Raw genomic sequence first — 226469 nt, 5'->3', positions numbered from 1 at the left:
CTGGAGGTGATCGAGGTGGTCGATGATGCCCTGCAGGTCACCGACTCCGGTGCCGTCGGTGTCGGCGTAGGACTGCGGGTAGATCTGGTAGAGCACTGCGTCGGCCAGCCACGAGGCGTCCGCGCGGGCAATCCGGGGAGATGACTCGGAGATCGGCAGCACGGTCGCTCCCGCGACCAGCGCTCCGGTGGAGATCATGAACGATCGCCTGGACACCGCCATGTCCGTTCCCCAATCGGAATACGTATGAAAATGTCAGGCCGAAGCTAAGCCGCTCGATCGCCCGCCGGAACGTGCAAGAACGCGTTCAGACCCGAGTGGACCAGACCATCCCGGTTGCCAGTTTTAAACCTGGACATCTAATATCCGGGTTGTGCGGATGAACGAGGGCGTGGAGTGGGCGGTGCACAGCTGCCTCAACCTCGCGTGGCTGGGCGAGGACCGGGCCGTGCCCGCGGCGAAGCTCGCCGCGTTCTACGAACTTCCCGCCGCATACCTGAACAAGCAGCTCCAGGCGCTCGCCCGCGCAGGGATCGTCACCTCGACGTCCGGGCCGCGCGGCGGTTTCCGGCTCGCGCGACCGCCGGAGCAGATCACGCTGATGGACGTGGTCGCCGCGATCGAAGGCCCCGACGAAGCGTTCCGGTGCACCGAGATCCGCCACCGCGGCGGCTCCGGCAGCGGCTCCCGCAGCGAAACCCCGTGCGCCGTCCACACCTCCATGCGCAAGGCCGAGCTCGCCTGGCGGCGGGAGCTGGCGTCGCAGTCCATCGCCGACATCGCGGCCACCGTGGACGACCACTCCCCGGCGGCCGCCGAGCGGGTCCGTCGCTGGTTCGGCGACACCCGCACCTGATCGAACCCCTCCCGAGCAGGGGTTTTGGCACCGACCAATTCTGGATATCAGATGTCCGAGATAAGGAGATGACGATGCGAGGACGGATCGACGACCTGCCCGCCAAGGCGGGCGACGGCTACGCGGCGATGAGCTCGCTGGAGGTGTTCCTCGCAGGCAGCGGAGTTCCGAAGGACCTCCAGCACCTGGTCAAGCTGCGCGTCAGCCAGATCAACGGCTGCGCCTTCTGCGTCGACATGCACAGCAAGCACGCGAGGCAAGGGGGCGAGACGGACGAGCGGCTCTTCGGCGTCGCGGCCTGGCGCGAATCGCCGCACTTCACCAGCGCCGAACGCGCTGCGCTGGACCTGGCCGAATCGGGCACCCGCCTGGCCGACAACCCGCACGGCGTGCCCGACGAGGTCTTCGAGAAGGCGCGCGAGGAGTTCGACGAGGCGACCCTGACCGCGCTGGTGATGCTCATCGCGGCCATCAACGCCTGGAACCGGATCAGCGTCATCAACCGGACCGTGCCCGGTTCCCACACCCCGCGCTGAGGATCCGCCGGGCGGCCTCCCACGGGCCGCCCGGCGAAAACCTCAGTCCACCAACAGGTCCTCGATGGTGATCGGGATGTGGCGGACCCGGATCCCGGTCGCGTTGTGGACCGCGTTGGCGACCGCGGCGGCCATGCCGACCGTGCCGATCTCGCCGAGCCCCTTGGCGCCCACCGAGTTGTGCAGCGTGTCCGGGTACTTCACGAACTCCACGTCCACCTCGGGGATGTCGGCGTTGACCGGCAGCAGGTAGCTCGCGAAGTCGCCGTTGGCCAGCCGACCGTCGCCCTCGACCTCCATGGCCTCGTGCAGCGCCGCCGACACGCCCCAGATCATGCCGCCCTGGAGCTGGCTGGTGGCCAGCTTGTCGTTGATGATCCGGCCGCAGTCGAACACGCCGAGCATCCGGGACACTCGGGTCTCCCGCGTCCACCTGTGCACCTTGACCTCGACGAACTGCGCGCCGAACGAGCTGAAGGAGTGCTTGGTCAGCTCCTCGCCGGGCGCCGAGGACCCGCTCACCGACACCGAGTCGCGGCCCAGCTCCCGCAGCAGGTCGCCGAAAGCCATCGACCGGCCGTCGGCGAACAGCTCGCCGTGGGCGTAGGTGACCTCCTCGCCCTCGAACGGCGCACCCGGCCCGGAGGCCAGCGCGGTGAGCTCGTCGACCGCCGCGGTCCCCGCGAGCTGGATCGCCGTGCCCACGCTGGCCGTGGCCGTGGAACCACCCGACAGGCCGCCCGGCGGCAGCGCCGAGTCGCCCAGCTGCGGGGTGATCCGCTCCTCGGGCAGGTCCAGGGACTCCGCTCCGATCGTCGACATCACCGTCAGCAGCCCGGTCCCCGGGTCCGCACCGCTGGTGGAGACCACGGCGGTCCCGTCGGCCCGCAGCTCGATGCCGACCGTGGCCGGGAACCGCAGCGCCGGGAACATCGCCACGGCCACGCCCATGCCGACCTGCCAGTCGCCCTCGGTGCGGCCCTGCGGGCTGCGGTTGGCCCAGCCGAAGCGCTGCGCGCCGACGTCGAAGCACTCGTCGAGGTGCTTGCTGGACCACTGCAGGTCCTTGCCGGGCGGGGCGGTCGAGTTGTTGCGCTTGCGCAGCTCGATCGGGTCGATCCCCAGCTCGACCGCCAGCTCGTCGATCGCGCTCTCCAGCGCGAACGAACCCGGTGCCTCACCGGGAGCGCGCATGAACGTCGTCGGCGGGACGTTCAGCGGCACGATCCGCTGCGACACCGCGAGGTTCGGCGTCGCGTACCACTCCAGGGAAGTCCCGTGCGAGGTCGGCTCGACGAACGAGCGGTCCGAGTCGGTGGTGCACCACGAGTCGTGCTGAACCGCGATCAGGCGGCCCTCGCGGTCGGCGCCCAGCGCGACCTTCTGCCTGGTGGCCGCGCGGCCGGCGGTCACCGTGAACACCTGCTCGCGGGTCAGCGCGGCCTTGACCGGCCGTCCGAGCGCGCGGCTGGCCGCCGCCGCGAGGAACGCCGGCGTGGAGGTCTTGCCCTTGCCGCCGAAAGCACCGCCCACGTAGGGGTTCACGACGTGGACCTGCGAGACGTCGACGCCGAGCGCGGTGGCCATGTCCGCGGCGACCATGTGCGATCCCTGGTTCGGCGTGTAGAGCGTGAGCTCGCCGCCCTCCCACAGCGCGACCGCCGAGTGCGGCTCCATCGCGGCGTGGTTCTGCGTCGCGGTCGAGTAGGTGTGGTCGACGACCACCGGGCTGCCGGCGAAGGCGTCGGCGATGGACTCGAAACCGGCGTCGCCGTCGAGGATCTCCAGGTCTTCGCGGTCCGGCGCCGCCTCGGCGTCGGCCAGCCCCTCCTCGAACGAGGTCTTGGCGGGTTTGGCCTGGTAGCCGACCTCCACCAGCGCCGCGGCGTCGCGGGCCTGCTCGAAGGTCTCGGCGATGACGAGACCGATCGGCTGGCCGTAGTAGGCGACCTCGCGGTTCTGCAGCGGAACCCAGGTCACGCCCAGCATCGAGCTCGGCGTGGCCAGCTCCAGCTTGTCGAACGGCGTGTACACGCCGAGCACACCGGGCGCGCTCTTGGCCGCGGTGACGTCCATGCTCTCGACCTCGCCGCAGGCGATCGTGCTGAGCACGAGGTAGCCGTAGACCATGCCGGGGAAGTTGTTGTCGGCCCCGTACTTGGCCTGACCGGTGACTTTCAGCGGGCCGTCCAGCCGACTGGTCACAGCTGCATCCCTTCGGTGGTTTCGAGCAGGGCGCGGACGATCGTCCGCTTCAGCAGGGACACCTTGAACGCGTTGCCGGACAACGGCTTCGCCCCTTCGGCGGCGAGCGCGGCGGCGGCTTCGAAGGTCTCCTGGGTGGCGGGCTTGCCGCGCAGCACGTCCTCGACGACGCCGAGCTTCCACGGCACCGTCGCCACACCGCCCGCGGCCACGCGGGCGTCGGCGATCACTCCGCCGCGCACGTCGAGCGCCACGGCGGCCGAGGTCAGCGCGAACTCGTAGGACTGCCGGTCGCGAACCTTGACGTAGGTGGAGTTGGTCGCCCAGTCCAGCTTCGGCACGACGACCTCGCCGATCAGCTCGCCCTCGCGCAGGTCGTGCTCGGCCTCGGGCGTCTGGCCCGGCTGCATGTAGAAGTCGGCGAGCTTGACGGTGCGCTCACCGTCGGTGCTGACCAGCTTGACCTCGGCGTCGAGCGCGACCAGCGCGACCGCCAGGTCGCTGGCGTGGGTGGCCGCGCACGCGTCGCTGGTGCCCAGGATCGCGTGCATCCGGTTGGCTCCCTCGATCGCCGGGCATCCGCTGCCCGGGTCACGACGGTTGCAGGGCTTGTCGACGTCGCGGAAGTAGCCGCAACGCGTGCGCTGCATCAGGTTCCCGCCGATGCTGGCCATGTTGCGCAGCTGCTGCGACGCGCTCTGCAGCAGCGCGCGCGAGATCGCCGGGTACACGCCGGGAGTCGCGGCCACGTCGCTCATCCGCTCCAGCGCGCCGATCCGCAGCCCGTCGGAGGTGTCGATGCCGCGCAGCGGCAGGCCGTTGATGTTCTGCACCCGCTGCGGGGTGAGCACGTCGAGCTTCATCAGGTCGACGAGCGTGGTGCCACCGGCCAGGAATGTGCCGGTGCCGCCGAGGGCGTCGTCGATCGTGGTGGGTGCGGTCAGTTCGAAGGAGCGCATCAGCCCGCCTGCCTCGCCTGTTCTACTGCCGCCACGATGTTCGGGTAGGCCGAGCAGCGGCAGATGTTGCCGGACATGAACTCGCGGACGTCGTCGACGTCCTGCTCGACTGCGGCCACGGCCGACATGACCTGGCCGGACGTGCAGAAACCGCACTGCAGCGCGTCCTGGTCGAGGAAGGCCCGCTGCACCGGGTGCAGCGACTCGCCGTCGGCGAGCCCTTCGACGGTCGTCACCGGCTCCTGCACGGTGGCCGCCAGCGTGAGGCAGGACAGGACGGGACGGCCGTCGACGTGCACGGTGCAAGCGCCGCACTGCCCTCGGTCGCAGCCCTTCTTGGGGCCGGTGACGCCGAGCTTCTCGCGCAGCGCGTCGAGCAGGGTCACGCCGGGATCGACGCTGAGCTCTTCCGTCCTACCGTTGATTTCCAGTGAGAGGTCCACAGAATCTCTTCCCCGCCCTTCCGCCGTGGGCGTTGGGCGGAATGCTCGTGGTGGTGGGAGCTAGACTCGAAGGCTGAATCGGATACTCATCCACTTCAGCTGGAACCGAAGCTACCGGATTTTTATCCGCTTCGCAACGAGCACGAGTGTTCTGACCCTCAAGACTGCCCAGGTCCCGCGAGCGGTGCACTACATTCCAGGTCAAGACCAGGTAACCGACCGGGGAGGGACGATGACGACGGGCTCCGTGAACCCCCGGCGTGCGGACACCCGGCGCAACCACGAGGCCATCCTGAACACCGCGGCCCGGTCGCTGGCGTGCTCGGAGCAGGTCTCGTTCAACCACATCGCCAAGCAGGCAGGCGTCGGCGTGGGCACGGTGTACCGGCACTTCCCCACCACCGAAGCGCTCATCATCGCCGTCTACCAGCGCGAGCTGGACCACCTCGGCGAGGTCGTCCCGGAGCTGCTGGACCGGCACGAGCCCGAGCAAGCGCTCCGCACCTGGGTCACCGACCACCTCGCGCACTACATGATGACCAAGCGCGGCCTGGCCAAGGCGCTCGTCGCGGCCACGTCCTCCCCCGCCGAACTACCGGTCAACGCCCACGAAACCCTGGTCGAGGCGATCACCGCGCTGCTGCGCGCCAACGTCGATGCGGGCAACATCCGCTCCGACGTGAACCCGGAAACGGTGCTGCGCGGCCTCGGCGGACTCTTCTACCTCAACCCCAAGAGCGAGTGGCGGGAGGAGACCGCCGATCTCCTCGACCTCATCTGGCGAGGCATGAGCGTCTAGGACGTGGGGCCCGGCGAGCGCGTCCAGTTCGGACTTGGCTCCGGTCGGCGGCTGAGGGACGCCCCGTGGTGAGGCGACGAGAATTCAGTTGTCGCAGGCGGGTTGGTCGTGAAGGCTGCGAGGGTGGAATTCGTGGAGATCCCGGTCGGCGAAACCGGGTGCGGGCCTTACGGGGTCGCGGTGGGGCCGGACGGTGCGATCTGGTGCACGGAGGTGCACCACGGCCGGGTCGGACGGCTCGACGCCGACGGGAGCTACCGGGGATTTGCGGTCGGGCCGGCGGATTCCCGGCCGACGGTGATCGTCGCCGGACCTGATGAGGCGCTGTGGTTCACCCTGTACCAGGGCAACCGGATCGGGCGGATCGGCACCGACGGTTCGGTGAGCGGGTTCGACGTGCCCGGCGCCAACCCGTACGGGCTCGCGGTCGGTCCGGATTCCGCGTTGTGGTTCACGGCGATGAGCACCGACCGGGTCGGGCGGATCACCGTCGACGGCGCGATCACCGAGTTCGCCCTGCCCGAGTCGGGCGGGTTCCCCTCGATGATCACCAGCGGCCCGGACGGGGCGTTGTGGTTCACCCTGAACCAGGCCAACGCGATCGGGCGCATCAGCACCGGCGGCGAGGTGCGGGTCTTCCCGCTGCCCACCGAGTACGCGGCACCGGTCGGGCTCACCGCCACCGACGACGCGTTGTGGTTCGTCGAGATCGGCGCTGGTCAGGTCGGCCGCATCCGGCCCGACGGCGAGATCGCCGAGTTCCCGCTCCCCGACCGCGCCGCCCGGCCGCACGCGATCACCGCCGCACCCGACGGGACCTGCTGGTTCACCGAATGGGCCACCGGCCGCCTCGGTCACGTCACCCCCGATGGGCGCGTCGAGACGCACGCGCTCCCCGATCCGTCCTCCGAGCCCCACGGGCTCACCCTCGCCGCCGACGGGACGCTCTGGGTCGCCCTCGAATCCGGAGCGCTCGCCCGCGGCGGTTCCGATCCGAACTGACCGGATGAACCGGACATCGATCCCGGGCGGTTCGGACCCGAACCGCCCACCGACGTCACCGAGCACTCGGGCTCCGGCGGCTCAGGCGAGCCATTCCAGGGTGGCCGCGGTGAGGGCTTTGACGCCGGTGGTGAGGGTCGGTTCGATCTCCGGGGCGAAGCCCGGGGAGTGGTTTGCCGGGATCTCCTGCGCCACCCGGTCCTCGGCCAGGGCTCGCTGGAAGCGGCCGGGCTCCGTGCCGCCGAAGAACCAGTAGCAGGTGGGAACTCCCGCCGCCGTGCCGAACAGGCCGACGTCCTCGCTGGCCATTGCGGGCGGCAGGTCGAGCACCGCGTGGTCACCCAGCGCGGCGCGCAGGGCGCCGGTGGCTCGAGAGGTGGCGCCGGGGTCGTTGACCAGCAGCGGGAACCGGGTCAGCTGCTCGAACTCCGGTTCTCGCTCGGCACCGGACGCGATCGCCTCCGCCCGGACGATGCGCCGGACGGCCGCCAGGACCCGCTCGCGGACGCGTTCGTCGAAGGACCGGATGTTGACCAGCAGTTCCGCCTGGTCGGGGATGATGTTCTCCTTCGTGCCCGCGCGGACCGAACCGACGGTGAGCACTGCGGTGTCATCACCGGCGACCTCGCGCGAGACGACGGTCTGCAACCGCATCACCGTCGCCGAGGCCATCACCACCGGATCGATCGCGTTCTGCGGCTGCGACCCGTGCCCGCCGCGACCGAACATGGTGATCTTCACGCTGTCGGCGGCCGACATGCTCGGCCCGCTCATCATGCCCACGAACCCGCTCTGGAACGGGAACACGTGCTGCCCCAGGCACACGTCGGGTCGCGGGAACCGCTCCAGGAACCCGTCGTCGAGCATCGCCCGCGCCCCGGCTCCGAGCTCCTCGGCCGGCTGGAACACCGCCACCACCGTCCCCGACCAGCGCGAACGCGCCGTGATCAGCAGGTCCAGCGCGCCCAGCAGGCTGGTGACGTGCATGTCGTGACCGCACGCGTGCATCACCGGGACGTCCGATCCGTCGGACGAGGTGGCCCGCTGCGTGCTCGCGTAGTCGAGCCCGGTCTGCTCCTGCACCGGCAGCGCGTCGAAGTCCGCGCGCAGCAGCACCGTCGGCCCGTCCCCGTTGCGCAGCACCCCGACCACACCGGTGCGGCCTACGCCGGAGGTGACCTCCAGCCCGAGGGCCTCCAACCGCCGGGCGACCTCCGCGGCCGTGCGGTGCTCCTGGAACGACAGCTCAGGATGGGCGTGCAGGTCCTTGTACAGCGCGATCAGGTCGTCGCGGATCGCGTCCAGTCGTCGGAACACGTCGTCCATGAGCCCTCCATACGCCGACTACCGGCATGATTGCGGGCCGAACGGCTGCCCGGAAGGCCAGACCAGGCTCTCCTGGACAGGACGTCCGTTCGCTTCCAGACGCATGATCGGCATCGCCTTGCCCACCGGGTTGCCCTGCCCGGCCTGTTCGTTCTGGTAGGCGATCTTGCCGGTGGCGCCGCCGAACGGCTCTACGCAGTCGATCGCCTTGATCTTATCGGCCACCTTCGTGTACAGCCGGTTCACGTCGGGGACCTCTCGAGCGCCCTTCGTGGCGACCAGGAACGCGTCGTGGACCGACATCGCGTAGCCGTCGAGCAGGCCGTCATGGCCGTCCAGCCCCGTCTCGACGAACTGGGATTCGAAGGATCCGTAACTGGCCTGGTTCTCCTCCTGCCCGGGCTCGTTGGCCCACTGCCCCATGGTCGCGACGCTGGTGTAGAACACCCGCACCTGCCGGTTGTCGAACTCGGGCAGCGGCCGATTCACGATGTTGGTGGCGTCATCGCTGGTGACCACGTCCATGTCGCCCACTCCGGAGCAGGATCCGTTCTGCGACATGGTTTTGAGCAACGGGTCCAGATCGATGCCGCGACCGGCGAAGTACAGGTACCGCGGCTTCTCCAGGCAGATCCTCGTGTAGACGCGGGCGAACTCACCCGCCATGAAATCCGCGCGCGGAGATCCCTCGGAGCCGCTCAACGAGGTGAACCGCACCGTGCTGAACTCCCTGTCCCGGTAGGCGTCCTTGAAGGCCCTGGCCAGCGTGCGCGCGTAGATGTCGGTCTCGTTGGTGTCCTCGACCAGCATCACCTTGTCCGCACCGCGTTCGCGCAGGTAGGCCGCGCCGGCCCTGGCCGCGTCGATGTTGGTCGGGGTGATCCGGAAGAACTTGTCGAGGTCCTTCTTGTCGTCGTCGACGTGCTTGTTCATGTTGTCGGCGCTGGCCATTCCGCTCACCACGGCGATTCCGGCATCGGACAGCCGACTCGCGGCGGTCCGGGTGTGTTGGAGGCTCTGCCCCAACCCCACGACCGCGACGATGTGCTCGCGCTCGCGGGCGGCCTGGATCTGCCGCGCAGCTTCTTCCGCCTCCTCGACGGAGGTCCCGTAGTTGGCCAGCAACAGCTTCACCCGCGGAGACGTGCCCCCGACGACGAGTTCGGCGTTGGCGCGCCGTGCCGCGGTGAGCGCTCCCTCCACACCGTGACGAACGCTGGAACGGCCGATGCTGGCGAGTCGGGGATCCGGGGTCATGTTGTCGAGCACCACCACGGTGACGGAGTTCGGCTCGGTCACCCCCGCGTTGTGCTCGGCGACGCGTTGCCTCAGGTCACCGACGGCATCGTTGGGGCCGAACGAGGTGTTCTCGACGTTGAGCCCCACGCAGTTGGACGACGGTTCGACCGTCGTCATCGCCGTGTCGCACGGTTTCCAGGGCTGCCACACCGCCAGCCCGGCGGCGACCGCTGCGACGACCACCAGCGTGGCGATGACCTTGTGGCGGCGCAGCCAGGAGCGGGGCTGCACCGGAGCGGACGGGGTGGAGCTTCGGAACAGGGGCATGACCGGTCCAATCCGAAGGGTCAGAACAGCTGGTCAGCACGGCGCGCGGCTTCGTAGAGCGCCGCGACGTCCGGGCGGTGTGACAGTGGTGCGAGTTCGTGGAAGCTCTGCACGACGATGTTCTTGCGCTCCCGGTCGGGACCGGCCAGCGGATTCGCGATCAACCAGTGCGCGGCGATCAACCGGGCGAGCACGTTGCGCACCTGGTCCCGCTCGGCGGGTCCGTCCCGCAGGTCCTGCTCGACGAGGTCGGCGTAGACCTGGGCGTTGTCGCGGTGCAGCGGTTTGTCGTCCGGAGCGCTGGTGACCAGGATCAGCAGGTCGACCCACTTCTGGTGCGGCATCTGGTCGAAGCGTTCGTGCAGTGTCTCGACGACCTCGCCGAACCGGCCCAGGGCGAGCAGGCAGTAGGAGGTTCGGGCGAGGTCGCGCCGGGTGTGCGGATCGTTGAGCAGCGCCTTGAACTGCGTCTCGTACGAACCCCCGTCCTGCTCACCGCGCGCGTTGAGGGCGAACAGCAACGTCCGGGCGATCCACGGGTGCAGCAGGGACTGGTCCTCGGTTCCGCCGTCGCGGTCCGGGGCGATCACCCACAGCGCGCTGCGCAGCTCGGTGAGGATGCGGCCGGTCTGCGGCAGCGAGACGAGGCTGGTCGACTCGGCCGGGACGAGCCACGGCGCGGTCGCGAACGGAGCCGCGTTGACGAATTCCGCGAGGTCCACGTCCTGCAGCTGCTCGGAGACGCGCAGGTCGGTCAACCGTTGCTGCCAGGCTTCGGGGGTCGACTCGGCGGGTTCGAGGATGTCGCGCCTGCCTTCCCGCAATCGGGCGGCGGGCAGCATTTCGGAGACCGCCTCGACCGCCTTCGGGAGCCCGGCGGTGGCGCGCTGGGCCAGCTTCGCCTCGCTGAAGTACGGGCTGTGCCCGATCAGGCTCGCGGTCTCCTCGATCTCCAGCGGTTCCAGCAGCACAGGGTGCACGGACGCCTGAGGTCTGTCCACTTCGGAGTTGTTGCGCCAGTGGCCCGCGTCGCGGCAGCGCGGCACCACCAGCACCTCGTCGGATCTGGTGGCAGCGGACTTCCACGGTGCGTGCCAGTGCGATTCCCACTCGGGGTTCCACCGGCCGCTGGTGCCGATGAACAGCAGCGGATCGTGCTCGTTGTGCTGCCTCAGATGTCGTTCGCGCGCGGCGATGATGTCGCTGAGGAACTCGTACCCGCCGGGGTGGTCGAGGTTGTCCAGCAGCACCACCCAGTTGTGCGAGTGGGTCTTGCCCGCCTCGTTCTCGCAGGAGCACGCGCTGCCCAGCTCCGGGCGCGCCATGACGGGGTGGTTCTCCCGCACATCGGCCAGGAAAGCCGAGGTCAGCCAGGCCGTCATGGCCTCCGGTTCGTTGCGGGCCCGTCGGCTGAGCTGGATCAGCGCGTCCAGCGGCTCGGCGCCCTCGGCCTCCGGGATGTCGGCGTGCCAGCGCTTGGCGCCGGCCAGCGACCTCCGGCCGATCGTGCGGATCAACCGCGGCAGCACCAGCTTCGCCGCGGTGACCAGCACCGGGTCCAGCATCGGTTCGGCCGCGTCGGCGGTGGAATCCACCTGGCCCGCGATGTCGTTGGCGCGTGGGCTTTCGGCGAACTCGCGCAGCGCGGCGCTCATCTCGGCCCTGGCCTTCACCCGGTCGAAGGTGTCGAGGTTGGCCTGCACGGCGACCAGCCCGAGCGCGAACCGGGTGAACTTCGCGCTGCGCCGGGCGCGCCAGCGACGGGAGAGGTCTTCGGAGATCGCGGCCAGCGCCACGACCGTGGTCGCGGGCTGCTCGCGCCCGAAGTCGAACGGCTTGGCGTGCACCACGCTGTTCCCGCAGTCCTGCGAAATGGACTGCAGAGCTCGGGTTTTGCCCGATCCCGTCGGCCCGAGCAGCACCATGATGGGCTGAGCGCTGGAAGGCTCATCAGTTGCCCGGTTCCACAAGAGGCGTCGAGCGAGCATGGCGCTGTCGGTCAACCGCACGGGCTCCGTCATCCGCATCCCCTTCGCCTCGGACACCGCTGCCCGAATTGCCCGTCGATCTTACGGGGGCCGGGAGACCGCGTGGGGCCGTTTCGCCGAGAACGCCCTGCGGCGAACGGCTCAGCGGTGGGCGGGGAACTCGATGACCTGCTGATAGGTGGGGCGGTTCTGCCAGGAGATCTTGTCCTGGTCGATGCCGCCGACCTCGTTCTGCACGATGGAGTCTGCGCACCACTGGTCGCCGGGGTCGCAGTCGGCGTCGCCCGGGTAGGTCTCCTCCGACGGGGTCGCGGCGGCCTGGGCGAGGGTGTCGAGCAGCATCTGGCGGCACGCGCCCGGGTCCCCACCGCCGCACAGCGGTGCGCCGAAGCCGCCGGGGACCTGCTCGCCGAGAACGGCGCGGATGTCCTTGGAGACCTGGCCGAACCAGCCGAACTGGAACGTCGAACCCTGGTGGCCCTGGCCGACGTGCAGACCGGGTTCGCCGTTCTGCCAACCCGACGGCGACTCGTTGATCTGCATCATCGCGGTCATCGCCTGGTAGGCGGGGGTTCCGACGGCGGGTTCGAACTCGGCGCGGACCAGCAGCGGCCACCACGCGTCGAACAGCTCGATGGCCTCGGCGTGCGCGTAGGACTTGCTGCCCGGCGAGGTCTCGGTGCGCTTGCCGCCGTCGGCCAGCCACGTGCGCAGCTCGTCGACCAGCGGTTTCGAGCGCTCGTCGGGTTCGCCGATGACGCGCAGCAGGTCGGGAAGGACCCGTTCGGCGCGCAGGTCGGTGACCGCGGCGTCGGCCATGGCCCGCACGAGCTCGGCGCGGCTGAACTCGTCACCCGAGGCGATCTGCTCGCGCACCCGGCGATCGAGCAGATCGCCGCGCTGCACCGCGCCCTTCTCCGCCCGGTCGCCCGCGGTTCCCGGGGCCTGCTTGTTGTTCCAGCTGATGTAGTAGTCCTGGTTGAGGGAGTTCGGGTGCTCGGCGAAGGGCTGGTAGGTCGCCGTGTTGGTCTCCGGGTCCCAGCCCGGCCACTCGTGGGCCGGGTCCGAGACGATCGGCATGCTGGGGTCGACGTGGGGCCGGCGCACCACGTTCGCCCCGGAGTTGAAGTACGCGGTGTCGCGGGAATCGGCGTAGAACCAGTTGAACGTGTAGTTGATGTCGTGCGCCGCGCGCTGGAAGTCCTCCGCCGAGGACACCGCCGACGGGTCGTTGAACTTCTGGAACCCGATGATCGAGTCCACCTCGTGCAGGAAGGTCGACCGGGCGGTGGTGTAGGCGACCGGCTTTCCGTCCACAGTGGCCCGATGCGTGACGGGTCCGTGGCGGGTGCGGAAGGACACCAGCCGGTAGGAGCCCTCCGGGGTGTCGTCGCCGAGGTTGGGCTTCCAGGAGTTCTGCCGCTCGATGGTCTGCATCGGCAGGCATTCGCCGTGGAAGCGGTAGAAGGTCGAGTCCTTGGTGACCGGGCCGCCGTCGGGCGAGCACAGCTCGACCGCGTAGGTGTCGATCATGTCCTGCGAGGCGGTGGTGGCGCTCCACGAGTAGTCCTGGCCGCGGCCGAGCAGCGTGTAGAAGCTCAGGCCCGCGAACGAGGCGCCCTTCGAGGAGATGCCCGGACCCTGCAGCTCTTGCAGGGTCAGCAGCTGCGGCGAGAAGTAACCCGTCTGCGGGCCGAACACCGCCACCGGGTGACCGCTCTCGGTGTGCGCGCCGGAGACCACGAGCGCGTTCGACATGCCCCTGCGCTCGGCCATGTCGGCGGGCAGGACGCCGTCGTCGAACATGCCGCGCAGCGGGTCCTCGGGATCGACGACCGGCCGCGAGGGCTTCTCGTCGGGTTGGTTCGCCGAGCCGGTCGGGTCGAAGACGAGCTGCTGGTCCGCGGCCGATCCCGGATCCGGCATCGCCACGCCCTCGGGATTCGCCGGGGCGTTGCCGTACTCGAAGGAGCTCCCGTCATGGATCGTGCTGATGGCCTCCGGGTCGTTCTCCGCGCGGAAGGCCGCCCAGACCTGCTCACCGCGTTCGGGCCCGAAGCGCTCGTGCAGCGACATCCTGGCGACGGCGTTCTGCACCTCTCCCCCACCGCCACCGCCGAACTGGGCTCCGATCAGCGACGCCAGCACCACCAGGTCGGTGAGCTCGAACGGCTCGATGCGGCCCTCGTTGGTCACCGGGTCCACGTGCCCGGTCGCGACGTACTCGCCCGGGAAGTAGCGACCCCGGTGGGACTCCTGGATGTAGGCGTTGATGCCGTCGACGTAGGACTGCGCGTCCTGCAGCGCCATCCGGCCGCGCTCGCCCTGGGCGGCGACCCGGTCGATCTGGTCCCGCAGCTCCTCCTCGGTGTAGGGCGAGACGGAGAAGAAGCTCTGCTCCAGCTTCCGGTTGGCGGGCGCGCCTCCGGCGAACGGGGTCACCTCGCCGCGACCGGCGTGGCGCAGCGCGTCCATCAGGAACAGCTTGTCCTCGGCGGTGGTGTAGCCCGCGCCGAAGGTGGTTCCGGAGCGGGTGTCGCCGTAGACGTGCGGGACGCCTGCGGTCTTGTCGCGGACGACGGTGACGTCGGCGCGCGGCCGGTAGGTGCGCTCGACGTCGTCCGGCCGCACGCCGAAGGAGTGGTCGTTGAAGAACTCCTGGATGGTGCCGGTGGTCAGCTCGCGGTACCCGCCTACCAGCGCGTCGTACTTCTCGAGCTGGTCGTCGGAGTGCTTCGGGCGGGTGCCCAGCAGCATGTGCGAGACCAGCTCGGCGAAGGTCGCGTTGCCGTTCTGGCCCGGCGGGAGGATGTCGTGGCACTGCTGGCGGCAGTAGTCCTCCGGCGGCTGGGCGTTGGCCCCCGGGGCGATCAACAGGGATCCCGCGATGACCGCCACGAGGGTGACGACCAGTGAACGTCGCGCCATGCCACGCCCTTTCCGATGCGGATCTGATCCGGCACCGGAACGCTAGCTACCCCGACGGTGAATTGAAAGATCTTCACATTGGGGTTGATCCGATCGGCCCAACCTCAGGCCGACTTCACGCCGCTGCGCTGACGACCGAGCCCGTCGATCTCCATCTCGACCACGTCACCCGGAGCCAAGAACGGGAAGCGCCCGGACATCGCCACGCCCTCCGGAGTGCCGGTGATGACCAGGTCTCCCGGCTCCAGCGTCAGGTACTGCGAGAGGTGGCGGACGATCTCGCCGACGCCGAAGATCATGTCGGCGGTGCTGGAGTCCTGCCTCGGCTCTCCGTTGACCCAGCTGCGCAGCCGCAGCCCCTGCGGGTCGGCGACCTCGTCCGCCGGCACGAACCACGGACCGACCGGGTTGAACGTCGGCGCGCACTTGCCCTTCGACCACTGGCCGCCGGACTGCTCCTTCTGGAAGGAGCGCTCGGAGACGTCGTCGGCCAGCACGTAACCGGCCACGTGCGACAGGGCCTGCTCGGCGCTGTCGAGGTAGCTCGCGCGCTGCCCGATGACCACGCCGAGCTCGACCTCCCAGTCGACCTGCTCGGCGCCGCGCGGGATCACCACGTCGTCGTGCGGACCGACGACGGTGTTGGGGTGCTTGAAGAACAGGATCGGCACTTCCGGTGGCGCGGAACCGGATTCGGCGGCGTGGGCGGCGTAGTTCTGCCCGATGCACAGCACCGCCATCGGCCGCGCGATCGGAGCGCCCACCCGCATCGCCGTGCCGTCGGCCGGGTCGTCCACGGCGGTGAGCTCGCCCGCGGCGAGCGCTGCCCGGGTGCGGGCGACGCCGTCACCCGCGAGGAACTCGCCGTCGATGTCGCCGGTCAGCGGGCTCAGGTCGAACAGCCGCCCTCGATCGTCGAGCACGTGCGGACGCTCCTCCGAGAACGACCCCAACCTCAGGAACTTCATGACCGACCTCGTTTCGCCTGTGTGAAACCCGTTCAAGCAAGCGAAATCCGATCAGCGCGGACAGAGCGCGTCAAGACCCGCGCAGCTTGCGCGAGACCACACCCAGCGCATCGGTGAGGGCGCGCAGCTGGTCGCGGTCGAGCACGTCGATGAGGTGCTCGCGGACGAGCTCGACGTGCCCCGGCGCGGTCTCCTCCAGCTTGCGCCTGCCGGCCTCGGTCAGGCGGGCGATGACGCCCCGGTCGTCGGTCTCGCAGGTGCGGCGACCCACGAGCCCGGCCTTCTCCAGCTGCGTGACCTGGTAGGTCAGGCCGCTCTTGGAGGTCACCACGAGCTGGGCGAGCTCGGACATGCGGACCTCGCCCTCGGGTGCCGCCGAGAGGCGGACCAGGATCTCGTACTGCGGGTGGGACAATCCCGCCTGTTCGCGGAGCTGCTGCTCGACGCGGCGGTTCACGAGGTTGCCCGCCTCGACGAAGGCGTTCCAGGCGGCCATCTCGTCGGCGTCGAGCCAGCGCGGTTCGGTCACTCCCCCATTCTATCTTGTTCGAATTTGAACCACGAGGTACATTTGATTCAAATTCGAACGAGGAGGTTCCCGATGGCCGAGCGCATGCCCGCCCTGTACCTCAGCCACGGCGCCCCGCCGCTGGCCGACGACGAGCTCTGGCCCGGCGAGCTGGCGGCCTGGTCGGCCGACCTGCCTCGCCCCGAGGCGATCCTGATCATCTCCGCGCACTGGGAGGAAGCACCGCTGGCGATCGGCGCGACCAGCACCGTCCCGCTGGTCTACGACTTCTGGGGCTTCCCCGACCGGTACTACGACGTCCGCTACGCCGCGCCCGGAGCCCCGGCCCTGGCCGAGCGGGTGCGCGCGCTGCTCGGCGGCGCCGAGACACCGGTGGTCGACGTGCCCGATCGCGGCCTCGACCACGGCGCCTACGTGCCGCTGAAGGAGATGTACCCCGACGCCGACATCCCCGTCCTGCAGATCTCGATGCCGACCCTGGAGCCCGCGGCCCTGATGCGCGTGGGCCGGTCGCTCGCGCCGCTGCGCGACGAGGGCGTGCTGATCGTCGGCAGCGGGTTCTTCACCCACAACCTCTCGGCCCTGCGCTCGGCATCGACGCCGAACTGGTCGGTGGAGTTCGACGACTGGGGTGGCCGGGCCCTGGCCTCGCGCGACATCGACGCGCTCCTGGACTTCGAGCACAAGGCCCCGGCCGGGCGGTTGGCCCACCCGCGCACCGAGCACTTCGCGCCGCTGTTCGTGACGCTCGGAGCCGCGGACGAGGACCTCGACGCCCAGCGCGTCCCGATCGAGGGCTTCTGGTGGGGCCTGGCGAAGCGCTCGGTGCAGTTCGGCTGAACCTCACCAGCACGACGACCGTGGACAACGGATCCGAATTGGCCGGGCCAAACGGATTTCGATCATGGACGGTTCGGACCAAACCGCCCCCGGTCCGGGGAGGCCTGGGCGACCCGGAAAAGGTCAGTGGCGGAGTTGGCGGTGGACTGCTTCGACCACCTCGGTGAGCGGGGCCCGGGTCTCCTCGGTCCAGTTCTCGCCGCAGCGGGGCGTCGGGGCCGAGACCGACATGCCCGCGACCACCTCGCCCGCGTGGTCCCGGATCGGGACCGCCAGGCAGCGGCAGCCGATGATGTACTCCTCGTCGTCGACGGCGTAACCCTCGCGGCGCACCTCGTCGAGCTGGGCGAGCAGTTCCGGCAGCGCGGTGATCGTGTTGTCGGTGAAGCGCTCCAGCTTGACGTCCTCGTAGCGGGCCACGACCTCGTCGTCGGTCAGCCCCGCCAGCAGCGCCTTGCCGAGCGCGACGGAGTGCGCGGGCAGCCGCATGCCGACCGCGGAGACGAGCTTCATCGGCTGCGGGGACTCGGCGATGGCGATGTAGACGTTCTCGATGCCGTCGAGCCGGGACAGCTGCACGGTCTCACCGGTCTGCTGCGCGAGGCGTTCCATCAGCGGCAGCGCCAGGCCGACGATGTCGCGGTGCCCGGTGTAGCCCTGGCCGACGGTCCAGGCCTTGAGCCCGAGGCCGTAGGTGCGGGTGGTCGGGTCGAACTCGGCGAAGCCGCGGTGCACGAGGGTGCCGAGCAGGCCGTGCACGCTGGACAGCGGCAGCCGCAGCGTCTCGGCGATGTCGCTGAGCCGGTGCCTCCCCCGGGAGAGCAGTTCCAGGATGATCAGCGCGCGATCCGCGGACTTCACCAGGTTGTGCCCGTGCGAGCTGGCCGCTTCGTCAGCCGTCACCCCTCGAATCCTCCTGCTCCCTCGTCGTCCCGAGCGGGACTACCGAACAGTACAGCGAGCGAGAAGCGACCGCGCGGCTCCACCATGGGCGCATGAGATCGGCTTCTCCGTTCCACCCGCTGGCCTCGGCGATCGACCTGCCGGAGGCCGAGCGGCGGCGCATCGAGTGGTGGCGCGAGCACCGGATCTTCGAGCGGAGCCTGGAGCAGACCGCCGACGGCCCGCTGTGGGTGTTCTACGAAGGTCCGCCGACGGCCAACGGCACGCCCGGCACCCACCACGTGGAAGCCCGGGTGTTCAAGGACGTCTTCCCCCGCTTCCGCACCATGAAGGGCTTCCGGGTGCCGCGCCGGGCGGGCTGGGACTGCCACGGCCTGCCGGTCGAGCTGGCGGTGGAGCGCGAACTGGGACTGAGCGGCAAACCTGATGTGGAGCGGCTGGGCATCGCCGAGTTCAACGCGCGCTGCCGGGAATCGGTTCAGCGCTACGTGGGTGAGTTCGAGGCCGTCACGACGCGGATGGGTTACTGGATCGATCTCTCCACGGCCTACTGGACCATGTCGGCGCCCTACGTCGACAGCGTGTGGTGGGCGCTGCGGCGGATCTTCGACGCCGGGCTGCTGGTGGAGGACTACCGCGCCGCGCCGTACTGCCCGCGGGACCAGACGACGTTGTCGGCGCACGAGGTCGCGCAGGGCTACGAAACAGTCGAGGACCCTTCCGTTTTCGTGCGCCTGCCGCTGGAAGAGCCGCTGGCGGGCCATGATGCCCAGCTGCTGGTGTGGACGACGACGCCGTGGACGCTGGTGTCCAACACCGCCGTCGCGGTCCACCCCGAGGTCACCTACGTGCTCGCGCGCGGTGAGCGCGGCACGTTCGTGGTCGCCGAGTCGCTGACCGACGTCTTCGGGGGCGAGGTGGTGGCCCGGATTCCGGGCCGCGATCTGGCAGGACTCGCCTACCGCCCGCCGTTCGACCTGGTGGAGGTCCCGGACGCCCACCGCGTGGTGCTCGCCGACTACGTCTCCACCACCGACGGGACGGGCTTGGTGCACCTGGCACCGGCGTTCGGCCCGGACGACCTCGCGACGGGCCGCGCGAACGGGCTCGCGGTGGTCGACCCGCTCGGCCCGGACGGCCGCTTCGACCCGGCGCTGCCGCTCATCGGCGGCATGTTCTTCAAGGATGCCGACCAGGTCCTGGTCGAGGACCTGCGGCGACGGGACGCGCTGGTCGGCGAGGGGACGATCGAGCACGCCTACCCGCACTGCTGGCGCTGCCACACGCCGCTGATGTACCTCGCGCAGCCCTCCTGGTACATCCGCACGACCGCGATTCACCAAGCGCTGCAACGGGAGAACGAGAACACCCGCTGGTACCCCGAGCACGTCAAGCACGGCCGCTTCGGCGACTGGCTGGCGGGCAACGTCGACTGGGCGCTGTCCCGCAACCGCTACTGGGGCACTCCGCTGCCCCTGTGGCGCTGCGCGGACGGGCACGTGACGGCGATCGGTTCCCGCGCCGAGCTGGGCGAACGCACCGGCCGCGATCTCTCCGAGCTCGACCCGCACCGGCCGCACATCGACGAGATCACCTTCGCCTGCCCGGAGTGCGGGCAGCGGGCCGCGCGGGTGCCGGAGGTGATCGACGCCTGGTTCGACTCGGGTTCGATGCCGTTCGCGCAGCTGGGCTACCCGCACGCGCCGGGAAGCGCGGAAGCGTTGGCGCGCAACTATCCGGCGGACTACATCTGCGAGGCGCTGGACCAGACCCGCGGCTGGTTCTACACGCTGATGGCGATCGGAACGCTGCTGTTCGACCGCTCCAGCTACCGGAACGTGGTGTGCCTGGGGCACATCCTGGCCGAGGACGGCCGGAAGATGAGCAAGCACCTGGGCAACGTGCTGGAGCCGTTGCCGCTGATGGAGGCCCACGGCGCGGACGCGCTGCGCTGGTTCATGCTGTGCAGCGGTTCTCCCTGGTCGCCGCGCCGGGTGGGGCACGAGGCGCTGCGCGAGATCGTCCGCAAGGTGCTGCTGACCTACTGGAACACGGCCTCGTTCTTCAACCGCTACGCGGCGCTGTCGGAGTGGGCCGAGCCCGATCCGCCCGACGAGCGGCCGGTGCTGGACCGGTGGGTGCTGGCGCGGCTGAACCAGGTGGTGCGGCAGGTGGATTCGCGCTTGGAGGACTACGACACCGCCGGGGCCGGCCGGGTGCTGGCGGAGTTCGTCGACGACCTGTCGAACTGGTACGTGCGCCGCTCGCGCCCGAGGTTCTGGGACGGCGAGGTCAACGCCCTGCGCACCTTGCACGAGTGCCTGGACGTGCTGACCCGGCTGCTGGCCCCGTTCATCCCGTTCCTCACCGAGGAGGTCTGGCAGCGCACCGTTCGCCCGGGGTCTCCGGACTTGCCCGATTCCGTGCACCTCTCGGCCTGGCCCGCACCCGGCCCGATCGACGAGGAGTTGCTGTCCCTGGTCGACGTCGAGCGGAGGCTGGCCGTGGCGGGGCGGTCGTTGCGCCGCGACGAGGCGCTGAAGGTGCGGCAGCCGCTGGCGACGGCGGTGATCAGCCCGGAGCTGCCCGCCGAGCTGCGGGCCGATCTCGCCGAGGAGATCAACGTCCGCGAGGTCGTCACCGGCGACGTCGCCGGAACCGGGTGGCCGTCGGAGGAGCAGCGGGAGGTCGGGATCGCGCTGGACACCGCGATCACGCCGGAACTGCGGTTGGCCGGGCTGGCGCGGGAGATCATCCGGTTCGTGCAGAACTGCCGCAAGCAGGACGGCCGGGAGATCACCGACCGGATCTCGTTGCGCTGGAGCGGTTCCGCGGAGGTCGGCGAGGCGTTGCGGGCGCACCGGGACGAGATCGCCGCAGCCGTGCTGGCGGCCGAGGTCGTCGAGAGCGCCGATGCCGGTGAGCACGCCGACGCCAAGCTGGGCATGTCGGTGACGCTGGTCCGGGCATAGCGAAAGGCCGTGGACGGCGAGCGCGTCCACGGCCTTTCCTCCACCTTGAGCGGGCCCGGCCGGGGCCAGCGGGATGACAACCCCGGCCGGTTCGCTCGTCAGGAGTTGATCTGCTCGGTGATCACGTCGTTGTAGGCGCCGACGCGGGCGTAGACACCCGGGAAGCCGGGCTGCGCGCAACCCTGACCCCAGGACACGACGCCGATCAGGCGACCGTCGGCGACCATCGGGCCGCCCGAGTCACCCTGGCAGCTGTCGATCCCGCCTTCCGGCACACCGGCGCAGACCATCGACTGGTTGCTGTACTCCGGGTACGCCTTGGAGCAGGTGTCGTCCGAGTTCACCGGCAGCTGAGCCATCTGCAGGTGGTCGGCCTGCTGGCCGCCCTCGGAGGTGTTGCCCCAGCCCAGGATGGTGGCCTGGGTGTCGGGGGCGTAGGCCGCGTCGTCGGCGGTGGCGAGCTCGATGGGCTTCTCCTGCACCGGGGCGCCGAGGGTCAGCACGGAGACGTCGAAGCCCTTGGTGGCGTCGGTGTACTCCGGGTGGATCCAGACGTTGGTGACGTCGGAAACCGTGCCCTCGGTGGTGCTCATGGTGGTGCGGCCGCTGACGATCTTGATGTCGGTGGGCTGCTGACCGGTGGTGCAGTGCGCGGCGGTGAGGACCTTGGTCGGGGACACCAGCGAGCCACCGCAGAACTGCTGACCGTCGGGCGTGGTCAGCGCGACGGTGAACGGGTGGTCCGCGATCTCGGCGTCCTGCCCGCCGACGATGTACGGGTTGACGTCGGCCGGGGCCGCCTGGGCGACCGAAGCCGAGGTGAGCGCGGCAACGGCGATCGCCGCAACACCGGCGATCCGGGCGAGGCGACGTGGGGCATCGACCATCGTGAATCTCCTTGTCCGAAGGTCTTGCCGCGAGAACTCGAGCCGAGGGCCTGCCTTCCCCCAACCGGAACCCCGCAGCAATCTTGATCGAACACTAACCAACCCCAGAACAACCGCGAAAGAGAAGGATTTTGCCGCTTTTCCCCATTAACCCGCAGGTCACAAGCCCAAGGAAATGAAAATATCAACCACCAGGCGACAATTGCTCAACGCACAGCACAACATCGGGCAAGCACCGAAGGTGCTTTCTCCTCACCCCACCAAAGCAACCGGCACCGCCGCGGGTTCTCAGACGTTCTCTGGGGAGGACGCCGCGACGCCGCGTATTCACATACTCAAGGAGTGACGCCCGGACCCAGAGGACGTCTGAGGTTCCGCCACCCGCACCGCCGAGCAAAAGGACCCCGGCCCAGGACCACAACAAAAAGATGCCCTCGGCGCACCCCGATTGCGCCGAGGGCACCCTCGTTGCGGCCGGACCCCTCCGACCGGTGCGCCATCGATCCCCGAACCGACGGCGCTGACGCGTTCCCGGCCCCGACAACCGTTCGGAACGCGTCACCTATGGTGTACCGATCTTGGGTGGAATATTCCAGAGCCAATCGGTGGAGCTCACTCGATTGATCGTTAAACCTGTTGGACCAATCCACCCGGATGGCCTAACGATCATGGAGGTCCCGGGCGTCACCGGGGCACGAGGCCCGCATCGTAGGCGAGGAGCCCGGCCTGCAAGCGGTTCTCGCAGTCGAGCTTGACCAGCATTCGCGACACGTAGCTCTTCACCGTCGCCTCCGAGAGGTGCAGCCGCGCGGCGATCTGCGCGTTGGACATGCCGCGACCGAGGCAGGTGAGCACCTCGATCTCCCGCTCGGTGAGCTCGCGGGTCAGCCCGACCGCGCGTTCCCGGGCGCTCTGCTCCCCGCCGGTGGCGGCCAGCAGGCGCCGCTTCGCCTCCTCCGAGAGCACCGTGTGCCCGTCCGCGGCGACTCGCACCAGCCCGATGAGGTCCTGCGGCGGCGTGGACTTGACCAGGAACCCGACCGCCCCGGCTCGCAGCGCGCGCAGCACGTACTTGTCGGCGTCGAAGGTCGTCAGCGCGACCACCGCGGGTGCGTCGGGCAGGGTGCAGATCCGCTCGGTGGCGGTGAGCCCGTCGACACCGGGCATCCGCAGGTCCATCAGCACCACGTCGGGCCGGTGCCGCACGACGGCTTCCACGGCGGCGGCACCGTCCCGCGCCTCGTCGACGACCTCGATGTCGGGTGCCGATCCGAGGATCGTGCTCAGATGCGCGCAGACCATCGGCTCGTCGTCGACGACGAGCACCCGGATCGTCTCAGGCATCGGCGGTCTCCTCGGTGGGCACGTACCCGGGCAGTATGGCCTCCACCTCGAACCCGTCGCCGTTGGTGGCGCCGGAGCGGAACGTCCCGCCGACAAGCTCGACGCGCTGCTGCAACCCGAGCAGCCCCACTCCCCCTCCGCTGTCGGCGAGTTCGGGCACGGGCCCGGTGGGCGCGGTGTTGCGGACGCTCACGCGCACCCGGTCGTCGCTGTAGAGCACGCGGACGTGCACGTCGGCTCCGGGCGCGTGCTTGTGCGCGTTGGTCAGCCCTTCCTGGACCACGCGGTAGGCGGTCCTGCCGACGGCCGGGGTGACCGGCCCGGGGTCTCCGTCCGCGGTGAACCGCACGGACATGCCCACGGCCTCGGACTGACCGATGAGCTCGCGGAGATCCGGCACGTCGCTGGGCGTGTCCGCGCCGGCATCGCCGCGCTCGTCGTCGCTGCGCCGCAGCACCCCGACCAGGTCGCGCAGTTCGGCGAGCGCTTCCCCACCGCTGGCGCGCAGGTCCTCGGCCGCGCGGTGCACCGCCGGGTCGTCGCTGACCACGCCGAGCGCACCGGCCTGCAGCACCATCAGGTTGACGCGGTGGGTGACCACGTCGTGCATCTCCACAGCCAGCCGGGCGCGCTCGTCGGCGCGGGCCTGCTCGGCGAGCAGTTCGCGCTCGTGCTCGGCGCGTTCGGCACGTTCCCGCAGCGCATCGGCGAGCCTGCCGCGCTCCGCGGCGTAGAGCCCGAGCACGATCGGGAAGATCGTCCAGGCCACACCGGTGATCACCACGTCCGGGTGGGGAGTGTGGCCCAGCCGCAGGCCGACCGCGGCCACCACGGCGATCAACGCCCAGGCGAGGTAGCGGTGTCCGCGCCCGTGGACGATCACCGCGTAGAGCACCCAGGGCGTGACACCGGGAACCCAGGGATCGGTGGACACGTTGATCTGCAACAACGGCCCGGGGCCGAACTGGATCAGCAACATCTGCGCGACCGAGAGCAGGGCGACGCCCCACAGCAGCACCATCGAGCAGCGGCGGCGCACCAGCAGCCCCAGGCACAGCAGGTCGTTGGCGACGTCGCTGAACCACAGCCCGCCGATCCAGTCGTAGGTGCCCGGCAGCGCGTCGGTCGGGTAGTAGCCCGCCAGCACGCGCGGGAACACGAACAGCGCGACGACCAGGCAGATGTCGAAGACGGCCTCTCGCTGGGTGTTCCAAAGAAGCCGCCAGAGCGGTCGTTTCACCAGGCCCACGTTAGGGCCGCCGAGCCCGGTTGCGAAGCCGGACCCCACCGCACGTCGCCCAGGTCTAGACGAAAGTTGCACCGGGCGTGAGCGGGCACAACCTTCGTCGCCCGCGCACTCGACCAATCGCGGTGTTGATCAGAGCACGATCCGGGTTGACTGGTGGCACAACGACGGTTCCTGGGGGAATTCATGCTCATCGATCAACCGGACACCCGGCGCACAGCGCCGCGCGCGGCGCTGCATCTGCTGGCGAAGTGGCCGGTGCTCGGCATCGCCGGTGTCCTCGCCGCGGCGCACGCGATCGCGGGTGCCTTCGGGGACTACTGGGTCGACGAGGTCTACATGCTCGCGGCCGGCAAGTACCACCCGAACTGGGGCTACGTCGACCAGCCGCCGCTGACGCCGATGATCGCCGCCGCGATGGACTTCATCGCGCCGGATTCGATGTTCGTGCTCCGGCTGCCCGCCGCGCTCGCCTCCGGCGGTGCGGTGGTGCTGGTCGCGCTGCTGGCCCGCGAGCTGGGGGCGGACCGCCGCGCGCAGAGCATCGCCGCACTCGCCGGCGCGACCGGGCTGTGGAGCAACCTGATCGGGCACTGGGTGGCGCCCTACACCTTCGAGCCGCTGCTGTGGACGGCGCTGCTGCTGCCGCTGGTGCGCTGGCTCCGGCAGCACGCGCAGGGCGTCGCCGACGACCGGCTGCTGCTGGCGTTCGGGGTGCTGCTGGGCATCAACCTGCAGCTGAAGTTCCAGGTCGTGGTCCTCTGCGCGGCACTGCTGGTCAGCGCCCTGGTGGTGGGCCCGCGGGCCGTGCTGACCCGGCCCATGCTGTGGGCGGGCGCCGGGATCGCGCTGCTGATCGGTTCGCCGACGCTGATCTGGCAGGCGGTGAACGGGTGGCCGCAGCTGGCGATGTCGTCGATCGTCGCGCAGGAGTCCCCGACGCTCTCCGGTGGCCGTGGCGGGACCGCCGTGCAGCTCGTCCTCTTCGCCGGGGTGCTCGGGACCGCACTGGTGCTGGCCGGGCTGTGGCTGCTGCTGAGCAAGTCGTGGCTTCGCCCGTACCGGATGTTCGCGATCACCACGATCCTGCTGTGGGTCTTCTTCGTCGTCACCGCCGGTCGGCCCTACTACCTGATCGGGATGTACGGCCTGCCGATCGCGGCGGCGACGGTGAGCCTGCAGCGGCGCAGGGAGGCCAAGCCGCCCCGCTGGGGGTGGGCGGCTTGGCCCGTCTACGCGATCTCGCTGGTCGCGGCCGGATTGCTGATCCACTCCGGCGCGGAGATCAACAGGGGCTTCTCGGCCGCGATCACCAAGGTCGACGGCGACCGGATCAGCGACACCATCGCCCAGGACGTCTCCCGGGCCTACCTGTCGCTGCCCGCCGAGCAGCGCACCCGCACCGCGGTGATCGGCGAGAACTACATCTCCGCCGCGATGCTCGACGTCGGCGGCGCGCACCACCCGCTGCCCGAGGTGTTCAGCCCGCACCGCGGCTACGGCTACTTCGACGCACCATCCGACGAGATCGACACGATCGTCTACTACGGACACGACGCCGAGGAGCTCCGCCCGTACTTCACCGACATCCGGCCCGCGACCCCGGGCGAGAACCTCAAGGGCTGGATCGCCACCGGCAAGACCCAGCCCTGGTCAACGATCTGGCCAGCGCTGAAATCCCTCTAAACCGCACGTGCCTGCGGGAGATTCGGAACAATCCGGGGGAACAGCCCACGAAAGGGGCCTCGATGCCTGAAGACGGACTGCGGCTCCGCCCGCCGCGCAACCGGGTGGAACGCCGGGCGATCGCCTGGTGGACGGCGCAGGCGCTCGCGCTGGTGCTGCCGCCGGTGATCCTGCTGGTGGTGCTGGGGGTCCTGATCGCGCCGGCCCGCTTCTGGCTGCTGCTGCCCGCGGTGCTGATCGCCGTGCTCGGCGCGGCCTACACGGCGGTCATGCCGCAGTGGCGCTACCGGGTGCACCGGTGGGAGATCACCGACGACGCCGTCTACACCTCGGCGGGGTGGCTGCGGCAGGAGTGGCGGATCGCGCCGATGTCGCGGATCCAGACCGTCGACACCGTGCGCGGACCGCTCCAGCAGCTGTTCGATCTCTCCAGCGTCACCGTCACCACCGCGTCGGCGGCCGGACCGCTGAGCATCGACGGCATGGACCGCGAGCAGGCGGCGGCCGTCGTCGAGCAGCTCACCACCGCGACCCAGGCGACACCGGGAGACGCGACGTGAGCGCCGTGGACGGGCAGTGGCACCGGCTGGACGCCAAGTCGATCCCGGCGGCGGGAGCGGTCGTGGCGGCGCCCGCGCTGGCCACTCTGCTGGTCATGGTCATCGCGGGTGCCGGGACCACGCCGGTGCTCATCACGTTCCTGATCGGTCTGGGCACCGCGCTCCTCGTCGCGGGGGCCGCCACCTACCAGTGGGTGTTCTACCGGTACCGGATCACCGAGGAGCGCTTCGAGCAGCGGCTCGGCGGCCTGTTCCACAACCACCGGTCCCTCGCGCGCGACCGCATCCGCACCGTGGACCTGACCGCGGCGCCGCACGAGCGGCTGTTCGCCCTCACCACGGTCAAGATCAGCACCGGCGCTCAGGGCACCGAGGCCACCATCCGGTTGCAGTCGATCCGGCGCTCGGCGGCCGAGGCGTTGCGCCGCGACATGACCCTCGGCGGGTCCACTGTGGAGGAATCGCCGGACGAGGGCGTGCTGTCGCGGCTCGAACCGAAGTGGCTCGGCTACTCGGCGCTGACCGTGTCGCTGATGCTGGTGGTCTGGGGTGCCATCGGATCGGCGGTCGGCTCCTTCGACCAACTGCTGCGCAAGTGGGGCGTCTTCGACGCGCTCGGCGGCGCCGTCGCATCGCTGGGCATCGCGGTGTTCGTGCTCGTGGTGGCCGCGATCGCGCTGGTCGTCGGGGTGGTCGGGGCGTTCCTGCTGTCGCTGGAGATGTGGTGGGGCTTCCAGCTCACCCGCGAACCGGGCACCCTGCGGGTCAAGCGCGGCCTGCTGACCACCCGGTCGCTGTCGCTGGAGGAGCGCAGGCTGCGCGGCGTCGAGCTGTGCGAACCGCTGCCGCTGCGGCTGGCCGGCGGCGCCAAGCTGGCGGCGGTGGCGACCGGATTGCAGGAGCAGAAGCAGGACAACAAGCAGCCGGACAGCAAGGTCCTGCTGCCGCCCGCGCCCCGCGCGGAGGCCTGGCGGGTCTCGGCGGCGGTGCTGCGCGATCAGCCCTTCGACATCGCCCTCACCCCGCACCCGAGGGCCGCGCTGCGGCGCCGGATCGGCTGGGCGCTGTTCAGCGCCCTGGCCGTCGCGGTCGTGGTGGCGGTCCCGGCGGTGCCGGGCTGGATCCCGGTCACCTTCGCCGTCGCCCTCGTGGTGCTCGCGCTGCTGGCGGGCCTGGGCTTCGCCCTCGACGCCCACCGCGCTCTCGGGCACGCGATGGACGATCGATATCTGGTGGCGCGCAACGGAAGCGCGGTTCGCCGCACCGTCGCGCTGCAGCGCGAGAACATCATCGGCTGGCGGATCTCCCGCACGGTGTTCCAGCGCCGCTCGGACCTGATGACCGTCGGTGCGACCACGGCGGCCGGATCGAGCCTCTACCGGATCTACGACGTGCGCACCGGTGACGGCTTGGCGCTGGCCGACGAAGCCGTCCCGGGCCTGCTCACGCCGTTCCTGGAACGCGTTGCAGTGGAATAGGTTTCGAACCCTGGCGGGGAGCGCCCCCCGAATCAGCGCGCTCCCCTCTGGTTCAGTCCAGGTCGAACCGGCCGTTCTTGAGACCCCCGACGAACTCCTGCCACAACTGCGAGGCGAACTCGATGCGCCCCGCCCCCCGGTTCTTGGTGTCCCGCACACCCACGTGATCGGACCCGAAGCCGACCTCAACGCACTGGCCCTGCCCCTGGGAGCGGGAACTGGTGCGCCAGCCGGATATTTCCGCCATCTAAAGCTCTCCTATGCGTTGTTGGATGAAATCGACCGAACCTTCCGGGTCTACCGCATGCGCTCTCAAATGGTCCATCATCGTGGCGTAGTTCGTCAGCTCGATCTCGCGCTCCAGGTACAGCCCACCCACATGGGTCTCCAGATACACCACGTCCGGGTCAATGTGGTTGGAGTAGCGCAGGATCACGAACGGACCCGCCTGCGCCGGATGCGCTCCGGCGCCCAGCGGCATCACCTGCAACGTCACGTTGGGCAGCTGACCCAGCTTGAGGATGTGCTCCAGCTGCCTGCGCAGCACGCCGTCACCGCCGACGGGGCGGCGCAGCGCCGCCTCGCCGACCACCGCCCACAACTCCAGCGGGTTGTCGCCGGTGACCCGCTCCTGCCGCTGGATCCGCAGGTCCACGCGCCGTCCGATCTCCGCGTCGTGCGCGCGGATGAGCGTGGATTTGGTGATGGCGTAGGCGTATTCACGCGTCTGCAGCAATCCGGGGATCGCCTCCGACTCGTAGGTGTCGATGCTGGACGCCTCCGCCTCAAGACCCACGTAGGTCTCGTACCACTCGGGGAGCACGTCGCTGTAGGAGTGCCACCAGCCGCGCTTGCGGGCGTCGCGCGCGAGGTTGATCAACTGCTCGCGCTCGGCGTTGTCCACCCCGTAGAAGTCCAGCAACGCGGACACGTCGCCGACCGACGGGGATCTCTTCGCGGTCTCGAAGCGGCCGATCTTCGCCTGCGTGCAACCGAGATGGGTGGCCGCCTGCTGCTGGGTGACCTCCGAATGCGCGCGCAGCCTGCGCAATTCGGCGGCCAGCCTCCGGCGACGCACCGTGGGACTGACTGTCATGGCCTCCATCCTGCCCGGCCCACCACAACGAGTCACATCGTGATCACCCGTACGACATCTTCACGGGAAGCTTCTGCGGCGGGATGCTTGTCGGGGCGGCCCGCGCGGAGGGCCGGACCGCCAGGTCATGGGGGGTGACGTTCCAGGTGTATCTGCTGATGCTCGGGTCCGTGCTGGTCTGGGCCGTGTTCTTCGGAATGGGCCTGCTGCTCTGGCTACGAGCAGGCCACCTCACACCCCGCCGCAACCGAGACTGAAGTCGGCAACGAAACCCGGCCCCGCATGCGGCGCAGCCGCGAGCAGTGAGAACCACCCGAGCAACCGGCACCGCCGCGGGTTCTGAGACGTCGTCTGGCGAGTACGCCGCGACGCCGCGTATTGACATACTCAAGGAGTGGCGCACGGAGTCCAGGCGGCGTCTCAGGTTCCGCTACCCGCACCGACCAGCAAAACGACCACAAACATCGAATACCGGTCAGGGTCTCGGTACGTTGCGTAGGTTGCTTCTGGCTAGCTGCACCATCTTTCCGACGCCTCCCGAGAGGACCGTGCGGCTGACGGCCAGGGCGAAGCCCTTGACCTGCTCGCCGGTGATGTGCGGCGGCAGCGACAGCGCGTTCGGGTCGGTCACCACGTCCACCAGCGCCGGGCCGGGACGCGACAGCGCGTCGGCGAGCGCGTCGCGGACCTCGCCGGGCTTCTCCACCCGGACCGAGTTGATCCCGGCCGCGCGGGCGATCGCGGCGAAGTCCACGCCGTCGTGATCGGTGCCGAAGTCCGGCATCCCGTCGACCAGCATCTCCAGCTTCACCATGCCCAACGACGAGTTGTTGAACACCACGGTCTTCACCGGCAGCCGGTGGGTCCGCAGGCTCAGCAGGTCGCCCAGCAGCATCGCGAGGCCGCCGTCACCGGACATCGACACCACCTGGCGGTCCGGCGCGGCCAGCTGCGCGCCGATGGCCTGCGGCAACGCGTTTGCCATGGACCCGTGCACGAAGGACCCGAGCACCCGGCGACGCCCGTTGGGCGTGATGTAGCGGGCCGCCCACACGTTGCACATCCCGGTGTCCACTGTGAACACAGCGTCGTCGGCGGCCAGGTCGTCGAGCACGTCGGCGACGTACTCGGGGTGGATGGGCACCTGCGACTCGACGTTGCGGGTGTAGGCGTCGACGACCTTCTCCAGCTGACCGGCGTGCTCGCGCAGCATCCGGTCCAGGTAGGAGCGGTCGGTCTTGGCTCTGACCTTCGGCAGCACCGCGCGGATCGTCTCGGCGACGTCGCCGTGCACCGCCAGGTCCAGCACCGTGCGGCGGCCCAGGTGCGTCGGCTCGATGTCGACCTGCACCGTGTTGGCCTGCGGCAGGAAGTTGTCGTAGGGGAAGTCGGTGCCCATCAGCAGGACCAGGTCGGCCTTGTGCATCGCCTCGTGGCAGGCGCCGTAGCCCAGCAGTCCGCTCATGCCGACGTCGTAGGGGTTGTCGTACTGGATCCACTCCTTGCCGCGCAGCGCGTGCCCGACCGGCGCCTTGATCTTCTCCGCGAGCTCCATCACATCGGCGTGCGCACCGCGAGAACCCGCTCCGCAGAACATCATCGGCCGCTCGGCCCGGTTGATCTTCTCCGCCAGCGCCGCGACCTGCTCCGCCGAGGGCAGCAGCGTCGGCGGGTCCCAGTCGACCACGCCGTGGCCGGTCGGCTTGGCCGCCGACTCCTCGGCCACATCACCCGGCAGCACCAGCACCGACACCCCGCGACGACCGACCGCGGTCTGGATCGCCGAGCGCAGCAGCCTCGGCATCTGCGCGGGCTGGGAGAGCAGCTCGCAGAAGTGGCTGCACTCGTTGAACAGCTCCTCCGGATGCGTCTCCTGGAAGAAACCGGTGCCGATCTGCGCCGACGGGATGTGCGAGGCCAGCGCCAGCACCGGCGCGCCGCTGCGGTGCGCGTCGTAGAGCCCGTTGATCAGGTGCAGGTTGCCCGGACCGCAGCTGCCCGCGCACACCGCGAGTCGGCCGGTGACCTGCGCTTCGGCGCCCGCGGCGAACGCCGCCGCCTCCTCGTGCCGGGTGTGCACCCACTCGATGCCCTCGGTCCGGCGCACGGCGTCGACCACCGGGTTGAGGCTGTCGCCGACGATCCCGTAGATGCGCTTCACACCGGCCTGCACGAGGACTTCGATGAACTGTTCGGCGACGGTCGGCATGCGCTTCCTCCGTGAACCACGATCGAATCGGCCACCTTCCCGTCTACGCGGGGCACATCACCCCCGCAACCCGGTAGCCCGATCGAGCGAACCGGGTAACGTTCCGCGCGAAACCGGCGATCACCACCATGTCCGCCTCGAATGCGGATTTCCCGCTCTGCGAAAGGAATTTCGACGGTGTCCGTCCGCGTCTACACAAGGTGCGCCATTGCCGTGACGACTTCGGCGCTGGCCGGACTGATCCTCGGCGGATTCATCGTCGCCCAGCAGCAGCCGGCTCAACCGGCCATCGAGCAGGTGTCGCAGCTCACTCCCGCCGCGGGCGGTGCGGCGCTGCCCGAATGACCCGTCCGGCCCATCGGCTAGCGTCGCGGGCATGAGCGAACAGAACCGACTCTCCGACGGCGACGCCGCGCCCGAGTTCTCGCTGCCGGACGCCGACGGCAACACCGTCTCGCTGAGCGATTTCCGCGGCCGCTCCGTGGTCGTCTACTTCTACCCCGCCGCGAGCACCCCGGGCTGCACCAAGGAAGCCTGCGACTTCCGCGACAGCCTCGCCGAGCTCAACGACGCCGGTTTCGACGTGCTGGGCATCTCCCCGGACAAGCCGGCGAAGCTCGCGAAGTTCCGCGACGCCGAGGGACTCACGTTCCCGCTGCTGTCCGACGAGGACCGCGCCGTCATGACCGCCTGGGGCGCCTTCGGCGAGAAGAAGAACTACGGCAAGATCGTGCAGGGCGTCATCCGCTCGACCTTCGTCGTCGACCCCGACGGCAAGATCGCCAAGGCCCTCTACAACGTCAAAGCCACAGGCCACGTCGACAGGCTCCGCAAGGAGATCCTTCCTTAGCGATCACCTTGCTCGGCGTGTGCGGGTAGCGGAACCTCAGACGTCTTCTGGCTCCGGGAGAACCGGGACCTGTGTATGACCAGTACACGGCGCTACGGCTGTCCTCCCCAGAAGACGTCTGAGAACCCGCGGCGGTGCGAGTGGAGTCCCTCACTTGAAACGGCGGCGGCCACCGCCAAGCAGGACGAGTCGAGGAACAGCAGGTCAGTCCAGGACCATGTAGATGGCCACGCCCGCTGCGATGACCACTACGAGATAGCGGAGCAGGGTCGATGGGAGGCGTTGGGCGAGCTTGCCGCCGGCGTAGCCACCGATGACCGTGGTGGGGACCAGCATCGCCACCGCGACCCAGTCCACCGGGGCGATGAGCGCGTAGACGACGAGCGTGGCGGCGCTGCCGATCATGCCCAGCCAGCTCTTGAGCGCGTTGAGCCTGCGCATGCTGTCGGTCGCGGCCAGCACCAGGATCGCGATCAGGATCACGCTGCGCGCTCCGCCGAAGTACCCGCCGTAGATCGAGGCGAGGAAGATCCCGACGGTGAGCAGCACCGTGCGGTCCGGGGCGCCCTCGGCCGGTGAGCCGAGCCATTTGCGGATGGTGTTCTGGAAGGCCATCAGCACCGCCGACAGCCCGACCAGCGCCGGGACCACGGCGTCGAAGACCTCGCCCGGCAGCACCATCAGCAGCGCGCAGCCGAGGGCCGAGCCCACGCACGCCGCGATCGAGGTGGTCCACAACCTGCGCGGACGGCCGGTGAGGTCGTCGCGCTGGCTGACCGCCGCGCCGACGAAACCGGGCCCCTGCGCCACCGAGTTGGTCACGTTGGCCACCAGCGGCGGCATCCCGGTCGCCAGCAGCGCCGGGAACACCAGCAGGGATCCGCCACCGGCCACCGCGTTCACCGCGCCGGACAGGAATCCGACGACGACGAGCAGGGCCAGTTCAAACCAATCGGTGAACACGCACCGAAGTTAACCGGCGATGCCGGTCAGACCCCCACCGGGGCGAGCGACATCACGTCAGCCGGCGAGCTCGCGCAGCGACGGGAGCAGCAGGCGCAGCGCCCGGCCGCGGTGCGAGTCGGCGTCCTTCTCCTCCGGGGACAGCTCCGCGCTGGTGCGGGTCCCGCCCTCGGGGACGAAGATCGGGTCGTAGCCGAAACCGTTGGCTCCCCGGGATTCCCGGATGATCGTGCCGCGCCACTCACCGCGCACCACGGTCTCGCCACCGTCGGGCAGCACGAGCGCGGCGGCGGAGACGAACGCCCCGCCTCGCCGCTCGTCCGGCACGTCCTTGATCTGGCCGAGCACGAGGTCGAGATTCGCCTGGTCATCGCCGTGCGCACCGGCCCAGCGCGCCGAGAGCACACCTGGCATCCCGTTGAGCGCGTCGATCTCCAGGCCCGAGTCGTCGGCGACGGCGGGCAGTCCCGTCGCCCGAGCCGCGTCGGCGGCCTTGGCGAGGGCGTTGTCCTCGAAGGTGGCACCGGTCTCCGGAGCTTCCGGGAACTCCGGCACGTCGGCCAGCCCCACGACCTCCAGGCCCGTGACGCCCTCAGCTTCGAGGATGCGGCGCAGCTCGACGAGCTTCTTCTGGTTGCGGGTGGCCAGCAGCAACCGGCTCATGCCGCGCCCCCGGGCAGCTCACCCGGGTACGGCTCGGCGAGCGCGGTTTCCTGCAGGCGAGCGAGCTCACCGCATCCGGCCAGCGCGAAGTCGAGCATCTTGTCCATGGTCGAACGCGTGTAGGTGGCGCCCTCGCCGGTGCCCTGCACCTCGACCAGGGTGCCGTGGTCGGTGGCGACCACGTTCATGTCGACCTCGGCGCGCGAGTCCTCCTCGTAGGGCAGGTCCAGGCGCACGCGGCCGTCGACGACGCCCACGCTGACCGCCTGGATCGCGCACGACAGCGGCTTCGGGTCGGACAGCCGACCGGCAGCGCCCAGCCACGTCACCGCGTCGGCCAGCGCCACGTAGGCGCCGGTGATCGCGGCGGTGCGGGTTCCGCCGTCGGCCTGGATCACGTCGCAGTCCAGGGTGATGGTGTTCTCGCCCAGCGCCGCCATGTCGATGCAGGCGCGCAGGGACCGGCCGATCAGCCGGGAGATCTCGTGGGTGCGGCCGCCGATGCGGCCCTTCACCGACTCGCGGGAGCCGCGCGTGTTGGTCGCCGAGGGCAGCATCGCGTACTCGGCGGTGACCCAGCCCAGTCCGGAGCCGGTCCGCCAGCGCGGAACGCCCTCCTGCACGCTGGCCGCGCACAGCACCCGGGTACGGCCGAACTCCACCAGCACCGAACCCGCAGGCCAGTCCTGGTATCCCCGCGTGATCTTCACATCGCGAAGCTGATCGTCACTACGCCCATCCGCTCTAGCCACGGCTCAACCCTAAGCCCAGGCCCCGACCGACCGTCGAAGGCCCCGGCCGCACCGGCACGCCCCGGCGACGAGGGAGCCGTTCCAGTTTCGCGCGAAGTTCGAGTCCGGAATCTCGCACTCGAATTTCGCGCGGAATTGGAACGGCCTCACACCTCGTAGGTGGCGCCCGCCTGGACGAGCTGGGTGGGGCCGTCGAAGGTGGCGCGGGCCTCGGCGTGGATGGCGCTGTGGTCGGTCCAGGGCACCAGGTGGGTGATCAGCAGCCGCTCGGCGGCCGCGGTCTTGGCGACCTCGGCGGCCTGGCGGCCGGAGAGGTGGACGTTCATCGGGGCGTCCTCGTGGTGCTCCCAGGACGCCTCCGCGAGCAGCACGTGGGCACCGGCCGCCAGCTCGTCGAGCTGGCCGCACGGCCCGGTGTCACCGGTGTAGGCGAGCACCCGGCCCTCCGCCTCGACGCGGAATCCCCAGGTCGGGCACAGGTGCGCGACCTCGACCGCGCGGATGGTGAACGGCCCGACGGTCACCGGCTCGGTGCCGACCGGGCGGAAGTCGAAGACGTCGGACAGGTCGGTCTCGGCGAGCTCAGCGGCCGTGGGCGCGTACAGCGCGGCCAACCGCTCCGGGGCGTTGTCCGGGCCGAACACCGGCAGCCGCCGGGCGCGCGGGTCGTACGGCGGGTGGGGCCGGTAGCGCCGGTAGACCGTCAGCGCGCCGAAGTCGGCGCAGTGGTCGGGGTGCAGGTGGCTGAAGAACAGCGCGTCGAGGTCGAACGGGTCGATGAAGCGCTGCATCGCGCCGAGCGTGCCGTTGCCCAGATCCAGCGCGATGCGGGTGTCACCGGATTCCAGGAGGTATCCGGAGGCGGGCGAATCTGGCCCGGGAATGCTCCCGGCGCAGCCGAGGACCGTCAGCTTCATGCGACAGAGCCTGACACGCGAAGCGGCAGTACGGCATCGGCCGAGGGAGCCGGACCGAGAAAGCGGCGGGCCAATCGGGCGAAGCGCTCGGGTTCGCCGGTGACCCGGAACTCGTGCTCGGGCAGGTTGTCCGCTTCGGCGAGGCGGTCCTGCTCGGTGAGCACCCGGACGACGTCCTTGGCGGTCTCCTCCGCGCTGGACACCAGCGTCACCTGCTCGCCCATCGCGAGTTGCAGCACACCGGTCAGCAGCGGGTAGTGCGTGCACCCCAGCACGAGGGTGTCGACGTCGGCCTGCTGCAACGGGTCGAGGTAGTTCTGCGCGAGCCCGAGCACCTGCCGCCCGCTGGTGATGCCGCGCTCGACGAAGTCGGCGAACCGCGGGCAGGCCGCCGTGGTCAGCTCGATGTCCGGCGCCGCGGTGAAGGCGTCGTCGTAGGCCCGGGAACGGATGGTGGCGTCGGTGCCGATGACGCCGACGCGCCGGTTGCGCGTGGTGGCCACGGCCCTGCGGACCGCGGGCAGCACGACCTCCACCACGGGGATGGAGTAGCGCTCGCGGGCGTCGCGCAGGCAGGCCGACGAGGCGGTGTTGCAGGCGATGACCAGCATCTTCACGCCCTCGTCGACCATCGCATCGGTGATCGCCAAGGTACGGGAGCGGATCTCGGCCAGCGGCATCGGCCCGTAGGGGGCGTTGGCGGTGTCACCGACGTAGTGGACGGTCTCACCCGGCAGCTGGTCCATGATCGCTCGGCTCACGGTCAGCCCGCCTACGCCGGAATCGAAGATCCCGATCGGAGCGTTGGTCACCCGGCCAGTGTGCCAGGCTCGGCGCCCGAAACCCGTCGCCTAGTGCTGCGCGCCACCAGCCACGTGGCCATCGCCCCACCGACCGCGCCGAAGAGGTGGCCCTCCCAGGAGATGCCGGGCTGGCCGGGCAGCACGCCCCAGAGCATGCCGCCCCAGTAGAAGAACAGCACGACGGCGACCAGGATCTGGGCGATGCTGCGCTGGGCGAATCCGCGCAGCAGCAGGAACACCATCCAGCCGAAGATCACGCCGGAGGCGCCGACGTGGTAGCCGGAAGCTCCGATCAGCCACGTCCCGAGGCCGGCGACGATCCACACCACGGCGGTGACGCCGATGAACTGGCGGATCCCGCCCGCGAGCAGCAACCAGCCGAGCACGAACAGCGGCAGCGAGTTGCTGATGAGGTGCTGCCAGCCGAAGTGCAGCATCGGCGCCCAGAGGATGCCGTCGAGACCGTCGACGGTGCGCGGGAGGATGCCGTTGGCGTCGAGGTCCATCGCCGGGTTGGGAGCCGGGGTCGCCGCGTCGTAGAACTCGATGCCGAACAGCACCGCGATGCAGACGAGCATGCCGAACGCGGCCCGCAGCGGATTCGCGGGCAGCACTCGCGGACGTGGGCGTTCCATCGGGCGTGTCACGCCTTCGAGCGTAGCGCCAGGAATGACCCCGGGGATCGGGATCGACCCTGATTCCGACCGCGCCGCGATTGAGCATCGAGTGGGTTTCGGATCATCGGGGTTTCCGCCATCTGGCCCCATCGGATGATCTTCGCGGTAAGGTTCGGCCCCGTTGCGTCCGGTGGTCGAAAGGTGAAGTGTGCACGCCCAGGTCGACATCGCAGTTCAGGCGACGGCGCGTTCCGGACAGGCGCCGACCTGGGACGTAGGCACCGAAACCCTGCTGTGGACGGATCCGCGGGCGGGTGAGGTGCACCGCTACCGCCCAGGCCACGCGAACGCGACGATGACGTTGCAGCAGCGGACCGGCGGCGCGAAGCCCCGCAGCCGAGGCGGCCTGGTGCTGCACCTGCAGGAGGGCATCGCGCTGTTCGACGCCCACGGCGAGCAGCGCACCTGGCTGGTCTACTGGGCCCGCGAGGGCGTGCAGGCCGGCGCCACGATGGTCGACCGCAAGGGTCGGCTGTGGGCCACGACGATGCGCGAGGACGAGTCCGGCGACGGCTGGCTGGCGCGGGTGAACCCGGACGGCTCGGCGGGTGTGATCATCAAGGACCTCAGGGCCGGGTTCGGGCTGGCCACCAGCCCTGACGACTCCCGCTTCTACATCGCCGACGCGGGCACAAGCCGAATCGAGGTCCTCGACTTCGACGTCAACGCGGGCCTGATGGGCAACCGGCGCACCCTCTGCGAGGTCGGCGGCCAGCCTTCCGGCCTGGCGGTGGCCACCGACGGCTCCCTCTGGACGGCGGTCCGCGACAAGGGCGAGCTCCACCGCTACACCCCCAGCGGCGAGCTCGCGGAGACGATTCCGCTGCCGGCTCAGCGCCCCACCAACCTCTGCTTCGGCGGCCAGGACCTCCACGACCTCTACATCACCACGGCCCGCGAGGACCTCCCGTCCCCCACCAGCACGGACGGCACGGTCCTCACCCTCCGCACGACCACGGAAGGCCTGCGAGCCTTCGCCTTCACAGGCTGACCACCCACCCCAGACCGACCCGGTCCCGCCCCGGATTACGGCGGTAATCGGGTCCCCGATTACGGCGGTATTCCGAGTTGCGGTGGGGGCCGGGTGCGAAAAACCCCGCCTCCTTTGGGGGAGGCGGGGTTCTTCGGTGGGGGTTACGCCCAGAGTTGGCCTTCGAGGCGTTGGGCTGCTTCGTCGATGGTGCCGCTGTAGGCGCCGGTGGAGAGGTACTTCCAGCCGGCGTCGGCGACGACGAAGGCGATGTCCGCGGACTCCCCAGCCGCGGCCGCCTTCTCGGCGATCGTCAGGGCCGCGTGCAGGACCGCGCCGGTGGAGATCCCGGCGAAGATGCCTTCGTTCTCCAGCATCTGCCGGGTCCGGCGCAGGGCGTCGTAGGACCCGACGGAGAACCGCCGCGTGAGCACGTCGGGATCGTAGAGCTCCGGCACGAAACCTTCGTCGAGGTTCCGCAGCCCGTAGACGAGCTCGCCGTACCGGGGCTCGGCGGCCACGACCTGAACGCCGGGCTTGTGCTCGTGCAGGTACCGGCCCACGCCCACGAGCGTCCCGGTGGTGCCGAGACCGGCCACGAAGTGGGTGATGCTCGGCAGGTCCCGCAGGATCTCGGGCCCGGTGCCCTTGTAGTGGGCGTCGGCGTTGGCGGCGTTGCCGTACTGGTAGAGCATGACCCAGTCGGGGTTCTGCTCGGCCAGTTCCTTGGCCATCGCCACGGCCTGGTTCGACCCGCCGGCCGCGGGCGAGGAGATGATCCGCGCACCGTATGCCTGCAGCAGCTGGCGCCGTTCCTCGGAGGTGTTCTCGGGCATGACGCAGACCAGGCCGTAGCCCTTGAGCTTGGCGGCCATGGCCAGCGAGATACCGGTGTTGCCCGAGGTGGGTTCGAGGATGGTGCAGCCGACGGTGAGCCGGCCTTCCTTCTCGGCGGCCTCGATCATGTTCAACGCCGCCCGGTCCTTGATCGAACCGGTCGGGTTGCGGTCCTCCAGCTTCGCCCACAGCCGCACGTCGGGCGCGGGCGAGAGGTGCGGCAGCCCGACGAGCGGGGTTTCACCCAGCGCGTCGAGCAGCGAGTCGAATCGAGCCACGGGATCCTCCCGCGTCAGCTCATGCCGCCGGCGACGGCCGGCAGGATGGTGACGTTGTCGCCGTCGGTGACCTGGGCTTCCAGCCCACCGGCGAAGCGGACGTCCTCGTCGTTGACGTAGACGTTGACGAACCGGTGCAGGTTCCCCTCCTTGACCAGGCGGTCCTTGAGGCCGTTGTAGTTGGCGTCGAGGTCGTCGATCACCGCGGCGAGGTTGTCGCCCTTGGCCTCCACGGACTTCTGCCCGTCGGTGTGGGTCCGCAGGATCGTGGGGATGGAAACGTTGACTGCCATGGGGAATCCTCCTGTCCACAAAGGACTACATAGGGAACGCGAACAACGGACTTCGGGCGAGCCGCGGATCAGTCGCGGTCGGGAACCTCGTCGCTACCGGTGTGGGCGAACATGTACGACTCCACGACCTCCACCGGCTCCTCGGTGACCTGGCCATCGAGGATGCGGTAGGAGCGCAGCTCATGGGTCTGCGGGTCCCGCGTGGACACGAGCACGTAGTGCGCGTTGGGCTCCGAGGCGTAGGAGACGTCGGTGCGCGACGGGTAGGCCTCGGTAGAGGTGTGCGAGTGGTAGATGACCACCGGCTCTTCATCGGCGGAGTCCATGCCCCGCCACACCTTCAACTGCTCGGCGGAGTCGAACCGGTAGAAGGTGGGCGAACGCTCGGCGTTGATCATTTCGATCAAGCGTTCCGGACGGTCGGACCCTTCCGGTCCGGCAATCACGCCGCACGCCTCATCCGGGTGGTCCCGTCGGGCATGCGCGACCATCGCATCCACGAGGTCGCGTCGGATCACCAGCACAGCAACCATCCTAGTAGGTGGGGCACCGGCCTCCCAGCATCTGGAAACCGCGGGCGAACCGGTGCGGGTTCGTCGTTTCGGCAAACGACGTTCCACGATGATTCATTCCCGCGCGGAGGGGTAGAGGCGCGTGTAGCACGTCACCTCCCCGACCGGCTCGGCCGCGAGCATCCCGCGGACGATGGCGCGTTCGACGACGTCGGCGGCCACCGCGCTGAGCTGGTCCAATCGTCTTGCCCAGCCGGGCTCCCCCGGCTCCGGGAGAGCGTGACCGGTGCCCGTGGCCAGGCCGAACACGGTGTCGCCGTCGACGAGCAGGTGAGCGGGCCGGACGGCGCGGGCCAGCGCGTCGTGACCGGCCACGGCCAGGCGCCTGCACTCGGACTTGCTCAGCTTCAGATCGGTGGCCACGACGCCGAGGGTGGTGTTGAGCGGCCGGTCGACTGGTCCGTTACGGCCGGGTCTCCCCTCGTAACGCGACCGCGCGGCTTCCACTTCGCGGGAATCGGGTGCGCGGAGCCCCGGGGCGGACGTCCAGGGCAGCCCGGTGTCGGGATCGATGGCCGATCCGGCGGCGTTGACCACCACCAGCGCGGCGACGGTGGTGCCGTCGGGCAGCACGGCGCTGGCGGTGCCCACACCGCCCTTGACCGGCCCGACCACGGCTCCCGTCCCGGCCCCGACGTTGCCCTGGCGGGTCTCGGTCCGGGTGGCGTTGTCGCAGGCCCGGTAGCCGAAGTCGGCGTCGGGCCGGTTGCCCCAGTCGTTCATCGGCACGTCGAAGATCACCGCCGCGGGCACCACCGGCACGACCTGGCCGGGCCCGCCGACGGGGACGCCGTGGCCGCGCTCGCCGAGCCAGCGCATCGCGCCGTCGGCGGCGGCCAGCCCGTAGGCGCTGCCGCCCGCCAGCACCACGCCGTTCACGCGCTGCACGAGGTGGCTGGGTTCGAGCACGTCGGTCTCGCGGGTGCCCGGCCCTCCCCCGCGCACGTCGACGGCGGCGGTGGCACCACCGGGGGCGATCACGGCGGTCGCACCGGTCGCCCAGTGCTCGTCGAGCCGCTGGTCATGGCCCACCAGCAGGCCCTCCACGTCGACCAGCACGTCCAGTTCACCCGGCTGCAACGGCATCGCGCACCTCCCGTCGATCACGTTAGCCCGAGGTAAAGGAAGCTCGCCGACCGTTGTCCTGCCGTCTCCGCCTGTTCATCGTCACTTCTCAGCTCGCAAGACCTGGAGGCTGAGATGACGACTGCAAACCGCGATGTGGCGGTTCGCTCCGAACGCCGAGTGATCGGCAACGTAGTGCGAGGTTCCATCGGAAACCTCATCGAGTGGTACGACTGGTACGCCTACACGGCGTTCAGCATCTACTTCGCCGCGACGTTCTTCCCGAAGGGGGACTCGACCGCGCAGCTGCTCAACACCGCAGCGGTGTTCGCCGTCGGGTTCCTGATGCGCCCGCTGGGCGGGTGGATGCTGGGCCGCTACGCCGACCGCTTCGGCAGGCGCGCGGCGCTGACCCTGTCGGTCACGCTGATGGCGTTCGGCTCGCTGATCATCGCGCTGACCCCGGGTTACGACTCGATCGGCCTCGCCGCCCCGATCCTGCTGGTGGCGGCTCGCCTGCTGCAGGGCCTCTCGGTCGGCGGCGAGTACGCGACCTCCGCGACCTACCTCTCGGAGGTCGCCACCGAGGGCAAGCGCGGTTTCTACTCCAGCTTCCAGTACGTGACGCTGGTGTCCGGTCAGCTGGTCGCGCTGGGCGTGCAGATCATCCTGCAGCAGGTGCTCTCCGGCGACCAGATGGAGGCCTGGGGCTGGCGGATCCCGTTCGTCATCGGCGCCGTCGGCGCGCTGGTCGTGCTGTGGCTGCGGCGTGGCATGGACGAGACCGAGAGCTACAAGACCTCGTCGGAGTCCGGTGCCGAGCAGGGCACGGTCAAGGCGTTGCTGCAGTACCCGAGGGAATGCATGCTGGTGGTCGGCCTGACCCTCGGCGGCACGGTGGCGTTCTACACCTACACCACCTACCTGCAGAAATACATGGTCAACACGGGCGGCATCGACAAGCCCACGGCCGCGTGGATCAACTTCTTCGCCCTGCTGGCCTTCGGCGTCCTGCAACCCCTGGCCGGTGCGCTGTCGGACCGGATCGGACGTCGCAAGCTGCTGATGTTCTTCGGCGTCACCGGCACGCTGCTGACCGTTCCGCTGATGACCGTGCTGGGCGGCACGCAGAACCCGTACGCGGCGTTCCTGCTGATGATGGGCGGTCTGGTCATCGTCACCGGCTACACCTCGATCAACGCGATCGTGAAGGCCGAGCTGTTCCCGACCAACATCCGAGCCCTCGGCGTCGGACTGCCCTACGCGCTGACCGTGGCGATCTTCGGCGGCACATCGGAGTTCGTGGCGCTGTGGCTCAAGCAGGCGGACATGGAGAGCGCGTTCTTCTACTACGTCTCCGGCTGCGTGCTGATCTCCCTGCTGGTCTACCTGCGGATGCGGGAGACCTCGAAGGATTCCCGGATGGAGAGCTGATGACCGGCACCGGCCATACTCTGCCCTCGGAGGTGTGGCCGGTGCGGGTTCTGCTCGTCGAGGACGACGACGGCGTGGCTGACGCGCTCGTTGACGTCCTCGACTCCCACGGACACCGGACGACGCGCGTCAGCCGCGGTTCGGATGCCCTGCTGCGGCACCGGGACCACGACCTGGTGCTGCTCGACCTCGGCCTGCCGGACACCGACGGCCTGGAGGTGCTGCGCAAGCTCCGGCGCATCGGCCCGGTGCCGGTCGTGGTGCTCACCGCGCGCGGCGAGGAGCGGACGGTCGTGCGCGGCCTGCGCTCCGGCGCCGACGACTACCTGGTCAAACCAGTTCGGATGGCCGAGCTGCTGGCCCGCATCGAGGCCGTCGTCCGGCGTGGCAGGCGCCCCTCCCCCGGTTCCGAGCAGGTCGAGGTCGCCGACGTGCGGATCGACCTCCGAACCCGGCGGGTGCAGGTCGCCGGATCCGAGGTGGAGCTCACGCCCAAGGAGTTCGACGTCCTGGCGATCCTGGCTGCCGAAGCCGGCACGGCGGTGAGCAGGCAGCGGCTGATGGACGAGGTGTGGGGCGACGCCTACCTGGCGGTCTCGCGGTCGCTGGACGTGCACATCGCGCAGCTGCGCGCCAAGCTCGACCGCCCGGAACTGCTGGTGACCATCCGCGGCTTCGGCTACCGGCTGGGCGACGATGCGTAAGCGGCTGCTGCTGGTGCTGCTGACCTTCTCGGTGCTGGCGGTGGCCGGCTTCGCCGCGCCGCTGCTGCGCGCCACCGCCGCCGAACGCACCCAGCAGCTGGTGCTGGCCCGCAACGCCGACCTGGACCGCTTCGCCGGGCTGGCCGATCACGCCTTCGGCACCGGTGACGCCGCGGTGCTGCGCGCCGAGGCCCGCCGCTACACCGATCTCTACGGCGAGCCCCTGGTCGTGGTCGACGCCGCCCGCGCACCCGTGGTGGAGACCGGCGGGGTGCGCGCCGCCGACGTGGCCGGGCCGATCGACAAGGCCCTGCGCAACGAGCCCGCCGGGGCGGTGCAGTGGCTGCGCCCGTGGTCGCGGGAGCAGCTGGTCCGCTACCGCCCGGTCGGCGACGGGACGCGGGTGACCGGTGCGGTCGTGCTGGAGGCCTCCGTGCGGCGGGCCACCACCGACATCGCCGCGCACTGGGCGCTGATCGCGTCGGGCGCGTTGACCGCGCTGGTGGTGTGCGGACTGCTCGCGCTGGTGCTGGCCCGCTGGGTGCTGCGGCCGCTGGCCGACCTGGGCGCCGGGGTCCGGGCGATCAGCGCGGGGTCCCGGCGTTCCCGCGTCCCGGTCGATGCGGGCCCACCTGAGCTGCGAGAGCTCGCCGCGTCGTTCAACCGCATGTCGGAGGCGGTGGCCGAGGCCGACGAGCGGCAGCGGCGCCTGGTCGCCGACGCCTCGCACCAGCTGCGCAACCCGATGGCGGCCCTGCGGCTGCGGGTCGACGCGCTGGAGCGGCGCATCACCCCCGACGGCGAGGGGACCTACCGCTCCACCGTCGGCGAGGTCGATCGGCTGGAAGCGCTGCTGGACCGGCTGCTGGCGCTGGCCAACGCCGACCGGGCACCGGCGTCCGGCGAGCCGGGGGACGTGGCGGCGGCGATCGCCGACCGCGTGCGGGCGTGGCGCTCCGCGGCCGAGGACGCCGGTATCTCGCTGACCGCACCCGAGGCGGCACCCGCGCGGGTGGTTCTGTCCACTGAGGACTTGGCGCAGGTGCTGGACGTCCTGCTCGACAACGCGGTGAAGTACGCGCCCGGCGCCTCGGTCGAGGTGAGCTGGGACGGGCGCGCGCTCACCGTCGCCGACACCGGACCCGGGTTGTCGGACGACGAGATCTCTCTTGCGCCGCAACGCTTCTGGCGGGCCGATCACCACCGCGGCAGCCGGGGCAGCGGGCTCGGGCTGGCCATCGCCGGGCAGCTGCTCGCCGCGCACGGCGGCGAACTGCGCATCGCGCGCACGCGACCGCACGGGCTGACCGTGCGCCTCGACCTGCCGGAGGTGCGGTGATGCGACGGCGCGCGTTCCTCGGACTGGGCCTGCTGGCCGCGTGCGGACGCACCGAGCCGGTGCGCGAGCTGCGCATCGCCTCGGGTGAACCCGGCGGTTTCTACACGGCTTTCGGCACGCTGCTCGGCGCCGAGATCGCGGCCGCGGAACCCGACGTGCACCCGGTGGTGCTGCCCAGCCAGGGCAGCGTGGACAACCTGGAGATGCTGCGCGACGGCCGCGCCGACCTGGGCATGGTGCTGGCCGACGCCGCGCACGCGGCCCTCGCCGGGGAGCTCGGACCGCAGGTCCCGCTGCAGGCCGTCGGCCGGGTCTACGAGAACTACACCCAGCTCGTGGTGCCCGCCGACTCCCCGGTGCGCGACCTCTCCGAGCTGCGTTCGGTGTCCATCGGCGCTCCGAGGTCCGGCACCGCGCTGATGGGGGCGCGCCTGTTCGCCGACCGGCCCGAACTGCGCACCGAGATGCTCCCGCTGCTGGAGGCGGTCACGTCGCTGGAGCAGGGCCGCATCGAGGCTTTCCTGTGGTCGGGCGGACTTCCGACTCCGCTGCTGAAGACCCTCGACGACCGGATCGGGATCCGCCTGCTCCCGCTGAACGCGGCGGCCGCCCGCTGCACCCCCGTCTGCGACCAGCTCCAGGTGCCGCCGGGCGCGTACCGGAACACCTCGGGGACGGCCACCATCGGCGTCCCGAACATCCTCGCCTGCACCCCGAACCTGCCCGATGACCTCGCGGCGGCGGTGGTCCGGGTGCTGGTGCGCAGGGCTCCGTTCCTGGTGCCGCGCGAAACCGTCGGGACCCAGTTCCTGGACGTCCGCAACCTCATCGGCACCGGCGAGGTCCCCCTCCACCCCGGCGCCACGGCCACCTACCGCGACCTGCACGGTTAGCACGTCTCGACATCGGTTGCCCATGGCGGTTTTGGTCTGGATCGACCCGGCAGAACCGGCATCAACCCCGGGCAGTACCGCCCGGGGGTGAGGCTTCCGCGCCGAAAACCCGCGGCCTCAGCCGAGCAACGCCCCCACGAGGGAGTCCTGGACCCAGGTGAGCCACTGGTAGACGCCGAGGTGCTCGCGGCGGAGGTCGTCCTCGGGCAATTCCTCGGGCATGTCGTCCTCGACGTCCAGCGCCGTGCCCAGCGCCAGGCGGACGTCGTTGAGGGCGGTCAGCCAGTTGTCGGCCTGCTCGCTGGTCAGCTTGACCTTGCCGCCCATCGGTGGGCAGGTCTCCAGGACGAGCTGCGCCGCGCCGGTCTTGGCCTCCAGCAACGCCGGTTCGTGCAGCGAACGCATCGCGCCGGCGGCGTCGGTCTCCTCCTCGTCGGTGTCCCCGGTGTCCGGGTCGCGCCGGTAGAAGTCCGGCAGCAACCGCGCGACCACCCGGTCCTCCGGAGGCGTGGCCGGTCCGGTGCGGATGCCGGTCAGCTCGGCGAGCTCATCCTTGGGGGCCTCGTCGGCGCGGGCGGTGAGCATGTCCTTGATCTGCCCGACCAGCCCGCGGATGACGGCCGCCTCCTGCTGGGAGAGCTCGGCCTGCACGTGACCGTTCTTGGGGGTCCAGCCGTCCACTCACGAATCCTTCTGCATCGTCGCCCACAAGCCGGCGGAATGCAGCTTCGCCACATCTCCCTCGACCTTCTCCTTGGAACCCGAGGAAACCACCGCCTTGCCCTTGTGGTGCACGTCCAGCATCAACTTCGTAGCGTGATCCCGGGAATACCCGAAGATCTTCTGGAGCACGTAGGTCACATAGGACATGAGGTTGACCGGGTCGTTCCAGACCACGGTCACCCACGGCTTGTCCGTCGTGCCTTCGGCGTCCTGCTCGAGTTGCGCGCGCTCGATTTCAGCGGGCGAGGTCATGCCCCCATCGTCGCACGACCCCATAACACCCGTGCCCACCGCACGAACAAATCTCGACAACAGCTCTGGTCGTGGTCCTCCTGCGCAGCGGAACCTGAGTCACCGGCGCCACTGCTCGCGCACGCCACTCGGATCCCCCACACGCACCACGTAATCTCGTGCTCATGAGCTCTAGCACCGCGCTGCTGACCGACCACTACGAGTTGACGATGTTGGCCAGCGCTCTGCGTGACGGGACCGCGCACCGCGAGTGCACGTTCGAGGTGTTCACCCGGCGGCTGCCCAACGGGCGCCGCTACGGCGTGACCGGCGGTATCGGCCGAGTGCTCGACGCGGTGCAGAACTTCCGGTTCGGCGAAGCCGAGATCGCCCAGCTCGCCGAGCACGACGTGGTCGACGACCTCACCTTGGAGTGGCTGCGCGACTACCGGTTCAGCGGGCAGATCGACGGTTACCCGGAGGGCGAGCTGTTCTTCCCCGGCTCGCCGCTGCTGACGGTGCGCGGCACCTTCGCCGAGGCCGTCGTGCTGGAAACCGTGGTGCTGTCGATCCTCAACCACGACAGCGCCATCGCCGCCGCTGCCGCGCGCATGGTCTCGGCCGCCAACGGACGGCGGATCATCGAGATGGGCTCGCGCCGCACGCACGAGGAATCCGCGGTCTCGGCGGCGCGCATCGCCTACCTGGCCGGATTCACCGCCACCTCCAACCTGGAGGCCGGGCGCCGCTACGGCATCCCCACCGCGGGCACGGCCGCGCACGCCTTCACCCTGCTCCACGACTCGGAGCAGTCCGCGTTCGAGTCGCAGATCGCCGCACTGGGCACCGGCACGACGCTGCTGGTCGACACCTACGACATCAGCCGGGGCATCGACCTGGCCGTGCAGACCGCCGGGACCGGGCTGGGGGCGGTGCGCATCGACTCCGGTGACGTGGGCGTGCTGGCCCGCCAGGCGCGCGAGCAGCTCGACCGCCTCGGCGCCACCAACACCCGGGTCGTGGTCTCCGGCGACCTCGACGAGTACGCCATCGCCTCGCTGCGCGCGGAGCCCGTGGACGGCTACGGCGTCGGAACGTCGCTGGTCACCGGCTCGGGGGCGCCCACGGCGGAGATGGTCTACAAGCTGGTGGAGGTCGACGGCCGTCCGGTGGCCAAGCGCAGCTCGCACAAGGAGTCGCGCGGTGGCCGCAAGGCCGCGATCCGCCGCTACAAGGAGACCGGCACGGCCGTCGAGGAGGTCGTCCACGGCGTCGAAGCCGAGCCGGCGCTCGGACCGCACGACCGCCACCTCCAGATCCCGCTGATCCGCGACGGCAAGCTCGTCGACGACCTGCCGACGTTGGAGCAGGACCGCGAGCGGCTGCGCCGCGCCCTGGTGACCTTGCCGTGGGAGGGCCTGAAGCTGTCCCACGGCGAACCGGCCATCCCCACGACCTTCCTCGGAGCCTGACATTACGAAAGAATCGGGCATCGAATCCGCACGAGGGGAGGCGCGATGGGCAGGGCGTTGATCATCGTGGACGTGCAGAACGACTTCTGCGAGGGCGGAGCGCTCGCGGTCGCCGGGGGTGCCGGGGTCGCGGCCGCGATCTCGGAGTTCCTGGCCGACTCCGAGCATGAGCACGTCGTGGCCACCCGCGACTACCACGTCGACCCGGGAACCCACTTCAGCGACGAACCGGACTTCGTGAGCTCCTGGCCGAAGCACTGCGTTGCGGGCACGGCGGGCGCCGCGTTCCACCCCGAACTGGACATCAGCCCGGTGACCGCGGTGTTCTCCAAGGGCCAGTACAGCGACGGCTACTCCGGTTTCGAGGGCGTGGACCGCACCGACATGGACCTGCTGACCTGGCTGCGGGAGCGGAACGTGCACGAGGTCGACGTCGTCGGCATCGCCACGGACCACTGCGTCCGCGCCACCGCGCTCGACGCGCTGAAGGCGGGCCTGGACACCACCGTTCACCTCCAACTCACCGCCGGCGTGTCGCGCGCGACCGTCGAGCAGGCCCTCAACGACCTCGACGAAGCCGGCGCCACCCTCCTGGGAGAACCCGTGGTGGTCTCCTGACTCGTCGCGTCGGGGGTCGGCGGTAGATTTCCCGGGTGCCCACCTCTGTCCCGCGATGGTCCGACCCGGTCGCGTTCGAGTCCGATGACGCCGACGAGCTCCCACCGGAGCTCGTCGCCGACCTGGAGCGCGCGAACCGGGCCGACTCCGAAGAGCCCTCGCTGCCGCTGGGCAGAGCCCGCGAGGACATCCCCGACCTCGCGACCCTGATGAAGGTCGCCGTCGAGGCCGTCGGCGGCGTGCCGCGCGAGGGCCAGGCGCAGATGGCCGAGGCCGTGGAGCACACCATCACCACCGGTGAGCACCTCGCCGTGCAGGCGGGGACCGGCACCGGCAAGTCGTTGGCCTACCTGGTCCCGGCGATCCGGCACGCCGTGGCCGACGGCACCACCGTGGTCGTGTCCACCGCGACGATCGCGCTGCAACGGCAGCTGGTGGACCGCGACCTGCCGCGGCTGTCCGACGCGCTGGCCGAAACCCTGGGCCGCAAGCCGACGTTCGCGATCCTCAAGGGACGCCGCAACTACCTGTGCCTGAACCGCATCCACGGCAACGCGCCGTCGGAGCCGGACGAGGACGCGCTGTTCGACGCCTTCGCCGCCTCCGCGCTGGAACGCCAGGTGCAGCGGGTGCAGGAGTGGTCGACCGAAACCGAGACCGGTGATCGCGACGAGCTGGTCCCCGGCGTGACCGATCAGGCGTGGCGGCAGCTGTCGGTCACCGCGAAGGAATGCCTGGGCGTGCACCGCTGCCCGGTCGGCACCGACTGCTTCGCCGAGCGCGCCCGCGCCACGGCCGGTCGCGCGGACATCGTGGTCACCAACCACGCGCTGCTGGCCATCGACGCCCTCGACGACCGCCCGGTGCTACCCGAGCACGACGTCGTGCTGGTCGACGAGGCCCACGACCTGGTGGACCGGGTCACCTCCGCCGCCACCGGCGAACTCACCGCGAGCGCGGTGAAACTGGCCGCGCGGCGCTGCGGCCGGGCCATCGACGAGGAGACCGCCGACCGCCTCGACGAGGCCGCCGAAGGTCTGGAACTCGTCCTCGAGGACTCCTCGCCGGGCCGGTTGGAGGAGCTCCCGGAAGCCCTCGGCCGCGCGGTGACCGTGGTCCGCGACTCCGCGTGGGCCTGCATCTCGGCGCTGGGCCCGGAGCGCAAGGAGGACGTCGAGGGAAGCACCGCCCGCAAGCTCGCACACGCGCTCACCGAGGACGTGCACGACACCGCGGTCCGACTGCTGGAGGCCTTCGACGAGGCCCAGCAGCACGACGTCGTGTGGGTCTCCAACGAGCCGAACCGGCCCAAGGCCGTGCGGGTGGCGCCGATCGGCGTCGGCGGCCTGCTGCGCGACCGGCTGTTCGGCCAGCGCACGACGGTGCTGACCTCGGCGACGCTGTCGCTGGGCGGATCGTTCGACACGCTGGCCCGCCAGTGGGGCCTGCCCCCGCAGCAGCAGGTCGAGTCCGCGGCGGGGATGGCCACCGCGAAGGAGGCCCCCTCGGACGGCGGGACGCTGAAGTGGACCGGGATGGACGTCGGGTCGCCGTTCGAGCACCAGCGCAGCGGCATCCTCTACATCGCCCGCCACCTGCCCCCGCCCGGCCGCGACGGGCTCCCGCCGCAGGTCCTCGACGAGATCACCGAGCTCGTGCAGGCCGCGGGAGGCCGCACGCTGGGCCTGTTCTCCTCCCGCCGCGCCGCCGAGCAGGCGGGTGAGGAGCTGCGCAAGCGGCTGTCGACGCCGGTGCTGTGCCAGGGTGACGACACCACGGCGCTGCTGGTCAAGCGCTTCGCCGAGGACCCGGAGACCTCGCTGTTCGGGACCCTGTCGCTGTGGCAGGGCGTGGACGTACCGGGCGACTCGCTGCAACTGGTGATCATGGACCGGATCCCGTTCCCCCGGCCCGACGACCCGCTGGCCTCGGCACGCCAGCAGCGGATCTCCGAGCACGGCGGCAACGGATTCCTCACTGTCGCCGGGACGCACGCGGCGCTTCTGCTGGCCCAAGGCGCCGGTCGGCTGCTGCGGTCGCCGAACGACCGGGGCGTGATCGCGGTCCTGGACCCGCGCCTGGCCACCGCCCGCTACGGCGGTTTCCTCCGGGCGTCGCTCCCGCCGTTCTGGACCACCCACGACCCCGACGTGGTCCGGGGCGCGCTCAAGCGCCTCACCGCGGGCTGACCGAGCGGGTTGTGCTGCCCACAGTCGCTCACGCCGCGCGCTCGACTGCGGGTAGGTTCATCCGGTCCCCTCGACCCTTGGGAGCGTTGCCGTGTCCGAACGCCCGTCCTCGCCGGCCGCGAACCTCGCGCGCACCGTGGTGTTCGCCGCCTTCATCGCCGTGCTCGGGATCTTCCCCGGCTTCTACCTCGCAGGTGCCGCGGTGCCGGTCGTCCTGCAGAACGCCGGACCGCTGCTGGCGGGCAGTATCCTCGGCGCCCGGCGCGGAACCGCGTCGGTGCTGCTGTTCGCGGCGCTGACCGCGATCGGTCTGCCGCTGCTGTCCGGCGGGCGCGGCGGCATCGCCCCGTTCCTGGGCCCGAGCGGCGGGTTCCTGCTCGGTTGGATCCTGTCCGCGCTGGTCGTGGGCCTGATCGTGCAGCGCGCGGCGAAGCCGGGGCTCCCGGTGCTGCTGCTGGCGAACCTCGCGGGCGTGGCCGCCGACTACCTGATCGGCATCCCCTACTGGGGTTTGATGATCGGTGATCTGCCGTCGGCGGCGGTGCAGTCGCTGGTGTTCCTGCCCGGCGACGCGGTGAAGCTGGTGGCGGTGTCGCTGGTGGCGGTGGCCGTGCACCGGGCCGTCCCGCAGGCGCTGGCAGGTGCGGCGCGGCGGCCGGCCGAGAGCTGACGTGCTGCCGATCCTCGGGCGCGAACCCGCTTCGCGCGTCGGTGACCTGACCGGGCCGGAGCTGGCCTCGGCCGCGCACCGGGTCGCCCGACGGCTGCCGCCGGGCTCGCGGGTGGCCATCTCCGGATCGGACGAGACCGCCAGGCTGATCCACTTCCTGGGCGCTGACCTGGCCGGATGCGCGTCGCTGCTGGTCGACCCGGACTGGCCGGACCTCGACGCGGTGCTGGACGACGCGCGCCCGGAGGTGTTCCTCGACGCCGACGCGCCGCTGGGCGAGGACCTGGGCACCGAGGCGCCGGTGGGCGACGAGTCGACGTGGTTCTACCTGCCCACGACCTCGGGGAGCACGGGACGGCCGAAGGTGCTGGCGCGGTCGCGCGGCTCGTGGCTGCGCAGCTTCGCCGCCCTCGGCCTGCCGCTGAAACCCGCCGACCGGGTGCTGATCCCCGGGCCGCTGAGCTCGTCGCTGTTCCTCTTCGGCGCCCTGCACGCCCTCAACGGCGGCGCTGACCTGAGACTCCTGGGCCGCTGGTCGGCGTCGGCCGCCGCCGAAGCAGCGCGCGACGCGACGGTGGTCCACCTGGTCCCGGCCCAGCTGTCGGCGCTGCTGGCCGTGCTGGAGCACGACCCGCTGCTGCGGTCGCAGTGCGCGCTGCGGCTGGTGGTGTGCGGTGGCTCGAAGGTCGATCCCGCGTTGCAGGAGCGCCTGGCGGAAGCGGTGCCGGGCTGCCGCCTGGTCGAGTACTACGGTTCGGCCGAGATGTCGCTGATCGCGGTGCGCCACGACGAGCGGCTGATGCCGGTGGTCGACGTCGCGGTCCTCGACGGTCGCCTGCTGGTCCGCTCCGACCTCGCCTTCGACGGCTACCTGGAACGCGGCGAGCTCGTCCCCGCGTCCAGCGACTGGACCGGTGACCAGGCCGTTCAGCATCCCGACGGCGCACTGGAGATCCTGGGCCGCGCCGGTGCGGTGATCGACACCGGTGCCCGGTTGGTCGCGATCGAGGCCGTGGAGGCGGTGCTCCGGGAGGTCGACGGCGTGCTGGACGTGGTCGTCGCCGCCACCCCTCATCCGCGCTTCGGCTCGCTGGTCACCGCGGTCGTCGAGGGCGACGCGCGACTCCCCGACCTGCGCGCCCACGCCCGCGGGAAGCTGCACCCCGCCGAGCGCCCGCGCCGCTGGCTGTCCGTCGACGCGCTGCCCCGCACGGCGTCCGGCAAGCCCGCCCGCGCGGTGATCGCCGACCGGCTGAGCAGCGGGGAGCGGCTGTGACCCCGGTGATCATCGCGGCTCGCCGATCCCCGATCGGCGAGGCGGGCGGTCTCCTCCGCAACGTCGAGGCCGACCGGCTCGCAGCCCCGGTGCTGCGCGCGGTCCTCGACGACGCCGGGATCGACCGCGTCGACGACGTGCTGCTGGGCAACGTCCTCGGGCCCGGTGGCAACCCCGCCCGGGTGGCCGCGCTGCGCGCCGGACTCGGCGAGGCGACCCCGGGGATGACGATCGACCGCCAGTGCGCCAGCGGGCTCTCGGCCATCACCACCGCCGCCTCGATGGTCTCCGGCGACGAGTTCTTCCTGGCAGGAGGCGTGGAGAGCCCGTCGACGGCGCCGTGGCGAGCGTGGCGGCCGAGGAACGCGACCGAGCCGCCGCGCTTCTACCAGCGTGCCCCGTTCGCCCCCTCCGACATCGGCGATCCCGACATGGGACCGGCCGCCGACCTGGTCGCCGCCGAAGCCGGCATCGGCCGGGAGCGCCAGGACGCCTTCGCCGCCCGCAGCCACGCGCGCGCCGTCGCGGCCCAGGACGCGGGTGGCTTCGACGCCGAGCTGGTGCCGATCGGCTCCGCGACCAGTGACGAACGCCCCCGCCGGGGCTTCACCCCGGAGCGCCTAGCCCGGTTCCGCCCGGCCTTCACCCCCGACGGGACGGCGACCGCCGCGAACTCCTGCGGCATCAGCGACGGTGCTGCGGCGGTGCTGGTCACCAGCGAGGAGCAGCGCGCGAAACTGGGCGTGCCGGGTCTGCGGCTGATCGGGTGGCGGACCTCGGGCGTGGACCCGAACCGGCTCGGCCTGGGCGCGGTGCCCGCGATGCGCGCGCTGTGCGAGCAGCGCACTCCGGAAGTCGTCGAGTTCAACGAGGCCTTCGCCGGTCAGGCCCTCGCGTGCCTGGACGCGGCCGGCCTCGATGATGAGCTGGCGGGGCCCGATGGCGGCGCGATCGCGCTCGGGCACCCGTGGGGCGCGTCGGGCGCGGTCCTGGTGGTCCGGTTGTTCAGCCGGATGGTCCGGCAGGACGGGCCGCGCATCGGCATGGCCGCGCTGTCCTCCGGCGGCGGGCTGGGCGTGGCGACGATGTGGGAGCGAGTCGGTTGATCGAGTTCGAAGGCGTCGGGCACAGCTACGACGGGCGCGCGGTGCTGGACGGCGTGGATCTGCGGCTGCCCGAGCGGCGGGTGGCCTTCGTCGGCGCCAACGGTTCCGGCAAGTCCACGCTCGCCCGGATGATCAACGGTCTGGTGCGGCCGAGCCGGGGCCGGGTGCTCGTCGACGGGCTCGACGTGGCCCGCAACGGCCGCGAGGTCCGCCGCCGCGTCGGGTTCGTCTTCACCCACCCCGACAGCCAGATCGTCATGCCCACCGCCGGTGAGGACGTCGCGTTCTCGCTGCGCAAGCAGGGCCTTTCCAAGGCCGAGCGCCAGCAGCGCGCGGTCGAGATGCTGGCCCGGCACGGGCTGGAGGGCTACGCCGAGCATCCCGCGCACCAGCTCTCCGGCGGCCAGAAGCAGCTGCTCGCGCTGTGCTCGATGCTGGTGCTGGAACCGGACGTCCTGGTCTGCGACGAGCCCACGACCCTGCTGGACCTGCGCAACAAGCGGCACTTCGCCGAGGTGCTGGCCGGGCTGGAGCAGCAGGTCGTGCTGGTCACCCACGACCTCGACCTGCTCGCCGGTTTCGACCGCGTCATCGTCCTGGATCAGGGGCGGGTCGTCGCCGACGACGTCCCGGAGACGGCGGTCGGCCTCTACCGGGAGCTGATCGGGTGAACCCGCTGGGCCTCTACGAGCCGGGGACCAGCCCGCTCCACCGCTTCGGCGCGGGCTGGAAGCTGCTGGCGCTGCTGGTCTTCGCGATCGTCATGTTCGTCCTGAGCGCCCCGGCTTCGCTGGCGGTGTGCGTGCTGGCGGCGGTCGGCGGCTACGCGGTCGGGCGGATTCCGCTGCGCCGCGTCTGGCAGATCGGCCGGTTCCTGATCCCGCTGGTCGCGATCGTCTTCGCCCTCCAGTGGTGGATGCTCGACCTCGCCCGTGCGGAGACGATCAGCCTCCGGCTGCTGGCCACCCTCGCGGCGGCGAACCTGTTCACGCTGGTCACCAGGGTCGACGACCTGGTCACCTCGGTGGAACGAGCGCTGAGCCCGTTCGCCCGGTTCGGCGTGCGCCCGGAACGGGTCGGGTTCCTGGTCGGTCTGACGGTCCAAGCCATCGCAGCCCTGTCCACGATCGCCACCCAGGTCCGCGAGGCCCAGCGAGCGAGGGGCGCCGACCGGTCCCTCCCGGCCTTCGCCATCCCCTTCCTGGTCAGAACCCTCCGCCACGCCGACGACCTCGGCGAAGCCCTCGCAGCCAGAGGCCTCGGCGACGACTGACCGCACCCTCCCGCGCCGAGGTGGGGATCCAAATTTCGCGCGAAATTCGAATCCCCCGAGCGGGCGCGCCTTGCGAGCGTGCTCCGCTCAGAAGCGGTCTTCTCGACCGGGGAGGTCGATGCTCCGCTGGCCAGGGGGAAGTTCGACAGCGGGCTGCGCCCGAGCCTAGGGCCACTGGGCGAGGACTGTGACCGTGCCGGGGTCGACTTCGGTGAAGCCCGCGTCTCTGACCATGGCGACTCGGGATTTGCGCCAGGCCGTTTCGGGGTCTTCCCCGGGGTGCAGGTCGGCCCAGGTTTCCGGGGACGCCTGGCGGACCGCGCACGGGTAGCCGTCGGCCGCCCAGGACTCCAGGTCGGCGTCGAGGCCTTCGCCGTGCAGCTGCGCTGCCAGGATCATCGTGGCGTGCCCGACCTGAGCTGCGGATTTGCCCGCGCTCATGGGGACGTCGGGGTTGAGCCACAGGACCGGGGCGCCGGCCCTGACCGGCCCCGGCTCGTCGGGTTCGAGTTCGCTGCCCGAGATCTGCAGGCGGCTGAGCTCCTTGGGCATGTCCGCGACCCGCATCGGCAGCAGCGCGCGGACCTCGGCGCCACCGACCTCGACGGTGATGCCGGGCAGCGCCTGCACCGCCTCCCAGTGCGCGCCCCGGGCGCGGCGGGTGACCTTGCGGATGCGGCCGGAGATCCAGCCGTGCATCGCCTCGTGCCACTCCCCCTCCGGCGCGCAGCGCTCGTCGAGGCAGACGGCGAGCGCCGCCGCGGCGGCCGCCTCCAGCAGCGCCGTGCGGGCCGGGGGTTCGCGGCGCTCGATGCGCAGCACCATCGGCATCAGCACGACGTCATCGGGATCCTCGTCCGAGGTGTCGGCGGTGGCCTCACCCGGTAGCGCGAGCCACTGGGCGTAGCGGGAGAGGAGCGGGTCGAGCACGGATAGCGGCAACACGATCTGCTCAACTCCCGCCGCGCCGCAGGTGTTCCGGAATCACTGGTCGAGTGGCACCCGTCGCAGGACGCCGTCCTCGGCGTCGGCGGACTCGATCTCGGCGCGCGTCACGCCCAGCACGAACAGGACCGTGTCCAGGAACGGGTAGGACAGCGCGGTGTCGGCGACCTCGCGCAGCGCCGGCTTGGCGTTGAACGCCACGCCGAGCCCGGCGGCGGTGAGCATGTCGATGTCGTTGGCGCCGTCACCGACGGCCACGCACTGCGCGGCGGGAACGCCGAAGGACTCGGCGAACTGGCGGAGCGCCTTGGCCTTGCCCGGCCGGTCGACGATCTCGCCGATGACCTTGCCGGTGAGCTTGCCGTCGACGACCTCCAGCTCGTTGGCCGCGCTGAAGTCCATCCCCAGCTCGTCCACCAGCTGGTCGATGATCTGCGTGAACCCGCCGGAGACGACTCCGGTGTGGAAGCCGAGCCTGCGCAGCGTGCGGATCGTGGTCCGCGCACCGGGGGTGAGCTCCAGCTCGGCGGCCACCTCGTCGAGCACGGTGGCGGGCAGCCCTTCCAGGACCGCGACCCGCTGGCGCAGCGACTCGGCGAAGTCCAGCTCACCGCGCATGGCGCGCTCGGTGACCTCGCGGACCTGGTCCTCGCAGCCGGCGCGGCGGGCCAGCATCTCGATGACCTCGCCCTGGATCAGCGTGGAGTCGACGTCGAAGACCACCAGCCGCTTGGCGCGGCGGGACAGACCGGTGCGCTCGACGGCGAGGTCGACGCCGGTGCTGGCGGCTAACGCGGCCATCGCCTCGGTGAGCTCGGCGTCGTCCTCCGCGTTCGGGGCCGTGACCTGCAGTTCGAGCCCGGTGACCGGGTAGTCGGCGACGCGGCGGATGGAGTCGATGTTGACGTTGATCTCCGCCAGGGCCCGGGACACGTCGCTGAAGTTGCGGGCGGTCACCGGCTGCCCGAGCACGACGACGGCGTGCGTGGAGCCGAGCTTGGCCGCGTCGATGTCCTCCGCGCCGATCTCGACGTCGACGACCATGCCGACCGTCGCCATCGCCTGTTCGACGGCCTCCTGCAGCCTCTCCGGGTCGATCTCGGTGGACACGAGCACGCCCAGCACGAGGCGGCCGCGGATCACCACCTGTTCCACGTCGACGATGTCCACGCCGTGGCGTGTCAGGGCGGCGAAGAGCACGGACGTGACACCGGGCTTGTCCTTGCCGGTAACGGTGATCAGCACGGTGGTCGCATGAGAGCTCACGACTGCGGTTGTTCCTCTCTAACCGAGAAAGGTGGACTCAGAGGGCGTGAGGACGGCTGTGGTCAAGCGGCGAAGCCGCTTTCTCCTTCACCACCCGAGCAGCTCGCACCGCCGCGGGTTCTGAAGGCTTTCGTGGCGAGTACGCCGCGACGCCGTGTATTGGCATACATCAGGAGTGGCGCACGGAGTCCACGGAAGCCTTCAGGTTCCGCTACCCGCGCCGCTACGTTTGCCATTGACCTCACCCTCGCGAAAACGCAACGAGCCCCGGCAGGCTTTTGGCCCGCCGGGGCTCGCCGTCGAGCTAGCCCTACCCTGGCACAACCGTGCCGTTCGGGGCTATCGACGAGGTCACTTCTCGGTGGTGTCGTCCCGGTCCGAGTCGTCCTTGGTCTTGGGCGGCTGAGTCAGGGTGGCGGTACCGCCAGCGCCTTCCTCGTGCTTGTGGGCCAAGGTCTTGCCGGTGAGGGACAGGTGAGCCTCGAGCCGCATCCGCTCGGAGATGTGCGGGTAGTGCAGCTCGAACGCCGGACGCTCGGAGCGGATCCGCGGCAGCTCCTTGAAGTTGTGCCGCGGCGGCGGGCAGGAGGTCGCCCACTCCAGCGAGTTGCCGTAGCCCCACGGGTCGTCGACCTCGGCGACCTCGCCGTACCGGTAGCTCTTGAAGATGTTGTACAGGAACGGGAGCATCGAGGCGCCCAGGATGAACGCGCCGATCGTGGAGATCGTGTTCAGCGCGGTGAAGCCGTCGGACTCCAGGTAGTCGGCGTACCGGCGCGGCATGCCCTCGTTGCCCAGCCAGTGCTGGACCAGGAACGTGCCGTGGAAGCCGATGAAGGTCAACCAGAAGTGCAGCTTGCCGAGCCGCTCGTCCATCATCCGGCCCGTCATCTTCGGGAACCAGAAGTAGATGCCGGCGAAGGTGGCGAACACGATCGTGCCGTAGAGCACGTAGTGGAAGTGCGCGACCACGAAGTAGGTGTCCGACACGTGGAAGTCGACCGGCGGCATGGCCAGCAGGACACCGGTGAGACCACCGAAGAGGAAGGTGACCAGGAAGCCGACGCTGAAGATCATCGGCGTCTCGAAGGTCATCTGCCCCTTCCACATGGTGCCGATCCAGTTGAAGAACTTCACACCGGTCGGGACCGCGATCAGGAACGTGGTGAAGGCGAAGAACGGCAGCAGCACGGCGCCGGTGGCGTACATGTGGTGCGCCCACACGACGACCGACAGCGCGGCGATGCCCAGGGTCGCGTAGACCAGACCCGAGTAGCCGAACAGCGGCTTGCGGCTGAACACCGGGAAGATCTCCGAGACGATGCCGAAGAACGGCAGCGCGACGATGTAGACCTCGGGGTGGCCGAAGAACCAGAACAGGTGCTGCCACAGGATGACGCCGCCGTTGGCCGGGTCGAAGACGTGGGCGCCCAGGTGGCGGTCGGCCATGAGGCCGAACAGCGCGGCGGTCAGGATCGGGAACGCCATCAGGATCAGCACGCTGGTGACCATGATGTTCCAGGTGAAGATCGGCATCCGGAACATCGTCATGCCCGGTGCGCGCAGGCAGACCACGGTGGTCAGCATGTTGACCGCACCGAGGATCGTGCCCAGACCGGAGACGGCCAGACCGGCGATCCACATGTCCGCGCCGTGTCCCGGCGAGTGCAGCGCGTCCGACAGCGGGGTGTAGGCGAACCAACCGAAGTCGGCCGCACCACCCGGCAGCAGGAAGCCGCTGACGACCATCAGGCCGCCGAACAGGTAGAGCCAGTAACCGAACGCGTTCAGCCGCGGGAACGCGACGTCCGGCGAGCCGATCTGCAGCGGAAGGATGTAGTTCGCGAAGCCGAACAGGATCGGGGTCGCGTACAGCAGCAGCATGATCGTGCCGTGCATGGTGAACAGCTGGTTGTACTGCTCCTGCGACAGGAACTGAAGTCCCGGAACGGCCAACTCACCGCGGATCAGCATCGCCATCAGGCCGCCGACCAGGAAGAACGCGATCGAGGTGACCAGGTAGAGGATGCCGATCTGCTTGTGGTCCGTGGTGCGGAACATCCGCGCCAGGAACGACCCCTTAACCGTTTTGCGCACCGGATAGGGGCGCGTGGCGATCGGCTGTGGCGCGACGGCCGTCACGGTGCCTCCTGCACTCCCTTTGAAGCCTTCTCGGACCCGGACGGATCCGCCCCGACCCGGGTTGGGTCGGTGACCGCATGCGCGGCCCGGCAGGAGCCCTGCCGGGGAGCCGGTCGCAATGCCGCCGACTGCGGATACTAGTCCCGGGGTCCGGCCGGAGTTCGGCCGGGCCGTAGCCACCCTATTCATCGGGCCCTCGATCGTCACCCGCGGTGAGATCCATCAGACACACGGCGACCAGGACGACGTCGGGCGAACCGCCCACGAGGCGGACAGATAACCTACGTGGCAACAGGTCCGGCAGCCCGCCTGCGTTCGCACTGGGCAGCCCTGGGACGACGTCCACCAGATCCTGGAGGGGAAGCACGTGCGGAAGAGCACGATCATCGGCGCTGTGCTGGTCGGCGGTATCGCACTCGCGGGCTGCACACCGGCCGAGTACGACAGCAACCAGCCGCCGGCCCCGGGCACCCCGCCCGCCGACGCGCCGAAGATGGCCGGTCATGCTTCGACCGGCGAGCACGGCGCGAGCGGCCCGGCCGCTCAGCTGCTGAGCAACCGCCAGCAGGTGCTGGCGCTGGCGGAGCTCGGCGTCACCAAGGCGACGAGCCCGCAGGCCAAGGAGGTCGCGGCGGAGCTCCAGCGCTCGGCGACCGAGCAGATCGCTGAACTCGGGCAGCACGCGGGCTCCGGGCACACCGAGTCCGCCGACGCCTCGCTGTCCGCGCTGAGCGGCCCGGCCTTCGACGCGCAGTGGAAGCAGAAGGCGCTGGCCCTGGTCGACGAGGCCGCGACGCTGGCCAAGTCGGCCCAGAACGACGCAGAGCTCAAAGAGCTCGCCACCGAGCTCGTGACCGAGCAGCAGGAGATCACCGCGAAGCTCAACGCGCTGGCCTGATCCTCCGCCTCGATCCAGGAAGGGCACCCGCGATCCGTCGCGGGTGCCTTTTTCTTCGCTCTTCCCGCCACAACCTACCGGAAGTAAGCTACTGCAAGTAAGCTACTGCGGAGTAGATAAGCGGGCTGACTCGAGGGAGAGCAGATGCCGAACGTGTCCGGCAAGGTCGTCCTGATCACGGGAGGCGCCAGGGGTATCGGCGCCGAGACCGCGCGCGAGCTCGCCAAACGCGGCGCCAAGCTCGCCCTGGTCGGCCTGGAGCCCGAGGAACTGGCCAAGGTCACCGCCGAGCTCGGCGAGGGCCACTTCTGGGCCGAGGCGGACGTCACGGACCCCGACTCGCTGCAGGCCGCCGTCAACGCCGCGACCGCGAAGTTCGGCCGCATCGACGCCGCCATCGCCAACGCGGGCATCGCCCCGCTCGGCAGCGTCCGCGAGAGCGACCCGCGCGGCTTCCTCAAGACCATGGACGTCAACGTCAACGGCGTGTTCCACACCGCCCGCGCGGTGATGCCGGAGCTGGCCGCGAGCAAGGGCTACCTGCTGGTGGTGTCCTCCCTGTCGGCGTTCGCCCCGATCGGCGGCATGGCCGCCTACACCGCGAGCAAGGCCGCGTCCGAGGCGTTCGCGTCGGCCCTGCGCATGGAGGTGCTGCACCTGGGCGTGTCGGTGGGCTCGGCGCACCCGTCGTGGATCGACACCGACCTGGTGCGCGAGGTCGCAGGCGACCTCAAGACCTTCACCGAGATGCGCAAGCGCCTGCCGTGGCCGATGCGCGCGATCACCACCCCGGACGCGTGCGCGCGAGCCTTCGCCAACGCCATCGAGCGCCGCAAGCGCCGCGTCTACGTCCCGCGCGGGGTCATGCTCATGCACTGGCTGCGCAACCTGCCGGGTTCGGCGCTGGTGGAGCTGTTCATGCGGCGGCAGCTGATCAAGCTCATCCCGCAGCTGGAGCAGGAGGTCCGCGACCTCGGGCGGTACATGAGCGAACGGAACCAGAAGCTCAACGCCTAGTCGCGGTTTGGATATTGCGTTGCTTGGCGGTGCCAGTGGCAGAACCTGAGCGGCTTCGTGGACTCCGTGCGCCGCTCCTTATGTATGCCAATACACGGCGTCCCGGCGTACTCGCCACGAAGCCGCTCAGAACCTGCGGCGGTGCAGGTTGAGTCCCACACCTGAAACAGCGGCTCCGCCGCGTAGTCGCTTCCGCGGTCGTTCTGCCGGTCGGTGCAGTGACTCACCCGTCGCGGCTGCGCCGCTTGCGCAGGATCGTTCCTGCCCGCTGGGCCGGTGGCCGGGAGTGCGAGGGGAGAAGTCAGCCACCGGGGTCAGCGGGTGCGTTGCAGCGGGCGCCGCTGCTGCGGCGGACCGACCAGGCTGGGCGGCTGGCGGAACGGGTCCCGCCCCGCGAGCGCCGGGCGCTTGCTGAACACCGGCTGCTGCGGCAGGACCGGACGCCTGCGCGGGAGGCTCTGGCGGCTCTGGGCCGCCGCCTGGCGGCACTGCCGCTCGTGCTCTATGCGGGCGATGAGCAGCCAGACCGTCGGATCGCTGTCGCCGGTGGGCCGGTGCTGCGGCCGGCTCGTGGGGCTGATCCAGTACGGCAGCCGCACCAGCATGCCGCCGAGCACGGCGCCGACGGTGTTGCAGACGATGTCATCGGTGGAGCAGACGCGGCCGCTGATCGCGACGAACTGGATCGCCTCGATCGAGGACGAGCACAGGAGGCCGCCTAACGCGATCTTGGCCAGGTTGTCGAACCACGGAACTCGTTGCGGCACCAGCACGCTCAGCGGCAGCAGCAGCACGAGGTTGCCAGCCAGCTGGAGCCACGGCTGCGAGTCGCCGGGTGCGGCGGCCAGCGCCTCCGAGACGTCGTTGCCGATGTCGGGCCGGAAGGGCTCCAGGGTCGGCACCTGAGGTGTGAAGACCAGGTACCCCACGACCAGCACCGAGTAGGCCAGGGCGCCGTCGATCAACGGCTGCCGCATCACGAACGGCTCGGTTGAATAGCCGCGGAGCAATCCTGATCCGAATCCGACGGCGACCGCGATCAAGAGCAGTGTCGTCACCACCGGAACGAATCCGTCGAATGCCACGAGAATCTGCTGCACGTCCGCCGCACTTCCTCTGGCAGCCAGCGCCAGAACCACGAGGAACTCGGTTAATCCGCAACGGATCTCCCGAATACCTGGAAACCGTTGGGAATTGTCATTTCCAGCGGTCGGCGTTGACCGAAATCTTCTGGGGGTCTGCATCGGCCGGTGGCGGCCGGACGCCGCCTCGGGGTTTCGCGACGTCCGGCCGCCGGCCCCTGTCACCGAGCCGGCGACAGGGCGGGGATTCGCGAGGTGGGAGGCCATTCGGCGGAGTTCTGGGCCCTCGTCGGGGTACGGGTCCCATCCGCTGTCCGGCCGACCTCGACGCGGTCCCCGCGACTGGTCGGTTGATGTCCATCTGAATCGACTCCGTTCGCAATGGAACGTAACCGGCGAGGCCCGTTGAAAGACAGCCATGGCAAGAACACGCCATAGCGCTCAAGGCTCTCCACAATGGACGCGAATCAGCGGGAGAAACCGCCGCGAACTGCGATTCTCCGGAAGCAGGGCGAGATATTCGCGTGATCCGCCCGAAAATTCACAGCTTTGCCACCGCGCGGATATTCGTGAATTCCGCGTAACCGCACGTGAACACGATGACAAGTACCGTGAATAATGGGGAATCGCCGGGTGAACCCCCGGCCCCGCACGAAAACCCGGACGGCGTTCGCCGACTCAACCTACACGGCCGGAACCTCCCGCGCAGCGACTCCCGCAGAACCGAAGCGGCCCACCGGTGTTCACCGGTGGGCCGCTTCGGAGCCGGAGATCAGTCCCTCTTCTTCCTGAAGAAGCGGAGGATCGGGTCGTATCGGGTGTCGGCGACCCGTTCCTTCAGCGGGATGAGGGCGTTGTCGGTGATGTGGATGTTCTCCGGGCACACCTCGGAGCAGCACTTGGTGATGTTGCACATCCCGAGCCCGTGGTCTCCCCTGGCCTGCTCGGGTCGGTCGCGGGCCTCGTCGAGCGGGTGCATCTCCAGTTCAGCGACGCGCATCAGGAAGCGGGGACCGGAGAACGCCTCCTTGTTGTCCTCGTGGTCGCGGATGACGTGGCAGGTGTCCTGGCAGAGGAAGCACTCGATGCACTTGCGGAACTCCTGCGAGCGCTGCACGTCGACCTGCTGCATCCGGTACTCACCGGGTTCGAGATCGGCGGGCGGCGTGAAGGCCGGAACCTCGCGGGCCTTGGTGTAGTTGTAGGACACGTCCGTGACCAGGTCCTTGATCAGCGGGAACGTTCGCATCGGGGTGATCGTGATGGTCTCGTCCTCGGTGAAGGTGGACATCCGGGTCATGCACAGCAGCCGCGGCCGCCCGTTGATCTCCGCCGAGCACGAACCGCACTTGCCCGCCTTGCAGTTCCAGCGGACCGCCATGTCCGGGGCCTGGGTCGCCTGCAAGCGGTGGACGATGTCGAGGACGACCTCGCCCTCGTTGACCTCGACGGTGTAGTCCTGCAGCTCGCCGTCGGCGGCGCCGCGCCACACCCGGAAGTGCGCCTTGTACCCCATCACAGCTCCTTCGCCTGGACGTCCGAGAGCTCGTCCTCGGTGTAGTACTTGCGCAGTTCCTCCAGCTTGAACAGCTCCAGCAGGTCCGGCCGCATCGGGACCTGCGGCTGCTCGGTGACCTCGACTCCGTCTCCGGACTGCCGACAGGCCAGCAGCTTCTGGCGCCACCGGGCTTCCATCGCCGGGTGGTCGTCACGGGTGTGGCCACCCCGGCTCTCGGTGCGCAGCAGGGCCGCGCGGGCGACGCACTCGCTGACCAGCAGCATGTTGCGCAGGTCGATGGCCAGGTGCCAGCCGGGGTTGAACTGCCGGTTGCCCTCCACCTCCAGGTGCTCGGCTCGCGCCACCAGCTCGCGCAGCCGGTCCAGCGCTTCGCGCATCTCCTCGCCCCGCCGGATGATGCCGACGAGGTCGTTCATCGCCTGCTGCAGCTCCGAGTGCAGCGCGTAGGGGTTCTCGCTGCGGCCGTCGGCGGGGTTGAACGGGTCGGCAGCGCGCACGGCCGCAGCGTCCACATCGGACTCGCTGATCGACGGCCGCGCCGAGAGCCCCCGCACGTACCCGGCGGCGCCCGCTCCCGCGCGGCGGCCGAAGACCAGCAGGTCCGACAACGAGTTGCCGCCCAGCCGGTTCGAACCGTGCATGCCACCGGCGACCTCACCTGCGGCGAAAAGGCCGGGCACCCGGGAAGCCGCGGTGTCGGGCTCGACCTCGACCCCGCCCATCACGTAGTGGCAGGTCGGTCCGACCTCCATGGACTCGGCGGTGATGTCCACATCGGCCAGTTCCTTGAACTGGTGGTGCATCGACGGCAGGCGCTTGGTGATGGTCTCGGCGGGCAACCGCGTTGCCACGTCGAGGAAGACGCCGCCGTGCTCGGAGCCCCGGCCTTCCTTGACCTCGTTGTTGATGGCGCGCGCGACCTCGTCGCGCGGCAGCAGTTCGGGCGGTCTGCGGTTGTTGTCGGGGTCGTCGTACCAGCGGTCCGCCTCGGCCTCGCTGTCGGCGTAGTTGTCCTTGAACACCTCGGGGATGTAGTCGAACATGAACCGGCGGCCCTCGGAGTTGCGCAGCACACCGCCGTCACCGCGCACCGATTCGGTGACCAGGATTCCCTTCACGCTCGGCGGCCACACCATGCCGGTCGGGTGGAACTGCACGAACTCCATGTTGATCAGCGACGCCCCGGCGCGCAGGGCCAGCGCGTGCCCGTCACCGGTGTACTCCCAGGAGTTCGAGGTGACCTTGAACGACTTGCCGATGCCGCCGGTGGCGAGGATGACCGCGGGCGCGTCGAAGAGCACGTACCGCCCGGACTCCCGCCAGTAGCCGAACGCCCCGGAGACAACGCCTGCGCCACCCGCACCCGAGGAGTCCTTGAGCAGCTCGGTGACCGTGCACTCCTGGAAGACCTTGATGCGCGCCTCGTAGTCGCCGAACTCCGCGTAATCCTCCTGCTGCAACGAGACGATCTTCTGCTGCAAGGTGCGGATCAGCTCCAGCCCCGTCCGGTCGCCGACGTGCGCGAGCCTCGGGTACTCGTGGCCGCCGAAGTTGCGCTGGCTGATCCGGCCGTCCGGGGTCCGGTCGAACAGCGCCCCGTAGGTCTCCAGCTCCCACACCCGCTGCGGCGCCTCGCGCGCGTGCAGCTCGGCCATCCGCCAGTTGTTCAGGAACTTCCCGCCGCGCATGGTGTCGCGGAAGTGCACCTGCCAGTCGTCGCGGGAGTTGACGTTGCCCATCGAGGCGGCGATGCCGCCCTCGGCCATCACCGTGTGCGCCTTGCCGAACAGGGACTTGCACACCACGGCGGTCCGCAGTCCCGCCGAACGCGTCTCGATCGCCGCGCGCAGACCCGCGCCACCGGCGCCGATCACGACCACGTCGTACTCGTGCCGTTCGATCTCCACAATCAGTCCTTCAGTTGAACAGTCTGGGATCGCTGATGACTCCGCCGGCCACCAACATCACGTACAGGTCGACCAGGGCCACCGAGGCCAGCGAGCACCAGGCCAGCAGCATGTGCTTGCCGTTGAGCCAGGTGATCTTGGTCCAGAGCCAGTAGCGCACCGGGTGCTTGGAGAAGTGGTTGAGGCGTCCGCCGATGAGGTGCCGGCAGGAGTGGCAGGACAGCGTGTAGGCCCACAGCAGCACCACGTTGACCACCATCAGCAGCGTGCCCAGCCCGACTCCGACACCGCCGTCGGTGCCCTTGAAGGCGATCACGGTGTCGTAGGTGAGCACCGCCGCGACCAGCATCGCCGCGTAGAAGAAGTAGCGGTGCACGTTCTGCATGATCAGCGGGAACCGGGTCTCGCCGGTGTAGCGGCCGTGCGGCTCGCCGACCGCGCAGGCCGGGGGCGACGCCCAGAACGCCCGGTAGTACGCCTTGCGGTAGTAGTAGCAGGTCAGCCGGAACCCGAGCACGAACGGCAGCACGAAGATCGGCGGCGGGATCAGCCATCCCAGGTCCGGGAACGGTTGGCCGAAGTGGCTGGACCCCGGCACGCAGGCCGCGGACAGGCACGGCGAGAAGAACGGCGCCAGGTAGTTGTGCTCCGGTACCCAGTACCACCGGTTCATGAACGTGCGGACCAGGCCGTAGACCACGAAGGCCATCAGGCCGAGGAAGGTCAACAGCGGTGGAAGCCACCAGCGGTCCGTGCGCAGCGTGCGCGCGCCGATGCGGGCCCGGCCTGTGGAGCTAGCGAGTGCGGACATTCGTCGACCTCGTTGTCAGGAGTCGTCCGACGTGCTCAGCATGAGGCCGCTCATTGTGGATCCGGTCGCACCACGCCAGGTAGTCCCCCAAAGGGCGCAACTTCGCCTGAGGAAGATGCGAGATCACCTTCCTCGGCGGTGCGGGCCGAGCCCCGCACCTGGATCGGCGGTCACCGCCGCATCCGATCGCTCGGATCAGTGCCGGAACTGGCCCCCGAGCCCCTCGTCGTCGGCGTCCTGCCACAGCGACGGGTCGTAGGGGGTGTCCGGAACGATCACCACGTCGCGGGCGTCCTCGCCGGTCCGCGGGGTGGGGACCGCGGCGGACAGCTCGGCGGCGTCGATGTCGAGCCGCTCGATGTCGTTGTTGATCCGGCGCACCACCGCGGCGTCGCCGTAGCGCTGCCGCAGCGCTCCTGCGCTGGTCCGCAGCTGCGCCAGCACCCGTTGGAACTCGGCCAGTTCGGTCGTCGTCGGGGCCATCGCGAACACCTCCGCGCCTAGGTGGTGGGACCTCCGCCTAGACTCTGCCCGCCACGACCAAATGTGACAAGTACCACATCAGACGATCACCCGCGCCTTCCCCCGAACGGGCTACTACGGAGATTCGGTCGCCAAGCCGGACGCGGCCCGAGTTCGTTCGGCGCACGGCGGGCCCGAGATGGCCCGGCCGATGCGCTGACCGCCCCAGCCCAGCGCCAGGACGTAGGCCAGCGAGAGGAGCACCACCACCGCCGAGGCGGCGGGCCAGAGCCAGTCCGGGACGCTGGGTGCCGCTTCGCGGCGCAGCAGCTGGTACTCCGGCAGAGCGTCGCGGGTGAACTGCGAGGGCGTCGCGACGCCCGGCGTGTTCCGGGCCTCGTCGGCGGGCAGGTACACCGGCGTCGCGAGGATCGCGCGGCCGGAGTGCAGCCGGATGATCGTCTTCCACGGCCCGTGCACCGGCATCGGCTGGTTGGTGCGGTAGACGCCGGGCTCGATCTCGGTGAGCCGGTCGACGTGCAGCGAACCGCCGTGCCAGCCGGTGATGGTCAGCCAGGTCGGGTGCTGGGCGATCGGGGTCGGCTCGATGCGCACCACGGCCTGATCCGTGAGCTCGTCGACGGCGACGCTGGCGCGCACGCCGTCCGGCGAGGTTCCGACCAGCCCGTTGACGACGGCGACCGCGATCCCGGTGACCGCCAGCCCGAACAGGGCGTTGCGCGTGCGCGCGGGCGGCAGCTCACCGCGCAGCGCCCGCACCAGCAGCGCCCCGAGCAGACCGCCGCAGACGCCGCCGGTCAGCGACATCAGCACGCCCTCCGGCAGCATGTCCGGCGACCACGGCAGCCGGTAGGCCGCGGCGGTCCACAGGTATTCGCTGGTGTAGCCGATGGTTCCGATCAGGAGTCCGGAGAACACGCCCAGCGCCAGCGGTCTCCGGGTCAGCGCGGTCGCGGCCAGCTCCACGCACAGCGCCTCGATCACGTACATCGGGATCGCCGCGGTCGGTCCGCCGAGCACCGGCCCGACGAGCAGGGTGATGCCGCCGCGGGTCAGCACGAACAAAGCGACCGCGAGCACCGCGCCGCCCGGCCCGACCCACAGCCGCGCGGCCACCAGCGCGCAGCCGGCGGAGACGGCGATCAGCATCGGCTGGAAGACCATCCGGAACTGCGGGACTCCGAAGTCCCACTCCGCTTGGAAGACCGACAACCCCACCAGCAGCGCCCCGCAGAGCAGTCCGCGCCGGACGTACAGCGCGCGCATCGTCTCGGCGCGGCCGGTCCGCACGAACCTGCCCTCGCGTTCCAGCAGCGCCATGGCGACCAGCGACAGCGAGACGCCGCCGATGACCATCAGTCGCGCGGGTCCCCACAACGTGACGTCCTGACCGAAGAGCCGCTGCCACACGGCGTCGAGCGGGAATCCCAGCAGCGAGAAGAAACCGGCGAGCCCCAGCAGGAGTCCGCTGGTGGGCGCCTCCCAGCACTTGGTGATGCGCAGCGCGGCGCGGCCCGGGTGCTCGCCGACCGGCAGCACCATCGCGAGCGTGCCCGCGACGCAGAGCCCGAAGATCCCGAACAGGATCGGGTAGTGCGCGATGTTGGACAGCGGCCCGGATCCGCGCCCCTGCGTGATGCGCAGCGCGATGTCCCAGTAGAGGCCCAGCAAAGTCACCAGCAGCGAGGTCAGCGCCAGTCGCAGCGGGAGCGCGGCCCAGCCGGGAAGTCCTCGCAGCAGCCAGGAGTGCTCGGATCGTTCGGCGAGGCGGGCGAGCACCGTGATCTTCCCGGTGCGGTGGCCGTATCCGAGCGCGATCAGCAGTGCGGCCAGCAGTCCGGCACTTCCCGCGGCGATGAGGATCTGGACCAGGTCCGCGCCATCCGCCGGGACGGGGCCCGACGGCTGCTGGATGAACGAGGTCATGTCGTGATCGAACACTAAACCTTCGACAATGTCAGGCCGTACTGTGACATTCAACGTTGTCAGAGTGCTGGTTCACCCGAACGGTGGAATCTTTCGGTGACCCTTCCGCCACGCAGAATCCACGACACGCCGACTTCTTCAGGCGTCAAGTCTTGTGGCTCACAGTCCGGAGCACAAGACTCTCGGTCAGTTCCCGAACTATTGTGATCTGATCCTGTTGACTGCGAGGCAGCTTTGAGCATTCTCGGCACCCGGGTCCAACGTGTCGAAGACCCACGCCTTCTCACAGTCGGCGGCACCTACGTGGACGACCTGCGTGAACCCGCCCTGCAGGGCGCATTGCACGTCCTCTTCGTCCGCAGCCCGCTGGCGAACGCCACCATCACCGAAGTGGACGTCGAGGAAGCCAAGGCGGCTCCCGGCGTGCACGGGGTCTTCACCGCCGATGACGTCGACCTCCCGCCGTACCCCTCGGGCGGCAGCCTCTCCGGCCCCACCCCACCAGGAATGGACCGACCCCACCTGGCCAAGGGCGTGGTGCGCTACGTCGGCGAGCCGGTCGTGGCGGTCGTCGCCGAAACCCTGGGCCAGGCCCAGGACGCGGCCGAGATGGTCTCGATCGACTACGACCCGCTCGACGCGGTGATCGACCTCGACGAGGCGCTTTCCGACGAGAAGCTGGTGTTCCCGGAAGCGGGCACCAACGTCATCGGCACCGCCGGTGAACTCGACGACTCGCTGTTCGCCGACTGCGAGGTCGTCGTCACCAAGCAGATCCTCAACCAGCGCGTCGCCGCCGCCTCGCTGGAAGGCCGGTCGGCCGCCTGCGCGTGGGAGGGCGAGAAGGTCACCTTCTGGCTGTCCAACCAGAACGCGCAGTCCTGCCGCGACGAGCTGATGACCAATCTCGGCATGCCGCAGGAGAAGCTGCGGGTGATCACGCCCGACGTCGGTGGCGGTTTCGGCGCCAAGATCGGCTCCGAGCAGGAGGCCGCGCTGCTGTCGCTGGTGTCCAAGCAGGTCGGCAAGCCGGTCAAGTGGGTGGAGACCCGCAGCGAGAACCTGGTGGCGATGACCCACGGCCGCGCGCAGCGGCACGTGGTCACCATCGGCGGCCGTCGCGACGGAACGGTGCAGGCCTACCGGCTGGAGATCGTCCAGGACGTGGGCGCCTACCCGCGGATGGGTGCGTTCCTGCCGGTGTTCACGCAGATGATGGCCAGCGGCGTCTACGACATCCCCAAGGTCGAGTCGCGGGCGCAGACGGTGGTCACCAACACCACGCCGATCGGCGCCTACCGCGGCGCGGGACGCCCGGAGGCCACCGCCGCGATCGAGCGCGCGATCGACCTGTTCGCCGCCGAGATCGGTGCCGACCCGGCCGACGTGCGACGCGCGAACCTGGTCAAGCCGGAGCAGTTCCCGTACCAGACGCCGGGCGGGATGCTCTACGACTCCGGCGAGTACATCAAGGGCCTCGACTCGGTGCTGGACGCTGCCGACTACGCCTCGCTGCGCGAGGAGCAGGCCAAGCGGCGCGCGGACGGCGCCACCAAGCAGCTGGGCATCGGCCTGGCCAGCTACGTGGAGATCACCGCGCCGAACAACACCGAGGGCGAGACCGGGCACGTCGAGATCCGCCCGGACGGCAGCGCTCTGGTGCTCACCGGCAGCTCCGCGCACGGCCAGGGCCACTGGACGTCGTTCGCGATGCTGGTGTCCGAGCAGCTCGGCATCGACCTGGACAAGATCGAGGTCGTGCACGGCGACACCGACCTGATCCCCAAGGGCGTCGGGACGATGGGCTCGCGATCGCTCCAGCTGGGCGGCACCGCGGTCCACCGCGCCGCCGTCGACGTCAAGGACAAGGCCCGCAAGCTGGCCGCCGAGATGATCGAGAGCGACGAGGCCGACATCGAGCTCACCGACGGCAGGTGGCAGGTGCGCGGCGCCCCCAACGTCACGGTGTCGTGGGCCGAACTGGCGCAGAAGGCCGAGGAGGGTCTGGCCGCCGACGTGCACTTCGTGGAGGACCGGCCGACGTTCCCGTTCGGCAGCCACCTCGCGGTGGTCGAGGTCGACGTGGAGACCGGCAAGGTCGACTACCTGCGGCACATCACGGTCGACGACGCGGGCGTGATCGTCAACCCGATCCTCACCGAGGGCCAGCGGCACGGCGGCATCGCGCAGGGCGCGGCGCAGGCGCTGCTGGAGGAGGTCTCCTACGACTCCGACGGGAACCCGCAGAACGCCAGCTTCGCCGACTACGCGATCATCACCGCCGCCGAGCTGCCCAGCTTCGAGCTGCTGACGATGGAAACACCCACCACGCTGAACCCGCTGGGCGCCAAGGGGATCGGCGAGGCCGGGACGATCGGCGCCACCCCGGCGGTGCAGAACGCGGTGGTGGACGCCCTGTCCCACCTGGGTGTTCGGCACATCGACATGCCGACCACGCCCGAACGGGTGTGGCAGTCCATCAACCAGGCATAGAAAACCCGCTGATCTTGTTCAGGTAGTGCACCTGAGAAGCGTTGAGGAGTTCCTTCGTGCAAGTTTCGATCAACGTCAACGGCGAGCAGCGGAGCCACGAGGTCGAGGACCGCACCCTGCTCGTCCAGTACCTGCGCGACGACTGCGAGCTGACCGGCACCAACGTCGGCTGCGACACCACGTCCTGCGGCGCGTGCACGGTGCTGCTCGACGGCGAGTCGGTGAAGTCCTGCACCGTGCTCGCCGCGCAGGCCGAGGGCAGTGAGGTCACCACCATCGAGGGCCTGTCGGACGGCGAGCAGCTGCACCCGATGCAGCGCGCGTTCCAGTCCAACCACGGCCTGCAGTGCGGTTACTGCACGCCGGGCATGGTGATGGCCTCGGTGTCGCTGGTCGAGGAGAACCCGAACCCGACCGAGGCCGAGGTCCGGTCCGGCCTGGAGGGCAACCTCTGCCGCTGCACCGGTTACCACAACATCGTTCAAGCCGTGCTCGACGCGGCCAAGGAGAAGCAGGGGGCCGCGGAATGATTCCTGCCGCCTTCACCTACAAGCGCGCCACCACGGTCGACGAGGCGCTGAACCTGCTCGCCGAGCACGGCGACGACGCGAAGCTGCTCGCCGGCGGGCATTCGCTGCTGCCGCTGATGAAGCTGCGGCTGGCGGTGCCCGAGGTCGTCATCGACGTCGGCGGCCTGCGCGACCTGTCCTACATCCGCGACGAGGGTTCGCAGATCCGCATCGGTGCCCTGACCAGGCACCACGACATCGAGCACTCGGATCTGCTCAAGCGAGAGGCCCCGCTGCTGGCCCACGCCGCGGGCACCATCGGCGACCCGCAGGTCCGCCACCGCGGCACCATCGGCGGTTCGCTGGTCCACGGCGACCCGGCCTCGGACCTGCCCGCGGTCGCGCTGGCGCTGGACGCGGTCCTGGTCGCCCAGGGCCCGTCGGGCACCCGCGAGATCGCGATCACGGACTTCTTCACCGACTTCTTCGAGACCTCGCTCGGCGAGGACGAGCTGCTGGTGGAGATCCGGATCGAGAAGAACTCCGCGCAGGGCTGGGACTTCCAGAAGTTCACCAAGCGCGCCATCGACTGGGCGGTCGTCGGCGTGGCCGTCGCGGGCAACCGCGTCGCCCTGGTCAACATGGGACCCACCCCGATGCGAGCGGCAGGCGTCGAGGAAGCACTGGCCTCGGGCGCCAACCCCGCCGAAGCAGCGGAACGCGCAGCCGAGAACACCTCTCCCCCGGACCAGCCCACGGCCAGCGCGGACTACCGCCGCCACCTGGCCAAGGTCCTCGTCCGAAGGGCCCTCGAAGCCGCAGCCAACCGAGCGGGCTGACCACCACCCGAAGGGCACCTCCGGCCCCCGCCGGAGGTGCCCTTCGGCGTCAACGCAGGTGCAGGACCGGCTACGCGCACACCGCAGGTTGATCCAGCGTGATGTCCTGCTCGCCGAAATTGACCGGCTTGGCGGACCGCCCTGGAGGTGGCCTGCTCAAATGACCCTTGCGAGCTGCGGAAATACGGCTTTGGAGCCGGAAGCGGGTTAGCGTCGGGAGATGGGCGGTCGGGTCCGGGTCGGAACTTCGGGGTGGGTGTACGGGCCTTGGCGGGGGCCGTTCTACCCGGAGGGGTTGCGGCGTGCCGACGAGTTGGGGTTCCTGGCCGAGCGGATGAGCAGCGTGGAGCTCAACGGGTCGTTCTACTCGTTGCAGCGACCCGAGAGCTACCAGCGGTGGGCCGCGCAGACTCCCGATGACTTCGTGTTCTCGGTGAAGGGCAGCCGGTACATCACGCACATGAAGCGGCTGCGCGACGTCGAGACGGCGTTGGCGAACTTCCTGGCCTCGGGTGTGCTGGCGCTGGGCGGCAAGCTCGGTCCGATGCTGTGGCAGCTTCCCCCGTCGCTGCGCTTCGAGCCCGAGCGGTTGGTGGAGTTCTTCTCGTTGCTGCCGCGCAGCACCGCGCAGGCGGCCGACCTCGCCGCGCGGCACGACGAGCGGCTGGACGGCCGGGCGCTCACCGTGACCGACGCGGACCGGCCGATGCGCCACGCCCTGGAGGTCCGGCACTCCAGCTTCGCCACCGCCGAAGCCGTCGAACTGCTTCGCGAGCACGACATCGCCTTGGTGGTGGCCGATGCGGCCGGGAGCTGGCCGCATCTGGAAGACGTCACCAGCGACTTCATCTACCTGCGCTTCCACGGCGCCGAAGAGCTCTACGCCAGCGGCTACAGCGACGACGACCTCGCCCGCTGGGCGCGGTTGATCGACGCCTGGCGGAGGGGCGACTCACCCACCACCGACCACACCATCGCCGCCCCGGCCCCGGTGGCCGAAACTCGCGACGTCTACGCCTATTTCGACAACGACATCAAAGCCCACGCCCCGCACGACGCCATCACCCTCGCCGGTCTCCTCTGACCCCACCTCCCACCGACCCCTCGGTCCCGCCGGTGGTGACCGGATTTCAATGGAAATCAGGAACCCGATTTCAGTGGAACTCGGAACGCCGATTTCCACTGAAATCCGGTCAACGGGTGGGTCAGGGCGTCCAGTGGAGGGCTGTGGCGTCGTCGTGGGGTTTTGCTCTTGGGGGTGGGGAGTTGGTGGCTTCGGCTTGGCGGACCTGGGTGAGCAGGGTCGAGGGGCCTTCTGCGTCGAGGAGGTCTAGGAGGCCTGGCCAGTCGGTGAGGGCGAAGTGGTCGACGTGGCGGGAGGCGCCGTCGGTGAGGAGGGCCGCCCTGCGGAACGGGGGCGTCGTGCCGGTGACGGCGTGGTGGGCGGCTTCGGGAACCGTTGAGGCGACCCAGAACCCGTCCGGGGAGTTGCGGAGCTCGGCCACCGCTTCGCGGGTGTAGCTGGGGAGGCGGTCGATGCGCCCGTCGACGATCGGGCGGACTTCGCCGTCGACGTCGAGGACCAGCGGGCTGTCGGCCAGGACGAGGTGCTCCGCCTGGTCGCGGAGTCGCAGCAGCGTCACCGTCGAGGACGGGCTGTTGGGGTTGTTGAGGTCGCAGGTGTCGGCGTGGGCTCGGCGGACGCGGTCGATCGCCTCGGCCAGGACGTCGGCCAGCGCGTCATCGCTGATCGTGAGCAGTTCGGCGAGCGCCCCACCGAGACGTCGGACGAGCCAGACGACGTCGTGCGCGCAGCCGCTGTCGACGCCCGCCGGAGCGGTGGCGCCGTCGAGCACGAACGCCCAGTCGGGACCGATCGCGAAGTGGTCCTCGTTGCGGCGGCCCGGGGCCGAGATGGTCGCTGCCGTCGCGGGCATCTACTCGCCGAGATGGGGTAGCCGGTGCAGCGCCTCGACCAGCGGAGCGAGCTCGGGGACCTGCTCGGCCTCCGCGAGCGCCTTCTCCAGCGCCTCGTCGTGGGTGGGCCTGGCCTTCTCCAGCAGCGCGCGGCCGTCGTCGGTGAGCTCGGTGTAGATGCCGCGCCGGTCGTCGCGGCACAGCACCCGGGTCAGCAGCATACGGTCTTCGAGCCTGCTGACCAGGCGCGTCGTGGCGCTGCCGCTGAGAGCGGTGGCGCGGCCGAGCTGCTGCATCCGCATGTGCCAGCCGTCCTGCCTGCTCAGCGCGTCGAGCACGGTGTACTCGACCACCGACAGGCCGTGGTCGGCCTGCAGCGCCTTCTCCAGCGCGGTCTCGATCCTGCCGTGCACGGCTGCGAGCGTGCGCCAGCCGCGCGCCCGGACCTCCACCGCGTCGTCGGCGATCCCCACTGCACACCTCCCCTGCCGGTGACGTCCACCTCTTCCCCACTGTAGCGGTTTGCGCCGATATAGCGCGCCTGCAACTACCTGCGCGCGTGGCAACGCGCTCGGCGGATACGTGCTGGTCATCGCGGTGGCCCTCGGGCTGGGAACCGCCGTGGCGCAGTCCGCGCTGGTCTTCACCGCGGTCAAGCTGGCCGGAGCCGCCTACCTGATGTTCCTGGGGATCCAGGCGCTGCGCGCACCGGGAACGGAACTCGGTGACGCACCACCGCTGCCGGACGACGCCGCATCGGCGAGGGCGTGCTCGTCGGGGTCAGCAACCCGAAGAGCATCATGTTCCTGATGGCGGTGCTACCCCAGTTCGTCGATCGGGAGGCCGGCGGCGTCGTCGCGCAGATGCTCGCGCTGGGCCTCGCGGGGGCGCTGCTGCAGCTGACCTCCGACAGCACCTGGGGCCTGACGGCCTCAGCGGCGCGCACGCGGCTCGGCCGCTCGCCTCGGCGGCTCACCCATCTGACCCGAGCCGGTGGCGCCACGATGATCGGTCTCGGCATCACCGCGGCGCCACCGGTTGACCGGATCAGTAGTCGTCTTCGGGGAAGAACATCTCCTCGAGGTGGTCTGCCGTCTCGGCGACGAAGTTCAGCGGGTCGACGAACTCGTTGATGTCGAGGTTGAGCAGCGGGACGGCGTGCCGGAGCACGACGTGCTCGCCGATGACCACCGCACCGCACACCACCGAGGTCTGCCCCAGCTCGTCGAGGAGCTTGTGCAGGTCGACCTGGTCGGCTCGGCCGATCACCGAGACCACCTGGACCCAGTCCTCGGAGTCGTCGAGCCGCTCGCGGGCGACGATGACGATCTGGCTGCGGTCGTCCTCGTACTCGACGAGGATCCGGATCTCCTCCTCGCTGGACTCGATGATCCGGAACTCGGGCTCTTCCTCGAGCTCCTCGTCGTCATCGTCCTCCGGAGCCGGCTGGTACTCCGTGCGGATGAACTTGCTCAGGTCTTCCCAGGTAGCCACGTGGCCCTCCCAGCAACGGCACGGCATATCGCGGCGAAGTGTAGGGGATCTTCGACCGCCTCAGGGAGGTTTCCCGAGCGATGATCGGAACGAGGCCGACCGGCTCCGCCGAAGGCGATGACCTGCGGCTACCCAAGTCCTTTGTGGGCTCACCAGTTGTTCGTGTTTCCCCTCCGGTCGATCCCGGACCTAGCGTCGGGATCGGGAGTCGATGACGAGGAGGGACGATGGTTTCGAACGGTGTGCGGAACGCGGTCGTGCTGGTCGGCGGAGGCGCGAAGAACCTCGGCGGCCTGCTGTCGCGGACGCTCGCGGAGGACGGCGCGAAGATCGTCGTGCACTACCACAGCGAGTCCTCAGCGCCCGACGCGGAGAAGACCGTGCGAGCGGTGCAGGAAGCCGGTAGCCAGGCAGTCGCGGTGCAGGCCGACCTGACCGCGGTCGCCGACGTGCGACGGCTCTTCGACACGGCGGTGGACACCTTCGGCGGCCTCGACATCGCGGTGAACACGACGGGGATGGTGCTGCGCAAGCCGATCCTGGAGACCTCGGAGGAGGAGTTCGACCGGATGTTCGCGATCAACGCGAAGGCCGGCTACTTCTTCATCCAGGAGGCAGGACGACGTCTCAACGACGGCGGCAAGATCATCAGCTTGGGCACCTCGCTGCTGGCCGCGTTCACCGACGGCTACTCCACCTACGCGGGCGGCAAGGCCCCGCTGGAGCACTTCACCCGGGCCGCCGCCAAGGAGTTCGCCGATCGCGGGATCTCGGTGAACGTGGTCGCGCCGGGTCCGATGGACACCCCGTTCTTCTACCCGCAGGAGACGCCGGAACGCGTCGAGTTCCACAAGTCCCAGGCGCTCGGCGGCCAGCTGACCAAGATCGAGGACATCGTTCCGATCATCCGACACCTGGCCACCGAGGGCTGGTGGTTCACCGGGCAGACGCTGTTCCCCAACGGTGGCTACACCACTCGCTGACCGACGAGCGGGAGCCGGCGCGGGCGCGGAGGGGGCACCCACGCCGGCTCGTCGGGTCAAGGGCCTGCGCGCGTCACCGACCTGGGGATACGGTCAACACGTGCGCTGCAACCCCATTCCCGGGACCCGCTCGGCGGTCCGATCCTGATGACGCTCGACCTGCACAAGCTCGGTCACCTCATCGCGGTCGCGGAAGAGGGCGGTTTCACGCAGGCGGCACGTCGGCTGCACCTGTCCCAGCAAGCGCTGTCCACCTCCATCCGCGCGCTGGAGCGCGAGGTCGGCGTGGAACTGCTCGACCGCGGCGGTTCGAAGCTGACGGTCCTGCCCGCCGGTGAAGCGCTGATCGCCGACGCGAGGCTGCTGCACGGCGCCGCCCGGTCGGCGCTGCTGCGCGCCCGGCGGATCGGCCGCGGCGAGACCGACGTGCTGCGGATCGGGCACACGCCCGCGGTCACCGGGGACGAGGTCACCGCGCTGCTGCACCGGGTGCACGAGGTCCAGCCCGAGCTGTCCACGCAGGTCAACCAGCGCTATCCGGGCGAACTCACCGAGGGGCTGGTCGCCGGGGAGCTCGACCTCGTGCTGTGCCGAGGCATGACGCCCGACCGCGGGCTGGTCGCCACGACGCTGGCGCACCACCGGCTCCGGGTCGCGGTGGCCGCCGATCACCGGCTCGCGAGGCGCGATTCGGTCGAGCTCGGGGAGCTCGCCGACGAGACGATCGTGGTGTGGGGGCTGCCAGGTCGCTCCGGCTACACCGACCTGCTGATCGAGTGCTGCCGCCAGGCCGGTTTCGAACCGGACATCCGACGCAATCCCATCCAGGGCACGCCTCCGGTCACCGCGGTGCAGGGCACCGACGATCTCGCGCTGGTCACCGCGGCGGCGGGACCGGCCGCCGGCGGCACCGTCCGAGTGCTCGAACTCCTCCCGCCCACGTTCGTGCCGTTGCACGCGCTGTGGCCGCAGCACACGAATTCGCCTGCGCGCGAAGACTTCCTGGCCGCCGCCACCGAGGCGTGACGACCGCACAAGTTCCACTGCAGATCTTGTGAAAGTTTCGGCGCCACAAGGCTTCACGTCCGATCGGACCATCAAACCGCACTGCGAACGGATGATTGACCGGACGTTCGCGACTCCCGTACCGTCCCGGACGATGTCCGACTGGTCGAACATCGTTCGCGACAACGACGGAGATGGGAACCATGGCACTGGCAGCGGACGACCTCAGGTTGTCGATGAACTGGATGGACACGCTCATCCTGGTCATCTACTTCGCCGTGGTCCTCGGCATCGCGCTGGCCGCGCGCCGCAGCGTCAGCAACAGCCTTGACTTCTTCCTGGCAGGCCGTGCGCTGCCGGCGTGGGTCACGGGCCTGGCGTTCGTCTCGGCCAACCTCGGAGCCACCGAGATCCTGGGCATGGCCGCCAACGGCGCTCAGTACGGCGCCTACACGGTGCACTGGTACTGGATCGGCGCGATCCCGGCCATGGTGTTCCTCGGCCTGGTGATGATGCCCTTCTACTACAACTCGAAGGTGCGCAGCGTTCCCGAGTTCCTGCTGCTGCGGTTCAGCCGCTCGTCGCACCTGCTCAGCGCGGTCATCTTCGCGGTCGCCTCGGTGCTGATCGCCGGGGTGAACCTCTACGCGCTGGCGATCGTGCTCAAGGCGCTGCTGGGCTGGCCGCTGCCGATCTCGATCCTGCTGGCCGGGATCTTCGTGCTCGCCTACATCGTCATCGGCGGCCTGTCCTCGGCGATCTACAACGAGGTGCTGCAGTTCTTCGTGATCGTCGCCGCGCTGATCCCGCTGACCGTGCTCGGCCTGGTCCGCGTCGGCGGCATCGACGGGCTGATCGAGAAGGCCACCGCGGCGCAGGGCGACATGTTCCTGTCCACCTGGGCCGGAACCGGTTTCGGCGAGACCAACCCGCTGGGCACCAACTGGCTGACCATCACCCTCGGCCTCGGTTTCGCGATCTCCTTCGGCTACTGGACGACGAACTTCGCCGAGGTGCAGCGATCCCTGTCGGCCAAGAACCTCTCGGCCGCGCGCCGCACCCCGCTGATCGCGGCGTTCCCGAAGATCTTCATCCCGCTGATCGTGGTGCTGCCGGGCATCATCGCGCTGATCATCGAGCCGACGATCGGCAAGACCGGTGGTTACGACTACAACGACGCGATCCCGATCCTGATGCGCGACCTGCTGCCCAACGGCGTGCTCGGCCTCGCGGTCACGGGCCTGATGGCCTCGTTCATGGCGGGCATGGCGGCCAACGTGTCGAGCTTCAACACGGTGTTCACCACCGACATCTGGCGGGCCTACATCAAGCCGCACATGCCCGACGGGCACTACCTGAAGGTGGGCCGGGCGATCACCGCGATCGGCGTGGTCATCGGCATGGGCACGGCGTTCCTGGCGGCGTCGTTCAGCAACATCATGAACTACATGCAGACGTTGTTCGCCTTCTTCAACGTCCCGCTGTTCGCGACGTTCATCCTGGCCCTGTTCTGGAAGCGGATGACCGCCAAGGCCGGTTTCTGGGGCCTGCTGCTGGGCACCGCGGCACCGATCGCGTTCTACTTCGCCTACCAGGCCGGCGTCGTGGAGATGGGCTCCGACCAGGACGCGAACATGACGGCATCGATGATCGCGTTCGCGGTCGACCTGCTGGTCAGCGTCCCGATCGCGCTGGCGACCAAGCCGAAGCCCGCCGCCGAGCTCGAAGGGCTGGTCTACAGCCGAGCCTCCGCCCGGGACAAGGGAGTGGTGGCCGCCGGTGACGACGCGTGGTACCGCAAGCCGGCCGTTCTCGGCTGGAGCGCGCTGATCCTGTCCGCCCTCTGCTACATCCCGTTCACCCTCTAGGAGCCCGCGATGGCCGAAAACCCGCGCGAAGAAACCGAGATCGCCCACCACGCAGCCGAGATCGACGACCTGGAGCGCAAGTCCGGCACGGCCTCCCAGCTGTTCGACGTGCGAACGGTGATCGGCGGCCTGTTCCTCCTCTACGGCGTGCTCATCAGCGCCGCCGGGATCTCCCCCGACGCCGCCGAGCTCGACAAGGCCCAGGGCATCAACATCAACCTGTGGACGGGGGTGTCGATGCTGGTCGTCGGCGCCCTGTTCATCCTCTGGCTGCGGTTGCGACCGCTGCAGCCACAGTCCAAGGAGTGACCGACCGCGAGCGGGAGGCCGTCACCGTCTTCGCCCCAAACAGTTGACTCCCATCGTGGGTTGATGTTCATAATGTGAGCCGCTGCATGCCAGCGCAGTGCAACGGCGCACGACGGAACGGACCCACATGTCAGACACGGCAATCCTGATCAACACGGGCGTGGCGGTGGCGGCCATCGTGCTGCTGATCGTCAAGTTCAAGCTCAACCCGGTGATCGCGCTGGTCCTGGGCGCCTGCTACCTGGGGCTTTCCACCGGGCTAGGCGTCGAGAAGACGGTCGACGCGATCACCACCGGTTTCGGCGACATCATGGCCGAGATCGGCCTGCTGGTCGCCTTCGGCGTGCTGATCGGCGCCGTGCTGCGCGATCTGCGGGCCATCGACCGGCTCGTGGAACTGCTCCTGCGCAGCTTCGGCCCTAACCGGTTACCGCACGCGATGGGACTGACCATCGCGACCTTCCTGCAGTCCATCTTCCTGGACGTGCTGCTGATCATCTCCGCGCCGCTGGCCAGGGCGATCGCCCCGAAGCTCGGCCGCTACGGCACTGCGAGGATGGCCACCGCGCTGGCCATCTCGCTGGAGTGCGGCATCGTGTTCACCGTTCCCGGGGTCGGCGCGCTGGCCCTCGCCGGACTGCTGCACGTACCGCTGGGCACCTACCTGCTCTACGGGCTGGTCGTGATCATCCCGACGGTCGCGATCTCGATCTCGCTGATGACCTTCGTGCTCACCCGCGGCTGGTGGAAGCCCGAGCTCGACGAGCTGCCCGCCACCGCCCCGGACGAGCCGGTCCGCGGCGAAGGACCCGGCGCGATGGTCGCGCCGGAAACCGGCAGGCAGGCGCCACTGCTGCTGGCGTTCGGCCCGCTGCTGGCCGCCCTGCTGCTCATCGCCGCCGGTGCCCTCGCCGACGCGGTGGACCTGCACAACCCCGTGCTCGCGCTGCTGTCGGATCCGGTCGTCGCCCTGCTGCTCGGGCTGGTCGGCACCTGCCTGGTCGGCCACCGCCACCTGGGCCAGTCCGCGCTGGACGCCTCGCTGAGCCGCGGATTGCGGGACAGCGGCCAGATCCTGCTGCTCAACGGCGTCGGCGGTTGCCTCGCCGGAGTCATCGACCAGGCCGGTCTCGGCGACATCCTGGGCAAGTTCTTCTCCGCCAACACCTTCGCCCCGCTGCTCGTGGTCTGGCTGATGGCCGCCGTCCTGCACGTGGCGGTCGGCTCGGTGACCATCTCGGCGATCACCGCCGCCGGTCTGCTCGCTCCGCTGGCTCCCGTCCTGGGCGTCAACCCGGTGCTCATCGCGCTCGCCGCGGGAGCCGGTTCGCTGTTCATGGTCCACCTGACCAGCAACACCTTCTGGTTGTTGCAGTCGCTGCTCGGCCAGACCACCCGGGGTGCCCTCAAGACCTGCTCCGTCGGTGTGTCCGTCGCCTCGGTGGTGGCCATGGGCCCGGTCCTGGCGCTCAGCCTCGTTCTGTAGGAACACCTTTCGCGAAGAGAGAAGCAATGGGCAACGACAGCACCCGGTACCCGCTGGAGGGCGTGCGCGTCCTCGAACTGGGCAACTACATCGCCGCGCCGACGGCCGGCCGGATGTTGGCCGACTTCGGCGCCGAAGTGATCAAGGTCGAGCGGCCGGGCAACGGCGACGAGCTGCGCGGCTGGCGCCTGCACGGCGGCTCCACGTCGATGTTCTTCCACACCATCAACAGGAACAAGAAGTCCGTGGTCCTGGACCTGCGCAGCGACGAGGGCAGATCGACGGTGCTGGACCTGGTCCGGCACTGCGACGTGGTTCTGGAGAACTTCCGCCCCGGCACGCTGGAGAAGTGGGGCCTGGGGCCGGAGGCGCTGGAAGCCGCCAACCCCGACGTGGTGCTCGCCCGCATCTCCGGATTCGGCCAGACCGGGCCGCTCTCGCAGCGGCCCGGATTCGCCGCGGTCGCCGAGGCCATGGGCGGCATGCGGGAGCTCGTCGGTGAAGCCGACCGGCCGCCCTCGCGGGTCGGGGTGTCCATCGGCGACTCGATCGCCGGGCTCCACGCGGCGTTCGGGATCGTCGTCTCGTTGCTGGAGCGCAGGTCGGGACGCGGAACCGAGACTCCGCTGTCGGACCGGGTGGTCGACATCGCCCTGCACGAGTCGGTCTTCTCCATGATGGAGTCGCTGGTCCCCGACCACCTCGCTCACGGCGTGCGGCGGCAGCGCGTCGGCGGCCGGATGGAGGGCATCGCGCCCACCAACGCCTACCCGTGCGGTGACGGCAGCAGCGTGGTCATCGCGGGCAACGGCGATTCCATCTTCCGCCGCTACATGCAGGCGATCGGACGTCCCGACCTGGCAGAAGACCCGGGCCTGGCGACCAACGCCGGACGCTGGGAGCGCCGCGACGAACTGGACCGGGCCATCGGCGAGTGGACCTCGGCCCGCTCCCGCGACGACGTGCTGGCGGTCCTGGACGACGCGGGCGTGCCGGCGGGCCCGATCTACACCGCCGCCGACATCTGCGAGGACGAGCAGTACCGGGCGCGCGACATGATCCAGGACATGCGCGTGGACACCGGTGGCGACGAGCCGGTCGACGTCGGGTTCCCCGGTGTCGTGCCGGTCATCGGCGGCACCTCGCTGCCGCTGCGCACGCCGGGCCCCGAGCTCGGTGAGCACACCGCGGAGGTGCTCGGTTCGCTGCTGGCAAGGACACCCGAGAACACCGGCGAGGAGCGGAAATGACGCACGGATTCCAACCGCAGGCCACCCTGCGGGACGTGACGCTGCGCGACGGCCTGCAGCTGACCGGCAAGCAGCTGTCCACCGAGCGCAAGGTCTCGATCGTCCGGGAGCTGCTGGCGCTGGGCGTGCCGAGCGTCGAGATCGGTTCGCTGGCCCGCCCCGACCTGGTCCCCTCGATGGCCAACACGCTGGAGGTCGTCGAGGCGCTCACCGCCGAGGAGCGGGCGCGCTGCTGGGTGTGGGTGGCGACGCCGCGCCACGTGGAGCGCGCCGCCGCTGCCGGAGCCGTCAACTTCCAGTACTGCCTGTCGGCCTCGGACGCGCACAACCGCGCCAACATCGGGCGGTCCACCGAGGACAGCCTGGCCGCGATGCCGCGCGCCGTGGAGCTGAGCCGGGAGGCGGGCGGCCGGATCCAGCTGTGCATCGCCACCGCGTTCACCTGCCCCTTCGACGGCTACGTGCCCGAGCAGCGGGTGCTGGACATCGCCGCCGATCCGCGCGCCGACGGCGCCGCCGACGTCGTCCTGGCGGACACCCTCGGCCAGGCCGTTCCCGCGCAGGTCAGCAGCCTGATCACGCAGGTCGCCGAGCGCACCCCGCAGCGCCGGATCGTCTACCACGGGCACGACACGTGGGGGCTCGGAGTGGCCAACACGCTGGCCGCCGTGCAAGCCGGAGCGGCGGAGGTCGACGGGGCGCTGGGCGGTCTCGGCGGCTGCCCGTTCGCACCCGGTGCCAGCGGAAACGCCGCCACCGAGGACCTGCTGTTCGCGCTGCGCCCGGACTGGCTGAGCACCGAGGTCTTCGCCCGGCTGGTCGCGCTGTCCGGCGGAGTGCTGGAGGAGCTCGGCGAGCCCAACCGCTCCCGCGCTGCGCAGGCGTCCCGGTCCAGCGCCACCGCGTTCCCGTGGGCGGTGGGGACGGAGGTGTCCTGCCGGTGAGCGGTCAGCGCGGGAGCCGGCCGCCCAGCGCGCGCGTGATGCGCTCGGCGTGCTCGATCAGCACGTCGATCCACGCCTCGCACTGCTCGTAGGGCATCCGCAGCGTCGGCCCGTGCACCATCACCGCGCCCAGGAGCTCCGCGTTCGCGTCGAAAACCGGTGCGGCCAGGCCGGAAGCGCCGTCGACCCGCTCGCCGACGGTGATGGCGTAGCCGTCGGCCGCGGTCTTCTTGATCAGCCGGGCGAGCTCGTCCCGGTCGGTCACGGTGCTCTCGGTCAGCTGCGGGAGCTCCTCCGCCAGCGCGCGCTCGGCCGACCCGGGTCCCCACGCGAGCAGGACCCGGCCGGCCGAGCCGACCGTGATCGGCGCGATGCTGCCGACCGAGACCTCCCGGCGCAGCGCGTGGCGGGTCTCGGCGACCGCCACGCACACCCGGTGCGTCCCCTCGGCGCGGAAGAAGCACGCGGTCTCGCCGGTGATGTCGCGGAGGTCCTTGAGCACCGGGTTGACCACGCCCAGCACGTCCAGGTCCTTGCCGGCCGCCGCTCCCCAGTAGGCCATCCGGACTCCGATGCGGAAGCGGTCCTCCGCGCGGTCCAGGAATCCGTGCCCGACGAGGTTGGTCACCAGGCGCTGCACCGTGGACTGCGGCAACCCGGTGATCTGCTGGATCTCCCGCAGGGTCAGCTCGGGGCGGCTCAACGTGAAGGCGTTGAGGATCTCGGCGATCTTGCCCAAGACCAGCAGCGGCCGCTGAGTCGCACCGCCCGAATCGCGTTCCTCCGGCATGTCCCGAACATACGGCAGACAGGGCCGCTCGTTCCGGGAAGACCGGAACCGCGGTTGGTGCTTTCGGTTGATCTCGGTTTCCCGGCGGTCGATCACCGGGTACCGCAGCGGGTGAGGGAAGGAGACGTCCGATGACATCGTTGGTGACGTTCCTGATCGCCGGGATCCTCCTGGTCGCCGTCGACGGGCACCTGCTGCGGCGCAGCGGGACCGCCTACCTCCGCGAGCTCGGGGACAACGCGGGGCCGCTGAACCAGTTGGTGACCGTCGTGTTCCACCTGGCGACGCTCGGCCTGGTCGCGCTCATCGCGATCCTGCCGATGGATCTGGGCGGCGAGCCCAAGACCGTGGTCGGCCGGATCGGCGTGCTGCTGCTGGTGCTGGCCGTGTCCCACGCGCTGACGATCTGGAGCTTCGGCCGCATCCGAGCGCGCCACGAGTCCGAGGTGCTGACGGCAGAAGTCGCGCGGCGGAGCTGATCCGGGTCAGGCCGGGTCGCCGCGTTCGCCGAACCAGTGGGCAAGGCGGCCTCGGCGGCTGACCGCGCGGAGCCGGTTCTCGGTGGCCTGACGCTGGGCGACCGTGGTGACGATGAACAGCTCGTCGCCGGTCTCGATGCCGGTCTCCGGGCTGGGCACGAAGGTGTGCCGGTCCCGGATGATCAGGGTGACGACGCCGGGCTCCGGCAACCGGAGTTCGCGGACCGTGACCGCGTGCATGGCCGAGTCCGGTGGCACCGACATCGACAGCAGTTCCGCGTCGAGGACGTCCAGCGGGGCCGCCTCGACCTGGACCTCTCGCGTCGCCTCGCGCGGCAGGATGCGCAGCCACCGGGCCAACGGCCGCAGGCTCGGTCCCTGCACGACGGTGAACACCATGACCAGCACGAACACGATGTCCAGCAGCCGCTGGCTGTTCGGGACGCCCTGCACTACCGGGAAGGTGGCGAGCACGATCGGCACCGCGCCGCGCAGCCCCGCCCAGGACAGGAACGCCTGCTCCCGCAACGGCACCCGGAACCAGACCAGCGACAGCACCACCGCCAGCGGTCGCGCGAGCAGCAGCAGCACCAGTCCGATGACCAGCCCCGGGATGATCTCGACGGTCAGGCGGGTCGGCGTGACCAGCAGGCCGAGCAGCACGAACAGCCCGATCTGGGCCAGCCAGGCGAGCCCTTCGGCGAACGACCGGGTCGCCGACCGGTGCGGCAGCCCGCTGTTGGCCAGCACCACCCCGCACAGGTAGGCGGCGATGAAACCGCTGGCGTGCACGGCCCCTGACGCGGCGAAGGCGACGAACCCGAGCCCGAACGACGCCAGCGGGTACAGCCCGGACGCGGGCAGGGCGATGCGCGGCAGCACCACGGCGCCCAGGAACCCGATGCCGAGCCCGAGCAGCGCCCCGAGGCCCAGCTGGTACCCCAGGCTGGCCATGACGTGTCCCGGTGAGAACACCAGCGGGGTCACGCTGAACAGCAGCACCAGGATCACCGTGGGCGCGTCGTTGAAACCCGACTCGGCCTCCAGCAGTCCCGCCACGCGCCGGGGCAGCGGCAGCACCCGCAGCACCGAGAACACCGCCGCCGAGTCCGTCGAGGACACGATCGCGCCGAGCAGCAGCGCCAGCTGCCAGTCGAAGCCCAGCAGGAAGTGCGCCCCCGCGGCCGTCACGAGGAGGCTGACACCGATGCCGACGGTGGCGAGGATCCCGGCGGGCGCCACGAGTTTTCGCACGTCCGACCACTTCGTGGTCAGACCGCCTTCGACGAGGATCACGGCCAGCGCCGTCGTGCCCAGGTTACGGGCCAGTTCGGCGTCGTCGAAGTCGATGCCGAGCCCGTCCTCGCCCAGCAGCACGCCCAGCGCGAGGAACAGCAGCAGACTGGGCAGTCCCACCCCGCGCGCGACGCGGGTGCCCACGACACCCGCCAGCAGCACCAAGGCACCAGCGAGCAGCACCCAGTTCAGCTGCTCCAGCGACATGTGACCCCCGCTACACAATCGGCCAGTGATACTAGCCAATCGCTTCACCGGCCACCGGAAACGGGCTCTTCAACCATCCATCGCGCGCAAAAGCAAGCAAGCCGTGATCGACCTCTCTGGCGCGGTGGCACCAGGGCACGTTATTTTACTCGTCAGTAGGTAATGCCCGGCCGACGCCGGCCGATTGGAGACGCACCGTGTCAAACGCCCATCGGGGACAGGCTGGCGGCGCTCGGAAGCGCGACGCCATGGGCCTCGGCCTCGCCGCCCTGACCAAGATCGCCAGCGCGCCGATCATCGACAAGTTCGGGCTGCGCAAGCAGTTCGAGACCCTGGTGCAGACGGGCACCCGAACCGGCTTCAGGGCCGCCGGCGCCGCGACCAGGTCCTTCAAGAAGGTCCAGGGCCACAACGAGCCCGTGCGCCTGACCCCCGCCCCGGCCAAGGACCTCTTCGACCTCGAACCCGACGAAGAGCAGTCGCTCATCGCCGAGACGGTCCGGGAGTTCGCCGCCGAGCAGCTGCGGCCCGCCGCCGTGGACGCCGACGCCAAGCTCACCCCGCCGGCCGACCTGCTGGAGCGCTCCGCCGAGCTGGGGCTCAGCGCGGTCGGCATCCCCGAATCCCTCGGCGGCATCGGCACCGAACGCTCCGCGGTCACCAACACGCTGGTCGCCGAGGCCCTCGCGCACGGCGACATGGGCCTGGCCGTCGCGGTGCTCGCGCCCTCGGCCGTCTCGACCGCGCTCACGCTGTGGGGCGACGAGGACCAGCAGGCCACCTACCTGCCCGCCTTCGCCGGCGAGAACGTGCCCGCCGCCGCGCTCGCGCTGCAGGAGCACGTCGCGCTCGGCGACCCGCTCAAGCCGAGCACCACCGCCAAGCGCACCCCGAAGGGCTACCAGCTCAGCGGTGTGAAGTCGCTGGTCCCGCGCGCCGCGCAGGCCGAGCTGTTCATCGTCTCGGCGAGCCTCGACGGAAGCCCCGCGCTGTTCCTGGTGGAGTCCTCTACCTCCGGTCTGTCCGTCGAAGCCGAACCGGCCATGGGCCTGCGCTCGGCGGCGACCGGCAAGCTGCACCTGGACCAGGTCGACGTCCCGGTGACCGCGCTGCTCGGCGAGGGCAAGCTCGACGTGTTCACCGACCTCGTCCGGCTCTCCCGGCTGGCCTGGGCCGCACTCGCGGCGGGCACCGGCAAGGCCGTGCTCGACTACGTCATCCCCTACGTCAACGAGCGCACCGCGTTCGGCGAGCCGATCAGCCACCGCCAGGCCGTGGCCTTCAGCGTCGCCGACATCGGCATCGAGCTGGAGAGCATCCGGCTGACCACGCTGCGTGCCGCCGCGCGCGCCGAGCAGGGCAAGCCGTTCGCCCGCGAAGCCGCCCTGGCCCGGAAGCTGGCCACCGACAAGGGAATGCTCATCGGCAACGCGGGCGTGCAGCTGCTCGGCGGCCACGGCTACACCAAGGAACACCCCGTGGAGCGCTGGTACCGCGACCTGCGGGCCATCGGCGTGATGGAAGGCGCGGTCCTCGTCTGAGGACCTTCGAGACGCGAAGGACTCTATTCTCATGATCAATCTTGAGGTCCCGAAGAAGGCGACCGCGCTGGTCAACCAGGCGTACCAGGCCGCTTCCGAGGTGTTCCGCCCGATCTCGCGCAAGTACGACCGCGCCGAGCACGAATACCCCAAGGAGCTCGACACCCTCGCCGCGCTGCTGGACGGCCTGAACTCCTCCGGCGAAGGCGGCGCGGGCGCGGCCGGCGTGCGCAAGGGCGGCGACGACGGCGCCAAGGGCAACCGCAACGGCGCCAACCTGAACCTGGTGCTGGGCACCATCGAGATGTGCTGGGGCGACGTGGCCATGCTGCTGGCCATGCCGCGCCAGGGCCTCGGCAACGCGGCGATCGCCTCGGTCGCCAACGAGGAGCAGGCCAAGCGCTTCGCGCAGGTGTGGGCGGCGATGGCCATCACCGAGCCGCACACCGGCTCGGACTCGGCCAACATCACCACCACCGCCGAGCTCGACGGCGACGAGTACATCCTCAACGGCGAGAAGATCTTCGTCACCGCCGGTGGACGTGCCGACACCGTGGTCGTGTGGGCGACGCTGGACAAGTCCCTCGGCCGCGCGGCGATCAAGTCGTTCGTGGTGGAGAAGACCCGTCCGGGCATCGAGGTGGAGCGCCTGGAGCACAAGCTCGGCATCAAGGCCTCCGACACCGCCGTCATCCGGTTGGACAACTGCCGGGTGCCGAAGGAGAACCTGCTCGGTTCCCCGGAGATCGACACCAAGTCCGGGTTCGCCGGGGTCATGCAGACCTTCGACAACACCCGCCCGCTGGTCGCCGCGATGGCCATCGGCGTGGCGCGGGCCGCGCTGGAGGAGACCGCGAAGGTCCTCGCCGAGGCGGGCGTGACGGTCGACTACGACCGCCCGGCGAACTCGCAGCACGCCGCCGCCGCTGCGTACCTGCAGCTGGAGGCCGACTACGAGGCCGCGTACCTGCTGACGCTGCAGGCCGCGTGGATGGCCGACAACCGCAAGCCGAACTCGCTGCAGGCGTCGATGGCCAAGGCCAAGGCCGGCCGCTCGGTCGTCGACATCACCCTGCGCTGCGTCGAGCTCTGCGGCACCGTCGGCTACACCGAGGAGTCGCTGCTGGAGAAGTGGGCCCGCGACTCGAAGATCCTCGACATCTTCGAGGGCACCCAGCAGATCCAGCAGCTCATCGTCGCCCGCCGCCTCCTCGGCAAGTCAAGCGCCGAACTCAAGTAACCCACCCCCACACCCCACCCCAACCCCGGGACCAGCCGCGACGGATTACCGCAGTATTCAGGGACCGGATCACGGCGGTATTCAGGAACCCGATTACCGCAGTTTTCAGGGACCCGATTACTGCGGTATTCGGGTCACCCCGGTCGGTCTGGACGGGTCGTCCCTGGTGGGCGCGGGGGTTGGTGGGGTGATGTGGCGGCTGGGAGTTGGTCGGGTCAGCTCTCGGTGCGTTCTTCGAGGGTGTTGCCGACGAGGGTGTACAGGGTTTCGGCCAGGCGTGTCAGGCCTGGTTCTTCCGTCGGGTAGTGGCCGCAGTTCTCCAGCATGACCACCGTGGTCGGGCCTGCGACCCGGTTGAGGAAGCGGAGGCTGATGTCCGCCGGGGTCCAGTCGTCGTTCGCCGGGTGAGCGAGGACGAGTGGCACTGAGCCGAAGTTCTCCGGCGGGGTGTGGCCGTAGCGGACGAAGCTGGTGAGCAGGCCGATCGGGGTCCTGGCGCCGCCACCTCGCGGGTCGGCCGCGCACAGCGCGGAGAGCTGCGGATCGCGGCTGATCTTGCGTTCGTCGGCGAGCCACCGCATCGGCACCCGGACGTCACCGGCGAGCCGTTCCAGCACGGCGAGACCGGCCGGCGGGATCGCACCGAGCGGACCGCGGGCGGCCCGACGACGGGCCTCGGCGTCGGCAGGGTCGAGCAGGCAGGTCGCGACCACCGCCGACACCTGCCCGGTGCGGGCGGCGACCTCGTAGGCCAGCATCCCGCCCATGCTCGCGCCGAACAGCACCAGCGGCCGGTCGTCGCGGAGCCGCTCGGCGAGGACGAGCTCGCACAGCAGTTCCACCCAGTCGCCATAGCGGATCCGGTGCGGACGCGGCACGACGGTGTTGCCGTAGGGCGGCAGGTCGACGAGCAGCAGGTCAGCCATGCCCGCGATCGGCGAGCACACCGGCCACAGCGCCCCCGAATGACCGGCGGCGCCGTGGATCACCATCACCCTCGCGGACGCTTCCGGAGCCGCGACCCGCGCGATGTGCACGCGACCGTCCCGCCAGTGCCACCAGGTCGACGTCGGCTCCACTTCGGAGGCACGCCGCCGGTAGGAATCCGGCAGGAAGCGGGCGTAGCTCTCGCTGTCCACCTCACCAGAGTGAGCGCGAAGCCCCCCGACTACAACTCACCCCCGTTCGCGTCGGCTTCCGCAACTGCGCCGCGAACGTCCGGAATGATCAGCAGATGCCGGTGAACGGTGCCCTCTTCGCGATCAACTGCGGCGCGAACGGGCCGTCGGGAAGTGCGAGGAACCTCAGTCCAGATCGGACACGTCGCCCGGTCCGCTGGACCGGCCGTTCCTGCTGGTCAGGGTCGCGCACATCGTCGGAGTGCGGTCGCGACCGGCCGCCGGGGACCGATGCGGGTCTGATCCGAGACCGGCCGACCGGCGCGGGTGCGCCGGTCCCGGTGGGAACGTGAGACACAATCACGACCATGACCAGCGCAACCGCGGCACCTCGCCGGACCTCCACGCTGGACATCGCCATGCTCGTGCTCGCGGTGTTCTCGCTCGGGCTGCTCTGCTACGCCACGTTCTTCGACACGACGCACGAGACCGCGCACGCGGTGTTCGTCATCGACACGGCGATCTGCGGTGTCTTCTTCGCCGAGTTCCTGTGGCGGTGGCGCGAGAACTCGTGGAACCGGCGGTTTCCGCTGCAGAGCTGGTACGAGATCCTCGGCATGATCCCGGTCGCGCACCCCGCGCTGCGCGGTTTCCGGCTGCTGCGTGTCGTCGTGCTGCTGATGCGCCTGGCCCGCACCGCCGATCGCGCGTTCGGCGAACGCATCACGCAACGGTTCATCGAGCGGTTCTCCCGGCCGATCGTGCTGGCCATCAAGAAGCCGATCACCGTCGCGGTCCTCGACGAGGTCGTGAAGGTCGTCGAAACCGGCCACTACCCCGAGAACATCGCGCGTTCGCTGGGCGAGCACCGCGAGGTGCTGCGCGAGATCGTCACCGAGAAGCTCAAGAACGACCAGCAGGTGGGCCGGATCAAGCACCTCCCGTTCCACGACGAGATCGTCAAGTCCATCGTGGACACCACGATCCGGGTCATCCTCGACGTGCTCAACGACGAGCGCACCGATCGCTTCTTCACCGAGGTCGTCCGCGAGAACCGCGGCCAGATCCGCCGCTCGGTCCAGCTCGGCCACCACGAGTCCGAGCCCGAGCCGCCAGCGGAACCCAGCGCCTACAGAGCTCAGTACCAGCAGAAATAGGTGTCGGACCGGCCCTGCCTCGCGCAGTGGACCTCAGCCCCTCACCGGTGCCCGTCGGGCTGTCGGGGGCCGTACCGGGAATCGTCCCGTTCCGGGAGGTCGAGCTCGCCCGACAGCCGCGCCGACAGCGACGAGGTGCGCTCGGCATCGGAGTCCTGCTGCTGCTTGCGCTGCGGAGTGATCGGCGGCATGAAGCCGCCGGCACCGCCGGGCGAGATCCCCGCGGTGGCCGGATTCGCGCCGCCCGCAACGGAAATCCCCGGAACCGGTCCGGCCTGCGCCGCACCTCCCGGGCTCGGGGTCATCTGCGCCGCACCCGCACCACCGGGCATCGAGGCCGCGCTGGTCAGGCCGGGCGAGCTCGACGACCCGGCGCCGCCGGTGGGAACCGAACCCGCAGCGGCGGAACCGGACGGGGCCGTCGATCCGGCCGTGACCTGCTCCGCCTGGTCGGCGATCTTCGAGACGACACCGCCGATGGCCCCGACGACCTTCATGACCTCGTCGACGTGCCCCAGCAGGCCCTGCGCGCTGTTGAGCAGGTTGCCCATGTGCCCCGAGATCCGGACACCGCACTCGGTCGCGATCTGCACGACCTGCGGGATCGCCGCCGCGATGCTCGCGCCGAAGGTGGCCTGCGCGGCGGCGATGGCCTGGTTCATGATGACGACGATCCGGCCGACCGCCTCGTTGACCAGGATCGTCACCTCGTGGGCGGTCTTGACGACCGCGTCGCCCATGCCGGCCAGCGCTTCGCCGAGCCCGGTGCTGGCCTCGCCGATCCCCTGAAGGCCGCCCACCAGCTCGGCCGCGGTCTTGAGGTACTCGGTGGCGGCAGCGCCCGACCAGCCGCTGGTCTCCGGACCGGCCGCCTGACCGTAGGAGTCGGAGATCGAAGCGACGCCGCGTCCGGTGTCCCGCAGGCTCTGCGCGCTGGAGGCGACCGCGCCCGGATCGCCCGCGAGCTGCTGCAACGGCTCCCCCAGGAACGGCACCAGGTCGGCCAGGAAACCGAATCCGGACCCGGCCAGCGCCGACAGCGGGTCGCCCGTTCCCCCAGCGGGCTCGCCCGCGGAACCGTAGCTGCCGGAGTCCCACCCACCGCCGCGCACCGCGTCGTTGGTGGAGCGCACGTCGGCGACGAACCGCACGGTTCCCGCCGATCCCAGCGGAAGGCTCAGGTCCACGCTCATCGGGCATCCCCTCCGCGCAGCGCCGCGACACCTTCGTCATCAGCTCGTTGGTAGTCCTCGGCGCTGCCCGCCAGACCCCGGCTCACGCTGTTCAGAGCTCCGGACGCGTACGACACCGCCTGCGCGGCCCGGGAGATGGCGTCGCCGAGCCCGAGGGTCGCGAACTCCATGAACGTGCCGAGCGCGTTGCTCGCGGGACCACCGGTCATGGCACCGGCCGCGGCCGACAGGCCGTCGGACAGGCCCGCCACGGTTCCGGCGTGAGCGCGGATCTGCTCGTGGTCGACGTGGAAGTCGGTGCTCATCAGACGATCACCCTTGGGTTGTCGAAGAAGTCGTCGTCGTCCTGCGGCTCCGGCTCGCCGGTGTCGACGGGCATGTTGTCCCGCACGAAGTCCAGGGCCGGGCCGCCGCCGAGGTAGTCGGTCATGATCTCCATGACGTGGGTGCCCACCATCCGCTGCGCCTGCTGCGCGGTCGCGAGGATGAGCTGGGCGAGCTTCTCGGCCTCCATCGCGCGGGCCGCCGGGGTCAGGCGGATGTCCACCAGCGCACCGCTGGGCCCGACCTGCACCGAGATCTCCCCGCGCGGCGAGGACGCCGTGCCGCTGACCTGCCCGAGCGCGGCACCCGCGGCCTTCGCGTCGGCCGCCGCGCGCGCCAGCGTCGCGTCGTAGTCCGCGAGCCACTGCTGTGCTGAGTTCACCGTGATTCCTCTCGAAGGTCAGCCCTGTTCGCGGGCGATCGCGACCAGGTCCACCAGCGCCGCGCGCACGACCGCTGGTCGCAGCGGGTTGATGCTCACCCATCCGCCGTCGGTCCGGCTCACCCGGATCCGCCCGTGCGGACCGTCCAACCAGGACAGTTCTTGCCCCTGGCGTCGGTGCCCGCGGCCGGTGCGCCGGGTCGCGCCGAGCTGGCCGCGACCGGTGAGGTCCGGGAGCACGCTCACCAGCCGGTCCAGCGCCCCCGGATCGCCGCCGCAGTCCCGGACGAGTTCGCGGAAGCGCCGCCGCTTGGTGCTGTCGTCGTCGATCCAGTTGAGCTCGGCGACGTCGTCCACCACGCGTTGCGGGAGGTTGATCGGCATGGACTTCGCCGGGTCCCGCTCCGGCACGAGCGCGAAGAGCTCGTCGACCAGGGCGTTCGCGGCGACGCGGCGGATCCGCACGGTGGTGGCGAGATCGTCGTCCAGCGGCTGTTCGAAGATCAGCGCCGAGGACCGGTAGACCATCGCCAGGACACCCGTCGTCCCGGACTCCCCGATCAGCACCAGGTCGACGGTGCCCCGGTGCTGCCGGAGCGCGTCGAGGAGTTCGGCGGCGGCTCCGGTCGGGCCGTCCTCGTCGGCGAGCCCGCGCGCCCGCAGCGTGTGCCCGGCCGCGGCGAACAGCACCTCCCGCTCGCCGGCGATGCGCCCGAACGACGGGATGCGCAGCGGGAACGGCCAGCTCGCCCCGGCGTGGGCGGCGAGCAGGTCGAGTTCGATCTGTCCGAAGTGGATTCCGTCGCTGCGCGGACGGGTGAGCGCGGTCGTCATGTCGCCGTCCCCTCGGTGCCGCGCAGCGCGTCCGCGGCGGCGGTGTCGGTGTTCTCGTAGCCGGTGGCGGTCTCGTGCAGGGCGCTGTGGAAGTCGCCGAGCTCGGTGTGCGCTGCGGTGATCTCGTGGCTCAGCCCGGACTCGCCTGCGCTCTGCCGCAGCCGCATCGCCAGGTGCAGGGCGGGTGGCGCGGTGCCCAGCATCGGCATCCGCTCGGCCAGCTGCCGCGCGGAGGTCACCAGCCGCTCGGTCTGCTCCCCGACCCTGGACAGCTCCCCGACCTGCGCGGCGAGGTTCTCGGTGGTGACTCGGTATCCGCTCAACGGTCCACTCCCGTCTCAGCCGATGACCGGCGCGCTGGCCGGTCGGTCGTCGTCGAAAAGCCCCTGGTCGATGGTGGGCAGCTTGTTCTCGTGCACCTGCTGCTCGTCGGCGTCAGCCCCGGCGGCTCCCCGCGCGGGCGCCATCCCGTTAGCACCGGCACCGGAGGCGCCGCCGAACATGCCCCGCGCACCGAGCAGTCCGAGTCCCGCACCGGCACGGCCCGCTCCGCCCAGCGGATCGGTGCCACCGACCAACTTCGCCCACGGCACCCCACCACCGGTGGCCGCTCCACCCGCCCCGGAGAACCCCGCCGCCGAGGTGGACGCGGGCGCCGACCCCCAGCCGGCGCCCTGCGCTTCGGCCGGAGCGATCGCGGCACTGCTGCGGCGCAACGCCGCCTCGTACTGCGACATGACGTGCACCGCCTCCGCCTTCTTCTCGGCGGCGTTGGCGGAGGCGAGGAACATGCTGGTCCCGCCGGCAGCGGCGGCACCGACGGCCGCGCCGATCATGGCGCCGGGCACCGCGCCGACGCCTCCCGCAGCGGCACCGATGACACCGCCGACCACGGCACCCGCGCCCGCCCCGGCGACGCCGGTGCCCATCACCGTTCCGGTCGCGTCCCCGGGCGGTGGCGGCATCGAGTTCCGGGCGGAAGCGAGGGCGTCGCCCGCGTTCTGGGCGGCGTGGGACACGGTGCTCGCCCGCTCCCCTACGCCTGAGGTCCGGTCACCGATCTGCCCGAGCCTGCTGGTGGCCGCGTCGGCGGACTCGCTGGTCCAGTGCGTTCCCATCTCCGCGCGGTGCCGTTGCATCGCATCGGCGTGACCGGCGAGTTCGGTGCTGTGCCTGCCCCATTCGTCGGCGACACCGGTGACGTCTGCGACGTCGGCGTTGTCCCACACCATCGCGTACAGCTGCTCGTGGGTGTAGGCGTTCCAGTTGGTGCCCTCGGGCGGGATCGGCGAGCCGAAGTAGCCCTCCCACACGTTGGTGAGGGTGCGCACGACGGGTTTGCCCACCTCGCCGACCGGCCCGGCCTGGTCGAGCACCGACGTGGTCGCCCTCGCCAGGTCCTGCACCCCCGCGGACGCCGCGGCGACGACGTTCACCTCTCCGGTTTCGGTCATGTCCGGTTCTGCCTTCCTCTGATCGGCCGGTACCGACGGCCGAAGTCGCGTCGCTGGAAGGCGAAACGCGCCCGCTGCCCCCATGCCAGCGGCGCTCCTCCAGCGCGGTACCGAAAGATCACCAGAAGGCGACGTCCGAAACATCGGTGATGTTGCTGATGTTCGCGACGGGGCACAGCCGCTGCTCCCACGCAACGTGCCCTCAAGAGCGGTCCCGGTACTTGACCGCTAGTTCGAGGCGCGACGAGCAGTCGAGTTTGCGCAGGATTCGCGACACGTGGGAGTCCACGGTGCGCACGGACAGGATCAGCCGCTCGGCGACGTCGCGGTTCGTCAGCCCCTGGGCGACGAGTTCGACCACCCGCATCTCGGCGCCGGTGAGGCTGTCCCAGCCGTGCTTGGGACGTCCGCGCGGGCCGGACGCGCCCAGCTGCACGCCGTAGGAGCGCAGGTTGGCGGCGGTGCGGTCGATCTCCCGGTGGGCCGCCATCGCGGCGAACCTGTCGATCGCGCTCTGGTAGGCGGCTTTGGCGGCGTCGGACCTGCCGGAGGCGGCCAGCGCCACCGCGGCGTCCTGGGCGGCCTGCGCGGCGGCCAGCGGGGTGCTGTTGTCGGCGAAGTCCTGCGCGGCGGCGAGCAACCGGTCCACGTCGCGGTCGACCAGACCCGTGCAGTAGCCGATCCTGCTGTCGTCCTCGTCGCTCCACTCCCGCATCCGCTCGATGAGGCGGCGAGCGAGGTCGCGTTCACCCCCGGCCACGGCGATGCGCACCAGTGGAACGCAGACCGGGGCGACCGAGCGGTCGTGCCGCATCCCAACGTCGTGGTCGACGACGTCGCGCACGACGTCGACCGCCCGCTTCAGGTCGCCGTCGACGCCGGCCAGCACGGCGCGGGTGACCATCATCAAGGACTCGTAGAACATCGCCACGCCGTACAGGTCGGCTTCGTCGGCTAGTTCGGCGTGCACGCGCGCGGTCGGCAGGTCCCCGCGGTTCAGGAGGATCGTGGCCGCCACCGCGTGCAGCGGGCCCGCCATGCCGTGCTGGTGCGGAAGCGCCAGCCCTTCCTCCACCTCGGCCAGCGCCCGGTCCCACTCGCCGAAGTTGAGCGCCGTCACGGCGGCGATGGTGTGCGTCCACGGCAGGAAGCCCAGGCCGAGTTCGCGGGCGACCGGCCGCGCCTGCTCGATGGTCTCGGTGACGGCGGGGTCGTGTTCGAGGTTCTGCAGCACCGCGCGCAGCAACCGGGACATCAGCCACTGCGCGCGGTCGTAGGCCGCGATCTCCAGCAGCGCCGACGCGCGGTCGAGCTGATCACCGGCAGCGGCGTAGTCGCGGAGCAGGCACTGCCCGATGGCCCGGATGTTGCACAGGTAGATCTCGACGAGCGGGTCGTCGGCCGCTGCCCGGCTCGCTCGGGCCACCGCGCGCTGGGTGGACTCCAGGTCTCCGGCGAGCAGGTGGGCGTAGGCGTCGAGCGCGGCGAGCCGTGCGGGCAGTTCCCCTTCCCGCCGTTCCGTTTCCCAGACCGCGAGGGCCGCTTCGGCGTCGAACTCACCGTTGGCGATGACGCCCAGCACGACGAGCAGCCGGTGCCGGATCGCCTCGTCCGGATCGGCCAGCAGTCCTTCGGACGCCGCCCTGCGCGCCTGCTCGGTCCGGCCGCTCCACAGCAGGGCCTCGACCCACGCCACCCGCAGCTCGGGCAACCGCGGGTCGCCGGGCAGCAGCGCGGCCACCGCCCGTTCCAGCAGTCGCGCCACGGCCGGTGTGGCTCGGGAGGTCAGCTGGTGGGCTCGTTCGGCGAGCCAGTCGACGGTCCAGGGATCCACCGGCGCGTGCACGAGGTGGTCGGCCACGCGCTCGGCGGGTGCTCCCCGGTCGGCGAGCGCGCGAGCCACCGAGCCGCGCAGGCCCGCCGATGCGGCGGCGACGTCGTCGCGCACCAGCGGATACCGCACCCGCACCTCGCCGCCGGACTCGTCGACCAAGCCCCGGGCGGACATCCTCGCGACGGCGGAGAGCACCTCGCTCGGCGTGGCACCGGCCACCGCGGCGAGGTCGTCGACGGAGGCGGTGTCGCCCAGCAGCGCGGCGCAGCGCAGCACGTGGACGTCGGAACCGGCCAGGTCCGCGGCCCAGGCGGTCACCTGCGCGAACCTGTCCGCGGCGTCGATCCGGCTGAGCAGCCACGGATTTCCCCCGGCGTCAGCAGCGTTCGGCGACGGTCCCTGGAGCATCGCGCTGACGGCGTCGTTCGCCAGAGGGGCGAGGTCGTGCACGATGGCGAACCGGTCGAGCGCGGCGAAGCGCTCCGGTGCGACGCCGCGATGCCGGCCCGCCACGACCAGCAGCGGACGGCCGTAGATCTCCCCGGCGAGGCCGTGCAACGTCAGCAGCGTGTCGTCGTCGGCGTGGTGCAGGTCGTCGATGACGACCATCGCGGGCTCGTCCCAGTCCGGTGTTCCTGCCGACAGCGAGGTGCGCCCGCCCGGCCGCAGCACCGGCACCCGGTGGAGGTGCAGCCCGGAGTCCCGCATCGCCGCGAGGTGCGCTTCCAGCAGGGCCGTGACCCCGATGCCCGGATCGGCGCGCACCACGACCAGCGCCCCCTGCCCGACCTCCGCGGCCGAGGAGGCATCGGCCAGAACGCGCAACGAATCGTCCCGCCCGACGAGCGTCACGCCACCCCCAGCTGTTCGACGACGTTCGAACACACACTACGGCGAACCCCACTGCCCCACACCACTTTCGACAGAACAGCGGCCAGGAACGGGCGGCTCACCCATGAGTGGCTGACCTGGGCACATCGCCTACGCGCAACTGCACGGCGGTGGAACACGGACCAAAGGCCCTTACGGTTGGCGATTTTCACGCGCTTACTTGCTGGGACCTCCGGAGCGGGTCCTCTGCCCCTCGGGCACCCCTCCTCTGCAGACCGACGCGACAGGAATCCGTCATGGCGCAGCAATCCGCTCCACTCCCACCTCAACCCCCGGTCGCACCGAAGAACGGATTCGGCACCACGGCCCTGGTGCTGGGAATCATCGCCCTGCTGTTCGCCTGGATTCCGTTCGTCGGTTTCATCGGCTTCGTCCTCGGCGTGCTGGCCATCGTGTTCGGTGGCATCGCCGTCAACCGGGCGCACAAGAGGTTGGCGAACAACAAGGTGATGTCCTACTTCGGTCTCGCGCTGGGCGTGCTCGCGTTCGTGATCTCGATCGCGATCTTCAGCACCGCCGTCAACTCGATCAGTCGTACCACCCCGCCACCCGCGAGTGCGCCCGGCGGCGAGGTGACCGACCACGCGTTCGGCGGCACCGCCTCGTGGAGCGGTGGTGAGCAGATCACGGTGGCCGGTCCCGATGCCGTGGCCGCGGACAACCCGTATCTCGGTCCCGCTGACGGCAAGCGCTGGATCGCGGTCGACGTGACCGTCAGCAACACCGGCACCAGGCCCTACCAGGTGATGAGCACCGCCTTCACCGCCCAGCACTCGAGCCGCGTGGCGCAAGAGGCGTTCATGTCGGAGGCGAACGACTCGCTTCCGAGCACCGAACTCGCTCCGGGGCAGAGCGTTTCGTTCACCAAGGTCTTCGAGGTCGAAGACTCTTCCGGGGAGTTCAAGCTCTCGGTCAAGCCGAACGCCTTCGCCTCCACCACGGCGTACTTCACCGGCGCCGTCTAATCCAGGTCTTCGAGGAAGTCCGGTGGGCTGTGGCGGTCGAGGGCGCGGAAGAGGACCGCGTGCTCGGTGCCGAGCAGTGCGCCGTTGGCGGCGAGGATCTTCGGGATGAAGTCCGCCGGGGCGGGATGCTCCGGGAGCGCGGCGAGGTAGGCGCGGTGGGCTTCCAGCGAGGCGACGCCGAGCTGCACCGGCCTGCCGGTGACGTCCACGCCGTGCGTCGCGTCCAGCTCCCCGGCCATCCCCGGGAGGAGGAACCACCGCGCGCTCCACGTGTCGAGGCCGTCGTCGTCGATCTGCTCGGGGAAGATCCACCGGTTGCCCGCGTCGTTGATTGCATCGATGGTGGCCAGGCCCGCGACGCGGTGATCGGACTGGTTGAACCCCATCGGCGTCTCGATCTCGTACGACGTGCCGACCACGGCGTCCGGTTTGAAGCGGCGGATCTCGCGGCAGATGTCGTGGCGGAGGTCCAGCCCGTAGACCAGCACCCCGTCGGGGTGCTGGAGCACGGTGAGGTGTTCGACGCCGACCGTCTCGCACGCCGCCCGCTGCTCGGCCAAGCGCAGCGCGGCGGTCTCCTCCGGCGGGTTGGGCATGCCCGCTTCACCGTGCGTGAGCAGTAGATATCCGACGTCGATGCCCCGCGACGTCCAGCGCGCGACTGCCGCTGAGGTGCCGTACTCCATGTCGTCCGGGTGTGCGACGACGCAGAGCACGCGCCGGAAGGTCTCATCGGGCAGAGCGGGCAACAACTCGGTCATCGCAACGAGCCCCCTCGGTTGGACGTGCCCCGATTCTGCACCCGCGCCCACCGGTCCGCCGCAGGCCGCGAAGCCGTCGAACAGCAGTTTCCGCGGCGTGCGTTCCGGTAATCTTCGCCGCGTGCGGTGGTTTCTGGCGCAGGACCCGGTGAGCCCGTTGGAGACGACCTCCTGGCTCGGCAGCATCGGCTCGTTCGTGCTGGCCATCCCGGCCACGCTGCTGTCGATCTGGGCGTTCCGGCTCAGCTGGAAGCAGCAGCGGGAGCAGGAGCGGCAGGCTCGCGAAGCGTCGCGGGCCATGCAGATGGTCGTCGACGAGCTGCGGGCCATCGCCACGACGGTGGAGTCCGTCAGCCTCCAGCGCGACACCGGCCCCGCCGTCGCGATCAGCGAGCACGAGGACGTCCACCCGTGGTTCGCCCCGGTGCCGACCACCGACGACGAGGAGCCTTCAACGAACTTCGGCGGAGCTCCCGAGCCACCGCCCGGGTTCGGGTACGACCAGGGCTATTCGCCGTCGCCCACTCCCTCGCAGCCGACGCCCGCACCGGACGCTCTGAACTCGATCGCCACCAAGCTGGCCCGGATGGAATCACGCGCGGAGACGCACTCCCTCCGGTCGATGAGCCGTCAGCGCAGGACGAACCTCCTCGCCGCGGTCTCGGCAGCCATCGCTCTGATCGCCTTCGGCGCCGGCCTGCTCAACGCGTTCCCGTGGTGATCCTCATCGAGCCCCGACGCTGACGGCCGCGGTCCGCGCGACCGCCGTGTTCACGGCCGATGCTCCCCAGCTGCCCTGCTCGATCTCCTCGGCGCGCTTGGCGACTCGGCACGACCACTTCGGCGCCGGGTGCAGTGTCAGCAGAACGCCGCTGGCCGACAGCACCGCGATCAACGCCGCCGTGCGTCGGGGTACAAACCGTGCCGCTGCGGCGTGGTCAACCGTCGGACCACGCCGCAGCGTGGACATCGGCGAACTCCTCGAACGACCGCGGCGGACGGCCGGTCAGGTCGAGGACCGCGGTGCTCACCTGATCCTCCCTGCCCTCGCGGATGCCCTCCTCCACCGCCGCGATGCTCGCCGCGAACTCCTCCGAGTCGCCCGACGCCCGGTAGTGGGCCGCCTGCTCGTCCGTTCCGATCTCCGCCACGCGGACCTCGTGACCGGCGCGAGCGGTGATGATCGTCGCGGCGTCGGCGTAGCTCAAGGCCTTCGGGCCGGTCAGCAGGTAGTCGCTCTCACCTGTGCGTTCGGCGCCGGGCCGCAGCAGGGCGAAGGCGGCGGCCGCGATGTCGTGCGCGTCGATCCACGCGACCCGTCCGTCCCCCGCGGCGGTGCGGATCTCACCGCGCCGGCGGATCCGCTCGCCCACCGGGTGCGGGCTGAGGAAGTTCTGCATGAACGCGGACGCCCGCAGCACGACCCAGCCCGGCTGAGCCCGGACCGCGTCCGCCATCCGCAGCGCGCTGGGGGCGTTCGGCAGCACGATGGCCGAACCCAGCAGCACCACGCGGTCCACCCCGAGGCGCTTCGCCTCGGCGAGGAACGGCGCGACCAGCGGCATCGGGTCCACCGAGTTCACCGGAGGCACCAGGAAGACCGAGTCCACACCGCGCAGCGCAGGCGCGTGGGTGGCCAGGTCGTGCCAGTCGAACCGGATCGACCCGGGGTCACCGTGCACCGGGTTGCGGCTGGCCACCCGCACCGGCACGGCCTCGGCGCGCAGTAGTTCCACCAGGGCGGTTCCGGTCTTCCCGGTACCGCCGGTCACGAGAACGGTCACCGGGCGACCTCCGAGTTCAGCGATTCGACCAGTTCGGGCAGCGTTCCGGTCGCTTCGGCGTTGGCCAGCGGGTTCCAGTAGTCGCGGAAGCGGGTGATCAACCCGTCCTGGACGGTGATCACCACGACGTAGTCCATCCGGTAGGGCTTTCCGGTGCGCAGCGAGCGCCCGGTCGCGTGGTACTCGACGATCGCGGTGTCCGGCCGCTGCGTGCGGTGCGCGGTGAACGCGGGCACCTCCCGCATGTCGTACAACTGAGGGAATCCGGCGAGGTATCGGCGGACTTCCTCACGCCCGGCCAGGCTGCGCGCCGAATTCCCGGTGGCGAACGGGAACTCGGTGATGCCGTCCTCGGCCCACAGGTTGGCCACGGCGTCGGTGTCCTCGGTCAGCATCAGATCCAGCAGTCTGCGCATCGTTTCTTCAGGAGTGCGCGGCATTTTCCCTCCAGCGCTCATCGGGTCGTGCCACCGAGCCTGGTCGCGGCGGTGCCGCTCGGGAACTGACGGCTGAGCCCCGGAACGCCAGTGGGTGCCTGAGCTCGCCGAGCCGTGCCATTCTGATCGGGTGAGCAGAACTGACCTGGCCGATTTCCTGCGCAGGCGGAGGGAGTCGGTGCACCCGGATGAGGTCCCGGTCGCCGTCGACCCGCCGGGAAAGCGGGCCCGGCGCACTCCCGGGCTGCGCCGCGAGGAGGTCGCCGCGCAAGCAGGCATCTCGGTCAACTACTACGAGCGGCTGGAACAAGCCCGCGTCTCACACCCGTCGCCCGAGGTGCTGGGCGCGCTGAGCGCGGCGCTGCGGCTCACCGACGCGGAGCGCGAGCACATGGCGCGGCTGGCCGGGCAGATCCCACCCGCCACCTCCGAGCGTCGGCCCGTGCCCGCCGAGACCCGCCGTCTGCTGGACCAGCTCGGCCCGATCCCGGCCTACCTGCTCGACGAGCGGCAGGACATCGTGGCCTGGAACGACGCGGCGGTCGCGCTGATCACCGACTTCGGCCGGATCCCGGAGGAAGATCGCAACGCGTTGAAGCTGCCGCTCCTGCTGCGCGACACGCTCTGCTCCGCCCCGCCCGGCGCGGCAGGCGAGTTCGTCCAGCACACCGCGGCCCAGCTGCGCACTGCCAGCGCCCGCTACCCGACCGACCGCGCCCTGAACGAGCTGATCAACGAGCTCGCCGCCCGCAGCGCCGATTTCGCCGACGCCTGGCGCGACCACGACGTGCGCCCCAGGACGACCCTCCGCAAGCGCCTCCACCATCCGCGGCTGGGCGAGCTCGACTGCGACCTGCAAACCCTGCTGCTGGCGGGCAGCAACCTCCAGCTCGTCATGTACACGGCCGCCCCGAACACCCCTGCGGCCGAAGCCCTCCCCCCGCGCTGAGTTCCGAGGAGCGTTGCCCCGGGGCGGTTTTGGCCCGAACCGTTCCGTTTCGCCCGGTCAGTTCGGACCAAAACTGCCGTTCCAACGCGACGGGGCCACGAGCGCGCGCTCGTGGCCCCGTCGACGCGGACCCGGTCAGGGCTGATCCGGCAGGGTGTTGCAGTTGTTGATCGCCGCGCCTCCGGAGAGGCGGTCGGTGAGCCACGAGATCGCGTTGCTCTGATCGGCCAGCAGCGGGGTGACGTGGTTGGTCAGCAGGCCCTTGCCGAGATCCGGGATCTGGACGGGCTGGTAGGTGACCTCACCGCCTTGGGCGCACCAGTCCACGGCGAGCTGCCGGGCCTGGTCGTGCGGCACGATGTCGTCCTGCACGCCGGTGGCGACGCGGACGGCCGTGGCCGGCTTCCGGGCGCCGATGAGCTGGTCGTCGAGGACCTCCCGCACCGCCGGCTCGGCCTCGACGACCTCGCCGAGGGTCTGGCCGGTGGTGGTCCACTCGGCGCTGCGGCGGAAGGCGAAGCGCGCGATGCCGTCACCGATGCACGACGTGGACAGGGTTTCCAGCGCGGCCTTGCCGTCCTCGTTGAGGTACTCGTCGGCGACGGGCTGGAGTTCGGGGTGAGCCTGGATGAACCCGTTGAGCGACCAGCCGAGCGCGCCGACCAGGGCACTGCCGTCGATGCCTTCGATGACCTCGGTGAGGTTCGCGGGCGGGGCTCCGACGTAAGCGCCGGCGAGCGCGACGTCCGGGGCGTAGTCGGGCTGCAGCTCGGTGGCGGAGGCGGTGGCCCCGCCGCCCTGGCTGTATCCGTAGAGGGCGACGCGGGAGTCGGGGGTGACCGAGGTGTCGGGCAGCTGACGGGCCGCGCGCACGGCGTCGAGCACCGCGTGCCCGCCGTCGACGCGGTTCACGTAGGTGTGCAGCCGATCGGTGGTGCCCAGGCCCACGTAGTCGGTGACGACCACGGCCGCGCCTTCGGCCAGCAGCCGGTAGATCGCGATGTCCTCGTAGCCGACCGACACCGAATCGCCGTTGAAGTTGATCGGGCGTTCCAGGCCCATCGAGGCCGAGCAGGAGTCGCCCTGACCCATCGTCCCGGGCGCGACCGCCACCAGCGGGCGCGGACCCTCGCCGCGCCACGGCGCCGAGGGTTCGATGTAGGCGCCGGTCACCGCTGCGGGCCGGCCGTTGGAGTCGGTGGTCTTGTACATCAGGCGGGTCGCCGTGCCCGGCAGCTGCTGCCCGCCGATGCTGGGCAGGCTCAGCGCGAGCGGCAGCTCTTCGGTGCGCACCAGGGCGCCGTCGGCCGCGGGGAGTTCGGCGGGCGGGTCGTAGAAACCGGCGCTGACCATGCCGGGCGTGTTGGGCGCGTCGTCGGCGATCGCGGGCACGGCTTGCGAACCGGCGATGACCAGCGACAACGCGGTGGCTGTGACCAGCCGTCGCGCCACGGCGGGCGGGTGGTGGGCAGATCGGGGCATGCGGTCGCTCCCTGCGTCATCGAATGGTGCGAACTGCGCGAGTCGATCGGGTCCGCGGCCGATCACCGCGACCCGTGCGCGTCGTCGACCGAGTCGACTTCTGGGGTGGACAACGACGCACCACGCGGAAAGTTGCGCAGTACAACGACGCTCGGTCTGGCGAGAAGTGGCCAGCCGGCAGGGCTCAGCGGAAAGCCGCGCTGTTGACGGGGAAGTCGAAGTACTCGTCCGGGAAGGGCTCCTGGGGCAGGTTGAAGTGCCACCACTCCCCCGCGTAGCCCTTCAGCCCGACGGCGGTGAGCGCGTCGTGCAGCTTCTGCCGGTTGGCGCGGGCCTCCCCGGTCACGCGCGGGTCATCGGTGTGCGCCATGTCGTCGAAGCAGTCGAAGCCGGTGCCCATGTCGACGCCGTTGTCCGGGAACCGCTGTCCCACCGGCGCCGTGCACGAGGCCAGCGGTTCGCCGGGCACGTAGGCGCGCTGGGCGGGGACGGGCAGCCGCACCAGGGTGAGGTCGACCGAGCTGCCCCGGCTGTGCCCGGAGTTCTCGGCGATGTAGCCGGCCGAGTACAGCTGCGACTTGTCCAGGCCCGGGTAGAACTCGGACTTCATGCGCTGGTCACCGACGTCCTCCGCCCATTCGACGAATCGGTCGTCGGCCTGCTGCGGCCGGTAGCAGTCGTAGACCTTGAGCGTGTAGCCCTGACCGACGAGCCGCTGCTGCGCCTCGTGCAGGGCCTCGGCCAGCGGGCGCGTCAGCACGCACATCGGCTCGTCGTAGCCGGGCACGGGGTCGCCGGTGAAGTTGTGCGGCGTCGCGTACCGGATCTCCTCGACGATCGAGGAGTCGACGTCGCGCAACCGCACGAACCCGTCAGGAGCCTGCTCGACCTGCGTTGCGGGCGCGGGCGCAGGCGCAGGCGCGGACGGGCTTAGGGCCGGGGGTGGTGCGGGCGCAGGTGGTGCGGGTGACGGCGGCGGTGCGGCCGTTCCGCACGCCGCCGTCACCAGCACGAACGCCACAGCCGACATGAACCCCCGAGTCATGCCGGTCACGATAGTTATCGACGATCGGAGTCGCCTGCCGGGCGAAACTCCTGGTCAGCCGCGAGCCGTACCGCCAGGGGCGTCTCCTTCCGGCTCCTGCGGGACGGCGTCGATGACCTCGTCCTTGTTGGCGTACCGGCGCGCGGGGATCGATCGGAGTGCGGTGAGCGTCTCGGAGTCGGCCTCGCGATCGGTGGCGAAGTCGACGAGCTGTTCGCGGTCAGCGGGGAACTCGAGTCCTTGCAGTGCCTTGTCGACCCGCATCTCATCGCGCTTGGTCATGTCCAGTCCTTCCCGCGGGGTGCCAATCGGTCCAGTTGAGGACTACCCACTCGACCCGCTCGTCTCACTCGGCGCCGGGCAGTCGGCGGAGGCGGGGCGCCGCCACCGCCACGACAGCGATGAGGACGACCGCGGCCCCGAGGATCACCGCCTGCAACGAGCTGACCTCGGCGATCGGTCCCGCCAGTCCCGCGCCCAGCGGCATCAGGCCCCACGCCAGGACGCGGTGCGCGCTGGTCACGCGACCGGTCAGCGCTCGTGGGGTGAGGCGCTGCCGGTTCGCCGCCGACAGCACGTTCCAGGCGCCCGCACCCACGCCCATCACGAAGTACGCCACCCAAATCAGCAGCGGATCGGCCGCAGCCTCCAGCAGCGCGATTCCGGCCGCGAGCACGAGGAGCGCGCTGATCATCACCGTTCCGCTCCCCCACCGCGCAGCCCACCGGGACGCGGCCGGTGCGGCCAGCAACGTCCCGATCGCGGTGCACACCAGCAGGGTCGGCACCGAAGCCGCAGGCAGCCGCACCACCTCGATCGCGTAGAGGAACGCCACCGCATTTACACCGCTTGTCAGCAGCGCCGTGACACCGACGACCCCCACGACCGCGCGCAAGGCAGGCTGGCGCATCAGGAACCGAAGTCCCGCAACGACTTCGGACCGCAGCGAGCTCCTCTCGGCGGCGGTCGCCGGGGCACCGGTGGCGATCACGACCGCGAGGCACAACGCGACGGCGGACCGGAAGAGGTGGCTCACCACCAGCATTCGCCGCACCGGAAACCGGTCGACGATCGCGCCCGCAGGCAACGCCACAAGCAGCCACGGCAGCACAGTCGCCAACGCCACCCCGGACATCGCCAGCGGATCCCGCGTGATCACCGCGGTGACCAGCGGCAACGCAGCCGACAGCACGCCGTCCCCGACAGACGACACCGCCCACGCCGCCAACAAACAACGAAAAGACCGACTCCCCAGCCCCGACCGCACCCCTCGCGTCATCGCGCTCCAGTCTCTCGACACGCGCAAGCGTCCGAAGACGCATCGGCCAGGCACTGAGCTTCAGGCCCCTCGCCCTTGAGCAATTTCTGTGATGGCCGCTGTAGACATCGTTGGTTGGTCCTGTTATGTTGTCTCCAGACACGGAGAGCACTGAAGCGCCATCATCGACGAATCGGCGCGGCTGGTGATGGAAGTGGAGCTGCAGTTGCAGGCCCCTGGGCGGAAACCTGGAGGTTCCCGCCCAGGGGGTGGAGAAGGGTCTCTGAGCTGTACACGAGCGAGAAGGGGGGTCGTCGAGTCACTGTTTTCCCCGCCGCCCCACTCCCGGCGTTCGTGGATGGAAGAGCGGCCTGAGTAGTGAGTAATTACCCTCTCGCGGCCCCCGGTGCACCAGCTGGTGCACCGGGGGCCTTGTCGAGGGGTGAGGGAGCGGTATTGAGCCAGGATCGGCACAGCGCCGGCGCGAAGTTCGACGACGAGGATTACCCCGCCTACACGATGGGGCGGGCTGCGGAGATGCTCGAGGTGACCCAGCCGTTCCTGCGGTCGCTGGAAGAAGCGGGCCTGATCGATCCGCAGCGTTCGGCCGGGGGGCACCGGCGCTACTCGCGCCGACAGTTGCGGCGGGCTGAACGCGCCCGCGAACTCATCGACCAAGGCACTCCGGTGGCGGCGGCGTGCCGGATCATCAGTCTCGAGGACCAGCTCGCCGAGCACACCGGCCGGCCGGAGCCTGGCGCGCGGAGTTAGCTCGCGCGCCGACGTCGGCGTGCGTCCTGGTCACGATGCCGCACAGGTGTTCCTGGGGCGGGTAAGGCTGTAGCGATGCTGCAGAGATGAGGAGAAGTGCCCGTGCGTGCCCGACTGGCCAGTGCATGGCTGTCTGCGGCGTTGGTGGCCTACTTCGTGGTGACCGCGCCTGTTGAGGCCGCTGATCTGACCCGCGACCTGCTGGGCCGACTTGCCACCGCAGCCCACAGCGGCGTGGTCTTTCTGACCAACCTCGCCATGTGACAGACCCCGGCGTGCTAGCCGCGTCAAAGGTGGCGGGTGTGACGGGCAGGAGGAGCCAGACGATGATGTGATGGCGGACCGCCGCTGCGGTGACGGCGGTGTGGAAGACCTCGTGATAGCCGAACATGCTCGGCCACGGGTCGGGTCACCGGGTCGCTGGCCAGATGGATCCACCCCCGCATGCGCGGGATTGACCGAAGCATAGGCGCGACGCGTAGTCAGGACTTCGCGCATACCACCATGATACGAAAGTTCTTGCCGCGCAAGGCGTATGTTCGATCACCAATCACCGGGCGCGTCGGTGCCGAACGGGGTTCGCAGCGGGCGCAGAGTCTCCTCGCTCTGATCTGCTCGCCGCTGATGGGGGGCTGAGGTGGGACGGGGCGGGCCGGGCTCGAGGAATGCGACAGGCGCAACCAGCATTCGTGCACGGGGTTCGCCTCCGAGGGCAGGTGGGCGTGCGTCGCGACGCGGCGGCGTGCCGCGCCAGTCAACGCGTACCGAGCCGTTCCGAGGATCGTTGCTGGGGCGGAGGGAAGTGGATAGGTTCACAAAAAGTCCTTTCGGGAAAGCTGAGTCCCACGGTTGCAGCGCTTTTCGGCTTCACGGGTGCGGCCACGAGGTGGGGTGGTCAGTCAGCGTCGGTGAGGAACACGCGTCCTCCGCCGTAGGCGGCGAGCTGGTGGTCGGCGCGGGCGATCGCATCGTGTTCGGTCCCGACGATGCGCGCGGTGTGCTGGCCTTCGGCATCGGTGATCTGCCAGGCATCATCGGACAACGTCCGCGCGACGTGGCGGGAGTGTCGCATCACGCCATCACCACCGCGGCGTTCTGCCGAGGCGCAGGTGTCGTGGCCGTGGTAGTCGCGAACTCGGCGCAGGGGCTGCGGGCCGGGAGCGCGCTCACTCCCACCGCATGCAGCACGCGCTGCACGCGGGGCACCGCGTTGATGATGTGGAGGGGGATGTGCCGATGCGCCGCGTAGGCGTGTGCGGCGACGAGGAGATCGAGCCCGGCGGCATCGATGTCGGTGGCCTTGGCAAGGTCCACGAGCGTTTCCGGTGGTCCGGTCAGCACATGCGGCCAGAGCTGCTCGGCCAGCAGGGTGACTTCCGAACCGGAGAGGTCACCATCCACTGTGAACACTGCCGGTGGGGTCGTGATCAGGCTGTTGTCAGCCCTCATCGGGCTCCAATACACGTAGAAGGATCATCTTGCGGCTAGCGCAGCGCGGACAGTCGCCGCTGCAGGACCGCAGACACGAACAAGGCTCCGGGAACCCCGCGAGTGGAAACCCACTCGGCTCGACCGGAGAGGAACTGGTGTTGCAGCAGGCTGCGCCCAGCTGCTTCGTTGCGCGCCCAGTGACGGGCAGCGTCGTCGCAGCGGCGTGCGTGCTGCTGGGGTAGATCGGTTCGGGTCGCCTCAACCGCACCGCGACTGGCGGGTGTGGGAGCTATGCCAGCGAAACCGCAGTCCCCGGCCCGCACACGAGGTGCGGGCCGGGAAGGAACTCAGCGGAGCCTCAGGCCACGCGCACGACGTCGGCCTGCGGGCCCTTGGGGCCCTGGCTGACGTCGTAGGTCACCTGCTGGTCCTCTTCGAGGGTGCGGAAGCCGGCCGCGTCGATGGCCGAGTAGTGCACGAACACGTCCGGTCCGCCCTCGTCCGGAGCGATGAAGCCGAAGCCCTTTTCCGAGTTGAACCACTTCACGGTTCCGTTGGTCATGTCAGTCTCCTTCGGGAGCTGGGGTATGACGGGCAACCGCACCGCGCGGAGGCCCGGGCCGGGGATCTCAGACGGCGGCTAACTCCAGCTACAACCAAAGAAAGAAGCTCGCCCGCATCAACATCCTGCGAGCATGCACAAAACACGAACCCAGAAATACAACGACCACCACACACCCTACACGCCCCGGCTGCCATCAACACCCGGCAAGCACCGGGGCGAACCGCCGACCTTCCGTTTTTCCGTTCTACGAACGCCGGTTCGGTGGGGGCTACGGGCGGTAAACCAGCAGGTCAACGGATCGCGGTGAACATCCGAAGCCACTTTCGAACCGCCTTGAACGCGAACGAATGAGACCAAAACTGAGATCATGCAGCTAGTCCACGGGTTGCCTCGGTCGCATTACCTCGCTCGCCACCGCACCAGCGCCGCCAGGACTTTCCGCCCTGTTCTCGTCGACCGGAACCGTGCCACTTAAACGACGGTCCGGCGAGAGCGCCGAAGACAGCTGATTTGCAGGCTCCGAGTAGTCGCCTGTTGGCTCCTCCAGGCGTTGCGGGCTCGGCGGTAGCTCGCGAGAGCATCAGCCAGGGACGAGGCGCTCTGCTCGATCGGTCAGTTGCGTGGCCCGCGAGGCCGTCGGGCGCTGCACACGTCCTAGCGGCGAGAGATGCCCCGCAACCGCAGAACACAGGTTGCGGAGCGCCTCGCTCGTTGTTCCCTCGACCACCGATACGTAGCGCAGGCGTGGAACAAACTCAGGGACCACCCTGCAGGCCCCTGTCCGACGTCCTGGACCTACGCACTCCAGGACGTACCCGCGAGGATGGAACGTCACGGAAATCCTCGCGTGGATGAACTTATTCACGGCTGCTGCAGGGCGGGTGACACATACTGGCCTTACCCACGATCGTATTATCCGAGATCGCTGTTGCCTGAAGGGATTTCAGAACCGACACCCATGGGCGATCATGACGGCGACACCCAGTGCGTGCTGCGCGTTGGCCAGCTGCGTGGTCTCGGCCGCGACTCCAGGGTGCGCGCGCGAGACATGCCACAGCGAGTTGAGCAGGGCATAAAGCTCATCGAGTGTGCTGATGATCGCCGGTCCGTAGGCAGCCAGCTCTGGTCGGAGCACCTCGGCGGGCAGCGACGCCGCGTGGAATGCGGCTAACCGTGCGGCATCTCGCGCCTCGTACAGCGCTTCGATGGAATCACCAGGTTGTGGGGTTCGGAACACGAGTAGGTCTCCCTTTCCTCGTTGCGGCTGGGCGAAATGCTGGTGGACAGGATTCACCAGCACTCCGCACCCCTAGGACCGTGCGGGACTCGGGACGGTTTCCATCTACGACACCAATTCCCGCAACGAGTGACACTCGGTTCAGAAAGAAAGAGGCCCCACTCCTCAGAACAAGGAACGGGCCTTCCAAAGGGTGAGTGACGGGAATCGAACCCGCGACACCTGGGACCACAACATAGATCGACTGCTTTCGACTCGCGAGGGCGAACCCGTTGTAGCAGGTGATCAGTGGTCTCGCCCGCTCACGGCAGCGTCTGACCGACTCCCGGCGACGTTGGGTGTCGCGTCCGGCTCCCAGTTCACTCCCGGAGGTCGCCCCGGTGTCCACCGGTTTCTGAGCGCTTCAGGCACCGTTTGACAACATGAATAAAAATGTTTATCGGTTTCATGTAACGCTCGTGGATCACCTGGCCGAATGGGGTTTTCACCCGCATGGGATGTAACACTTGACCAAGGTCAAGTGACGCTTAGCGATTTCACCTTTTCGCTTTACGATGTCGCGGCATGTCCGGAACGCACGGATGTCGGTTCATCAGCAGACTGGGCGGTCCAACTTGAACCAGGGAGGCGCATTGCCTGCTGAAATTGCACCGCTGCGGCGCAAGCCCGTGCAGCAGCGAAGTGCCCAACGAGTGGAGAAGATGCTCGCCGCCACCGCCGGCCTCATCGACGAGGTGGGCTACGACGGATTAACAACCACCCTCATCGCAGAACGAGCCGGAGTCGCGGTCGGATCGCTGTACCAGTTCTTCCCGGACAAGCGCGCCGTCGTGCAGGAGCTGACGCTGCGCAACCTGGACCGCTTCGTGCGGACGGTGTCCAGCCGCTTCGAGCAGCTGGAACTCGCCCACTGGTGGGATGCCGTTGACGCGGTCTTCGACACCTACCTGACCATGCACCGCGAGGTCCCGGCGTTCAGCCGGCTGCACTTCGGGGACGTGGTCGACCTGCGGTTGCTCGATCCGAGCAAGGACAACAACGCGGTCATCGCGGAGAAGCTGACCGGGCTGATCGCCGAGGAGTTCCAGCTCGACCCGGCCGACCTCGCCCTGCCGCTGACCGTGGCCGTCGAAGCGGCGGACGCCGTGCTGCACCTGGCGTTCCGGCGCGACCCCCACGGCGACCAGGCCATGCTGGCCGAAGCCAAAGACCTGGTCCGCGGGTACTTGTCCAACCGGATCACCCAAGAGCAACGGGTGAAACCGACCATGGTCGGGCCGACGATCAGGGCGAGTCACCCGAACGACCTGCCTTCTCCCCGGTAAGTCGGTATCACCTGGTAGACGGCCGAGACCCCGCCGTCTACCAGGTGGTACCGATTAACCGCTCTGCGAGCTCCCCGGCCATGCGTCGCTTGTCTGGGCATGGAGCGCCAGGATTCGTGACGCGGGTCCGTACCGGCCGCCTCACCGGCAGTGGCTGGCCGCTGACGGGCCGACGACGATCAGGCCGAGTTGAAAGCCCTGCCATTTGCCGCGCCGCGGTCATATCGTCTTCCCATGTTGCAGACCGAAGTCACCACCCGAGTTGGAACGTTTGTGTTCTCGACAGCGCGGATCAGCGTCGATCAGGTGACCGGTCGAGAGGAGTACGAGACGACCATCACCGAGCCCTGTGGCCAGATCGCCAAGCCCGTCCGACGCTGCCTCACCCAGCAGCGGGCGCGCCAGGTTCACCAAGAGTCAGTGGATCAGTTGGTCGAGATCGAACACGGCAGGGCGGAGATCAGGTCGCATCCGCAAGAGCAGCCACGATCTTGATCCTGTTCGATCGCTCGTACTTCCTCCAGCCGCACCAGATCGCACTCGGCGCCTACAGCCTGCTGCGCGACGCCATGACCGACACCGGCCGTGTCAGGTTGGGGCGGGTGGCGATCCGGACTCGTGAGCGGTTGGCGCTGCTGCGGCCCTATGGGCCGGGGATCAGCCTGGTCACGCTGTTGTGGCCGGATGAGGTGCGGGAACCGGATTTCGAGTGGCTCACCGACCAGACTCCGCAGCCCCGCGAGCAGGAACAGCGGATGGCCGAGCAGCTGGTGCTGTTGCTGTCGAGCGCGACTTTCGACCCCACCGGCTACCGGGACCACTCACGCGAGGCTCTGCAGGTCCTGATCGATGCCAAGCTCGCCAACCATGAGATCGCTGTTCCGGAACCGCGTACGCAGGAAGCCGCGGACCTCGAGAAGGCACTGCGGGTCAGCCTCGATCAAGCCCGCCAGGCGCGTTCTTCGGGTGCGTGACGGCGGCCTTGACGAGTGTCAAGGTTCGAACAGGTGGAGGAACGCAGACGGATGCTAACTTCAAATTCCGTTCTCGTTTGAGATCGGATTTTCACCGGCCGAACCGAGACGGACGGTGTGCGGAAAGGTCCGGAAACTGGCCGGACCCTTCTGGGGGATGACGAGGTGCCAGGGGCCGGGGGATGAGGGGTGCGCCGGCGCCCTGGCGCTTCGATTGGGCCATGGTGGCGGCAACGGTCGGTGGACAACGAAGCGCCGTTCCCAGCCATGCCCTCACGTCGAGACTGCGCCGGTCTCCCCCCGCCTCCACACACCCCGAGTCGCTCATCAACCCGGAGCATACGGTGGCGCGGCTGCTGGAGACCGGCGCCGCGTTCGTGGACGCTTAGACAGTTCTCAGTGCGTCACTTCCGCCAGAACAGGTGGTGCACAACCCGGCTCGGGCTGGGGACCACGTCGAGGTGGAAGCGGTCGATCAGCTCGTCCGGGGACTCCCACAGGCGGGCACCGGAGCCGAGCGTGATCGATGGGTTCACCACCACGTGCAAGGTGTCCACCAGGTCCGCCTCCAGGAAGGCGCGGATTGTCGTGGCGCCGCCACCGACGCGGACGTCCTTGCCCTGGGCTGCCTCCTTTGCCCGCTCAAGGACCTTGGCGGGGTCGTCGTCGACGAAATGGAAGGTGGTGTCCGACAAGGTGAAGGACGGGCGGGTGTGGTGGGTCATGACGAAGACCGGGGTGTGGAAGGGCGGGTTGTCGCCCCACCAGCCCTGCCACTCCTCGTTCTGCCAGGGACCGCGCTGCGGGCCGAACTTGTTGCGGCCCATGATTTCGGCGCCGATGTTGTGGTCGTAGTCGCGGATGAAGTAGTCGTCCAGTCCGCGGCTGCCGCCCGGCTCCGTCCGCATCTTCCAGCTGGCCGTGGTGCCGGCCCAGCTCATCAAGCTCATCGGATCGGCGTGGCCGAAGGGCCGCTCCAGGCTCTGCCCCTCGCCCGCGCCGAATCCGTCGCTCGAGACGGTGAAGTTCTGGACCCGCAGCAACTGCGCCATGGTGCTACCTGCTCCCGTTCGGTGATCTCTGATCATCGCTGTCGGAACGGTAGACCCGCGGGCCCGGAAAAAGTCATCGCAGCCGTGCCCGCAGCACCTCCGCGAACTCGTCCATCCGCTCCGGCTAGGTCAGCCCCAGGTCGAGGCGCTTGTCCATGTCCAGACGAAAGGTGCCGTACGGACGAGCTCTGACTCTGGGAATAGTCAGAGCTGCATGGCTGGTGGCCGGTACCGTGCGCAAGGCGCCTGTTGCTCTCATTACTGGGGCCGCCGACGCCAACAGCACCGCTGCGGGGATAGCGCGCCGTCTGTCCTCGGATGGCTGGGAGATCGTCACCAGCGAGCTCGATCAGCCGTACTTGGTGAGAAGGATGTCTACCAGCTGCGTATCGCCAACCAACCTGCGCAACTCCTTCTAGATCGAGTTCGGCCCATGCCGCTAGAGGAGCCGCGCTGTGCCCAGTTCGACACGTTAGACAGGCAGCAAAAGACCAGGGCCGATGCTCGGAAGCATCGGCCCTGGTCATCTGGGTGGAGCTGAGGGGATTCGAACCCCTGACCCCTTGACTGCCAGTCAAGTGCGCTACCAGCTGCGCCACAGCCCCTTGTTCTGTTCTTCCGAGGTGTTCGGTTTGTTTCCGCCCCGCTCATCTCGTGTGCCAATACAGTACAACAGCCGTTCGGGGCCGTTTTCAGGGGGTCCCCATTAGGGGTCGCAGCCCATCTGAGCTGGGGAAACGTGCCCGTCGTCTTGATCGCCCCACGGAGTCGTGTTGACTCCGTGAGGACGGTCACTTCGATCATCCGGCGGCTGTTGTTCCGTGGGGTTTGGGCAGGCCCCTGGTGTTGGCGGCTTTGACGAACTCCGCTCTCGGGTCGTGGAGTTCGCCCAAGGCCACGACCTGGCGGCGGAACGGGAGCTCCAGGATCCAGTCGCCGAGGATGCGGGCCTTGCGGGACGTCGTCGGCATCTTCATCAGGTGGTACGCGCGGTGCAGCAGCCACGCCGGGAGTCCCTTGAGCTTGATGCCGTAGACCTCCGCGGCGCCCCGGAACAGACCAAGGCCCGCGACCGAGCCCGCGTGCTTGTGCCGGTACTCGCGCAGTTCCTCGCCGCGCAGCTGGGCGATGATGTTGTCCGCCAGCAGCTTCGCCTGGCGGACCGCGTGCTGGGCCGACGGGCTGGTCAGCGCCTCCGGGTCGCTGCTGGTGAGGTCCTGGACGGCGGCGCAGTCCCCTGCCGAGAACACGTTGTCGGTGCCCTTGACCTGCAGCCTCGTCGTGCATTCCAGGCGCCCCTTGGAGTCTCGCGGCAGATCGCTGTCCTCCAGCATCGGGTGCGGTTTGACGCCGGCGGTCCAGACGATGGTGTCCGCGTGGAAGTCGTCGCCGTCGGACAGGACCGCGTGTCCGTCCACAAGGGAGCTCGCGGTGGTGTTGAGCTTGACCTCGATGCCCAGGTTCTCCAGCTGCTGCTTGGTGTACTCGCCCATGTGCGGGCTGACCTCGGGCATGATGCGGCCCATCGCCTCCACCAGCACCCAGCGCATGTCGTGCTCGGACAGCTGCGGGTAGCTGCGGATCGCGTACCGGGCCATGCTCTGCAGCTCCGCCAAGGCCTCGATGCCCGCGTAACCGCCGCCGATGAACAGGAACGTCAGCAGCCGCCGGCGCAACTGCTCGTCCTCGGTGCTCGCGGCTATGTCCAATCTGGACAGAACGTGGTTGCGCAGGTAGATGGCCTCGCCGATGGTCTTGAACCCGACGCCCTGCTCCGCCAGACCCGGGATCGGCAGCGCGCGCGAGATCGAGCCGGGAACCGGGATCAGGATGTCGTAGTCGAGCTTCTCCGCCTTGCCATCGCCCAACGTCGCGGTCAGGCACCGGTTGGCGTGATCGATGTTGTTGACCTGCGCGGTCAGCACCTCGCAACGACCCAGCGCCTCGCGCAGCGGAACCACCACGTGACGCGGTTCCAGCGAACCGGCGGCGGCCTCCGGCAGGAAGGGCTGGTAGGTCATGTGCGGCTGGGTGTCGATGACGGTCACCCTCGCCTCACCCGCGTCCAGCTTCTTCTGCAGGCGGAGTGCCAGGGTGAGGCCCACGTGCCCGCCACCGATGATCACCACGCGTGGACTAGGCATGCTGCGGCTCCTCTCGTGCACCATCGCGCGTTCGACGCGGGTCCACGTCGCGCTCCGGATAGCGGCGCAGGTACTCCTGCTCCAGCTCGAACGTGCGGGCGGTGTGCTCCCGCAGCGCGTCGGGCGAGCCGTGCAGGAACGTCTCGTTGCGCGTCTGGTGCAGGTGCCGGAGTTCCCGCAGCAGCAGGTCCTCGGTCAGCTCGTGCCCCGGAATACCGGTGGTGTTCATGTCGTCCTCCCGCATCGGGCAGGGGCTACCGCAACGCCGGCGGCGTCACACCCGAATACCCGGAACGGGGGCGATCGACACCTCAGGCCGCGGCACGCACCTGTTCGGTGCCGGATCCCGGGCGCGGACGGGTCTCCGGAGCACCCACCCAGGCCAGCAGGCCGAGGGCCGCCGTGGCGCCCGTGACCAGGAACGCCGCCTGGTAGGAGACGGTGTCGGCGAGGGCCCCGGCGATCAGCGGGCCGAGGATGGCGCCGAGGTCAGCAGCCTGCTGGAAGGTCGCCAGCACCGTTCCACCGCGCCTGTTGCCGCCGATGATGTCGGCGACCGCCGCGTTCTGCGCCGGGTTGAGCACGCCCGCGCCCATGCCCGCGATCAGCGACGCCGCCAGGAACACCGGAACCGACGTGGTGAAGCCCAGCGACGCCGTCGCCACGCCCGAGACGACCAGGCCGATGAGCACCATCGGCTTGCGGCCGTGCCGGTCGGTCATCCGCCCCGACAGCAGCAGCACGCCTGCGTTGCCGACGGCGAACACCGACAGGGCGATGCCGGACATCGACTGCGGAGCCTTGAGGGCCTCGACCACAAACAGCGGGACCAGGGCGATGCGGACGCCGAAGACCGCCCAGCCGTTGCCGAAGTTCGACAGCAGCGACGCCACGTAGGAGCGCATGCGCAGGGCCTCGCCCAGCGGCATCGACGGGGTGGCGTCATCACCCAGCGGGGCGGCCAACGTCGACTTGCGCAGCATGAACCAGCCGAGGAAGGCGGCGCCGAACAGCGCGATGCCGTAGGTGACGAACGGCAGCCGCAGCGAGTAGCCGACCATCACACCGCCGACGATCGGCCCGGAGACGTTGCCCAGCAGGAAGCTCGTCGCCCACACGCCCGAGGCGCGTCCGCGCAGGTGCGGCGGCGACAACCGGATCAGCAGGCCCACGCCGGAGACGGTGAACATCGTCGAACCGATGCCGCCGAGCGCGCGGAAGATCAGCAGCTGCCAGTAGGAGTCGGCGAACGCGCACGCCGTGCTGCTGATGCCGACGATCGTGATGCCGATGACGTAGATCGTGCGCTCGCCCGCCGCCGAGACCAGACGTCCGCTCAGCGGGGCGAACAGCAGGCGCATCATCGCGAAGGCGCTGACGATGAACCCGGCGGCGGTGACGCCCACGTCGAAACTCGTGGCGAACGCAGGTAACGCGGGCGCGACGATCCCCATGCCGACGGCGACGATGAAGCTGCCCGCGACGAGGATCCAGATCTCCCGGGGCAGGGAGGAGATGCCCTGGCTCGTGCTGGTCTTCTCTGACGCTGAGCCGCTGGACACAGGCTTCCTCCCGGATTCTGGACAGTTCGAGCCACAGCAACCAACGCCACCCGAGGGCGAGGAAATTCCACCGGAGCGCCCAAGTGGCACGCACCTCACCCACGCAGCCCAAGCCCAGAACGTGGAACGAGAGCAGGAGATGTTCACAAATGCGGCAAAGCCGCGGATTCAGGTGCGGGACTCAACCCGCACCGCCGCGGGTTCTCAGCGGTTCTCTGGGGAGGACGCCGCGACGCCGATGTCCACCCCTGGGGTAAGCGGAAGACATCAGGAGTGGCGCCCGGACCCAGAGGACCGCTGAGGTTCCGCCACCCGCACCGCTGAGCAAAGCGCCCACGAAACAGGGACCTATAGCAGGTCGTCGATTCTGCGGGCGTAGGCCGTCACTCCGTAGGCCACGTCGAAGCCGATGGCTTCGGCGAAGCGCTGAGCCGTGCCGCCTTCCTCGGTGTGGGCCGCGACCAGCAGCGCGCCCATGCGGCGGAGCTCCTCCGAGGTCTCGGTGACCAGGTCGTGGCCGATGCCGCGCCGACGGCGGCCAGGCCGGACCACGACCTGCTCGACGAGGCCGACGCCGCGTTCGACGAAGCCCTGGACGAAGCCGGCGATCCGGTCGACGCCCGGGTCGTCGACGACGAGCAGCACGCTGCGGTTCTCGTCGAGGCGATGAGCCAGGTGGCGGGCCAGGCGCTGCTCGCCCTCCTCGGACAGGCCGGTCTCGTCGGCGTAGAGCTCGACGATGCCCTCCAGGTCCCGGTCCTCGGCCGGGCGCGTGACGCCGCTGCTGAAGCCCCGGGTGCGGTGCAGCAGCACCACCTGCTCCTCGACCGCGCGCCAGGCGGCGTCGTCGGCGATGCCCTCGATCTCCCCGACCGTCGTCGGCGAGGCGTAGACGACGGCTTCGGACCGCCCCGCCTCGGCGAACACCTGCTCCAGCTCCATCAGCGTGCCCGCCACCTGCGCGCCGGTGCCCCACAGGGCGCACGCGTGGTTGGCGACCGGCAACGGGTTGTCCTGGTTGAGCACGACCGTCGCCACACCCACCCGGGTGCGCATGCCGTAGCGGACCACGGCCGAGGCCAGGCGGGCGGTCTCGACCAGCCCGGCCAGCTCGCGGGCTTGCCTGGGATCGAGGAGGGTCTCGTCGTCCGGATCGTGCAGCGGGTCCACGGGTTCATTGTCCCCTCAACCAATACGGTTCCGCGTCGCCCTGCCGGATGTCGGTGGGGAGGGGCAGGATTGTTCGCGTGACGACGCCGGATCAGCTCGCCGAAGAACTGCTGGATCTCGAATTCGACTCCGACCCGATCGGTGCCTCGCTCTACGGGCTGCCGGGCCGCGATCACCTGCTGCCGGACATCTCGGCCGCGGCGGAGCTCGCCCAGCGCGACCACGCCGAGGACATCCGGGTGCGGGCGATGGCCGTCGACACCACCCACTCCAGCTTGGAGGAGCGGCTGACCGTCGCCGTCGTCGTGCAGCACGCCCAGTCCACGGTCGACCGGCTCGACGCCCGCTCCCCCGAGTACACCGTGATCGGCAACCTGTTCGCGCCGGTCGCGGGTCTGCTGTTCCACCTCGGGCAGGTGCCGGTGAGCGGCAGGCAGCAGTCCGAGGACTACCTGCGGCGGATCGCCCGCATACCCGACTTCACGGCCGCTGCCGCGCAACGACACCGCGACGGCGTGCGGGCGGGGCGGGTTCCGGTGCGGCCGCTGCTGGACGGGGCGATCGCGGACCTGGATTCCAGCCTGGCCCACCCCGACCAGGACCCGCTGCTCACCCAGCAGCTCCCCGACGACCTCTCCGAGCGGCGCGCACGCCTGATCCGCGACGTGGTCAACCCGGCGCTGGCCGAGTACCGGGCAGTGCTGGCGCGGGAGATCGCCCCGCACGCGCGGGACGCCGAACACCCCGGGCTGTGCTGGTTGCCCGAGGGGCAGGAGATCTACCAGCGGCTCATCCGCGCCCACACCACCACCGAGCACACCCCCGGTGAGCTGCACGGGATCGGGCGGTCCCAGCTGGCGTCGCTGCGCGCCGAGATCTCCGGGCTGGGCGAACGGCTCTGGGGCGAACCCGATCCGGAGGCGGTGCTGCGGCGGATGCAGACCGACCGGTCGCTGTGCTGGACCGAACCCGAGGAGATGCTGACCGCCGCGCGCGAGGCCATCGACAAGGCGACCGCGGAAGCGCCCCGCTGGTTCGGGCGGCTGCCGCAGCAACCGTGCGAGGTGCGGCCGGTTCCGGGCACCCCGTCGGAGAGCACGCCGATCGGCTTCTACATGTCGCCCGCGCTGGACGGCTCGCGGCCCGGGGTGTACTTCGCGAACACGCTGCACGCCGAGCAGCGCCCGCGGTTCGCCTCCGAGGTCATCGCGTTCCACGAGGTCGTTCCCGGCCACCACCTGCAGATCAGCCTGGCCCAGGAGCTCACCGAGCTGCCGCTGCTGCGCAGGCTCACCGGGTTCAACGCCTACACCGAGGGCTGGGGGCTCTACACCGAGCGGTTGGCCGACGAGATGGGGCTGTACTCCGGGGATCTGATGCGGCTGGGCATGGTCGTGCAGGACCTGCTGCGGGCGGCGCGGCTGGTCGTCGACACCGGGCTGCACGCGTTCGGCTGGAGCAGGCAGCGCGCACTGGAGACGATGATCTCCAGCACCACCCTGTCGGACCTGGAGGCCGCCTCCGAGGTCGACCGCTACATCGTCTACCCCGGTCAGGCGCTGTCGTACCTGGTGGGGCGGTTGGAGATCGAGCGGATCCGGGACGCCGCGCGGCAGCGGCTGGGCGCGGATTTCGACATCCGCCGGTTCCACGACACCGTCCTCGGGCACGGTGCGCTGCCGATCTCCACTTTGGAGTTCCTGGTTAACGATCAGCCCCCTGCTACATCCAGGTGACGCCGTCCCAACTCGCTCGAAATCGCAACGGAACGCATTAATGTCGATACCGAGCGTGTTCGATGCTGCGCGCGATCAAGCTCGGTGGAGCTGGACAGGAGGCGCCGTGACCGGGACTTTCCACCACCGCCAGGAATTACTCCGGCGCGAAGCGGAGGCCCAGCTGCGGGACCGGCCCTTGCCGACGTGGCAGAAGCGCGTCCTGCACCGCTTCGCCGCCGAGCGCGACAACGGCTGGTACCCGTTGCTCAACCAGTTCGCACCGCACACCCCCCGGCAGCGGCCGGACCTGGTGCTCGTCGGCCGGATGGGCGTGCTGGTGGTGCTGCTCCGGGAAGCCGAGCCGGACTGGGAGGACTCGCGCGCGGCGTTCGTGTGGACCGCCGAGCTGCTGGCCGGGGCGGCGATCGGGTCCGGGTTGCTCAGCGAGTCGTTGCTGCGCACCGTCGTGGTGCACCCGATCGAGCACACCGGGCGCAAGGGCCGCAGCGCCGATCACCTGGCGATCACCGAGGACGAGCTGGACCGGTTGCTCAAGCACGGCGAGCGGATCTTGACCGCCGACGAGGCGCTGGGGCTGGCCAAGCACCTCGACAGCCGCACCTTCGACCTGACGCCGATCATGTGGAACTCGCAGCGCATCCCGAGCCAGCGCGGCAGCGTTCCCGAGGTGTTGCAGGAGCCGGTCGCCCCGTCGTCCCGGCGGCCCTTCCGGGACTGGCGCTACTTCCTCGACGACGCGCAGCTGGGCGCGGTGCGGCGCAGCTTCTCCGGCCCGGCGCAGATCAGCGGCCCGGCCGGGACGGGCAAGACCACGCTCGCGCTGCACCGGCTGGCCTACCTGGCCCGTCGCGGTTCCGGCAAGCTGCTCTACACCGCGCCGCTGGACCGGGTCCCGGAGCGGGCCGCCGGCCGGTTCGGGCAGATGGCCCCGGAGCTGTCCGGGCAGATCGAGTTCGCCTCGCTGCACGGATGGGCGCGGGACTTCCTCGCCGGGCGCGGGCGTTCGGCGGACGTAGACGAGCAGGAGGTGCGGCGGGCCTTCGACGCGGTGTGGTCGCGGGACGAGGTGCTGCGCGGTGTCCGGAACTCGCGGGAGTACTGGAAGGACGAGATCGACCGGGTGATCAAGGGCCGCGGGATCTCGTCGTTCGACGCCTACCGGACTCTGTCCCGGAAGGGCCGGGGCGGTCAGCTGCCCGCGGATTTCCGGTCCCACGCCTGGCGCTTCTACTGCGACTACGAGCGGGAGCTGTCCGAGCGCGGCGTCTTCGACCACAACGACGTGCTCAAGCGCGCGCTCGCCGAGCTGGAGCGGCGCCCGCTGCCCCGGCAGTACACCGGGGTGGTGGTCGACGAGGCCCAGGAGCTGACGTTGATCGGCCTGCGGCTGGCGCACGCGATCAGCGGCGACGAACCGGATCAGCTGCTGCTGGTCGGGGACGGTCAGCAGCAGGCCCTGGCGGGTGGCTGGCGGTTGTCGGATGCCGGCATCTCGTTGCACGGGCGCGGTGAGGTGCTGCGCAACGACTACCGCAACCGGGGCGCGGTGCTGGAACGCGCGGGGCAGGTGGAGGCGATCAACCGCTACGACGACGGGCCGTCGCTGCCGTTGAGCGCCGCGCTGCCGGTGCGCGGCGGCGGGCGCGTCGTCGAGTGGCACGGCAAGGACCAGGAGCGCGCGCTGCTGGGCGCGCTGCTCGCGCTCGACGACGGTTCGTCGGCCGCGATCATCACCGAGACCGAGTCGGCGACCGAGCACTGGCTGCGCGTGCTGCGCGACGCCGGTGTCACGACCAAGCCGCTGGCGACCTGGGACGGCCGCGACACCTCGGACACCCTCGTCGGAACGGTGGTGGAGGCGAAGGGGGCGGAGTTCCGCGCGGTCTTCCTCCCCGCCGAACCCGCTCCCCCCGCCGATTCCCCCGAGGACCGCGAGACCCGCGAGCGCCGCCGCCTGGTGGCCATGACCAGGGCCCAGGACCACCTCTGGCTCTCCCACCTCCACTGATCGCTCGCCGTAAGCCCTGGTGTTCCAGGGTTTCTCGTCATCGGGGCGGGCGGAACTCCGGTTGGTCGAGGAGGCGGAGCCAGGTTCCGTCGGGTTGACGGCGGGCGACCTGGGCTCGGGCGCCCGTGCCGTCTGCGGGCGGGGTTGCGGTGAGGGCGATGTCGCCGCTGATCAAGGTGGGCAGCGGGGGTTCCGGTTCGAAGCGGGGGCGGTTGGCCAGGACCTGCTCCCAGAGGGCCTGGATCGCTTCGCGGCCCACCGTCGTCTCTCCGGGCGGGTAGGCCATGACCGCCTCGGGTTCGTAGAGCTCGGCGACTCCTTCGGCGTCACCCGCGTTGCTGCGTTCGACGAACAGCCTGGTCAGGTCTTCGGGTTCGCGGGCCTTCTCGCGCATGTCGGTTCTCCTCTCGGCCACGGATCCAGCCTGCGTCCGGGCTCACCAGAAGTCCAACAGATGGTTCTGATGAGAACTAGAATCAGCGGTTATGGACTTGCGACAGCTGGAGTACTTCGTCGCGGTGGCCGAGGAGCGGAACTTCACCCGGGCCGCGCAGCGCGTGCACATCAGCCAGTCCGGGGTGAGCGCGCAGATCAGGCGGCTGGAGAAGGAACTCGGGGCGGAGCTGTTCGACCGGTCCGCGCGTGCGGCGGAGCTGACCGCAGCAGGCAAGGCGGCGCTGGAGCACGCGCGCAACGCGCTGGCCGCGGCAGGAGCCGTCGGGCAGGCGGTCGGCGAAATCACCGGGCTGCTGCGCGGGAACCTCGACGTCGGGATGGTGATCGGGTGCACGATCACGCCGCTGTTCGACGCGCTCGCCGGATTCCACCGCGCGCATCCGGGCGTGGAGCTGTCGTTGCGGGAGGACAACTCCGATCGGCTCGTCGAGGACGTGCGCAGCGGGACGCTGGACCTGGCCCTGATCGGCGCCGAAACCGCGCCCGACGGGCTGGAAACCCTCACGATCCTCAGCGAACCGCTGGTCGCGGCCGTCCCCGAGGGCCACGAGCTGACCGGTCGCGCGGTCGGGCTCCGCGAACTCGCAGCGCACCCGGTCGTCTGCATGCCGCCCGGAACGGGGCTGCGAGCGGTGTTCGACCGGGCCTGCGCGGCGCGCGGCGTGGAGCCGGTGATCGCGTTGCAGGCCAGTGCGGCCGACGCGATCGCCGACCTGGCGCTGCGCGGGCTCGGCGTGGCGATCCTCAGCGAGTCGATGGTCGCCGAGCACCCCGGTCTCACCGCGCTGCCGATCACCGACGCCACCGACCCGGCACTGCTCGCGATCACCTGGCGACCGGAGGCGAACGTCGCCGCCCGCGAGATGATCAGCTACTGCCGCAGGGCTTTTCGGATCGACTCCGGCCAGGATTCCAGGAACCGACCGACCGCGCGGTGAGCCGCGGCGACGTCGGGGAACCGGGTGCGGACGTGGATGCCCTCGTCGGTCCGGGACAGCCACACTTGCACGTCATCCGCCGGAGCCGTGCCCGAAACGTGTTGCGCCGAGCCCTCTCCCGGCAGCCGGCGGTAGTCGACGTAGGAGACCATGAACACGTCGCGCCGGGCGGCCCGCAGCGGTCTCGGCAGCGCCGCGAGGACCTGGTCCAGCGGCAGACCCGCGCGTTCCCTGGCCTCGCGCAGCTGCTCGCCGGTCCTGCCGAGGTCGGGATCCGCCCAAGCGGGCACCGTCGTGGTGAACCAGCCGACCGCGTCGGCGTCCTCGGGCCGACGCGTCTGCACCGGCACCAGCACCGGGAGCGCTCCGGGTCCCAGCGCCGAGGCCATCGTGGACAGCAGCGCGCCGTAGGTCGTGGTGCCCGCGCGCTCGGCCGCCTCGCCCAGGGCGGCCGCGGTCTCGGCCCCGGCGAGGAGCCGCCGATCCGTCGCCTGGGCCGCCGTCTCCCCCTCCGGCAATCCGGTGTCCAGTGGGAACACGGGCAGCCGGTAGTCGATGGCGTCGAGGAACCCGCGCCAGCTCGCCATCGCGGGACCGTCCACCGCGGGTGCGGCGGACCACTCCGCGACGCGCGCGAGGAAGCTGCTCGCGACCGGTAGCTCCGCTCCCCGGTAGAGGGCGCCGAGATCCCTCGCGACCAGCGCGATCGAGTGGGCGTCGACGTGCGCGTGGTCGAACCCGCACACCACCGTCGACCGGCCCGGCCGCGACACCGCTGCCAGCGCGAACGCCGGGTACGCGAACGGCGCGCACTCGCGGTCCAGCAGCGTCCGCAACCGGGTCGTGGTGTCGCCCTCCGGGACCGGCTGCTGCCGCACCGCCAGCCGTGCCGGATCGTGCCGGACCGCGCTCGTGGGGGACAGGAACTCGCACTGCAGCGCGCTGTGCCGCGCCAGCAGCGAGCGGAACGCCGCGGCCAGCGCGTCGGCGTCGATCGGGCCGTCGACCTCGAAGCACGCCGCCAGCCACACCGTTCTCGTCCCGGCGTCCGCGACCGCGAGGTGGTTGCGCTGGTTGACCGACAGCCCGACTGGCTCGGGCGCGGCGGTGACGTCCGGGACGGCGGTCCAGGACATCACCTCGCCGGGCTCGACCTCCCACAGGTCGGCTGAGGTGACCAGCACGGCTAGGGCCCGTCGAGGAGCAGCGTCGCACCCGTGGACGCCTCCTGACCCGCCGCGTCCTGGAAGACCTCCCGCAGGTGGCGGTGGTAGGTGTCGACCGACTCGTGCGCCTGCTCCGTGTCGGGGACCTGGGCCAGCAGGTAGAGCCGGTCGGCGTCGCGGTTGATCCACATCGAGGCGTTGGAGGTCCGGCCGGTGCCGGTGAAGTGCACGCCGCGCTCATCGGCCGGACGCCCCGCGCCGGGGAACCAGCGCAAGTCCAAGTAGGACAGCAGCTGGGGGCTGCCGAGGTCGGCGGGCGTGCAGGTTCCGCTGCGCAGCAGGGTGTCGACGACCAGGTGGATCGGCGCCCGCGAGAGCTCCTTGGCCTGGCGCAGCGCGTCCTGCGCCCGGTTGGCGAGCTCGCCGAAACCGGCGTCCCCCACCTCGAACTCGACCGGGGCGAACGTGCAGAACCAGCCCTGCGACCGCGAGTGCGGCCCGCGGTCGCGCGTGCTGAGCACCGTCATCCCGAAGTAGCGGTCCCGCCCGGCGAGCATCCGCTCGGTGGCGGCCACGGCCGCGAACACCCCGCCGCTGATCCGCGCTCCCGCGGCCTTGCAGGCCCGGTCGAAGGCGGCGAGCTCGTCGCCTTCGAGGTAGGTGAGGGTGCGGATGCGGACCGGCGCCTTCTCGCCCTCGGCGAGGCCCAGCGGCAGCGGGAAGCGCGGCAGCCGGTTGCCGTTGTCGGAGACCATCCGGACCCACTCGCGGATCTCGGGCGATTCCGGGCTGAATCGCGTTGCGGCCTTGCGCTCCTCCTCGACGTGCTCGCGGAAGTCACCGCGCTCCTCCGGTTTCGGCAGCGCCCCGGCGACGACCTCGGGACCGCCGGGTTCCGCGAGTTCAGCGGCGTAGAGGTCGGCGATCTCGGAGCCCAGCAGGATCTGCGAGGCGCCGTCGGTGAAGGCGTGGTCGCAGCCCCAGAACAGCCCGAACCCGCCGGGCCGCTCGACGACGCCGAACGCGAAACCCGGCCACGAGTCGGGCGTGCACTCCTCGTCGAACCGGGCCGTCAGGTGCTCCTGCAACGCCGCGTCCCACTCCCCGCTCGGGGCAGGGACCTCCTCGACCTGGAAGTCGACGGCCTCGGCAGGCACCAGGTGGCGGACCGGGTCAGGGCCGGAGAGGTCGAAGAACGTGCGGAAACCGCCGTGCGCGCGCACCAGCCGCCGCAGCGCGCGGGTCATCGCCTCGCGGTCCAGGTCGCCGTCCACGTCGGTGGCCACACCGGTCCAGGCGCGGTTGCGGCCGCGTTCCTTGAAGGCTCCGAGGTGATCGGCCTGCAGATCCGACGGCGGACCCGGGTCGACCGGCGCGTTGCTCGCCGCTTCGCGGGCGGCCGGGGTCGGAGTCCAGCGCAGGAGCCGGCCGGGCGCGGTGCGCCAGTCGGCCATGTCGGCGAGCCTCACGCGCCCACCTCCAGCACCTCGGGTGCGCCCAGGACCTCGGTGAACTTCTTCTCGAAGCCGGTGATCAGGCCCTCGACCGCGAGCAGCGCGCGCTCCGAGCGGCCGCAGCGCGCCGAGACGCTGATGCCCTCCTCCGAGTGCACCAGCCACAGGTAGACCTCGTCGCGGCTCGGCTCCGGGCTGCGCAGCGCGCGGGCGTTCCAGTCCGGCCAGCGCTCGGCGCCCGGCACCTTGCGAACGTCCACGTAGGACATGACCAACCGCGGTTCGGACTCCAGCCGCAGGACTTCGGCGACGCGGGCGAAGGAGGTCTTCACGCAGCCGCGGCCGGCGGAGACCCCGGCGCGGGTGCGCGCCACGGCCTCGCCGAAGTCGCCGACACCGCGCAGGTCGATGTCCACCGGGCACAGCCCGACGTACCAGCCGACGGCGCCGACGTGCCTGCGGTCGTGCCGGGTGTGCATCGGCAGCACGAACCGCAGGCGATCGGATCCGGTCCGCTCGCGCATCGCCAGGGCGATCGCGGCGAACACGCCCGATTGCGTCCCGGTGCCCAGGTTCGCGCACAACCGCTCCATCCGGGCGGCGTCACCGGGGCGGACCGCCCACCGCGACAGCGAGTGCTGCGACTCCTCCGGCGAGGCCGGGACCTGCGGTGATGCGCCTTCCATGGCGGGGAACTCGCCGTCGTGGAGGAACTCCTCCCAGTGCCGCACCGCCGGGTGCTCGGCGTCGACGACCTCGGACAGCGAACGGGCCGCGGCGCTGTGGTCGACGTGGCTGCCGACGTCCAGGGCGGCCATCTCGTCGTCGGGCTCACCTGCCAGCGCGCGCTCGTAGAGCTCGACGATCTCGCCGAACCAGAGCAGCTGCGAGTAGGCGTCCATGACGCTGTGGTCGGCGCCGAAGGCCAGCACGAAGCCGTCGTCCTGGGCGATGGTGGCGAACAGGCAGTGCGGCCAGCGATCCGGTGTCACACCGGCGAAGTGATCCGAGAGCAGGTCGTGGGCGTCGGCGCCGGTCAGCTCACCGCGATGCTGCGGGGCGACGTCGACGGCGTCCGCTTCGACCAGGTGGCGCTTCCAGGAGTCCCCGGCCGGGCTGACCGTGGTGCGCAGGGCCTCGTGCCGGGCGATCCAGGCGCGCAGCGCGCGGCGGAGGGCGTCGCCGTCGTAGCGCAGTGGGATCCGCAGCACCGAGCCGATCCAGGAGCCGACCGCCGCCGAGGCCAGGTGCGCCTCGTGGTCGTGGGTGAGCCGCCGGGCGTCGTCCGACCACGAATCGGGTGCGCACACCGGCGACCACGTGGTGACCGCGCCGTCCGGCAACGGGTAGTCGGATAATTCGGTGTATTCCACTTCGCGATCTCCCGGGTATTAGTGGTGCGGAAACGCAATCCCCGTTGACCGCAGAGCCCGCAGAGTATCGTTCGCCCACACGCCTAATCGAGTGTGTCGATGGTCACCGCATTGTCCGCTTCATGCTCCGGTGACCATTGGCCACAATCGGTACCACTCCGAAGCGCGATGTTTCAAGCTGGTAAAACGCGTCCCGGTGGCTCTTATTCAACAGCAGGAGGCGTCATTTCCCGCGCAGCAAGACTCGAATTCGCCGACGACCTGTTCGTGCGGAGGCATCGCGGGCTCGGAACGCCTGCGATAAACCAGTTCGGCTGGCGATTCGACACTCCGCCCGATATGGCGCGCGTGCAAAATTTCAATGACGAAATAGCGGTGGGCGCGCTCTCCCGAAAAGTGGACCGCGCTTGGTTTCCCATTGCGCGGGACAGGTGGTCCCGTTCGGTGAGCTCCAGGCCGTTGCACGTCGAACCGGAGCCGGTCGACGACGTGCTCGGCTGGCTGGACGGGCGCGTGTCCGCCGACTTCGACCCCGCGACCGGGTGCGGCTGGCAGGTCTCGTTCGCCCGCACCACCGACGGCGGAGCGGTGCTGTCGCTGGTCGCGGCGCACGCGATCGCCGACGGCGCGGCCCTGCTCGATGCGGTGGTCCGCGCCGATGGCGGGACTCCGGCACCGGTTCCCGCCCGAGGCGGCGCCCTGTCCACCGCGGTCGACGACGTCGCGGACGGTCTCCAGCAGCTGAAGGCCGCCGTGAGCTGGGCGATCAACCGCCCGCGCGGCAAGCGGACCCCCTCGCCCGCCAAGGCCGCGCCGGAGGCGCCGGAGGGCTGGCGGATCCCGCACGTGGTCGTCGAGTGCGACAGCGCCGAGATCGCGAAATCCGCTGCGGAACGCGGCGGTTCGGTCAACTCGCTGTTCGTCGCCGCGCTGGCGCGGATCGCCGCCACCGCCGGGTGCGCCGACGGCCTCGTGCCCGCCGCCCTGCCGGTCAGCGGGCGGGAAACCGTTGACGTGCGGGCGAATTCGACCCGCATCGCCATCGCGGGACTGGACCGCTCGGTGCTGGACGAGCAGGACCTGGCCGAGGTGAAGGCGGAGTGCAAGCGCGCCTACCAGCGGCTCGCCGCGAACTCCTCCGCCTCGCAACCGCTGGCCCTGGTGCAGATGCTCCCCGACGCGGTGGTGCGGCGGCTGCCCCCGCCACCTGCGGCGACGGTGCTGGCTTCCAGCCTCGGGCGAGTTCCCGGCGAGCTGTGCGGTGCGCCGGTGCGCAGCGTGTCCGCCACCGCCCACTACCCCGGCGCCGAGCCCGCCGAGGTCGCCACCATCGGCGACGGCGTCACCGGCTGGCTTAGCGACAGCGGCAGCCGCACCACGATCTCGGTGTGCGGCCTGGCGCCGGGCCGGATCAACGGCGTCGACGAGCTGCGCGAACTGGTGACCTCGGAGTTGGCGTCGTGGGGTCTGGCGGTGCGTCCGTGGTGAACCGGCTGACCTTCGACGACGACCTGTTCCTGCGCTCCGAGCGGGTGCTGGGCATCCCGGTGACCAACCAGAGCGTGTGGCGCTTCGACCGCGAGATTCCCGCCGCCGAGCTCGACGAACTCGCCCACCGGCTGGGCACCGGGCGCCTCGGCAGGCTCGTGGCGCGCAGCGCCGTTCCGGGCGCGCGGGCGCGCTGGGTGCCGTCGGCGACGATCCCGCCGGTGGCGGTGCACCCGTTCGCGATCTCGCCGGATGAGGTGCTGGGCTGGGCCGGTGACGAAGCCGCGCAACCGCTGGACCCGGTGCGCGGCCCCGGCTGGCGACTGGCCTACGCACCCACCGGTGCGGGCGGATCGGTGCTGTCGCTGGTCATCTCGCACGTCGTCGGGGACGGCGGCGTGCACGTGAGCTCGGTGGTCGAAGCGGTGCGCGGCATCAGCGCCGGGCGTCCGCCGTCGGCTCCGACGAGGTCGTGGGACGACGTGCGCGATGCGGGCGGCCAGCTGCTCCGCGCCGCCCGGGGCGTCCTCGGCGCGCTTCGCGCCCCGAAGGGTTCCGCGCTGCCGCCGGGCACGCAGGTCTCGAAGACCCGGCCCGCGGAAGGCGACGACGCGCCGCAGCGCCCGCCGTTCGCGGTGTTCGACTGCGACGCCGACTCCTGGGACGCGGCGGCCACCTCCCGGGGCGGCTCGGCGAACTCGCTGTTCATCGCAGTGCTCACCGAAATCCTCCTGGCCTCGGGCCGAGTCGACGCGGACGCGCCGGTGAAGGTCTCGCTGCCGGTCAGCGACCGCGGTGAGGACGACGACCGCTCCAACGCCACCACCGGTGTGTCGATCGCGGTCACACCCGACGGCGGCCGGGTCACCGACCTCGCCGCCATCCGCGCCGCGAGCAAGCGGGCCTTCGCCACCGCCACCGATCCGACCCCGGTCAGGCTGCTGGAACCGCTGGTGCAACTCCTGCCGGACGCGCTGGTGGCCGCGACCGCCGAGAACTCCCCGGTTCCGCTCTGCCTGTGCTCCAACCTCGGCGAACTCCCGCAGGAATTCGCCGCCCCGACGGGCGTTCCGGCCACCTCGATCATGATGCGCTCGGTCACCGGCGGCACCAGCCCGGCGCTCCTGCGGGCCCGTGGCGGCGGTGTCACAGCCTGGCTCACCCGCACCGGGCGGACGCTCACCCTGGCGGTCCTGGCCCTCGATCCCGACCACTTCCCGGACACCGACGCCCTGCGCGCCCACACCGCGAACACCCTCGCCGGCTGGTCGGTCCCGGCCGAAGCCTGGAGCTAGAAGCGCCTCACCGCGGTTCCTCCGTACCGGAGGGTTCGCAGCCGACGGCGTCGCGGAGTTCGGCGCAGGGGCGGTGGCCGGAGTGCCGGAGGATGTCGACGCCCTCCTGGTAGGTGAGGAAGCGCAGGAACTTCGCGGGCAGGGACTCCGGGGCCGGTTCGCCGTAGGTGTAGGCGTACTCGGTCTGCCAGTACGGGTAAGCGCCCGCCTCGGCGGCGTCGAAGTCCGCGGCTTGCCCGTCGATGCGGACCTTGATGACTCCGGGGTTGCTGTTCGCCGCGAAGGACTCGCTGTAGCCGATGGCACCAGGGGTGTTCGCGACCGTCTCCAGCATCGCGGGGGTGCTGGTGCGGCGGCACCGCAGCACCTGCCCGGTGGCGTCGCCGCGCACCTGCTCGCAGTCGGTCGAGTTCTCGCCTGGTTGCGCGGAGGAGCCGAAGAACCGCTCCTCCAACGTCATCCGGGTGCCCGACTCGGATTCGCGGTCGACCACGACCACCGGCAGGTTCCGGCCGCCGATCTCCGACCAGTTCTTCACCTCGCCGCGCAGCACGCGGCGGAGTTCCTCCTGAGTCAGGTTGTGGACCTCGGTTCCGGGGTTGGCGATGATGCTGAACAGCATGAACGCCTTCGGGCGGGGAACCAGGGCCGGTGAGTCGGCCGCCGCGCTCCCGTCGGAGAAGACCACCGTGTTCGCCCGGCGCTTCGGATCGGTCTCGCCTTCCAGCCGCTGCAAGCCGTCGACGCTGCCGCGCATTCCGCTGGTGTCGATGCGCGCGTCGGAGCAGTAGTCCTGGTAGCTCCGGGCCGCCTGCTCCACCACGGGTTTGAAGGCGGTGGAACCGGTGACCACCAGCGTTCCCCTGGCGCATTCCAGCGGGGCGCCCGTCCTCATCGTCTGGCCGAAGATGAACGGCTCGGTCATGCCGACCATGAGCAGGAAGCAGATCAGCGCGACGACCCAGCGCGGAGTTCCGGTCTGGCCGCGGGTTTTGGAGATCCGGCCGTCTCCGGCCTTGGTGATGGTGCCGACGACCTCCGGCTCGGGCAGCGTGCCCTCCTGCTTGCCCGCTCGTTCCAACACCACCAGGACCTTGTAGTGGTCGTCGGGGTTGAGCTTGACCTTCGGCAGCTTGACGATCCCGACCTTGTGGCCGTCCTCCTCCTCTTCGTCGCTGCTGTCCGGCCACTTGTCCTTGTGGAAGAAGGTCTCCAGGTTGTCATCGCTGAGCTCGGTGACCAGCACTCCGGCGACCGTGCGCCCCGGGAACCTGACGGACAGGCCGAGGTTGTCGCTGTCGGGCGTGGCGTAGTCCCCGGTGTTGATCGGCGCGCTGCCGATGTTCTCGATGCGGATCAGCACGAAGGACGGGTGCTTCAGGCGCTCACCGGACCTGCGCTCCAACCGCTGCCACGCCCGCGCGTGCTCGGTGTTGAGCCCGGAGGGCGTGGTGTCCATCTGTATCCGGTAGCCGAGCCGCTTGCGCCCGACGATCGCGAACTCCCACACGAACGCGATCACCGGGATCAGCACACCGAGAACTGCGAGGATCTCCTGCCACGGGAACCCAGTCACGACCGCCTCCGCGAAACGAATTGGGTCGTAACGGTATTAACCCCCAGTCCTCGAACGACCGCGTTCGGCCACCAATTCCCGCGGTGTTCACCGCCCGTTCAGCAGTCTTCGGCCGGTGCTCCCGCCGCCAGGACGCGGAGGCGTTCGGCGTCGTCGGAGTAGCGGGCTTCGCCCGACAGGTAGCCGTGGAGCATCCGGAACAGGAGCTCGACCAGGTCGTTCATCCCCGCCTTGGCCGCGCTCTCCGCCGCGCACATGAGGTTGGGCCGTTCGGTGTCCAGCCAGGTCAACGCCGACTCCTGGTTCGACAGGGTCGGCATCGCCACCGGTCGCGGCAGGCCGCCCGCGTCCGGGTCCCGCGTCGGCTGCAGGATGCGCAGCGCCTGGTCGGCGGTGTGCAGGTAGAAACCGAGCAGCCGGGCCACGATCGCCGGTCGGTCCTGCTCCAGCTCGGCGAGTTCGGCCGCGTAGTCGCCGAGCAGCGCGTGCATCTCGTAGCGGCCGTAGCTGACCTCGGTGAGCAGGTGCGCGCGGACCAGCACGTCCAGCAGGCGCCGCGTGGTCTGCACGTCGTCGGCGCCCAGCAGGGCGGTGAGAGCGAAGACGCCGACGCGGTGGCCGGCGTGCCTGCAGGTGAAGCCGTAGAGCCGGAACAGGCGGGCCGCGTCCTCGGGCAGGTTCCGGTAGGACCAGGAGAACACCGCGCGCACCGAGGTGTGCTCGTCGCCGGTGTCCAGCGCGTCCAGTCCGCGCTGCTCGTCGGTGAGGTCTTCCAGCAGCTCACCCACGTCGCGGCTGGTGCTCTGGTGGATGCGCTCGGCGGCGACCCGCAGCGCCAGCGGCAGCCGGGCGCACCGCTCGATCAGCGGCTGGGCGGTCTCGGCGCTCATGACCTGCTCGCCGAGCCGGTCGGTGAGCAGCGCGTGCGCCTCGTCGGCCTCCATGCGGTCGAGCACGAGCCGGTACGCGCCGTCGCGGGCGCTGAGCCCGGACAGCGAATCGCGGCTCGTGACGACCACGAAGCTCGTGGGGGTTCCGGGCAGCAGCGGGCGGATCTGGCCGGGTGCGGCGGCGTTGTCCAGCACGATGAGCATCCGCCGCTGGTCGACCACGGTGCGGAAGCGGGCGGCGCGCTCGGTGGCGTCGGCGGGGATCGCATCGCCGGGAATGCCCAGGGCGCGCAGGAATCCGGCCAGCACCTCGGTGGTGGTCAGCGGCTGGTCCGGGCCGTAGCCGCGCAGGTCGACGTGGAGCTGCCCGTCCGGGAAGCGGTCCCGCGCGGCGTGCGCCCAGTGCGTCACCAGCGCGGACTTGCCGACCCCCGCGGTACCCGCGACCACGGCGATGGGCACCTCGGGCTTCTCGCTGAGCCGGTCGAGTTCGGCCAGCGCGGCGTCGCGGCCGACGAAACCCGGTACGTCGTGCGGGAGTTGCGCGGGGCGCGTCACCGGGCGCGCGGTGGGCGGCTCGAACTCGATGTGCTCGCCGGCGAGGATGCGCTGTTCGAGCTCCCGCAGCGCGTGGCCCGGTTCCAGTCCCAGCTCGTCGACGACGGTGCGGCGCGCGCGCCGGTAGACCGCCAGCGCGTCGGCCTGCCTGCCCGAGCGGTACAGGGCCGTCATCAGCAGCGCGTGCAGGCGTTCCCGCAGCGGGTTCTCGCGCACCAGCTCGGTGAGCTCGGCGATGATGAAAGCGTGCCTGCCGCAGTCGAGTTCGGCCGCGTGCAGCTGTTCCAGCGCGACCAGGCGTCGTTCGTCGATGCGCTGCGCCTCGCCGGCCAGCTCGGTCAGGTCGAGGTCCTGGTACGGGGTTCCGCGCCACAAGCGCAGGGCTTGGCGCAGCATGTCGGCTCGGCGCTGCGGGTCGAAGTTGCGTTCGGCGAGGTCCAGCAGCGTTTCGAAGCGCTCCACGTCGAGCTCGTCGGGTTCGACGTGCATCCAGTAGCCGCCCGCGTCGGAGACCAGGCGTTCCGGTTCGCCGAGGGTCTTGCGCAGCCGGTGGACCAGCAGGTGCAGCTTGCTGCCGCCGCGCCGCTCCGGCTCGCCGCCCCACAGCGCGGCCGAGAGCCACTCGGCCGAGATCGGTGTGTTGGCGTGGGCGAGGAGCAGGGCGAGCAGGCGTTGCCGCAACAGCCCTGGAACCGGTACCTCCGCGGTGCCGTGCCGCACTCGAACCGGCCCCAGCACGTCGAACCGCACCGGATTTCACCCCCGAAGAACAAGACCGAATGGATGGACCGAGTTTCCTCGGGTCCGGGGTTTCCGCGCAAGAAATTCGGGCGGCATTTCCGCACAATCGACCCGATAATCTCGATGGGTTATTCCAAAAGCGTGAAATCCGCGCTAGTCGAGGGTGCGCTGCGGCAGACCCGCGAGCCGCGACAACGCCGCGAACCCCTCGTCCGAACCCGGCCAGTGCCGGTGCACGGCGTCAGCACCCGCCAGGCGCACCACGGATCGCAGCACCGCCACCACGACGATCGCGTCGTCGGCGTAGCCCAGCACCGGGACGAAGTCGGGCACCAGGTCGAACGGCAGCGCGAGGTAGGCCAGCAGGGCGCCGAGCCGCACCCGCACACCGCGCGGCATCTCGGGGTCGGCGGCCAGCCTGCGCAGCAGGCGCAGGGTGTCCGGCAGCAGCTGCAGCGCCTCGGACAGCACGCCCTTGCGCGGGCACATCACCAGCAGGACCACCACGAGCGCCAGCCAGGCCAGCAGCACACCCGCGGCGAGGCTCAGCAGGGCAGTCACCAGTGTCATGCCAGGAGTGTAACGGCCGTTAGACGCCGCAGGTAGGGTTGGTGAGCGACGCCATCCGGTCAGGTGCTCGTCTCAGCCGCGTACACGCGTTCGGCGAAGGCGTCCAGGGCCCGAGCGCAGCCGTCCACGGCCGCGACGGTCTCCACCGCGCGCGGGGCGCCGAGGGTGTCGCGGACGCGGATCTTGTCCAGCCAGCGGCGGAGCTTGGCGAGGTCCTCCTCGTTCTCCTCCAGCTCCGCGTAGGTGAACTTGCCCGCCTTGGTCTCCTTGGCGATCTCGGCCTGGAAGTCCTCGCACCGCGACAGGATCTCCTCGTATTCGGCGTCCCGGGCACCGTTGAACGCGGCGACGACCTCGTCCTGCCCCGCCAGGGCCTCGGCCCGCAGCAGCTGCCCGGTGCCGCCCATGTGCTCGATCTCGGCCCGCAGCTTGCGCAGGGCCCGCTCGGCCTCGCCCGATTCCGGCAGCACGGCCACCGAGTTCGCCAGGTACACCGCCCCGGCGGCCTTCAGCCGGCGCCACACCGTCGCCCGCAGCCTCGTCGGCTCCCCCGGAACCCGGTACACCAGCATCAACCACGCCCCAGCCGTCACACCCACAGTCTCCCGCATCGCCGCAACTGCCCACCGCCGGTTGCGCTCGACCACCCGTTCGTTGCGAATGCGATTCCGCCCGTCGAGCAACGGGTTGCCACCGGACCTCGGCGACGCGATGGTGGTTTGACCAGCGAGCACCATCGGCACGATGTTGCGAGGCGCCAATGGAATCGATACTGATCTTCGCCGCCGGCGCGGCACTGCTGATCTACAGCGCCGAGAAGCTCGTCGGATATCTCGTCGGAATGGCCGCCGGGCTCCGCATCTCCCTGTTCCTGCTCGCCATCATCTTCACCGGTATCGAATTCGACGACATCTTCCTCGGCGTGGCGCTCAACGTCGAGGAGCTCGACGGCGTCGCGCTGGGGATCGTGTTCGGCACAGCGCTCTCCCTGCCCGGGATCGTGCTCGCCCTGGCCGCGATCCTCACGCCGACGAAGGTGAACATCCCGCGCGACTACCTGGCGCTGTTCGCCGTCGCCCCGCTGGTCCTGATCGGTTTCGTGGCGTTCGCGCCGATGAACGTGGCCATCGGCCTGGTGCTGCTGGCGCTGTTCGTGGCGTTCCTCGGCTACGTCGTGGTGCGCGAATCCCGAGGTGCGCGACCGGTGTTCCGCGACGCCGAGCTGTACGAGGCGTTCGCGACGACCCGCGAGGGCCGCGGGACCGCGGTCGCCGAGCTGCCCCCGGACGTGCCGAAGGAGCCCGGCTTCGCCGACCGGATGCCCTTCGCCGAAGCGCGCAGGCTGCCCGGCTGGGCTGGTGCCGCGCTCGCGCTCCTCGCGCTGGTCGGGCTCATCGCGGGCGCGTGGGTCACCGGCATGGGCACCGAGGGGATCCTGGAGGAGTTCGGCCTCGAAGGGACCCTGTTCGGCGCCACCATCGCCACGCTCGTGCTGACCGTCGAGGACATCTTCCTCACCGTCGAACCCACCCGACGCGGAGCTCCGGAGATCGGCGTCGGCAACGTCATCGGCAGCGTCGTGTTCTCGGTGACCGGCAAGCTCGGGATCATCCTGCTCGCAGGGGGTCTCGTGGTGGATTCGAGCGTGCTCAGCTGGCACCTGCCCGCGCTGGTGGTGCTCACCGCGCTGGCCGCGTACTTCCTGTCCACCGGGCACCTGCGCCGCTGGCACGGCTTCGTGCTGCTCGCCGGTTACGTCGTGTACTGGGCCGTCAGCTACGGGGTCCTCGGCACCGTCCCCATCGAACTCGACTGAGCGGAACCCGGCCTCCACCAAGCGAAAACGATCGCTCCTCGAACTGAATCGCGGGGTGTCCCTCGGCAACCTCCGGGGTGCGCGGGACGTCTGCCGGGTGTTGGACGTACCGACTCACTGGGGAGTGAACATGCGACGAGCACTGGGGATCGCGGGTGCGTTGGCCGCGGCGCTGACCGCTGGGGGCACCGGACTCGCGAGCGCCGCGGACGAACCCGTCCCGATCGGCCCGGACTGCTACAAGACGCTGTGCCTGGGCCAGTCCGAGCAGGACGCGCTGGCCACCGGCCTGGTCGTCGACGAGACGCCCGGAGAACCGGCGCAGGGCTGCAACGTCCTCGACCTCCGGCCCGAGGAGGGTCAGGGCCACCCGGGCAACGGCGTGTTCGTCCACCCCACCCGCGGCGTGGTGGAGATCCAGGGCACCGACAGAATGCGGACGCCCGAGGGCGCCGGGTTCGGCCAGACCCTCGACCAGGTCCGGGCGATCTACCCGGGCCTGCACGAGGTGCCGCCGACGGACTTCACCTACGGCGCGGACGTTCCGCTGCGCCCGGGAGCGCGCTACGTCTTCGCGTTCAAGGACGACGGGTACCTCGCCGACTTCGGCCTGGAGGACGTGGCGGGCATGGACGCCTGCTGACCCTGATGTTCGCGAGTTCGTCGCAGGTCAGAGAAGTCAGGGTCGAATCTCGGGGTTGGGTCCGAACGGGGGCGTCGCTAGCGTTCGAGCAACGTCCGAACGCCCCTGGGGAGACCCGCCCGATGACCCGACCGTCAGATGAAGACCAGGCCCGCGAGCTCGCCGCCACGACCGGCCGCAGCTACGACGACGCCCTGCGGCTGGTCCACATCTCGCACAAGACCAGGCTCACCGTCGCCGAGGCGGCGTTCGCGCTCGGCCACCCGCTCGCGGTGCTCGCCGACGGCCCCGGAGAACGCGCGGTCGTCGGCACCTCCGGGCTCGGTCCGCAGCTCCGGGACGTGCGCCTGGCCTACGGCACCGGCCGCTTCCCGGACTTCGTGGTGATCACCAGCATCCCGATGGCCGGCGAGGCGGTCGAGGACCACCTGCTGCCCGAGGTGCTGAGCAACTTCCTGCGGTTCCGGGACAAGACGCACGAGGAGCTCAAGGGCACCAGTCCCAGGGAAAGCTGGGACCGGGCCGAGGCCGCCGTTCCCGAGGCCGTGGAGATCGCCTTCGCCGGGGTCACCACCGCGGGCACCCGGATCAGCGTCGACGGCCTCAGCGCACTGCGCGTCCCCTACCTGCACGGGCAGGTCGTGGTGGGCACCAGCGACGCCGACCTCCCCGCCCTCGCTCTGACGGACTGAGCAGCACCCGCACGCCGACGGGGCCCGGTTCCTCGAAGGATCCGGACCCCGTCGGAGGTGCGCGTCAGAGGGCTCGCCAGTCGAGGACCGCGTCCGCGAGGCCCGTGATGGTGGCCAGCAGGCCGAGGCGGGCCTTGCGGAGCTCGGAGTCCTCGGCCATGACCATGACCTCGTCGAAGAACGTGTTGATCGGGGCCACCAGCGGCCCGGCGATCGTGGTGAACTCGGCGAGGGTCGTGGTGTCCGACAACCTGTCGGACACCTCGGCGACGGCGGCGTGCAGGTCGCGCTCGGCCTGATCGGTGAGGCGGTCCGCGTCGTAGGCGGGCTCGGTGCCCTCCGGGACGATGCGGCGGGCCCGCTGGATCACGGCGACCAGCGCGGCGAAGTCCTCGTCGTTGATCCGCTTCTCCAGCTCGGCCAGCGTGGTGTCGGCCACCGCCGGGGCGTCGGCGAGCGGGAGGACCGCCTGCACGAGCCGGTGCTCGTGGTCGGCGTCGAGCAGCTGCTGCTCGTAGCGGCGGACGATGAACTCGTGCGCCTCGGCCAGGGCCTCATCGCTGAGCGTGGAACCCTGCGAGGCGACCTCGGCGCTGGCGGCCTCCAGACCCGCCCGCAGCGTGATGGCGCTGGCAGCGGGGGTGGCGCGCAGGATCGTCACGACACCACCGGCGGCACGGCGGAGGCCGAACGGGTCGGAGCTGCCGGTCGGGTTGGCACCGATCGCGAACAGGCTCGCGAGCAGGTCGAACCGGTCGGCCAGCGCCAGCACCGCGCCCGGGTTGCTCTCCGGGAGCTTGTCACCGGCTCCGCGCGGCTGCTCCATCTCGGCCAGAGCCGTTGCCACGGCGGGGGTTTCGCCCGCGCGCAGCGCGTACTCGCGGGCCATGGTGCCCGCCAGGCCGGAGAGCTCGACGACCATCTGCGAGGCGAGGTCGAACTTCGCCAGCGCACCGGCGCGCGCGACGGTCTCCTGGTCCGCTCCGGACAGCCCGGTCGTGGCGCCGAGGGCGACACCGACCCGGGCGATGCGGTCGGCGCGGTCGGCCATCGACCCCAGGCGCTCCTCGAACGTCAGCTTGTGCAGGCCCTCGCGCAGCTCCTCGGGCTTGCGCTTGAGGTCGGCGCGCCAGAAGAACGCGGCGTCCTCGTAGCGGGCCCGCAGCACCGACTCGTTGCCCTCGCGGACGAGGTCGACGTCGCAGTCGCCGTTGGCGACGGCCACGAAGTGCGGCAGCAGGCCGCTCTCGCCGCGCACCGGCAGGTAGCGCTGGTGCTTGCGCATCACGGTGGTGAGGATCTGCTCGGGCAGTTCCAGGTAGCGCTCGGCGAAGCCGCCCAGGATCGGGTTGGGCCGCTCGACGAGGTTGGTGACCTCGTCGACCAGCCCGGCCTCACCGGCGAAGTCGACGGTGCCGCCGACGCTCGCCGCGAGCTCGGTGGCGGCGCCGACGATCGTGCGACGACGCTCGGCGGCGTCGGCGACGATGCCGTGCCCGGCCAGGAACTCCAGGTAGCCGTCGGCGGAGGTCACCTGCACCTCGGGCTCGGCGGCGGTGCGGTGCACGCGGGTCGTGGTGCCGCTGACCAGCGAGGACACCGCCACCGGCAGCGGGGTTTCGCCGAGCAGCGCGAGCAGCCAGCGGACCGGCCGACTGAAGGACAGCTTCGGGTCGCGCCAGCGCATGTTCTTGTCGGCGCGCAGCTCGCCCACCAGCTTGGCGAGCAGGTCGGCCAGCACGACCGGGGCGGTGCGGCCCTGCTCGGTGCGCACCACGGCGACGTGCTCGACGCCGTCGGCCTCGACCCGGCTGAGCTCCTCGGGAGAGACGCCGTGCTTGCCCGCGAAGCCCTGGGCGGCCTTGGTGGGCGTGCCGTCCTCGCCGAAGGCGGCGGAGGTCTTCGGGCCGCGCACGGTGCGCTCGGCGTCCGGCTCGGCCGGAGCGACGTCGGCGACCTGCACGATGATCCGGCGCGGCGTCGCGCAGGCGTTGATCTCGCCGTGCGCCAGGCGGGTTCCGGCGAGCTTGGACTCCAGCGAGTCCCGCACCGAACCGGCCATCGTGGACACGTCCGCGTGCGGGAGCTCTTCCAGGCCGATCTCGAACAGCAGCGTCGCCGGTTCGCTCACCGTCGGCAGCTCACCGGCCGTCGCGGCGGGCGCCGCCTCGACCACGCCGAGCGGGTGGCCGAGCTCCTCGCGGCGCTCGGCCCACAGCTGGGCAACGCGGCGGGTGAGGCTGCGCATCTGCCCGAACGCCTTGGCGCGCTCGGTGGTGCTGATGGCACCGCGCGCGTCGAGCACGTTGAACATGTGGCTGCACTTGAGCACGTGCACGTACGCCGGGGAGGGGAGCCGCAGGTCCAGCAGCCGGTCCGCCTCGGCGGCGCTGGTGTCGAACATGCGGTGGGTGGCCTCGATGTCGGCGTCGTCGAGGTAGTAGCGGCTCATCTCGTACTCGGACTGGCCGAAGATCTCGCCGTAGGAGACGCCGTCGGAGTAGCGGATGTCCTTGAAGTGGTCGACGCCCTGCAGCGCCATGATGATGCGCTCGATGCCGTAGGTGATCTCCACCGACACCGGGTCGAGCACCAGGCCACCGGCCTGCTGGAAGTAGGTGAACTGCGAGATCTCCAGCCCGTCGAGCCAGACCTCCCAGCCCAGGCCCCAGGCGCCCAGCGCCGGGGAGGCCCAGTTGTCCTCCACGAAGCGGATGTCGTGCGCCTCGGTGTCCACGCCGAGCGCTTCCAGGCTGCCCAGGTAGAGCTCCTGCGGGTTGCCCGGGTCGGGCTTGAGGATCACCTGGAACTGGGTGTGGGTCTGCAGGCGGTTCGGGTTCTCGCCGTAGCGGGCGTCGTCGGGGCGAACGCTGGGCTCGACGTACCCGACGTGCCAGGGCTCCGGACCGAGCACCCGCAGCATCGTGGCGGGGTTGGCGGTACCGGCTCCGACCTCGGTGTTGAACGGCTGCATGATCATGCAACCTCGTTCGGTCCAGTAGCGTTGCAGCGCCAGCAGCGCGTCCTGCATCGTCGGGGTGCTGCTCTCGGTCACCGGTTCCGAACCCTTCATCGCCCGTGGTCGTGTGGATACTCTGGGTTTTTCGAACACGCGCATTCTGCCACGCTCGGTTTCAGCGCCTGTTCACCGTCATCATCGCCCCAGGGTGTCGAGGACCAGCCGGGCGGTCTCCTCCGGGGTCTCGGATTCGACGTCGGCGGGCGGGCTGACCTGCGCGCGGACCGCGTGGACGGCCTCGGCGGCGGCGCGGACGGCCGACCGCATCGAGCCGTTCGGTGGCCGAAACCGGTGAGGTGGCGCCGGAATCCGGTGACGACGCGGTGGGGTCGAACGTCAGCGGGCCTCGCGCAACACCGCGAGCACGGCGTCCGAGAAGGTGCCGTCGCGGTTCTCCAGGTGGCCGGGCAACATCCGGGCGGGCGTGAACCCGATCCGCTCGGCCAGCCGCAGCGAGGCTCCGTTGGCGGCGTCCGCGACCCACTCCAGCCTGGTCAGCCCGGTGTCGTCGAGCGCCCAGTCCGCCAGGGCGCGTCCCGCGGACTCCCCCACCCCGAGCCTGCGGGCCCAGGGGGCGACCCAGCAGCCGACCTCGGCGCGGTCGTCCTCGACGGCGACCAGCCCGAACGAGCCGAGCACGTCGTCGCCGTGCTCGGTCACCGCGAACAGCGGGGAACCTCCGGCGTCGGCGAGGAAGCCTTCGGCGTGCTCCTCGGTGTAGGGAACCGGAATCGTCGTCCAGCGCTGGATCTCGGGGTCCTGGCACGCCTGGAAGACCTGCTCGGCGTCGGACGGTCGCCAGCGGCGGAGCCGGTAGCGGCCCGCGGGGATCTCGGCGGGGACGTGCATCGCAGCGGCTCCAGTACCGGGGTCGTGGCGGTGGGCACGAGCGCGGCCACCCGGCACCGTCGGAGCGGGCCTCCACCTCGGCTCCGTCGACGGCCCCGGAACAGCGGCAGCCGCGACAACGGGCAATTGTGGTCCGAGTCGACCTGGCACCTCAAACATCGATCAGGGACGGTGCGGACCACAATCGTCCGGATGTCGACCCCCGCCTTGAAGCTTAGGCAAGGCTCACTTTAGTGTGATGGTGTGTCGCGCTACTCATCGCAGGCCTCGGTCGGGCTGTCCGCGCAGGAGATCGACGTCGCCTACGGGCGCGACGTCGTCGTCCACACCGCATCGGTGACGTTGCGCGCCGGGACCGTCACCGCGCTGATCGGCCCGAACGGCAGCGGGAAGTCGACGTTCCTGCGCGCGCTCGCGCGACTGCACCCGCCGACGTCGGGCGAGGTCCGGTTCGCCGACGGCACCGACCTGCGCGCCCTGTCCGCCAAGGACCTCGCCCAGCGGATCACCCTGCTGTCGCAGCAGCGCACCGCGCCCGGCGGGTTGTCCGTGCGGGAACTCGTGGAGTTCGGCCGGCACCCGCACCGCTCCCGCTGGACCGGGCACGATCCGGACGGCCCGGCCGCGGTCGAGCGGGCGATGGAGCTCACCGGGCTCAGCGCGATCGCCGACCGCCCGGTCCAGGCGCTGTCCGGTGGTCAGGCCCAACGCACCTGGCTCGCGGGGTGTCTCGCGCAGGACACCGGACTGCTGCTGCTCGACGAGCCGACGACGTTCCTGGACCTGCGCTACCAGGTCGAGATCCTCGACGTGGTGCGCGATCTCGCCGATCAGCACGGCGTCGGCGTCGGCGTCGTCCTGCACGACCTCGACCAGGCCGCCGCCGTCGCCGACCGCCTGCTGCTGCTCGAGAACGGCCGCGTCAGCGCGGAAGGAACCCCGGACGACGTGCTGACCAGCGCCAACCTCACCCGCGCCTACGGCATCGAGGTGGAGGTCCACCGCGCCGACGGACGCATCCACACCCGCGCGGTCGGACGCTTCAACACCGCCTCGCTCTAGCCCCCAGGGAGTCACCATGCGCACCAGACGTGCGTTCATCGTCACCGCCCTCGCCCTCGCCGCGACGTCGACGGCCTGCGGCACGACCGAGGCACCGACGGGCCCGGCATCGGAGGCCGGCGGCCCGCCGGTGAGCGTCGTGGACTCGCGCGGCGAGGAGGTCCGGCTCGACCACCCCGCCAAGCGGGTAGCGGCCACCGAGTGGAACGCCGCCGAATACCTGGTCTCCCTCGGCGTCATGCCCACCGCCATCTCCGACGTGCGGGGATACGGCCGGTACTCGACCGCCGCCCCGCTGGACGCCTCGGTCGCCGACATCGGCACCCGCGGCGAGCCGAGCATCGACGCGCTCGGCTCGCTCGACCTGGACCTCGTCGTCGTCACCGGCGACCTCCCGGAGGGCGCGCTCGCGCAGATCGAGGCGAAGGTCCCGGTCGTCGTCATCCCGGGCGGGAACGCGCAGGACCCGATCGGCGCCATGTTCGGCAACGTCGACCTGCTCGCGAAGGCCACCGGAACCGAGAACGCCGCCGCACGCCTGAAGTCCGAGTTCGACGCCAAGATCGAGCAGGGCAGGACCGCGGTCCAGCAGGCGGGCATGTCCGGCAAGCCGGTGGCCTTCGCCGACGCCTACGTCAACGCCGGCTCGGTCACCATCCGCCCCTACACCAGCGGCTCGCTGGTCGGGTCGGTCTTCGACCGGATCGGGCTGCCCAGCGCCTGGCGGATGGAGGGCGACCCGGCCTACGGGCTCGCGCAGACCGACGTCGAGGGCCTGACGACGCTCGGCGACGTCCCGTTCTGGTACAACGCCACCTCCGGTGACCCGTTCGCCGAGAACCTCGCGGGCAACCCGATCTGGACGAGCCTGCCGTTCGTGCGGCGCGGCGAGGTCCACCACCTGCCCGGTCCGCTGTGGACGTTCGGCGGCCCGAAGTCGATGGAGCGGTTCGTCGACGCGGCCATCGCCGCGGTCCAGGCGTGAAACCCCGGCTGCCGCTGGTCGTCGTCGGGCTGGTCGCGCTCATCGCTGCCGGTTCGCTGCTGCACCTGACGCAGGGCACGGCCGACGTCGACGTGCTGAACCCGGACGCGCACGCGGCAGTGATCCTCCAGTCCCGCCTCCCCCGCCTGCTGGCGGCGACGCTGGTGGGAGCCGCCCTCGGGGCGGCCGGAGCGGTGCTGCAATCGGTGTCGCGCAACATCATGGCCGCGCCCGACACGCTGGCGGTGTCCGCGGGCGCCCACCTGGCGATCGTCGCCGTCGCGGCGTTCGGCGCGTCCGTCCCGCTGCTGGGCATGGCGGGGATCGCGTTCGCCGGTGGTCTGTGCGCCGCGCTGGTGGTCCTGGGGCTCTCGGGCACCGGCGGCACCGGGATCGTGCGGCTGGTGCTGGCGGGCACGGCGCTCGCGCTGGCGATGAGCTCGGTGACGCAGATGTTGCTGCTGCTGTTCTCCGAGGAGACGCAGGGCCTGTTCGCCTGGGGTGCGGGTTCGCTGAGCCAGAACGGTCTGGACGGTGTCCGCGCGCTGGCCCCGGTGGTGCTCGTGGCGCTGCTCTGGCTGCTGGTGCTGGCCCGCAAGCTCGACCTGATCCACCTCGGCGACGACCACGCGCGGACCCTGGGCGTCCACGTCGGACGGATTCGGCTCGGCGCGGTGGCGCTGGCGGTGCTGATGGCCGCCTCAGCCGTCACCCTCGCCGGGCCGATCGGTTTCGTCGGACTGGCCGCACCGGCCCTGGTGCGGCTGGCCGCGAACGTCGTGCCCGGCCTGCACCGGCACGTCGCGCTGATCCCGGTCTCGGCCGCGACGGGCGTGGTGCTGCTGCTCGGCGCGGACGTCCTGCTGCGCGCGGTGATCGGTGCGCACGGCGCGCTGGAGGTTCCGGCGGGCGTGGTGACGACGTTGCTCGGCGTGGTGTTCCTGGTGGTGCTGGCGCGTGGGATCCGCGTGTCGGGCACGGTGTCCGAGCCTCCGGCGGCGGGCGCGCGAGGAGCGGTGAGCGCGCTGCGGTTCCGTCTCGTGCTGGCCGGTCTCGTGCTCCTCGCAGCGCTGGTCGTGGTCGCGTCGGTGCTGCTGGGAGACCGGATCCTGCTGCTCGGCGACGTCGGCAACTGGCTCGGCGGACAGGCTGGGCCGATCGTGTCGAACGTGATGGGCAACCGCGTGCCACGCGTCCTCGCCGCACTGCTGGCGGGCGCCGCCCTGGCCCTGGCGGGTGCGGCGATCCAGGCGGTCACCCGAAACCCCTTGGCGGAGCCGGGCATTCTCGGGACCTCCGGCGGCGCGGGGGTCGGCGCGGTCGCGGTGATCACGTTCGCTCCCGCGCTCGGTTTCTGGGCCCGGGCGACGGCGGCCGGTGTCGGCGCGGCCCTGGCCGCGGCCGTGGTGTTCGCGGTGGCGGCGCGCGGCGGGTTCTCCAGCGAGCGCCTGGTGCTCATCGGATTCGGGATGCAGGCCGGCACTCAAGCGCTGATCACGCTGCTCATCACCCTGACCGACCCGTGGAACGAGACCAAGGCGCTGACCTGGCTGGGCGGCTCCACCTACGGGCGGCTCCCGGAGCACCTGGTGCCGATCGCGCTGGCGATCGTCGTCGCGGTCCCGCTGCTCATCGGCGCCCGCAGCGAACTCGACCTGCTCTCGCTCGACGACGAAACTCCCCGCGTGCTGGGCGTTCCGGTGCCCCGGGCGCGGCTCGGGCTGCTGCTGTGCGCGGTGCTGCTGACCGGCGCGGCGGTCGCGGCCATCGGTGTCATCGCCTTCGCCGGCCTGGTGGCACCCCACGCGGCTCGGGCGGTCGTCGGCCGCAGGCACAGCAGGTCGTTGCCGGTCGCGGCCCTGCTGGGCGCGATCCTGGTGTGCGCGGCGGACGCGGTGGGCCGCACCGCGATCGCACCCGACCAGCTGCCCGCCGGGCTGATCACAGCGCTCATCGGCACCCCGTACTTCCTGCACCTCCTGCACCGCGCCCGCGCGTGAACATCACTCCATGCCGATCCGACCGCCGGGGATGGTCAGCGTGCCACCGGCGAGGTCGGTGTTGCGGACGATCGCGTCGGTGAAGGTCAGCTCCGGCAGCCGCAGGAACCCGAGGTCCAGGTCGGGCATGGCCAGCGACTCCGCCGTGAGCGTGGTGCGGGCGATGGCCAGGGTTCCGGTGAGCTCCTGCGCGTAGAGCTCGACCGGGCCGTTGACCACCTGCGACACGCTGCCCGGACGGGCCGCCGTGCGGAGGATCTTGCCGTTGCCCAGGTCGCCGCGCTGCACGAGATCGGTGATCTCCAGGCGGTCGACCGTGAAGTGCAGCGTCCGCACCCCGTCGCGCTCGACGACGCCGCGATACCGCGAGCCGACGAGCTTCAGGGCGCTGGCCGTCATCGTCCACGACCGACCGGGGCCGGGCGTGGTGTCGGAGTCCCCGGCGGGCGGCAGCGCAGGCGGTTTCGGAGCCGGAGGGGGTGCCGGAGCGGGTGCCGGGGCTGGAGCAGGCACCGGAGCCGGAGAGTCCTGCGCGGAGGCCGCCGGAGCGAGCACGCCCAGCGCCAGCAGCGGACCGAGCACGCCCGCGAGCAGGCGAAGTCCCGGCGAACTCACGCATGCCCTCCGGCGACCCCGGCCGGGCTGGCGGAGGCATCGGCGTCCTCGACCGCCGCGCGCTGACGCGGCTTGGGCGTCCAGGCGAGGCCGAGCGCCGCGCCCACCACTCCGAGCAGGGTTCCGAGCAGGAACGACCCGAGGTTGGCCGTCACGATCGCGGCCACCGACAGCAGCAGCGCCACGACTCCGGCGGGAACGCGGAACTCCTGCCGGGTCCAGAACGACAGTCCGCAGCACACCAGCAGAACCCCGATGACCATCGCGGAGATCCCGGTCAGCGTGTTCAGCGAGACGACGATGTCGCCGAACTTCAGCGAGGCGTACGGCGGGAACAGGATCAGCAGTCCCGCCGCCAGCGTGCAGAAACCGGCCCAGAACGGGCGAGAACGCCTCCACCGGCGGAACTTCGCGCGGTTGGTGCTGTTCGCAGCCATGAGATCACCCCCGGTCAGAAGCACTCGTCGCGGCCGGCGGCGGCCTTGATCTGCACCTGGTTGAGCTTGAGCGTGGACGCCGTGGTGGACCAGGCGACCTGGCGCAGACCCGTGATCTGCGTGCTGTCGGCCTGGATGCCGAACGTCCCCGCACCGCCGATCGCGCCGTTGGGGCCCTTGTCCATGGTTCCGGCGTCTCGGCCGATCTCGACGTTGTTCAGGGTGAGATCGCCGGTGACCTCCTGGATGCCGAGCACCAGGTTGTCCGCGCTCATGCCGCCCGGCGCGGCGATCTTCACGGTGATGTCGCCGACCGCGGGCAGCCCAGGGACCACGATGGACTGGCAGAAGTTGTCCAGCTCGGCCTTCCGGAACCCGTTGACCAGCACCGGATGGGCCTGGTCGGCGCTGCGGTCGACCGAGCCGTACTGCACGACGCCTTGCGCGTCGAGCCTGTCGGCCGAGGCCTTGTAGCTGGTCCCGGCGACGGCGAACGAGGCCGCGATCGCGCCCTGCGACAGACCCGTGAACATCAGACCGACGCCGAAGATCCCGACCAGCAGCACCAGCCCGAACACGTGCCAGCGGGTTCGGCCGCCCGTTGTCTCACCCACATCGGCTCCCGTCAATCGGAGTGGTCGTAGCGGAATGAGCGCTACTCCGAATGGGGGCAAACCTAGGCCAGATGTCACGCAAATCGCTGTGAGTGGATTCACATCACGGGGAGAATCTGAAATCTGTTCGTTTCAAATCGAGCGCTTCCGTCCCACTCACCACAAAGCGGACCGGGGCGAGACGGCCCGGCCCGCGCGGCGGGTGGTCGAGGGACGTCGACCGCTGGCGGTTCTGGTCCGAACCGACCGGACAGAACGGATTCCGGTCATGGGGGGTTCGGACCAGAACCGCCGCTGCGTCCCGCCGGACTCAGGCGACGGCGTCCTTGTCCGGAACCACCAGGGCGTACATGACCAGCACCGCGAGCGCGATCGAGGCGAGTTCCCAGAGCGGGAAGGCCGCCAGGAAGGCGAGGTGCCCGATGGCCGACAACCCGGCCAGGCCGATCCCTGTCATCCGTGCCCACCGCTGCCCGGCGAGGCAACCCGCACCGGCCAGCAGCTGCAGGAGGCCGAAGGCCAGCCAGATGTATCCCCACACGCCGAAGTCGAACAGCAGCAGCTCGCCGCCGCCGACCACGAAGTAGTCGGCGCGGAACAGCGCCGTCAGCCCGGCGATGATGTTGAACGCACCGGCCAGCACCAGCACCCAGCCACCGAAGGCCAGCCATCCTGCTCCCCTGGCATCCGACCGGGCCCTGGACATCGCCCATTCCCGCCGCTCCCCGACCACCTGCTGCTGTTCACTCGCCTGCTGCGGCTCGGCCGCGTGCCGCGGCTCGGACGCTTGCCGTTGCTCGGGTGCCTGGCGCTGCTCGGACGTCTGCCGCTCGGTCGGCCGCTCGCCGCCGGCCTGTTGTCCCGTGTTCGGACTGGACATTTCGAACGCCTCCTCCTTGCCGAGGTGTTGTCGGGCAAGCATCACTCCGATTCCCCTGATCCGCAGCCTGACGAGGACTTTCGACCCGGCTCACCGTCGCGCGGGGGCTCACGTCGCACTCCCCCGCATCTCGACCCGGGCGTGGCGGACGAGGATCTTCAACGCGGCGGCCACGGGGAGCGCGAGCATCGCGCCGAGCACACCGGCCAGTGCACCTCCGACGAGGATCGCGACGAACGCCCCCAGCGGGCTCAGCTCGACGGTCCGGGCGAACACCCGCGGGGCGATCAGGTAGTTCTCGACCGCCTGGTAGGCGACGAAGAACAGCAGCGTGATGACGGCCAGCGAGAGCCCCTGGCTCAGCGCCACCAGCGTCGCGGCCAGCGAGGCGAGCGTCGCGCCGATCTGCGGGATCGTGTCCAGCAGTGCGACCACCACGGCGAGCAACGCGGGATAGGGCACGCCCGCGACCAGGAAGAACACGTACGAAGCAGCCCCGGCGCACAACGACACGACGACCTGACCGGTCACGTAGCCGCCGACCCGGCCCATCGCGGCGAGCACGGCGTCCGCCCGGCCCGGATGCCCTTCGCCGAAGCGTGCGACGGCGCTGTGGAGCCGGGGCATGGCGAGCGAGAAGTAGACCATCAGCGCGCCGGCGGTGCAGGCGGCGAAGACACCGCCGAAAACCACTCCCAGCGCGGCGAATCCAGCGGTGAGCGCCTGCAGGGCGAAGCTCGCCGCACTGCTCGCCGCCGCCTTGACCTGCTCGTGCAACGCCGGATCGCGCAGGTGGGCGCGCAGCTCTCCGGACCCGAGGTTCGTCCCGACCCCGGACACCAGGCTCGGGACGCGCTCCACGAAGTGGCCGACCTGGCTGAACGCGGGGACGAGCACCAGCAGGATCGCCACTCCGAGGACGACCAGCAGGCCCAGCACGACCGCACCGACGGCCGGGCCGCGCCGCCAACGATGCCGCTGCAACCAGCCGACCACCGGTTCCACTCCGAGGGCGAGGAAGAACCCGAGGAACACCAGCACGAGCATGCCGCGAACGGTGTGGGCGAGGACCGCGAGCACGCCCACGGCCAGGTACACGCAGGCGATCTGCGCGTGGCGCAGCAGCGGAACCGGCCCGTCCCGACGCTCCCCCGACGTGTTCGCCGACATCCGCACCGCCCTCCCGCGCGCCCGAACCGAGCGTAGGTTCCCGCGCCCCGCGCGCATTCCGAACGCGACCCCGCGCCTGCCACCTGGGCCTGCTCCTATCACCCGGACGGGTAGGCACGCGGCTCCGGCGCCCGGTTGGCGCCCGCGGACGTCGCCGGTGACGATGGCCGGGAGTCGCGGAGGCGGCGTCAGAACCCGCCGAACGGGAGGTCTCGATGTCCCTGGAAGACGGCTCGCAGCCCGCTCGACCGGCGATCGCGGCGGGCAACGCGGAGGTGCGGGAGACGTTCCCGTTCGACGACACCCGCGACCTCAACGACGCTCGTCGCGGCTTCCTCGGGACCGCCGAGGACCCGCTCATCCACGACTCGTCGGGGGCGGTCGTGTGGGACCTGGACGCCTACGGATTCCTCGCCCAGGACTGCCCGGACACGGCCAACCCCAGTCTGTGGCGGCAGAGCCGGTTGTGCGTCGAGCACGGTCTCTTCGAGGTCGTGGAGGGCCTCTACCAGGTGCGCGGTTTCGACCTGTCCAACATGACGGTCGTGGAAGGTTCCCGCGGAATCCTGGTCATCGACCCGCTGCTGTCCGCGGAGACGGCCGCCGCAGCGCTCTCGCTCTACCGGAGCCACCGCGGCGACCGCCCGGTGACCGGTGTGCTCTACACGCACAGCCACGCCGACCACTTCGGCGGAGTTCGCGGTGTCGTCACCGACGCGGAGCTCGCGGCCGGGATCCCGGTGCTCGCCCCGCGGGGATTCCTGGCGCACGCGGTCAGCGAGAACGTCTACGCGGGCACCGCCATGGCCCGCCGGGCGGGCTACATGTACGGAGCCGCGCTGGCCAAGGGCCCGCGGGGGCAGATCGGCGCGGGGCTGGGCCCGACCACCTCGACCGGCGCTCTCGGCATGGTGCCGCCTACCCACGACATCACCGAGACAGGCCAGTCGGAGACGGTCGACGGGATCCGGATGGTCTTCCAGCTCACCCCCGGCACCGAGGCTCCGGCCGAGCTCAACATCCACTTCCCGGACCACGCCGCGCTGTGCATGGCCGAGAACGCCACCCACAACCTGCACAACCTGCTGACGCTGCGCGGAGCGGAGGTGCGCGACCCGCACGCCTGGGCGGACTACCTCACCGAGGCCATCGACCTGTTCGCCGAGGGTTCCGACATCGCCTTCGCCTCCCACCACTGGCCCGTGGTCGGCCGCGACCGCGTCGTCGAGTTCCTGACCGAGCAGCGCGACCTCTACGCCTACTTGCACGACCAGACGCTGCGGATGATCAACGCGGGTATGACTCCGCTGGAGATCGCCGAGCGGATCGAGATGCCTCCGGGTCTGGAGCGCGCCTGGCACACCCACGGGTACTACGGCTCGGTCAGCCACAACACGAAGGCGGTCTACCAGAAGTACCTGGGCTGGTTCGACGGGAACCCCGCCCACCTGTGGGAGCACCCACCTGTCGAAGCCGCCGAGCGGTACGTGGAGTTCATGGGCGGCGCCGACGAGGTGGTCCGACGCGCCCGCGAGTCCTTCGAAGAGGGTGACTTCCGCTGGGTCGCGCAGGTCGTCAACCACGTGGTGTTCGCCCGGCCCGACCACGAGGCGGCGCGGGCGCTGCAAGCGGACGCCCTGGAGCAGCTCGGCTACGGCTGCGAGAACGGTCCCTGGCGCAACTTCTACCTCATGGGTGCCCACGAACTGCGCCACGGTCCGATCGGCACGCCCACGGTGACCGCGTCACCGGACGTGCTCCGCGCGCTGGACCTGGACCAGCTCTTCGCGGCTCTCGCCATCAGGGTGGACGGTCCGAAGTGCTGGGACGCGGACATCACGATCCGCTGGAACGTCGACGGCGGCGAGTCGCACACCCAGCGCCTCCGCAACGGGGTCATGGTCCACATCAGAGGAACCGGTCCTGCGGCCGGCGAACCCGACGCCGAAGTCACCCTCGAAGAGCAAGACCTCCGAAAGGTCCTCCTGGGCACCACGACCACCGACGACCTGGTCGCCCAAAGCCGCGCGAGAACAACCGGGAACCCGAAGAGGATCACCGAAATGTTCAGCTACCTGGCCAACCCGAACCCGGATTTCACCATCGTCACCCCATGAACGAAGAAGCAAGAGCAAGAAGAAAAAACAGCACGAAGCCGAAGACCTGCGAGAACCCGGCAAGAAACAGCACCGAGGCGAGGAAGGAGCGAGAGGAGCGGAAGGAGCGAGAGGTTCTTCCAAGACCAGGCCGGGAACACCACAAGGGCGAGGAACGAAGCCAAAGCGCCCACCGCACCGTGGGGGCCTGCGGGGGCTCGGCCCCCGCAACTAACACGACGGGGCGAGATGGTTCGCGCATTCCGCGAACACACCTCGCCCCGAGGTCCGTGGAGGTGCCGGGAATCGAACCCGGGTCCTCCGTCGCTTCACCAAGGCTTCTCCGTGCGCAGTCCGCTATGCCTCTACTCGGCTCCACCGATCACGCGAACTAGCCGGTGTGACGAGCCCAGTCGCTGTTTGATGTCCCGCTGGGTCCCGCGACCGAACCCAGCGGTAGGAGCCTCCTAGCTGATGCCGGATTCCGGGACGGAGGCGTTCCCGGTCCGACAGAGTCGCTCCTCGCTCAGGCGGCGAGGGCGAACTCGCGCTGACTCTTGTCGGCGCTTATTTGTTTGCGGCGACGCTCACGGTGGTCTCCCGCCTGCACCGGCACGCTTCCCAAGGATCAACGTACGGAGTCGAAACCGTTCACCCCCATGTCCATGCTCCACTTGCTACCGGTTTTCGAACCGGTGTCCAACAGGATAACGCGTCGGGCCCCGGCGATCATTCCCATATCCCTCATACCTTCAAGCCCAGCAGCTTCGCCGGTGTGTCGTGCAGCACCGCGCGCAGGAAGGGCTTGCCGAGCCGAGGGTCGCCACCCGCCCAATCGGCGATGACCGCGAGCTGGTCGGCGTACTGGTACGGGATGTTCGGGTAGTCGGTGCCCAGCACGATCCGGTCGGGGTGCGAGGCGATCCGCGCTGCCCAGTCCTTGGGCAGCGGCGCGAACTTCTCGCTGAACGCCACACCGACCATGGTCGTGTCCAGGTGGACCCGCGGATAGCGCTCCACCAGGTTCAACGCCGCGAGGTAGTCGGGCATTCCGGCGTGCGCCAGCACCGCCGTGAGCCTGGGATGCCTGCGCAGCACGCCCTCGAACACGTCCAGCCCGGTGTAGGCACCGGAGATCGGACCGTTACCGCAGTGCACGACGACCGGCACGCCGGTCTCGCCGAGCAGGCCCCACGCCTGGTCCAGCAAGGGGTCGCGCGGGTCGAACGACCCCACCTGGACGTGCATCTTCACGCAGCGGGCGCCCTCGTCCAGCGCGCGAGCGAGGTAGTCGCCCACGCCGGGTTCGGGGTAGATGGTGGCGGTGGGAACCGCCTCCGGCGTGCGCTGGGCGAAATCGCGAACCCAGTCGTTGAGCCACGCGGCCATCGCGGGCTTGTGCGCGTAGACCAGCGGGGCGAACGCTCGCAGTCCGAACTCGCGCAGCAGCCGCGCCCGGGTGGGCTCGTCGTGCCGGTAGAAGATGTCCCACCGCATCCCGTAGTGCTCGGAGGCGTTGTCGAAGTACGCCCACACCTTGTCCAGCACGTTCGGCGGCAGGAAGTGGGTGTGGATGTCGACCAGACCCGGCAAGCCGAGTTCGTCCAGCCAAGCGGGAATTCGGTTGTCGTCGTGCGGTGCCGTCAAGTCAGCGCCGGCCCTTTCGCGCGCGCCCGATGGCGCGCTGGATCTCGCGTTCCATATCGCGCTTGGCGATGTCCTGACGCTTGTCGTGCGCCTTCTTGCCTCGCGCCAGCGCGAGCTCGACCTTGGCCTTGCCGTCGCTGAAGTACAGCGACATCGGCACCAGGCTCAGCCCGCTCTCCTTGATCTTGCCGACCAGCCGCTCGATCTCGTGCCGGTGGAGCAGGAGCTTGCGGGAGCGCCGCGGTTCGTGGTTGGTCCACGTCCCCTCGGTGTACTCGGGGATGTGGACGTTGCGCAGCCAGACCTCGCCGTCGTCCACAGTGGCGAAGCCGTCGACGAGCTGCGCCTTGCCCTGGCGCAGGCTCTTGACCTCGGTACCGGTCAGCGCGATGCCGGCCTCGTAGGTGTCGAGCACCGACCAGTCATGCCGCGCCTTGCGGTTCTGCGAGATGACCTTGCGGCCGCGTTCCTTCACCATGCGAACAACTCTAGTCCTCGTGTCACCCGGTTTAGCCGAACTCGGCGGCCCCTTCCGCAGGGACCGCCGAGCACCAGGCTACAGCCGCACGTACAGCCGGAGCGTGACGTAACCGGTGACAGCGGAGATCACCGCGGAGACCAGCAGCAGGATCGGCGAGATCAGCGCGATGTCGCCCCACTCGACCGCCGGGATGATGCCGGTCCCCAGCACCGGCCCCATGACCCTGTCGATGAACGCCGCCTTCGCGATCAGCAGACCGGCGATCGCCAGCACCGCACCGATCAGACCCGACACCATCGCTTCCAGGAGGAACGGCAGCTGGGTGTACCAGCGTGTCGCACCCACCAGGCGCATGATGCCGGTCTCCGTGCGGCGGGTGAACGCCGAGAGCTGAATGGTGTTGGAGATCAGCAGCAACGCGGCCAACGCCTGCACCAGCGCGATCGAGAACGTCGCGTTGCGGACGCCGTTGAGGATGTCGAACAACCGGTCCAGGTACTCGGCCTGGTCGACGACGCTGTCCACGCCCGGCTTGCTGGCGAACTCGGCCTGGATCTGCGGGAAGCGCTCCTGCTCGGTGAGCTTCACGCGCAGCGAGGCCGGCATCGCCTCGGCGCGGGCCACGTCCTTGAGCTCCGGCTGCGACTCGAAGACCTTGTTGAAGCTGGCGAACGCCTGCTCCCGGTTCTCGTACTTGACCGACTCGACGCCCTCGGCGCCCTTGAGCGCCGACATGACCGAGGCGCAGGGCTGCTGGCTGCAGTCGGTGTCATTGGCGCTGACGTCGTCGGTCATGAACACCACGACCTCGACGCGGTCCTGGTAGGTGTCCTGCATCTTGTCGATGAGCCGGACCACCAGCAGACCGCCACCGAGCAGACCCACCGAGATGGCGGTCGTCAGGATCATCGCGATGGTCATCGTCACGTTGCGCCGAAGGCCGTTGACGACCTCGCTGAATACGAAGCTCGCACGCATCTTGGGTCAGCTTTCCTGCCGTTCGGGGGTGTGGGTCCTCGGGTGCACGGGCCGGGCGATCGGGTCGCGCCGGATCAGCGGCCGACGCCGTACACGCCACGGGCGTCGTCGCGGATGACCCGGCCGAGGCTGAGCTCTACGACGCGACGGCGCATCGAGTCGACGATGCCGTGGTCGTGCGTGGCCATCACGACGGTGGTGCCGGTGCGGTTGATCCGCTCCAGCAGCAGCATGATGTCCTGGCTCGTGTCGGGGTCCAGGTTTCCCGTCGGCTCATCGCACAGCAGCACCAGCGGCCGGTTGACGAAGGCGCGCGCGATGGCGACGCGCTGCTGCTCACCACCGGAGAGCTCGTTGGGCATCCGGTCGGCCTTGCCGTCGAGGCCCACCAGCTGCAGCACCTGCGGGACGACCCGCTGGATGTCGGCGCGCGGCTTGCCGATGACCTCCAGCGCGAACGCGACGTTCTCGGCCACGGTCTTGTTGTTCAGCAGCCGGAAGTCCTGGAAGACGCAGCCGATGCGCTGACGCAGCCGGGGCACCCGGCGGCGCGGCAGCTTCGCGACGTTCCAGTCCGCGACGAAGACCCGGCCGCGGCTGGGCACATCCTCGCGCAGCAGGAGGCGCATGAACGTCGACTTCCCGGAGCCGGATGGCCCGATGAGGAACACGAACTCGCCCTTGTCGATGCCCACAGAGACATCGTCGAGAGCGGGCCGGGTCGACGTCTTGTACGTCTTGGACACGTGCTCAAGGCGGATCACGGCCGGGAGTTTACCCCCGCCCGATGGAGCGACCCGCACTCACCCACAGCGGTGGTTGCACCAGTGGTGACCAGGGGTTTCGACGGGCGCGCTGGGCGTCGATCAGGCCACGCTCTGCTGCTGGCGGCGCCAGCGGATCCCCGCTTCCAGGAAACCGTCGATGTCGCCGTCGAGAACCGCGTCGGGATTGCCCACTTCGTGCTCGGTCCGCAGGTCCTTGACCATCTGGTACGGGTGCAGCACGTAGGAGCGCATCTGGTTGCCCCAGCTGGAGCCGCCGTCCTTGAGGGCGTCGAGCTCGGCGCGCTCCTCCTCCTTCTTGCGGGCCAGCAGCTTGGACTGGAGCACGCGCATCGCGGCGGCCTTGTTCTGCAGCTGCGACTTCTCGTTCTGGCAGGACACCACCACGCCGGTCGGGATGTGCGTGATGCGCACGGCCGAGTCGGTGGTGTTCACGCTCTGCCCGCCGGGGCCGGAGGAGCGGAAGACGTCGACGCGGATGTCCTTCTCCGGGATCTCGACGTGGTCGGTCTCCTCGACGACCGGCAGCACCTCGACACCCGCGAAGGAGGTCTGGCGGCGGCCCTGGTTGTCGAACGGCGAGATCCGCACCAGGCGGTGGGTGCCCTGCTCGATGGACAGGGTGCCGTAGGCGTAGGGCGCGTTGACCCGGAACGTCGCCGACTTCAGGCCGGCCTCTTCGGCGTAGGAGGTGTCGTAGACCTCGGCCGGGTAGGAGTGCCGCTCGGCCCAGCGCAGGTACATGCGCATCAGCATCTCGGCGAAGTCGGCGGCGTCGACGCCACCGGCCTCCGCGCGGATGGTGACCACCGCTTCGCGCTGGTCGTACTCGCCGGAGAGCAGGGTCCGGACCTCCAGGGTTTCGAGGTCCTTGGCGAGGCGCTCGCGCTCCTCGTCGGCCTCGGCCAGACCGGAGCTGTCGCCCTCGTCTTCGCTGAGCTCGTAGAGGACTTCGAGGTCCTCGACGCGCTGGCGGAGCTCGGAGATGCGGCGCAGGTCGGCCTGCCGGTGCACGAGCCGGCTGCTGACGCGCTGCGCGTTGTCGACGTCGTCCCAGAGATCGGGCTTGGCCGCCTCCTGCTCCAGCTCGGAGATCTCCGCGCGGAGTGCGTCGAGATCCATCACGCTCTCGATGCCTTCGAGCGTGTTGGACAGTTCCTTGAGGGAGGCCGCGACGTCGGGATTCACAGTGCTCAGGGTACTTCACCGATGAGCGGCCGCCCACGAGGACGGCACTGATCGGCTTTCGCCTGCGGGCGAACGCGAACAACGGCTGCGCCGATCGAGCGGCGCAGCCGTTGTTGACGGGTGTCACCCGGTGCTGCTGAACCGTCCGCGGGTGGCGCGGCCGCGAGCCGTGGCGGCCACCTGAGCGCCGCCGAGCTCAGCCACCCGCGCCGCTGCGCGAAAAGAGCCCAGGAACAGGTTCTTCAGTCGGGGATCGAATCGAGGAGCTTGTTGATCGCCCGGTTGTAGGCGACCGTGAAGTCGGCGGCGGCCTTCTCGTAGGGGTCGCCCGCCGTCTTGGCGGCGTTGCGGGCCTCGTCCATCTTCACCGCGGTCTGCGCGCGGGCGGACTCGACGAGCGCGGCGCGCTGGCGCGGGGTGAGGGTGCCGGAGTAGACCAGCTTGAGGATCAGCGGGCTGCGGACGTTGTCAGGCCCCGGGGCGGTGTTCAGCCACGACTTGAAGGCCTTCTTCCCGGCGGCCGTGATCGCGTACTGCTGACTGGAGCGCGGGCCCTGCTTGCCGAGGCGCAGCAGGCCGTCCTCGGTCAGCGCGGGCAGCTCGCGGTACACCTGGCTGCGGGTGACGCTGAAGAACCCGGCGAAGCGCTCGGTGGCCGCGGCGACCAGCTGGCCACCGGTCTTCGGCCCTTCGTGCAGTAGTCCCAACAGGGCAGCGGATGTCGCATTCAGCTCGCTCACGACACCAACGGTGCCACGTCCCGACGGAGCTGTCCACAGTGGTCGGCGCTTCTGTCCACAGTGGTTGCACCTGACTGGTCCGAGTGGACGAACCATTCCGCCATTGGTCCCAGACCGGGATTACCGGTTTTTCGGCGCGCGGGGGCTCGATGATCACAGATCCCACCCGAATGCAGCCCTGGTAGATGCACGGATTGCAACCGCGCGCTCGTTGATTCGCCTGTATGGGGGTTCTTGGCCGCGCAATGAGGTGTTATCACGTTCTGAAACTGCACAACTACAGGTGGTAACCCTCACGCTGCTGTTGGCCGCCGGGTCGCGGCGGGCGCACGGCGTGGAAAGCAGGAGGTTCGGGCGTGCATCGCAGTTGGTTGCGTACCAAGGTCAACGAGAGCAAGGAGAAGGTGACCCAGAAGGTCGCCGAACGAGCCAAGTCCATGGTCCCGGTGCAGCGCGGCGCCGAGACGGACACCTGCATGGTCTGCGGCCGCACCATGCGCCAAACGGCCGTGGTCCGAGGCGACGGCAGGGTCTGCTCCCCCGGCTGCGCTCGCAAGTGGGCCGAGGGCCTGAAGGACTGAGCGCGAAGAAAAGTGCCTCCGGATGACCGGAGGCACTTTCTCTCTAGTAGCGGGGACAGGATTTGAACCTGCGACCTCTGGGTTATGAGCCCAGCGAGCTACCGAACTGCTCCACCCCGCGCCGTCGGCTGAAGTTTCCAGCCGCTTCGTTCTGTTGTAATAGGAACTCTACACCCCCGGAAAACACCTTCCACACGGGGTCCCCAAAACCGGTTTCCCCAGCTCAAACGTCCGGGGCGAACACAGGCCGAATACCACCGAAAGGTCACGGTCGCCCCAAGGCAACCACCGCACCGTGGGGGCCTACGGGGGCTCGGCCCCCGTAAAGACACCGAGAAACGGGAAAGTCCCCCTCAGCGAAGCCAAGGGGGACTGAACACCAAACCAGTAGCGGGGACAGGATTTGAACCTGCGACCTCTGGGTTATGAGCCCAGCGAGCTACCGAACTGCTCCACCCCGCGCCGTCGGCTGAAAATTCCAGCCGCTTCGTTCTGTTGTAGGCATTAGCTTACGGACCGGGTCACGGCCGTTCAAACCGGGGGTGGCTAAGCGGTTCCGCACCCGTCCTGACCTGGCCTTCAGATGCGTCGGCGGGGCGGGAACCGCGCCGGTTCCCCACCCCGCCGACTTCCACACGGACGGCTCAGCCGCCGGTGCCCTGCCCCTGCTCGAAGCGCTTGATGGCGTCGTCGAGCTGCTGGTAGGCCTGGCCCATCTCGGCGAAGTTGCCGGACTGCTGGGCCTTGCGGACCCGTTCCAGCGCGTCGCGGATCGCGCCGACCTCCTCCTGGCCCGTCTGCGGCGTCCCCGGTGCCGGCGGCTGCCCCGGCTGCTCGGGCTGCGCGCCGGGCGTGCCCGGCTGGGTCCCCTGGCCCGCTCCGGAACCGAAGACCTGGTCGAGCGCCCCCTGCAGGGTCTCGGAGAAGCCGACCTTGCCGCCGAAGGACACCAGCACCCGTGCGAGCTGCGGGTAGGACTCCTGCTCGTTGCGCTGGATGTAGATGGGCTCGATGTAGAGCAGCCCACCGGCCACCGGCAGCGTGAGCAGGTTGCCGAAGATCGCCGTGACGTTCGGGTTGTTGAACAGCGTCCGGTTCTCGGTGACCTCGGGGGTCGACTCCATCTGGTTCTGGACCTGGTTCGGACCCGGGGTCAGCGTGTTCGTCGGCAGCCGCAGCACGGTCATCTGCCCGTAGTTCTGCGGGTCCGAGGACACCGACACCCACGCCGAGAGGTTCTGCCGCCGCAGCGCGGTCAGGGCGCTGGTCAGCTGGAAGTTCGGCTGCTGCTGACCTTCGACCTGGGCGAGCACGTAGTAGGGCGGCTGCTGCCCCTCACTGCTGCCGACGGTGCCGCGAGCCGTGGGGTCGTTGGGCACCTCCCAGAAGGTCTGGGTGGAGAAGAAGTCGCCCGGGTTGTCCACGTGGTACTCGGTCAGCAGCTTGCGCTGCACCTTGAACATGTCCTCCGGGTACCGGAAGTGCTCGCGCAGCTGCGGCGAGATGGCGCTGGCCGGCTTGACCACGCCGGGGAACACGCCCTCCCAGGTCTTGAGGACCGGGTCGTTCTCGTCGGTGGCGAACAGGTCGACGGTGCCGTCGTAGGCGTCGACCGTGGCCTTGACCGAGTTGCGGATGTAGTTGATCTGCTGGTTGGGCTGGCGCTCGACCCCGGTGAGGGTGTCGTTGGTGGCCTCGCCCAGCTCGGTCAGCTTCGAGTACGGGTAGTTGTTCAGCGTGGTGTAGCCGTCGACGATCCACTTGACGCGGCCGTCCACCACGGCCGGGTACGGGTCGCCGTCGAGCTTGAGCCACGGCGCGACCTTCTGGACGCGGTCGCGCGGGTTGCGCTCGTAGATCAGCTTGGAGTTCTCGCCGATCACACCGCTGAACAGGAAGTTCCGCTCGCCGTAGTAGGCGGCGAAGGCCAGCCGCTGGAACGGGTTGGAGATCGGCACGCCGCCGCGGCCGTCGTAGGTGAACTGCTGGGTGTCGGTGTCGTACTCGCGCGGGGCCTCACCCGGGTTGCCGCCGACGATGGCGTAGTCGTCGGGGCCGACGAGCTCGCCGTAGTAGACGCGCGGCTGCTCGACCGGGATGCCGCCCTGGCCCTTGTTGGCGACGTCGCTGATCTGGAAGACCGGGTAGCCGCCCTGCGTGGCGCCCTCGTTGAAGGTCGAGTCAACCCGGTCGGCCGGTGCGGCGATGAAGCCGTTGCCGTGGGTGTAGACGGTGTGCCGGTTGATCCAGTTCTGCTGGTTGACCGCCAGGCCGTCGGTGTTGATCTCGCGCAGCGCGACCAGGTAGTCCTGCAGCTGCCCGTTGGCGTCCCGGTAGCGGTCGACGTCGAGCTTGTCGGGGAAGCCGTAGAAGTTGTACTGCTGCGTGAGCTGCGTGAACGTCGCCGACAGAACGTTGGGGTCGAGCAGCCGGATGTTGGGGATGGTGCCGGCGTCGTCGGCGACCTCGCTGGGCTGCAGCTGCGTCTTGCCCGGGTAGTCGACGAAATTGACCTTGTCGTCGCCGATGCCGAACGCGGACTTGGTGGCCGCGAGGTTGCGCTCGATGGAGACGGCCTCGCGCTGGTTGGCGTTCGGCCGCACCGAGAACTGCTCCAGCAGCGCCGGCCACACCGCGCCGACCACGACGCTCGACAGCAGCAGCAGGACCGTCGCCAGCGCCGGGATCTGCAGGTTCTTCAGGAAGATCACCGAGAAGAACGCCAGCGCGCAGAACACCGCGATGCACATCAGGATCAGCTTCGCCGGCATCACCGCGTTGAGGTCGGTGTAGCTGGCACCGGTGAACAGGTTGTTGCGCTGGGACAGCAGCAGGTCGTACCGGTCGAGGAAGTAGTCGACGGCCTTGAGCAGCACGAACAGGCCGGCCAGCACGCCGAGCTGAACCCGCGCGGGCATCGACAGCTGGCCGCTGCGGCCGGTGAGCCGGATGCCGCCGAAGATGTAGTGGGTGACCAGCGCGCCGAGGAACGACACGGTCACCGCGATGAACGCCCAGGACAGCACCATGCGCCAGAACGGCAGCTGGAAGACGTAGAAGCTGATGTCCTTGCCGAACTCCGGGTCGGTCTGCCCGAACGGGACGCTGTGCAGGAACAGCTGCAGCGTCTGCCAGTCGGCCTGCGCGGCCAGCCCGCTGATCGCGGCGATCAGGATCGGCACGCCCAGGCCGAACAGCCGGGAGTGCTCGGTGATAACCGTGCGGTAGCGGGTCAGCGGGTCGTCCGGGCCGCTGACCGGGACGAACACCGGGCGGTTGCGGTAGGCCATCCAGAGGTTGAGCAGCAGCACGCCGCCCAGGAAGACGGCGGCCACGACGCCGAGGCCGAGCCGCGAGGCGACCTGGGTCGTGAAGACCTGCCGGTATCCCACCTCGCCGAACCACAACCAGTCGACGTAGGCGCCCAGCATCCGCGATCCGAGGATCAGGGCGAGCAGGACGACCCCGCCCAGAATCAGCAGGATTCTGCTTCGCCGGGATAGTTTCGGCATTCCTACCGGGGGCCGCATGGCCACAGCGCACGCTCCTGGGGACGGTCAGCTGAACTTGGCAATCACGTCGGAGAACACGATTCCCTCGTGATGTTCAACTCTACGACCCATGTGTGAAGTTCCTGGAAGGCCCCGCGCGAACGGTATTTTTCGGACACAGATCGGTATCGATCGGTTCAACTCGGCGCGCCTCCCTCCGTCGAAGGCGGTTCTGCGACGATTGCCGCCATGCCTTCCGCAGAGGAATTGGGGTTCGCCCTGCCCGTCGCGACCCGCGAGGTCGAGGAGTTCGTCGCTTCGGCCGGCTGGGACCAGCCGACGCAGATCTTCGCCCTGGTGGCGACCGAGACGATGATCGCCGCAGCTCCCGAGATGGCCGCCCAGCTCGACCCGGTGGCCTCTCCCCTGACGCCGCTGGCGCAGGAGTCGCTGCCCGCCGAGGACCTCGGCGAGGCGCTGGCCCGCATCGAGTGGCCGGAGCAGGTCGTCGGCTGCGCGCTGGTGCAGGAGATCGTCGTGCTGCCGCCGGAGGCGGAGGCCGCGCTGCCGGAGGACGAGGACGGCGCCCGCGAGCTCGCCGCCGAGCACCCCGACCGGCGCGAAGCGCGGCTGGTGGCCGCGGTCCTGCGCGACGGCGGCGGTCAGTCCTGCGTCATGCGGCTGCGCGGCGAGGAGGACGAGGTCTTCAGCGACCCCTCGCTGGCCCCCAACCTGCTGAAGGCCCTGAACGCCACCTTCGCCTGAGCTCCGGCTCTCGCGGCTGCGCCGCTCGCACGCGGTTCAGAGGGCGTGCTCAGCAGGCTGCTGGGGCTTGGTTCGCGCGCAGCGCTTCCATCGCCTTGGTGGCGTCGCCGAGGTTCGCGACCCTGGCGAGCTGGAGGCCGTCCGGGGCCTGGGACTTGGCCTCGGCGCAGTTCTCGGCCGGGACCAGGAAGATCGTGGCGCCGGATTCCTTGGCCTTGATCATCTTGAACGGGATGCCGCCGATCGGCCCGACGTTGCCCGCCGGGTCGATCTCGCCGGTGCCCGCGACGAACTTGCCGCCGTTGAGCTCGCCGGGCGTCAGCTTGTCGATGATCGCCAGCGTGAACATCAGGCCGGCCGAGGGGCCGCCCACGTCGGCGAGGCTGATCTTGATCTCGAACGGCACGTCCGGGCGCTCGGTCGCGCCGACGCCGAGGAAGCCCTGCGACTGGTCGCCGCCCGGCTGGTCGTTGCGCCCCAGCTGCACGTTGGCGACCTGTTCGGGCTGGTCAGCGCGCTGGTAGCGGATCTCCACCCGGTCTCCGGGCTTGGTCCCGGTCAGCGCCGCCTTCAGCGACGCGGCGTCGGTGACCGGCTTGCCGTTGGCGTTGAGCAGCCGGTCGCCGGGCTCCAGCGTGCCGTCGGCCGGGCTGCCCTTGACGATCTGGCCGATCAGCACCTTGTGCGGATAGCCGAGGAAGCGCAGCGCCGCGGACTCGGCGGTCGTCTGCGAGTCGTTGAACGCCTCGGTGTTCTCCTGCTCGATCTGCTGCTCGCTCTTGTTCGGCGGGAAGTAGACGTCGCGCGGAGCCAGGGCGTAGCGACCGGAGACCCACAGGCCCAGCGCACCGAACAGCGACAACTGGTCGGTGACCGATACCGTGGTCATGTTCAAGTGACCGGCGGTCGGGTAGGTTTCATGTCCCTCGACGCCGATCACCGGGTGGTCGCCATCCAGGCCGAGCGTGTCGTACGTCGGCCCGGGGCCCAGCGCCACGAACGGCACCCGCGCGAACGCGCCGAGGAGACCGAAGGCGACAACCAGCACGACACTCGTCAGCAGCGTCCAGGTACGGCGGTTCACGAGGCGACAGCGTACGTGTTCGCTCTTGGCGATGTTCCCGGTGTTCGCACAGACCAGAGCCACGACATCTTCTTAGGGGCGGCTGAGGCCGCGTACGGTGGAACTATGACCAATATGCCGTTCGGGTTCAGTTCGCAGGACCCCGACGACCCCGACAAGGGCGACTCGTCGCAAGGCCGCTCTGAGGGTGGAGCCGGCAACCCGGGGGACAACCCCTTCGGTTTCGCCGGCATGCCCGGACCGGGCGGCAACTTCGACATCGGGCAGCTCGGCCAGATGCTGACCCAGCTCGGCCAGGCGCTGAGCCACTCCGGTGGCGGTAGCGGCCAGTCCGGGCCGGTCAACTACGACCTCGCCAAGCAGCTCGCGGTGCAGCAGCTGCACAACAACCAGCGGACCGAACGACCCAGCCAGGAGCAGGTCAAGGCGATCGAGGACGCGGTGCGCCTCGCCGAGCTGTGGCTCGACGCCAGCACCTCGCTGCCCGCCGGGGTCCGCTCGGTCCAGACCTGGTCCTCCGTGGACTGGGTCGAGAAGACCCTGCCGGTGTGGCAGCGGCTGTGCGACCCGATCGCGCAGCGCATGTCCGCGGCCTGGCTGGAGGCGCTGCCGGAGGAGGCCAAGCAGGCCGCCGGCCCGCTGCTGAACATGCTCGGCCAGATGGGCGGGATGACCTTCGGATCGCAGCTGGGCAGCGGACTCGCCCAGCTCGGCGGTGAGGTCCTGACCTCCACCGAGGTCGGGCTGCCGCTGGGACCGTCCGGGACCGCGGCGCTGCTTCCGGCCAACATCGAGAAGTTCGTCGAGGGACTGGACCGGCCGATCAGCGAGGCCACCTTGTTCCTGGCCGCGCGCGAGGCGGCGCACCACCGGCTGTTCGGGCACGTCCCGTGGTTGGCGCAGCGCTTGCTGGCCACCGTCGAGGAGTACGCGCGCGGCATCCACATCGACACCTCCGCGCTGGAGGACATGGCGGGCAAGATCGACCCGTCCAACCCGGCGTCGATGCAGGAGATGATGGGTTCGGGAATGCTCGAACCGCAGACCACTCCGGAGCAGCAGGCCGCGCTGAACAGGCTCGAAACGCTGCTGGCCCTGGTCGAGGGCTGGGTCGACGTGGTCGTGGCCGACGCTCTGGGCGAGCGGCTGCCGGGCGCGGAGGCGCTGGGCGAGCTGGTCCGCAGGCGTCGCGCCAGCGGCGGCCCGGCCGAGCAGACCTTCGCGACGCTGATCGGGCTGGAGCTGCGCCCGCGCCGGATGCGCGACGCGGCGAACCTCTGGCGGCTGATGGCCGAGCGCCACGGCACCGAGGCCCGCGACCAGGTCTGGGACCACCCGGACCTGCTGCCCGACAGCTCCGACCTGGACGAACCGCTGGACTTCGCCGACCGCTGGGGTTCGAACTCCGACCTCGACGACCCGATCGCGGCCATCCGCCGCGCCGAGGAAGCCGAGAAGTCCGAGGACGACTTCTCCGAGGGTGACTCGGACTCCGACGGCTCCAACGGCGACGCCAAGTCCTGATTCACGCCCACCACCCGTCCACCGCACATCGCGGGGGGCGGGTGGTGTTGTGTCCGGGTCAGGAGCCTTCGGGGTCCTCGGTCTCGTCGTCGGTGAGGCCGACCTGGAGCTGGGACGCCGCGACCACGCCTTCGAGGTAGCCGATCGCGCGTTCGGTCTTCGGGTAGCGCTCGACCCACTTCCAGAAGTCGGCACCGTGGCCGGGGACCAGCAGGTGCGCGAGCTCGTGGACGAGCACGTAATCGAGCACCCATCCGGGTACATCTCGCAGCCGCTCGCTCACTCGAATGGTGCCCTCGCTGGGCGTGCACGAGGCCCAGCGGGTGCGCATCGGCGGAACCCACCGAACGCTGCTCGGATCGGTCCTGCCGTCCAGGTACTTCACGGACAGCTCACGGCAGCGCTGCACCAGCGCCTCGTCCGAGTTGCGTGCGGGGGATCGGCGTCGCGTCTCGCTGCGCTGCAGACGGCTCAGCATGTCCGCCACCCAGCGTTTTTCCTCCGCACGGCTCATCCGAGCCGGGAGCAGCACCACGATCTTGTCGCCGTCGCGATAGGCGCTCACCGTCTGGCGGCGGCGCTTGCTGCGGCGGACCTCGACCTGCGGTTCAGCCACGAAAGTGGACCTTAGCGACTGGCTCCGACAAACGGTTCCCCCTGTGAGCTGCACCTCATGGTCAAGTTCCCATCAATGGACGAATGATTACTCCATCGAGTCGAACATGCCATGCTCGTAATGCATGCATCTCAATTACTCCGCCTGTACGGTTCCCCCAGCCGCCCGCAGGGGGCGCCGGCGATCCAGCTGTAGCGCTGGATCAATTACCAGAAGGAGGGGAGCCGTGGCCGAGACGTACAACGGCTACTGCGTGAAGTGCCGGGAGAAGCGCGACTTTTCCGGTGAGGTCTCGGAGACCAACGGACGCCGGATGGCCAAGGGCACGTGCCCCGTGTGCGGGACCAAGATGACCCGCATCCTCGGCAAGGCGTGACAGGCACGGGTGGGCCGCCAGCGGCCCACCCCGTCCCGGTTTCCCGGGGGTTCCCGAAGCGGTAAATCCGTTTTGAGTCGCTTAACCGTTCCCGTCGGCCCAACCCATTCGGCCGCGGGAACGAACCCCGCTCAACCAGAATGCCGATCACGACCCACGACGCGCTGTTGAACGACTAGCATGTTGATGGGTTTCTCGTTTTCCGAATGGCGACCCCACGGCTTTCGGTCTTCGAGAGGGTTTTCCTGCGCGCACCTAGGAGAATTCGTGGCCGACATTCCCCGCCAAGCTGCACACCGCACCGCCAAGCTCGCCAGCCTGCCACTGGGCGTCGCAGGACGGGTCGCTGCGGGCTGGGGACGCCGTCTGACCGGCCAGAACGCCGCCGAGATCAACGCCGACGTGGCCGCCAAGACCGCTGAGCAGCTGTTCGCGGTGCTGGGGCAGCTCAAGGGCGGGGCGATGAAGTTCGGCCAGGCGCTGAGCGTGTTCGAGGCCGCCGTGCCCGACGCGATGGCCGGTCCCTATCGCGAGGCGCTGACCAAGTTGCAGTCGGCGGCGCCGCCGATGCCGATCTCCAGCGTGCACCGGGTGCTGGCCGAACAGCTGGGCTCCTCGTGGCGCACGCGCTTCGAGTCCTTCGACGACGAGCCCGCGGCCTCGGCCAGCATCGGCCAGGTGCACCGAGCGGTGTGGCACGACGGCCGCGAGGTGGCGGTCAAGGTCCAGTACCCAGGCGCCGACGAGGCGTTGCGCTCCGACCTCCGGCAGCTGATGCGGTTCTCCCGCCTGTTCCAGTCGCTGGCACCGGGCGCCGAGGTCAAGCCGCTGCTGGAGGAGCTGCAGGAGCGGATGGTCGAGGAGCTCAACTACCGCATCGAGGCCGACAACCAGCGCACCTTCGCCAAGGTCTTCTCCGGTGACGAGCGGGTCGTGGTGCCCGCGGTGATCGCGAGCGCGCCGAAGGTCGTGGTCACGGAGTGGGTGACCGGCACACCGTTCTCGAAGATCATCGCCGAGGGTTCGCAGGCCGAGCGGAACCTGGCGGGCCGGCTGCTGGCCGAGTTCCACTTCTCGACCCCGGCCAAGGTCGGTTTGCTGCACGCCGATCCGCACCCGGGCAACTTCATGCTGCTGCCGGACGAGCGGCTGTGCGTGATCGACTTCGGCGCGGTCTCGCGGCTCCCCGACGGCCTGCCGCCGACGTTCGGCAAGATGATCCGGCTGGCTCTTCACGACCAGTCGATCGAGCTGCTGGAATTGCTGCGCGATGAGCGGTTCGTGCAGCCGGACCAGGAGCTGCGGGCCGAGGACGTGCTCGCCTACCTGGCGCCGTTCGTGGACCCGGCGCGCACCGAGACCTTCCACTTCACCCGCCGCTGGCTGCAGCGGCAGGCCGAACGGGTTTCCGACCTGAGCAGCCCCGACTTCCGCACCGGAAGGCTGCTGAACCTCCCGCCGGACTACCTGCTGATCCATCGGGTCACTCTGGGCGCGACGGGCATCCTCTGCCAGCTCGACGCCGAGGTCGCCACCCGCGACATCATCGCCGAGTGGCAACCCGGCTTCGCCGAAGCAGAGGCCTGACGCAACCCACGCCCTCAGCCGTCACCCCGCCGAGCGCGATTCGAATTTCGCGCGAAATTCGAATAGGAGGGCATGTCCGACCCGCGTTCGTGCAGGTCAGTTGCTCGTCAGGCGGGTTTGGTGCCGACGTGGACGGTGTTGGCGCTGAGGTAGTAGAGATCGTCCCGGTTCCCCGCGTAGTGCTCGCCGTCGGGATCCAGCAGCTGGTCCAGCGCCGCAACGTCCTCGGCCGCGAGCCGTTCCTCGGCGTCGCGGCGGAGCATCGACAGCTGGCGCAGTGCAGCGGCTCGCCCGGACTCGTCCAACGGCGCGGGCCGGTCGATGAGGTAGCTGAACGAGGTGGCCTCCACGAGCCCGGCCTCGCCCATGGCCTTCGGCCAGCCCATCGGCAGCCGGACCGAGTCGTCCATCTCGGTCCGCATCTGCTGGAACCACTGCTCGCTCGCGCTGATCAGCCGGGCTTCCAGGCCGGGTCCGCCGATGCCGATGTCGGCGGGCAGAACCCTGGTCTGCAGGCCGAATTCGACGACCGCCAGCCGCCCACCGGGTTTCACCAGCCCTGCCAACCTGCGCAGACCGGCGAGCTGGTCGGGCAGGTGGTGCACGACGAACGCCGCGTAGACGAGGTCGGCCTGCGGTGGAGCACCGGCTCCGGTGATCTCCTCGGCCAGCGTGTCGGCGGCGGCATCGGCCCGCACGGTGCGGACGGTGACGCCCTCGGCGGCGTCCGACGCCCGCTCCCCCGCCGCCGCCAGCAGCTGTTCGGCGGTGTCGACGATGGTCAGCTGCGACTCGTCACCGTTGCGCGCCAGGCCCTTCGCGAGGATCGCCGCCGTGCCGCCGGCACCGGCTCCGATCTCGATCGCCGAGCGGTCCTCGGGCCGCAGCAGCTTGGCGACCACCTCGGTGATGTCCGGTGCGATGAAGTCGTCGGCCGCGCGCAGGCGCTGCAGGTGCGCGTCCCAGTCGATGTTGTCATGCGAATGCGAATGTGCTCCCACGAGCCGAAACACTAGACCTGACACCGCGAAACACGCACGTCGGTTTGCCGGTTCGGCAAGAATGCGTCGGCCGCCGCGGAACGCGACGGCCGACGCGGCACCCGCGAGCGCGCGATCACGGAGTTCAGCGCTGCTCAGCGGATTCGGCTCTTCTCGTCGCGAAGCGGGCGATCGCCCGCCATCCGCGACCGGCCGACATCGAGCGAACTTCACGTTGTCGCTCGGCCTCGGCCATCATCTCCTTCCTATGTATCCGCATCAGCTCCTCGGTCGGGTACATGCGCATCTCCGCGTTGTTCGGGTGGATCAGTCCAGTGGTGTTGGTCATGCTGCTCGCTCCTGCTTGCGGGGTTCGACTTCTCCCGGACGTGGGTGCTTGCGCGGACGACCGCGCCTGCGCTTGCGCGCGACGACCTCGCCGCGTTCGAAGATCTCGCCGCCCCAGACCCCCCAGGGTTCGCAGCGATCCAGCGCGCCGGCCAGGCACTCGGTCTTGATCGGGCAGTCGCTGCACAGGACCTTGGCCTGCTCCAGGTCGGACGGGTTCTCGGCGAACCACAGGTCCGGGTCCCGGCGGCAGGGCAAGCGGCGTTGCAGCGATGAGCCCGTGGGTTGCTCGGGCTCGAACTGCGAGTCCACGGCCGACTCGGGTATCGGCACACTCGCGGTGAACATACGACTTCCTCCAGTAGTCGATGGCAGGCGACTTGTGGTTGTGGATGGATGTGGTTGTGGTTGTGGATCAACCAGGAACACAAAAAGGCCGCGGACCCGTTGTGCAGGTCCGCGGCCTTCTGAGAAGCCTGGGGCTCTCCTAGATCAGCGGATCCAGGAAAGACCAACGGACCGACCTGCGCGGGTGCTGCAGGGTCGCCGGGACAAAGCCGTAGCCACGCGGCTTTTCGGCGCGCAGATCATTGGCAATGGCGGCGGCGAGCACAAAGGTGCCCGAGAGCAGCGAAACAACCCCGGCCATGAAGGAGTGCGGGGCGTACGTGGTCTCGAAGATCTTCACTGTCCCCACCTCCTTCTCGGTCTCCGTCGGCGAATGCGGGCCAACTCGGCCCGCGCGTGTCTACGAGGTTATGTGCCGCGAGGTACAACCCGCAACATATTTTTGACCTGCGGTTTTGCTAGTTCACCCGATTGATCAAGGCGAGAACGTCTCCACCGAATTTCTGGATCTTGGTCGCGCCGATCCCGGAGATCCCGACCAACGCGGACTCGTCGGCGGGCCGCTGCTCGGCGATCGCGGTCAGCGTCGCGTCGGTGAACACCACGTAGGCGGGCACCTTGAGCTGCCGCGCGCGCTCGCTGCGCCACGCCTTGAGCTGTTCGAGCAGGTTCTCGTCGACGTCGGACGGGCAGTCCGAGCAGCGCCCGAGCTTGATGTCCATGGTGCTGACCAGCGTCGACGAGCACACCCGGCACTGCGGTTTGATCGTCGCGGCCTGCCGGGCGGGCGGCTGCGGCTGCTTGGCCTTGCTCGGCAGCGCCGCCGGATGACCGTCGGGCACGAGGTTGTAGACGAACCGGCTGCGGCGCCGGAACCGGCGTCCCCCGGCGCGAGCCAGCGCCCAGGACAGGTGCAGGTGCTCGCGGGCGCGGGTGACGCCGACGTAGAGCAGCCGACGCTCCTCCTCCACAGCCGCGTCGGTGTCGGCGTGCTGGATCGGCAGGGTTCCCTCGACCAGGCCGGCGAGGAACACCGCGTCCCACTCCAGTCCCTTGGCCGCGTGCAGCGAGGCGAGCGTGACGCCCTCGACGGTCGGCGGGTGCTGCGCCTCGGCGCGGGCGTCGAGCTCGGCGACGTAGCGGCGCAGGTCAGCGTCGGGGACCGCGGCGACGATCCCTTCGGCGAGCTCGACCAGGGCGATCAGCGATTCCCACCGCTCGCGGGCGGACCCGCCCGCCGGTGGCTCGTCGGTCAGGCCCACCTCGACGAGGAGTTCGCGCACGGTTCCCGGCAGGTCCTCGGCGGTGGTGTCGCGGGCGATCGCGGTGCGCAGGGTGGCCATGGCCTGGCGGATCTCGGCGCGCGCGAAGAACCGCTCACCGCCCCGCACCTGGTACGGGATCTCGGCGTCGGACAGCGCCTTCTCGTAGACCTCGGACTGGGCGTTGACGCGGAACAGGATCGCGATCTCCGACAGCGGCACGCCGCGCTTGGCCAGCTGCGCGATCTTGCGCGCGATGGCGTCGGCCTCGTCGGTCTCGTCGTCGTACTCGGCGAAGTCCGGGCGCGGACCGTCCGGGCGCTGGCCGACCAGCTTCAGGCGGGTGCCGGCCGGGCGTTCCCGCGCTGCGCCGATGACCTGGTTGGCCAAGCCCACGACCTGCGGAGTCGACCGGTAGTCGCGTTCGAGGCGCACCACGGTCGCCTCGGGGTACTTGCGCGGGAAGTTGATCAGCCACTTCGGGGAGGCGCCCGCGAAGGAGTAGATGGTCTGGTTGGCGTCGCCGACCACCGTCAGGTCGTCGCGGTTGCCGACCCAGGCGTCGAGGACGCGCGCCTGCAGCGGGTTGACGTCCTGGTACTCGTCGACGACGAAGGACCGGTACTGGCTGCGGAACTCCTCGGCGATGTCCTCGCGGTCCTCCAGGATCGCGGCGATGTGCAGCAGCAGGTCGTCGAAGTCGAGCAGCTGCGCGCCGCTCTTGAGCTTCTCGTAGCCGGCGAAGGCCTTGGCGATCAGCTCGGGCAGGATCGGCGTCTCGCGACCGGCCTGCTGCGCGGCCGCCGGGTACTGCTCGGGGCTGATCAGCGAGGACTTCGACCACTCGATCTCGCTGGCGAGGTCGCGCACGTCCTCCCGCTCGGTGGACAGCCCCAGGCGGTTCGCGGCCTGCATGACCAGGCGGAACTTGTTGTCGGTGAGCTGCCACATCTGGGCGTCGTGGACGCGCGGCCAGAAGTAGCGGAGCTGTCGGAAAGCCGCCGCGTGGAAGGTCTGGGCCTGCACCCCCGCAGCTCCGAGCTCCCGCAACCTGGTGCGCATCTCGCCCGCGGCGCGCGCCGTGAAGGTCACGGCCAGGATCTGCCGGGGCGTCACCAGCCCGCGTTGGACGAGGTGGGCGATGCGGTGGGTGATGGTCCGGGTCTTCCCCGTTCCCGCACCGGCCAGGACGCACACGGGTCCGCGCGGTGCGATGACGGCCTGCCGCTGCTCCGGGTCCAAACCTTCCAGGAGACGCGGTTGATCGGCCATGCAGGCATCCTCGCAGACCCCCGACACCGGTCAGGCGATACCCACCACCGTGTGTCGCCCAGATCGCGTCCCCACGATCTTGACCAGCGCGGACATGCCCGACCCCGGGGGACGGATTCGAATTTCGCGCGAAGTTCGAGCCGGAAAGTTTGTCATGTCTCAGGAGATCGGTGACAGTTCTGTCTCAGGACATGGGTGACACTTTGGGGTGTGTTGGGGGTGACACTTCGTGTGATTTTTTGATGGGTGGGTGAAGCGTTCTGGTGGTGTTGATCCCGAGGTCCGGTTGGCGATCGTGCGGTGGCCGGACGATGCCCCGCGTGGGGCGGTGAGCTCGTTTTGCGCTGAGCAGGGGATCTCGCGGAAGACGTTCTATGCGATCCGGGCCCGCGCGGTTTCCGAGGGGGAGGCGGCGGCGTTGGAGCCGCGGTCACGCCGCCCGAAGAGCAGTCCGACCCGCGTTGATGAGCAGGTCAAACAGCACGCGTTGGAGGTGCGGGCCAGCCTGCAGCAGTCGGGGTTGGATCACGGTCCGGTCAGCGTGCACGACAAGATGTGTGTGATGGGTCTGCCGGCGCCGTCGCCGGCCTCGCTGGCTCGGATCTTTAGGGACAAGGGTGTGGCCCGGCGGGAGCCGCGGAAGAAGCCGCGGGCGGCGTGGCGGCGGTTTGTCTATCCCGCCCCGAACGCGTGCTGGCAGATGGATGCCACCGAATACGTGCTCGCCGGGGGCGCGCGATGTGTGATCTTCCAGGTCCTCGACGATCATTCCCGGCTGGCGGTGGCCACGCATGCCGCTGACGGAGAGACCAGCGAGGCCGCAATCGCGGTATTCGATAAAGGAGTCGCCAAACACGGTGTGCCACAACGACTCTTGACCGATAATGGGATGGCTCTGAACCCTTCACGGCTGGGGCATCGCGGCCAGCTGGTCTCCCACATCGGAGCCCTGGGAGTGCAGGCCATCACCGGCAAGCCCTACAAACCGACCACCCAGGGCAAAAACGAGCGGTTCCATCAAACCTTGTTCCGCTGGCTGCACCAGCAACCCCTGGCCGTCGACCTGCACGAACTCCAAGACCAGGTCGACGACTTCGATGACTACTACAACACCCAGCGCGGCCACCAAGGACTTCCCGACCGGATCACCCCGCAACAGGCCTGGCAGGCCACCCCCGTGGCCGAACCACCCCGGCCCACCGGGCACGGCACCAACGGCTGGGGCTACCGCGTGCTCACGATCAATACCAACGGCAGCGTCCGGCTGCACGGCATCGCCTTCATGATCACCAGCCGTCTAGCACACCAGACCATCACAGCCGTCTGGGACACCACCGGAGTCACCTTCGCCGACTCACAAGGCCAGGTCATCGCCGAACACCCCTGGCCACCCCACGGCACCACCTACGTCAGCAACGGCATCCCCCGCGGCCGACCACCAAGCCCACTGTCACCCATGTCCTGAGGCAGAAAGTGTTACCCATCTCCTGAGGCAAAACCGTCACCCATGTCCTGAGACATCACATCGAGCCGGAAAGTTCGGGCTCGAATTTCGCGCGAAATTCGAATCCCCCTGGGTGGGGCGGGTGTCAGGGCTTGGAGGTGGCCCAGCCCTTGATCATTCGGTAGGCGATGGAGACGCCCGGTGGGAGGCGGAGGCCGTCCACCGGTTCGCCCTCGGCATCGAGGGCCGCGAGGATCGTGTCCCGGTGGACCCAGCGCGCTTCCTCGATCTCGCCGTCGGCGGGCACCAGCGGCGCGTCGCGATCGGCGACGGCGGCGAAGCCGAGCATCAGCGAACGCGGGAACGGCCACGGCTGACTGCCGAGGTACCGGATGCCGGAGACCTCGACGCCGACCTCTTCCTGGATCTCGCGCGCGACGCAGGCTTCCAGGGACTCGCCGACCTCGACGAACCCGGCGAGCACCGAGAAGCGGTACTGGGGCCAGATCGGCTGGCGGGCCAGCAGGACGTGGTCCTCGCCGTCGCTGACCAGGCAGATCACCGCCGGATCGGTGCGCGGGTACTCCTCGCGGTCGCAGCCGGAGCAGCGCCGCGCCCAGCCGACGCGGACGCGGGTGGTCGCCGCGCCGCAGACCGCGCAGTAGCGGGCGCTGTCGTGCCAGCCGAGCAGGCCGACGGCCGTGGTGAGCAGTCCGGCGTCGGTGTCGTTGAGCAGCGCGCCGCCGGAACGCAGGTCCCGCCAGCCCTCCTGCGCACCGTCGTGGTCGGTGCGCAGCGCCCAGTAGCTGACGTCGTCCTCGACGCCGAGCAGCACCGCGTTCGGCGACGGGCGGTCACCGAAGTCGACGGCGGGTTGCACGATCAGCCGGGAGTCCTCGCCGATCTGCGTGCGTCCCTTGGCGTCGACGAGCACGACCTTGCCGGTGTGCCACAGCTTCGCGCCGCCGTCCAGGGATTCCCGCAGCTCCTCCCGTCGATCCACAGTGGACCGCGAGAGGAGCGGCGGGGAGTCGAGCTGAAAGCCCGCACCGGCGAACACTTCGCAGGTCATTCTTGCGCTCCATCCGGTAACCGGGTCATGGCAGCTCCACGCCGCCCAGCAGCCGCAGCTCGTCCGCCAGCTTGTCGGCATCACCGACGACGACGCCGGTGAACTCCGACGGCGCGAACAGCTTGGCGGCCTCGGCGACCTGCTCGACGGTGACGTCGCGCAGCCGCTCGGCGTGCGCGGTCAGCCAGTTCTGGTCCAGTCCCGCCGCGGCCAGCGCGGACAGCGTCGAAGCCAGGCCGGACTGCGAGGCGGTCGAGGTCAGCAGCCCGCCGATCGCGTACTGCCGCGCGGACTCGACCTCGGACTCCGACGGCGGCACCAGCGCCATCCGGGCCAGCTCGTAGCGGGTCTCCAGCAGGGCGGCCGCGGTGACCTCGCTGGCCGTGTCGGCGTCGACGAGCAGCGTGCCGTTGCCCTTGGTGAACTCGAAGGACGAGTGCGCGCCGTAGGTGTAGCCCTTGTCCTCGCGGATGTTCTCCACCAGTCGCGAGGAGAAGTAGCCGCCGAAGACCAGGTTCGCGATCTGCAGCGCCGGATAGCGCTCGTCGGTGCGGGCCAGCGCCTGCGCGGAGAACCGCAGCTGCGACTGGACGGCGCCGGGACGGTGCACCAGCCGCACGTCGCCGCCGGTGACCAGGGGCAGGGCGGGCATCTCGCGGGCCGAGTCCTCGGACTTCCAGCCGGCCAGGGCCCGCTCGACCTCGCCGATCACGGCATCGGGGTCGATGTCGCCGACCAGCACCAGCACCGAGCCGCGCGGCAGCACGGCGGCGCTGTGCAGCGCGCGGACCTGCTCGGGGGTCACCTCGGCGACGTCCTCGGCCTTCGGGACCTCGCGGACGTAGGGGTGGTCGCCGTAGCGGTGGCGCTGGAGCTCCTCGCGGGCGATCACCCGGGGCTGCGAGCGTGCCACGCCGATCCGCTCGACCAGCCGCGCGCGCTCGGCGTTGACCTCGTCGTCGGCGTAGGTCGCGCCGGTCAGCGCGTCGGCGAGCACGTCGAGCAGCGTGTCCAGGCCGCTGGCCAGCGCGTCTCCGGCGATGCTCAGCCGCTCGGGGTCGACCACCGCGTGCAGGTCGCCGCCGACGGCCGCCAGGTCGGTGTCCATCTTGACGCGGTCGCGGCGCGCGGTGCCGGTCAGCAGGGTTTCGGCCAGCACCTCGGCCTGCGCAGGGTGCTCCTCCGCCTCGCCGGCGAACGGGATGCGCAAACGCATCTCCACCATCGGCACCTGGCCGTGGCGGACGGCGATGACGCGCAGCCCGTTGGGCAGCACGGTGTCGACACCGGCCGGTGGGACGCCGACGCGGGGCTCACCCAGCGGCGGCAGCGGGCGCGGGCCCGTCTCGGTGCGGCCGATCTCCTCGGCGCTGCGGTGCGTTGCGCGGGTCATGCCGCACCTCCGTTCTCGTCACCAGCGGGTTCGATCTCCAGCACGGCTCGGGCGTCGGAGCGCAGCGCCTTGGCGGCCGCGGCGACGTCCTGGGCGCGAACCTCGCCGATCTTGTCGGGCAGTTCCGAGATCAGTTCGGCGCGGCCGTGCAGCAGCTCGGTGCTGCCGAGGTCGAGCGTCCGCGAGATGACCCGGTCCTGCTCCCGGTGGAGGCTGGCCGCCCAGCGCGCCGTGACGCGGTGCAGTTCCTCTTCGCTGGGACCGTCGGAGGCGATCTTGTCGAGCTCTTCGTCGATCGCCCCGATCACGCGCTCCACTCCGACGTCGGGGGTGTGGATGGCGGTGAAGGTGAAGGTGTCCGGATCGCGCGCGTCGAGCGGAGCGCCCATCAGGCCGGTGCCCGCGCTGACGTCGACGACCAGCGCTTCGGAGTGCACCAGGCGCTGCTGGAGCCGCGAGGCGTCACCGTCGGACAGGATCGCCGAGAGCACGACGTTGGCCAGGTAGGCGTCGAGCTCACCGACCGGGTCGGGCAGCCGGTAGCCGAGGGCGACGGCGGGCAGCGGCGCGTGCGGGTCGGTGTGCTTGCCGCGCACCTCGCTGGTCGGGAACGGCTCGCCGAAGGAGGGCCGCTGCGGGACCGGGCGAGCGGGAACGTCGCCGAAGTGCTTCTCGATCAGCTTGATCGTCCGGTCGACGTCGAGGTCACCGGCGACGGTGAGCACGGCGTTGCCGGGCGAGTAGAAGGTGTCGAAGAAGGCCGCGCAGTCGTCGACGGTGGCCCGTTCGAGATCGGTGAAGTCGCCGTAGCCGTTGTGCGCGTTGGCGAAGGTCGAGTAGAGCACCGGCGGCAGCAGGATCCAGGGGAAACCGCCGTAGGGGCGGTTGAGGACGTTGAGCCGGATCTCCTCCTTGACCACGTCCACCTGGTTGGCCAGGTTCTCCTCGGTGATCTTCGGGGCGCGCATCCGATCGGCTTCCAGGAACAGCGCGCGCTCCAGGGCCGCCGAGGGCAGCACCTGGTAGTAGTCGGTGTAGTCCTGGTGCGTCGAACCGTTGAACGTGCCGCCGGAGCCCTGCACGTGGCGGAAGTGGGCGAGTTTCTCGAGGCTCTCGCTGCCCTGGAACATCAAGTGCTCGAACAGGTGCGCGAAGCCGGTGCGCCCTTCCGGTTCGGAGCGGAAGCCCACGTCGTAGTGCACGCTGACACCGACCACAGGGGCCTGACCTGATGCTTGGCCCGCCGCCGAGTCCGGTGCCAACACCACGCGCAGCCCGTTGGGCAAGGTGACGCGATGCAGCTGGGGTTCGACCATGTCATGCAGCCTACGTGCGGGCTGTCAACCTGTGTGTGCCCCCTTCGACAACTTTCGGCGTGTCGCAACACTCCGGCCACCGCGTGAGACGGCAACCGGAGCAACCCTCAATAGTCCGTTGACCTGCTTCAATGCGACATACCGACCAGCCGGGACGGGGCTCAGCCCTGGCGGACCTGGTTGATCAACGAGTTGATCTCGTTCCCGATCAGACCGGCGTCCGCGGGCAGCAGCGCGTAGAGCGGTTCGCCGGTGCTCGCGCGTTCCACCCGGTTGAGGTAACGGCCGTCGGGTTCGGCGTTGTCGAACCACGACACCACCGGGGTCCGGCGGCGCCGACCGTGCTGGTCGCGCATGTTGGCGGCGATCTGGCCGATGCGCACGTGCTGCGACTTGCCGATCTTCTCGTAGAGCTCGACCTGCTGGTCACCGCTGCTGCCGCGCCTGCGCGTGGCGGTCTCCATCATGCTCGACGGGTCGTAGTCCTCGACCTGATCGCCCTGCATCGAGCTGTGCGGGACGCGGATCGGGCCGTAGCTGCCGGGTTTGGCGGGCGGCAGGGTGCCGAGCACGACTCCGGGCAGCGGCGCGTTCTGGTGCACCTCGACGGTCAGCAGTCCGCCGCGCTGGGGATCTTCGCTGGGCGCCTGCACGCCGAGCACGATCCGGTTGCCCTCGGTGAACACCGCGACCGCGCGCCAGCAGTGGTCGCTCCCCGGCTCCGGGAACCACATCGAATCGACCCAGAGGTAGGGCGTGGCGAGGGTTTTCAGCGCGTCGACGAGCGGCGTCACGACTTCGTCGTCGGCGACGACGCCGTTCGCCTCCATGATCGGCAGTTCCGCTTTTCCGATGGCTGAGAACTGTTCGGCGGTGTGGCCGAAGGACCGGGTGCTGATCGGCAGCGTGAGACCGTCGATCCGCAGGTGTTTGAGCACGATGTCCAGGTGCACCGGCGGCAACTGCCACCGACCCAACACACTCACTTGAGCTTTCTCCCACTCGTGGAAGCAAAAAAGGAAGGCTTGAAGTGATGACGCGGTTTCGACGGAAATCGCATCACCACTTCAATCAGTTGAAAAGCCCGCTCACTCGCCGAGAACCGGCGGTGCCGTCTTGGGCATGTCGTTCATCCACACGTCGTCCTGCTCTTCCAGCCAGGAAGGACGCTCGTGCTCGTCGTCCTCGGAACCCTCACCGCGTCGGCCGGCTCCGGCCCCCATGCCACCCATGCCACCGCGACCAGCGGCACCACGACCACCGGCACCCGCGCCGGCACCAGCACCGGCCCCCGCACCGAGACCACCGGCCCCGGCCCGGCCACCTGCGCCCATGCCCGCTCCGGCACCACGAGCTCCGGCACCCGCGCCGGCACCAGCACCCGCACCGGCTCCGGCACCGAGACCTGCGGCGAGACCGAGGCCGCCGCCGGGCCCAGAACCGCCACCCGGGCCGCCCCCGGGCAGACCGCCGGGAACGTTCGCGCCACCCGGCGGATTCGCCCAGGCAGCACCGGTTCCGGCAGGACTGGTCCCGCCCGGGTAAGCACCGCCGGAGTAGCCGCCACCGGGGAGCCCGCTGCCGGAACCACCGGGCAGACCGCTACCGGAGTAGCCGCCACCCGAGCCGGAACCAGCGCCCGAGCCACCGGGAACGTTGCTCCCGTTGCCCATGCCGTTGCCCCAGTCGGTGCCACCACCAGGCGGAACCGGCGGAGGATTGGTGGTCGAACCGTCGGGCGCGGTGTACTGCGGCATCTTCGCGTCGACCTGGGTCAACGTCGGGCTGTACACCCGGCCCATCGTCTCCTGAGCAGCCTTCTCAGCCTGCTCCTGCTCCTCCATCTGGGAGAGAGCGTTGACACCGCCACCCGCGAGGCCGAAGGGGACTGCAGAAGCGGCAGCCTCTCCCCAGCTGAACCCCTCGGGCTGCGGCACCATCTTCTTCGACTGACCTGCGGCGTCTCCAGCGGCCTGGAGGTTGTTGCCGGTCATCTCGAAAGCATCGGCGCTGGCCTTCATCCAGTCTGATGCGGGCTTGCCGACCTGCGACGCAGCATCCGCGGCCTCGCCCTGCCACCCGCCTTGGACGATGTTGGCGAGGTCGGTGTGGTAGCTCTCGCCACGCTCCCGGAGAGCCTTCGCGAGCTTGATCCACGCGTCCGCGGAATCACCTACGTTGGCAGGTTGAATCGAATCCTGATTCGTCTTGTAGATGTCAGCGTGGCTGAACCCACCCCAGTTGATGCATTGGGTGATAGCAGGTGAGTCATAGGAACCGACCGTCAGACCCGAGTTGCCGCGCGCGAGCTCTGCCTGCTGCTGCTGAGCAATCCGCTCGGCCTCAGCGGTATGCGCTTTGCGGTCTTCCTCGGCTTGGCTCTCCCAACCGAATGCAGGAGAGACAGCGTTTTCAATCGTGTCGAAAATCCCCATAGCTCCCCCAGCTCATTCCGGCAGTCTCGACGCAGTCTGGTTGGCTACCTTCTCGGCCTCGCCGCACGCGTCAACGGAATCCCGCATGGCGCCATCGACTCCGTAGACCGCAACGCCTCCACCAGCGTTGACGAGAACCGTGCAACCGCCTTGCCCAGTCGCTCCCGACTCGACCGCAACGGCGCCGCTACGTCCGCCGATGCTCTTCTTCGAGTAGCTGTCCCAGTTGCCGCTCGTCTCATAGGACTCGACGGTCTGGGAGGCGTTCTTCAGCAGCGTCAGAGTCATCTTCTCGCCCTGCCACTCACAGCCGGGCTCCGACTGAACCACGCTGCCGTCCTCGGACTGGGTGGAGACACCGAGCGAGCTCAGTTCTTCAGCGGGGAAGAACGTGCAGGGGTCGAAGCTGGCGATCGCCTTCTCCTCCGGGGGCGCCGTCGGGTTACCGGTCGGCTCCCCCGAGCCGTTGCCCGAACACGCAGACAAGCCGAGCAAGGCCATGCCGGCGGCCGCTGCGATCAGCGTTCGAGAAACCGTGTTCACTGCATACCTCGCCTAAGGTCGTCTGCGTTCTGCTCGTCGGTCGTGCGGTAATCCTTGGCAGCTTCACGGAACGCATCCGCTTGCTTCTTCAATTCATCCTGGAGATCACGGACGAGCTTCAACGCACCAGCCTGCGAATCAGCTGCCTTGTCCTGGAACCGCTGCGCGAGCTGCTTTCCATCCGGGTAGTCGCCCAGGCCTTGGACGCGCGTGATCTGTCGGGCATCCCGGAAGATTCGAGCAAGCTCTCGGATCTCGTCTTCGCAGCGCTTGGCGGCTTTCTCAGCCGCGTCCGGGTTCAGAGCGAGCTTGCCCGCACCGACCTGCGAGTTGATCCACTGCGTCTGGCCGCTGACGGCCTTCAGACCCTCTTTGGCGGCGGCGAACCCACCCTCTGCGTTAGTCATCCCAGATCCTCCGGACCCTGTGATCCCCCATGAACCGTGGTTACTTTAGCTTGACGCGCCCGCGCGCGTAACGGTTCCGGGGAATCTGGACAAACTTGGCCGGGTGGGAGCTCCGCACCAGGTCACAGCGCCAAGATCATCTACTGGACCGAACGAAAACGGCCGCCCTTGAGACCGCCGAGGAAGCTCCCCCACTGGCTTGTGGCGATGAGCAGATGACCACCATCCGGGTTTTTGGAGTCACGGACCGCAACCTCGTCAGCGGCTTGCGCAACCTCGACGCAGTTCGTCGAGGTGCCGCTTCTGCTGCTCTTCCGCCAGACAAGATCAGCCACCGGTAAGCCCCTCTGCCAACGTGCCGATCAGCGCGACCGACTCTTCCTCATGCAGCGCCTCGTCCCAAAGCGCATCTCTGGTATCAAGATACTGTTGGGTCACCTCGGCGTCATTAATGAAAGTTCCACCCTTCCTGCTCTCCAGGTAGACGTAGGTCTCCAACGCCGCGAACTCGTAGATGGCGAACGTCCCGTCAAGGCCCTGGTGCGCGCCAATCGAAGCTGGCAACACGCGTACGTGAACATTGGGCCAAGCAGCTTCCGCGACAATCTTCCGAAGCTGCCTGCTCATCACCGCTGACCCACCGATCAGCCTGCGAAGCACGAACTCGTCGAGCAAAAACCTCAGCTCTGGTCCGTTCGGACGCGAGAGGACGGCCTGACGGCCGATACGAGTTGCCACGCGGCGCTCGATCTCACTTTGCGGCCGGTCAAGTGCGGAGATCATCTCCCGGGCGTACTCAGGAGTCTGCAGAAGCCCTGGGACGAGAGCTATCTCGTAGCCGGTCACCCGCCGCGCCTCGGTCTCCAGCAGCATGATGTTCGCGAGCTGGTCGGTGTACCTGTCGCCTGACGGCAGGTTGATCGTCGTGCCGTCGTTGGACTCGGCTTTGGCGACCAGCAGGTCGCGCATCTCCCCCTTCGCTCCGTAGAGCTCGCACAGCGCGCCGACCTCGTCCGGTGTCGGGAAGCGGGCGCCGGTTTCGGTTCTGCTCACCCATGCCGGGCTGGTGCCCAATCGCGCGGCCACCGTTCGGGTGGACATCTTCGTGCGCTCGCGAAGGGTTCGAAGCTCCGCGCCCAGGTTGACGCGAAACAGGCGGGACCTCGCCGACACCCTGACCTCCGGGTACTTCGTGAGCGGCTCCCCTGTTTCGAATTCCGTTTCACTGCTTCGGTTCCCGGGGAAACGTTTCACGGGTGGATGAACTGCCGAAACGAACTTAACTTCCCATCCCATTCCGGTTCCACGGCTTTGGAAGCAAAGGACTCAAAGGGATGGTTTTCGACGTGTTCCGTCGCGAGCGCGCAGATGTGTTCTGGATCGTCGGCTCAGGTTTCAAGATTCGTCATGCGCTGACGACACTCCCCGGTTCGGTATATACCGGCGCTTGGGTTCCCGCTCTGTGCGAAACGTGGATTCTCATTCCCACGTCCACCCCGTGGCCCCGAGAACCCCTGAGCAAAACCATCACCGAACGCTGCTCCGAATGCACAGCCATCGCAAACCGCCAAGACCACCACGAACACACGTGGGACTACTGAGAGAGGTCAGCGAACCAATGAACTACAACCACTACTACCCAATCCGCCCGACCCCTCGCCAGAGCTCCTCGCACAGCGCGTTGCTGATCCTCAGCGCGGTGTTGACCGGCTCCGTGTCCCTGTGCGGAGCGTTCATGCTCAGCGTCATGAGCTACAAGAGCGGCTTCGAAGAGGGCGACTCCCGCTTCGGAATCCTGATGCTCACCCTGGCAACGCCCACGCTGCTCTTCGGCCTCGGCGGCAGCCTCCTGGCCCTACTCCTCGGAAGCCAACTCGGCCGAATCCTCGTCACGGCCTGTTGCGCGTTCTACCTGGTCAACGGCACAGTCACGCTCCTCCAGGGCAACATCGGCAGCATCGTCCAACTCCTCGTGGCCGTTCCCCTCAGCACCCTCTGGTGGCTCCCAGCGACGTCAAAGGCCATGCGCGCCAAGCAGGCCCCAACCGGACCGCAAGGCTCTGCACGCTGTACGGATTTTCACAAGATCCCCTGATCCGCCGATGTGCGTGCTCTTGGATTGCGGGACTCTCTGGCCGCGACGGACGTACTGGGGAGGAGTCGCATTCATGACCGGGTTCAACCTGACGCCTGACGAGGTCCGGAACGCCTCACGCGAGATCGGCATGCTGGCGACGGACCTGCGCTCGATCCGCTCCGCGTGGGACGGCGCCTCAGCGGAAGGCGGTCGGGTCTTCGCCACGACGACCTGTGGAGAAGCGTTCAGCACTTTCCAGCAACTGCTCTTCGACAACCTCACGAAGCGGCTGGAAACCTACGACCGGACCGCGCAGGACGTGCACGACAGCGCGAACACGTACGGCGCCGCGGACGAGTCCGGTAAGGGGCAAATCGGTGGTGTCCTGTGAACCAGACGACCACTGACGATCTAGCACGCCGGGCCACAGATCTTGAGCGGATCGCGAGTTCCCTGCGAGCAGAGAACCTGGCCGCCGCAATCGCCGATGCCCGGCGTGCTCTGGGGGAACCGCTGGGAAATCCCGGTGGGGTCGATGATCTTCTGCACGCTTTCAATCGAGCAGGTCAGGGCCTTGATGGAGCACAGCAGGATTCGGCGGCCATGGCTGTCGAACGGCTGCCGGCCATCTGGGCCGGCCAGGCCGCCGATGCGGCGAGCGGCGCGCTGATGTCCGCGACGAAGGAGTTGGAGACCGACAGCGCGATCTTCGCTGCGGCAGGCAAGCTGCTGGCCTCGGTCGCCGACTCTCTCCGGTCCGCTCATCAGGAGCACACCGCACTTCAGCAATACCTGCTCGACCTGCAGAACAAGGCCGATTCGCTACCGCCTGACGGTGCGACTTCGCCCGCTGCCGCCGACCTCACGAACCAATCGAAAGAAGCCGTGCAGAGCGCGGCCAAGCTCTTGACCAAGGTTCGCACCGAGGACGAGGAGACGGCGAACAAGCTCAAGTCCGTTTCGGGTCCGCTCGGTCCGATCGTCTTTCTCGCTGCCGCCTCGGGTGACCAGCGGAAACCGATCGATCAAATCCTCCGCGAGTACCAGGTCACCCCCGATCCGGACGGAATGGTCACGTTCCCGGGCGGAGCGATGGGCTGGATCGCCGAGCAGCTTGGCTTTGACCCGAAACCGATGACCGCTGGCGAAGCTGCCCTGCTCACTGATCTCGGCGTAGCCGGTATCAAGGACGCCTACGACATCTACGACCGCGCTCAGGCATCCGGCCTTGAAGCGTTCGGCGGTCAAGGCAGTACGGACGGGCACGGGGACGCATTTCGGCACACCTATTGGAACGCCCTTCTGGCTCAACGCTTCGGGTCGGAATGGACCGAGAGCTACACGACCGCGCACGAACGACTCCCCCAAGATCAGGCCAACGCGTCCACGGTCGAGGCGATGGACCTGTACAACAACGAGGTCGGCAGGAACATCGCTGAGGCCCACCCCGACGCGAGCCCGGAGGAACTGGCTCGACACGTCGAAGAGGCCGTGCGCAATGGCGACGTGCTCGTGCATGACAAGCGAGGAAACCTCAACTACGGCGATCAGGTTGAGATCGGTCAATCTGGCAAAGCCCAGGCCGCACCAGATCCCGGAGGGCACACTCCGAAGGAGCCCGACGGTCATTGGTCAGGCGGGTACAACCCCGGTGACGATGCGGACAGTTACGGAACGACGGATGGGAATCACTGACATGCTGGGGCGTATCACGGCCGGATCGTTGCTCGTGCTGTCACTGGGCGGGTGCGCCGCCGGCGGTGCTGAGCCGGAGCGTGACCAGGCTCTTTATGACCAGGTCAACAGTCTCAACCAGCCTGGTCGAGAGCGGGCGATGCGGGAGATGCAGCCTGGCTCATGGGACACAGTGCACGTCTTCGAGGAGTACACCAGCAAAGAAGCTGTGCAGGCCAAGGTTCACCGTGAGGTCGATATCGACGACTACTACTCCGGTCCCGGCCAGCTGCTCTTCTTCATGCAGAACGGCGAGATCTTCCGCGCCGTCGAACTCAACGCCTCCCGGATCCCCAGCGGCACGTACAGCTCGAATCTCGTCCTTCGAGGCGGCCCTACCCCCGGAGGCGTCCGCCTCGAAGCCATCGACTCCTGAAGCGGAAGCCACCAACAGGGCGCGGGCGATCAGCAGCGGGCGGTTCTGGTCTGAATTGTCCGAGCATAGCGGACTTTGATCGTGGTCGGTTCGGGCCAGAACTGCCGGTCGTCGCCTCGGGCAGGTGGGGGTGCGGGTTTGGGTGTTCCTGGTCTGGCGGGTCGTTCGTGGGGTTAGGGTTTGGGGCCGTTGTGGATCTGGGTGGAAGTCGGTGGGATGAAGGCTTTGCGGTTGGGCGGGGTGGCTGAGGACTCACGGCGGTGGCCCACGGGGTTCCGGGCATGACACCTCCCGTGCCTCCGCAGTGGCAGCCCCCTCACTGGCAGCAGCCTTCCCCACCTGGGCGAACACCCCGGCCTGGGCAAGGCCCGGTCGGCCACGGGCACGCGTCGTGGGTGCCCTTCGAGGAGCAGCCGACCGGACCCATTCCTCGGGTTCCACAGTTCGCGCAGCAGCCGCCGCAGCGGAACAACACCGGGCTCGTCGTCGGGCTCGTGCTGGCGGCGGTGGCGTTGTTCGGGATCGGGACCGTGGGGGTCGTGGCCGCTTCCGTGTCCGCCGACAAGGCCGAGGAACCGGTGGAGGCGCCCATCGCGGCGGCCACGACCACCACCACGAGCGAAACCACCACGGCGACGAGCACTTCCGAGGAGACCTCCACCTCCGAGGAATCCGGGACCGAGCAGCCCGTGCCGAAGCTCGGGGACAACCCGATCAACATCGACGGGAACGGGGCCGTCACCACGCCGTGCTCGCTCCCGGAGTTCTCCACCGACGTGGCCTCGCAGGACGCCTTCTACCAGGCGGCGCTGCCCTGCCTGATGCAAGCGTGGGAACCGGCTCTGGAAGAGGCCGACCTGCCCACCGACGCACCGAGGGTCGTCACCACCGGAGACGACGTCGACACGCCCTGCGGGTTGCGGACCTGGGACCAGACGGCGCTGTACTGCCCGCAGGACAACACCATCTACATGACCGCGCGCTACTACTCCGAGATCGAGGGCAGGAGCGAGGCGGGCGTGTTCCTCGGGCAGTTCGCGCACGAGTTCGGCCATGCGCTGCAACGGCTTTCCGGCATCAACGCGGCCTACGGCAGCGCGTCGGCCACCGCCGGAGCCGAAACCGAGGCCGGTCTCGAACTGACCCGGCGCTCCGAGCTGCAAGCCACCTGCTTCGAGGGGATGAGCCTCGCCGCGCTGCAGAACGGCGGCGTGAGCAACGACCTGATCTTCCCAGCGCTGCGCGACTCAGCCGCGCGCGGCGACGAGAACAGCGACGTCGACGACCACGGCAGCATCCAGACCAACTCGACCTGGGTCGATCAGGGATTCAGCAAGAACGAGATCACCCAGTGCAACACGTGGCTCTCACCGCCGAGCGACGTGGATTAGCGGTTGAGGAACGCGGCGGTAGCGGCCGTTTCAGGTGTGCGCTCGCACCGCCGAGCTCAGCGGCGGCCCAGGAGGACTCCGTAGCCTCCACCTGCGACCGCGGCCAAGGTGATCAGCACGATGTTGGTGCGCCACGCGAGCGCTTCCAGTTCGGACTGCTGGGTCTTCACGGGCGTGACCCGCAGATCACCCGAAGCGCGGGCCGGGACCATCACCTCCAGACGCTGGCCTCGGGTGTGGCCGCAGCCGTCGAAGGTGGCGCGGCGGGTCTCGCCGTCGATCTGCACCTCGACCACGTCGCCGGCCGCGCGCGGCCCGCACGGGCGCGGCTCGACGACGACCGCCTCCGCCCGGCGCTCGGCGACCTGCGGCTGCCCGGATGCCGCGACCAGCGGCCCGACCGTCACGCCGGCCACCACAACGCCGAGAACGCCCAGGACGAGCAGGATCGACGCCACCGAGGCCGAACCTCGCGTGCTTCCCACGACACCGATAGTCCCAGAAACCCCGAAGCGGAAGTGCCCGAGACCCGTTGTGAGAAGGTCACGTTTGCGGCGGCGTCACTTTCCGCACGTAGAGCAGCCGGTCGCCGGCCTCGATCGCGTCCGCTTCCGGAGCGTCCACCCGGTAGAGCTCTCCGTCGCGGACCACGCCCAGCACGATGTCGGTCAGGTGCCGCGGTGAACCGCCGACCTCCTGGCGCTCCACCTCGCGCTCGGCGATCGCCAGACCGACCTCGGGGCTGAGCAGGTCCTCGAACATCTCCACCACGGACGGCGTCGACGTCGCCATGCCCAGCAGGCGGCCCGCCGTCTCGCTGGAGACCACCACCGAATCCGCGCCCGACTGGCGCAGCAGGTGCACGTTCTCCGCCTCCCGGACCGCCGCGACGATCTGCGCCTTCGGGGCCAGCTCGCGCGCGGTCAGGGTCACCAGGACCGCCGTGTCGTCGCGGGCGGGGGCGATCACGATCGCGCGGGCGCGCGGCAGGCCCGCCACGCGCAGCACGTCCGAGCGGGTACCGGAACCGTTGACCGTCACCAGGCCCTGCGCGGACGCCGACTCCAGCGACGCGCGGTCGGTGTCGACCACCACGATGCGGCCCGGGTCGGCACCCTCGCCGAGCAGTGCGGTGACCGCGGAACGGCCCTTGGTTCCGTATCCGATGACGACCACGTGGTCGCGCACCTTGGACCTCCAGCGTTGGATCTTGAAAGCTTGCCGCGAGCGCTCGGTGAGCACTTCCAGTGTCGTACCGACCAGGACGATCAGGAACAGCACGCGAAGCGGAGTGATGACGAGCACGTTCACCAGCCGCGCCCGGTCGCTGACCGGGGTGATGTCGCCGTAACCGGTCGTCGACAGCGACACCGTGGCGTAGTAGATGACGTCGAGCACGCTGAGCTCGCCGCCCGCCGAATCCCGGTACCCGTCCCGGCCGATGTAGACGATGGCGACCGTGGCGGCCAGCGCCACCAAGGCGCCGAGGATGCGGCGGATGATGGAGCGCACAGGGCTCGTCACGGTGCCCGGCATCCGGATGACACCGACGAGTGCGTGATCGGGCCTGGTGCTCAGCTCTTCCTCGGCGTTGTGCCTGCCGAACAGCTGGCTGGGACCTCGATTCATGAGTCGTGCTCCCCGACGTTGTGACCACTCACGGCGTTGAACAGTAACCGCTCCGCGCACGCGGAAGATGGCCGCCCGGAATTGTGGCGAATCATTGGGGAAACACCTTCCCGAAATCGGGGTCCGGGCGTTTACCATGCGACGGTGCAGCAGCTTCAGCACGCGGCCCGCGCTCTCGGATGGGACGGGAGATTAGTACCGGATGTGGATGTTCTCGGCACCCGGTTCACCGCGGTCGCCCGCATCCGGCCGGACGTCCACGAATGGCGCCTGCACCACGGCTGGGAGCCCGAGCTCAACCCGGCGTGGTTCAAGGCGTGGTCGGAACCCGAGCACCACGACCAGCTGCCGGTGGCCGCGGTTGACCTGATCGGAATTCTCGTTCCGGTGTCCAAGCCGTCCCGCGCGCTGCGCGCCTGCGGGATGCTGCTGTCCCTCGCTCCGTGCGCGGTGGTCCTGCCCGGTCAGCAGCGGTATGACGCGCTGTCCATGCTGGAGCTGGACTACTACGGCGCCGGGGTCGTCATGACCGGTCCCGACGATTCCGGCGAGCTCGTCATCCCGCCGGAGAACCGCGCCGCGGAATTCGGCTCATCGATGTTCGGGCGTTGGCTGCTGGAAGTCCTCTACTCGCGACTCCTGGACCACCCGCAGCTCACCGAGAACGCCTGAGAACGAGTTAACGTTTTACCCGGCTTGCTTGGCGGTGCGAGTGGCGGAACCTCAGCGGTCCCCTGGGTCCGGGCGCCACTCCTGATGTCTTCCGCTTACCCCAGGAGTAGACATCGGCGTCGCGGCGTCCTCCCCAGAGAACCGCTGAGAACCCGCGGCGGTGCCGGCTGAGTCCCAGCCCTGAAACGGCTCGGTGCGACCTGAAAGCGTCAGGCGATGGCGTATTCGTGCCAGTTGAGGCCGTCGGGGTTCCAGCGCATTCCGCGGCCCTCTTGGAGAACTCGCATGGCCTGGACCGTGTGCGGCCAGCGGCGGATGACGTTGGCCAGCGCCACCGGGGTCATCAGGTCGACCGTGCGGCGGTGATCGCCGGGGCCGAGCATCGCGATGCCGCCCGGGGTGCTGATGATGTCGGTGAGCGGACGCTGCCCGGACAGCGCGACCTGCTCGACGCTGATGATCGTGTGCGGCTGGAGTTCCGGGGGCCAGCTCTGGCGATCGATGTCGCCGGCAACCGGCTCCTCGCAGCTGCCGCATTCGCACACGAACTCAGCGGCCCAGCCGTGCTGCCGCCAGGACCAGATGACGGCGGTCCCGGCGTCGAGCTCGGACAGCGCCGCCACGTGCGGCCAGGCGCCGACGACGGCCTGCAGCTTGGTCTGCTTGGACTCCCGACCCGTGGCGCTCGGGCCCTCGAAGGACCAGGTGCCCTCATCGTCGCGGTGGACCCGCACCAGAGGGGCGCGCATGGCGAGAACTTCGGCGTCCACGCGCACTGCGGATTCAGGCGGAGTGGTGAGCTTCCAGTCGGTGTTCATCGCGGGCATAGTCGACCGCCGCGCACGCCGAACTCAAGCTCCGCCACCCGAACGTGTACTCATTTCCGGGTTCTTCGGGACCGCGGTGATGAGCTCGCGAAGACCTTCCGAATCCCGGAGATCCGCAGGTCGCAGCGTGTAGTCGTGGCGGACGTAGTGGAAGGCGGCCCGGACCTTCTCCAGCGGGGTCTTCGACAGCTCCGCCCACGCCAACCGGTACGCGGCCAGCTGCACCGACAGCGACGGGATCTGGTCGCCGTTGGGCACTCCACCGGTCTTCCAGTCCACGACGGTCCAGCCGCCGTCGGGATCGGCGAAGACGGCGTCCATCCGGCCGCGCAGGACGATGCCCTCCACCTGCGTCTCGAACGGCACCTCGACGCGGTGCGGGGTCCTGTCGGCCCAGGAGCCTTCGAGGAACGCCTTCTGCAACTCGGCGAGGTCCTCGCGCAGCGGAGCCGAATCGTCGGCGGCACCGGGCAGTTCGTCGACGTCCAGCAGTGCCGAGGAGGTGAACCGGTGCTCCAGCCAGGCGTGGAACGCGGTTCCGCGGCGGGTCATCGGGTTCGGCGGGTACGGCAGCGGCCGCCGCAGCCTGCGGGCCAGCGCGTCGGTGTCACCGGCGAGCTCGACGAGCTGGCTGACCGACAGGTGATCGGGCAGCCGGACCTGCTCGCGTCGCTGCGCGGCGGCGGCCCGCTCCGCCAGCAGGACGTCGACGTCGCGCGCCCAGCCGTCGGGGTCCTCGTCCACCTCGATCGAATCCGCGGCGGACAGGGCCGCGCGGACCAGCTCCGCGCCTTCGGCGACGGCTTCGCGACGCGGCCCCAGCGGATCCACCGGCCACTCGGCGGAGCGGACCTCGTCAGCCAGCGGGTTCTCGGCGTCCTCGTCGGGAGTCGGGCACCACTCGTCGATGACGCCGACGCGGTCGCCGTGCACGACCTCGGCGGTCTCGGTGAGGAAGTCCGACGGGCCCTTGGGCCGGTCGCCGTTCTCGCCCCACCAGTGCCCCGACAGCAGCAGCGTGCGCTCCGAGCGGGTCACCGCGACGTAGAACAGGCGGCGCTCCTCGGCCAGCCGCCGCGCTTCGAACTCCTCGTCGTGGATGCCCAGCGCCTCGCTGAGCTCCTTGCGGTCCAGTCCGTTCAGCCGGTCCACGTCGAGCTTGGGCAGGTCGGGTGCGTCACCGCGCAGCTCTGCGGGCAGCGAGGTCACCGATCGCAGCCACGACGAGGACTTGCGCTTGCCGGGGAAGACGTCGTTGACCAGGTGCGGAACGGCCACGACCTGCCACTCCAGGCCCTTGGCCGCGTGCACGGTGAGGATCTGCACGCGATCGTCGGCGACCTCGACCTCACCGGGTTCCAGACCGTCCTCGGCGCGCTCGGCGGCGGCGAAGTAGTCCAGCAGCGACGGCAGCGTCGCCGACGGGCTGGCCGTGGCGAACGAGGTGACCACGTCGGCGAAGGCGTCGAGGTGGATGCGGCCTACACCGCCCGGCCGGGCCAGGCTCTCGATGTCCAGCAGCAGCGTGCGCTCGGCGTCGGCGACCAGCTCGGGAAGCGGCTGGTCCAGGCGGCGTCGCAGGGCGGCCAGCTCGCCGCCGAGCCTGCGGATGCGGTCGTAGCCCTGCTCGGAGTAGCGCTCCGGCCTGCCGGGGTCGTCGAGGGCGTCCGCCAGGCCCGCCTGCTCGGCGTTCTCACCGGGCAGCGCGGCGTGGACCACCGCCGAGGCGTCGTCCGACTCGGGTTCGCCGAAGAACTGCGTGCCGAGCTCCCGCGCCCGCTCCCACAGCGCCGCCAGGTCGGCGGCGCCGATCCGCCAGCGCGAACCGGTCAGCAGCCGGGCCGCGGCCGTGCCTGCGAGCGGGTCGACGAGCAGCCGGAGCGCGCTGACCAGGTCGCGCACCTCCGGCTCGTCCAGCAGCCCGCCGAGGCCGACGACCTCCACCGGAAGACCGCGTTCCCGCAGCGCGACCGCGATGTCGGCCATGTCGGCGCGGCGGCGCACCAGCACGGCGGCGGTCGGCGGGCGGCCCGTCTCGTCGATCGAGGCCTGCCACTGGGCGTGGATCCGGTCGGCCACCCACTCGCGCTCGGCGCGGACGTGCTCGGCCAGCAGCACCCGGATGTCGCCGTCCTCGGCGCCTTCGCGAGCGCGGAGCTCGTCGACCTCCAGGCCGACCCTGCGCAGCGGTTCGGACACCGCGTTGGCGATCCGCAGCACCTCTTCGGGATTGCGGAAGCTGGTCAGCAGTCCGTAGCGGTGCGCGGGAGCCGGGTGGTCGGCCTCGGTGCGCGGGAAGTCGTTGGTGAACCGGGGCAGGTTCGCCGCGCTCGCACCGCGCCAGCCGTAGATCGCCTGCGCCGGGTCGCCCACCGACGTCACCGGCAGCGACGCCGAATCACCGCCGAACAGCGAGCGCAGCAGCACGCGCTGGGCGTGTCCGGTGTCCTGGTACTCGTCGAGCAGCACGGCGCCGTAGCGGGCCCGTTCGCCCTCGACGACCTCGGGGTGGCCCGCGGCGAGGTTGGCCGCCAGCGACATCTGGTCGGCGAAGTCCATCGCGCCTTCGCGGCGCTTGCGCTGCGCGTACTCCTCGACCAGCGGCAGCATCGCGGTCCGGAGCCGTTGCGCGGCGACGACTTTCACCAGGTCCTGCGGCAGGTTGGCGCGCTGGCCCTTGGCCCGGGGCGCGTTCTCCACCGCCTCGCAGAGCTTCTCCGCGTGCACCCGCAGTTCGTCCGGGCTCACGAGGTGCTCGGCGAGCTCACCGGCCAGCGCCAGTAGGTAGCTGGTGACCGTGGTCGGCACCTTGTCGGTGTCGAGGTCTTCGGTCCAGCTCGCCACCACGCGGTGCGCGAGCTGCCAGGAGGCGGTCGCGGTGAGCAGCCGCGCGCCCGGCTCCACCGGCACGCGCAGCCCGTGCTCGCCGACGATGCGCCCGGCGTAGGCGTGGTAGGTCAGCACGGTCGGTTCTTCGGTGAGCACCGCCGACCGCAACTGCCCGCTCGGGTCGACCTCGTCGAGCAGGCCCGACCCGGCGAGCCTGCGCAGCCGGGCGCGGACCCGGTCGGCGAGCTGCCGGGCAGCCTTGCGGGTGAACGTCAGACCCAGCACGCGCTCGGGCGTGACCAGCTGGTTGGCGACCAGCCACACCACGCGGGCGGCCATGGTCTCGGTCTTGCCCGCCCCGGCACCGGCCACCACCAGCGCCGGTTCGGGTGGTGCGGCGATGACCTCGGCCTGTTCGGGCGTGGGCTGGTGCAAGCCCAGCGCCTGGGCGATCCGCTGTGGACTGATCACTGCGAAACCTGCCTACCTGCGGGGTGAACCGGGCAGCTGGTGCGCGCCGGGCAGCGCGGGCAGTCGGTGTTCTCGCTGGCCACGTAGGCCGGTCCGAGGCTGGCCTCGGCGGCGCTGTGCACGACGTCGAGCCACACCTTGATCTTCTCCTGGTCGAGCGGTTCCTGCGCGCGTTCGGTCGCCGAGCCCTTGCGGTCGGACTTGGCGACGTAGAGCAGCCGGGCTCCCCCGGGCTCCTGCTCGTCGCCGAAGGCACCGAGGGCGGCGGCGAGCTGGTAGACGGCCAGCTGCGGGTGCTCTTCGGCATCACCCTTGCTGACCGGCGCTTTCGCCGTCTTGACGTCGACGACGACCGGCCGTCCCGAGGAATCGGATTCGAGCCGGTCGACCCGGCCGCGCAGCCGCAGCCAGGGTCCGCCTTCGCGGCCCTGCACGGTGACGTCGAGGTCGCGTTCCACGCCGACCTGGGTGAGTTCGGCGCGGGACTGCACCAGCCAGACGACGAAGGCGTTGAGCATCCCCTCGACGCGCTTGCGCTCCTTGCGGGAGAACCACGGCGCTCCGGCATCGATGGTCTGCCACGCCTCGTCGAGGGCCTGGTGCAGTTGGGCGGTGTCGGCGCCGTCGGCGGCGGCCTGCACCAGCGCGTGCACGAGAGTCCCCGTGACGGCGGCGAGTTCGGCCGTGTCCTGGCCGCCGTTGCGCTCGACCAGCCAGCGCAGCGGGCACTTCGCGAGGATGTCCACTGTGGAGGGCGAGACCTTGACCGGGTCGTCGCCGGTGATCAGCGGCGCGTCGGTGGACGGTGCGGGCAGGCCGTACCAGGCGTCGGGGTCCGCGCCGGGCACGCCGTCGGCGGCGAGCCGGGCGAGCTGCCCCGCCGCGCGGCGCCTGCGCTCCTCCGGCTCCTCGGAGTCGCAGACCACCCGGCGCAGCTCACCGACCAGGTCGGCCAGCGTGAGACCGCGCTCCGGGCGGGCGATCGGGCGTTCCGCCGAATCCGGATCGCTCTCCACGCCGTCGAGCTCGTCGAGGAACCGCGAAGGCTGCTCGTCCTCGCCGCGCACCGCGCTGACCAGCAGGCTGCGCCGGGCACGGCTCGCGGCGACCAGCAGCAGCCGGCGCTCCTCGGCCAGCAGCGGGGCCGTCGCCGACACCCGTTCCGCGGTCATCCCCGACAGCACGTCCACCAGGTGCTCCACGCCCAGCAGCGATCCGCGGAGCCGCAGGTCGGGCCAGCTGCCCTCCTGCACGCCCGGGACCGCCACCACGTCCCACTCCTGGCCGGTCGCGGCGTGCGCGGTGAGGATCTGGACCGCGTTGTCGCGCGGCGCGGTCGGCGCCAGCGAGGACCCGGCGATCTGCTGGTCGGTGAGGTAGTCGGCGAACCCGGCCGCGTCGTTGCCGGGTGACCGGTCGACGAACTGGGCCGCCGCGTCGAACAGCGCCACGATCGCGTCCAGGTCGCGGTCGGCCTGCGCGCCGGTGACGCCGTGGCGCTCGGACTGGGCGACCCAGCGCTTCTCCAGCCCGCTGGCCTTCCACACCCGCCACAGGGTTTCCTCGACGCTCTGCCCCTTGTCCGCCGACTCCTGCGCGGTGCGCAGCAGAGCCGCGACGCGGCGGGCGGGTTCGGCGGCCGAGTCCTCCAGCGCGGCCAGCCGGTCGCCGTCGCGCAGCACCTCGACCAGCAGCTCACCGCTGGGACGACTGCCGCCCGACGCCGACTCCAGGCGCAGCAGACCTCGCCGCAACCGGCGCAGCGCCAGCGGGTCGGCGCCGCCGAGCTGCGAGGACAGCAGCACCGCAGCAGCGTCGGCGTCGAGCTCGTGCGGGCGGACCGCGCACCGCAGCAGCGTCAGCAGTGGACGGACCGCGGCGCGGTGGGGCAGTGGCACGTCGTCCACCGGCAGCGCGATCGGCACCCCGGCGGCCAGCAGCGCGCGCCGCAGCACCGGCAGCGACCGGCCCGTCGAGCGCACCACCACACCCATCCGCGACCAGGGGATCTCGTCGAGCAGGTGCGCGCGGCGGAGCTGGTCGGCGACCCACGCCGCTTCCTGCGCCTCGGTCGCCAGCAACCGCACCTGCACCGAACCGCTCGCCGTCTCGTCCTGCTCGGACTCCGGTTCGGGTTCGACCAGGCGGCGCTGCGGCCCGTGGCCGGGCAGCCGGGAGGCCAAGCGCTGCACCGCTTCTCGCACCGACTTCGACATGCGGTGATCGACCGTGAGCACGGTGGTGTCGGTGCCGCCGGGATCGGCGTCGAGCAGGCAGCGCGGGTCGGCGCCGCGGAAGGTGTAGACGGACTGGTCCGGGTCACCGGCCAGGATGAACTCGGTGGCGGTGTCGCCGAGCGTGCGGATCAGCCGGTACTGCTGCGGGTCCAGGTGCTGCGCGTCGTCGACCAGCACGTACCGGACCCGGTCCTGCTCGGCCATGAGCAGCCCGGAGTCGGTGGCGAAGGCCAGGCGCGCAGAGCCGACGAGCTCGGCGGCGTCCAGGGCCGGGGCCTGCGATCCCCCGGCGCCGCGCAGCAGCGTGACCTGCTCGTACTGGCGGCCGAACCGTCCCGCGGCAACCCATTCGGGGCGTCCGTGCTCGCGGCCGAGGGCGATCAGCCGGTCCGGGTCGACGCCGCGTTCGGCCGCGCGCAGCAGCAGGTCCCGCAGCTCCTCGGCGAAGCCCGGGACGGTCAGGGCGGGTTGCAGGGGCTCCGGCCAGTCGGGGGCGCCCTGCTCGACGTCACCTTCCAGCAGTTCGCGGACCAGGGCGTCCTGGTCGGGGCCGTTGAGCAGCTGCGGCGGCGGGAGCTCGTCGCGCACCGCCTGCAGCCGCAGGACGGCGAAGGCGTAGGAGTGCACGGTGCGCACGAGCGGTTCCGGGGCGGTGCGCACGTCCTCGCCGGATCCGGTGAGCAACCGGGTGATCTCGGTGCGCATCCACGACGCCGCGCGGCGGCTGGAGGTGAGCACGAGGACGTTCTCCGGTGACACTCCCCGGTTTCGGATCCGGTCGGCCGCGATCTCGGCGATCAGCGTCGACTTCCCCGTGCCCGGACCTCCCAGCACGCGCAGGAATCCGAAGGAGTGCTCCAGCGCGCGGCGACCCGCTACGTCCCAGGTCGTGGCGCGGCGCGCGGTCTCGGCGCGGCGCACGAGCACGGGCGAAGTCGCGGGAGGCACGCACCGAATGGAACCACGCCGAGGCGACAAGATCGGTTCCGGGCACGCCGGAATGTGCCCGAGTTCTCCGGGATTTCCAACTGTGAATGCTGGGATCGTGCTCCGACGTTTGGTGGTGCAAACCAATTTTGCGGTCTGGCAGATTTCCTCCCATCGCGGGCCTCCCCCGCCCGTGACCTGCGAATTCGCGCAGCCCCGATCGCGCGACGCAACCCCGAAGAAGGAGGAAGCGTGAGCAAGATCCGCACGAGCCTGCTCGCCGGCGCCGCCGTTCTCGGCACGTTGGCCATCGGCGCGGCCCCGGCGCTCAGCGCCGAAGAGCCCAGCGCCGCCACCAGCCCGGTCGCCGCCTCGCCGTACCTGTACAACGGCTGGGGCAGCCCGCCCGCTCCCGCCGACGTCATGAACGCGACCGGCATCAAGGACTTCACCCTCGCCTTCATCAACTCCGACGGCGGCTGCAACCCCGCTTGGGACGGTCAGCGCCCCCTCGACGGCCAGGACAAGGCCACCATCGACGCGATCCGCGGCGCCGGCGGCGACGTGATCCCGTCCATCGGCGGCTACTCCGGCACCAAGCTCGGCGAGGTGTGCGGCGACGCCCAGCAGCTGGCCGCGGCCTACCAGAAGCTGATCGACGCCTACGGCCTCAAGGCCATCGACGTCGACATCGAGGCCACCGAGTTCGAGGGCCAGGCCTCCCGCGACAAGGTCGTCGAGGCGCTGAAGATCGTCAAGGAGGCCAACCCCGGCCTGCTGACCGTGGTCACCTTCCCGACCACCACCACCGGACCGAACGAGAACGGCAAGGCGATGTTCGCCAAGGCCGCCGAGATCGGCGCGAACATCGACGTGTGGACGCAGATGCCGTTCGACTTCAACGGCTCCGACATGGCCGCGGACACCATCTCCGCGACCGAGGGCCTCAAGGAAGCGCTGAAGGCCGCCTTCGGCTACGACGACGCCGACGCCTACGCGCACTCCGGCATCTCGTCGATGAACGGCAAGACCGACGTCGAGGGCGAGCTCGTCGACCAGGCCGCGTTCCAGAAGATGGCGGACTACGCCAAGGAGAAGGGCCTCGGCCGCTTCACCTTCTGGTCGGTCAACCGCGACCGCCCGTGCAGCGGCGGTGCCGTGGACTCCTGCAGCGGCATCGACCAGCAGGACTGGGACTTCTCCAAGATCGTCGCCGGTTTCCAGGGCTGACGCTCGGTCCCCTCAACAACGGCCCGCCCCGTCCACCCGGGGGCGGGCCGTTTTCCCATGGGCGGTTTTGGTCCGGATTGACCGGCAAGAGCGACATCGATCATGGGCGGTTCGGACCACAACCGTCCGCGAGGCGATCGGGAGCGCTCAGCCGTGCGGTAGTTTCCGGTGTGTGGATGAGGAGACGTTCGAACGGGTCCGGGCCGTGGTCGCGTCGATCCCCCCTGGCCGGGTGCTCTCCTACGGCGACGTCGCCGAGCTCGCCGGACTCCGGTCCGCGCGGCTCGTCGGGCGGATCATGTCCGAGGACACCGCCGACCTGCCCTGGCACCGCGTGCTGCGCTCCAACGGCACCGTCGCCGACCACATCCGCCACCGGCAGCTCGAACTCCTCCGCGCCGAAGGCGTCCTCGCCAGGGACGGCCGCGTCAACATGAGCCAACACCGCTGGAAGCACTGACCCACCTCACCCGAAGTGCGACACCCCCACGTGTCTGCCGAGGTCAGGGCCGCTTCGCGGGGTGGTGATTCGAATTTCGCGCGAAATTCGAATGCGGAAGTTCCGGTTCGAATTTCGCGCGAAATTCGAATCGGCGTCAGGCATCCCGGCTGGGCAGCTGCTCGGTGATGAGGCGGACCAGGGCCGCCGTGCGGGCTCGGTCCGGGATCGCGTGGGGCAGACCGGCTTTGACGATGGGCGCCGCGGTGACCGGGCCGACGCAGGCGATGAGGACGTTGTCGCGCAGCGCCTTTCGGAGCGCCTCACCCCGGTCGGTGCGTTCGGCGCGGGCCAGGAAGTTCGTCGCGGCAGGAGCGCTGGTGAACGGCAGTGCGTCCACCTCTCCCGCGATGACCGCGTCGATGAGGCGGTCCAGCGGCTCCAGCTCGACCGGGTCGGTCCATCGGTAGACCGTGACCGGGACGACCTCGGCGCCGGCTTCGGAGAGCGCGCGGCGGAATTCGAGCATCGGGTCGCCGTGGACCTGCAGCACGATCCGCTTGCCCGCCACGCCCTGCTCCAGCAGGTAGGCGAGGATCTCGGCGGACTCCTCCGTCGGCGAGGTCCACTCCTCGCGCAGCCCGGCCCCGCGCACCGCGCCCTTGGCCTTCGCGCCCCGCGCCACCACCCGGGCATCGCCGAGATGCGCCGTCAGCGCATCGCCCGAAGCCTCGAACCAGCCCCGGAAACCCATGCCGGTGATCGCCACGACGAAGTCCACCGGAGCCGAGAGCACCCGCTCGGTGGCGACGGCGAGCTCGCCGTCCTCCGGCAGCGGAACCGTGTGCATCGCGGCGCCGAACAGCACGCGAGCACCTCGGCGGGCCAGCAAGTTGCCGATCTCCTCGGCCTTGCGCTCCGCCGTGATCCCGACCGTGAAACCGCTCAGAACGTCCTGCACGCGCCCATCGTCACACAACCACCCGCGTGAACCGAGGCGAAGCGCGTCACAGGACTTCGAGCACGACCTTCGAGGCCCGCTCCAAGCCCGTGAGCGTCTTCGCAGATGAGCGCGGGTGCAGCGCGTGCACCGCGAGCCGGAACAGCAGGGCGCGCAGCAACGCCTGCGGCCAGTCGGTCAGGTGCGACCAGCGCTCGACGATCGCCGGGTCGGCTCCCCCCCAGGCCAGCGAGTCCACGACCACCACGGCCGCAGCCCACTCGGCGGGCCGCCAGTAGGCGTTGAAGTCGATCACCCCGGGCGAGGCGTCGCCGGCGAAGAGCACGTTGCCGAACAGATCACCGTGCACGACCTGCGCCTGCAGCTGCACCGGGCGCCGCGAACCGGCCAGCACGTCGTAGAGCCTGCCGCCCTTCTCCTGCGGCAGCGCGTAGTCCTCCTCGCCCCACGCCATCCGGTCGGACAGCGCGTAGATGTCCTGGCGCAGCTGCAGGAAACGCGGACGGGACAGGTACCTGCTGGCCGCGTGCAGCCGCAGCGACATGGCCACGACCTCGTCGTGCCGCGGCTCGGGACGGCCCATGACGTCGCGGCTGGCGGACCAGCCCGACACCACCCAGCGGCCGTCGGTCGAGCGGACCGGGCGCGAGACCCGGACGTCGTCGGGTTCCAGCACGTCGAGGGTCTGCGCGACCCACGCGGCTTCGGCGGTGTTGGCGGCCGGCTTGAGCACGATCTCGCCGCAACGCCACGCGACCGCGCCCTCCAGCGCCTCGGGCTCTTCGACACGCGCCCCGAACGCCGCGCACACGTGCGGCGGTGGCGGCTCCGGCGTAGCACTCACGCGGCAGACGCTACCTCGAAGATCGCGGATTCGGCAGCAGGCGCTCCGCATGGAACGGTTCTCGTGGTTGCTTTGCTCGGCGGTGCCGGTGGCAGAACCCGGCTCCGCCACGCCCCTGCACGAACAGCGGTGCACCGGATCTTCGAGAACCGGTGCACCGCTTCGGCGTGACTTCGATCAGTAGGTCGGCAGGCTCTTGTCGACCTGGTTGGCCCAGCCCAGCACACCGCCACCGACGTGGACGGCGTCGGCGAAGCCGGCCTTGTGCAGCGCCGCCAGCGCCTCGGCGGAACGGCCGCCGGACTTGCAGTGCAGGACGATCTTGCGGTCCTGCGGCAGCTCGGACAGCGCCTCACCGGAGAGGATGCGGTCCTTGGGGATCAGCGTCGAGCCGTCGATCTTGACGATCTCGTACTCGTGCGGCTCCCGGACGTCGATCAGCTCGAACTTCTCGCCCCGATCGAACATGTCCTTGAGCTCCTGCGGCGTGATGGTGCTGTTCGCCGCCGCCTGCTGCGCGTCGTCGGAGACCACGCCGCAGAACGCCTCGTAGTCGATCAGCTCGTTGATCGGGTCGGCGTTCGGGTCCTTGCGGATCTTGACGGTGCGGTAGCTCATCTCCAGCGCGTCGTAGATCATCAGCCGGCCCAGCAGCGTCTCACCGATGCCGGTGATCAGCTTGATGGCCTCGTTGACCATGATCGAACCGATGGAGGCGCACAGCACGCCCAGCACGCCGCCCTCGGCGCACGACGGCACCATGCCGGGCGGCGGCGGCTCGGGGTAGAGGTCGCGGTACTGCGGCCCGTGCTCGGCCCAGAACACGCTGGCCTGGCCCTCGAACCGGAAGATCGAACCCCACACGTACGGCTTGCCCAGCAGCACGGCGGCGTCGTTGACCAGGTACCGGGTGGCGAAGTTGTCCGTGCCGTCCAGGATCAGGTCGTAGTCCCGGAAGATGTCCAGGGCGTTGTCCGAGGTCAGGTGCGTCTGGTGCAGGTTGACCTGGACGTAGGGGTTGACCTCGGCGATGGAGTCCTTCGCCGACTCGGCCTTCGGGCGGCCCAGGTCGGACTGCCCGTGGATGACCTGGCGGTGCAGGTTCGACTCATCGACCTCGTCGAACTCGACGATGCCGAGCGTGCCGACCCCGGCCGCGGCCAGGTACAGAAGCGCCGGGCTACCGAGCCCGCCGGCGCCGACCACCAGGACCTTGGCGTTCTTCAGCCGCTTCTGCCCGTCCATCCCGACGTCCGGGATGATCAGGTGGCGGCTGTAGCGCGCGACCTCTTCCTTGGTCAGCTCCGACGCCGGCTCGACCAGCGGCGGTAGCGACGTTGCGCCGGACATTCCCAGCTCCTCCTCTGGTGGCGGCACCGCTCGCTGCGAGAGCGGCCGGTGCCTCAAAGCGTCCACGTGTTGACGTGCAGGCAACACGGAATCTGCAACGCAAGCCTGAACGATCCGATTCCCCAACCCAAACTACTCCCAGCATCCGGGACGGCGACCGCTCGCGGGAGGCCGTGCCTAGAAGCCGGGCGCGACCGGGAACGGCCAGGCGTTCGGGCGGCAGACGAAACCGTTCGCGTCGATCGTCGTGCCCTGGTCGGCGACCTGGTTGAGGTCGTGCAGCTCGTTGTTGGCGACGCTGAAGGTCTGCTGCATCATCACCGGCGCCAGCGCGCCCTGACCCGGGCAGCCGACGTGCTTGTTGGCGAAGACGTGGCCGACCTCATGGTTGATGGCGTAGCGGCGGTAGTTGCCGATGTCACCTTCGAACGACACCGCGCCGCGAACCCACCGGGCCACGTTGAGGTAGACCATGTCGCCCTTACGGCACGAGCTGTCGTAGGGCACGCCGGCGGTGTAGTCGCAGGCCTCGCGGGCCGTCTGCTGGCTGACCAGGATCACCCGGAAGTCCGGGCGCGGACCGCTGGAGTCGACCCGCTGCAGCGAGATGCCACCGGCCTCCGGGTTCGTCCAGCTGCGCGGGTCCGACAGGGTCGTCTGCACCAGGTTGCCGAACTCGGCGTTGGGATCGGGGAGCTGCACGCCGACCTCCAGCTCCACGCTGTAGCGGTAGAGCTGCCCGGAGCCCACGACCGGTGACGTGCCGGGCAGCACCTGGAAGGTGCGGGCACCGGTCTCCGGGATCGGGCCGCCGGGAGGCAGGTCGGCGGAGAACATGTTGACCGGGTAGGTCTGGCTCGGCGGTGCCTCGCGGACGATCGGCTCGCCCGGCCCCTGCTCGGCGATCGGCGGCGGACCGGTCAGCGCGGCGTTGACGTCGCCCGGGCGCACGGTCTGCAGCACCGCGAGCGCGGTGATGACCACCAGCAGCGGCAGCGCGTAGACCCGCCAGCCGTAGCGGCCCAGGGCGCTCTTGCGGTGCCTGGCTCGGTAGTGGCCCTTGGTCGGCTCGGGCGTCCAGGAGGCGGCCAGCGGCTCGTCCCTGGGTGCTTCACCGCGCCGCCGCGTCCGGTCCGCGAGACCACGCGACTCGCGCGCGGAACGGTCCGCCGGATGGCGGTCTTCCACGGAGTCGTTGGAGGGCTGCGGCGGGCGGTTCACCCCAATAGCGTGCCACAGCCCGACCAGCCAACTCCGTCACACCGACCACTAGGGGTGAGCGCCCCCGAAAAGATCACCCTTGTTGCGTAAGAGCGGGTTTCACCAGGTGTCGGACAGCGCGAGTCCCAAGATCGCGCGGGCCACCATCGCAGGACGCTCCAACTGGGCGACGTGACCGGTGCGCGGCAGCACGAGCAGCCGTCCTCGCGGGAGCAGCGTCGCCGTGCGTGGTGCCTTGCGCACTGAAACCACCCGATCGTTGTCACCCCAAATCACCAGGGCGGGGGCGTCGACGCGGGGCAGCAACCGCCACAGCGAGCGCGCGGGCGGCGAGACCCAGGAGCGCATCAGCTCCACGGTCGTGCGGGCCAGCGCGGCGGTGGCCCACGGCAGGCTCGCGCGCTCGGCGAACTCCTCCGCCGCCTCGTCCAGGCGGTGCGGCGGGATGCGGTCCGGCTCGGCGAAGCACACCCGGACCAGCTGCTCGGCCCGCTCCCTCGGGGTGACCTCCGCGAGCCTGCGGCGAGTGGGCGGGCCGATCAGCGGCAGCAGCGCCAGGGCCAGCCGCGGATCGGAGATCCGGCTCGGGCTCGGCCGCAGGTCCGGCATCGCCGGGGAGATCACCGTCAGCGTGCTGACCAGGTCCGGGCGGCGCACGGCGACCTCGATGGCCACGGCCGCGCCGAAGGAGTTGCCGGTCAGGTGCACCGCACCGGCACCGAGCTCGGTCAGCAGCCGGATGATCAGGTCGGCGTTCTCCTGCCGCGTGTAGCCGAAGCCGGCCGGGGGCTGCGAGCGGCCGAAACCGGGCAAGTCCACCGCGACGCTGCGCAGGTGACCGGACATCTGGGCCGACAGGTCGGTCCAGTTCGTCGAGGACCCGGCGAGCCCGTGCAGGTGAACGGCGGTCTCGGCGCCGGGCGGCCCCTCCGTCTCGCGGAGGTGCAACCAGGCCGAACCGGACCCGTCGGCCGCGGGCAGGTCGACCTTGCGGCCCTCCGGCGGACGCAGGTGGGGATCCAGCGCGGGGAGGCCGTCGACCAGCGGCACCCGCGTCAGGGCGTCGCGATCCAGCCGGTTCCGCCTCGCAGGCCGGTGCAGGTTCACGTCGGTCGCACGCGTCGTCATCGGTACAGGATGCAGTCCCAACCGGACGGATTGCGGTAAGCGCCTTTACTGGCGAGTAGAGTCGGGGAAGTTTGGGGGCTGCATGGCCACCGATCGCGGCGGAAGGAAGAGGCGAGGATGACCGGGACCGCGCAGCCGAACAAGGGAATCCGGTTGCCGCGCGACGCGCGCCGGGCGCAGCTGCTCGAAGCTGCCCAGTACGTGTTCGTGCACAACGGTTACCACGCTGCGGCGATGGACGACATCGCCGAGCGCGCGGGAGTGAGCAAACCGGTCCTCTACCAGCACTTCCCCGGCAAGCTGGAGCTGTACCTGGCGCTGCTGGAGACCCACGGCAACGAGCTCGTCCGCCGGGTCCGCACGGCCATCGAATCGACCGCCGACAACAAGCTGCGGGTGCGCGCAACCATCGGCGTGTTCTACGAGTTCGTCGCCAGCGAGGACCAGGCGTTCCGGCTCGTGTTCGAATCCGACCTGCGCGGTGAGCCCGCCGTGGAGAAGGCCGTCGAGAAGTCGCTCTCCGGCTGCATCGACGCGATCACCGAGGCCGTCACCACCGACGCCGGGCTGGACGCCGCCCGAGCCCGCCTCCTCGCGGTGGGACTCGTGGGCCTCGCCCAGGTCACCGCCCGGGACTGGCTCGACGAGCAGCAGAAGATCCCCCGCGAGGAGGCCGTCAACCTGATGTCCACCCTCGCCTGGAAGGGCCTGGCGGGCTTCCCGCTCCAGACCCCCTGACCCGACGCGAATCCGCACTTCACGCGAACAAAACCCGCACTCGGGCTCGTCCGCGCAGGTCAGAGCAGTTCTCGAGGTGGGATTCGAACTTCGCGCGAAATCTGAGTCCGAACTTTCCCACTCGAATTTCGCGCGAAATTCGAATCCACTCCCTGGTCGGGTGACGTCAGAGCAGCGTGGCCAGGCGCGCGGTGAGTTCCTCCGTGCGCTCCAGCGGGAGCATGTGACCCGCTCCCGGGTAGAGGTAGAGCTCGGCGCTCGGCAGGGTCTCGGCGATCTTCTCCGCGTGGTCCCGCGGGGTGAGCCGGTCCGAGAGGCCCGCGAAGATCAGGGTCGGGATGCCCTCGAGCTTGGCCACGGCCTCGGCGCGCTCGTGCGCGGCGAGCGACTCGCGATAGCCGGCCATGTTCACCGGGTGGCACCCGGCCAGCCAGGACGCCGTGGCCGCCACGTCGTCGGACTGGGGCCGCTTGCCGAACAGCAGCCACCGGACACCTGGGCGCAGCCAGCCCGAGGCAGGGCTGACCCGCTGCCCCTTGGCACCCGCCAGGTAGCGGCGCAGCGCCCGCTCACCGGCGTTGAAGACGTCCGCACCGGGCTTGGGCAGGCCGAAGCTGGGCTCGGCGAGGTTGCCCGAGGAGGTCGCCACGAGCGCGACCCCGCGCACGCGGTCGAACACTTGCGGGTGCTGCTCGGCGAGCGCCATGATCGTCATGCCGCCCATCGAGTGCCCGGCGAGCACGAGCTCGCCCTCGGGCACGCGGTCGGCGATGAGCTCGGCGAGGTCGTCCGCGCAACGGCGGATGGTGGCGTCACCGGGTTCGGCCGGGCGGCTGCCGCCGTGGCCGCGCAGGTCGTAGCGCAGGGTGCGCACGTTGCGTCCGGCCGCAGCGGGCAGTCCGGCGGCGACGCGGTCCCAGGTGTGCTTGCTCAGCGTCCAGCCGTGCACGAACACCACGGTGACCGGGGCGTCAGCGGGGCCCTCGTCGATCAGCCGCAGCCGGGCGCCGTCGCTGGTGGTGAACTCGGCGGGAGTAACCGTCTGCAATTCCGCTCCATCAAGATTGCGTGTTACCGGCGGTAACAGTAACCTCAGGTAGCGTGAGTCACAGTGCCCGGCATGTCAAGGCTGTCCGAAACGACGAGCACAAGGGCGACGCCCGCAAGGAGCGGTGGCGCGAGCACCGGCTAGCCCGGCGCGCCGAACTCGTCCAAGCGGCCGTTCGCGCGATCGGCGAGCACGGCGCGGAAGTCGGCATGGACGACATCGCCGCCGAGGCCGGCGTCAGCAAACCCGTGCTCTACCGGCACTTCAGCGACAAGAGCGACCTCTACGTCGCCGTCGGCGAGTGGGGCACCGACCTGCTGATGCAGCGGCTCCGGCCGCTGTTCAAGGTCAACGGCTCCGCCAACGAGCTCATCCGGCGGCTGCTCGACGCCTACCTGGGCCTCATCGAGGAGTACCCGGACCTCTACCGGTTCGTCGTGCAGCGCAACTTCACCGACCGGCCCGTCGCCACCGACCCGGTGTCCAACGAGAAGACCGTCATCGCCAACTCGCTGGCCAGGCTGCTCGGCCGCTACATGCGCGCGCTGGGGCTGGACTCCGGCGGCGTCGAGGTGTGGAGCCACGGCCTGGTCGGTCTCGTGCAGGCCAGCGGCGACTGGTGGCTGGACCGGCAGACGATGAGCCGCGAAGACCTCACCACCTACCTGGCGCAGGTCATCTGGTCGGGCATCGACGGCGTGCTGCGCTCGGCCGGGCTGGTCCTCGACCCGGACGAGAACCTCGACCTGCTCGACGAGACCTACCTGGAGGCCGTCCCCGACGAAGAGCTCGGCTGAAACGCGTCGAGGGGCAGCCCGGAAACCCGGGACGCCCCTCGACCAGCTCGAATCGGGTGTCAGCCGACCCCGAAGCCCACGCGCGGCACGTCCGCCGGTCCGATCTCGATGTAGGCGATCTTGGTCGACGGGATGATGATGCGCCGTCCCTTGCTGTCGTCCAGCGCCAGCACGCTCGCCTCGTTCTTCAGCGCGTCGGAGACCAGCGATTCGATCTCCTGCGGGGACTGCCCGCTGTCGACCGTCAGCTCGCGCGGACTGTCCACGACGCCGATCTTGACCTCCACGCCGAACCTCCGTTGGGCACTAGAAACGATGTGACTGCGCAAGGCTATCCCAGCCACCCCGCAGGGCACCGGATCTGCCCATTCGCTAAGAGCGAATCGGATCTCCGCGGCCGTCACCTCGCCGGTGCGGGGTAGCGGCGGCAGCGGCTGATCAGCCCAGGCCCAGCCGTCCCATGCGCTTGGTGTGGTTGCTCTGCAGGCGGCGGAACATCGCACCGATGCCGGTGAGGTCCCCCGAGCCGGTGATGATCAGCTCGGCCAGCGCGTCGCGCTCGGCGACCACGAACTGGGCCTGGGTGATCGCCTCGCCCAGCAGGCGGCGCCCCCACAGCGTCAGCTTGTCGCGCAGCGAGCGGTCGTCGGCGCAGGCCGCTTGGACCTCGCGCTCGGCGAACGCGGAGTGGCCGGTGTCGGCGAGCACCGTCAGCACCAGCTCGCGCGTGTCGGCCTCCAGCCACTCGGCGACCTCGCGGTAGAAGTCCGCGGCCAGGCCGTCACCGACGTAGGCCTTGACCAGCGACTCCAGCCACGAGTGCGGCGCCGTGGAGGAGTTGAACGCTTCGAAGGGCTGGGCGAAGGGCTGCATCGCCTCGTCCACCGCGACCCCGCGCGCGGCCAGCGCCTGCTCCAGCATCCGGTAGTGGCCGATCTCGGCCGCCGCCATGCTCGACAGCGCCGCTCGGCCGGTCAGCGTCGGCGCGGTGCGCGCGTCCTCGGCCAGGCGGTCGAACGCCGAGAGCTCGCCGTAGGCCAGCGCCGCGAGCAGGTCAACGACGCCTTCCTGGTAACGTTCGTCACTTTCACCCGGCATCGTGGCCCGCTGGTCAGCCTCGTTCATGGCTGCGAGCGTAACCGTCGGCACGCCCGAGTTATACGCGCCACGTCAGTTTTGGCTGAAGAACAGGTATCCTCGGCCTCGGAGGAGCAATCGGCGTCCAGACGACGCGGTCGAACACCGTGGGGTCGGCTCCCCGAAACGTCACGGTCCGGGCGACGGGCGCCCGAGCGAGACGGCCCCGGACATGTCGGCGCGACGCGGCTCGAGCGAACGGCTCGACGGCCTTGGCGCGCATGCGATGCCGATGAGACAACGAACCAGCCAGCGGGGTATTCGCCGCTGTAGCGAAACGAAGGCGCGCACCATTACGTCGGTGACCACGAGCACTCCGAGCAGCCGCGGAACAGCGGCCGCCGTGTGCCGGGAGGACGTCGCCACGGGATCGGCCCGAACCGGGAGGAACGCGCGCAGGTACCGAGAGAGGCGATCATTCTGACGTTCACGAACACCCAGGCCCCTAGTGGCCTAGAAGATCAGACCGGGGGCGGCGCCCCCGACATCTCCAACAGTCCCGCGGACGAGGCGACCGAAGAGCACCTCCCGCCGACGTTCGCCGAACTCGACGTCCACCCGGACATCGTCAAGGCGCTCAACGACGGCGGCATCGAGCGGACCTTCGCGATCCAGGAGCTGACGCTCCCGCTGGCCATGCGCGGCGAAGACCTCATCGGCCAGGCCCGCACCGGAACCGGCAAGACCCTGGGCTTCGGCGTTCCGCTGCTGCACCGCGTGGGCGGTGCCGGCGACGGCACCCCGCAGGCCCTGATCGTGGTCCCGACCCGCGAGCTGTGCCTGCAGGTCACCCGCGACCTGACCGACGCGAGCAAGCACCTGGGCGTGCGGACCCTCGCCGTCTACGGAGGCCGCCCGTACGAGGAGCAGATCTCCGCGCTGCGCAACGGCGTCGACGTGGTCATCGGCACCCCGGGCCGCCTGCTGGACCTGGCCGAGCAGCGCCACCTGGTGCTGGGCAAGGTCTCCACGCTCGTGCTCGACGAGGCCGACGAGATGCTCGACCTGGGCTTCCTGCCCGACATCGAGCGGATCCTGCGGATGGTGCCCGAGCAGCGGCAGACCATGCTGTTCTCGGCGACCATGCCCGGACCGATCCTCACCCTGGCCCGCACCTTCATGACCCGCCCGACGCACATCCGCGCCGAGCAGGCCGACGAGGGCGCGGTGCACGAGCGCACCCGGCAGTTCATCTACCGCGCGCACTCGATGGACAAGTCCGAGCTGATCGCCAAGGCCCTGCAGGCCGAGGACCGCGGTCTCGCGATGGTCTTCAGCCGCACCAAGCGGCAGGCGCAGAAGCTGGCCGACGAGCTCACCGAGCGCGGCTTCGCCGCCGGTGCCGTGCACGGCGACCTGGGCCAGGGAGCCCGGGAGAAGGCGCTGCGCGCGTTCCGCTCCGGCAAGGTCGACATCCTCGTCGCCACCGACGTCGCGGCTCGCGGCATCGACGTGGCCGGCGTGACGCACGTGATCAACCTGCAGTGCCCGGACGACGAGAAGACCTACGTCCACCGCATCGGCCGCACCGGCCGCGCGGGTCGCGAGGGCGTGGCGATCACGCTGGTCGACTGGGACGAGGAACCGCGCTGGAAGATGATCAGCGACACCCTCGGCCTGGGCAAGCCGGAGCCGGTGGAGACCTACTCCACCTCGGCGCACCTGTTCACCGACCTGAGCATCCCGACCGACGTCACCGGGCGGCTGCCGCTGGCCAAGCGCACGCGCGCCGGGCTGGACGCCGAGTCGGAGGGCGAGTCGGGCGAGGCCAAGCGCCCGCGCCGCAACCGTCGCCGCACCCGCGGCGGCAAGTCCGAGGGCGGTGGCGAGCCGACCAGCGGTGCCCGGCAGGACTCCGACGCCGAGACCCGCCCGACCCGGCGCCGCAACCGCCGTCGCACCCGCAGCGGTGACGACGTGAACGCCGAGGTCGGCGCGCAGCAGTCGGAGGCCCCGGCCGCCGCCGAGTCCGGCTCGACCGACGCGGGCGACCGTCCGCGCCGCCGTCGTCGCCGCCGTCGTGGCGGCGAGGGCTCCGCGGAGTCCACCGACAACGCCTGACCTGCGAACACCCGGAAATCTCGACCTCCACAGGGGGTCGAGATTTCTTCGTGTCAGGGCCCTTCTCCGAGCGCGGGTAAGCTCCGGGCCGGGAGCCCGTCGATGACTTTGGGGGAGTTGGTTTGGTCCGGCCGGAGCGGCGCACCAGGGGTGACCTGGTCGCGGTCGCGGTGATCGTGGTGGCCGTGCTCATCGGTTCGGGCGTGCTGTGGTTCAACAGCGACGCCCGGGCGACGATCTCGGAGACCGCGGCCGAACCGCTGCCCAAACCACCCGTGCCGACGTCGGTTCCGGGCGCCCTGCACGAGAGCTGGCGGGCGCCGAGCGCGGCGACCCCGGTGCCGGTGATCGCAGCACCGGCCGTGGTCACCGGCAACGGCAACGAGGTCCTCGGCCACGACCCGCTGACCGGCAGGGTCGCCTGGCGCTACGCGCGTGACATCCCGCTGTGCACGATCGGCACCGAGTGGGACCGGGCCGTCGCGGTCTTCGCCAAGTCGCAGAACTGCAGCGAGGTGACCTCGCTGCGGGGACCGACCGGTGAGCGCGGCCCGCAGCGCAACACCGACGCCGAGTTCGGCACCCGGCTGCTCGGCGACGGCACCTACCTGACCGCCACCGGCCGCCGCTCCTTCGAGACCTGGCGCTCCGACCTGGTGCGCACCCAGCAGTACGGCATCCCGCCGCAGCTGAAGAACCCGAAGAACAACATCGAGCGCCCGGAGTGCACCTACTCCTCGATCGCGGTCGGGCACGAGCGCGCGAGCGCCATCGAGAACTGCCCCGGCGAGACGGGCCGGGTCACCGCGATCAAGACGCATCCCGAGGACGACGAGAAGCCCGAGGAGATCTTCAGCGTCTCCCTCGGCAGTCGGGACGCCGCGGTCGTGGCGGTGACCGAGGAGCGCGTCGCCGTGGTCATGCGCGACGACCCGCAGCTGGTGCTGTTCGACAACACCGGCCGCGTGGTCGCCACCCACCCGGTCCGCACCGGCCCCCTCGCGGGCGACGACAACGTGCGGGTCGAGAGCACCGCGATCGGCCGCCGCATCTACTGGCACACCGGGGCGGACACGATCGCGCTGGACCCGAAGACCCTCGACCCGCTGTGGACCGTCCCGGACACGCTGGGAGCGGGGACCTCGTTGGCGAACCGGCTGGTGATGCCGGTGCAGGGCGGCATGGCCGTCCTCGACCCGGTGACCGGTGCCCGCGAGCGCGTCATCCCCGTCGACCGCGGCGGCTACACCGGCCCGGTCCGGCTCAACTCGGTCGGACCGGTCGTGCTGGAACAGCGCGGCGACACCCTGATCGCGCTGCGCTGACCGCGAAAAAGGGCCTCCCGCGCGGAAGGCCCTTCGGAGTGGGTGGCGGTGCTCAGACCGTCACCACCACCAGAACCAGAGCGATCCCAGCACCACGACCAGCACGCCGACCACGGCCAGACCGCCGTTGCGGTCGCGGTGGCGGTCGGCGTAGGTCTGCAGCGCGACGGCGACGAGACCCGCGACGACCTGCGAGATCACCGCGCCGACACCCGGCCCCTGCTGCCCGTGCGAGGTGGCCCAGAACTGGACGCCGATCAGCACCAGCGCCAGCACCAGGGACCCCGTCGCCAGCGCCCCGGTGAAGCTGCGCAGGGTGGTGCCCGCGGTGCTCACCCGGCGGGACCGGGCGAGTTCGCGGCGGTGCGGGCGGGTGTGCCGGGCCTCAGGAGCCGCGCGGCGCGGACGAGGCGGGGGCGGCATCCGGCGCGCACCGTCGCCGGGCGGCATGTGCCGCGTGCGGGGCGGTGTGCGGCGTTGCGGGGCTGGTGCGTGCATCGGCCCGTCCTCCGGTCGAAAGCTCATCCGTCCCCCAGCAGCGACCAGGGTCGCAGATCCGGTGCGGCCTGCTGTCCCTCGGTGCAGTGTGCCCGGAAATCGCACCAGGAGCAGTGCGGTCCGGTCCTGACCGGGAACGCCGTCTCCGCAACGGTGCTGGAGCCCGGGGACGCGGATTCCAGTGCGTCGGTTGCCTCTTGGAGCTCACCCGCCAGCCGTTCGGCGCGTTCCCGGAGTCCGTCGAGGGACTCGGCGGTGTGATCCCAGGCAGCGACCGTACCGGTCGGCAGGTGATGCAGCTCAACCCGGTTGCACGGCCGACGCAGGGTTTTGCGCACCGCGAGCGCGTACAAGCCCAGTGCCAGCGAGTTCTTCGCGTCGTCGACCCGCAGCCCGTGCCTGCCGGTCTTGTAGTCGACGACCACGAGCTCGCCGTCCCGCTCGTCGACGCGGTCCACCCTGCCCTCGGCGATGATCTCGCCGACCGGCGCCGACACCCAGCGCTCGATGGCAACCGGGGTGAAGTCGGCCGGCAGTTCCGCCACGTAGTCGTGGACCCAGCGCTGCGCCCGTCGCCGGTGCTCGGCAGCCTGGTCGGCGTCGGCGAACCCGTCGGACTTCCAGTGCCGGTGCACCAGCACCTCCGCCCGCTGCGGGGTGCGCTTCTCCGGACGCAGCTCGAAGTACGCCTTCAGCGCGTTGTGCACGACAGCGCCGAGCGTGGCGTTGGCCCACGCCCCTCCGCGCTTCGGCGCGGGTCTGTCGAGGTAGGTCATGCGGTACCGGCGAGGGCATCCCGCCCACGTCGACAGGCGGGCTGGGGTGACCCGCACGAGTTTCCCGGGAATGCCTTCCAGGCCGAGCTGCTGCTGCACGCCGACAACACTACGCAGAACGGCCGACCGGCAGGTCAGCTGATGACCTTGCTCCCGGTGCAGCGGGCGATGATTCGCTCCAACGAGTCGGGGGCCGTGGTCTCCTGGCCGATCCGGATCGTCTTGTTGGTGCCGTGGTAGTCGCTGCTGCCGGTGGGAATCAGGTCCAGCTCGGCGGCCAGCTCGCGCAGCTTCGCCCTGGTGGGCTCGTCGTGGTCGGGGTGGTCGACCTCGACCCCGGCGAGCCCGTGATCGGCCAGTTCGGCGACGACCTCGGCGTTGACCACGGGTCCCCGCTTGTGGGCGAAGGGGTGCGCCAGCACGGTCGCGCCGCCCGCTTCGGAGATCATGTCGATGGCGCGGTGCACGGGTGTGTCGGTGCGCGGCAGGTAGTAGCTGCCGCTGCTGCTGAGGTACTTCGCGAAGGCTTCGTCGACGCTGGCGACCGTCCCGGCCGCGACCAGCGCGCGCGCCAGGTGCGGGCGTCCGCCCGGGGAGTCCGGCGGCAGCCCGGCCATGATCGCCTCGGGGTCGATCGGGAAGCCGTCGGAGGCCATCTGGTGCGCCATCTGGTGCAGCCGCTCGCGGCGCTCGACGCGCAGTCGCGACTGCTCCTGCATGAGCGCGGGAGACGAGGGGTTGAACAGGTAGGCCAGCAGGTGGACCGTGACCCTGCCGCCACGACCGTCGGGGCTGGAGCAGGACAGCTCCGCACCCGGGACCAACCGGAACGTTCCGGGACGACCGAGTTCGCGCACGGCGCGTTCGGCTTCCGCCCAACCGGCGGTCGTGTCGTGGTCGGTGATCGCGACCGCGTCCAGCCCGGCGGCGACCGCGGTCGCCACCAGCTCCGCCGGTGTGTCGGTCCCGTCTGACTCGGTGGAATGCGCGTGCAGGTCGATGAGCACACCTCAGTGTGAACCATGACCGGCCGCGACGAGGACTCGCGCCGGTGATCCCGAACACGCCGGGACCACCGGACCACGAGAACTACAGCTTCGCCGCTTTCCGCTTGCCCACCGCTGCGCGGCGGGCTTTCAGCATGGAGAAGCGGTCCTGCTGCTGGCCCTTCTTGTCACCGAACACCAGGCCCGAGATCGCGTCCTCGACCTCGGTCGGGTTGGGGACGTACTCGATCCGGTTGAGCGCCTGGATCTGGCCCGCCGACTCGACGATCAGCGTGCCGTACCCCAACATCCGGCCCATCAGCGAGCGGTGGAAGGTCAGGTCGGTGACCTTGGTGACCGGCATCATCGCCACGTTGGTGGTGAAGATCCCCGTGGTCATCAAGAACCTCTTGTCGGTCACCACGATGCGCTCCACGTACCAGTCGAGAACCTGGTAGGTGAAGCGGATCAGCACGACAAGACCGGCGTACCAGAGGATGTTCTGGAACAGCCAGGAGCTGCCGGCGGGCAGCAGGTACGACACCAGCACGAGCCCGACGAGCAACCCCGCCGCCTCGAACAGGTCCCACACCAAGCTGGCCCAGTGACGCCGAACCCGGATCACCCGGCGTTCGGAGTCCAGCAGGTACTCGTCGGGATCCCTAGGAGCGAACAACGCACCCGCCTCCCCGCGATTCTCGCCTTATCCCTGGAAGAGGTTCTGCATGAAGGTGATGACAGCTTCTGCAGCCCCACGAAGACTGGCCAGGATGCCGTTCACGACATTGCTGGCTTGGTCCGGCGCGGAAAACAAGAAGAACAGGAGGAAAGCAACCACTGCCCAGGTGAGGATTTTCTTCATGTTCACTGTGACGCACCCCGTCCGAAAAAGCCCTTGAGTAGCACAGGCGCCTGCTGATCCGTTGTACCGCACTCCGCCCCATTACGGCAGCTTTGTACCGCACTTGGGTCAGTCGTTTCCGGGCAGGCCCGGACCAACTACCCTCCGTGTTGATGATCGTATCTGAGAATCCCGTGATCCGCTGCGTCGGAGCTCTCATTTTTGACCCCCGAGGCAGGTTGTGCCTGGTCAAGCGGGCCAATGATCCTGGCAGGGGCAAGTGGTCGATACCCGGGGGCCGGGTGGAGCACGGAGAATCCGATCATTCGGCGGTACGGCGCGAGGTTTTCGAGGAAACCGGACTCGTCGTCACGGTCGGTGATCTCATCGGCCGGGTCGAGCGCCCCGCTCCGCGCGGAACCTTCGAGATCCTCGACTACTCCTGCCGGAGCAACGAATGGGCGCTTTCCGCTGGTGACGACGCCGCCGACGCAATGTGGGCGGACGGTGCGACTTTCGCCACACTCGATCGAAATGGAGCGCTCACCGCCGGTTTGGCCGAGGCGCTCAAGTCCTGGGATTGTTTACCCCGCAACGAGTGAGCGGGAATGCCGCCGGGTTACCCGTCTCCGACGGAGTACGTGACGATCGGTGGATCGACCCCCGAGTGGAGCCCTTTCCGGGTGCCCGAATTAGTCGACTGGTCCGCTTTCGCGTTCTTACCATCGCTGCGACCTGTGACGTGAGTTCGACGCAGTTGTCAGCAGCCCACCCGGACGGAGTATGGTTCCCGGTTGGCTGATGCAGTGCCCACCGCTTGTGGTGGATGACCTTCGGGAGGTGAGGGATCGTGAGCAGTAGTACCGACAGCGCGCTTCCGTGCAGTACCAACCGCATCCCCGCCGAGAAGGCCCGTCGCTGATCTGAGCGAGTTGGTTCTCCGGCCCGTCAGGGGCCAGGCCGGGATGCGATACCCCCGCAAGCGAGAGTGATCTCCGCCCGAGGGAACACCGCCGCGGTGCAGCGTCCGGACGACCGTCCGGACGACCGCCGACCGGACCACCACCGGTCTCGCGCCACGCACGTTCCTGGGCCCCGGAACCCCCTGGAGGCCGTCGTGCCGAACCTGCCTTCGCTCGGCCTGCGCAACCGCAACGGTCGCGCGGCCCAGCCCGTCGCTCGCAAGCCCGCGCCGGTGTCCGCCTACGTGGTGGACTGCGCCGTCTACGTCGACGGCCACCGGCTGGAGGGGACCTGGAACCACGCCGACGCCATCGACGAGGTCCGCCGGCGCGGCACCGGGTTCGTCTGGATCGGGCTGCACGAACCGACCGAGGAGCAGATCAACGGCATCGCCGAGACCTTCGGGCTGCACGAGCTCGCGGTCGAGGACGCGGTGCACGCGCACCAGCGGCCCAAGCTGGAGCGCTACGACAACACGCTGTTCATGGTGCTCAAGACGGTCCGCTACACCGACACCGAGACCCGCACCGCGACCAGCGAGATCGTCGACACCGGTGAGCTGATGGTCTTCCTCGGCCGGGACTTCGTGATCACCGTCCGGCACGGCAAGCACGCCGAGCTGGGCGACCTCCGCTGCCGGCTGGAGGACGACCCCGAGCAGCTGGCGCTGGGCCCGTCAGCGGTGCTGCACGGGGTTGCCGACACGGTGGTGGACAACTACCTGGACGTCACCGAGGCGATCCAGGACGACATCGACGAGATCGAGGCCGAGGTCTTCGAACCCCGGACCAAGATCGACGCCGAGCAGATCTACCTGATGAAGCGCGAGGTCATGGAGCTGCGGCGGGCGGTGCAGCCGCTGTCGAAGCCGATGCAGCGGCTGGCCGAGGGGTACACGCCGATGATCGCCGAGGACGTGCGCTCCTACTTCCGCAACGTCGAGGACCACCTGGCGCGGGTCTCGGAAATGGTCGGGGCCTTCGACGAGTTGCTGACCACGCTGGTGGACGCCACGCTCGCCAAGATCACGCTCCAGCAGAACACCGACATGCGCAAGATCTCGGCCTGGGTCGCGATCATCTCCACGCCGACGATGATCGCCGGGATCTACGGCATGAACTTCGACTTCATGCCCGAAACCGGTTGGAAGTTCGGCTATCCGATGGTGATGGTCGTGATGCTCGTCGCCTGCATGGTCTTGTTCAAGATCTTCCGGAAGAACAAGTGGCTGTAACGATTCCGCCGCTCGAACCGATGTCGTACGTGGAAGTGAGGAGGTCCGACATGCAAGCGCTGAACACCTGCGCGCCGAAGCGGCAACGGCTCCTCAACTCGCGGCGAAGTCCCGTGTCCCGCCGGGAGATCGCCGAGAAGTTGTTCCGGCACTCCGCTTGGGTGCAGCGAAAACCCGGCGCGATGTGGGACGTGGTCCCCGCGCCGAGCGCCACCGTGCGCTAACGGCACATGCCCGGGTAGACCGCGGGCCCACATCGTGAAAACGGATCTGCAGCAACCAGAATCTCGTTTTCCCGTTGGGAGGCACCGCCATGACTCGCCTGCTCTCCAGCAAGCTCGCCGTTCTCGTCGCCCTGCTCGCGGGCTGGATCGCGATGGAGTTCGTGCTCATCGCGAACCAGCTTTGAGCGCCGCGCTGAGGGGTCGGCTCCAGCCCTGGTCTCAGGGCGGAGCCGACCCCTTCCTCATCCGCTACCTGATCGTCTCGCCCGTCTTCGGGTTGAACAGGTGGATCTTGTCGGTGTCGAACCAGACCGAGAGCTCGGAGTTCTCCCGAGCCCGCGACTCCACCGACAGGCGGGTGACGACCTGGCCGTCGTCGGTGGGCACCTCGGAGCTGCCGCTGTCGGCGGCCAGCTCGTCGAGCTCCGCGCTGCTGGCCTTGGCGCCCTGCAGCGTGAAGTAGACGTACTTGTCCGAGCCCATCTCCTCGACCACGTCCACCTCACCGGTGAACGTCGCTCCCCTGGTCTTGACCGCGTCGTCGACCAGCGCGGCGTCCTCGAAGTGCTCCGGGCGGATGCCCAGCACCAGGTCCCGAGGGGCGTCGGCGGCCTCCGCGGCCTTGCGCAACCGCTCCGGCAGCGGCACGTCGCCGAGGGCGCTGCGCAGCTCGCCCTCCGCGAGTTCCACCGGCACGAAGTTCATCGCGGGCGAGCCGATGAAGCCCGCCACGAACAGGTTCGCCGGGTTCTCGTAGAGGTGCTGCGGCGGCCCCACCTGCTGCACCACGCCGCCGCGCAGCACCACGACGCGGTCGCCGAGGGTCATCGCCTCGGTCTGGTCGTGGGTGACGTAGACGGTGGTGGTGCCCAGCTGCTTCTGCAGCTTCGACACCGAGGTGCGCATCTGCACCCGCAGCTTGGCGTCCAAGTTGGACAGCGGCTCGTCCATCAGGAACGCCTTCGGGCTGCGCACGATCGCCCGGCCCATCGCGACCCGCTGCCGCTGACCACCCGAGAGGTTGGCCGGCCTGCGGTCCAGGTGGTTGCTCAGGTCGAGGATCTTCGCGGCCTCCGTGACCTTGTCCTCCACCGTCGCGTTGTCCACTTTGGCCAGTCGCAGCGGAAAGGCCATGTTCTCGAACACGGTCATGTGCGGGTAGAGCGCGTAGGACTGGAAGACCATCGCGATGTCGCGGTCCTTGGGCGCGCGCTCGTTCATCCGCTGCCCGCCGATGCGCAGCTCGCCGCCGCTGATGTCCTCCAGCCCGGCGATCATGTTGAGCGTGGTCGACTTCCCGCAACCCGACGGACCGACCAGGATCACGAACTCGCCGTCGGCGATCTCCAGGTTGACCTCGTTGACCGCCAGCGCCCCGTCCGGATAGCGCTTGGTCACCTTGTCCAGCACGATGTCGGCCACTTGCTTACCCCTTCACTGCGCCGGAGGTCAGTCCGGACACGATGCGTCGCTGGAAGAACAGCACGAACAGGATGATCGGAATGGTGATCACCACTGCGGCGGCGGAGATCGTCCCGGTCGGGTCCTCGAACTGCGAGTCGCCGGTGAAGAACTGCAGCGCCACCGGAACCGTTCGCGAGTTCGCCGTCGACGTCAGCGAGATGGCGAACAGGAAGTCGTTCCAGCAGAAGATGAACACCAGGATCGCGGTGGTGAACACGCCCGGTGCGGCCAGCGGTGCGATCACCCGGCGGAACGCCTGCGCGGGTGTGGCGCCGTCCATCTTTGCCGCCTTCTCCAGCTCCCACGGGATCTCCCGGAAGAACGCCGACAGCGTGTAGATCGCCAGCGGCAGCGAGAAGGTGATGTAGGGCAGGATCAGTCCCGGCCAGGTGTCGAACAGGCCCACCGTCCGCTCGATGTCGAACAGCGGCGAGACCAGCGAGACCTGCGGGAACATCGCGATCAGCAGGGACGCCCCGACCAGCGCTCGCTTGCCGGGGAAGTCGAGCCGGGCGATGGCGTAGGCGGCCATGGTGCCCAGCACGACGGCGATCGCCGTGGCGATCAGCGCGATGCCTATGGAGTTCAGCAGCGCGCGGGTGAACTCGGTGGTGGAGAAGATCGCCGCGTAGTTCTCCAGCGTCCACTCGCGCGGGATCAGGTTCCCGTCGGAGAGGGTGTCGGAGGTCTTGAACGACAGCGACAGGATCCACAGCACCGGGAGCAGCGCGTAGGCCACCACGATGACGTTGAGCGCGGCCCACTTGGCTTTGCGCGCGGGCGTCGGTGTCCCGCCGAGGCCGGCCATCAGCCCCTCCCCTTCTCTTCGCTGCCCGGGGCCGCGGTGCCGAAGAGCTTCACGAAGATCCACGCGATGAGCGCGACCGCGATGAAGATCAGCACCGACATCGTCGATCCGATGCCCAGGTTGAGTCCCTTGATGAGGTTGTTGTAGGCGAGCACCGACACCGACGAGGTGTCCTGCGCTCCCCCGGTGAGCACCACGATGTGGTCGAAGACGCGGAAGGCGTCGAGGGTCCGGAACAGCAGCGCGACCAGGATCGCGGGCTTCATCACCGGCAGCATGACCTTGACGAACCGCTGCCAGGCTCCCGCGCCGTCCATCGCCGCCGCCTTGAGCAGGTCGTCGGGCACCAGCGCGAGCCCAGACATCAGCAGCAGCGCCATGAACGGCGTGGTCTTCCAGATCTCGGCGACGATGACGATCGCCAGCGCGCTGCCGTACTCGGTCAGCGGAGCCCCGCTGGGGGCGATGGCGTTGGCCAGGTAGCCGGTGTCCGGGGTCCAGGCATAGCGCCAGCTGAACGCCGCGACGACCGTGACGATGCCGTACGGGATGAGGCTGACCGTGCGCACCAGTCCCTTGCCGACCAGCGCCCGGTGCATGATCAGCGCCAGCGACATGCCCAGCACGAACTCGACCAGCACCGAGACGGCGGTGACGAGGATGGTCACCCAGAACGCGCTCCACCAGTAGGTGTTGGTGAGCACGGTGATGTAGTTGTCGAACCAGACGAACTCCCGCTGGTCCGGGTACTTCAGGTCGAAGCGCTGGAAGGACAGCCAGAACGCGTAGAGGATCGGCCAGCCGGTGACGGCGATCATCACCAGCGCGGCCGGGGCCGCCAGCATCATGCCGAGCCGGCGTTCGGCCCGCTTGCCGTCGCTGACGGGGCCTTCGACGGTGGTCGCCATCAGGGCATCACTCCCTTGGACTCCAGGGCGTTCTGCACCTCGCGGCGCATCCGCTCGGCGGTGGCCTGCGGATCGATCTCGGCGATCGGGCTGAGCATGTTGGACAGCACCGTCGAGACGTTCTGGGCGGCCGGGGTCACCGGTCGCATCCCCGGGTCCTTGAGGGCTTGCAGGATCGTCTCGTGCATCGGGTACTCGGCCTGCAGCTCCGGGTCGGAGTAGAGCGACTCGCTGGTGGGCGGCACGCCGTCGTTGACGGCGGAAAACTTCTGGCTCTCCTTGTCGCGCAGGCACTTCGCGGCCTCGAAGGACAGCTCCGGCTTGGTGGAGTAGCTGCTGACCGCGTAGTTGGCGCCGCCGATGGTGGACTTGCTGGGCACGTTCGGGTCGAGGCCGGGCAGGCGCGCCCAGCCGACCTTCGCGGCGAGTTCGGGCTTCTCCTCCTGCATCGAGGCGTAGACGAACGGCCAGTTGAGCTCGAAGGCCGACTGACCGGTCTCGAACTCCTGCCGCGCGTCGTCCTCCTCGGCGTTGTTCATGCCGGGGCTGGTGACGCCCGCGTTGCCGAGGTCGCGCAGGGCTTCCAGCCCGCGCACCGCGCCCTGGTCGACGACGGCGGTCTTGCCGTCCTCACCGATCACGTGCCCGCCCGCCGATTCCAGCAGCGTGTTGTAGTGCACGTACAGGCCCTCGAACTGCGCACCGGTGAGGGTGATCCAGTGCGGCTTGCCCTCCTGCTTGAGGCGCTGGGCGGTCGAGATCATCTCTCCCCAGCTCTGGGGCGCCTGGGGGACGAGGTCCTTGCGGTACCAGAGGAGCTGCACGTTGGTGTTCTTCGGCGCCGCGTAGAGCTTGCCCTGCCAGGTCGCGGTTTCCAGCGGGCCGGGCAGGGTGTCCTGCTCGACCTCGGCCTTGTCGGCGCCGGTCCACTCGCGGACCCAGTTGGCCTCGGCGAACTCGCCGGTCCAGGTGACGTCGAGGTAGAGCAGGTCCATGCCGGTGTCCCCGGCGGCGAGGCGGCGCACCATCTGCTCGCGCTGGCCGTCGGCGTCTCGGGGCAGCTTGTGGTAGACGATGTTGTACTTGCCTGCGGCTTTGGCGTTGCAGCGATCGACGTTGTGCTGCAGGTTCTCCTCGGGTGCGCTGTAGAGGTTGATCGTGTTGGCACTTGCGGCTTGGCCGCATGCGGTCAACGCCGACGCGCACACCAGGGACGCGCCCAGCAATGCCGCCGTACGAGTGCGGCGAACTTTCACTATCGGTCCTTCCGGTGCCCTGGTCGCGAGCGCGACCGAGCTCCCGGGATTCAGCCAACGCTCCGTCGCACCACGACCACCGGCGGTCAGCCGGTGGTCGGAAAGCTAAGGCCCGATGATCACGGAGGGCAAGGACTCTCGAGCCTTGTTGCCAACCCGTGAAGAACCGGTGAACAACCGATGCAACCGCTCCCCCATTAGCCCCGGATCACTTAGCCGTTTCGGCCGCCAGAACAGGGTTTTCGTTGAAATCAAGACGAGAGGAAGCAGGGGCTGGAAGGGGTTCCCGAACAACCGTCGAGCGAGCGACGAAGTCGCCTCACCGAGCAACCGGCACCGCGGCAGGTTCTGATCGGCTCTCCGCGGAGGACAGCCGCAGCACCGTGTATCGGAGTTCCCACGCGCGTTCGCTCAGGGCGTGAGAATTCGAATTTCGCGCGAAATTCGAGTCGAGACTTTGCGGTTCGAATTTCGCGCGAAATTCGAATTCGGCCCGCGACGGCGCTGGTCCTGGCCTTGTGGTGGGGGGCGATCTTGTGGTGGGGGTTCGTTGGTCAGGTTCCTGCGTCCTGTCCGCACGACCCCCTGCCACAGGCCTCCCGCACCCCGCCCGACTTCCACTGAGTTCACCCCAGTGAACCCGCACCGCGAAGCAGCCGAGGAACGACCTACGAAGCCGGCGGGCGCATGGCGAGCTTGGCGAGAAGATCCCGCCCCTGCTCGGCGTGCTTCGGCTGGGCGAGTACGTCGTAACGCCCTGCGACGAGCTGGCTGGCCGAGGAGAAGTCCCGGCGGCCGCGCGTGGAGGCGTAGCCGACGGCGGCGAAGACCAGGCCGAACACGATGCCGGCGCCGAGACCTGCCAGCACCGGGGCGATCCAGCTGCCCTGCGGGGTGAACATGCCCATGATCAGGCCGACGAACAGGCCGAACCAGGCGCCCGAGGCTGCCCCACCGCCGAGCACGCGTCCCCAGGTCAGCCTGCCGGTCACGCGCTCGACCAGCATCAGGTCGACGCCGACGATGGTGACCTCCTGGACGGGGAAGTCGCTGTCGGCCAGGTGGTCGACGGCCCGCTGCGCTTCTTCGTACTTGCCGTAGGAACCGATCGGCCAGCCGGTGGGTGGCGTGGGCAGGTTGGGTGTGCCCGGCGCCGGCCGGCTCGCGCCGGTAAAGGGGTTGGACACCGCTGACACCTCCGTTGAACTGCAAATCCCGGGACAAACCGCCCCTACGACCAGGCTACCTCGCAGTATCCCCCCGAGATCATGAACGCCCCCGCACTGATGCGCACCCGATACCCACCCCGCTCGGGTGAAGGGTCGGAGGTTCTCCTCGGGTGTGGTCGGTCCTGTCAGGCCGGGATCGGGCTGCTGACCTGCGTCAAGTGCGCGGCACGGGGTCGGCACCGGGTTCTCGGCGGGGTGTGGCGGCCGGGTCTGCGGCGGTCGGCCTGGGGCGGGGTTTGAGGACGTCGACGGTGCTCGCGTGGAGGACGTGGGCGTAGGCCAGGGCCAGCGCGGTGAGGCTCAGCCAGGTGCCGAGGTCCGATCGCTCCGCGAGGACGAGCCACAGCACGCCCAGCGAGACCAGCGGGGTCAGGACCGTCGCACCGATCCTGGCGGGCAGCCGGTAGGCCACCGCGGCGAACCAGGTCAGGACGGTCGCGACCAGCACGACCCCGAGCGGGCCGAGGCGCAGGCCGGTGCTGTGCGCGCCGAGTGCCGCGGCGATCAGGAGTGCGCAGACCACGAGCGCCGGTGCCCAGCGCGCGAGTCCGCTGCCGAAGGATCTGGTGAAGCAGCGGCCGACCCAGATCGCGAACCCCAGCACGAACAGCGCGGCCAACGGAGCCACATCGCCGACGTCGGCACCGGAGAAGTCGATCAACGCCGACCCGCTGGTCTGAGTCAGAGTCTGCGACTGCACCGCGCACATCGCCCTCGGCGGGCAGTCCCCCGGGAGGAGCGTTGCGGGCCCCAGTTCGGGCTCGAACATCGCGCCACCCGCGGTGAGCGTCAGGGCGAAGGCCGTGACGAAGCCGAGCAGCGCCGCTCGCTTCGGCGCGGCGACCGCGAACGCGGCGAGCATCAGCAGCGGCTTGACCAGCGCCATCGCCGCGCGACCCAGGAACCGCAGGACACCGCCCCCGGACGGCTGGGCCGCTCGGTAGCCGAGCAGGCCGAAGCGCGTGGCCAGCGACAGCAGGCGCGTCTCGCCCAGGTCGCGGACCCGCTGGCGGCCGACGTCGAAGCTCTCCACCGAGCGGGACAGCTCGTCCGGTCGCGGCACCACCGGTTCGGCACCGCCGTCCGGGGCAGCACCTGTCGGCACCGACTCGACGTGCGGGACCTCCACCGCCGCGATCGTCCACTGCAGACGCTCGGTGAGCAGCCCGCGGGTCTCGGTCAGCGGGTGCTGGTCGTCGGGCGCGGCGAACATCGCGTCGAGCTCGGCGCGGACCTCGCCCGCGTGGCGCGCCCACACCTCCGCGAGGAACCCGCGCCACCGCTCGGCCCGGGTTTCGTCGAGCGCACCGAGTTCGGCCTCGGTGGGACTGCTGACGACGGCCCGCAGCGCCTCGCTGAGCCGCTCGGGATCGCCGTGCCGCACCAGGCGCTGCGGGTCGGCGAGCATGCCGACGAGAGTGGCGGCGGTATCCATCCGGCCCCACATCCAGTCGTTGGCGCGCCATTTCGCCGACAGGAACGCGCCGAAGCTGCCGAGGTCGAGGCCGCGGATCTTGTCCTCGATGCGCAGCGCGCCGTCGCGGCGCAGCGCGGTGAACGGCAGCGGGGTGTGCTCGTCGCTGACCACGCGGAGCAGGTCGATGCGCGTGGTCGGCGCGCGGCCGACGTCCAGCGGCGCGGTCAGCACGACGAGCTTCCGCAGCACCTCGGGACGGCGTGCGGTGGTCTCCAGCAGCGCGTAGCCGACCTGTTCGGCCGCGACGGGTTCCATCCTGGCCGGAGCCGCTTCGGCCAGCCGGTCGGCGATGCCGTGGAGCACCTCCCGGGCCCGCGCCACCGCGTCCACCCCGTCGGCGTCCGGGGCCGCGTCCGCTCCCGAGGACTCCACCATGGACTGGAGTTCGGCGGCGAACTCGGCCAGCGCCTGCTGGAACCCGTCGCCGTCGGAGACCGCGCGCAGCACGGCTCCCAGCAGCGGCTCGATCGGCGAGGGCAGCCGGTGCTGCAGGCGTTCGCGGCGGCGCTGCACCCTGCGGATCCAGTCGTCGAGCTCGCCGGTCTCCACGATCGGTTCCAGCTGCGCGCCGTTGATCCAGTAGCGGTCGGCGTGACCGGCCAGCACCCCGGCGAAGGCCCGCAGCCGGTACAGCTGCGCCTTGCAGGCACCGACCTGCGCGGATCGTTCGATGTCCCAGGCCCAGCCCAGGCACTCCTGCACGGCGGTGCGCAGCCCGTGCGCGTCGTCGAAGATCTCGGGGCCGGCTTGCCGGGCCAAAGCCGCGAGCCGGTCGGGGAGCAGGTCGCGGGCGCGCGCCGACCACTCCGCGAGCGGGTCACCGATCACCGGCGGCAGCAGCGTGCCGTCCTCCGAACCCGAGGGGTCGGTCAGCAGCGCGTGCACCGCCTGCGCATCGAGTTCCGCGCGCACCACCGCGTGATCGGCCGCCACGAACGCGACGTGCTCGGCCAACCGCTCGGGGTGTTCGCGCACCGGGGCGAACAAGGCCTTGCGGCGCAACGCGTTCCCGTCCACCGCCCGGTTGTGCTCGGCGAGCTCGTCGAGGTCCGACAGCAGGGATTCCTGGGTGAACCGGCTGCGCAGCGCCGCCACCGCCACCGGCACCGCGCGCCCCGAACCGGGCCGCTGCCCGCGCGAGACGACCGGATCGGGGTTGAGGTAGAGCAGGAAGCGCCGGGTGGGCCGGTCGGCCGGGGCCTGGGCGATCGCCTCGATCGCGGCGGTGACCGGGATGTTGTCCAGCACCCCGCCGTCGATCACCCGGAACGGCGTTGTGCCCGTGCTGGTTTCGGAGAACAGGCCCAGCATGTTCGGTTCACCGGCCGGGGGTTCGCCCGGCCCGGAGCGCACCTTCGCGGGTTCGAAGGCGAACGGGAACGACGAGGTGGCGCGCGCGGCGTGCGCGAGGCGCAGCGCGGTGTCGTCGAGGTCGCCGAAGTCCGAGAGCGGGTCCCCCGCAAGGCCTTCGTGGTGGAAGGTCAGCCGCGCGGCCCGCCGCTCCAGCGGCATCGGTCCGATGCGGGCGTCGTGGTGCGGCTCCACCAGCGGATCCAGCAAGGTGGCGGTGAGCAGCATGTCGGCGCGGCGGCCCGGCTGCTGCTCGGCGGGTGGGGCGTTGTCGCGGATGACGCGGGCGAGCTCGGCGCGGAAGTAGTCGTCGCCTTCCAGCAGCGAGGCGGGTCCGCGCTGCCAGAACTTCGGCACCGGCCGGGCCATCGCCTCCAGGTCGGCCAGCCGGATCCACGTCCGCCGCATCCGCTCGAACGGCATCCCGTAGACCAGCGTCGCCGACATCAGCGCGGCGTTGAGGCCACCCGCCGAGGCCCCGGCGAGCACGTCGACGCTCACCGACCGGTATCCGGCCAGCCGCGCCAGCGCGGCCCACGGGTGCTCGGAATCCCCGGTGCCGTCCAATGATTCGCGGAGCTCGTTGATCTCGGCGACGGCTCCGCCGATCCACACCGCCATGCTCGCGCCGCCGCGCATGGCGAGCGCCAGGCGCAGCTCGTCCCCGTCGTCCACGATCACGAACGTACCGCGACCGGGCCGGGAATTTGGCCGGAATCCAGAACGGGACCCCGATTTCAGTGGAGATCAGGGAACGGATTTCCACTGAAATCGGGTCACCGCAGGGGAATCGCGGTGAAGGAGTCACTCCTCCGGCGGAGTCCAGCGGTCGGTGCGCGACATTCCCGCTGCGCGTCCCTTGCCCGAGATGACCAGCGCCATCTTGCGGGAGGCCTCGTCGATCATCTCGTCACCGAGCATCGCCGCACCGCGCTTGCCGCCCGCGGCGGAGGTGTGCCACTCGTAGGCGTCGAGGATGTTCTCGGCGTGGTCGTAGTCCTCCTGGCGCGGCGAGAAGAGCTCGTTGACCGCGTCGACCTGGGCCGGGTGCAGCACCCACTTGCCGTCGAAGCCGAGCGCGGCGGAACGACCGCCGACCGCGCGCAACCCGTCGACGTCCTTGATCTGCAGGTACGGACCGTCGATGGCCTGCACGTCGGCCGCGCGCGCCGCGGTGAGGATGCGGAACAGCGCGTAGTGGTAGGCGTCGCCCACGTCGTAACCGGGCGGCTGGTGCCCGACGACCAGCGACCGCATGTTGATCGAGGCCATGAAGTCGGCCGGCCCGTAGATCAGCGCGGCCACCCGGGGCGATGCGGTGGCGATGTTGTCGATCTCGACGAGCCCGCGCGCGTCCTCGATCTGCGGCTCGATGCCGATGCGTCCGGGCTCCAGGCCCGTGGCGCGCTCGATCTGCGACAGCGTCAGGTCCAGCCAGCGCACGTGATCAGGCGTGGAGACCTTCGGCAGGATGATCGAGTCCAGCTCGGCACCGGCGCCCTCGACGACGGTCACCACGTCGCGGTAGGTCCACTCGGTGTCCAGCGCGTTGACCCGCACCGAACGGATCTTGC

General features: G+C 69.9%; 217 protein-coding genes, 3 tRNA genes, 1 other RNA gene and 1 pseudogene (2 of these 222 only partly in view). 86 read left to right on the top strand and 136 right to left on the bottom strand.

Going from position 1 to position 226469, the window contains the following annotated elements:
* On the bottom strand, positions 1-222 hold the 5' end (the start) of the coding sequence (locus AB0J78_RS16300) for an alpha-amylase family glycosyl hydrolase (RefSeq protein WP_363789725.1). The gene continues 1044 nt to the left of window position 1, outside the view; the window shows 222 of its 1266 coding nt (coding positions 1-222); the start codon lies at positions 220-222; its stop codon lies off the left edge, out of view.
* Between the two features lie 157 nt (positions 223-379).
* Between AB0J78_RS16300 and AB0J78_RS16295 the strand changes: the two genes are divergently transcribed.
* Together AB0J78_RS16295 and AB0J78_RS16290 are read left to right on the top strand one after the other, a co-directional pair.
* The gene (locus AB0J78_RS16295; protein WP_363789759.1) at positions 380-856 is read left to right on the top strand and encodes an Rrf2 family transcriptional regulator; all 477 of its coding nucleotides are present in this window, start codon (positions 380-382) and stop codon (positions 854-856) included.
* 74 nt (positions 857-930) lie between these two features.
* Positions 931-1392 (top strand): carboxymuconolactone decarboxylase family protein, encoded by a 462-nt coding sequence (locus tag AB0J78_RS16290; RefSeq protein ID WP_363789724.1) that lies wholly within the window; start codon positions 931-933, stop codon positions 1390-1392.
* A gap of 42 nt (positions 1393-1434) precedes the next feature.
* On the opposite strand, the gene AB0J78_RS16285 is transcribed toward AB0J78_RS16290, so the two are convergent.
* Genes AB0J78_RS16285 through AB0J78_RS16275 form a run of 3 tightly spaced genes read right to left on the bottom strand, consistent with a single transcriptional unit; the run spans position 1435 to position 4999 of the window.
* Complete coding sequence (locus tag AB0J78_RS16285; protein ID WP_363789723.1) at positions 1435-3597, bottom strand: xanthine dehydrogenase family protein molybdopterin-binding subunit; 2163 nt, start codon at positions 3595-3597, stop codon at positions 1435-1437.
* Positions 3594-4556 (bottom strand): xanthine dehydrogenase family protein subunit M, encoded by a 963-nt coding sequence (locus AB0J78_RS16280; protein ID WP_363789722.1) that lies wholly within the window; start codon positions 4554-4556, stop codon positions 3594-3596. Before AB0J78_RS16280 ends, AB0J78_RS16285 begins: the two co-directional genes overlap by 4 nt.
* Complete coding sequence (locus tag AB0J78_RS16275) at positions 4556-4999, bottom strand: (2Fe-2S)-binding protein (RefSeq protein ID WP_132681550.1); 444 nt, start codon at positions 4997-4999, stop codon at positions 4556-4558. The genes AB0J78_RS16280 and AB0J78_RS16275 overlap by 1 nt, the downstream gene beginning before the upstream one ends.
* A 232-nt stretch (positions 5000-5231) precedes the next feature.
* Between AB0J78_RS16275 and AB0J78_RS16270 the strand changes: the two genes are divergently transcribed.
* Together AB0J78_RS16270 and AB0J78_RS16265 are read left to right on the top strand one after the other, a co-directional pair.
* Positions 5232-5798: a TetR/AcrR family transcriptional regulator gene (locus AB0J78_RS16270; protein ID WP_363789721.1), complete on the top strand. Its 567-nt coding sequence runs from the start codon at positions 5232-5234 to the stop codon at positions 5796-5798.
* Positions 5799-5921: 123 nt separating this feature from the next.
* Positions 5922-6800, top strand: a complete 879-nt coding sequence (locus AB0J78_RS16265; protein WP_363789720.1) for a virginiamycin B lyase — start codon at positions 5922-5924, stop codon at positions 6798-6800.
* A gap of 81 nt (positions 6801-6881) precedes the next feature.
* Here the strand turns inward: AB0J78_RS16265 and AB0J78_RS16260 are convergent, their stop codons facing one another.
* The 6 genes from AB0J78_RS16260 to AB0J78_RS16235 form a co-directional block, all read right to left on the bottom strand.
* Positions 6882-8126 carry an amidohydrolase gene (locus AB0J78_RS16260; RefSeq protein WP_363789719.1) on the bottom strand — a complete coding sequence of 415 codons (1245 nt, stop codon included), beginning with the start codon at positions 8124-8126 and terminating at the stop codon, positions 6882-6884.
* A gap of 18 nt (positions 8127-8144) precedes the next feature.
* Positions 8145-9692, bottom strand: a complete 1548-nt coding sequence (locus AB0J78_RS16255; RefSeq protein ID WP_363789718.1) for a hypothetical protein — start codon at positions 9690-9692, stop codon at positions 8145-8147.
* A 20-nt stretch (positions 9693-9712) separates the two neighbouring features.
* Positions 9713-11713, bottom strand: a complete 2001-nt coding sequence (locus AB0J78_RS16250) for a hypothetical protein (RefSeq protein WP_363789717.1) — start codon at positions 11711-11713, stop codon at positions 9713-9715.
* Between the two features lie 108 nt (positions 11714-11821).
* On the bottom strand, positions 11822-14608 hold the full coding sequence (locus AB0J78_RS16245) for a penicillin acylase family protein (RefSeq protein WP_363789716.1): 2787 nt from the start codon (positions 14606-14608) through the stop codon (positions 11822-11824).
* A gap of 104 nt (positions 14609-14712) precedes the next feature.
* Positions 14713-15576 carry a fumarylacetoacetate hydrolase family protein gene (locus AB0J78_RS16240; RefSeq protein ID WP_363789715.1) on the bottom strand — a complete coding sequence of 288 codons (864 nt, stop codon included), beginning with the start codon at positions 15574-15576 and terminating at the stop codon, positions 14713-14715.
* Positions 15577-15646: 70 nt separating this feature from the next.
* Positions 15647-16105 carry a MarR family winged helix-turn-helix transcriptional regulator gene (locus tag AB0J78_RS16235; protein WP_363789713.1) on the bottom strand — a complete coding sequence of 153 codons (459 nt, stop codon included), beginning with the start codon at positions 16103-16105 and terminating at the stop codon, positions 15647-15649.
* Positions 16106-16177: 72 nt separating this feature from the next.
* Between AB0J78_RS16235 and AB0J78_RS16230 the strand changes: the two genes are divergently transcribed.
* Complete coding sequence (locus AB0J78_RS16230; protein ID WP_363789712.1) at positions 16178-16945, top strand: class III extradiol ring-cleavage dioxygenase; 768 nt, start codon at positions 16178-16180, stop codon at positions 16943-16945.
* Positions 16946-17068: 123 nt separating this feature from the next.
* Here the strand turns inward: AB0J78_RS16230 and AB0J78_RS16225 are convergent, their stop codons facing one another.
* Positions 17069-17848, bottom strand: coding sequence for an IclR family transcriptional regulator (locus tag AB0J78_RS16225; protein ID WP_363789711.1), 780 nt, complete (start codon positions 17846-17848; stop codon positions 17069-17071).
* Between the two features lie 92 nt (positions 17849-17940).
* On the opposite strand from AB0J78_RS16225, the gene ileS reads away from it, so the two are divergent.
* Positions 17941-20820 (top strand): isoleucine--tRNA ligase, encoded by a 2880-nt coding sequence (gene ileS / locus AB0J78_RS16220; protein WP_363789710.1) that lies wholly within the window; start codon positions 17941-17943, stop codon positions 20818-20820.
* Between the two features lie 98 nt (positions 20821-20918).
* Here the strand turns inward: ileS and AB0J78_RS16215 are convergent, their stop codons facing one another.
* From AB0J78_RS16215 to AB0J78_RS16205, 3 genes are all read right to left on the bottom strand, one after another.
* On the bottom strand, positions 20919-21707 hold the full coding sequence (locus AB0J78_RS16215; RefSeq protein WP_363789709.1) for a serine protease: 789 nt from the start codon (positions 21705-21707) through the stop codon (positions 20919-20921).
* Positions 21708-22391: 684 nt separating this feature from the next.
* Entirely contained in the window at positions 22392-23051 is a 660-nt protein-coding gene (locus AB0J78_RS16210) for a response regulator transcription factor (RefSeq protein ID WP_363789708.1), read from the bottom strand.
* Entirely contained in the window at positions 23044-24291 is a 1248-nt protein-coding gene (locus AB0J78_RS16205; protein ID WP_363789707.1) for a histidine kinase, read from the bottom strand. The genes AB0J78_RS16210 and AB0J78_RS16205 overlap by 8 nt, the downstream gene beginning before the upstream one ends.
* A 162-nt stretch (positions 24292-24453) precedes the next feature.
* Between AB0J78_RS16205 and AB0J78_RS16200 the strand changes: the two genes are divergently transcribed.
* From AB0J78_RS16200 to AB0J78_RS16190, 3 genes are all read left to right on the top strand, one after another.
* Complete coding sequence (locus AB0J78_RS16200) at positions 24454-25983, top strand: glycosyltransferase family 39 protein (RefSeq protein ID WP_363789706.1); 1530 nt, start codon at positions 24454-24456, stop codon at positions 25981-25983.
* A gap of 62 nt (positions 25984-26045) precedes the next feature.
* Positions 26046-26543, top strand: a complete 498-nt coding sequence (locus tag AB0J78_RS16195) for a PH domain-containing protein (protein ID WP_363789705.1) — start codon at positions 26046-26048, stop codon at positions 26541-26543.
* Complete coding sequence (locus AB0J78_RS16190; protein ID WP_363789704.1) at positions 26540-28021, top strand: PH domain-containing protein; 1482 nt, start codon at positions 26540-26542, stop codon at positions 28019-28021. The genes AB0J78_RS16195 and AB0J78_RS16190 overlap by 4 nt, the downstream gene beginning before the upstream one ends.
* A 52-nt stretch (positions 28022-28073) precedes the next feature.
* Here AB0J78_RS16190 and AB0J78_RS16185 read toward each other — a convergent pair whose 3' ends face one another.
* Complete coding sequence (locus tag AB0J78_RS16185) at positions 28074-28268, bottom strand: DUF397 domain-containing protein (RefSeq protein WP_363789703.1); 195 nt, start codon at positions 28266-28268, stop codon at positions 28074-28076.
* Positions 28269-29117 carry a helix-turn-helix transcriptional regulator gene (locus AB0J78_RS16180; protein ID WP_363789702.1) on the bottom strand — a complete coding sequence of 283 codons (849 nt, stop codon included), beginning with the start codon at positions 29115-29117 and terminating at the stop codon, positions 28269-28271.
* 134 nt (positions 29118-29251) lie between these two features.
* Here AB0J78_RS16180 and AB0J78_RS16175 point away from each other — a divergent pair, with 134 nt between their 5' ends.
* Positions 29252-29374, top strand: a complete 123-nt coding sequence (locus AB0J78_RS16175; RefSeq protein WP_363789701.1) for a hypothetical protein — start codon at positions 29252-29254, stop codon at positions 29372-29374.
* A 218-nt stretch (positions 29375-29592) separates the two neighbouring features.
* Here AB0J78_RS16175 and AB0J78_RS16170 read toward each other — a convergent pair whose 3' ends face one another.
* Positions 29593-31326 carry a pyruvate dehydrogenase gene (locus AB0J78_RS16170; protein ID WP_363789700.1) on the bottom strand — a complete coding sequence of 578 codons (1734 nt, stop codon included), beginning with the start codon at positions 31324-31326 and terminating at the stop codon, positions 29593-29595.
* Between the two features lie 213 nt (positions 31327-31539).
* Between AB0J78_RS16170 and AB0J78_RS16165 the strand changes: the two genes are divergently transcribed.
* A complete protein-coding gene (locus tag AB0J78_RS16165) occupies positions 31540-31671 on the top strand; it encodes a hypothetical protein (RefSeq protein WP_363789699.1) in 132 nt (43 codons plus the stop codon).
* Positions 31672-31702: 31 nt separating this feature from the next.
* Positions 31703-32176 (top strand): thioredoxin-dependent thiol peroxidase, encoded by a 474-nt coding sequence (bcp, locus tag AB0J78_RS16160; protein WP_363789698.1) that lies wholly within the window; start codon positions 31703-31705, stop codon positions 32174-32176.
* Between the two features lie 204 nt (positions 32177-32380).
* On the opposite strand, the gene AB0J78_RS16155 is transcribed toward bcp, so the two are convergent.
* From AB0J78_RS16155 to AB0J78_RS16130, 6 genes are all read right to left on the bottom strand, one after another.
* Positions 32381-33139: a sulfite exporter TauE/SafE family protein gene (locus AB0J78_RS16155; RefSeq protein WP_363789697.1), complete on the bottom strand. Its 759-nt coding sequence runs from the start codon at positions 33137-33139 to the stop codon at positions 32381-32383.
* Positions 33140-33196: 57 nt separating this feature from the next.
* A complete protein-coding gene (gene rdgB, locus AB0J78_RS16150; RefSeq protein WP_132676470.1) occupies positions 33197-33802 on the bottom strand; it encodes an RdgB/HAM1 family non-canonical purine NTP pyrophosphatase in 606 nt (201 codons plus the stop codon).
* Complete coding sequence (rph, locus tag AB0J78_RS16145) at positions 33799-34554, bottom strand: ribonuclease PH (protein ID WP_363789696.1); 756 nt, start codon at positions 34552-34554, stop codon at positions 33799-33801. The genes rdgB and rph overlap by 4 nt, the downstream gene beginning before the upstream one ends.
* A 146-nt stretch (positions 34555-34700) precedes the next feature.
* On the bottom strand, positions 34701-35471 hold the full coding sequence (locus AB0J78_RS16140; protein WP_363789695.1) for an MBL fold metallo-hydrolase: 771 nt from the start codon (positions 35469-35471) through the stop codon (positions 34701-34703).
* On the bottom strand, positions 35468-36283 hold the full coding sequence (gene murI / locus AB0J78_RS16135) for a glutamate racemase (protein WP_363789694.1): 816 nt from the start codon (positions 36281-36283) through the stop codon (positions 35468-35470). The genes AB0J78_RS16140 and murI overlap by 4 nt, the downstream gene beginning before the upstream one ends.
* A complete protein-coding gene (locus AB0J78_RS16130; RefSeq protein ID WP_363789693.1) occupies positions 36280-36921 on the bottom strand; it encodes a rhomboid family intramembrane serine protease in 642 nt (213 codons plus the stop codon). The genes murI and AB0J78_RS16130 overlap by 4 nt, the downstream gene beginning before the upstream one ends.
* 178 nt (positions 36922-37099) lie before the next feature.
* Here AB0J78_RS16130 and AB0J78_RS16125 point away from each other — a divergent pair, with 178 nt between their 5' ends.
* Positions 37100-37942, top strand: coding sequence for an SMP-30/gluconolactonase/LRE family protein (locus tag AB0J78_RS16125; RefSeq protein WP_363789692.1), 843 nt, complete (start codon positions 37100-37102; stop codon positions 37940-37942).
* A gap of 143 nt (positions 37943-38085) precedes the next feature.
* Here AB0J78_RS16125 and AB0J78_RS16120 read toward each other — a convergent pair whose 3' ends face one another.
* The 4 genes from AB0J78_RS16120 to AB0J78_RS16105 all read right to left on the bottom strand — a co-directional run bounded on the left by AB0J78_RS16120 (position 38086) and on the right by AB0J78_RS16105 (position 40987).
* Complete coding sequence (locus AB0J78_RS16120) at positions 38086-39036, bottom strand: cysteine synthase (protein WP_363789691.1); 951 nt, start codon at positions 39034-39036, stop codon at positions 38086-38088.
* A gap of 14 nt (positions 39037-39050) precedes the next feature.
* The gene (locus AB0J78_RS16115; protein WP_363789690.1) at positions 39051-39329 is read right to left on the bottom strand and encodes a MoaD family protein; all 279 of its coding nucleotides are present in this window, start codon (positions 39327-39329) and stop codon (positions 39051-39053) included.
* A gap of 68 nt (positions 39330-39397) precedes the next feature.
* Entirely contained in the window at positions 39398-39853 is a 456-nt protein-coding gene (locus AB0J78_RS16110; RefSeq protein WP_363789689.1) for a M67 family metallopeptidase, read from the bottom strand.
* Between the two features lie 102 nt (positions 39854-39955).
* On the bottom strand, positions 39956-40987 hold the full coding sequence (locus AB0J78_RS16105; protein ID WP_363789688.1) for a P1 family peptidase: 1032 nt from the start codon (positions 40985-40987) through the stop codon (positions 39956-39958).
* Between the two features lie 114 nt (positions 40988-41101).
* Here AB0J78_RS16105 and AB0J78_RS16100 point away from each other — a divergent pair, with 114 nt between their 5' ends.
* The 4 genes from AB0J78_RS16100 to AB0J78_RS16085 are packed head-to-tail and all read left to right on the top strand — an operon-like array spanning position 41102 to position 45336.
* Positions 41102-42400: an MFS transporter gene (locus tag AB0J78_RS16100; RefSeq protein WP_363789687.1), complete on the top strand. Its 1299-nt coding sequence runs from the start codon at positions 41102-41104 to the stop codon at positions 42398-42400.
* A complete protein-coding gene (locus AB0J78_RS16095) occupies positions 42400-43104 on the top strand; it encodes a response regulator transcription factor (protein WP_363789686.1) in 705 nt (234 codons plus the stop codon). Before AB0J78_RS16100 ends, AB0J78_RS16095 begins: the two co-directional genes overlap by 1 nt.
* A complete protein-coding gene (locus AB0J78_RS16090) occupies positions 43097-44443 on the top strand; it encodes a HAMP domain-containing sensor histidine kinase (RefSeq protein ID WP_363789685.1) in 1347 nt (448 codons plus the stop codon). The genes AB0J78_RS16095 and AB0J78_RS16090 overlap by 8 nt, the downstream gene beginning before the upstream one ends.
* The gene (locus tag AB0J78_RS16085) at positions 44443-45336 is read left to right on the top strand and encodes a TAXI family TRAP transporter solute-binding subunit (RefSeq protein WP_363789684.1); all 894 of its coding nucleotides are present in this window, start codon (positions 44443-44445) and stop codon (positions 45334-45336) included. Before AB0J78_RS16090 ends, AB0J78_RS16085 begins: the two co-directional genes overlap by 1 nt.
* 117 nt (positions 45337-45453) lie before the next feature.
* Here AB0J78_RS16085 and AB0J78_RS16080 read toward each other — a convergent pair whose 3' ends face one another.
* Both AB0J78_RS16080 and clpS read right to left on the bottom strand, forming a co-directional pair.
* Positions 45454-46017 (bottom strand): DUF2017 domain-containing protein, encoded by a 564-nt coding sequence (locus tag AB0J78_RS16080; protein ID WP_363789683.1) that lies wholly within the window; start codon positions 46015-46017, stop codon positions 45454-45456.
* Positions 46018-46311 (bottom strand): ATP-dependent Clp protease adapter ClpS, encoded by a 294-nt coding sequence (gene clpS / locus AB0J78_RS16075; RefSeq protein WP_132625503.1) that lies wholly within the window; start codon positions 46309-46311, stop codon positions 46018-46020.
* A 164-nt stretch (positions 46312-46475) separates the two neighbouring features.
* Between clpS and AB0J78_RS16070 the strand changes: the two genes are divergently transcribed.
* From AB0J78_RS16070 to AB0J78_RS16035, 8 genes are all read left to right on the top strand, one after another.
* Positions 46476-47762, top strand: a complete 1287-nt coding sequence (locus tag AB0J78_RS16070) for a nicotinate phosphoribosyltransferase (RefSeq protein ID WP_363789682.1) — start codon at positions 46476-46478, stop codon at positions 47760-47762.
* Positions 47763-47807: 45 nt separating this feature from the next.
* Positions 47808-48380 carry an isochorismatase family protein gene (locus AB0J78_RS16065; protein WP_363789681.1) on the top strand — a complete coding sequence of 191 codons (573 nt, stop codon included), beginning with the start codon at positions 47808-47810 and terminating at the stop codon, positions 48378-48380.
* 209 nt (positions 48381-48589) lie between these two features.
* Positions 48590-50569: an ATP-dependent DNA helicase gene (locus AB0J78_RS16060; protein WP_363789758.1), complete on the top strand. Its 1980-nt coding sequence runs from the start codon at positions 48590-48592 to the stop codon at positions 50567-50569.
* A 91-nt stretch (positions 50570-50660) separates the two neighbouring features.
* Complete coding sequence (locus tag AB0J78_RS16055; RefSeq protein WP_363789680.1) at positions 50661-51239, top strand: biotin transporter BioY; 579 nt, start codon at positions 50661-50663, stop codon at positions 51237-51239.
* 1 nt (position 51240) lies between these two features.
* Positions 51241-52515: an AMP-binding protein gene (locus tag AB0J78_RS16050; protein ID WP_363789679.1), complete on the top strand. Its 1275-nt coding sequence runs from the start codon at positions 51241-51243 to the stop codon at positions 52513-52515.
* 5 nt (positions 52516-52520) lie between these two features.
* Positions 52521-53621, top strand: coding sequence for a thiolase family protein (locus tag AB0J78_RS16045; protein ID WP_363789757.1), 1101 nt, complete (start codon positions 52521-52523; stop codon positions 53619-53621).
* On the top strand, positions 53618-54292 hold the full coding sequence (locus tag AB0J78_RS16040) for an ABC transporter ATP-binding protein (protein WP_363789678.1): 675 nt from the start codon (positions 53618-53620) through the stop codon (positions 54290-54292). Before AB0J78_RS16045 ends, AB0J78_RS16040 begins: the two co-directional genes overlap by 4 nt.
* The gene (locus AB0J78_RS16035) at positions 54289-54894 is read left to right on the top strand and encodes an energy-coupling factor transporter transmembrane protein EcfT (protein ID WP_363789677.1); all 606 of its coding nucleotides are present in this window, start codon (positions 54289-54291) and stop codon (positions 54892-54894) included. Before AB0J78_RS16040 ends, AB0J78_RS16035 begins: the two co-directional genes overlap by 4 nt.
* Before the next feature lie 165 nt (positions 54895-55059).
* On the opposite strand, the gene AB0J78_RS16030 is transcribed toward AB0J78_RS16035, so the two are convergent.
* The 3 genes from AB0J78_RS16030 to ctaD form a co-directional block, all read right to left on the bottom strand.
* Positions 55060-55839 (bottom strand): aminoacyl-tRNA hydrolase, encoded by a 780-nt coding sequence (locus AB0J78_RS16030; RefSeq protein ID WP_363789676.1) that lies wholly within the window; start codon positions 55837-55839, stop codon positions 55060-55062.
* A 39-nt stretch (positions 55840-55878) separates the two neighbouring features.
* Positions 55879-57105 carry a phosphoserine phosphatase SerB gene (gene serB / locus AB0J78_RS16025; RefSeq protein ID WP_363789675.1) on the bottom strand — a complete coding sequence of 409 codons (1227 nt, stop codon included), beginning with the start codon at positions 57103-57105 and terminating at the stop codon, positions 55879-55881.
* A gap of 351 nt (positions 57106-57456) precedes the next feature.
* Complete coding sequence (gene ctaD / locus AB0J78_RS16020) at positions 57457-59247, bottom strand: cytochrome c oxidase subunit I (protein WP_363789674.1); 1791 nt, start codon at positions 59245-59247, stop codon at positions 57457-57459.
* A gap of 367 nt (positions 59248-59614) precedes the next feature.
* Here ctaD and AB0J78_RS16015 point away from each other — a divergent pair, with 367 nt between their 5' ends.
* Positions 59615-60145, top strand: a complete 531-nt coding sequence (locus tag AB0J78_RS16015; RefSeq protein WP_363789673.1) for a DUF305 domain-containing protein — start codon at positions 59615-59617, stop codon at positions 60143-60145.
* A gap of 144 nt (positions 60146-60289) precedes the next feature.
* Positions 60290-61162, top strand: a complete 873-nt coding sequence (locus AB0J78_RS16010; protein WP_363789672.1) for an SDR family oxidoreductase — start codon at positions 60290-60292, stop codon at positions 61160-61162.
* A gap of 314 nt (positions 61163-61476) precedes the next feature.
* Here the strand turns inward: AB0J78_RS16010 and AB0J78_RS16005 are convergent, their stop codons facing one another.
* The 6 genes from AB0J78_RS16005 to AB0J78_RS15980 all read right to left on the bottom strand — a co-directional run bounded on the left by AB0J78_RS16005 (position 61477) and on the right by AB0J78_RS15980 (position 68890).
* Entirely contained in the window at positions 61477-62262 is a 786-nt protein-coding gene (locus AB0J78_RS16005) for a VanZ family protein (RefSeq protein WP_363789671.1), read from the bottom strand.
* A 754-nt stretch (positions 62263-63016) separates the two neighbouring features.
* Positions 63017-63760 (bottom strand): succinate dehydrogenase/fumarate reductase iron-sulfur subunit, encoded by a 744-nt coding sequence (locus AB0J78_RS16000; RefSeq protein WP_363789670.1) that lies wholly within the window; start codon positions 63758-63760, stop codon positions 63017-63019.
* Entirely contained in the window at positions 63760-65673 is a 1914-nt protein-coding gene (locus AB0J78_RS15995) for a fumarate reductase/succinate dehydrogenase flavoprotein subunit (RefSeq protein WP_363789756.1), read from the bottom strand. Before AB0J78_RS15995 ends, AB0J78_RS16000 begins: the two co-directional genes overlap by 1 nt.
* Positions 65674-65680: 7 nt before the next feature.
* Positions 65681-66481 (bottom strand): hypothetical protein, encoded by an 801-nt coding sequence (locus AB0J78_RS15990; RefSeq protein WP_363789669.1) that lies wholly within the window; start codon positions 66479-66481, stop codon positions 65681-65683.
* A gap of 195 nt (positions 66482-66676) precedes the next feature.
* Positions 66677-66964: a hypothetical protein gene (locus AB0J78_RS15985; RefSeq protein WP_363789668.1), complete on the bottom strand. Its 288-nt coding sequence runs from the start codon at positions 66962-66964 to the stop codon at positions 66677-66679.
* 114 nt (positions 66965-67078) lie between these two features.
* Entirely contained in the window at positions 67079-68890 is a 1812-nt protein-coding gene (locus tag AB0J78_RS15980) for a hypothetical protein (protein WP_363789667.1), read from the bottom strand.
* A 234-nt stretch (positions 68891-69124) separates the two neighbouring features.
* On the opposite strand from AB0J78_RS15980, the gene AB0J78_RS15975 reads away from it, so the two are divergent.
* From AB0J78_RS15975 to AB0J78_RS15960, 4 genes are all read left to right on the top strand, one after another.
* Complete coding sequence (locus tag AB0J78_RS15975; protein ID WP_363789666.1) at positions 69125-71383, top strand: xanthine dehydrogenase family protein molybdopterin-binding subunit; 2259 nt, start codon at positions 69125-69127, stop codon at positions 71381-71383.
* A gap of 56 nt (positions 71384-71439) precedes the next feature.
* Positions 71440-71913 carry a (2Fe-2S)-binding protein gene (locus AB0J78_RS15970; protein WP_363789665.1) on the top strand — a complete coding sequence of 158 codons (474 nt, stop codon included), beginning with the start codon at positions 71440-71442 and terminating at the stop codon, positions 71911-71913.
* The gene (locus AB0J78_RS15965; RefSeq protein WP_363789664.1) at positions 71910-72731 is read left to right on the top strand and encodes a xanthine dehydrogenase family protein subunit M; all 822 of its coding nucleotides are present in this window, start codon (positions 71910-71912) and stop codon (positions 72729-72731) included. The genes AB0J78_RS15970 and AB0J78_RS15965 overlap by 4 nt, the downstream gene beginning before the upstream one ends.
* 220 nt (positions 72732-72951) lie before the next feature.
* A complete protein-coding gene (locus AB0J78_RS15960; RefSeq protein WP_363789663.1) occupies positions 72952-73815 on the top strand; it encodes a DUF72 domain-containing protein in 864 nt (287 codons plus the stop codon).
* Positions 73816-73936: 121 nt separating this feature from the next.
* On the opposite strand, the gene AB0J78_RS15955 is transcribed toward AB0J78_RS15960, so the two are convergent.
* Together AB0J78_RS15955 and AB0J78_RS15950 are read right to left on the bottom strand one after the other, a co-directional pair.
* On the bottom strand, positions 73937-74668 hold the full coding sequence (locus tag AB0J78_RS15955) for a protein phosphatase 2C domain-containing protein (RefSeq protein ID WP_363789662.1): 732 nt from the start codon (positions 74666-74668) through the stop codon (positions 73937-73939).
* A complete protein-coding gene (locus AB0J78_RS15950; protein WP_363789661.1) occupies positions 74669-75121 on the bottom strand; it encodes a MarR family transcriptional regulator in 453 nt (150 codons plus the stop codon).
* A 49-nt stretch (positions 75122-75170) separates the two neighbouring features.
* Between AB0J78_RS15950 and AB0J78_RS15945 the strand changes: the two genes are divergently transcribed.
* Positions 75171-75458: a LysE family transporter gene (locus tag AB0J78_RS15945; protein ID WP_363789660.1), complete on the top strand. Its 288-nt coding sequence runs from the start codon at positions 75171-75173 to the stop codon at positions 75456-75458.
* Entirely contained in the window at positions 75449-75781 is a 333-nt protein-coding gene (locus AB0J78_RS15940) for a hypothetical protein (protein WP_363789755.1), read from the top strand. Before AB0J78_RS15945 ends, AB0J78_RS15940 begins: the two co-directional genes overlap by 10 nt.
* Here the strand turns inward: AB0J78_RS15940 and AB0J78_RS15935 are convergent.
* Entirely contained in the window at positions 75696-76142 is a 447-nt protein-coding gene (locus AB0J78_RS15935; protein WP_363789659.1) for a hypothetical protein, read from the bottom strand. The two genes, AB0J78_RS15940 and AB0J78_RS15935, sit on opposite strands and share 86 nt — an antisense overlap.
* A 227-nt stretch (positions 76143-76369) precedes the next feature.
* On the opposite strand from AB0J78_RS15935, the gene AB0J78_RS15930 reads away from it, so the two are divergent.
* The 7 genes from AB0J78_RS15930 (at position 76370) to AB0J78_RS15900 (ending at position 83987) form a co-directional block, all read left to right on the top strand.
* Positions 76370-77125, top strand: a complete 756-nt coding sequence (locus AB0J78_RS15930; RefSeq protein WP_363789658.1) for an SDR family oxidoreductase — start codon at positions 76370-76372, stop codon at positions 77123-77125.
* Positions 77126-77272: 147 nt separating this feature from the next.
* Positions 77273-78151: a LysR substrate-binding domain-containing protein gene (locus AB0J78_RS15925; protein ID WP_363789657.1), complete on the top strand. Its 879-nt coding sequence runs from the start codon at positions 77273-77275 to the stop codon at positions 78149-78151.
* Positions 78152-78333: 182 nt separating this feature from the next.
* Positions 78334-79998 (top strand): sodium:solute symporter family protein, encoded by a 1665-nt coding sequence (locus tag AB0J78_RS15920; protein ID WP_363789656.1) that lies wholly within the window; start codon positions 78334-78336, stop codon positions 79996-79998.
* A gap of 9 nt (positions 79999-80007) precedes the next feature.
* Complete coding sequence (locus AB0J78_RS15915; RefSeq protein ID WP_363789655.1) at positions 80008-80307, top strand: hypothetical protein; 300 nt, start codon at positions 80008-80010, stop codon at positions 80305-80307.
* Positions 80308-80434: 127 nt separating this feature from the next.
* Positions 80435-81793, top strand: a complete 1359-nt coding sequence (locus AB0J78_RS15910) for an SLC13 family permease (protein WP_363789654.1) — start codon at positions 80435-80437, stop codon at positions 81791-81793.
* 26 nt (positions 81794-81819) lie between these two features.
* Positions 81820-83043, top strand: a complete 1224-nt coding sequence (locus tag AB0J78_RS15905; RefSeq protein WP_363789653.1) for a CaiB/BaiF CoA-transferase family protein — start codon at positions 81820-81822, stop codon at positions 83041-83043.
* Entirely contained in the window at positions 83040-83987 is a 948-nt protein-coding gene (locus AB0J78_RS15900; protein ID WP_363789652.1) for a hydroxymethylglutaryl-CoA lyase, read from the top strand. Before AB0J78_RS15905 ends, AB0J78_RS15900 begins: the two co-directional genes overlap by 4 nt.
* A gap of 4 nt (positions 83988-83991) precedes the next feature.
* Here AB0J78_RS15900 and AB0J78_RS15895 read toward each other — a convergent pair whose 3' ends face one another.
* The gene (locus AB0J78_RS15895) at positions 83992-84777 is read right to left on the bottom strand and encodes an IclR family transcriptional regulator (RefSeq protein WP_363789651.1); all 786 of its coding nucleotides are present in this window, start codon (positions 84775-84777) and stop codon (positions 83992-83994) included.
* A 131-nt stretch (positions 84778-84908) separates the two neighbouring features.
* Between AB0J78_RS15895 and AB0J78_RS15890 the strand changes: the two genes are divergently transcribed.
* Entirely contained in the window at positions 84909-85256 is a 348-nt protein-coding gene (locus AB0J78_RS15890) for a hypothetical protein (RefSeq protein WP_363789650.1), read from the top strand.
* A 6-nt stretch (positions 85257-85262) separates the two neighbouring features.
* On the opposite strand, the gene AB0J78_RS15885 is transcribed toward AB0J78_RS15890, so the two are convergent.
* Positions 85263-86759, bottom strand: coding sequence for a potassium/proton antiporter (locus tag AB0J78_RS15885; protein WP_363789649.1), 1497 nt, complete (start codon positions 86757-86759; stop codon positions 85263-85265).
* 248 nt (positions 86760-87007) lie between these two features.
* Here AB0J78_RS15885 and AB0J78_RS15880 point away from each other — a divergent pair, with 248 nt between their 5' ends.
* The gene (locus tag AB0J78_RS15880) at positions 87008-88300 is read left to right on the top strand and encodes an acyl-CoA dehydrogenase family protein (protein WP_363789754.1); all 1293 of its coding nucleotides are present in this window, start codon (positions 87008-87010) and stop codon (positions 88298-88300) included.
* Positions 88301-88331: 31 nt separating this feature from the next.
* On the top strand, positions 88332-89540 hold the full coding sequence (locus AB0J78_RS15875) for an acyl-CoA dehydrogenase family protein (RefSeq protein WP_363789648.1): 1209 nt from the start codon (positions 88332-88334) through the stop codon (positions 89538-89540).
* A gap of 215 nt (positions 89541-89755) precedes the next feature.
* Here the strand turns inward: AB0J78_RS15875 and AB0J78_RS15870 are convergent, their stop codons facing one another.
* The gene (locus AB0J78_RS15870; RefSeq protein ID WP_363789647.1) at positions 89756-90679 is read right to left on the bottom strand and encodes an alpha/beta hydrolase; all 924 of its coding nucleotides are present in this window, start codon (positions 90677-90679) and stop codon (positions 89756-89758) included.
* Positions 90680-91026: 347 nt separating this feature from the next.
* Here AB0J78_RS15870 and AB0J78_RS15865 point away from each other — a divergent pair, with 347 nt between their 5' ends.
* On the top strand, positions 91027-91815 hold the full coding sequence (locus tag AB0J78_RS15865) for an ion transporter (RefSeq protein WP_363789646.1): 789 nt from the start codon (positions 91027-91029) through the stop codon (positions 91813-91815).
* A gap of 41 nt (positions 91816-91856) precedes the next feature.
* Here AB0J78_RS15865 and AB0J78_RS15860 read toward each other — a convergent pair whose 3' ends face one another.
* The 7 genes from AB0J78_RS15860 to AB0J78_RS15830 form a co-directional block, all read right to left on the bottom strand.
* Positions 91857-93008, bottom strand: coding sequence for a WXG100 family type VII secretion target (locus AB0J78_RS15860; protein ID WP_363789645.1), 1152 nt, complete (start codon positions 93006-93008; stop codon positions 91857-91859).
* Positions 93005-93313: a type VII secretion target gene (locus AB0J78_RS15855; RefSeq protein WP_363789644.1), complete on the bottom strand. Its 309-nt coding sequence runs from the start codon at positions 93311-93313 to the stop codon at positions 93005-93007. The genes AB0J78_RS15860 and AB0J78_RS15855 overlap by 4 nt, the downstream gene beginning before the upstream one ends.
* Positions 93313-93714: a YbaB/EbfC family nucleoid-associated protein gene (locus AB0J78_RS15850; protein ID WP_363789643.1), complete on the bottom strand. Its 402-nt coding sequence runs from the start codon at positions 93712-93714 to the stop codon at positions 93313-93315. The genes AB0J78_RS15855 and AB0J78_RS15850 overlap by 1 nt, the downstream gene beginning before the upstream one ends.
* Before the next feature lie 18 nt (positions 93715-93732).
* A complete protein-coding gene (locus AB0J78_RS15845) occupies positions 93733-94548 on the bottom strand; it encodes an ESX secretion-associated protein EspG (RefSeq protein WP_363789642.1) in 816 nt (271 codons plus the stop codon).
* Positions 94545-94871 (bottom strand): hypothetical protein, encoded by a 327-nt coding sequence (locus AB0J78_RS15840; RefSeq protein WP_363789641.1) that lies wholly within the window; start codon positions 94869-94871, stop codon positions 94545-94547. The genes AB0J78_RS15845 and AB0J78_RS15840 overlap by 4 nt, the downstream gene beginning before the upstream one ends.
* A gap of 15 nt (positions 94872-94886) precedes the next feature.
* Positions 94887-96002, bottom strand: coding sequence for a hypothetical protein (locus AB0J78_RS15835; protein ID WP_363789640.1), 1116 nt, complete (start codon positions 96000-96002; stop codon positions 94887-94889).
* Positions 96003-96204: 202 nt separating this feature from the next.
* On the bottom strand, positions 96205-98688 hold the full coding sequence (locus AB0J78_RS15830) for a LuxR C-terminal-related transcriptional regulator (protein ID WP_363789639.1): 2484 nt from the start codon (positions 98686-98688) through the stop codon (positions 96205-96207).
* A 275-nt stretch (positions 98689-98963) separates the two neighbouring features.
* Here AB0J78_RS15830 and AB0J78_RS15825 point away from each other — a divergent pair, with 275 nt between their 5' ends.
* A complete protein-coding gene (locus AB0J78_RS15825; RefSeq protein ID WP_363789638.1) occupies positions 98964-99692 on the top strand; it encodes a DUF4352 domain-containing protein in 729 nt (242 codons plus the stop codon).
* Here AB0J78_RS15825 and AB0J78_RS15820 read toward each other — a convergent pair.
* Entirely contained in the window at positions 99689-100453 is a 765-nt protein-coding gene (locus tag AB0J78_RS15820; RefSeq protein WP_363789637.1) for a PIG-L deacetylase family protein, read from the bottom strand. The genes AB0J78_RS15825 and AB0J78_RS15820 overlap by 4 nt on opposite strands.
* A gap of 121 nt (positions 100454-100574) precedes the next feature.
* Between AB0J78_RS15820 and AB0J78_RS15815 the strand changes: the two genes are divergently transcribed.
* Positions 100575-101174, top strand: coding sequence for a hypothetical protein (locus AB0J78_RS15815; protein WP_363789636.1), 600 nt, complete (start codon positions 100575-100577; stop codon positions 101172-101174).
* 3 nt (positions 101175-101177) lie between these two features.
* Here the strand turns inward: AB0J78_RS15815 and AB0J78_RS15810 are convergent, their stop codons facing one another.
* Genes AB0J78_RS15810 through AB0J78_RS15800 form a run of 3 tightly spaced genes read right to left on the bottom strand, consistent with a single transcriptional unit; the run spans position 101178 to position 102653 of the window.
* Entirely contained in the window at positions 101178-101423 is a 246-nt protein-coding gene (locus tag AB0J78_RS15810) for a GPP34 family phosphoprotein (protein WP_363789635.1), read from the bottom strand.
* Positions 101392-102237 carry an NAD(P)H-binding protein gene (locus tag AB0J78_RS15805; protein ID WP_363789634.1) on the bottom strand — a complete coding sequence of 282 codons (846 nt, stop codon included), beginning with the start codon at positions 102235-102237 and terminating at the stop codon, positions 101392-101394. The genes AB0J78_RS15810 and AB0J78_RS15805 overlap by 32 nt, the downstream gene beginning before the upstream one ends.
* Positions 102234-102653, bottom strand: coding sequence for a nuclear transport factor 2 family protein (locus tag AB0J78_RS15800; protein WP_363789633.1), 420 nt, complete (start codon positions 102651-102653; stop codon positions 102234-102236). Before AB0J78_RS15800 ends, AB0J78_RS15805 begins: the two co-directional genes overlap by 4 nt.
* Before the next feature lie 151 nt (positions 102654-102804).
* On the opposite strand from AB0J78_RS15800, the gene AB0J78_RS15795 reads away from it, so the two are divergent.
* Positions 102805-103623, top strand: coding sequence for a helix-turn-helix transcriptional regulator (locus tag AB0J78_RS15795; protein WP_363789632.1), 819 nt, complete (start codon positions 102805-102807; stop codon positions 103621-103623).
* Between the two features lie 135 nt (positions 103624-103758).
* On the opposite strand, the gene AB0J78_RS15790 is transcribed toward AB0J78_RS15795, so the two are convergent.
* From AB0J78_RS15790 to AB0J78_RS15775, 4 genes are all read right to left on the bottom strand, one after another.
* A complete protein-coding gene (locus tag AB0J78_RS15790) occupies positions 103759-105105 on the bottom strand; it encodes a lipase family protein (protein ID WP_363789631.1) in 1347 nt (448 codons plus the stop codon).
* Positions 105106-105289: 184 nt separating this feature from the next.
* Positions 105290-106150, bottom strand: coding sequence for a M15 family metallopeptidase (locus AB0J78_RS15785; protein ID WP_363789630.1), 861 nt, complete (start codon positions 106148-106150; stop codon positions 105290-105292).
* 54 nt (positions 106151-106204) lie between these two features.
* Complete coding sequence (locus AB0J78_RS15780; RefSeq protein ID WP_363789629.1) at positions 106205-106432, bottom strand: DUF2795 domain-containing protein; 228 nt, start codon at positions 106430-106432, stop codon at positions 106205-106207.
* A 64-nt stretch (positions 106433-106496) separates the two neighbouring features.
* Entirely contained in the window at positions 106497-107429 is a 933-nt protein-coding gene (locus AB0J78_RS15775) for an MFS transporter (protein WP_363789628.1), read from the bottom strand.
* A gap of 435 nt (positions 107430-107864) precedes the next feature.
* On the opposite strand from AB0J78_RS15775, the gene AB0J78_RS15770 reads away from it, so the two are divergent.
* Positions 107865-108179 carry a MerR family transcriptional regulator gene (locus tag AB0J78_RS15770; protein ID WP_363789626.1) on the top strand — a complete coding sequence of 105 codons (315 nt, stop codon included), beginning with the start codon at positions 107865-107867 and terminating at the stop codon, positions 108177-108179.
* 102 nt (positions 108180-108281) lie between these two features.
* On the top strand, positions 108282-108443 hold the full coding sequence (locus AB0J78_RS15765) for a hypothetical protein (RefSeq protein ID WP_363789625.1): 162 nt from the start codon (positions 108282-108284) through the stop codon (positions 108441-108443).
* 631 nt (positions 108444-109074) lie between these two features.
* Here AB0J78_RS15765 and AB0J78_RS15760 read toward each other — a convergent pair.
* The 4 genes from AB0J78_RS15760 to AB0J78_RS15745 form a co-directional block, all read right to left on the bottom strand.
* Complete coding sequence (locus tag AB0J78_RS15760) at positions 109075-109254, bottom strand: hypothetical protein (RefSeq protein WP_363789761.1); 180 nt, start codon at positions 109252-109254, stop codon at positions 109075-109077.
* Positions 109251-109628 carry an STAS domain-containing protein gene (locus AB0J78_RS15755; protein ID WP_363789624.1) on the bottom strand — a complete coding sequence of 126 codons (378 nt, stop codon included), beginning with the start codon at positions 109626-109628 and terminating at the stop codon, positions 109251-109253. Before AB0J78_RS15755 ends, AB0J78_RS15760 begins: the two co-directional genes overlap by 4 nt.
* 340 nt (positions 109629-109968) lie before the next feature.
* Positions 109969-110172 carry a cold-shock protein gene (locus AB0J78_RS15750; RefSeq protein WP_363789623.1) on the bottom strand — a complete coding sequence of 68 codons (204 nt, stop codon included), beginning with the start codon at positions 110170-110172 and terminating at the stop codon, positions 109969-109971.
* A gap of 946 nt (positions 110173-111118) precedes the next feature.
* Complete coding sequence (locus AB0J78_RS15745) at positions 111119-111469, bottom strand: hypothetical protein (RefSeq protein WP_363789622.1); 351 nt, start codon at positions 111467-111469, stop codon at positions 111119-111121.
* 644 nt (positions 111470-112113) lie between these two features.
* Here AB0J78_RS15745 and AB0J78_RS15740 point away from each other — a divergent pair.
* From AB0J78_RS15740 to AB0J78_RS15730, 3 genes are all read left to right on the top strand, one after another.
* Positions 112114-112737, top strand: coding sequence for a TetR family transcriptional regulator (locus AB0J78_RS15740; protein WP_363789753.1), 624 nt, complete (start codon positions 112114-112116; stop codon positions 112735-112737).
* 234 nt (positions 112738-112971) lie between these two features.
* Positions 112972-113232: a hypothetical protein gene (locus AB0J78_RS15735; protein ID WP_363789620.1), complete on the top strand. Its 261-nt coding sequence runs from the start codon at positions 112972-112974 to the stop codon at positions 113230-113232.
* A complete protein-coding gene (locus AB0J78_RS15730) occupies positions 113229-113711 on the top strand; it encodes a Ku protein (protein WP_363789619.1) in 483 nt (160 codons plus the stop codon). Before AB0J78_RS15735 ends, AB0J78_RS15730 begins: the two co-directional genes overlap by 4 nt.
* 404 nt (positions 113712-114115) lie before the next feature.
* Here AB0J78_RS15730 and AB0J78_RS15725 read toward each other — a convergent pair whose 3' ends face one another.
* From AB0J78_RS15725 to AB0J78_RS15700, 6 genes are all read right to left on the bottom strand, one after another.
* Positions 114116-114763 carry a dihydrofolate reductase family protein gene (locus AB0J78_RS15725; RefSeq protein WP_363789618.1) on the bottom strand — a complete coding sequence of 216 codons (648 nt, stop codon included), beginning with the start codon at positions 114761-114763 and terminating at the stop codon, positions 114116-114118.
* Between the two features lie 532 nt (positions 114764-115295).
* Positions 115296-115368 (bottom strand) — tRNA-Ala (locus AB0J78_RS15720).
* A gap of 195 nt (positions 115369-115563) precedes the next feature.
* Positions 115564-116907, bottom strand: a complete 1344-nt coding sequence (locus tag AB0J78_RS15715) for an NAD(P)/FAD-dependent oxidoreductase (protein ID WP_363789617.1) — start codon at positions 116905-116907, stop codon at positions 115564-115566.
* Positions 116900-117136 carry a DUF6158 family protein gene (locus AB0J78_RS15710; protein ID WP_363789616.1) on the bottom strand — a complete coding sequence of 79 codons (237 nt, stop codon included), beginning with the start codon at positions 117134-117136 and terminating at the stop codon, positions 116900-116902. Before AB0J78_RS15710 ends, AB0J78_RS15715 begins: the two co-directional genes overlap by 8 nt.
* An 82-nt stretch (positions 117137-117218) precedes the next feature.
* Positions 117219-118469, bottom strand: a complete 1251-nt coding sequence (locus AB0J78_RS15705; protein ID WP_363789615.1) for an MFS transporter — start codon at positions 118467-118469, stop codon at positions 117219-117221.
* A 348-nt stretch (positions 118470-118817) separates the two neighbouring features.
* On the bottom strand, positions 118818-119639 hold the full coding sequence (locus AB0J78_RS15700) for a GNAT family N-acetyltransferase (RefSeq protein ID WP_363789614.1): 822 nt from the start codon (positions 119637-119639) through the stop codon (positions 118818-118820).
* 77 nt (positions 119640-119716) lie between these two features.
* On the opposite strand from AB0J78_RS15700, the gene AB0J78_RS15695 reads away from it, so the two are divergent.
* Together AB0J78_RS15695 and AB0J78_RS15690 are read left to right on the top strand one after the other, a co-directional pair.
* Complete coding sequence (locus AB0J78_RS15695) at positions 119717-121375, top strand: DUF885 domain-containing protein (protein WP_363789613.1); 1659 nt, start codon at positions 119717-119719, stop codon at positions 121373-121375.
* Between the two features lie 106 nt (positions 121376-121481).
* Entirely contained in the window at positions 121482-123386 is a 1905-nt protein-coding gene (locus AB0J78_RS15690) for a UvrD-helicase domain-containing protein (protein WP_363789612.1), read from the top strand.
* Between the two features lie 37 nt (positions 123387-123423).
* On the opposite strand, the gene AB0J78_RS15685 is transcribed toward AB0J78_RS15690, so the two are convergent.
* Complete coding sequence (locus tag AB0J78_RS15685; protein WP_363789611.1) at positions 123424-123780, bottom strand: nuclear transport factor 2 family protein; 357 nt, start codon at positions 123778-123780, stop codon at positions 123424-123426.
* Positions 123781-123871: 91 nt separating this feature from the next.
* On the opposite strand from AB0J78_RS15685, the gene AB0J78_RS15680 reads away from it, so the two are divergent.
* Positions 123872-124780, top strand: a complete 909-nt coding sequence (locus AB0J78_RS15680) for a LysR substrate-binding domain-containing protein (protein ID WP_363789610.1) — start codon at positions 123872-123874, stop codon at positions 124778-124780.
* Here the strand turns inward: AB0J78_RS15680 and AB0J78_RS15675 are convergent.
* Genes AB0J78_RS15675 through AB0J78_RS15665 form a run of 3 tightly spaced genes read right to left on the bottom strand, consistent with a single transcriptional unit; the run spans position 124714 to position 128773 of the window.
* Positions 124714-125964: a condensation domain-containing protein gene (locus AB0J78_RS15675; protein WP_363789609.1), complete on the bottom strand. Its 1251-nt coding sequence runs from the start codon at positions 125962-125964 to the stop codon at positions 124714-124716. The two genes, AB0J78_RS15680 and AB0J78_RS15675, sit on opposite strands and share 67 nt — an antisense overlap.
* A gap of 2 nt (positions 125965-125966) precedes the next feature.
* Positions 125967-127415: a condensation domain-containing protein gene (locus AB0J78_RS15670; protein WP_363789608.1), complete on the bottom strand. Its 1449-nt coding sequence runs from the start codon at positions 127413-127415 to the stop codon at positions 125967-125969.
* The gene (locus AB0J78_RS15665) at positions 127412-128773 is read right to left on the bottom strand and encodes a condensation domain-containing protein (protein WP_363789607.1); all 1362 of its coding nucleotides are present in this window, start codon (positions 128771-128773) and stop codon (positions 127412-127414) included. Before AB0J78_RS15665 ends, AB0J78_RS15670 begins: the two co-directional genes overlap by 4 nt.
* Positions 128774-129217: 444 nt before the next feature.
* Here AB0J78_RS15665 and AB0J78_RS15660 point away from each other — a divergent pair, with 444 nt between their 5' ends.
* Both AB0J78_RS15660 and AB0J78_RS15655 read left to right on the top strand, forming a co-directional pair.
* Entirely contained in the window at positions 129218-130261 is a 1044-nt protein-coding gene (locus AB0J78_RS15660; RefSeq protein ID WP_363789606.1) for a hypothetical protein, read from the top strand.
* Positions 130255-131556, top strand: a complete 1302-nt coding sequence (locus AB0J78_RS15655) for a hypothetical protein (RefSeq protein WP_363789605.1) — start codon at positions 130255-130257, stop codon at positions 131554-131556. Before AB0J78_RS15660 ends, AB0J78_RS15655 begins: the two co-directional genes overlap by 7 nt.
* A gap of 7 nt (positions 131557-131563) precedes the next feature.
* Here AB0J78_RS15655 and AB0J78_RS15650 read toward each other — a convergent pair whose 3' ends face one another.
* From AB0J78_RS15650 to AB0J78_RS15635, 4 genes are all read right to left on the bottom strand, one after another.
* Positions 131564-133132, bottom strand: a complete 1569-nt coding sequence (locus AB0J78_RS15650) for a substrate-binding domain-containing protein (RefSeq protein ID WP_363789604.1) — start codon at positions 133130-133132, stop codon at positions 131564-131566.
* Positions 133133-133230: 98 nt separating this feature from the next.
* The gene (locus tag AB0J78_RS15645; RefSeq protein ID WP_363789603.1) at positions 133231-135330 is read right to left on the bottom strand and encodes a BTAD domain-containing putative transcriptional regulator; all 2100 of its coding nucleotides are present in this window, start codon (positions 135328-135330) and stop codon (positions 133231-133233) included.
* A gap of 144 nt (positions 135331-135474) precedes the next feature.
* Positions 135475-135891: a YkvA family protein gene (locus tag AB0J78_RS15640; protein WP_363789602.1), complete on the bottom strand. Its 417-nt coding sequence runs from the start codon at positions 135889-135891 to the stop codon at positions 135475-135477.
* A gap of 59 nt (positions 135892-135950) precedes the next feature.
* Positions 135951-136502, bottom strand: coding sequence for a Chromate resistance protein ChrB (locus AB0J78_RS15635; RefSeq protein ID WP_363789601.1), 552 nt, complete (start codon positions 136500-136502; stop codon positions 135951-135953).
* 149 nt (positions 136503-136651) lie between these two features.
* Here AB0J78_RS15635 and AB0J78_RS15630 point away from each other — a divergent pair, with 149 nt between their 5' ends.
* From AB0J78_RS15630 to AB0J78_RS15620, 3 genes are all read left to right on the top strand, one after another.
* A complete protein-coding gene (locus tag AB0J78_RS15630) occupies positions 136652-137707 on the top strand; it encodes a sodium:proton exchanger (protein WP_363789600.1) in 1056 nt (351 codons plus the stop codon).
* A 130-nt stretch (positions 137708-137837) separates the two neighbouring features.
* Positions 137838-138350 carry a hypothetical protein gene (locus AB0J78_RS15625; protein ID WP_363789599.1) on the top strand — a complete coding sequence of 171 codons (513 nt, stop codon included), beginning with the start codon at positions 137838-137840 and terminating at the stop codon, positions 138348-138350.
* A gap of 122 nt (positions 138351-138472) precedes the next feature.
* Positions 138473-139042 carry a hypothetical protein gene (locus AB0J78_RS15620; protein ID WP_363789598.1) on the top strand — a complete coding sequence of 190 codons (570 nt, stop codon included), beginning with the start codon at positions 138473-138475 and terminating at the stop codon, positions 139040-139042.
* A gap of 64 nt (positions 139043-139106) precedes the next feature.
* On the opposite strand, the gene AB0J78_RS15615 is transcribed toward AB0J78_RS15620, so the two are convergent.
* From AB0J78_RS15615 to AB0J78_RS15605, 3 genes are all read right to left on the bottom strand, one after another.
* A complete protein-coding gene (locus tag AB0J78_RS15615; RefSeq protein WP_363789597.1) occupies positions 139107-142097 on the bottom strand; it encodes a glycine--tRNA ligase in 2991 nt (996 codons plus the stop codon).
* Between the two features lie 99 nt (positions 142098-142196).
* The gene (locus tag AB0J78_RS15610; protein WP_363789596.1) at positions 142197-142328 is read right to left on the bottom strand and encodes a hypothetical protein; all 132 of its coding nucleotides are present in this window, start codon (positions 142326-142328) and stop codon (positions 142197-142199) included.
* A 69-nt stretch (positions 142329-142397) separates the two neighbouring features.
* Entirely contained in the window at positions 142398-142910 is a 513-nt protein-coding gene (locus AB0J78_RS15605) for a GNAT family N-acetyltransferase (RefSeq protein ID WP_363789595.1), read from the bottom strand.
* Between the two features lie 276 nt (positions 142911-143186).
* Here AB0J78_RS15605 and AB0J78_RS15600 point away from each other — a divergent pair, with 276 nt between their 5' ends.
* Genes AB0J78_RS15600 through AB0J78_RS15590 form a run of 3 tightly spaced genes read left to right on the top strand, consistent with a single transcriptional unit; the run spans position 143187 to position 146957 of the window.
* Positions 143187-143972: an ABC transporter ATP-binding protein gene (locus AB0J78_RS15600; protein ID WP_363789752.1), complete on the top strand. Its 786-nt coding sequence runs from the start codon at positions 143187-143189 to the stop codon at positions 143970-143972.
* 16 nt (positions 143973-143988) lie between these two features.
* A complete protein-coding gene (locus tag AB0J78_RS15595; RefSeq protein WP_363789594.1) occupies positions 143989-144957 on the top strand; it encodes an iron-siderophore ABC transporter substrate-binding protein in 969 nt (322 codons plus the stop codon).
* On the top strand, positions 144954-146957 hold the full coding sequence (locus tag AB0J78_RS15590; RefSeq protein ID WP_363789593.1) for an iron ABC transporter permease: 2004 nt from the start codon (positions 144954-144956) through the stop codon (positions 146955-146957). Before AB0J78_RS15595 ends, AB0J78_RS15590 begins: the two co-directional genes overlap by 4 nt.
* A 3-nt stretch (positions 146958-146960) precedes the next feature.
* Here AB0J78_RS15590 and AB0J78_RS15585 read toward each other — a convergent pair whose 3' ends face one another.
* The 5 genes from AB0J78_RS15585 to AB0J78_RS15565 form a co-directional block, all read right to left on the bottom strand.
* A complete protein-coding gene (locus tag AB0J78_RS15585) occupies positions 146961-147572 on the bottom strand; it encodes a hypothetical protein (protein WP_363789592.1) in 612 nt (203 codons plus the stop codon).
* A complete protein-coding gene (locus AB0J78_RS15580; protein WP_363789591.1) occupies positions 147569-148009 on the bottom strand; it encodes a DUF6114 domain-containing protein in 441 nt (146 codons plus the stop codon). The genes AB0J78_RS15585 and AB0J78_RS15580 overlap by 4 nt, the downstream gene beginning before the upstream one ends.
* A gap of 14 nt (positions 148010-148023) precedes the next feature.
* The gene (locus tag AB0J78_RS15575) at positions 148024-148623 is read right to left on the bottom strand and encodes a DUF6230 family protein (RefSeq protein WP_363789590.1); all 600 of its coding nucleotides are present in this window, start codon (positions 148621-148623) and stop codon (positions 148024-148026) included.
* Between the two features lie 310 nt (positions 148624-148933).
* Positions 148934-149503 (bottom strand): hypothetical protein, encoded by a 570-nt coding sequence (locus tag AB0J78_RS15570; RefSeq protein ID WP_363789589.1) that lies wholly within the window; start codon positions 149501-149503, stop codon positions 148934-148936.
* A 108-nt stretch (positions 149504-149611) separates the two neighbouring features.
* On the bottom strand, positions 149612-150673 hold the full coding sequence (locus AB0J78_RS15565) for an AI-2E family transporter (protein ID WP_363789588.1): 1062 nt from the start codon (positions 150671-150673) through the stop codon (positions 149612-149614).
* A gap of 215 nt (positions 150674-150888) precedes the next feature.
* On the opposite strand from AB0J78_RS15565, the gene AB0J78_RS15560 reads away from it, so the two are divergent.
* Positions 150889-152790, top strand: a complete 1902-nt coding sequence (locus AB0J78_RS15560) for an alkyl sulfatase dimerization domain-containing protein (protein WP_363789587.1) — start codon at positions 150889-150891, stop codon at positions 152788-152790.
* A 267-nt stretch (positions 152791-153057) separates the two neighbouring features.
* Here AB0J78_RS15560 and ssrA read toward each other — a convergent pair.
* The 7 genes from ssrA to AB0J78_RS15525 all read right to left on the bottom strand — a co-directional run bounded on the left by ssrA (position 153058) and on the right by AB0J78_RS15525 (position 158588).
* Positions 153058-153428, bottom strand: a transfer-messenger RNA (tmRNA) gene (ssrA, locus tag AB0J78_RS15555).
* A gap of 85 nt (positions 153429-153513) precedes the next feature.
* Positions 153514-154416 carry an amidohydrolase family protein gene (locus AB0J78_RS15550; protein WP_363789586.1) on the bottom strand — a complete coding sequence of 301 codons (903 nt, stop codon included), beginning with the start codon at positions 154414-154416 and terminating at the stop codon, positions 153514-153516.
* Between the two features lies 1 nt (position 154417).
* A complete protein-coding gene (smpB, locus tag AB0J78_RS15545; protein WP_363789585.1) occupies positions 154418-154894 on the bottom strand; it encodes an SsrA-binding protein SmpB in 477 nt (158 codons plus the stop codon).
* Positions 154895-154972: 78 nt separating this feature from the next.
* Positions 154973-155875 carry a permease-like cell division protein FtsX gene (ftsX, locus tag AB0J78_RS15540; RefSeq protein ID WP_363789584.1) on the bottom strand — a complete coding sequence of 301 codons (903 nt, stop codon included), beginning with the start codon at positions 155873-155875 and terminating at the stop codon, positions 154973-154975.
* A gap of 74 nt (positions 155876-155949) precedes the next feature.
* Positions 155950-156639, bottom strand: coding sequence for a cell division ATP-binding protein FtsE (ftsE, locus tag AB0J78_RS15535; RefSeq protein WP_132625127.1), 690 nt, complete (start codon positions 156637-156639; stop codon positions 155950-155952).
* Between the two features lie 102 nt (positions 156640-156741).
* Positions 156742-157848 carry a peptide chain release factor 2 gene (prfB, locus tag AB0J78_RS15530; RefSeq protein WP_363789582.1) on the bottom strand — a complete coding sequence of 369 codons (1107 nt, stop codon included), beginning with the start codon at positions 157846-157848 and terminating at the stop codon, positions 156742-156744.
* 242 nt (positions 157849-158090) lie between these two features.
* On the bottom strand, positions 158091-158588 hold the full coding sequence (locus tag AB0J78_RS15525) for a helix-turn-helix transcriptional regulator (RefSeq protein ID WP_132672950.1): 498 nt from the start codon (positions 158586-158588) through the stop codon (positions 158091-158093).
* Positions 158589-158944: 356 nt separating this feature from the next.
* Here AB0J78_RS15525 and AB0J78_RS15520 point away from each other — a divergent pair, with 356 nt between their 5' ends.
* Positions 158945-159169 (top strand): hypothetical protein, encoded by a 225-nt coding sequence (locus tag AB0J78_RS15520; protein ID WP_363789581.1) that lies wholly within the window; start codon positions 158945-158947, stop codon positions 159167-159169.
* 47 nt (positions 159170-159216) lie between these two features.
* Here the strand turns inward: AB0J78_RS15520 and AB0J78_RS15515 are convergent.
* From AB0J78_RS15515 to AB0J78_RS15505, 3 genes are all read right to left on the bottom strand, one after another.
* Positions 159217-159290: transfer RNA gene (locus tag AB0J78_RS15515), tRNA-Met, on the bottom strand.
* 267 nt (positions 159291-159557) lie between these two features.
* Positions 159558-159631 (bottom strand) — tRNA-Met (locus tag AB0J78_RS15510).
* Positions 159632-159813: 182 nt separating this feature from the next.
* Positions 159814-162699, bottom strand: coding sequence for a UPF0182 family protein (locus AB0J78_RS15505; protein ID WP_363789751.1), 2886 nt, complete (start codon positions 162697-162699; stop codon positions 159814-159816).
* Between the two features lie 210 nt (positions 162700-162909).
* Here AB0J78_RS15505 and AB0J78_RS15500 point away from each other — a divergent pair, with 210 nt between their 5' ends.
* Positions 162910-163425 (top strand): PPA1309 family protein, encoded by a 516-nt coding sequence (locus AB0J78_RS15500; protein WP_363789580.1) that lies wholly within the window; start codon positions 162910-162912, stop codon positions 163423-163425.
* 49 nt (positions 163426-163474) lie between these two features.
* Here AB0J78_RS15500 and AB0J78_RS15495 read toward each other — a convergent pair whose 3' ends face one another.
* Positions 163475-164509 carry a PDZ domain-containing protein gene (locus AB0J78_RS15495; protein WP_363789579.1) on the bottom strand — a complete coding sequence of 345 codons (1035 nt, stop codon included), beginning with the start codon at positions 164507-164509 and terminating at the stop codon, positions 163475-163477.
* A gap of 105 nt (positions 164510-164614) precedes the next feature.
* On the opposite strand from AB0J78_RS15495, the gene AB0J78_RS15490 reads away from it, so the two are divergent.
* Positions 164615-166033, top strand: a complete 1419-nt coding sequence (locus AB0J78_RS15490) for a zinc-dependent metalloprotease (RefSeq protein ID WP_363789578.1) — start codon at positions 164615-164617, stop codon at positions 166031-166033.
* 58 nt (positions 166034-166091) lie between these two features.
* Here the strand turns inward: AB0J78_RS15490 and AB0J78_RS15485 are convergent, their stop codons facing one another.
* The gene (locus AB0J78_RS15485) at positions 166092-166649 is read right to left on the bottom strand and encodes a YgjP-like metallopeptidase domain-containing protein (protein WP_363789577.1); all 558 of its coding nucleotides are present in this window, start codon (positions 166647-166649) and stop codon (positions 166092-166094) included.
* A 226-nt stretch (positions 166650-166875) separates the two neighbouring features.
* Between AB0J78_RS15485 and AB0J78_RS15480 the strand changes: the two genes are divergently transcribed.
* Both AB0J78_RS15480 and AB0J78_RS15475 read left to right on the top strand, forming a co-directional pair.
* Positions 166876-167025 carry a DUF5679 domain-containing protein gene (locus AB0J78_RS15480; RefSeq protein WP_010693945.1) on the top strand — a complete coding sequence of 50 codons (150 nt, stop codon included), beginning with the start codon at positions 166876-166878 and terminating at the stop codon, positions 167023-167025.
* Positions 167026-167292: 267 nt separating this feature from the next.
* Positions 167293-168612, top strand: coding sequence for an AarF/ABC1/UbiB kinase family protein (locus AB0J78_RS15475; protein WP_363789576.1), 1320 nt, complete (start codon positions 167293-167295; stop codon positions 168610-168612).
* 107 nt (positions 168613-168719) lie between these two features.
* Here the strand turns inward: AB0J78_RS15475 and AB0J78_RS15470 are convergent, their stop codons facing one another.
* From AB0J78_RS15470 to AB0J78_RS15450, 5 genes are all read right to left on the bottom strand, one after another.
* Positions 168720-169613 carry a class I SAM-dependent methyltransferase gene (locus tag AB0J78_RS15470; RefSeq protein ID WP_363789575.1) on the bottom strand — a complete coding sequence of 298 codons (894 nt, stop codon included), beginning with the start codon at positions 169611-169613 and terminating at the stop codon, positions 168720-168722.
* A gap of 124 nt (positions 169614-169737) precedes the next feature.
* Positions 169738-169941, bottom strand: coding sequence for a hypothetical protein (locus tag AB0J78_RS15465; protein ID WP_363789574.1), 204 nt, complete (start codon positions 169939-169941; stop codon positions 169738-169740).
* Positions 169938-170288: a WhiB family transcriptional regulator gene (locus AB0J78_RS15460; RefSeq protein ID WP_363789573.1), complete on the bottom strand. Its 351-nt coding sequence runs from the start codon at positions 170286-170288 to the stop codon at positions 169938-169940. The genes AB0J78_RS15465 and AB0J78_RS15460 overlap by 4 nt, the downstream gene beginning before the upstream one ends.
* A 139-nt stretch (positions 170289-170427) precedes the next feature.
* Positions 170428-170628: a hypothetical protein gene (locus tag AB0J78_RS15455; RefSeq protein WP_363789572.1), complete on the bottom strand. Its 201-nt coding sequence runs from the start codon at positions 170626-170628 to the stop codon at positions 170428-170430.
* A 118-nt stretch (positions 170629-170746) separates the two neighbouring features.
* The gene (locus tag AB0J78_RS15450) at positions 170747-172822 is read right to left on the bottom strand and encodes an ATP-dependent DNA helicase UvrD2 (RefSeq protein ID WP_363789571.1); all 2076 of its coding nucleotides are present in this window, start codon (positions 172820-172822) and stop codon (positions 170747-170749) included.
* Between the two features lie 328 nt (positions 172823-173150).
* Here AB0J78_RS15450 and AB0J78_RS15445 point away from each other — a divergent pair.
* Positions 173151-174313: pseudogene (locus AB0J78_RS15445) on the top strand (IS481 family transposase).
* A 98-nt stretch (positions 174314-174411) separates the two neighbouring features.
* Here the strand turns inward: AB0J78_RS15445 and nudC are convergent.
* From nudC to AB0J78_RS15400, 9 genes are all read right to left on the bottom strand, one after another.
* Entirely contained in the window at positions 174412-175338 is a 927-nt protein-coding gene (nudC, locus tag AB0J78_RS15440) for an NAD(+) diphosphatase (protein ID WP_363789570.1), read from the bottom strand.
* Positions 175339-175363: 25 nt separating this feature from the next.
* Complete coding sequence (locus AB0J78_RS15435; protein WP_363789569.1) at positions 175364-176731, bottom strand: pitrilysin family protein; 1368 nt, start codon at positions 176729-176731, stop codon at positions 175364-175366.
* Positions 176728-178047, bottom strand: a complete 1320-nt coding sequence (locus AB0J78_RS15430) for a pitrilysin family protein (RefSeq protein ID WP_363789568.1) — start codon at positions 178045-178047, stop codon at positions 176728-176730. The genes AB0J78_RS15435 and AB0J78_RS15430 overlap by 4 nt, the downstream gene beginning before the upstream one ends.
* Positions 178048-178208: 161 nt before the next feature.
* Complete coding sequence (locus AB0J78_RS15425; RefSeq protein ID WP_363789567.1) at positions 178209-179033, bottom strand: ESX secretion-associated protein EspG; 825 nt, start codon at positions 179031-179033, stop codon at positions 178209-178211.
* A gap of 102 nt (positions 179034-179135) precedes the next feature.
* A complete protein-coding gene (locus tag AB0J78_RS15420) occupies positions 179136-180482 on the bottom strand; it encodes a PPE domain-containing protein (RefSeq protein WP_363789566.1) in 1347 nt (448 codons plus the stop codon).
* Positions 180483-180494: 12 nt separating this feature from the next.
* Positions 180495-181025, bottom strand: a complete 531-nt coding sequence (locus tag AB0J78_RS15415; protein ID WP_363789565.1) for a DUF3558 family protein — start codon at positions 181023-181025, stop codon at positions 180495-180497.
* Positions 181022-181432, bottom strand: coding sequence for a hypothetical protein (locus AB0J78_RS15410; protein ID WP_363789564.1), 411 nt, complete (start codon positions 181430-181432; stop codon positions 181022-181024). The genes AB0J78_RS15415 and AB0J78_RS15410 overlap by 4 nt, the downstream gene beginning before the upstream one ends.
* Positions 181433-181572: 140 nt before the next feature.
* On the bottom strand, positions 181573-181767 hold the full coding sequence (locus tag AB0J78_RS15405; RefSeq protein WP_363789563.1) for a DUF397 domain-containing protein: 195 nt from the start codon (positions 181765-181767) through the stop codon (positions 181573-181575).
* On the bottom strand, positions 181760-182728 hold the full coding sequence (locus AB0J78_RS15400; RefSeq protein ID WP_363789562.1) for a helix-turn-helix transcriptional regulator: 969 nt from the start codon (positions 182726-182728) through the stop codon (positions 181760-181762). Before AB0J78_RS15400 ends, AB0J78_RS15405 begins: the two co-directional genes overlap by 8 nt.
* 38 nt (positions 182729-182766) lie before the next feature.
* Here AB0J78_RS15400 and AB0J78_RS15395 point away from each other — a divergent pair, with 38 nt between their 5' ends.
* From AB0J78_RS15395 to AB0J78_RS15370, 6 genes are all read left to right on the top strand, one after another.
* Positions 182767-183033, top strand: a complete 267-nt coding sequence (locus AB0J78_RS15395; RefSeq protein ID WP_363789561.1) for a hypothetical protein — start codon at positions 182767-182769, stop codon at positions 183031-183033.
* A gap of 17 nt (positions 183034-183050) precedes the next feature.
* The gene (locus AB0J78_RS15390) at positions 183051-183527 is read left to right on the top strand and encodes a hypothetical protein (RefSeq protein WP_363789560.1); all 477 of its coding nucleotides are present in this window, start codon (positions 183051-183053) and stop codon (positions 183525-183527) included.
* A 73-nt stretch (positions 183528-183600) separates the two neighbouring features.
* Positions 183601-183900, top strand: a complete 300-nt coding sequence (locus AB0J78_RS15385; RefSeq protein WP_363789559.1) for a hypothetical protein — start codon at positions 183601-183603, stop codon at positions 183898-183900.
* Complete coding sequence (locus tag AB0J78_RS15380; RefSeq protein ID WP_363789558.1) at positions 183897-185204, top strand: hypothetical protein; 1308 nt, start codon at positions 183897-183899, stop codon at positions 185202-185204. The genes AB0J78_RS15385 and AB0J78_RS15380 overlap by 4 nt, the downstream gene beginning before the upstream one ends.
* Positions 185191-185619, top strand: coding sequence for a hypothetical protein (locus tag AB0J78_RS15375; RefSeq protein ID WP_363789557.1), 429 nt, complete (start codon positions 185191-185193; stop codon positions 185617-185619). The genes AB0J78_RS15380 and AB0J78_RS15375 overlap by 14 nt, the downstream gene beginning before the upstream one ends.
* A 395-nt stretch (positions 185620-186014) precedes the next feature.
* Positions 186015-187010, top strand: coding sequence for a neutral zinc metallopeptidase (locus tag AB0J78_RS15370; protein ID WP_363789556.1), 996 nt, complete (start codon positions 186015-186017; stop codon positions 187008-187010).
* Between the two features lie 56 nt (positions 187011-187066).
* Here the strand turns inward: AB0J78_RS15370 and AB0J78_RS15365 are convergent, their stop codons facing one another.
* Positions 187067-187495 (bottom strand): hypothetical protein, encoded by a 429-nt coding sequence (locus AB0J78_RS15365; protein ID WP_363789555.1) that lies wholly within the window; start codon positions 187493-187495, stop codon positions 187067-187069.
* A gap of 58 nt (positions 187496-187553) precedes the next feature.
* On the bottom strand, positions 187554-188639 hold the full coding sequence (locus AB0J78_RS15360; RefSeq protein ID WP_363789554.1) for a potassium channel family protein: 1086 nt from the start codon (positions 188637-188639) through the stop codon (positions 187554-187556).
* Positions 188640-188783: 144 nt separating this feature from the next.
* Between AB0J78_RS15360 and AB0J78_RS15355 the strand changes: the two genes are divergently transcribed.
* On the top strand, positions 188784-189311 hold the full coding sequence (locus AB0J78_RS15355) for a hypothetical protein (RefSeq protein ID WP_363789553.1): 528 nt from the start codon (positions 188784-188786) through the stop codon (positions 189309-189311).
* A 209-nt stretch (positions 189312-189520) separates the two neighbouring features.
* Here AB0J78_RS15355 and AB0J78_RS15350 read toward each other — a convergent pair whose 3' ends face one another.
* From AB0J78_RS15350 to AB0J78_RS15340, 3 genes are read right to left on the bottom strand one after another with little or no spacing between them, the layout of a single operon-like run.
* Positions 189521-190129 carry a hypothetical protein gene (locus AB0J78_RS15350; RefSeq protein ID WP_363789552.1) on the bottom strand — a complete coding sequence of 203 codons (609 nt, stop codon included), beginning with the start codon at positions 190127-190129 and terminating at the stop codon, positions 189521-189523.
* Between the two features lie 33 nt (positions 190130-190162).
* Positions 190163-193438: a UvrD-helicase domain-containing protein gene (locus AB0J78_RS15345; RefSeq protein ID WP_363789551.1), complete on the bottom strand. Its 3276-nt coding sequence runs from the start codon at positions 193436-193438 to the stop codon at positions 190163-190165.
* Positions 193435-196623: an ATP-dependent DNA helicase gene (locus AB0J78_RS15340; RefSeq protein WP_363789549.1), complete on the bottom strand. Its 3189-nt coding sequence runs from the start codon at positions 196621-196623 to the stop codon at positions 193435-193437. Before AB0J78_RS15340 ends, AB0J78_RS15345 begins: the two co-directional genes overlap by 4 nt.
* A 231-nt stretch (positions 196624-196854) precedes the next feature.
* Here AB0J78_RS15340 and AB0J78_RS15335 point away from each other — a divergent pair, with 231 nt between their 5' ends.
* Both AB0J78_RS15335 and AB0J78_RS15330 read left to right on the top strand, forming a co-directional pair.
* Complete coding sequence (locus AB0J78_RS15335; RefSeq protein WP_363789548.1) at positions 196855-197832, top strand: chitinase; 978 nt, start codon at positions 196855-196857, stop codon at positions 197830-197832.
* Between the two features lie 172 nt (positions 197833-198004).
* Positions 198005-198292 carry an MGMT family protein gene (locus tag AB0J78_RS15330; protein ID WP_363789547.1) on the top strand — a complete coding sequence of 96 codons (288 nt, stop codon included), beginning with the start codon at positions 198005-198007 and terminating at the stop codon, positions 198290-198292.
* Positions 198293-198428: 136 nt separating this feature from the next.
* Here AB0J78_RS15330 and AB0J78_RS15325 read toward each other — a convergent pair whose 3' ends face one another.
* From AB0J78_RS15325 to AB0J78_RS15305, 5 genes are all read right to left on the bottom strand, one after another.
* Positions 198429-199232 (bottom strand): uroporphyrinogen-III synthase, encoded by an 804-nt coding sequence (locus AB0J78_RS15325; protein WP_363789546.1) that lies wholly within the window; start codon positions 199230-199232, stop codon positions 198429-198431.
* Between the two features lie 46 nt (positions 199233-199278).
* Positions 199279-200076, bottom strand: a complete 798-nt coding sequence (locus AB0J78_RS15320; RefSeq protein WP_363789545.1) for a TIGR02569 family protein — start codon at positions 200074-200076, stop codon at positions 199279-199281.
* 177 nt (positions 200077-200253) lie between these two features.
* On the bottom strand, positions 200254-201426 hold the full coding sequence (gene moeZ / locus AB0J78_RS15315; RefSeq protein ID WP_363789544.1) for an adenylyltransferase/sulfurtransferase MoeZ: 1173 nt from the start codon (positions 201424-201426) through the stop codon (positions 200254-200256).
* 177 nt (positions 201427-201603) lie between these two features.
* Entirely contained in the window at positions 201604-202647 is a 1044-nt protein-coding gene (locus AB0J78_RS15310) for a DUF3152 domain-containing protein (RefSeq protein WP_363789543.1), read from the bottom strand.
* Positions 202648-202746: 99 nt separating this feature from the next.
* Positions 202747-203775, bottom strand: coding sequence for an alpha/beta fold hydrolase (locus tag AB0J78_RS15305; RefSeq protein ID WP_363789541.1), 1029 nt, complete (start codon positions 203773-203775; stop codon positions 202747-202749).
* A 117-nt stretch (positions 203776-203892) separates the two neighbouring features.
* Between AB0J78_RS15305 and AB0J78_RS15300 the strand changes: the two genes are divergently transcribed.
* Positions 203893-204513 carry a TetR/AcrR family transcriptional regulator gene (locus AB0J78_RS15300; protein ID WP_363789540.1) on the top strand — a complete coding sequence of 207 codons (621 nt, stop codon included), beginning with the start codon at positions 203893-203895 and terminating at the stop codon, positions 204511-204513.
* Positions 204514-204679: 166 nt separating this feature from the next.
* Here AB0J78_RS15300 and AB0J78_RS15295 read toward each other — a convergent pair whose 3' ends face one another.
* On the bottom strand, positions 204680-205561 hold the full coding sequence (locus tag AB0J78_RS15295) for an alpha/beta hydrolase (protein WP_363789539.1): 882 nt from the start codon (positions 205559-205561) through the stop codon (positions 204680-204682).
* A 53-nt stretch (positions 205562-205614) separates the two neighbouring features.
* On the opposite strand from AB0J78_RS15295, the gene AB0J78_RS15290 reads away from it, so the two are divergent.
* Positions 205615-206358: a TetR/AcrR family transcriptional regulator gene (locus AB0J78_RS15290; protein WP_363789538.1), complete on the top strand. Its 744-nt coding sequence runs from the start codon at positions 205615-205617 to the stop codon at positions 206356-206358.
* 59 nt (positions 206359-206417) lie between these two features.
* Here AB0J78_RS15290 and AB0J78_RS15285 read toward each other — a convergent pair whose 3' ends face one another.
* Together AB0J78_RS15285 and AB0J78_RS15280 are read right to left on the bottom strand one after the other, a co-directional pair.
* The gene (locus tag AB0J78_RS15285; RefSeq protein ID WP_132672916.1) at positions 206418-206645 is read right to left on the bottom strand and encodes a DUF3107 domain-containing protein; all 228 of its coding nucleotides are present in this window, start codon (positions 206643-206645) and stop codon (positions 206418-206420) included.
* Positions 206646-206796: 151 nt separating this feature from the next.
* Complete coding sequence (locus AB0J78_RS15280) at positions 206797-207483, bottom strand: ferritin-like fold-containing protein (protein ID WP_363789537.1); 687 nt, start codon at positions 207481-207483, stop codon at positions 206797-206799.
* Positions 207484-207981: 498 nt separating this feature from the next.
* Between AB0J78_RS15280 and AB0J78_RS15275 the strand changes: the two genes are divergently transcribed.
* A complete protein-coding gene (locus AB0J78_RS15275) occupies positions 207982-209556 on the top strand; it encodes a DEAD/DEAH box helicase (protein WP_363789750.1) in 1575 nt (524 codons plus the stop codon).
* Positions 209557-209678: 122 nt separating this feature from the next.
* Positions 209679-210881 carry a hypothetical protein gene (locus tag AB0J78_RS15270; RefSeq protein WP_363789536.1) on the top strand — a complete coding sequence of 401 codons (1203 nt, stop codon included), beginning with the start codon at positions 209679-209681 and terminating at the stop codon, positions 210879-210881.
* Positions 210882-210941: 60 nt separating this feature from the next.
* On the opposite strand, the gene AB0J78_RS15265 is transcribed toward AB0J78_RS15270, so the two are convergent.
* The 5 genes from AB0J78_RS15265 to AB0J78_RS15245 form a co-directional block, all read right to left on the bottom strand.
* On the bottom strand, positions 210942-211379 hold the full coding sequence (locus AB0J78_RS15265) for a hypothetical protein (RefSeq protein WP_363789535.1): 438 nt from the start codon (positions 211377-211379) through the stop codon (positions 210942-210944).
* A gap of 23 nt (positions 211380-211402) precedes the next feature.
* Positions 211403-212254, bottom strand: a complete 852-nt coding sequence (locus AB0J78_RS15260) for a PD-(D/E)XK nuclease family protein (protein ID WP_363789534.1) — start codon at positions 212252-212254, stop codon at positions 211403-211405.
* 35 nt (positions 212255-212289) lie between these two features.
* Complete coding sequence (locus tag AB0J78_RS15255) at positions 212290-213162, bottom strand: PHP domain-containing protein (protein ID WP_363789533.1); 873 nt, start codon at positions 213160-213162, stop codon at positions 212290-212292.
* Positions 213163-213244: 82 nt separating this feature from the next.
* On the bottom strand, positions 213245-213817 hold the full coding sequence (locus AB0J78_RS15250; RefSeq protein WP_363789532.1) for a PH domain-containing protein: 573 nt from the start codon (positions 213815-213817) through the stop codon (positions 213245-213247).
* A 27-nt stretch (positions 213818-213844) separates the two neighbouring features.
* Positions 213845-214009, bottom strand: coding sequence for a hypothetical protein (locus tag AB0J78_RS15245; RefSeq protein WP_165939939.1), 165 nt, complete (start codon positions 214007-214009; stop codon positions 213845-213847).
* A gap of 146 nt (positions 214010-214155) precedes the next feature.
* Between AB0J78_RS15245 and AB0J78_RS15240 the strand changes: the two genes are divergently transcribed.
* The 3 genes from AB0J78_RS15240 to AB0J78_RS15230 all read left to right on the top strand — a co-directional run bounded on the left by AB0J78_RS15240 (position 214156) and on the right by AB0J78_RS15230 (position 216403).
* Entirely contained in the window at positions 214156-214584 is a 429-nt protein-coding gene (locus AB0J78_RS15240; protein ID WP_363789531.1) for an NUDIX domain-containing protein, read from the top strand.
* Between the two features lie 515 nt (positions 214585-215099).
* On the top strand, positions 215100-216179 hold the full coding sequence (corA, locus tag AB0J78_RS15235) for a magnesium/cobalt transporter CorA (RefSeq protein WP_363789530.1): 1080 nt from the start codon (positions 215100-215102) through the stop codon (positions 216177-216179).
* Between the two features lie 50 nt (positions 216180-216229).
* Positions 216230-216403, top strand: a complete 174-nt coding sequence (locus AB0J78_RS15230) for a hypothetical protein (RefSeq protein ID WP_363789529.1) — start codon at positions 216230-216232, stop codon at positions 216401-216403.
* A 249-nt stretch (positions 216404-216652) separates the two neighbouring features.
* Here the strand turns inward: AB0J78_RS15230 and ugpC are convergent, their stop codons facing one another.
* The 7 genes from ugpC to AB0J78_RS15195 all read right to left on the bottom strand — a co-directional run.
* A complete protein-coding gene (gene ugpC, locus AB0J78_RS15225) occupies positions 216653-217825 on the bottom strand; it encodes a sn-glycerol-3-phosphate ABC transporter ATP-binding protein UgpC (protein WP_363789528.1) in 1173 nt (390 codons plus the stop codon).
* 4 nt (positions 217826-217829) lie between these two features.
* Positions 217830-218675, bottom strand: coding sequence for a carbohydrate ABC transporter permease (locus AB0J78_RS15220; RefSeq protein ID WP_132627329.1), 846 nt, complete (start codon positions 218673-218675; stop codon positions 217830-217832).
* Positions 218675-219583, bottom strand: coding sequence for a sugar ABC transporter permease (locus tag AB0J78_RS15215; RefSeq protein ID WP_363789527.1), 909 nt, complete (start codon positions 219581-219583; stop codon positions 218675-218677). The genes AB0J78_RS15220 and AB0J78_RS15215 overlap by 1 nt, the downstream gene beginning before the upstream one ends.
* Positions 219583-220839: an ABC transporter substrate-binding protein gene (locus AB0J78_RS15210; RefSeq protein WP_363789526.1), complete on the bottom strand. Its 1257-nt coding sequence runs from the start codon at positions 220837-220839 to the stop codon at positions 219583-219585. The genes AB0J78_RS15215 and AB0J78_RS15210 overlap by 1 nt, the downstream gene beginning before the upstream one ends.
* Before the next feature lie 668 nt (positions 220840-221507).
* Positions 221508-222026 (bottom strand): general stress protein, encoded by a 519-nt coding sequence (locus AB0J78_RS15205; protein WP_132685604.1) that lies wholly within the window; start codon positions 222024-222026, stop codon positions 221508-221510.
* A gap of 196 nt (positions 222027-222222) precedes the next feature.
* Positions 222223-225570: a patatin-like protein gene (locus AB0J78_RS15200; RefSeq protein ID WP_363789525.1), complete on the bottom strand. Its 3348-nt coding sequence runs from the start codon at positions 225568-225570 to the stop codon at positions 222223-222225.
* 129 nt (positions 225571-225699) lie between these two features.
* Positions 225700-226469 carry the 3' portion of a CoA ester lyase gene (locus tag AB0J78_RS15195; RefSeq protein WP_363789524.1) on the bottom strand. 190 nt of this gene lie beyond the right edge of the window, so only the last 770 of its 960 coding nucleotides appear in the window; its start codon lies beyond the right edge, outside the window; it ends in the stop codon at positions 225700-225702.

The organism is Saccharopolyspora sp. NPDC049426 (genome assembly GCF_040676935.1).
GTDB lineage: Bacteria > Actinomycetota > Actinomycetes > Mycobacteriales > Pseudonocardiaceae > Saccharopolyspora.
The sequence above is the reverse complement of the archived record's forward strand: the minus strand, read 5'-3'. Positions and strand labels throughout refer to the sequence as shown.

Excerpts from the sequence above, each read along its gene's own strand:
- AB0J78_RS16105 (WP_363789688.1), bottom strand. The coding sequence starts at position 40,987 with ATGCCGTTGCAGCCGGGTGAACTGGACGTGCTGGTCGACGTGGAGGGC.
- AB0J78_RS15780 (WP_363789629.1), bottom strand. The coding sequence starts at position 106,432 with ATGACCAAGCGCGATGAGATGCGGGTCGACAAGGCACTGCAAGGACTC.
- AB0J78_RS15450 (WP_363789571.1), bottom strand. The coding sequence starts at position 172,822 with ATGGCCGATCAACCGCGTCTCCTGGAAGGTTTGGACCCGGAGCAGCGG.
- AB0J78_RS16070 (WP_363789682.1), top strand. The coding sequence starts at position 46,476 with ATGAGCTCTAGCACCGCGCTGCTGACCGACCACTACGAGTTGACGATG.
- AB0J78_RS15570 (WP_363789589.1), bottom strand. The coding sequence starts at position 149,503 with ATGTCCAGTCCGAACACGGGACAACAGGCCGGCGGCGAGCGGCCGACC.
- AB0J78_RS15215 (WP_363789527.1), bottom strand. The coding sequence starts at position 219,583 with ATGGCGACCACCGTCGAAGGCCCCGTCAGCGACGGCAAGCGGGCCGAA.
- AB0J78_RS15280 (WP_363789537.1), bottom strand. The coding sequence starts at position 207,483 with ATGAACGAGGCTGACCAGCGGGCCACGATGCCGGGTGAAAGTGACGAA.
- AB0J78_RS15905 (WP_363789653.1), top strand. The coding sequence starts at position 81,820 with ATGGGCAACGACAGCACCCGGTACCCGCTGGAGGGCGTGCGCGTCCTC.
- AB0J78_RS15990 (WP_363789669.1), bottom strand. The coding sequence starts at position 66,481 with ATGTCCGCACTCGCTAGCTCCACAGGCCGGGCCCGCATCGGCGCGCGC.
- smpB (WP_363789585.1), bottom strand. The coding sequence starts at position 154,894 with ATGGTGAAGGAACGCGGCCGCAAGGTCATCTCGCAGAACCGCAAGGCG.
- AB0J78_RS16090 (WP_363789685.1), top strand. The coding sequence starts at position 43,097 with ATGCGTAAGCGGCTGCTGCTGGTGCTGCTGACCTTCTCGGTGCTGGCG.
- AB0J78_RS16215 (WP_363789709.1), bottom strand. The coding sequence starts at position 21,707 with ATGGTCGATGCCCCACGTCGCCTCGCCCGGATCGCCGGTGTTGCGGCG.
- AB0J78_RS15790 (WP_363789631.1), bottom strand. The coding sequence starts at position 105,105 with ATGCCCCGATCTGCCCACCACCCGCCCGCCGTGGCGCGACGGCTGGTC.
- AB0J78_RS15915 (WP_363789655.1), top strand. The coding sequence starts at position 80,008 with ATGGCCGAAAACCCGCGCGAAGAAACCGAGATCGCCCACCACGCAGCC.
- AB0J78_RS15350 (WP_363789552.1), bottom strand. The coding sequence starts at position 190,129 with ATGAACACCGACTGGAAGCTCACCACTCCGCCTGAATCCGCAGTGCGC.
- AB0J78_RS15965 (WP_363789664.1), top strand. The coding sequence starts at position 71,910 with ATGATTCCTGCCGCCTTCACCTACAAGCGCGCCACCACGGTCGACGAG.
- AB0J78_RS15635 (WP_363789601.1), bottom strand. The coding sequence starts at position 136,502 with ATGCGGGAGACTGTGGGTGTGACGGCTGGGGCGTGGTTGATGCTGGTG.
- AB0J78_RS16170 (WP_363789700.1), bottom strand. The coding sequence starts at position 31,326 with ATGCCGACCGTCGCCGAACAGTTCATCGAAGTCCTCGTGCAGGCCGGT.
- AB0J78_RS15580 (WP_363789591.1), bottom strand. The coding sequence starts at position 148,009 with ATGGCTGCGAACAGCACCAACCGCGCGAAGTTCCGCCGGTGGAGGCGT.
- AB0J78_RS15955 (WP_363789662.1), bottom strand. The coding sequence starts at position 74,668 with ATGCCCGCGACGGCAGCGACCATCTCGGCCCCGGGCCGCCGCAACGAG.
- AB0J78_RS15845 (WP_363789642.1), bottom strand. The coding sequence starts at position 94,548 with ATGACGACCGCGCTCACCCGTCCGCGCAGCGACGGAATCCACTTCGGA.
- AB0J78_RS15595 (WP_363789594.1), top strand. The coding sequence starts at position 143,989 with ATGCGCACCAGACGTGCGTTCATCGTCACCGCCCTCGCCCTCGCCGCG.
- AB0J78_RS15680 (WP_363789610.1), top strand. The coding sequence starts at position 123,872 with ATGGACTTGCGACAGCTGGAGTACTTCGTCGCGGTGGCCGAGGAGCGG.
- ileS (WP_363789710.1), top strand. The coding sequence starts at position 17,941 with ATGAGATCGGCTTCTCCGTTCCACCCGCTGGCCTCGGCGATCGACCTG.
- AB0J78_RS15885 (WP_363789649.1), bottom strand. The coding sequence starts at position 86,759 with ATGTCGCTGGAGCAGCTGAACTGGGTGCTGCTCGCTGGTGCCTTGGTG.
- AB0J78_RS15400 (WP_363789562.1), bottom strand. The coding sequence starts at position 182,728 with ATGGGATGGGAAGTTAAGTTCGTTTCGGCAGTTCATCCACCCGTGAAA.
- AB0J78_RS15960 (WP_363789663.1), top strand. The coding sequence starts at position 72,952 with ATGGGCGGTCGGGTCCGGGTCGGAACTTCGGGGTGGGTGTACGGGCCT.
- AB0J78_RS15240 (WP_363789531.1), top strand. The coding sequence starts at position 214,156 with ATGATCGTATCTGAGAATCCCGTGATCCGCTGCGTCGGAGCTCTCATT.
- AB0J78_RS16000 (WP_363789670.1), bottom strand. The coding sequence starts at position 63,760 with ATGGGGTACAAGGCGCACTTCCGGGTGTGGCGCGGCGCCGCCGACGGC.
- AB0J78_RS15735 (WP_363789620.1), top strand. The coding sequence starts at position 112,972 with ATGTTGCAGACCGAAGTCACCACCCGAGTTGGAACGTTTGTGTTCTCG.
- AB0J78_RS15715 (WP_363789617.1), bottom strand. The coding sequence starts at position 116,907 with ATGCCTAGTCCACGCGTGGTGATCATCGGTGGCGGGCACGTGGGCCTC.
- AB0J78_RS16115 (WP_363789690.1), bottom strand. The coding sequence starts at position 39,329 with ATGGCAGTCAACGTTTCCATCCCCACGATCCTGCGGACCCACACCGAC.
- bcp (WP_363789698.1), top strand. The coding sequence starts at position 31,703 with ATGAGCGAACAGAACCGACTCTCCGACGGCGACGCCGCGCCCGAGTTC.
- AB0J78_RS15605 (WP_363789595.1), bottom strand. The coding sequence starts at position 142,910 with ATGCACGTCCCCGCCGAGATCCCCGCGGGCCGCTACCGGCTCCGCCGC.
- AB0J78_RS16180 (WP_363789702.1), bottom strand. The coding sequence starts at position 29,117 with ATGACAGTCAGTCCCACGGTGCGTCGCCGGAGGCTGGCCGCCGAATTG.
- AB0J78_RS15410 (WP_363789564.1), bottom strand. The coding sequence starts at position 181,432 with ATGACTAACGCAGAGGGTGGGTTCGCCGCCGCCAAAGAGGGTCTGAAG.
- AB0J78_RS15390 (WP_363789560.1), top strand. The coding sequence starts at position 183,051 with ATGAACTACAACCACTACTACCCAATCCGCCCGACCCCTCGCCAGAGC.
- AB0J78_RS15630 (WP_363789600.1), top strand. The coding sequence starts at position 136,652 with ATGGAATCGATACTGATCTTCGCCGCCGGCGCGGCACTGCTGATCTAC.
- moeZ (WP_363789544.1), bottom strand. The coding sequence starts at position 201,426 with ATGTCCGGCGCAACGTCGCTACCGCCGCTGGTCGAGCCGGCGTCGGAG.
- AB0J78_RS16185 (WP_363789703.1), bottom strand. The coding sequence starts at position 28,268 with ATGGCGGAAATATCCGGCTGGCGCACCAGTTCCCGCTCCCAGGGGCAG.
- AB0J78_RS15640 (WP_363789602.1), bottom strand. The coding sequence starts at position 135,891 with ATGACACTGGTGACTGCCCTGCTGAGCCTCGCCGCGGGTGTGCTGCTG.
- AB0J78_RS16290 (WP_363789724.1), top strand. The coding sequence starts at position 931 with ATGCGAGGACGGATCGACGACCTGCCCGCCAAGGCGGGCGACGGCTAC.
- AB0J78_RS15420 (WP_363789566.1), bottom strand. The coding sequence starts at position 180,482 with ATGGGGATTTTCGACACGATTGAAAACGCTGTCTCTCCTGCATTCGGT.
- nudC (WP_363789570.1), bottom strand. The coding sequence starts at position 175,338 with ATGACCTGCGAAGTGTTCGCCGGTGCGGGCTTTCAGCTCGACTCCCCG.
- AB0J78_RS15360 (WP_363789554.1), bottom strand. The coding sequence starts at position 188,639 with ATGAATCGAGGTCCCAGCCAGCTGTTCGGCAGGCACAACGCCGAGGAA.
- AB0J78_RS15230 (WP_363789529.1), top strand. The coding sequence starts at position 216,230 with ATGCAAGCGCTGAACACCTGCGCGCCGAAGCGGCAACGGCTCCTCAAC.
- AB0J78_RS15620 (WP_363789598.1), top strand. The coding sequence starts at position 138,473 with ATGACCCGACCGTCAGATGAAGACCAGGCCCGCGAGCTCGCCGCCACG.
- AB0J78_RS16085 (WP_363789684.1), top strand. The coding sequence starts at position 44,443 with ATGCGACGGCGCGCGTTCCTCGGACTGGGCCTGCTGGCCGCGTGCGGA.
- AB0J78_RS15460 (WP_363789573.1), bottom strand. The coding sequence starts at position 170,288 with ATGTTCACCGCGAGTGTGCCGATACCCGAGTCGGCCGTGGACTCGCAG.
- AB0J78_RS15865 (WP_363789646.1), top strand. The coding sequence starts at position 91,027 with ATGACCAGCGCAACCGCGGCACCTCGCCGGACCTCCACGCTGGACATC.
- AB0J78_RS15810 (WP_363789635.1), bottom strand. The coding sequence starts at position 101,423 with ATGTCCACGCTGCGGCGTGGTCCGACGGTTGACCACGCCGCAGCGGCA.
- AB0J78_RS16230 (WP_363789712.1), top strand. The coding sequence starts at position 16,178 with ATGGCCGAGCGCATGCCCGCCCTGTACCTCAGCCACGGCGCCCCGCCG.
- clpS (WP_132625503.1), bottom strand. The coding sequence starts at position 46,311 with ATGACCTCGCCCGCTGAAATCGAGCGCGCGCAACTCGAGCAGGACGCC.
- AB0J78_RS15490 (WP_363789578.1), top strand. The coding sequence starts at position 164,615 with ATGACCAATATGCCGTTCGGGTTCAGTTCGCAGGACCCCGACGACCCC.
- AB0J78_RS15825 (WP_363789638.1), top strand. The coding sequence starts at position 98,964 with ATGGCGCAGCAATCCGCTCCACTCCCACCTCAACCCCCGGTCGCACCG.
- AB0J78_RS16195 (WP_363789705.1), top strand. The coding sequence starts at position 26,046 with ATGCCTGAAGACGGACTGCGGCTCCGCCCGCCGCGCAACCGGGTGGAA.
- AB0J78_RS15875 (WP_363789648.1), top strand. The coding sequence starts at position 88,332 with ATGATCAATCTTGAGGTCCCGAAGAAGGCGACCGCGCTGGTCAACCAG.
- AB0J78_RS16240 (WP_363789715.1), bottom strand. The coding sequence starts at position 15,576 with ATGAAGTTCCTGAGGTTGGGGTCGTTCTCGGAGGAGCGTCCGCACGTG.
- AB0J78_RS16210 (WP_363789708.1), bottom strand. The coding sequence starts at position 23,051 with ATGCCTGAGACGATCCGGGTGCTCGTCGTCGACGACGAGCCGATGGTC.
- AB0J78_RS15685 (WP_363789611.1), bottom strand. The coding sequence starts at position 123,780 with ATGCGCGAGAAGGCCCGCGAACCCGAAGACCTGACCAGGCTGTTCGTC.
- AB0J78_RS15920 (WP_363789656.1), top strand. The coding sequence starts at position 78,334 with ATGGCACTGGCAGCGGACGACCTCAGGTTGTCGATGAACTGGATGGAC.
- AB0J78_RS16245 (WP_363789716.1), bottom strand. The coding sequence starts at position 14,608 with ATGGCGCGACGTTCACTGGTCGTCACCCTCGTGGCGGTCATCGCGGGA.
- AB0J78_RS15625 (WP_363789599.1), top strand. The coding sequence starts at position 137,838 with ATGCGACGAGCACTGGGGATCGCGGGTGCGTTGGCCGCGGCGCTGACC.
- AB0J78_RS15930 (WP_363789658.1), top strand. The coding sequence starts at position 76,370 with ATGGTTTCGAACGGTGTGCGGAACGCGGTCGTGCTGGTCGGCGGAGGC.
- AB0J78_RS16250 (WP_363789717.1), bottom strand. The coding sequence starts at position 11,713 with ATGACGGAGCCCGTGCGGTTGACCGACAGCGCCATGCTCGCTCGACGC.
- AB0J78_RS15560 (WP_363789587.1), top strand. The coding sequence starts at position 150,889 with ATGTCCCTGGAAGACGGCTCGCAGCCCGCTCGACCGGCGATCGCGGCG.
- AB0J78_RS15725 (WP_363789618.1), bottom strand. The coding sequence starts at position 114,763 with ATGGCGCAGTTGCTGCGGGTCCAGAACTTCACCGTCTCGAGCGACGGA.
- AB0J78_RS16255 (WP_363789718.1), bottom strand. The coding sequence starts at position 9,692 with ATGCCCCTGTTCCGAAGCTCCACCCCGTCCGCTCCGGTGCAGCCCCGC.
- AB0J78_RS15435 (WP_363789569.1), bottom strand. The coding sequence starts at position 176,731 with ATGACCCGCGCAACGCACCGCAGCGCCGAGGAGATCGGCCGCACCGAG.
- AB0J78_RS15430 (WP_363789568.1), bottom strand. The coding sequence starts at position 178,047 with ATGGTCGAACCCCAGCTGCATCGCGTCACCTTGCCCAACGGGCTGCGC.
- AB0J78_RS15750 (WP_363789623.1), bottom strand. The coding sequence starts at position 110,172 with ATGACCAACGGAACCGTGAAGTGGTTCAACTCGGAAAAGGGCTTCGGC.
- AB0J78_RS15265 (WP_363789535.1), bottom strand. The coding sequence starts at position 211,379 with ATGCACGCACCAGCCCCGCAACGCCGCACACCGCCCCGCACGCGGCAC.
- AB0J78_RS15565 (WP_363789588.1), bottom strand. The coding sequence starts at position 150,673 with ATGTCGGCGAACACGTCGGGGGAGCGTCGGGACGGGCCGGTTCCGCTG.
- AB0J78_RS15755 (WP_363789624.1), bottom strand. The coding sequence starts at position 109,628 with ATGAGGGCTGACAACAGCCTGATCACGACCCCACCGGCAGTGTTCACA.
- AB0J78_RS15880 (WP_363789754.1), top strand. The coding sequence starts at position 87,008 with ATGGGCCTCGGCCTCGCCGCCCTGACCAAGATCGCCAGCGCGCCGATC.
- AB0J78_RS15395 (WP_363789561.1), top strand. The coding sequence starts at position 182,767 with ATGGTTTTCGACGTGTTCCGTCGCGAGCGCGCAGATGTGTTCTGGATC.
- AB0J78_RS15465 (WP_363789574.1), bottom strand. The coding sequence starts at position 169,941 with ATGACCAACACCACTGGACTGATCCACCCGAACAACGCGGAGATGCGC.
- AB0J78_RS16100 (WP_363789687.1), top strand. The coding sequence starts at position 41,102 with ATGACGACTGCAAACCGCGATGTGGCGGTTCGCTCCGAACGCCGAGTG.
- AB0J78_RS15740 (WP_363789753.1), top strand. The coding sequence starts at position 112,114 with ATGCTCGCCGCCACCGCCGGCCTCATCGACGAGGTGGGCTACGACGGA.
- AB0J78_RS15980 (WP_363789667.1), bottom strand. The coding sequence starts at position 68,890 with ATGACCTCGTTCATCCAGCAGCCGTCGGGCCCCGTCCCGGCGGATGGC.
- rdgB (WP_132676470.1), bottom strand. The coding sequence starts at position 33,802 with ATGAGCCGGTTGCTGCTGGCCACCCGCAACCAGAAGAAGCTCGTCGAG.
- AB0J78_RS15500 (WP_363789580.1), top strand. The coding sequence starts at position 162,910 with ATGCCTTCCGCAGAGGAATTGGGGTTCGCCCTGCCCGTCGCGACCCGC.
- AB0J78_RS15710 (WP_363789616.1), bottom strand. The coding sequence starts at position 117,136 with ATGAACACCACCGGTATTCCGGGGCACGAGCTGACCGAGGACCTGCTG.
- AB0J78_RS16065 (WP_363789681.1), top strand. The coding sequence starts at position 47,808 with ATGGGCAGGGCGTTGATCATCGTGGACGTGCAGAACGACTTCTGCGAG.
- AB0J78_RS15385 (WP_363789559.1), top strand. The coding sequence starts at position 183,601 with ATGACCGGGTTCAACCTGACGCCTGACGAGGTCCGGAACGCCTCACGC.
- AB0J78_RS16260 (WP_363789719.1), bottom strand. The coding sequence starts at position 8,126 with ATGGACGACGTGTTCCGACGACTGGACGCGATCCGCGACGACCTGATC.
- AB0J78_RS15835 (WP_363789640.1), bottom strand. The coding sequence starts at position 96,002 with ATGACCGAAACCGGAGAGGTGAACGTCGTCGCCGCGGCGTCCGCGGGG.
- AB0J78_RS15300 (WP_363789540.1), top strand. The coding sequence starts at position 203,893 with ATGACCGGGACCGCGCAGCCGAACAAGGGAATCCGGTTGCCGCGCGAC.
- AB0J78_RS15925 (WP_363789657.1), top strand. The coding sequence starts at position 77,273 with ATGACGCTCGACCTGCACAAGCTCGGTCACCTCATCGCGGTCGCGGAA.
- AB0J78_RS15890 (WP_363789650.1), top strand. The coding sequence starts at position 84,909 with ATGACATCGTTGGTGACGTTCCTGATCGCCGGGATCCTCCTGGTCGCC.
- AB0J78_RS15610 (WP_363789596.1), bottom strand. The coding sequence starts at position 142,328 with ATGCGGTCGGCCGTCCGCGCCGCCGCCGAGGCCGTCCACGCGGTCCGC.
- AB0J78_RS16280 (WP_363789722.1), bottom strand. The coding sequence starts at position 4,556 with ATGCGCTCCTTCGAACTGACCGCACCCACCACGATCGACGACGCCCTC.
- AB0J78_RS16060 (WP_363789758.1), top strand. The coding sequence starts at position 48,590 with ATGAAGGTCGCCGTCGAGGCCGTCGGCGGCGTGCCGCGCGAGGGCCAG.
- AB0J78_RS15375 (WP_363789557.1), top strand. The coding sequence starts at position 185,191 with ATGGGAATCACTGACATGCTGGGGCGTATCACGGCCGGATCGTTGCTC.
- AB0J78_RS15860 (WP_363789645.1), bottom strand. The coding sequence starts at position 93,008 with ATGAGCGTGGACCTGAGCCTTCCGCTGGGATCGGCGGGAACCGTGCGG.
- AB0J78_RS15785 (WP_363789630.1), bottom strand. The coding sequence starts at position 106,150 with ATGACTCGGGGGTTCATGTCGGCTGTGGCGTTCGTGCTGGTGACGGCG.
- AB0J78_RS16295 (WP_363789759.1), top strand. The coding sequence starts at position 380 with ATGAACGAGGGCGTGGAGTGGGCGGTGCACAGCTGCCTCAACCTCGCG.
- AB0J78_RS15985 (WP_363789668.1), bottom strand. The coding sequence starts at position 66,964 with ATGGCCCCGACGACGACCGAACTGGCCGAGTTCCAACGGGTGCTGGCG.
- AB0J78_RS15305 (WP_363789541.1), bottom strand. The coding sequence starts at position 203,775 with ATGACGACGCGTGCGACCGACGTGAACCTGCACCGGCCTGCGAGGCGG.
- AB0J78_RS16095 (WP_363789686.1), top strand. The coding sequence starts at position 42,400 with ATGACCGGCACCGGCCATACTCTGCCCTCGGAGGTGTGGCCGGTGCGG.
- AB0J78_RS15820 (WP_363789637.1), bottom strand. The coding sequence starts at position 100,453 with ATGACCGAGTTGTTGCCCGCTCTGCCCGATGAGACCTTCCGGCGCGTG.
- AB0J78_RS16010 (WP_363789672.1), top strand. The coding sequence starts at position 60,290 with ATGCCGAACGTGTCCGGCAAGGTCGTCCTGATCACGGGAGGCGCCAGG.
- AB0J78_RS16140 (WP_363789695.1), bottom strand. The coding sequence starts at position 35,471 with ATGAAGCTGACGGTCCTCGGCTGCGCCGGGAGCATTCCCGGGCCAGAT.
- AB0J78_RS15900 (WP_363789652.1), top strand. The coding sequence starts at position 83,040 with ATGACGCACGGATTCCAACCGCAGGCCACCCTGCGGGACGTGACGCTG.
- AB0J78_RS15895 (WP_363789651.1), bottom strand. The coding sequence starts at position 84,777 with ATGCCGGAGGAACGCGATTCGGGCGGTGCGACTCAGCGGCCGCTGCTG.
- AB0J78_RS15910 (WP_363789654.1), top strand. The coding sequence starts at position 80,435 with ATGTCAGACACGGCAATCCTGATCAACACGGGCGTGGCGGTGGCGGCC.
- AB0J78_RS15855 (WP_363789644.1), bottom strand. The coding sequence starts at position 93,313 with ATGAGCACCGACTTCCACGTCGACCACGAGCAGATCCGCGCTCACGCC.
- AB0J78_RS15505 (WP_363789751.1), bottom strand. The coding sequence starts at position 162,699 with ATGCGGCCCCCGGTAGGAATGCCGAAACTATCCCGGCGAAGCAGAATC.
- AB0J78_RS16270 (WP_363789721.1), top strand. The coding sequence starts at position 5,232 with ATGACGACGGGCTCCGTGAACCCCCGGCGTGCGGACACCCGGCGCAAC.
- AB0J78_RS15775 (WP_363789628.1), bottom strand. The coding sequence starts at position 107,429 with ATGACGCGAGGGGTGCGGTCGGGGCTGGGGAGTCGGTCTTTTCGTTGT.
- AB0J78_RS15220 (WP_132627329.1), bottom strand. The coding sequence starts at position 218,675 with ATGGCCGGCCTCGGCGGGACACCGACGCCCGCGCGCAAAGCCAAGTGG.
- AB0J78_RS15800 (WP_363789633.1), bottom strand. The coding sequence starts at position 102,653 with ATGCGCAGACTGCTGGATCTGATGCTGACCGAGGACACCGACGCCGTG.
- AB0J78_RS15940 (WP_363789755.1), top strand. The coding sequence starts at position 75,449 with ATGTTCCTGATGGCGGTGCTACCCCAGTTCGTCGATCGGGAGGCCGGC.
- ftsX (WP_363789584.1), bottom strand. The coding sequence starts at position 155,875 with ATGCGTGCGAGCTTCGTATTCAGCGAGGTCGTCAACGGCCTTCGGCGC.